This is a genomic window from Actinomadura madurae (genome assembly GCF_047130825.1).
In the GTDB taxonomy this organism is placed as follows: domain Bacteria; phylum Actinomycetota; class Actinomycetes; order Streptosporangiales; family Streptosporangiaceae; genus Spirillospora; species Spirillospora madurae.
The window spans coordinates 6,469,303-6,691,100 of the sequence record NZ_CP083237.1 but is presented as its reverse complement, the minus strand read 5'-3'; the positions used below and the strand labels follow the sequence as shown (position 1 = coordinate 6,691,100).

213 protein-coding genes, 3 tRNA genes and 5 pseudogenes (2 of these 221 only partly in view) are annotated in these 221,798 nt (G+C 71.0%); 121 read left to right on the top strand and 100 right to left on the bottom strand.

The features are described from left to right. From K8Z49_RS30630 to K8Z49_RS30620, 3 genes are all read right to left on the bottom strand, one after another. Positions 1-1,588, bottom strand: partial view of an AIPR family protein gene (locus K8Z49_RS30630; protein WP_412515839.1) — the 5' portion only. 158 nt of this gene lie to the left of the window's left edge; 1,588 of the gene's 1,746 nt are visible here — the first part of the coding sequence; its start codon is at positions 1,586-1,588; the stop codon falls past the left edge of the window. Between the two features lie 651 nt (positions 1,589-2,239). After that, positions 2,240-2,521, bottom strand: coding sequence for a transcriptional regulator (locus K8Z49_RS30625; protein ID WP_075024309.1), 282 nt, complete (start codon positions 2,519-2,521; stop codon positions 2,240-2,242). A 20-nt stretch (positions 2,522-2,541) separates the two neighbouring features. Next, positions 2,542-3,039 (bottom strand): hypothetical protein, encoded by a 498-nt coding sequence (locus tag K8Z49_RS30620; RefSeq protein ID WP_412515838.1) that lies wholly within the window; start codon positions 3,037-3,039, stop codon positions 2,542-2,544. A gap of 45 nt (positions 3,040-3,084) precedes the next feature. On the opposite strand from K8Z49_RS30620, the gene K8Z49_RS30615 reads away from it, so the two are divergent. Further along, positions 3,085-3,243, top strand: a complete 159-nt coding sequence (locus K8Z49_RS30615; protein WP_412515837.1) for a hypothetical protein — start codon at positions 3,085-3,087, stop codon at positions 3,241-3,243. Here the strand turns inward: K8Z49_RS30615 and K8Z49_RS30610 are convergent. Genes K8Z49_RS30610 through K8Z49_RS30600 form a run of 3 tightly spaced genes read right to left on the bottom strand, consistent with a single transcriptional unit; the run spans position 3,230 to position 5,254 of the window. Beyond that, entirely contained in the window at positions 3,230-4,105 is an 876-nt protein-coding gene (locus K8Z49_RS30610) for an EamA family transporter (RefSeq protein ID WP_412515836.1), read from the bottom strand. The genes K8Z49_RS30615 and K8Z49_RS30610 overlap by 14 nt on opposite strands. Continuing rightward, positions 4,105-4,770: a B3/4 domain-containing protein gene (locus K8Z49_RS30605; RefSeq protein ID WP_412515835.1), complete on the bottom strand. Its 666-nt coding sequence runs from the start codon at positions 4,768-4,770 to the stop codon at positions 4,105-4,107. The genes K8Z49_RS30610 and K8Z49_RS30605 overlap by 1 nt, the downstream gene beginning before the upstream one ends. Before the next feature lie 43 nt (positions 4,771-4,813). Continuing rightward, positions 4,814-5,254, bottom strand: a complete 441-nt coding sequence (locus tag K8Z49_RS30600) for an HIT family protein (protein ID WP_412515834.1) — start codon at positions 5,252-5,254, stop codon at positions 4,814-4,816. A gap of 58 nt (positions 5,255-5,312) precedes the next feature. On the opposite strand from K8Z49_RS30600, the gene K8Z49_RS30595 reads away from it, so the two are divergent. Continuing rightward, the gene (locus K8Z49_RS30595; protein WP_021594649.1) at positions 5,313-5,876 is read left to right on the top strand and encodes a helix-turn-helix domain-containing protein; all 564 of its coding nucleotides are present in this window, start codon (positions 5,313-5,315) and stop codon (positions 5,874-5,876) included. Here the strand turns inward: K8Z49_RS30595 and K8Z49_RS30590 are convergent. The 5 genes from K8Z49_RS30590 to K8Z49_RS30570 form a co-directional block, all read right to left on the bottom strand. After that, the gene (locus K8Z49_RS30590; RefSeq protein WP_412515833.1) at positions 5,819-6,106 is read right to left on the bottom strand and encodes a hypothetical protein; all 288 of its coding nucleotides are present in this window, start codon (positions 6,104-6,106) and stop codon (positions 5,819-5,821) included. The genes K8Z49_RS30595 and K8Z49_RS30590 overlap by 58 nt on opposite strands. Before the next feature lie 53 nt (positions 6,107-6,159). After that, the gene (locus K8Z49_RS30585) at positions 6,160-6,960 is read right to left on the bottom strand and encodes a hypothetical protein (protein ID WP_412515832.1); all 801 of its coding nucleotides are present in this window, start codon (positions 6,958-6,960) and stop codon (positions 6,160-6,162) included. Between the two features lie 189 nt (positions 6,961-7,149). Further along, positions 7,150-8,295 (bottom strand): DNA polymerase III subunit beta, encoded by a 1,146-nt coding sequence (gene dnaN / locus K8Z49_RS30580; RefSeq protein ID WP_024934424.1) that lies wholly within the window; start codon positions 8,293-8,295, stop codon positions 7,150-7,152. A 78-nt stretch (positions 8,296-8,373) separates the two neighbouring features. Continuing rightward, the gene (locus K8Z49_RS30575) at positions 8,374-8,883 is read right to left on the bottom strand and encodes a methylated-DNA--[protein]-cysteine S-methyltransferase (protein WP_021594646.1); all 510 of its coding nucleotides are present in this window, start codon (positions 8,881-8,883) and stop codon (positions 8,374-8,376) included. Between the two features lie 10 nt (positions 8,884-8,893). Then, the gene (locus K8Z49_RS30570; protein ID WP_412515831.1) at positions 8,894-10,366 is read right to left on the bottom strand and encodes an AlkA N-terminal domain-containing protein; all 1,473 of its coding nucleotides are present in this window, start codon (positions 10,364-10,366) and stop codon (positions 8,894-8,896) included. A 93-nt stretch (positions 10,367-10,459) separates the two neighbouring features. Between K8Z49_RS30570 and K8Z49_RS30565 the strand changes: the two genes are divergently transcribed. Next, positions 10,460-11,248 carry a TetR family transcriptional regulator gene (locus tag K8Z49_RS30565; RefSeq protein WP_412515830.1) on the top strand — a complete coding sequence of 263 codons (789 nt, stop codon included), beginning with the start codon at positions 10,460-10,462 and terminating at the stop codon, positions 11,246-11,248. A 184-nt stretch (positions 11,249-11,432) separates the two neighbouring features. Continuing rightward, positions 11,433-12,155, top strand: a complete 723-nt coding sequence (locus K8Z49_RS30560; protein WP_075024291.1) for a DUF4097 family beta strand repeat-containing protein — start codon at positions 11,433-11,435, stop codon at positions 12,153-12,155. A gap of 19 nt (positions 12,156-12,174) precedes the next feature. Here the strand turns inward: K8Z49_RS30560 and K8Z49_RS30555 are convergent, their stop codons facing one another. Further along, the gene (locus tag K8Z49_RS30555) at positions 12,175-12,546 is read right to left on the bottom strand and encodes a YrdB family protein (RefSeq protein ID WP_024934422.1); all 372 of its coding nucleotides are present in this window, start codon (positions 12,544-12,546) and stop codon (positions 12,175-12,177) included. A gap of 17 nt (positions 12,547-12,563) precedes the next feature. On the opposite strand from K8Z49_RS30555, the gene K8Z49_RS30550 reads away from it, so the two are divergent. Beyond that, positions 12,564-13,685, top strand: a complete 1,122-nt coding sequence (locus tag K8Z49_RS30550; RefSeq protein WP_412515829.1) for a methyltransferase — start codon at positions 12,564-12,566, stop codon at positions 13,683-13,685. Between the two features lie 7 nt (positions 13,686-13,692). On the opposite strand, the gene K8Z49_RS30545 is transcribed toward K8Z49_RS30550, so the two are convergent. Further along, entirely contained in the window at positions 13,693-14,547 is an 855-nt protein-coding gene (locus K8Z49_RS30545) for a helix-turn-helix transcriptional regulator (protein WP_021594639.1), read from the bottom strand. A gap of 170 nt (positions 14,548-14,717) precedes the next feature. Here K8Z49_RS30545 and K8Z49_RS30540 point away from each other — a divergent pair, with 170 nt between their 5' ends. From K8Z49_RS30540 to K8Z49_RS30525, 4 genes are read left to right on the top strand one after another with little or no spacing between them, the layout of a single operon-like run. Then, positions 14,718-15,494 (top strand): alpha/beta fold hydrolase, encoded by a 777-nt coding sequence (locus tag K8Z49_RS30540; protein ID WP_021594638.1) that lies wholly within the window; start codon positions 14,718-14,720, stop codon positions 15,492-15,494. A 56-nt stretch (positions 15,495-15,550) separates the two neighbouring features. Further along, positions 15,551-16,339, top strand: coding sequence for an SDR family NAD(P)-dependent oxidoreductase (locus K8Z49_RS30535; protein ID WP_111832907.1), 789 nt, complete (start codon positions 15,551-15,553; stop codon positions 16,337-16,339). A 46-nt stretch (positions 16,340-16,385) separates the two neighbouring features. Next, positions 16,386-16,841 (top strand): MarR family winged helix-turn-helix transcriptional regulator, encoded by a 456-nt coding sequence (locus K8Z49_RS30530; RefSeq protein WP_021594636.1) that lies wholly within the window; start codon positions 16,386-16,388, stop codon positions 16,839-16,841. A 10-nt stretch (positions 16,842-16,851) separates the two neighbouring features. After that, positions 16,852-17,373, top strand: coding sequence for a GNAT family N-acetyltransferase (locus tag K8Z49_RS30525; protein WP_075024294.1), 522 nt, complete (start codon positions 16,852-16,854; stop codon positions 17,371-17,373). 9 nt (positions 17,374-17,382) lie between these two features. Here K8Z49_RS30525 and K8Z49_RS30520 read toward each other — a convergent pair whose 3' ends face one another. Further along, on the bottom strand, positions 17,383-17,811 hold the full coding sequence (locus tag K8Z49_RS30520) for an MmcQ/YjbR family DNA-binding protein (protein WP_075024295.1): 429 nt from the start codon (positions 17,809-17,811) through the stop codon (positions 17,383-17,385). A 47-nt stretch (positions 17,812-17,858) separates the two neighbouring features. Beyond that, positions 17,859-18,740, bottom strand: a complete 882-nt coding sequence (locus tag K8Z49_RS30515) for a sigma-70 family RNA polymerase sigma factor (protein ID WP_412515828.1) — start codon at positions 18,738-18,740, stop codon at positions 17,859-17,861. A 96-nt stretch (positions 18,741-18,836) separates the two neighbouring features. On the opposite strand from K8Z49_RS30515, the gene K8Z49_RS30510 reads away from it, so the two are divergent. Continuing rightward, positions 18,837-19,607, top strand: a complete 771-nt coding sequence (locus K8Z49_RS30510; RefSeq protein WP_412515827.1) for a DUF6081 family protein — start codon at positions 18,837-18,839, stop codon at positions 19,605-19,607. A 40-nt stretch (positions 19,608-19,647) separates the two neighbouring features. Continuing rightward, positions 19,648-20,166 (top strand): DinB family protein, encoded by a 519-nt coding sequence (locus tag K8Z49_RS30505; RefSeq protein WP_412515826.1) that lies wholly within the window; start codon positions 19,648-19,650, stop codon positions 20,164-20,166. A gap of 6 nt (positions 20,167-20,172) precedes the next feature. Here the strand turns inward: K8Z49_RS30505 and K8Z49_RS30500 are convergent, their stop codons facing one another. Next, positions 20,173-20,583, bottom strand: a complete 411-nt coding sequence (locus K8Z49_RS30500) for a nuclear transport factor 2 family protein (protein ID WP_412521198.1) — start codon at positions 20,581-20,583, stop codon at positions 20,173-20,175. A 191-nt stretch (positions 20,584-20,774) separates the two neighbouring features. Between K8Z49_RS30500 and K8Z49_RS30495 the strand changes: the two genes are divergently transcribed. Beyond that, positions 20,775-21,347 (top strand): PadR family transcriptional regulator, encoded by a 573-nt coding sequence (locus tag K8Z49_RS30495; protein WP_021594629.1) that lies wholly within the window; start codon positions 20,775-20,777, stop codon positions 21,345-21,347. 3 nt (positions 21,348-21,350) lie between these two features. Here the strand turns inward: K8Z49_RS30495 and K8Z49_RS30490 are convergent, their stop codons facing one another. The 3 genes from K8Z49_RS30490 to K8Z49_RS30480 all read right to left on the bottom strand — a co-directional run bounded on the left by K8Z49_RS30490 (position 21,351) and on the right by K8Z49_RS30480 (position 28,636). Beyond that, on the bottom strand, positions 21,351-22,790 hold the full coding sequence (locus K8Z49_RS30490; RefSeq protein WP_111832720.1) for a hypothetical protein: 1,440 nt from the start codon (positions 22,788-22,790) through the stop codon (positions 21,351-21,353). Continuing rightward, entirely contained in the window at positions 22,787-24,496 is a 1,710-nt protein-coding gene (locus K8Z49_RS30485; RefSeq protein WP_024936675.1) for an NAD(P)/FAD-dependent oxidoreductase, read from the bottom strand. Before K8Z49_RS30485 ends, K8Z49_RS30490 begins: the two co-directional genes overlap by 4 nt. A gap of 270 nt (positions 24,497-24,766) precedes the next feature. Next, positions 24,767-28,636, bottom strand: a complete 3,870-nt coding sequence (locus K8Z49_RS30480; RefSeq protein ID WP_412515825.1) for a replicative DNA helicase — start codon at positions 28,634-28,636, stop codon at positions 24,767-24,769. Positions 28,637-28,966: 330 nt separating this feature from the next. Between K8Z49_RS30480 and K8Z49_RS30475 the strand changes: the two genes are divergently transcribed. Both K8Z49_RS30475 and K8Z49_RS30470 read left to right on the top strand, forming a co-directional pair. Further along, positions 28,967-30,292 carry an MATE family efflux transporter gene (locus K8Z49_RS30475; protein ID WP_021595774.1) on the top strand — a complete coding sequence of 442 codons (1,326 nt, stop codon included), beginning with the start codon at positions 28,967-28,969 and terminating at the stop codon, positions 30,290-30,292. A gap of 50 nt (positions 30,293-30,342) precedes the next feature. Then, complete coding sequence (locus K8Z49_RS30470; protein ID WP_052357975.1) at positions 30,343-30,531, top strand: hypothetical protein; 189 nt, start codon at positions 30,343-30,345, stop codon at positions 30,529-30,531. A 4-nt stretch (positions 30,532-30,535) separates the two neighbouring features. Here the strand turns inward: K8Z49_RS30470 and K8Z49_RS30465 are convergent, their stop codons facing one another. The 6 genes from K8Z49_RS30465 to K8Z49_RS30440 all read right to left on the bottom strand — a co-directional run bounded on the left by K8Z49_RS30465 (position 30,536) and on the right by K8Z49_RS30440 (position 34,321). Beyond that, positions 30,536-31,348, bottom strand: a complete 813-nt coding sequence (locus tag K8Z49_RS30465; RefSeq protein ID WP_338072039.1) for a peptidoglycan recognition family protein — start codon at positions 31,346-31,348, stop codon at positions 30,536-30,538. Between the two features lie 692 nt (positions 31,349-32,040). Beyond that, positions 32,041-32,487, bottom strand: coding sequence for a 50S ribosomal protein L9 (gene rplI, locus K8Z49_RS30460; RefSeq protein WP_021595777.1), 447 nt, complete (start codon positions 32,485-32,487; stop codon positions 32,041-32,043). A 16-nt stretch (positions 32,488-32,503) separates the two neighbouring features. After that, positions 32,504-32,740, bottom strand: coding sequence for a 30S ribosomal protein S18 (gene rpsR / locus K8Z49_RS30455; protein WP_019631633.1), 237 nt, complete (start codon positions 32,738-32,740; stop codon positions 32,504-32,506). A gap of 57 nt (positions 32,741-32,797) precedes the next feature. Next, positions 32,798-33,358, bottom strand: coding sequence for a single-stranded DNA-binding protein (locus tag K8Z49_RS30450; RefSeq protein ID WP_021595778.1), 561 nt, complete (start codon positions 33,356-33,358; stop codon positions 32,798-32,800). Between the two features lie 37 nt (positions 33,359-33,395). Next, on the bottom strand, positions 33,396-33,686 hold the full coding sequence (gene rpsF, locus K8Z49_RS30445) for a 30S ribosomal protein S6 (RefSeq protein WP_024936676.1): 291 nt from the start codon (positions 33,684-33,686) through the stop codon (positions 33,396-33,398). Positions 33,687-34,153: 467 nt separating this feature from the next. Further along, complete coding sequence (locus tag K8Z49_RS30440) at positions 34,154-34,321, bottom strand: hypothetical protein (RefSeq protein ID WP_177287937.1); 168 nt, start codon at positions 34,319-34,321, stop codon at positions 34,154-34,156. Positions 34,322-34,533: 212 nt separating this feature from the next. Between K8Z49_RS30440 and K8Z49_RS30435 the strand changes: the two genes are divergently transcribed. The 3 genes from K8Z49_RS30435 to K8Z49_RS30425 all read left to right on the top strand — a co-directional run bounded on the left by K8Z49_RS30435 (position 34,534) and on the right by K8Z49_RS30425 (position 36,244). Next, positions 34,534-34,839, top strand: coding sequence for a hypothetical protein (locus K8Z49_RS30435; protein ID WP_021595781.1), 306 nt, complete (start codon positions 34,534-34,536; stop codon positions 34,837-34,839). Positions 34,840-34,887: 48 nt separating this feature from the next. Next, the gene (locus tag K8Z49_RS30430; protein ID WP_021595782.1) at positions 34,888-35,655 is read left to right on the top strand and encodes a deoxyribonuclease IV; all 768 of its coding nucleotides are present in this window, start codon (positions 34,888-34,890) and stop codon (positions 35,653-35,655) included. 202 nt (positions 35,656-35,857) lie between these two features. Then, positions 35,858-36,244 (top strand): DUF4190 domain-containing protein, encoded by a 387-nt coding sequence (locus K8Z49_RS30425; protein WP_033334204.1) that lies wholly within the window; start codon positions 35,858-35,860, stop codon positions 36,242-36,244. Between the two features lie 4 nt (positions 36,245-36,248). Here the strand turns inward: K8Z49_RS30425 and K8Z49_RS30420 are convergent, their stop codons facing one another. Continuing rightward, entirely contained in the window at positions 36,249-36,716 is a 468-nt protein-coding gene (locus K8Z49_RS30420; RefSeq protein ID WP_075024945.1) for a barstar family protein, read from the bottom strand. Between the two features lie 311 nt (positions 36,717-37,027). Here K8Z49_RS30420 and K8Z49_RS30415 point away from each other — a divergent pair, with 311 nt between their 5' ends. Then, the gene (locus K8Z49_RS30415) at positions 37,028-37,483 is read left to right on the top strand and encodes a hypothetical protein (RefSeq protein WP_412515824.1); all 456 of its coding nucleotides are present in this window, start codon (positions 37,028-37,030) and stop codon (positions 37,481-37,483) included. A gap of 134 nt (positions 37,484-37,617) precedes the next feature. After that, positions 37,618-38,544: a MerR family transcriptional regulator gene (locus tag K8Z49_RS30410; protein WP_021595786.1), complete on the top strand. Its 927-nt coding sequence runs from the start codon at positions 37,618-37,620 to the stop codon at positions 38,542-38,544. A gap of 1 nt (position 38,545) precedes the next feature. On the opposite strand, the gene K8Z49_RS30405 is transcribed toward K8Z49_RS30410, so the two are convergent. The 3 genes from K8Z49_RS30405 to K8Z49_RS30395 form a co-directional block, all read right to left on the bottom strand. Continuing rightward, a complete protein-coding gene (locus K8Z49_RS30405; RefSeq protein ID WP_412515823.1) occupies positions 38,546-39,982 on the bottom strand; it encodes a glycosyltransferase family 87 protein in 1,437 nt (478 codons plus the stop codon). Positions 39,983-40,097: 115 nt separating this feature from the next. After that, positions 40,098-42,776 (bottom strand): transglycosylase domain-containing protein, encoded by a 2,679-nt coding sequence (locus tag K8Z49_RS30400; protein WP_412515822.1) that lies wholly within the window; start codon positions 42,774-42,776, stop codon positions 40,098-40,100. 206 nt (positions 42,777-42,982) lie between these two features. Beyond that, positions 42,983-45,523 carry a transglycosylase domain-containing protein gene (locus K8Z49_RS30395; RefSeq protein ID WP_412515821.1) on the bottom strand — a complete coding sequence of 847 codons (2,541 nt, stop codon included), beginning with the start codon at positions 45,521-45,523 and terminating at the stop codon, positions 42,983-42,985. 321 nt (positions 45,524-45,844) lie between these two features. Between K8Z49_RS30395 and K8Z49_RS30390 the strand changes: the two genes are divergently transcribed. The 5 genes from K8Z49_RS30390 to K8Z49_RS30370 all read left to right on the top strand — a co-directional run bounded on the left by K8Z49_RS30390 (position 45,845) and on the right by K8Z49_RS30370 (position 52,280). Next, positions 45,845-46,156: a hypothetical protein gene (locus K8Z49_RS30390; protein WP_412515820.1), complete on the top strand. Its 312-nt coding sequence runs from the start codon at positions 45,845-45,847 to the stop codon at positions 46,154-46,156. A gap of 987 nt (positions 46,157-47,143) precedes the next feature. Continuing rightward, complete coding sequence (locus K8Z49_RS30385; protein ID WP_412515819.1) at positions 47,144-47,767, top strand: helix-turn-helix transcriptional regulator; 624 nt, start codon at positions 47,144-47,146, stop codon at positions 47,765-47,767. 72 nt (positions 47,768-47,839) lie between these two features. After that, positions 47,840-48,919: an inositol-3-phosphate synthase gene (locus tag K8Z49_RS30380; RefSeq protein WP_075024952.1), complete on the top strand. Its 1,080-nt coding sequence runs from the start codon at positions 47,840-47,842 to the stop codon at positions 48,917-48,919. A 181-nt stretch (positions 48,920-49,100) separates the two neighbouring features. Further along, positions 49,101-50,870 (top strand): ABC transporter substrate-binding protein, encoded by a 1,770-nt coding sequence (locus K8Z49_RS30375; RefSeq protein WP_412515818.1) that lies wholly within the window; start codon positions 49,101-49,103, stop codon positions 50,868-50,870. Between the two features lie 90 nt (positions 50,871-50,960). Beyond that, a complete protein-coding gene (locus tag K8Z49_RS30370; RefSeq protein WP_412515817.1) occupies positions 50,961-52,280 on the top strand; it encodes an MFS transporter in 1,320 nt (439 codons plus the stop codon). A gap of 2 nt (positions 52,281-52,282) precedes the next feature. On the opposite strand, the gene K8Z49_RS30365 is transcribed toward K8Z49_RS30370, so the two are convergent. Next, positions 52,283-53,572, bottom strand: coding sequence for an adenosylmethionine--8-amino-7-oxononanoate transaminase (locus K8Z49_RS30365; protein ID WP_075024960.1), 1,290 nt, complete (start codon positions 53,570-53,572; stop codon positions 52,283-52,285). 20 nt (positions 53,573-53,592) lie between these two features. Next, positions 53,593-55,053 carry a CCA tRNA nucleotidyltransferase gene (locus tag K8Z49_RS30360; RefSeq protein WP_412515816.1) on the bottom strand — a complete coding sequence of 487 codons (1,461 nt, stop codon included), beginning with the start codon at positions 55,051-55,053 and terminating at the stop codon, positions 53,593-53,595. A gap of 380 nt (positions 55,054-55,433) precedes the next feature. Between K8Z49_RS30360 and K8Z49_RS30355 the strand changes: the two genes are divergently transcribed. The 6 genes and pseudogenes from K8Z49_RS30355 to K8Z49_RS30330 all read left to right on the top strand — a co-directional run bounded on the left by K8Z49_RS30355 (position 55,434) and on the right by K8Z49_RS30330 (position 63,682). Beyond that, positions 55,434-55,967 (top strand): aminoacyl-tRNA deacylase, encoded by a 534-nt coding sequence (locus K8Z49_RS30355; RefSeq protein WP_021596991.1) that lies wholly within the window; start codon positions 55,434-55,436, stop codon positions 55,965-55,967. A gap of 78 nt (positions 55,968-56,045) precedes the next feature. Beyond that, positions 56,046-58,614: pseudogene (locus K8Z49_RS30350) on the top strand (DUF6049 family protein). 46 nt (positions 58,615-58,660) lie between these two features. Then, positions 58,661-60,346, top strand: coding sequence for a murein biosynthesis integral membrane protein MurJ (murJ, locus tag K8Z49_RS30345; protein WP_256255872.1), 1,686 nt, complete (start codon positions 58,661-58,663; stop codon positions 60,344-60,346). Between the two features lie 163 nt (positions 60,347-60,509). Continuing rightward, a complete protein-coding gene (locus tag K8Z49_RS30340) occupies positions 60,510-62,123 on the top strand; it encodes a protein kinase family protein (protein WP_024936616.1) in 1,614 nt (537 codons plus the stop codon). Positions 62,124-62,294: 171 nt separating this feature from the next. Continuing rightward, complete coding sequence (gene sigM, locus K8Z49_RS30335; protein ID WP_024936615.1) at positions 62,295-62,918, top strand: RNA polymerase sigma factor SigM; 624 nt, start codon at positions 62,295-62,297, stop codon at positions 62,916-62,918. After that, complete coding sequence (locus tag K8Z49_RS30330) at positions 62,915-63,682, top strand: anti-sigma factor family protein (RefSeq protein ID WP_021600292.1); 768 nt, start codon at positions 62,915-62,917, stop codon at positions 63,680-63,682. The genes sigM and K8Z49_RS30330 overlap by 4 nt, the downstream gene beginning before the upstream one ends. Before the next feature lie 262 nt (positions 63,683-63,944). Here the strand turns inward: K8Z49_RS30330 and K8Z49_RS30325 are convergent, their stop codons facing one another. Then, complete coding sequence (locus K8Z49_RS30325) at positions 63,945-64,517, bottom strand: dienelactone hydrolase family protein (protein WP_075024954.1); 573 nt, start codon at positions 64,515-64,517, stop codon at positions 63,945-63,947. Positions 64,518-64,669: 152 nt separating this feature from the next. On the opposite strand from K8Z49_RS30325, the gene trxB reads away from it, so the two are divergent. Both trxB and trxA read left to right on the top strand, forming a co-directional pair. Further along, positions 64,670-65,623, top strand: a complete 954-nt coding sequence (gene trxB / locus K8Z49_RS30320; protein ID WP_021598156.1) for a thioredoxin-disulfide reductase — start codon at positions 64,670-64,672, stop codon at positions 65,621-65,623. Positions 65,624-65,742: 119 nt separating this feature from the next. Continuing rightward, on the top strand, positions 65,743-66,057 hold the full coding sequence (gene trxA / locus K8Z49_RS30315) for a thioredoxin (RefSeq protein ID WP_024936614.1): 315 nt from the start codon (positions 65,743-65,745) through the stop codon (positions 66,055-66,057). A gap of 95 nt (positions 66,058-66,152) precedes the next feature. On the opposite strand, the gene K8Z49_RS30310 is transcribed toward trxA, so the two are convergent. Then, positions 66,153-66,770, bottom strand: coding sequence for a hypothetical protein (locus K8Z49_RS30310; RefSeq protein WP_021598158.1), 618 nt, complete (start codon positions 66,768-66,770; stop codon positions 66,153-66,155). 262 nt (positions 66,771-67,032) lie between these two features. On the opposite strand from K8Z49_RS30310, the gene K8Z49_RS30305 reads away from it, so the two are divergent. From K8Z49_RS30305 to K8Z49_RS30290, 4 genes are all read left to right on the top strand, one after another. Then, the gene (locus K8Z49_RS30305; RefSeq protein WP_024936613.1) at positions 67,033-68,265 is read left to right on the top strand and encodes an aminotransferase class I/II-fold pyridoxal phosphate-dependent enzyme; all 1,233 of its coding nucleotides are present in this window, start codon (positions 67,033-67,035) and stop codon (positions 68,263-68,265) included. Between the two features lie 35 nt (positions 68,266-68,300). Further along, positions 68,301-69,242, top strand: a complete 942-nt coding sequence (locus tag K8Z49_RS30300; protein WP_412515815.1) for a D-alanine--D-alanine ligase — start codon at positions 68,301-68,303, stop codon at positions 69,240-69,242. An 821-nt stretch (positions 69,243-70,063) separates the two neighbouring features. Then, positions 70,064-70,939 (top strand): YwqG family protein, encoded by an 876-nt coding sequence (locus K8Z49_RS30295; protein ID WP_111832915.1) that lies wholly within the window; start codon positions 70,064-70,066, stop codon positions 70,937-70,939. 6,798 nt (positions 70,940-77,737) lie between these two features. Continuing rightward, positions 77,738-77,860 (top strand): hypothetical protein, encoded by a 123-nt coding sequence (locus K8Z49_RS30290; protein ID WP_412515814.1) that lies wholly within the window; start codon positions 77,738-77,740, stop codon positions 77,858-77,860. A 337-nt stretch (positions 77,861-78,197) separates the two neighbouring features. Here K8Z49_RS30290 and K8Z49_RS30285 read toward each other — a convergent pair whose 3' ends face one another. From K8Z49_RS30285 to rsmG, 3 genes are all read right to left on the bottom strand, one after another. Continuing rightward, positions 78,198-79,190 (bottom strand): ParB/RepB/Spo0J family partition protein, encoded by a 993-nt coding sequence (locus K8Z49_RS30285; protein WP_021592687.1) that lies wholly within the window; start codon positions 79,188-79,190, stop codon positions 78,198-78,200. Further along, positions 79,187-80,002 carry a ParA family protein gene (locus tag K8Z49_RS30280; RefSeq protein WP_021592688.1) on the bottom strand — a complete coding sequence of 272 codons (816 nt, stop codon included), beginning with the start codon at positions 80,000-80,002 and terminating at the stop codon, positions 79,187-79,189. Before K8Z49_RS30280 ends, K8Z49_RS30285 begins: the two co-directional genes overlap by 4 nt. A 347-nt stretch (positions 80,003-80,349) precedes the next feature. Continuing rightward, positions 80,350-81,066 (bottom strand): 16S rRNA (guanine(527)-N(7))-methyltransferase RsmG, encoded by a 717-nt coding sequence (gene rsmG, locus K8Z49_RS30275; protein ID WP_412515813.1) that lies wholly within the window; start codon positions 81,064-81,066, stop codon positions 80,350-80,352. Positions 81,067-81,214: 148 nt separating this feature from the next. Here rsmG and K8Z49_RS30270 point away from each other — a divergent pair, with 148 nt between their 5' ends. After that, positions 81,215-81,679 (top strand): DUF6458 family protein, encoded by a 465-nt coding sequence (locus tag K8Z49_RS30270; RefSeq protein WP_021592690.1) that lies wholly within the window; start codon positions 81,215-81,217, stop codon positions 81,677-81,679. 564 nt (positions 81,680-82,243) lie between these two features. Here K8Z49_RS30270 and K8Z49_RS30265 read toward each other — a convergent pair. From K8Z49_RS30265 to rpmH, 5 genes are read right to left on the bottom strand one after another with little or no spacing between them, the layout of a single operon-like run. Beyond that, positions 82,244-82,729, bottom strand: a complete 486-nt coding sequence (locus tag K8Z49_RS30265; protein WP_024934663.1) for a protein jag — start codon at positions 82,727-82,729, stop codon at positions 82,244-82,246. 37 nt (positions 82,730-82,766) lie between these two features. Further along, positions 82,767-83,816 carry a membrane protein insertase YidC gene (gene yidC, locus K8Z49_RS30260; RefSeq protein WP_412515812.1) on the bottom strand — a complete coding sequence of 350 codons (1,050 nt, stop codon included), beginning with the start codon at positions 83,814-83,816 and terminating at the stop codon, positions 82,767-82,769. Beyond that, positions 83,809-84,219 carry a membrane protein insertion efficiency factor YidD gene (gene yidD / locus K8Z49_RS30255; protein WP_075024540.1) on the bottom strand — a complete coding sequence of 137 codons (411 nt, stop codon included), beginning with the start codon at positions 84,217-84,219 and terminating at the stop codon, positions 83,809-83,811. The genes yidC and yidD overlap by 8 nt, the downstream gene beginning before the upstream one ends. Next, positions 84,216-84,563, bottom strand: a complete 348-nt coding sequence (gene rnpA / locus K8Z49_RS30250; RefSeq protein WP_235206353.1) for a ribonuclease P protein component — start codon at positions 84,561-84,563, stop codon at positions 84,216-84,218. Before rnpA ends, yidD begins: the two co-directional genes overlap by 4 nt. A 33-nt stretch (positions 84,564-84,596) precedes the next feature. Further along, positions 84,597-84,734 (bottom strand): 50S ribosomal protein L34, encoded by a 138-nt coding sequence (gene rpmH / locus K8Z49_RS30245; RefSeq protein ID WP_021592695.1) that lies wholly within the window; start codon positions 84,732-84,734, stop codon positions 84,597-84,599. 590 nt (positions 84,735-85,324) lie between these two features. Here rpmH and dnaA point away from each other — a divergent pair. The 12 genes and pseudogenes from dnaA (at position 85,325) to K8Z49_RS30185 (ending at position 100,137) form a co-directional block, all read left to right on the top strand. Beyond that, positions 85,325-87,364: a chromosomal replication initiator protein DnaA gene (gene dnaA, locus K8Z49_RS30240; protein ID WP_412515811.1), complete on the top strand. Its 2,040-nt coding sequence runs from the start codon at positions 85,325-85,327 to the stop codon at positions 87,362-87,364. 675 nt (positions 87,365-88,039) lie between these two features. Continuing rightward, positions 88,040-89,182 (top strand): DNA polymerase III subunit beta, encoded by a 1,143-nt coding sequence (gene dnaN / locus K8Z49_RS30235; protein ID WP_021592697.1) that lies wholly within the window; start codon positions 88,040-88,042, stop codon positions 89,180-89,182. A 106-nt stretch (positions 89,183-89,288) separates the two neighbouring features. After that, positions 89,289-90,215, top strand: a pseudogene (gnd, locus tag K8Z49_RS30230) (phosphogluconate dehydrogenase (NAD(+)-dependent, decarboxylating)); the annotation flags it as partial. 81 nt (positions 90,216-90,296) lie between these two features. After that, complete coding sequence (locus K8Z49_RS30225) at positions 90,297-90,503, top strand: hypothetical protein (protein WP_021592699.1); 207 nt, start codon at positions 90,297-90,299, stop codon at positions 90,501-90,503. Between the two features lie 90 nt (positions 90,504-90,593). Beyond that, entirely contained in the window at positions 90,594-91,736 is a 1,143-nt protein-coding gene (gene recF / locus K8Z49_RS30220) for a DNA replication/repair protein RecF (RefSeq protein WP_021592700.1), read from the top strand. Further along, the gene (locus tag K8Z49_RS30215) at positions 91,733-92,245 is read left to right on the top strand and encodes a DUF721 domain-containing protein (RefSeq protein WP_244938810.1); all 513 of its coding nucleotides are present in this window, start codon (positions 91,733-91,735) and stop codon (positions 92,243-92,245) included. The genes recF and K8Z49_RS30215 overlap by 4 nt, the downstream gene beginning before the upstream one ends. 335 nt (positions 92,246-92,580) lie before the next feature. Continuing rightward, on the top strand, positions 92,581-94,518 hold the full coding sequence (gene gyrB / locus K8Z49_RS30210) for a DNA topoisomerase (ATP-hydrolyzing) subunit B (protein WP_075024544.1): 1,938 nt from the start codon (positions 92,581-92,583) through the stop codon (positions 94,516-94,518). A gap of 85 nt (positions 94,519-94,603) precedes the next feature. Beyond that, complete coding sequence (gene gyrA, locus K8Z49_RS30205; protein ID WP_021592703.1) at positions 94,604-97,108, top strand: DNA gyrase subunit A; 2,505 nt, start codon at positions 94,604-94,606, stop codon at positions 97,106-97,108. A gap of 738 nt (positions 97,109-97,846) precedes the next feature. Next, positions 97,847-98,218: pseudogene (locus K8Z49_RS30200) on the top strand (DUF3566 domain-containing protein); the annotation flags it as partial. A 90-nt stretch (positions 98,219-98,308) separates the two neighbouring features. Beyond that, positions 98,309-98,385, top strand: a tRNA-Ile gene (locus tag K8Z49_RS30195). A 204-nt stretch (positions 98,386-98,589) separates the two neighbouring features. Beyond that, entirely contained in the window at positions 98,590-99,327 is a 738-nt protein-coding gene (locus tag K8Z49_RS30190; RefSeq protein WP_412515810.1) for a maleylpyruvate isomerase family mycothiol-dependent enzyme, read from the top strand. A gap of 522 nt (positions 99,328-99,849) precedes the next feature. Further along, a complete protein-coding gene (locus tag K8Z49_RS30185; RefSeq protein WP_412521336.1) occupies positions 99,850-100,137 on the top strand; it encodes a hypothetical protein in 288 nt (95 codons plus the stop codon). A 259-nt stretch (positions 100,138-100,396) separates the two neighbouring features. On the opposite strand, the pseudogene K8Z49_RS30180 reads toward K8Z49_RS30185, so the two are convergent. Beyond that, positions 100,397-100,771, bottom strand: a pseudogene (locus K8Z49_RS30180) (hypothetical protein); the annotation flags it as partial. A gap of 3 nt (positions 100,772-100,774) precedes the next feature. On the opposite strand from K8Z49_RS30180, the gene K8Z49_RS30175 reads away from it, so the two are divergent. Then, positions 100,775-101,167: a VOC family protein gene (locus tag K8Z49_RS30175; RefSeq protein WP_412515809.1), complete on the top strand. Its 393-nt coding sequence runs from the start codon at positions 100,775-100,777 to the stop codon at positions 101,165-101,167. A gap of 2,028 nt (positions 101,168-103,195) precedes the next feature. Here the strand turns inward: K8Z49_RS30175 and K8Z49_RS30170 are convergent. Further along, positions 103,196-103,552: a hypothetical protein gene (locus K8Z49_RS30170; RefSeq protein ID WP_024934668.1), complete on the bottom strand. Its 357-nt coding sequence runs from the start codon at positions 103,550-103,552 to the stop codon at positions 103,196-103,198. 2,431 nt (positions 103,553-105,983) lie between these two features. Between K8Z49_RS30170 and K8Z49_RS30165 the strand changes: the two genes are divergently transcribed. Continuing rightward, on the top strand, positions 105,984-106,706 hold the full coding sequence (locus K8Z49_RS30165) for a bleomycin resistance protein (RefSeq protein WP_021592714.1): 723 nt from the start codon (positions 105,984-105,986) through the stop codon (positions 106,704-106,706). Positions 106,707-107,209: 503 nt separating this feature from the next. Here the strand turns inward: K8Z49_RS30165 and K8Z49_RS30160 are convergent. Further along, positions 107,210-107,560 carry a VOC family protein gene (locus K8Z49_RS30160; RefSeq protein WP_021592715.1) on the bottom strand — a complete coding sequence of 117 codons (351 nt, stop codon included), beginning with the start codon at positions 107,558-107,560 and terminating at the stop codon, positions 107,210-107,212. Between the two features lie 721 nt (positions 107,561-108,281). Here K8Z49_RS30160 and K8Z49_RS30155 point away from each other — a divergent pair. From K8Z49_RS30155 to K8Z49_RS30145, 3 genes are read left to right on the top strand one after another with little or no spacing between them, the layout of a single operon-like run. Then, a complete protein-coding gene (locus K8Z49_RS30155; protein ID WP_021592717.1) occupies positions 108,282-108,515 on the top strand; it encodes a hypothetical protein in 234 nt (77 codons plus the stop codon). Continuing rightward, a complete protein-coding gene (locus K8Z49_RS30150) occupies positions 108,472-109,380 on the top strand; it encodes an AraC family transcriptional regulator (protein ID WP_412515808.1) in 909 nt (302 codons plus the stop codon). Before K8Z49_RS30155 ends, K8Z49_RS30150 begins: the two co-directional genes overlap by 44 nt. Before the next feature lie 26 nt (positions 109,381-109,406). Further along, positions 109,407-110,321: a DMT family transporter gene (locus K8Z49_RS30145; protein ID WP_111832740.1), complete on the top strand. Its 915-nt coding sequence runs from the start codon at positions 109,407-109,409 to the stop codon at positions 110,319-110,321. Positions 110,322-110,599: 278 nt separating this feature from the next. Here K8Z49_RS30145 and K8Z49_RS30140 read toward each other — a convergent pair whose 3' ends face one another. The 3 genes from K8Z49_RS30140 to K8Z49_RS30130 all read right to left on the bottom strand — a co-directional run bounded on the left by K8Z49_RS30140 (position 110,600) and on the right by K8Z49_RS30130 (position 113,534). Further along, positions 110,600-112,393 carry a M64 family metallopeptidase gene (locus K8Z49_RS30140; RefSeq protein ID WP_412515807.1) on the bottom strand — a complete coding sequence of 598 codons (1,794 nt, stop codon included), beginning with the start codon at positions 112,391-112,393 and terminating at the stop codon, positions 110,600-110,602. 122 nt (positions 112,394-112,515) lie between these two features. Next, a complete protein-coding gene (locus K8Z49_RS30135; RefSeq protein WP_021592721.1) occupies positions 112,516-113,307 on the bottom strand; it encodes an SDR family NAD(P)-dependent oxidoreductase in 792 nt (263 codons plus the stop codon). Between the two features lie 17 nt (positions 113,308-113,324). After that, positions 113,325-113,534: a hypothetical protein gene (locus K8Z49_RS30130; RefSeq protein WP_021592722.1), complete on the bottom strand. Its 210-nt coding sequence runs from the start codon at positions 113,532-113,534 to the stop codon at positions 113,325-113,327. 218 nt (positions 113,535-113,752) lie between these two features. Between K8Z49_RS30130 and K8Z49_RS30125 the strand changes: the two genes are divergently transcribed. The 3 genes from K8Z49_RS30125 (at position 113,753) to K8Z49_RS30115 (ending at position 114,697) form a co-directional block, all read left to right on the top strand. Then, positions 113,753-113,872 carry a DLW-39 family protein gene (locus K8Z49_RS30125; RefSeq protein ID WP_021592723.1) on the top strand — a complete coding sequence of 40 codons (120 nt, stop codon included), beginning with the start codon at positions 113,753-113,755 and terminating at the stop codon, positions 113,870-113,872. A gap of 22 nt (positions 113,873-113,894) precedes the next feature. After that, positions 113,895-114,608, top strand: a complete 714-nt coding sequence (locus K8Z49_RS30120; RefSeq protein WP_220126809.1) for an HAD-IA family hydrolase — start codon at positions 113,895-113,897, stop codon at positions 114,606-114,608. A gap of 16 nt (positions 114,609-114,624) precedes the next feature. After that, positions 114,625-114,697: transfer RNA gene (locus K8Z49_RS30115), tRNA-Ala, on the top strand. 18 nt (positions 114,698-114,715) lie between these two features. Here K8Z49_RS30115 and K8Z49_RS30110 read toward each other — a convergent pair. Continuing rightward, positions 114,716-114,883, bottom strand: coding sequence for a hypothetical protein (locus K8Z49_RS30110; protein ID WP_412515806.1), 168 nt, complete (start codon positions 114,881-114,883; stop codon positions 114,716-114,718). A 1,246-nt stretch (positions 114,884-116,129) separates the two neighbouring features. Beyond that, a complete protein-coding gene (locus K8Z49_RS30105; protein WP_412515805.1) occupies positions 116,130-116,606 on the bottom strand; it encodes an ArsI/CadI family heavy metal resistance metalloenzyme in 477 nt (158 codons plus the stop codon). Positions 116,607-116,744: 138 nt separating this feature from the next. Here K8Z49_RS30105 and K8Z49_RS30100 point away from each other — a divergent pair, with 138 nt between their 5' ends. The 6 genes from K8Z49_RS30100 (at position 116,745) to K8Z49_RS30075 (ending at position 120,693) form a co-directional block, all read left to right on the top strand. Beyond that, positions 116,745-117,125, top strand: coding sequence for an ArsR/SmtB family transcription factor (locus K8Z49_RS30100; RefSeq protein WP_412515804.1), 381 nt, complete (start codon positions 116,745-116,747; stop codon positions 117,123-117,125). Positions 117,126-117,138: 13 nt separating this feature from the next. After that, positions 117,139-117,552, top strand: a complete 414-nt coding sequence (locus K8Z49_RS30095) for an arsenate reductase ArsC (protein WP_075024557.1) — start codon at positions 117,139-117,141, stop codon at positions 117,550-117,552. Between the two features lie 59 nt (positions 117,553-117,611). After that, positions 117,612-117,962, top strand: a complete 351-nt coding sequence (locus tag K8Z49_RS30090; RefSeq protein ID WP_021594109.1) for an ArsR/SmtB family transcription factor — start codon at positions 117,612-117,614, stop codon at positions 117,960-117,962. Beyond that, positions 117,962-118,711: a methyltransferase domain-containing protein gene (locus K8Z49_RS30085; protein WP_412515803.1), complete on the top strand. Its 750-nt coding sequence runs from the start codon at positions 117,962-117,964 to the stop codon at positions 118,709-118,711. The genes K8Z49_RS30090 and K8Z49_RS30085 overlap by 1 nt, the downstream gene beginning before the upstream one ends. 59 nt (positions 118,712-118,770) lie before the next feature. Beyond that, positions 118,771-119,256, top strand: coding sequence for a GNAT family N-acetyltransferase (locus K8Z49_RS30080; RefSeq protein WP_024934679.1), 486 nt, complete (start codon positions 118,771-118,773; stop codon positions 119,254-119,256). Positions 119,257-119,508: 252 nt separating this feature from the next. Continuing rightward, positions 119,509-120,693, top strand: coding sequence for an MBL fold metallo-hydrolase (locus K8Z49_RS30075; protein WP_412515802.1), 1,185 nt, complete (start codon positions 119,509-119,511; stop codon positions 120,691-120,693). 205 nt (positions 120,694-120,898) lie between these two features. Here K8Z49_RS30075 and K8Z49_RS30070 read toward each other — a convergent pair whose 3' ends face one another. After that, entirely contained in the window at positions 120,899-121,783 is an 885-nt protein-coding gene (locus K8Z49_RS30070) for an oxidoreductase (RefSeq protein ID WP_111832747.1), read from the bottom strand. A 134-nt stretch (positions 121,784-121,917) separates the two neighbouring features. On the opposite strand from K8Z49_RS30070, the gene K8Z49_RS30065 reads away from it, so the two are divergent. From K8Z49_RS30065 to K8Z49_RS30045, 5 genes are all read left to right on the top strand, one after another. Next, complete coding sequence (locus tag K8Z49_RS30065) at positions 121,918-122,721, top strand: SDR family NAD(P)-dependent oxidoreductase (protein ID WP_181663397.1); 804 nt, start codon at positions 121,918-121,920, stop codon at positions 122,719-122,721. Positions 122,722-122,790: 69 nt separating this feature from the next. After that, the gene (locus tag K8Z49_RS30060) at positions 122,791-124,206 is read left to right on the top strand and encodes an amidohydrolase family protein (RefSeq protein ID WP_021594115.1); all 1,416 of its coding nucleotides are present in this window, start codon (positions 122,791-122,793) and stop codon (positions 124,204-124,206) included. Positions 124,207-124,208: 2 nt separating this feature from the next. Beyond that, positions 124,209-125,198: a cyclase family protein gene (locus K8Z49_RS30055; protein ID WP_412515801.1), complete on the top strand. Its 990-nt coding sequence runs from the start codon at positions 124,209-124,211 to the stop codon at positions 125,196-125,198. A 25-nt stretch (positions 125,199-125,223) separates the two neighbouring features. After that, on the top strand, positions 125,224-127,269 hold the full coding sequence (locus tag K8Z49_RS30050) for an acetoacetate--CoA ligase (RefSeq protein ID WP_083598498.1): 2,046 nt from the start codon (positions 125,224-125,226) through the stop codon (positions 127,267-127,269). Between the two features lie 130 nt (positions 127,270-127,399). After that, the gene (locus K8Z49_RS30045) at positions 127,400-128,020 is read left to right on the top strand and encodes a TetR/AcrR family transcriptional regulator (protein WP_021594118.1); all 621 of its coding nucleotides are present in this window, start codon (positions 127,400-127,402) and stop codon (positions 128,018-128,020) included. A gap of 173 nt (positions 128,021-128,193) precedes the next feature. On the opposite strand, the gene K8Z49_RS30040 is transcribed toward K8Z49_RS30045, so the two are convergent. Further along, entirely contained in the window at positions 128,194-129,189 is a 996-nt protein-coding gene (locus K8Z49_RS30040) for an aldo/keto reductase (RefSeq protein ID WP_075024561.1), read from the bottom strand. A gap of 125 nt (positions 129,190-129,314) precedes the next feature. On the opposite strand from K8Z49_RS30040, the gene K8Z49_RS30035 reads away from it, so the two are divergent. Beyond that, the gene (locus K8Z49_RS30035) at positions 129,315-130,175 is read left to right on the top strand and encodes a helix-turn-helix transcriptional regulator (RefSeq protein ID WP_075024562.1); all 861 of its coding nucleotides are present in this window, start codon (positions 129,315-129,317) and stop codon (positions 130,173-130,175) included. Positions 130,176-130,275: 100 nt separating this feature from the next. Here the strand turns inward: K8Z49_RS30035 and K8Z49_RS30030 are convergent, their stop codons facing one another. The 3 genes from K8Z49_RS30030 to K8Z49_RS30020 form a co-directional block, all read right to left on the bottom strand. Continuing rightward, positions 130,276-130,602 (bottom strand): antibiotic biosynthesis monooxygenase family protein, encoded by a 327-nt coding sequence (locus tag K8Z49_RS30030; protein WP_075024563.1) that lies wholly within the window; start codon positions 130,600-130,602, stop codon positions 130,276-130,278. Positions 130,603-130,666: 64 nt separating this feature from the next. After that, entirely contained in the window at positions 130,667-132,031 is a 1,365-nt protein-coding gene (locus K8Z49_RS30025) for a glycoside hydrolase 5 family protein (protein WP_083598499.1), read from the bottom strand. Positions 132,032-132,123: 92 nt separating this feature from the next. Further along, positions 132,124-133,176, bottom strand: a complete 1,053-nt coding sequence (locus K8Z49_RS30020) for a LacI family DNA-binding transcriptional regulator (RefSeq protein WP_075024564.1) — start codon at positions 133,174-133,176, stop codon at positions 132,124-132,126. A 166-nt stretch (positions 133,177-133,342) separates the two neighbouring features. On the opposite strand from K8Z49_RS30020, the gene K8Z49_RS30015 reads away from it, so the two are divergent. The 4 genes from K8Z49_RS30015 to K8Z49_RS30000 are packed head-to-tail and all read left to right on the top strand — an operon-like array spanning position 133,343 to position 137,658. Further along, a complete protein-coding gene (locus K8Z49_RS30015; RefSeq protein WP_075024565.1) occupies positions 133,343-134,704 on the top strand; it encodes an amidase in 1,362 nt (453 codons plus the stop codon). 10 nt (positions 134,705-134,714) lie between these two features. Next, complete coding sequence (locus K8Z49_RS30010; protein ID WP_075024566.1) at positions 134,715-135,599, top strand: nitrilase family protein; 885 nt, start codon at positions 134,715-134,717, stop codon at positions 135,597-135,599. A gap of 11 nt (positions 135,600-135,610) precedes the next feature. Then, a complete protein-coding gene (locus tag K8Z49_RS30005) occupies positions 135,611-136,852 on the top strand; it encodes a hypothetical protein (RefSeq protein ID WP_075024567.1) in 1,242 nt (413 codons plus the stop codon). A gap of 20 nt (positions 136,853-136,872) precedes the next feature. After that, positions 136,873-137,658 (top strand): alpha/beta fold hydrolase, encoded by a 786-nt coding sequence (locus K8Z49_RS30000; protein WP_412515800.1) that lies wholly within the window; start codon positions 136,873-136,875, stop codon positions 137,656-137,658. Positions 137,659-137,755: 97 nt separating this feature from the next. Here the strand turns inward: K8Z49_RS30000 and K8Z49_RS29995 are convergent, their stop codons facing one another. The 6 genes from K8Z49_RS29995 to K8Z49_RS29970 all read right to left on the bottom strand — a co-directional run bounded on the left by K8Z49_RS29995 (position 137,756) and on the right by K8Z49_RS29970 (position 145,864). Then, a complete protein-coding gene (locus K8Z49_RS29995) occupies positions 137,756-138,352 on the bottom strand; it encodes a peptidoglycan-binding protein (RefSeq protein ID WP_075024569.1) in 597 nt (198 codons plus the stop codon). Between the two features lie 139 nt (positions 138,353-138,491). Next, positions 138,492-140,237: a thiol reductant ABC exporter subunit CydC gene (cydC, locus tag K8Z49_RS29990; RefSeq protein ID WP_412515799.1), complete on the bottom strand. Its 1,746-nt coding sequence runs from the start codon at positions 140,235-140,237 to the stop codon at positions 138,492-138,494. Positions 140,238-140,758: 521 nt separating this feature from the next. Then, positions 140,759-142,414, bottom strand: a complete 1,656-nt coding sequence (gene cydD, locus K8Z49_RS29985; RefSeq protein ID WP_021594130.1) for a thiol reductant ABC exporter subunit CydD — start codon at positions 142,412-142,414, stop codon at positions 140,759-140,761. Then, positions 142,411-143,424, bottom strand: coding sequence for a cytochrome d ubiquinol oxidase subunit II (gene cydB, locus K8Z49_RS29980; protein ID WP_021594131.1), 1,014 nt, complete (start codon positions 143,422-143,424; stop codon positions 142,411-142,413). The genes cydD and cydB overlap by 4 nt, the downstream gene beginning before the upstream one ends. A gap of 9 nt (positions 143,425-143,433) precedes the next feature. After that, complete coding sequence (locus K8Z49_RS29975) at positions 143,434-144,852, bottom strand: cytochrome ubiquinol oxidase subunit I (RefSeq protein WP_021594132.1); 1,419 nt, start codon at positions 144,850-144,852, stop codon at positions 143,434-143,436. Positions 144,853-145,024: 172 nt separating this feature from the next. Then, positions 145,025-145,864, bottom strand: a complete 840-nt coding sequence (locus tag K8Z49_RS29970; protein ID WP_021594133.1) for a S1 family peptidase — start codon at positions 145,862-145,864, stop codon at positions 145,025-145,027. Positions 145,865-146,042: 178 nt separating this feature from the next. On the opposite strand from K8Z49_RS29970, the gene K8Z49_RS29965 reads away from it, so the two are divergent. Beyond that, positions 146,043-146,306, top strand: a complete 264-nt coding sequence (locus K8Z49_RS29965; RefSeq protein WP_021594134.1) for a hypothetical protein — start codon at positions 146,043-146,045, stop codon at positions 146,304-146,306. Between the two features lie 21 nt (positions 146,307-146,327). Here the strand turns inward: K8Z49_RS29965 and K8Z49_RS29960 are convergent, their stop codons facing one another. After that, a complete protein-coding gene (locus tag K8Z49_RS29960; RefSeq protein ID WP_412515798.1) occupies positions 146,328-147,302 on the bottom strand; it encodes a helix-turn-helix domain-containing protein in 975 nt (324 codons plus the stop codon). A gap of 28 nt (positions 147,303-147,330) precedes the next feature. On the opposite strand from K8Z49_RS29960, the gene K8Z49_RS29955 reads away from it, so the two are divergent. Together K8Z49_RS29955 and K8Z49_RS29950 are read left to right on the top strand one after the other, a co-directional pair. After that, complete coding sequence (locus K8Z49_RS29955) at positions 147,331-147,894, top strand: rhodanese-like domain-containing protein (RefSeq protein WP_244938813.1); 564 nt, start codon at positions 147,331-147,333, stop codon at positions 147,892-147,894. Positions 147,895-148,095: 201 nt separating this feature from the next. Further along, entirely contained in the window at positions 148,096-149,571 is a 1,476-nt protein-coding gene (locus K8Z49_RS29950; protein ID WP_033330710.1) for a DEAD/DEAH box helicase, read from the top strand. Between the two features lie 84 nt (positions 149,572-149,655). On the opposite strand, the gene K8Z49_RS29945 is transcribed toward K8Z49_RS29950, so the two are convergent. From K8Z49_RS29945 to K8Z49_RS29935, 3 genes are all read right to left on the bottom strand, one after another. Beyond that, complete coding sequence (locus tag K8Z49_RS29945; protein ID WP_181663398.1) at positions 149,656-150,549, bottom strand: alpha/beta fold hydrolase; 894 nt, start codon at positions 150,547-150,549, stop codon at positions 149,656-149,658. Between the two features lie 228 nt (positions 150,550-150,777). Further along, positions 150,778-151,596: an acyltransferase gene (locus K8Z49_RS29940; protein WP_021597053.1), complete on the bottom strand. Its 819-nt coding sequence runs from the start codon at positions 151,594-151,596 to the stop codon at positions 150,778-150,780. Positions 151,597-151,697: 101 nt separating this feature from the next. Next, positions 151,698-152,192, bottom strand: coding sequence for a hypothetical protein (locus tag K8Z49_RS29935; RefSeq protein ID WP_021597054.1), 495 nt, complete (start codon positions 152,190-152,192; stop codon positions 151,698-151,700). 172 nt (positions 152,193-152,364) lie between these two features. Here K8Z49_RS29935 and K8Z49_RS29930 point away from each other — a divergent pair, with 172 nt between their 5' ends. Continuing rightward, positions 152,365-152,889 (top strand): peptidylprolyl isomerase, encoded by a 525-nt coding sequence (locus K8Z49_RS29930; RefSeq protein WP_021597055.1) that lies wholly within the window; start codon positions 152,365-152,367, stop codon positions 152,887-152,889. A gap of 57 nt (positions 152,890-152,946) precedes the next feature. Then, the gene (locus K8Z49_RS29925) at positions 152,947-153,843 is read left to right on the top strand and encodes a rhomboid family intramembrane serine protease (RefSeq protein WP_024934685.1); all 897 of its coding nucleotides are present in this window, start codon (positions 152,947-152,949) and stop codon (positions 153,841-153,843) included. Between the two features lie 136 nt (positions 153,844-153,979). On the opposite strand, the gene K8Z49_RS29920 is transcribed toward K8Z49_RS29925, so the two are convergent. After that, on the bottom strand, positions 153,980-154,288 hold the full coding sequence (locus K8Z49_RS29920) for a cell division protein CrgA (RefSeq protein ID WP_081842401.1): 309 nt from the start codon (positions 154,286-154,288) through the stop codon (positions 153,980-153,982). 58 nt (positions 154,289-154,346) lie between these two features. On the opposite strand from K8Z49_RS29920, the gene K8Z49_RS29915 reads away from it, so the two are divergent. From K8Z49_RS29915 to K8Z49_RS29900, 4 genes are read left to right on the top strand one after another with little or no spacing between them, the layout of a single operon-like run. Next, positions 154,347-155,102: a DUF881 domain-containing protein gene (locus K8Z49_RS29915; RefSeq protein ID WP_021597058.1), complete on the top strand. Its 756-nt coding sequence runs from the start codon at positions 154,347-154,349 to the stop codon at positions 155,100-155,102. Between the two features lie 24 nt (positions 155,103-155,126). Next, positions 155,127-155,771: a class E sortase gene (locus tag K8Z49_RS29910; RefSeq protein WP_244938814.1), complete on the top strand. Its 645-nt coding sequence runs from the start codon at positions 155,127-155,129 to the stop codon at positions 155,769-155,771. 11 nt (positions 155,772-155,782) lie between these two features. After that, entirely contained in the window at positions 155,783-155,974 is a 192-nt protein-coding gene (locus K8Z49_RS29905) for a hypothetical protein (protein WP_412515797.1), read from the top strand. A 6-nt stretch (positions 155,975-155,980) separates the two neighbouring features. Beyond that, positions 155,981-156,622 (top strand): anthranilate synthase component II, encoded by a 642-nt coding sequence (locus K8Z49_RS29900; protein WP_412515796.1) that lies wholly within the window; start codon positions 155,981-155,983, stop codon positions 156,620-156,622. Between the two features lie 179 nt (positions 156,623-156,801). Here the strand turns inward: K8Z49_RS29900 and pknB are convergent, their stop codons facing one another. The 7 genes from pknB to K8Z49_RS29865 form a co-directional block, all read right to left on the bottom strand. Then, positions 156,802-158,616 (bottom strand): Stk1 family PASTA domain-containing Ser/Thr kinase, encoded by a 1,815-nt coding sequence (gene pknB / locus K8Z49_RS29895; protein WP_021597062.1) that lies wholly within the window; start codon positions 158,614-158,616, stop codon positions 156,802-156,804. Positions 158,617-158,638: 22 nt separating this feature from the next. After that, complete coding sequence (locus K8Z49_RS29890) at positions 158,639-160,105, bottom strand: serine/threonine-protein kinase (protein ID WP_021597063.1); 1,467 nt, start codon at positions 160,103-160,105, stop codon at positions 158,639-158,641. Next, a complete protein-coding gene (locus K8Z49_RS29885; RefSeq protein WP_111832764.1) occupies positions 160,102-161,586 on the bottom strand; it encodes a peptidoglycan D,D-transpeptidase FtsI family protein in 1,485 nt (494 codons plus the stop codon). Before K8Z49_RS29885 ends, K8Z49_RS29890 begins: the two co-directional genes overlap by 4 nt. Positions 161,587-161,721: 135 nt before the next feature. After that, on the bottom strand, positions 161,722-163,308 hold the full coding sequence (locus tag K8Z49_RS29880) for an FtsW/RodA/SpoVE family cell cycle protein (protein WP_021597065.1): 1,587 nt from the start codon (positions 163,306-163,308) through the stop codon (positions 161,722-161,724). Then, entirely contained in the window at positions 163,309-164,880 is a 1,572-nt protein-coding gene (locus K8Z49_RS29875; protein WP_111832765.1) for a Stp1/IreP family PP2C-type Ser/Thr phosphatase, read from the bottom strand. Beyond that, positions 164,877-165,374 (bottom strand): FHA domain-containing protein FhaB/FipA, encoded by a 498-nt coding sequence (locus K8Z49_RS29870; protein ID WP_021596782.1) that lies wholly within the window; start codon positions 165,372-165,374, stop codon positions 164,877-164,879. The genes K8Z49_RS29875 and K8Z49_RS29870 overlap by 4 nt, the downstream gene beginning before the upstream one ends. 11 nt (positions 165,375-165,385) lie before the next feature. Beyond that, positions 165,386-166,141: an FhaA domain-containing protein gene (locus K8Z49_RS29865; protein WP_021596783.1), complete on the bottom strand. Its 756-nt coding sequence runs from the start codon at positions 166,139-166,141 to the stop codon at positions 165,386-165,388. 128 nt (positions 166,142-166,269) lie between these two features. Here K8Z49_RS29865 and K8Z49_RS29860 point away from each other — a divergent pair. Then, a tRNA-Leu gene (locus K8Z49_RS29860) sits at positions 166,270-166,352 on the top strand. Between the two features lie 345 nt (positions 166,353-166,697). Here K8Z49_RS29860 and K8Z49_RS29855 read toward each other — a convergent pair. After that, a complete protein-coding gene (locus K8Z49_RS29855; protein WP_021596784.1) occupies positions 166,698-167,348 on the bottom strand; it encodes a response regulator transcription factor in 651 nt (216 codons plus the stop codon). A 17-nt stretch (positions 167,349-167,365) separates the two neighbouring features. Further along, positions 167,366-168,496 carry a histidine kinase gene (locus tag K8Z49_RS29850; protein ID WP_412515795.1) on the bottom strand — a complete coding sequence of 377 codons (1,131 nt, stop codon included), beginning with the start codon at positions 168,494-168,496 and terminating at the stop codon, positions 167,366-167,368. 136 nt (positions 168,497-168,632) lie between these two features. Between K8Z49_RS29850 and K8Z49_RS29845 the strand changes: the two genes are divergently transcribed. Next, positions 168,633-170,141, top strand: a complete 1,509-nt coding sequence (locus tag K8Z49_RS29845) for an alpha/beta hydrolase (RefSeq protein WP_412515794.1) — start codon at positions 168,633-168,635, stop codon at positions 170,139-170,141. 20 nt (positions 170,142-170,161) lie between these two features. On the opposite strand, the gene K8Z49_RS29840 is transcribed toward K8Z49_RS29845, so the two are convergent. Together K8Z49_RS29840 and K8Z49_RS29835 are read right to left on the bottom strand one after the other, a co-directional pair. Then, a complete protein-coding gene (locus tag K8Z49_RS29840) occupies positions 170,162-171,313 on the bottom strand; it encodes a sensor histidine kinase (RefSeq protein WP_075024580.1) in 1,152 nt (383 codons plus the stop codon). Continuing rightward, positions 171,310-171,966, bottom strand: a complete 657-nt coding sequence (locus tag K8Z49_RS29835; protein WP_021596788.1) for a response regulator transcription factor — start codon at positions 171,964-171,966, stop codon at positions 171,310-171,312. Before K8Z49_RS29835 ends, K8Z49_RS29840 begins: the two co-directional genes overlap by 4 nt. Positions 171,967-172,083: 117 nt before the next feature. On the opposite strand from K8Z49_RS29835, the gene K8Z49_RS29830 reads away from it, so the two are divergent. The 5 genes from K8Z49_RS29830 to K8Z49_RS29810 all read left to right on the top strand — a co-directional run bounded on the left by K8Z49_RS29830 (position 172,084) and on the right by K8Z49_RS29810 (position 177,018). Then, positions 172,084-172,584: a hypothetical protein gene (locus K8Z49_RS29830; RefSeq protein WP_021596789.1), complete on the top strand. Its 501-nt coding sequence runs from the start codon at positions 172,084-172,086 to the stop codon at positions 172,582-172,584. A 12-nt stretch (positions 172,585-172,596) separates the two neighbouring features. Continuing rightward, a complete protein-coding gene (locus K8Z49_RS29825) occupies positions 172,597-173,757 on the top strand; it encodes an efflux RND transporter periplasmic adaptor subunit (protein ID WP_412515793.1) in 1,161 nt (386 codons plus the stop codon). Beyond that, the gene (locus K8Z49_RS29820) at positions 173,754-174,458 is read left to right on the top strand and encodes an ABC transporter ATP-binding protein (RefSeq protein WP_021596791.1); all 705 of its coding nucleotides are present in this window, start codon (positions 173,754-173,756) and stop codon (positions 174,456-174,458) included. Before K8Z49_RS29825 ends, K8Z49_RS29820 begins: the two co-directional genes overlap by 4 nt. Then, positions 174,455-175,657: an ABC transporter permease gene (locus tag K8Z49_RS29815; protein WP_075024584.1), complete on the top strand. Its 1,203-nt coding sequence runs from the start codon at positions 174,455-174,457 to the stop codon at positions 175,655-175,657. The genes K8Z49_RS29820 and K8Z49_RS29815 overlap by 4 nt, the downstream gene beginning before the upstream one ends. Before the next feature lie 65 nt (positions 175,658-175,722). Continuing rightward, complete coding sequence (locus K8Z49_RS29810; protein WP_412515792.1) at positions 175,723-177,018, top strand: aspartyl protease family protein; 1,296 nt, start codon at positions 175,723-175,725, stop codon at positions 177,016-177,018. Between the two features lie 217 nt (positions 177,019-177,235). On the opposite strand, the gene K8Z49_RS29805 is transcribed toward K8Z49_RS29810, so the two are convergent. Continuing rightward, complete coding sequence (locus tag K8Z49_RS29805; protein WP_075024586.1) at positions 177,236-177,697, bottom strand: hypothetical protein; 462 nt, start codon at positions 177,695-177,697, stop codon at positions 177,236-177,238. A gap of 165 nt (positions 177,698-177,862) precedes the next feature. Here K8Z49_RS29805 and K8Z49_RS29800 point away from each other — a divergent pair, with 165 nt between their 5' ends. From K8Z49_RS29800 to K8Z49_RS29775, 6 genes are all read left to right on the top strand, one after another. Beyond that, positions 177,863-178,312, top strand: coding sequence for a hypothetical protein (locus K8Z49_RS29800; RefSeq protein ID WP_021596795.1), 450 nt, complete (start codon positions 177,863-177,865; stop codon positions 178,310-178,312). Positions 178,313-178,805: 493 nt separating this feature from the next. Then, on the top strand, positions 178,806-179,825 hold the full coding sequence (locus tag K8Z49_RS29795) for an ATP-binding protein (protein ID WP_024934689.1): 1,020 nt from the start codon (positions 178,806-178,808) through the stop codon (positions 179,823-179,825). Beyond that, on the top strand, positions 179,822-180,271 hold the full coding sequence (locus K8Z49_RS29790; protein WP_021594340.1) for a roadblock/LC7 domain-containing protein: 450 nt from the start codon (positions 179,822-179,824) through the stop codon (positions 180,269-180,271). Before K8Z49_RS29795 ends, K8Z49_RS29790 begins: the two co-directional genes overlap by 4 nt. Positions 180,272-180,302: 31 nt before the next feature. Next, positions 180,303-180,641, top strand: a complete 339-nt coding sequence (locus K8Z49_RS29785; RefSeq protein ID WP_021594339.1) for a DUF742 domain-containing protein — start codon at positions 180,303-180,305, stop codon at positions 180,639-180,641. Then, positions 180,619-181,233, top strand: coding sequence for a GTP-binding protein (locus K8Z49_RS29780; RefSeq protein ID WP_021594338.1), 615 nt, complete (start codon positions 180,619-180,621; stop codon positions 181,231-181,233). Before K8Z49_RS29785 ends, K8Z49_RS29780 begins: the two co-directional genes overlap by 23 nt. A gap of 40 nt (positions 181,234-181,273) precedes the next feature. Next, positions 181,274-182,503: a styrene monooxygenase/indole monooxygenase family protein gene (locus K8Z49_RS29775; protein ID WP_111832771.1), complete on the top strand. Its 1,230-nt coding sequence runs from the start codon at positions 181,274-181,276 to the stop codon at positions 182,501-182,503. Here the strand turns inward: K8Z49_RS29775 and K8Z49_RS29770 are convergent. After that, positions 182,479-183,783: an APC family permease gene (locus K8Z49_RS29770; RefSeq protein ID WP_412515791.1), complete on the bottom strand. Its 1,305-nt coding sequence runs from the start codon at positions 183,781-183,783 to the stop codon at positions 182,479-182,481. The two genes, K8Z49_RS29775 and K8Z49_RS29770, sit on opposite strands and share 25 nt — an antisense overlap. Before the next feature lie 104 nt (positions 183,784-183,887). Between K8Z49_RS29770 and K8Z49_RS29765 the strand changes: the two genes are divergently transcribed. Continuing rightward, positions 183,888-184,358, top strand: a complete 471-nt coding sequence (locus tag K8Z49_RS29765) for an Lrp/AsnC family transcriptional regulator (protein ID WP_021594334.1) — start codon at positions 183,888-183,890, stop codon at positions 184,356-184,358. 82 nt (positions 184,359-184,440) lie between these two features. Next, positions 184,441-185,247, top strand: coding sequence for an SDR family NAD(P)-dependent oxidoreductase (locus tag K8Z49_RS29760; RefSeq protein WP_412515790.1), 807 nt, complete (start codon positions 184,441-184,443; stop codon positions 185,245-185,247). 37 nt (positions 185,248-185,284) lie between these two features. Here K8Z49_RS29760 and K8Z49_RS29755 read toward each other — a convergent pair whose 3' ends face one another. The 4 genes from K8Z49_RS29755 to K8Z49_RS29740 all read right to left on the bottom strand — a co-directional run bounded on the left by K8Z49_RS29755 (position 185,285) and on the right by K8Z49_RS29740 (position 188,653). Further along, entirely contained in the window at positions 185,285-186,742 is a 1,458-nt protein-coding gene (locus K8Z49_RS29755) for a DHA2 family efflux MFS transporter permease subunit (RefSeq protein WP_412515788.1), read from the bottom strand. 1 nt (position 186,743) lies between these two features. Beyond that, complete coding sequence (locus tag K8Z49_RS29750; protein WP_021594331.1) at positions 186,744-187,316, bottom strand: NADPH-dependent FMN reductase; 573 nt, start codon at positions 187,314-187,316, stop codon at positions 186,744-186,746. Between the two features lie 86 nt (positions 187,317-187,402). Continuing rightward, the gene (locus tag K8Z49_RS29745; protein ID WP_412515787.1) at positions 187,403-188,209 is read right to left on the bottom strand and encodes an ATP-grasp domain-containing protein; all 807 of its coding nucleotides are present in this window, start codon (positions 188,207-188,209) and stop codon (positions 187,403-187,405) included. A gap of 9 nt (positions 188,210-188,218) precedes the next feature. Further along, on the bottom strand, positions 188,219-188,653 hold the full coding sequence (locus K8Z49_RS29740; RefSeq protein ID WP_021594329.1) for an ATP-binding protein: 435 nt from the start codon (positions 188,651-188,653) through the stop codon (positions 188,219-188,221). A gap of 172 nt (positions 188,654-188,825) precedes the next feature. Here K8Z49_RS29740 and K8Z49_RS29735 point away from each other — a divergent pair, with 172 nt between their 5' ends. From K8Z49_RS29735 to K8Z49_RS29720, 4 genes and pseudogenes are all read left to right on the top strand, one after another. Then, positions 188,826-189,710: a helix-turn-helix domain-containing protein gene (locus tag K8Z49_RS29735; RefSeq protein ID WP_412515786.1), complete on the top strand. Its 885-nt coding sequence runs from the start codon at positions 188,826-188,828 to the stop codon at positions 189,708-189,710. After that, positions 189,707-189,910 carry a DUF397 domain-containing protein gene (locus tag K8Z49_RS29730; RefSeq protein WP_081842404.1) on the top strand — a complete coding sequence of 68 codons (204 nt, stop codon included), beginning with the start codon at positions 189,707-189,709 and terminating at the stop codon, positions 189,908-189,910. Before K8Z49_RS29735 ends, K8Z49_RS29730 begins: the two co-directional genes overlap by 4 nt. A 22-nt stretch (positions 189,911-189,932) precedes the next feature. Further along, positions 189,933-189,992, top strand: a pseudogene (locus tag K8Z49_RS29725) (DUF397 domain-containing protein); the annotation flags it as partial. After that, entirely contained in the window at positions 189,991-190,152 is a 162-nt protein-coding gene (locus tag K8Z49_RS29720; protein WP_412521194.1) for a DUF397 domain-containing protein, read from the top strand. The pseudogene K8Z49_RS29725 and the gene K8Z49_RS29720, both read left to right, overlap by 2 nt. A gap of 127 nt (positions 190,153-190,279) precedes the next feature. Here the strand turns inward: K8Z49_RS29720 and K8Z49_RS29715 are convergent, their stop codons facing one another. From K8Z49_RS29715 to K8Z49_RS29705, 3 genes are all read right to left on the bottom strand, one after another. Next, entirely contained in the window at positions 190,280-190,609 is a 330-nt protein-coding gene (locus K8Z49_RS29715) for a hypothetical protein (protein WP_412515785.1), read from the bottom strand. A gap of 529 nt (positions 190,610-191,138) precedes the next feature. Next, positions 191,139-191,522 carry a hypothetical protein gene (locus K8Z49_RS29710; protein WP_412515784.1) on the bottom strand — a complete coding sequence of 128 codons (384 nt, stop codon included), beginning with the start codon at positions 191,520-191,522 and terminating at the stop codon, positions 191,139-191,141. Between the two features lie 74 nt (positions 191,523-191,596). Then, entirely contained in the window at positions 191,597-192,034 is a 438-nt protein-coding gene (locus K8Z49_RS29705; protein WP_412515783.1) for a nuclear transport factor 2 family protein, read from the bottom strand. 207 nt (positions 192,035-192,241) lie between these two features. Here K8Z49_RS29705 and K8Z49_RS29700 point away from each other — a divergent pair, with 207 nt between their 5' ends. Continuing rightward, positions 192,242-192,640: a DUF3592 domain-containing protein gene (locus tag K8Z49_RS29700; RefSeq protein ID WP_024934694.1), complete on the top strand. Its 399-nt coding sequence runs from the start codon at positions 192,242-192,244 to the stop codon at positions 192,638-192,640. A gap of 22 nt (positions 192,641-192,662) precedes the next feature. Here K8Z49_RS29700 and K8Z49_RS29695 read toward each other — a convergent pair whose 3' ends face one another. After that, entirely contained in the window at positions 192,663-193,508 is an 846-nt protein-coding gene (locus tag K8Z49_RS29695) for a helix-turn-helix transcriptional regulator (RefSeq protein ID WP_412515782.1), read from the bottom strand. Positions 193,509-193,610: 102 nt separating this feature from the next. Here K8Z49_RS29695 and K8Z49_RS29690 point away from each other — a divergent pair, with 102 nt between their 5' ends. The 8 genes from K8Z49_RS29690 (at position 193,611) to K8Z49_RS29655 (ending at position 199,907) form a co-directional block, all read left to right on the top strand. Beyond that, complete coding sequence (locus K8Z49_RS29690) at positions 193,611-194,558, top strand: SDR family NAD(P)-dependent oxidoreductase (RefSeq protein ID WP_412515781.1); 948 nt, start codon at positions 193,611-193,613, stop codon at positions 194,556-194,558. Positions 194,559-194,576: 18 nt separating this feature from the next. Continuing rightward, entirely contained in the window at positions 194,577-195,113 is a 537-nt protein-coding gene (locus tag K8Z49_RS29685; RefSeq protein WP_075022938.1) for a glycosyltransferase, read from the top strand. Beyond that, positions 195,106-195,909, top strand: coding sequence for a MerR family transcriptional regulator (locus K8Z49_RS29680; protein ID WP_021594320.1), 804 nt, complete (start codon positions 195,106-195,108; stop codon positions 195,907-195,909). Before K8Z49_RS29685 ends, K8Z49_RS29680 begins: the two co-directional genes overlap by 8 nt. A gap of 59 nt (positions 195,910-195,968) precedes the next feature. Next, a complete protein-coding gene (locus K8Z49_RS29675) occupies positions 195,969-196,598 on the top strand; it encodes a GNAT family N-acetyltransferase (protein WP_412515780.1) in 630 nt (209 codons plus the stop codon). A gap of 57 nt (positions 196,599-196,655) precedes the next feature. Next, the gene (locus K8Z49_RS29670; protein WP_021594318.1) at positions 196,656-197,180 is read left to right on the top strand and encodes a hypothetical protein; all 525 of its coding nucleotides are present in this window, start codon (positions 196,656-196,658) and stop codon (positions 197,178-197,180) included. A 75-nt stretch (positions 197,181-197,255) separates the two neighbouring features. Further along, a complete protein-coding gene (locus K8Z49_RS29665; RefSeq protein WP_412515779.1) occupies positions 197,256-198,101 on the top strand; it encodes a DUF4097 family beta strand repeat-containing protein in 846 nt (281 codons plus the stop codon). A 31-nt stretch (positions 198,102-198,132) separates the two neighbouring features. Beyond that, entirely contained in the window at positions 198,133-199,107 is a 975-nt protein-coding gene (locus K8Z49_RS29660) for a daunorubicin resistance protein DrrA family ABC transporter ATP-binding protein (protein WP_021594316.1), read from the top strand. Continuing rightward, entirely contained in the window at positions 199,104-199,907 is an 804-nt protein-coding gene (locus K8Z49_RS29655) for an ABC transporter permease (RefSeq protein WP_021594315.1), read from the top strand. Before K8Z49_RS29660 ends, K8Z49_RS29655 begins: the two co-directional genes overlap by 4 nt. Before the next feature lie 11 nt (positions 199,908-199,918). Here the strand turns inward: K8Z49_RS29655 and K8Z49_RS29650 are convergent, their stop codons facing one another. The 6 genes from K8Z49_RS29650 to K8Z49_RS29625 all read right to left on the bottom strand — a co-directional run bounded on the left by K8Z49_RS29650 (position 199,919) and on the right by K8Z49_RS29625 (position 205,097). Then, on the bottom strand, positions 199,919-200,386 hold the full coding sequence (locus K8Z49_RS29650) for an N-acetyltransferase family protein (RefSeq protein ID WP_412515778.1): 468 nt from the start codon (positions 200,384-200,386) through the stop codon (positions 199,919-199,921). Next, positions 200,383-200,754 (bottom strand): MerR family transcriptional regulator, encoded by a 372-nt coding sequence (locus tag K8Z49_RS29645; RefSeq protein ID WP_075022934.1) that lies wholly within the window; start codon positions 200,752-200,754, stop codon positions 200,383-200,385. Before K8Z49_RS29645 ends, K8Z49_RS29650 begins: the two co-directional genes overlap by 4 nt. A gap of 19 nt (positions 200,755-200,773) precedes the next feature. Continuing rightward, positions 200,774-201,778 carry an MDR family NADP-dependent oxidoreductase gene (locus K8Z49_RS29640; RefSeq protein ID WP_412515777.1) on the bottom strand — a complete coding sequence of 335 codons (1,005 nt, stop codon included), beginning with the start codon at positions 201,776-201,778 and terminating at the stop codon, positions 200,774-200,776. A gap of 69 nt (positions 201,779-201,847) precedes the next feature. After that, positions 201,848-202,483 (bottom strand): hypothetical protein, encoded by a 636-nt coding sequence (locus K8Z49_RS29635; protein WP_412515776.1) that lies wholly within the window; start codon positions 202,481-202,483, stop codon positions 201,848-201,850. Continuing rightward, the gene (locus K8Z49_RS29630) at positions 202,480-203,658 is read right to left on the bottom strand and encodes a serine hydrolase domain-containing protein (protein ID WP_412515775.1); all 1,179 of its coding nucleotides are present in this window, start codon (positions 203,656-203,658) and stop codon (positions 202,480-202,482) included. The genes K8Z49_RS29635 and K8Z49_RS29630 overlap by 4 nt, the downstream gene beginning before the upstream one ends. A gap of 35 nt (positions 203,659-203,693) precedes the next feature. After that, positions 203,694-205,097 carry an MFS transporter gene (locus tag K8Z49_RS29625; protein WP_075022930.1) on the bottom strand — a complete coding sequence of 468 codons (1,404 nt, stop codon included), beginning with the start codon at positions 205,095-205,097 and terminating at the stop codon, positions 203,694-203,696. Positions 205,098-205,181: 84 nt separating this feature from the next. On the opposite strand from K8Z49_RS29625, the gene K8Z49_RS29620 reads away from it, so the two are divergent. The 3 genes from K8Z49_RS29620 to K8Z49_RS29610 all read left to right on the top strand — a co-directional run bounded on the left by K8Z49_RS29620 (position 205,182) and on the right by K8Z49_RS29610 (position 206,693). Then, positions 205,182-205,760, top strand: a complete 579-nt coding sequence (locus tag K8Z49_RS29620) for a TetR/AcrR family transcriptional regulator (protein ID WP_021594308.1) — start codon at positions 205,182-205,184, stop codon at positions 205,758-205,760. 79 nt (positions 205,761-205,839) lie between these two features. Further along, entirely contained in the window at positions 205,840-206,211 is a 372-nt protein-coding gene (locus K8Z49_RS29615; protein WP_412515774.1) for a hypothetical protein, read from the top strand. Between the two features lie 71 nt (positions 206,212-206,282). Next, a complete protein-coding gene (locus K8Z49_RS29610; protein ID WP_021594306.1) occupies positions 206,283-206,693 on the top strand; it encodes a phosphoribosyl-AMP cyclohydrolase in 411 nt (136 codons plus the stop codon). Positions 206,694-206,760: 67 nt separating this feature from the next. Here K8Z49_RS29610 and K8Z49_RS29605 read toward each other — a convergent pair whose 3' ends face one another. Together K8Z49_RS29605 and K8Z49_RS29600 are read right to left on the bottom strand one after the other, a co-directional pair. After that, a complete protein-coding gene (locus tag K8Z49_RS29605) occupies positions 206,761-207,318 on the bottom strand; it encodes a dihydrofolate reductase family protein (protein WP_412515773.1) in 558 nt (185 codons plus the stop codon). Positions 207,319-207,452: 134 nt separating this feature from the next. Further along, the gene (locus tag K8Z49_RS29600) at positions 207,453-208,082 is read right to left on the bottom strand and encodes a hypothetical protein (protein WP_412515772.1); all 630 of its coding nucleotides are present in this window, start codon (positions 208,080-208,082) and stop codon (positions 207,453-207,455) included. A 65-nt stretch (positions 208,083-208,147) separates the two neighbouring features. On the opposite strand from K8Z49_RS29600, the gene K8Z49_RS29595 reads away from it, so the two are divergent. The 3 genes from K8Z49_RS29595 to K8Z49_RS29585 are packed head-to-tail and all read left to right on the top strand — an operon-like array spanning position 208,148 to position 210,851. Continuing rightward, on the top strand, positions 208,148-208,969 hold the full coding sequence (locus tag K8Z49_RS29595) for a LuxR C-terminal-related transcriptional regulator (RefSeq protein WP_412515771.1): 822 nt from the start codon (positions 208,148-208,150) through the stop codon (positions 208,967-208,969). A 3-nt stretch (positions 208,970-208,972) separates the two neighbouring features. Beyond that, entirely contained in the window at positions 208,973-209,815 is an 843-nt protein-coding gene (locus K8Z49_RS29590) for a transporter substrate-binding domain-containing protein (RefSeq protein WP_412515770.1), read from the top strand. A 49-nt stretch (positions 209,816-209,864) separates the two neighbouring features. Beyond that, positions 209,865-210,851, top strand: a complete 987-nt coding sequence (locus K8Z49_RS29585) for a DUF5996 family protein (protein ID WP_111832793.1) — start codon at positions 209,865-209,867, stop codon at positions 210,849-210,851. On the opposite strand, the gene K8Z49_RS29580 is transcribed toward K8Z49_RS29585, so the two are convergent. Both K8Z49_RS29580 and K8Z49_RS29575 read right to left on the bottom strand, forming a co-directional pair. Further along, positions 210,848-211,564 carry a hypothetical protein gene (locus K8Z49_RS29580; RefSeq protein WP_111832794.1) on the bottom strand — a complete coding sequence of 239 codons (717 nt, stop codon included), beginning with the start codon at positions 211,562-211,564 and terminating at the stop codon, positions 210,848-210,850. The genes K8Z49_RS29585 and K8Z49_RS29580 overlap by 4 nt on opposite strands. Continuing rightward, a complete protein-coding gene (locus K8Z49_RS29575) occupies positions 211,561-212,190 on the bottom strand; it encodes an RNA polymerase sigma factor (protein WP_412515769.1) in 630 nt (209 codons plus the stop codon). The genes K8Z49_RS29580 and K8Z49_RS29575 overlap by 4 nt, the downstream gene beginning before the upstream one ends. Positions 212,191-212,426: 236 nt before the next feature. On the opposite strand from K8Z49_RS29575, the gene K8Z49_RS29570 reads away from it, so the two are divergent. From K8Z49_RS29570 to K8Z49_RS29560, 3 genes are all read left to right on the top strand, one after another. Further along, entirely contained in the window at positions 212,427-212,855 is a 429-nt protein-coding gene (locus K8Z49_RS29570) for a hypothetical protein (protein ID WP_412515768.1), read from the top strand. Between the two features lie 2 nt (positions 212,856-212,857). Next, complete coding sequence (locus K8Z49_RS29565; protein WP_021595903.1) at positions 212,858-215,038, top strand: bifunctional polysaccharide deacetylase/glycosyltransferase family 2 protein; 2,181 nt, start codon at positions 212,858-212,860, stop codon at positions 215,036-215,038. Positions 215,039-215,230: 192 nt separating this feature from the next. Next, positions 215,231-215,842, top strand: coding sequence for a TenA family protein (locus tag K8Z49_RS29560; protein ID WP_021595904.1), 612 nt, complete (start codon positions 215,231-215,233; stop codon positions 215,840-215,842). Here the strand turns inward: K8Z49_RS29560 and K8Z49_RS29555 are convergent. Continuing rightward, positions 215,835-216,908 (bottom strand): alkene reductase, encoded by a 1,074-nt coding sequence (locus K8Z49_RS29555; RefSeq protein WP_021595905.1) that lies wholly within the window; start codon positions 216,906-216,908, stop codon positions 215,835-215,837. The two genes, K8Z49_RS29560 and K8Z49_RS29555, sit on opposite strands and share 8 nt — an antisense overlap. Positions 216,909-217,019: 111 nt before the next feature. Here K8Z49_RS29555 and K8Z49_RS29550 point away from each other — a divergent pair, with 111 nt between their 5' ends. Next, positions 217,020-217,466, top strand: coding sequence for a MarR family winged helix-turn-helix transcriptional regulator (locus tag K8Z49_RS29550; RefSeq protein ID WP_021595906.1), 447 nt, complete (start codon positions 217,020-217,022; stop codon positions 217,464-217,466). Positions 217,467-217,824: 358 nt separating this feature from the next. Here K8Z49_RS29550 and K8Z49_RS29545 read toward each other — a convergent pair whose 3' ends face one another. The 3 genes from K8Z49_RS29545 to K8Z49_RS29535 all read right to left on the bottom strand — a co-directional run bounded on the left by K8Z49_RS29545 (position 217,825) and on the right by K8Z49_RS29535 (position 221,340). Beyond that, entirely contained in the window at positions 217,825-220,068 is a 2,244-nt protein-coding gene (locus tag K8Z49_RS29545; RefSeq protein ID WP_412515767.1) for a heavy metal translocating P-type ATPase, read from the bottom strand. Positions 220,069-220,102: 34 nt separating this feature from the next. Next, positions 220,103-221,071, bottom strand: coding sequence for a hypothetical protein (locus K8Z49_RS29540; RefSeq protein ID WP_412515766.1), 969 nt, complete (start codon positions 221,069-221,071; stop codon positions 220,103-220,105). 62 nt (positions 221,072-221,133) lie between these two features. Continuing rightward, the gene (locus K8Z49_RS29535; RefSeq protein WP_111832799.1) at positions 221,134-221,340 is read right to left on the bottom strand and encodes a heavy-metal-associated domain-containing protein; all 207 of its coding nucleotides are present in this window, start codon (positions 221,338-221,340) and stop codon (positions 221,134-221,136) included. Positions 221,341-221,536: 196 nt separating this feature from the next. Here K8Z49_RS29535 and K8Z49_RS29530 point away from each other — a divergent pair, with 196 nt between their 5' ends. Further along, on the top strand, positions 221,537-221,798 hold the 5' portion of the coding sequence (locus tag K8Z49_RS29530) for an Fpg/Nei family DNA glycosylase (RefSeq protein WP_024934700.1). The gene runs 602 nt beyond the window's last position; only the first 262 of its 864 coding nucleotides appear in the window; the start codon lies at positions 221,537-221,539; its stop codon lies off the right edge, out of view.

Genomic DNA, 221,798 nt, shown 5'->3' with positions numbered 1-221,798 from the left:
CGAAGACAAGCAGAGACTCAACGATAGGCGCCCATGCTTCGGTTGCCGATGGCATGGGGAGGTTCTTTTTGAACTGCAATGTGTATGGATCACTAACAGCGACTCCGAGGATCGTCTCCATTGTCTTTCCGATGGCCTCGACCGCGAGCATGATTGAGCCCCGGAGCCCTAGCCACTCATGGAGAGCAGCCTGATCTTGCGTTCGAGAAGTCGCGTCGATCTGTCCGATCAGCGTTTTCTTCTCCTCTACGGCACGCAGCAGACTAGCCACGAAGACAATGTGATGAGCAGTAATGCGATCAGGGAAAACGCTTGTGTACATCGCATCCTGCTCCCATATCTGCCCCTTCTCATGGTAGGCGATATGGGATTGCCCATGAAAGGCCGCTAGAGCCTGTGCGGCTACGGGTGCCGGTAGATGGTTCTCGCCCGGACGCCTAATGACGTCCTCAGCGCCACCTCGACGGCCACCACTGTAGCCAACTACACCCAAGCGCTGAAACTCCTGCACCAAACGTGTCTGAGTACCGTCATTACTCCGAAAGTCGGAGGCTTGGGTAGGGTTCTGGCGATTGTTGTATCTGACAATACTTTTAACAGTCTCAGGATCATCACACTTAATGAATCGGGCGAGCACGTGACTCTCGTGACTAACCTCCGCATCCGGAAGAGAGCCGACCGCCCCTGTTGTCTGCGCACCGTTTACGATGCCCAGCCCAGTGATCTTTAGCATGTCATTCTCAACCGAGAAGCTATGCACGAGTGCAGTGATCCCATTATTGTAGGCCCAGAGATTCGTCGGCTCACTCCGCACAGTTTCTCGGATACCGTTGTTGATATTGCTTTTTGATCGCACGCTACCCAGATATCCGCGCACATTAGGAGAGAACAGATCCGCTCCGTGTTGCTCGAAACGCTCATGAAGCCATATGGTGGGCACACTGGTACAAAGCGCCGTCCATTTTTCTCCACTTTCCTCAAAGAACCCAGGGATCGCTACTTCAAAAGTCTCCGATACCAAGATCGGCGTCTGCGAGTTCTGATATCGCCGCGAAAGTGCCTCAGAGCCAATCTGGCTTCCGGATACCGTCACCTCGCTGGCCGGGTAGCCTGATTGTAGGCGCTCATACGCAGCATCGCGAGCCTTCTGGATTTCAGTCTCTGCCGCCTTTGAACTAAAACAGTTGTGGACGTACCATATCTCGACGTGGCCGATAGCTTCGTCCTCCAACGCTTCATGCAACTCTCGCCATGCACTCGAAAGCAGTGCAGGGACACCCGTGGGCGATTCCTTGCTGAACAGCCAATTAACCGCCTGATGCAGGGAAGCAGCTTTAGAGGCGGGAGCTTCTTTCTCCCTATTGGCGCCTTGCGCTTCATAACCCTGGGCAAGAACTACACGCCCTCGGTCTCGATCCACGTAAAGCAGGTCACACGCTTTGTCATTGCCGTGATCGGTTAGAGCAGTCGCAGCTACCGTGTCGATGTCCTCGATACCGAAAGCTAGTTGAAGGGCGAACAGCAATCGCTTGTTGGATCCATACTTTTCAAGATCGATCCGCTGGCCTAGCGCAACTTCGAGGCTCATAGTCACAGCAACATAGTAGCCCGAAGAGGACCGAAACACAGGCTTAATTCAACCAGTCGCTAGCCCGGGTATCACGAGCACGGGCGCCTTCATCGTTTGCTAAGGTCCGGCGGACTGCGGCGGGTTAGGAGAGCCCAGGTCGAAGGTGGGGTCTGAGCGAGGCGTCCCCAACTAACGGCAGTCGCGTGCGCGTGCTGGTGGGGTAGGTGGGCCGGGGCGGGGCTCAGACAGCTACCGCCCCGAGCGCGCCGTCAACGCAATGAGTATGGAGCGTAGCTGGGGGTGGGCCTGTGGGCCGCCCCCCGGCTTGTCCCTTAGGACGCCACGCAGTCAGCCAGCACGAACCGCCAGAGCCTGATGCCCTGGGGCTGTCTGGCCCGTGCGTTCGCGGTGCTTCGCAGTCTCAGTTCTAGTCTCAATGAGGCGAAGTTCAGGGGCGTTCACGTGGGTTCGTCGGCCATCGGTTCCACGTGGCCAGACGGCCGTGTCCTGGGGGTCAGACGTTAGCGATCTTGGGTGGACGGAGGGCCGCAGACCTCGAAAGCGTGTGAAGTGCAAGCTTCCGTGGGTTCGAATCCCACCACCACCGCCACCCACATGTATGAGGGCGGGACCGTCGGTCCCGCCCTTCGCGTTTCCGGTCTCGGTTGTTCAGGGGCCGACTATGGCGCGTAGGGCGGCGTGGTGGGCTCGGTAGGCCTCGCGTCCCTCGCGGGTCAGGGACAGCCACACCCGCTGCCGGGTGTCGCGGACCGCTTTGCGCTGCTGGACGTATCCGGCGTCCATGAGCACGGTGACGTGCTTGCTGAGCACGGACGCCGACACTCCGAGCTGTTCCTGCACCACGCCGAACTCCGCTTCGCCCGCGGTGTCCAGCAGGGCGCAGATGCGCAGCCGATTGGGTGCGTGGATGGTCGCGTTGAAGCCGTCCATCGGGTCGGTCGTGCTCGTGCTCACGACGCCTTCCGGTGCAGACGGACGAACCAGAGGTGAAAGCCGATGGACAGGGCGGCGCCCGCGGCGGAGGCGGCCAACAGCCACAGCGGCTGGTCGGTGTACCGGAATGCGTATCCGGAGCCCACGATGAGCAGCGGTGTCCCGACGAGCGCCGGCACGGTGGCGCGCTTGGGCAGGACGTCGAGGCGCAGTGCCACGCCCGTCTTGGCGCGCCAGTTCCTGCCCGCGACGACGAAGAACGCGAGGAACACCGCCTCGGCCCCCAGCATGACGGCCAGCCATGCCCCCTGCGGCATCAGCCAGTCGGGCTCGGCCAGCGCACCGCCGAAGGTGATCGGCAGTACGACGAACATCGCCGTGATCGTCGCGACGAACCAGGTCGGCCACGGAGTGGCGGACAGCGCCTCGACGGACACTCGGACGTCGTCGGTGTCGGCGAGGGCCGCACGGGCCTGCTCCGGCGTCGGCAGGGACGCTTCCCCGTTAGTTTCCATGCCGGAAACTCTAGCCGCTTAGTTTCCAACTTGGCAAGAGTCGAGTTGCCGAGACGGAAAGAGCCGTGCCCGGGGCTCCGCACCGGTCACCGAGCCGTCTCGGTCAAGGGCTTCGTGATCGCGCACGGGCGGATCGTCCAGATCTCCTCACTGCTCGACCGGGCACGCGTCGAGCAGCTGGGCAAAAGCCTCAACCTGCTGTGACCAGGGCCACGCCGGCGACCGCGACCGTCATCCCTACGCGCTGGACGGTGCGGAGTCGTTCGCTGTAGGCGATCCGGGCCAGCAGGACGGTGATCGCCGGATAGAGGGACGTCAGGACGGCCGCGAGGCTCAGCAGGCCCTCGTTGACCGCCAGGAAGTACAGGACGTTCGCGCCCGCGTCCAGGACTCCGGACAGCAGCGCCAGCCCGATCAGCGTCCGCCCGGACACCCGCGGCCCCGCACCGCCGCGGGTCGCCAGCACCAGCAGCGCCACGACGACGATGACCAGGTTCCCCAGCCGCGCTCCGACGATCGGCCAGAGCCCGGTGCCGTCCCCCGCCTCCTTCAGCAGGACGAAGAAGATGCCGAAGCAGGTACCGGACACGCCGGCCATGACGGGGCCCGAGTCGAGCAGGCGCCGCCACCCGTCCGCGACCGGCTCGGCGGCCTTCCGTCCGTCGGCCTCCATGCTGACCAGCCCGATCGCGACGAGGCACAGCAGGACCCCGAGCAGGACGGACGCGTCCAGCCGCTCGCCCTTGGCGACGCCCACGGCCACCGGGATGATCGCCGCGGCCAGCGCGGACACCGGCGCCACCACGCTCATCGGGCCCCGGGCGAGCGCCCGGTAGAAGGTCATCAGCCCGGCGCCGCCGCAGAGTCCCGCGGTGAAGCCCCAGGTCATCGGCCCCGGGCTGGGGCTGCCTCCGCTGAGGAGCGCGGACACCAGCACGACCCCCAGCCCGATCGGGACGCACCAGCTGAGGACCCTGATCGCGGCCGCCTTCCGCGTGACCGCGCCGCCGAGGAAGTCGGCCACCCCGTAGGCGAGCGCGGCGCTCAGCGCGAGGACCGTGACCATCACCGCCCGCCGATCAGCCGCGTCTCGATCCGCACGCCGGGGGAGACCGTCCGGAGCAGCTCCGCGAGGCGCGCACCCGCCTCGTCCAGGCGGTCGAGCGGGTACGGCTGAAGGCGTTCGAGCAGGAAGAGCCCGTTCTTGGTGGTCTCCGTCAGCCGGGTCCGGACGCACTGCCGCCAGTTCCAGCGCCGGCACGTGACGCCCGCGTCGTCCCGCCAGACGACCTCACCCGGGTTCGGGTGCTCGACGGCGGGCTCACCGCCGGCGATGACGTCGAACGGCTCGTCACCGGTGGCGCGGACCAGGCGCGGCGCCCCCTGGTAGGCGTCGAGGTCCTCACCGCCGATGGGCAGCGCGTACTCGACGCTGACCGCGTTGTAGGCGTCCACGACCCGGTTGATGGACGGGAGCGCGTCGGCGCGGCGGAGCAGCGCGTCCACCGAGGGCCGGGTCCGCTGCGGCTTGGCGCCGAACGCCCGGTAGGCCTCGCGCCACGCCTCGACATGCGGGTCCCCAGCGTCCGCCTTCCGCGCGGCGGCGGCCAGCCACTCCTCGCCCACCTGGTCGCCGGGCCCGTTCTCCATCCCCTCGGCGACCATGACGAGCACGGCGAAATCGGGACGGAGTTCCCGCACGGCCTCGTCCACGACGACCCGCTCCAGCATTCCTCACCCTCCGGGCGGTCACTTTAATGACATTGACGTTCCACTATACCGACCGCCCGTGGTCCGGCCCAAGGCCCGCCGCCCGGCTGAGCCGTTGGAGTACCCCGTCCAGGTCGCGCGGCTCGGCCGGTGCCGGATCCCACATCAGGCGCAGGTCGTCGCCATGCCTGCGGGGGACGAGGTGCACATGGAAGTGGAAGACCTCCTGCCAGGCGGCCTCGCCGTTCGCTTGGGCGATGTTCAGACCGTCCGGCTCCAGGGCCGCTCTGAGCAGTGCGGCGACCCTGTGCACCATATGCGCCACCCGGCCGTGGACGGCCTCGCCGATGTCCCAGATGTTCCGAGCGTGCACGCGCGGCACGACCAGGGTGTGCCCCGGATTCGCGGGGGCGATGTCCAGGAAGGCGACGGTGTGCTCGTCCTCGGCGACCCGGTAGGACGGAAGCCGGCCGGCGACGATCTCGCAGAAGACGCAGTCGTCCATGCTCCGATCATCGCGCGGTACGAGAAACTGAGCGCGCGGACCGACGGCTGGAGGGCGTTTGAACGAGCAGGAGGCGATCGGCGAGGCCGTGGCGCGGACGGTGCGGGCGCTGCGGGCCGGGCACGGGTGGAGCCTGGACGAGCTGGCCGGGCGCGCCGGGGTGAGCAAGGGCGTGCTGGTCGGCCTGGAGCAGGGGCGCGGCAACCCGAACCTCGGAACGCTCATCCGGATCTCGGACGCCCTCGGGGTGCCGCTGACACGCCTGGTGCAGGTCGAGGAGGAGCCGCCGGTGCGGCTGTTCCGGCCGGAGCGGCACGTCGTCCTGTGGCAGGGCGAGCACGGCGGGACGGGAACGCTCCTGGCCGGAAGCGACCCGAGGCCGTCGCTGGAGCTGTGGAACTGGGTCCTCCAGCCCGGCGAGACGCGCGAGAGCGACGCGCACGTCCCCGGCACCAAGGAGATCGTGTACGTCCAGGAAGGCACGCTGACCCTCGGCGTGGACGGCCGGACGGACCTCGTCGAAAAGGGAGCCGCCGCCGTCTTCGTAGGCGACCGCCCCCACTCCTACGGCAACGCGACGGACTCCGAGGTCCGCTTCACCCTGGCCGTCCTCGACCTTTGACGCCGCGCGCAGTGGGTGCAGGCGCCGCGGCGACGGTAGTAGTAGGCGAGCGCCGCGGCGGCCAGGAGCGGGCCCCACAGCCCGATCGGTATGAACGCCAGGCTGAAGAGCCACCCTCCCTCGCCTTGAGGGATCTCCGTGACCACGTACACGGTGAACAGGGCCAGCACGGCGGACGCCGCCAGCGCCGCGCTGGTGGGGACGGCCACCGGTATCGGGCGGCCGTGCACCACCGGAACCCATCGCGGCCACACCTCCCCCCAGGGGCGGATGAGCCCTCGGGTCAGGATCGCCCCTCCCTCGGACGCGCAGCCGAGGAGCATGCCGGTGACCCAGACCCCCAGCCGGCGCCCTCGGGGAACGCGATGGGCCACGGCGTCAGCCACGTCAGCCTGATGAGCCCGTAGGGCAAGGGCATGAGCGCGGCGGCGATCGTCACCTTGCGCCCCCAGCGCGCCGCGGACTCCGGCCGCGTCCAGGCGGCGCCGGGACGGCCGCAGCGAGCGCAGCGGCGCTTGCCGACCCGGAACGCGGTCACGGTGCAGGCCGCCCAGATGACCCCGCCGACCACGGTGAACACGGCCCAGTGGGCGCCCTTGTACGCCACGATGAAAGTGGCGAACCCGAGCCCGGCGGCCGCCGGAACGCCCACCAGCACCGACGTGCCCACCCGGCCGAGCCGCAGGGCGCGCGCCAGCAGCGCCGCCAGCAGGATGACCGGTGCCGAGAACGCGAAGGTGTAGGCGACGACGACCATCGCCATGTAGCCGGGAAGCACGAACCCCAGCACCGCATATCCGGCCGTGAGGACGAGAAGAGGCCGGCGCATCGTTTCGACGCATCGCCGACCGCGCAGAGCGAGAGCGACCACGACGCCGAGCCCGCCGAGCGCGAGCAGCCCGATCGCCCCGGGACGCGCCCCGATGTCGAAGGCCAGCGGGGGAGACTCCGCGTCCCCTCGCCCGAGCAGATACGCCGATGGCCGCAGCACCCACCACAGCCCCAGCCCGGCCGCCACCGCCGACCAGCACAGCGCGGCCACGGTGATCCGACCGCGTCCCTGCCCGGCATCTGTGATCGCCATGAATGCCCCTCCCATGCAAGCGATCACCACGGTCGCGCGAACCGCACGGGCCGGTGATCCCCCAAGGGCGCCATCCCGGTCCCCCGGCCGAGGGAAACCGCGCGGAAGCCCCGGGCCAGAGGAGGCCTCGCGGCGGCCGAACCCGCGTTGGCCGGCTCCTAGGGGTCGCCCTGCGCCTGGGACACCTGCTCAGGAGGTGAGGCGGACGGGCATGGCGAGGTAGCGGTACCCGGTGTCGGACTCGGCGGGCTCCTGCTCGTCGTCCTTCTTGTCGGGGATGGCGGTGAGGAGGGCGGCCTTGGTGGGGCCGGCGCATTCGAGGCGGGCGTACTCGGTGTCGATGCCGGCGAGGCCGTCCAGGAGGTACTGGGGGGCGAACGCGATGTCGATGTCGTCGCCGGTGAGGTCGGCGGCGAGGCTCTCGTTGGCGCGGGCGGAGTCGCCGGTGGCGGCGCGGAGGCGGACCTCGCCGCCGGTGAACGCCAGGCGGATCGGGGTGCCGCGCTCGGTGACGAGGGCGGCGCGCTTGATGGCCTCGACGAACGGGGCGACGCGGACCTCGGCGACGGACGTCCAGGTGCCGGTGAGGCGGGACCGGTAGTTGATGTACTGGTCGTCGAGGAGGCGGCTGGTCATGCTCCGGCCGCCGCCCGCGATGCCGATGAGGGTGTCGGCGGTGCCGCCGAGGTCGATGGCGACGTCCGCGCCGCGCCGGATCGCCTTGGCGGTGTCGGCGAGGGTGCGGGCGGGGACGACGACGCCGGCGGTGAAGTCGGGGTCGTCCGGGGACCAGGTCAGCTCGCGGGCGGCGATGCGGTACCGGTCGGTGCAGGCGAGCCACATCGTGTCGCCCTCGATGTCGATCCGGACGCCGGTGAGCATGGGGAGGGTGTCGTCGCGCCCGGCGGCCGGGGTGACCTGGCCGACGGCGGTGGCGAACAGGTCGCCGGGGAGGGTGCCGGCGCGGGCGGGCGGGTCGGGGAGGGTGGGGTAGTCCTCGACGGGCAGCGTCTGGAGGCCGAACTCGGCGGGGCCGCAGCGGACGACGACCTCGGTTCCCGTCATGACGACGTCCACCGGCTCCTGCGGGAGGTTCCGGACGATGTCGGCCAGCAGCCGACCGGGGACGAGGGCGCGGCCCGGCTCGGCGACGGCGGCGTCCTCCCGGGCGTGGGCGGACACCTCGTAGTCGAACCCCGCGACGGTCAGCTCGCCCTCGCGGGTGACCTCGATGAGCATGCCCGCGAGGATGGGGAGGGCGGGGCGCGCCGGGAGGGTCCGCGCCGCCCACGCCACCGCGTCGGCGAACGTCTGGCGGTCGACTCGGAACTCCACCTCGATCAACCTCTCCGGGGTTTGACGGTCATGTTCCGCACAGTAACCCGCGGCTCTGACATTCCCTCGCGTCGCGCGTCAGAACAGGGCGTTCTCGGTAGCGCGGTTCTTGCGCTCGAAGTCGAGCAGGTAGCGCTTGCGGTCGAGGCCGCCTCCGTAGCCGGTGAGGGAGCCGGTGGAGCCGACGACTCGGTGGCAGGGGACGATGACGCCGACCGGGTTGCGCCCGTTGGCGAGGCCGACCGCGCGGGACGCCGAGGGACTGCCGATCTCGACGGCGAGTTCGCCGTACGTGGTGGTCTCGCCGTAGGGGATCTCCTGGAGGGCGTCCCAGACGCGCTGCTGGAACGGTGTGCCGTGGAGGCGGAGCGGCATGTCGAACTCGGTCAGTTCACCGGCGAAGTACGCGGCGAGCTGTTCGGCGACGGTCGCGAACGGTTCGCTGTCGGGGTCGCCCGGCGCACCGAAGGTTTCGGCCGGCGGACGGTGCCGCTGCATCTCCATGTAGAGGCCGGACAAGGCGCCGTCGGTCTCGACCAGCGTGAGCGGACCGACAGGGCTGTCGACGACGACATGTGTTCGTTCCACAGAGGTTCCTTCAGCTCGCGGGAAGCAGGTTGATGGCGTGGTCGCCCGTGGCCCACAGGTACTGGACGGCGTAGGCGCGCCACGGGCGCCATCGGGCGGCGCGGCGCGTGAGGGCCGCCGGGGTGGAGGGGAGGTCGAGCGTCTTGGCGGCGGCACGGATTCCGAGGTCGCCGGGGATGAACGCGTCCGGGTCGCCGAGTGCGCGCATCGCGATGGTCTCGACGGTCCAGGGACCGAAGCCGGGCAGGGCGGACAAGCGCGCGCGGGCCTCTTCCCAGTCGCTCCCCACCCCGAGGTCGATCTCTCCGCCGGCGAGCGCGTCGACCAGGGTCGTGATGGTGGTGCGGCGCGTTCTCGGGAAGGCGAGGGATTCCGGGTCCAGCCCGGCCAGGGCGGACGGGGTCGGGAAGAGGTGCGTGAGCCCGCCGCCCGGGTCGTCCACGGGGTCGCCGTGGGCGGTGACCAGGCGCGCCGCGTGGGTGCGGGCCGCGGCCGTCGACACCTGCTGCCCGAGGACGGCCCGGACGGCGAACTCCGCGGCGTCGACGGTGCGCGGGACGCGCCGTCCGGGTGCCTTGCCCACCAGCGGCGCCAGGGCGGGGTCGGCGCGGAGCAGGTCGTCCACGGCGACGGGGTCGGCGTCGAGGTCGAGCATCCAGCGGCAGCGGCTGATCGCGATCGTGAGGTCGCGCTGGTCGCCGAGGCGGAGCGTGCAGGCGACGTGGTCGGGGCGGGGGCTGAGGGTGGCGATGCCGTGGCCGTGCGGGAGGCGCATGGTGCGGCGGAACGCGCCGTCCCGCCACTCCTCGACGCCCGGGACGGCGGTGGCCGCGAGGTGCCCGAACAGGTTGTCGGGGCAGAGGGGCGCGCGGAAGGGCAGGCGCAGCGAGAGCGTCCCCGAACCGGCGGGCGGCTGCCCCTTCGCGACACGGTCCCGCAGAGCGGTCGGCGTGAGCGCGAACACCTCGCGGACCGTGTCGTTGAAGGAGCGGATGCTGGAGAACCCCGCCGCGAACGCGACGTCCCCCATCGGGAGGGGCGTCGTCTCGATGAGGAGCCGCGCCGTCTGCGCGCGCTGGGCCCGCGCCAGGGCGAGCGGCCCGGCGCCCAGTTCCGCGTTTAGCTGACGCTCGATCTGGCGGTCGCTGTAGCCGAGCCGCGCTGCGAGCCCGGGAACGCCTTCTCGGTCGACGACGCCGTCGGCGATGAGGCGCATCGCCCTCGCGACGACGTCCGCGCGGTGGTTCCACTCGGGGGAGCCCGGGGACGTGTCCGGCCGGCACCGCTTGCAGGCGCGGAACCCGGCCTGCTGGGCGGCGGCCGCGCTCGGGTAGAAGCGCATGTTCTCCCGCTTGGGCGGGACGACGGGGCAGCTGGGCCTGCAGTAGATGCCGGTGGTCACGACCCCGGTGAAGAACCAGCCGTCGAAACGGGCGTCCTTCGACTGGACGGCCCGTACGCACCTTTCCACGTCCTCGTGCATGGCTCCAGCATCACCGATGGTCGCGCCGGTCCACTGGCGAAAATCCGACATCATCGTTGCGGACGTTCTGAGCGGCCACTCAGCCTGCTGCAGATGTGTTCGGCCCACGACCGGACCGCTCTGGCCGCCATACGCGAGGAGGCGCTGCGGCTCTTCGCGGCGCACGGTCCCGACGCCGTGACGATCCGGCTGGTCGCCGAGGCAGCGGACGTCTCCCCGGCGCTGGTCATGCACCACTTCAAGTCGAAGGCCGGGCTGCGCGAGAGCGTGATGGTGAACGATCTGGCCGTCCTCCTGCTGCGAGACCGTCTGACCGACGTGCTGGGCTCTGACCCCTTGTCGGTCGACGGCATGACCCGCTGGGCGAACGAGGCCATGTCCATCTACGGCAGCGGGTTGCGGGGCCCGGGCCGCCCGCTCGCGCATGACGTCCCAGGTAATCGATCTCCGGCCGTGCCGTTGGCAGCGTGGTGGGCACGGAGACGAACCGTCCCGGACGATCGAGAAACGGGAGTCATGATGAGCGACGTTCAGCAGCGGGTCGAGCGCTACCTGGCCATCTGGAACGAGACCGACCCGGCCGCGCGGCGCGCCGCGATCGACGAGCTGTGGACGGAGAACCCCCTCTACGTCGACCCGCTCGGCGTGGCCGAGGGGCGCGACGCGATCGACGCGTTCGTCGGCGCCGCGCAGCAGCAGTTCCCCGGCCTGGTGTTCCGTCCCGCGGGGGCCGTCGACGCCCACCACAACGTGGCCCGCTTCACCTGGGAGCTCGGCCCCGAGGGCGGCGAGGCGATCGCGGTCGGCTTCGACGTGGCGACCTTCGGCGACGACGGCCGCTTCGACCGCGTGACCGGCTTCCTCGACAAGGTGCCCGCCTGACGCGCGGCGCTCGGACGGCCGGCGGCGCGCATCGCCCGCCGGCCGTCCACTCGTTCGTGCTACTCCCGGGGCCGGGCTCAGACCCTTGGGAGGAGAATGAAGCTGGCTCCCTGGCGTGACGGCCGTCCGGAGTCGACCTTCCTAGGCTCGGCAGCGTTCAACCGCACCGACCAGGAGGTTCCCTGTGCGCCGCCGACTTTCCGCCCTCGCCCTCGCCGGGGCCAGCGTGACCGCGCTGAGCGCATGCGACCTGGCCTTCGCGTCCACCACCTTCGAGGACGGCGCGACGTTGCAGGGCAAGATCACTTCGGTGGAGCTGGACATCGGATCGGGGCGTGTGAACCTTAACGGCGGGTCGTCCAAGGCGTCCCTGCGACGGTCCGTCAAGTACCGGGGCGATCGGCCGGAAGGCGTGACGTACCGGATCGAGAACGGTGTCCTGAAGCTGCGCGGCTGTGGCTCACGCTGCTCGGTGCGATACACGGTGGACCTCCCGGCGGGCCTCCCGGTGTCCGGCAAGACGTCCAGCGGGTCCATCCACCTGTCGCGGGTGGGCGCGGTGAACGTGTCGACCGATTCCGGCTCGATCCATCTGCACGAGGTCGCCGGGCCGATCAAGGCGAGGACGGACAACGGCGAGATCGAGGGTCGCGGGCTCAGAGGCGCCGGCACCGACGTGAAGACCGACAACGGCGACGTCAGCCTGACGCCCGCCAAGGCCCAGAACATCCGCGCGGAGACGGACAACGGCGAGATCAAGGTCACCGTCCCCGCGGGCCGGTACCGCGTGACCTCGCACGTCGGCAACGGCGACCGGACCATCGACGTCCCGAACGACGCGTCCGCCCCCTACCTGCTCGACCTGCGCACCGACAACGGCGACATCACGGCGAAGCCCGCCGCATAGCCCGCCGTATGGCCCCGCCTCACCCGGCCGCGCCGCGGAAATGTGCCTCGCGGTCCGCGGTCGCCAGCGCGGTGTTGAGGAGCGCGATCACGGCGAAGCCGATCGCGGCGCCATGGTGGCCGACGCCGTACAGGGCCAGCGCACCGGCGCCGAACACGACGGCCTTCACAAGGAGGACGAGCGGCAGCGCGACCGTGAACCGGGCGCGGGGCGCCGCGAAGAGCCCCCACAGGATCATCGCCGCCACCGGTGCCCCGACCCCGAGGACGGCGCCGGTCAGAATGCCCCCGCCGGTCGTGAAGCCCCACCACGCGAGGGCGGCGATGGCCGCGATCTCCAGGAGGAAGGCGAGGCCCTCGTTCAGGACGTGCAATGGCCCAGGTAGACGCACGCCGCTACGGTACTGCCGTGGACGTGATCTCCTGGCGGGAGGGCGGCCGGGACCATCGCGTCCGCTGGCGGTCGGAGAGCGGCGCGCCGCCGCCCGGCCGCGTGGTGGTCGCCGGTGACGAGACGCGCGCGGACGACGCGTACCGCCTTGCGTGCGAAGGCACCGCGCTGCTGTGGCGCGGCGACTTCCAGAACGCGCGCCAGCTCCTCGCGGCGATGGCGCGCCGGATCGACCGTCCGCCGCGCAGGCGGCGCAAGAAGCCGGAACCTTCCCAGGTGCAGGCGTTCCACCTTTACCGGCAGTCCCGCGCCCAACGCGCGCGGACGCTCGGCATGGTGCTCATACCGTTCGATCCTGGCCACGTGATTCCGCTGCGCCGTGCACCGGATGTGCAGGACGCCTGCACGGAGGCCCACGGCCCGGACGACCAGCCCTACGTCACCTCGCTGCGTGAGCTGCTCGGTCTGATCGGCGCGCACGAGTGGCGCGAGAAGGGTGTCGGGATCCCCGCGCTGGGCGGCGACCGCATACACCCGCATTACGGCGTCTTCTCCCCGGTCAGGGGCGAATACGTGGACCTGGTCGGCGAAGCGCCGCTGCCGGCGACGAGCACGGCGTTCGACGTGGGGACCGGAACGGGCGTCCTGGCGGCCGTCCTGGCGCGCCGCGGTATCGGCCGCGTCGTCGCCACCGACCAGGATCCGCGTGCGCTCGCCTGCGCCCGGGAGAACCTCGACCGCCTGAAGGTGGACGTGCGCGTCGTCCAGGCCGACCTGTTCCCGGATGGACGCGCCGGGCTCATCGTCTGCAATCCGCCCTGGGTGCCCGCGAAGCCGAGCTCACCCCTCGAACACGCCGTCTACGACCCGGGGAGCCGGATGCTGCGAGGCTTCCTGTCCGGGCTGGCCGAGCATCTCGAACCGGGCGGCGAGGGCTGGCTGATCCTGTCCGACCTGGCCGAGCACCTGGGCCTCCGGACGCGGGACGATCTCCTCGCGCTGTTCGAGGCGTCCGGCCTGAAGGTCGCCGGCAGGCTCGACACCAGACCGCGCCACCTGCGGGCCACCGACCCCGACGACCCCCTGCACGCCGCCCGCACCGCCGAAACGACGTCCCTCTGGCGGCTGACCTCCCGCTGACGCCCGGTCAGACGTGGCTGCGGTGGGCGGTCTCCGGGCCGACGACGCGGAGGAGTTCCAGGGCGTCGATGCTGCCCGTTCCCGGGGGCGGGGTGTAGACGAAGAGGCGCTGGTCTTCCGAGGGGGCCAGCAGGGCCTCCATGTCGAACACGATCAGGCCGATCTCCGGATGCCGCACTTTCATCCGGCAGCTGCGCTGGACGGCGACCTCGTGCAGGTTCCACAGCCGGGTGAACTCCGTGCTGGCCGCGTGCAGCCGTCCCACCAGGGCGGACGCCACGGGGTCGGGGCCGCGGCGGGCGACGGCGGCGCGCAGGTGGGCGACGAGCCGCCGGGCGTGGGGCTCGTGCTCCTCCTCCGGGTACGCCTCCCGGACGAACGGATCGGTGAACCACCGCCACACGATGTTCCGGTCGGCGCCCTCGACCGTGCACACGCACCCGAAGAGGGCCTCGGCGAGCGCGTTCTGGGCCAGCAGGTCACCGAGGTCGCCGACGAGCTGCGCGGGCGTCTCCTGGAGCCGGTCCAGCAGGTACAGCAGGCCCGGGCGGACATGGTCGCCCTCGAACGGCCCGCCGGGCGGGCGGTGCCCGGCGAGGACGTACAGGTGGTCGCGCTCGTCCGTGGTCAGCCGCAGCGCGCGGGCCAGGGCGCCCAGCAGCTGGGTGGACGGCTGCGGGCTGCGGGCCTGTTCGAGGCGCATGTAGTAGTCCGCGGACATCCCGGCGAGCTGCGACACCTCCTCCCGGCGGAGCCCCGGGGTGCGGCGCCGCGGGCCCGCCGTCAGCCCGACCTCCTGCGGGCGGAGCCGCTCGCGGGAGCGGCGGAGGAAGTCGGCGAGCTCCGTGCGGTCCATCTCCATGCCCCCATGATTCCCGGTCTGCCCGGTATGTCCGTAGGGCTGAGACTGGGACCGGTTGTCCTAGCCAAAGCGGTCCGCTTCTCCCGGCGGCCGGGCGCTGGCAGCGTCGGAGACATCCGGAACGACGCGAGAGAACGTCGCGAAAGAACGATGCGAAAGGACGACCGGCCATGCCGAAGCTCACCGTTGGAAACGCGCACATCCCCTACCGCGTCGAGGGTCAGGGGCCCGCCCTCGTCCTGGTGCACGGCGCCGGGCCGGGCTCGATCATGTGGGACGCCCTGCTCGACCGCTTCACCGATCACCGCACCGTCGTGCTGCCCGACCTCGCGGGCAGCGACCCGGCCGAGGACGACGGCTCCCCGCTGACCATCGAGGCGCTCGCCGCCCAGGTCAACGCGGTGATCGAGGACTCGGGGACGGGCCCCGCCGACGTCGTCGGCTTCTCGCTCGGCGCGCCGACCGCGGCGGCCGCGGCGGCGCTGCGCCCGGACCTCGTCCGGCGACTGGTGCCGGTCGCCGGCCTGTCCCACGCGGGCGACGAGTACGTCCGCCAGTACATGACCACCTGGGCGGCCCTCGGCGGCGACCCCGAAAGCTTCGGGCGTTTCGCCACGATGACCTCCTACAGCCGCCAGTTCCTCAACCAGATCGGTCACGAGGCGGTCGAGCAGGCGACCGCGTTCATGCGCCCGACGGACGGGGTGCTGCGCCACATCGACCTCGTCCGGCGTCTCGACATCCGGGCACTGCTGCCCAGGATCGAGGCGCCCACCCTGGTCATCGGCGCGACGCGCGACCAGGTGGTCCCGGTCGAGAACCACCGGGAGCTGCACGCGGGCATCCGCGGCAGCGAGTACGCCGAGCTCGACACCGGGCACGTGGCGTTGGCGGAGCGTCCCGACGAGTTCACCAAGCTCGTCCGGGACTTCCTGGACCGCTCCTAGGACACCGGCCGGGCCGCCCCTGTGAGTGAGCGCGCGCGTCGAGCACCATGGGAACCATGCGTCCCATCGAGCAGCAGACCATCCTCATCACGGGCGCGACCGACGGGCTCGGTCGCGCCCTGGCCGCCGAACTGGCCGCCGAAGGCGCCACGGTCCTCGTCCACGGACGGGACGACCAGCGCGGCAAGGCGACCCTCCAGGAGATCGGCGGCCGTGCCTCCTGGTACCGGGCCGACCTGGCGTCGCTCGCCGAGACCCGCGCCCTGGCCGAGGCCGTCCGGGCCGACCATCCGCGCCTGGACGTGCTCGTCAACAACGCCGGCATCGGCAACGACGGCCCGCGCATGGAGAGCGCGGACGGCCACGAGCTGACGTTCCAGGTGAACTACCTGTCCGGCTACCTGCTCACCCGGCTGCTGCTCCCGACCCTCGTGGCGTCCGCGCCGGCGCGGATCGTCAACGTCAGCAGCCTCGGCCAGGAGGCGATCGACTTCGACGACGTCATGATCACCCGCGGGTACGGCGGGATGCGGGCGTACCGCCAGAGCAAGCTCGCCCAGATCCTCTTCACGATCGACCTCGCCGGCGAGCTGGCCGGGACGGGCGTCACCGCGAACGCCCTGCACCCGGCCACCTACATGCCGACCAAGTTGGTCCCCACCCCCATCAGCACCCTGGAGGAGGGGGTGCGGGCGACCCATCGCCTCGTCACGGACCCGGCCCTGGACGGGGTGTCCGGCCGCTTCTTCAACGGCCTCCGGGAAGCGCGCGCCGACGCCCAGGCCTACGACACCGAGGCCCGCGCCCGCCTGAAGGCCCTCTCGGACGAGCTCACCTCGCCCTGACGCGTCCGATCATTGGTCGAGCCAACGAGCCCCTACACTGATCCACATGATGAGGGCCGACGCCGAGACGCCCGCGCGGCTCCGGCATGCCGTGAGCTGGCTGATCAACCTGGTGTCCCTGCACAGCCACCGCCTGGTCGGCGACGCCTTCGCCGCCGCCGGCGCCCGCGGGTACCACTACCGGCTGCTCGCCACGCTGGACGAGTACGGCCCGTCCAGCCAGGCCGACCTCGGGCGCCGCACCGGGATCGACCGCAGCGACGTCGTCGCCGCCCTCAACGAGCTGGCCGCCAAGAACCTCATCGACCGCTCTCCCGATCCGTCCGACCGGCGCCGCAACGTCATCACGCTGACCCCGGACGGCGCCCGCCACCTGGAGGAGCTGGAGGCGGTCGTCACCGGCGTCCAGGACGACCTGCTCGCCCCCCTCTCACCGGCCGAACGCCGCCAGCTCGCCGACCTGCTGGCACGTCTCGCCGACCACCACGCCCACCGACGCTGAGGAGCCGCCCATGCCGCCGACGCCGCCCGCCATCCGCCTCGTCGAGCTGCCTCCCGCCGCCATGGAGGCGCTGCTGGACGACGACCTGGCGGGCGCCGGGGCGGCGGCCGGGATCCCCCTCACCGGCTACTTCGTGACGGACGAGGCGAAGTTCCTCTGGCGGTTCCGCCTCGCGCAGCTGGCCCGCGACCCGTCCTGCGCCCCCTGGATCGTCCGGGCCGCCGTGGCGGAGCCGGGCGGCCCGGTCATCGGGCACGCCGGCTTCCACGGCGCCCCGGACGCGGACGGGACGGTCACGATCGCCTACTCCGTCGACCCGGCCCACCGCCGCAAGGGCTACGCCCGCGCGATGCTCGCCGCCCTGCTGGAGCGTGCCGCGTCCGAACCGTCCGTCACGACGGTCCGCGCCACGATCAGCCCCGACAACGCCGCGTCGCTGGCGACGATCGCGGGCCACGGCTTCACCCACGTGGGCGAGCAGTGGGACGAGGAGGACGGGCGCGAACTCATCTTCGACCGCCCGGCCCGCTGACGCCCCGGGCTAGTCCTGCGGGGCGGGATGCTCGCGCAGCCACGTCTCGGCCCGCCGCCGTGACGCCCGGGACAGCCACGCGTCCTGGACGACCTCGGTCAGCTCCCGCAGGGTGAGTTCACCGATCCGGCTCCCCCGCAGCAGCACCGAGCGGTGGCCGTTGAAATGCGGCGTCGTGAAGAACGGCGACGCCTCGTCCTGGACCAGCGCCTGCTTGTCGGACTCCGACGGCACCCAGAACACGATCACGTCCGGGTAGCGCTCGCCGGTGACGGGGTCGACCGCGTCGGGACGGGGGTTGCGGAAGAACACGAACGACTTGCCCCCGACCTGGTAGACGGGGTTGCCGCCCGACGCGCGCTCGACGGTGACATGGGGCATGCCCGTGGCCAGGTCGTGCACGTCCTCGACCCGGGCCGGACGGTCCTCTCCAGGCATACCCGCAGCGTAGGCGCGGTCGCGGGCCCTGGGCCACACGCGGGCCGTCAGGAGCGCGGGCGGAGTCCGGTGAGGTCGAGGCGGGCGAGACGTTCCGGGTCGGTGAGGATGTCCATCGCGGCGACGCGCCCGTCCCGGGTGGTGACGGCGGCGACCGCGAAGGGCTCTCCGCCGAGCATGGAAACCCAGCCGACGCCGCCGTCGACGAGCGCGGGCCACGCGTCGAGGCCGAGCCGCGAGACGCTCCGCGCCCTCCGGGCGACGTTCTCGGCGCCGCGAACCTCGACGAGCATGCCGGTGCCGCTGTCCTCGCGCACCACGACGCCGGGGTCGAGGACGGCGACCAGGGCACCGAAGTCGCCCTCTCGCGCGGCGGTGAGGAAGGCCCTGACGACCTCTTCCTGAGCGGCCGTGCCGGTGCCGGGCGCCGCCTCGGCGTCGCGGATGCGGCGGCGGCCGCGGCTGGCCAGCTGGCGCGCCGCGTCGGGCGACCGGCCGATGATCCCGGCGATCTCGTCGAACGGGACGGAGAACATGTCGTGCAGGACGTAGGAGAGCCGCTCCGCCGGCGTCAGGGTCTCCAGGACGACCAGCAGCGCGACGCCGACGGAGTCGGCGAGCAGGGCCTCGCGCTCCGGGTCGGGGCCGTCCACGCGGTCGACGACCGGGTCGGGCAGGTGGGCGCCGAGCGGCTCCTCCCGGCGCGTCCTGCGCGCCCGGAGCATGTTGAGCGCGACGCGGCCGACCGTGGTGACCAGCCAGGCTTCGAGGCTGCCGATCGCGGCGGCGTCGGAGCGGCTGAGCCGGATCCACGCCTCCTGGACCGCGTCGTCGGCCTCGCTCCCGGAGCCGAGCAGCCGGTAGGCGACGGCCCGCAGCCGGGGCCGGTGCTCCTCGAACCGCGCCGCCAGCCGGTCGCTCTCGTCCATCGATCGGCGGACCCGTTCCGGACGCCGGGCGCGGCGTCACATCTGCGTGCCACTGGGGGTCTATCCGTTGAGAGGGTAACCGAAGGGAGACCGATCATGATGACCGATCGCAGGTCCGCCGAGGTCAGGGACGGATTCGTCGCGTACGGCGGGCTCGGGGGACCGGAGCTCGACCCCGCGTTCTGGGGCCCGGTCCATCTGCCGCGTCCGGAGGGCGGGGTGCACGTCCCGATCGACCCGAACGCGGAGACGGCGGTGGGCGACGGCGAGGTGCGGGTGGCGATCCCGCGCTTCTCGATGGCGGACGACACGTTCCAGCCCGCCGACAGCCCCAAGTACCTCGTCTTCTCGACGCGCACGTTCGACGTGCCCCCGGACCGGCCCGCGACGTTCGCCGTCGACCTCGCCGTCGAGAACGTCGGCGGCGACCCGGGGGACTACCGCCTGGGCATGGCCGCCTTCCACGTCTTCGACTTCGACGTGAGCAAGCGCGTGTTCGCCGTCTGCGGCACGTCCACGCGCGTGCTGGCGCTGCACGAGCGGCTCGGCGCCTGGGGAGCGGACCGGCCGTTCTACCACGTGGCCGAGTCGCCGTACGAGGACTTCGACGACGACTTCACCCGGCACCGGACCTGCGAGATCACGCTCGACCGGAGCACGTCGACCGCGACCTGGCGCGTCGACGGCCACACCGTGTACGAGACTCCCGGCACGTTCGTCCCCGAGCGCGTCCAGATCGGATTCGGCATCTGGACGATGCTGCCGCCCCGGAACGGCCGCAGCCGCTCCCTGCAGGGCCAGGGCATGAACGCCCGCTGGCGCGATTTCCGCACGCACGGGGCCCGCATGCTCCCGTCCCAGCGTTAATTCTGTTGAGCAGGCGCCCTCGCAGTGGTGAGGATGCTGCATGGTCTGGACTGCTCCCATGGTGGATCGCGGCGGTTTCCCCGCCGCCGCTGACGAATCGACGTCCCTTGAAAGCTTTCTCGACTTTCACCGCCGCACCCTCCTGCTCAAATGCGGCGGGCTGAACGGCGAACAACTCGCCGCCAAGCCGCTGCCGAGCACGAACCTGAGCCTGCTGGGCCTCGTGCGCCACCTCGCCGAGAACGAGCGGTGGTGGTTCCGCAATAGGTTCGGAAAAGACCCGTCAGCAGTAGACCTTTACTGCAGCGAGGAGTATCCGGACGGTGAATTCGACCTCGCCGACCCGGGCGGCGCGGAGGCCGACTTCGCCACCTACGCCCGCGAGGTCGAGCTGGCGCGCGCGACGACGGCGGGACGGTCGCTGGACGAGGAGTTCCCCGGTAAGGACGGCACGCTGACGCTCCGCTGGGTGTATCTCCACATGATCGAGGAGTACGCGCGCCACAACGGCCACGCGGACCTGCTTCGCGAGGCCATTGACGGCGTCACCGGCGAGTAGCGCGCCCTACTGCGGTTCGGTGACCGGGGTCTGCGCGGCCTCGCGCTGGATCCGGTCGAACTCGGCGCCCATGGCCTGGGCCACCTCGGTCGCCGCCGACAGGGGCCGCACCATGACGGTGAGGTCGTCGATGAGGCCGCTCTCGTCGAGGTGGAGGAAGTCGCAGCCGTGCACCTGGCGGCCGTTGACCGTCGCCTTGAACATGAGCGCGAGGTCGCGGCCGTCCGGGCTGACGATCTCCCGCACGTAGTGGATGTCCTGGAACACCCGCGCCGCGCCGCGGACGATCGCCACCGTGATCGCCTTGCCGTGGTACGGCTTGAACACCACCGGGCTGGTGAACACCGCCTCGTCGGCGAACAGTCCCTCGACCGCCGATATGTCACCGGCTTCCACGGCCCGCCGGAACGGATGCATGCGCGACACCCCCATATTAAACAAGTTGAATAGGTGCGGATAACAGTATCTTTGAGCAGGGCGGATCGCCAGCGATCTGTGTCGTGTGGACGGTCACATACGCATACCGGAGAGTGTGGGGGGTCGCTCCCCCACAGAGCACACGCGATTAATGGCCGTACTGCCCGCCGGCGGGCAGTACGCTCGGGCACATGTCGTTGCGGAACGCGGTCCTGGCCACGCTCCTGGAGGGCGAGGCCTCCGGATACGACCTCTCGAAGAGCTTCGACGCCGGAGTGGCCAACTTCTGGATGGCGACTCCCCAGCAGCTCTACCGGGAACTGGACAAGATGGCGGCCGAGGGCCTGATCCGCGCACGCGTCGTCCAGCAGGAACGCCGCCCCAACAAGCGCCTCTTCTCCCTCACCGACGCCGGACACCGCGCGCTGCACGAGTTCACCGCGAGACCGCCCCGCCCCGGCGCCATGCGCGAGGAGCTGATGGTGCAGGTCCAGGCGGTGGACGCGGGAGACGTCCACGCCGTCATGGACGCCATCCGCGAACGGCTGACCTGGGCCGAATCGAAGATCGCCCGCTTCGAGCGGATCCGCGCCCGGTTCCTGAACGGCCGCACCGAGGAGGAGCATCTCGCCACCGCCGAACGCATCGGCCCCTACCTCACGCTGATGCGCGGCATGGCGTTCGAGCGCGAGAACCTCCGCTGGTGCGAGGAGACCCTGGCCATCCTCGAACGGCGCGTCGAATCCCGCGTCCGCGCGGAGTAGGCGTCAGGCCACCATCACCGGGACGGCCAGCGCGATCAGGACGGTCAGCGTCCACAACGCGGGAGCCGAACCGAGGATCTGCTCCCTGCGGGCGGTCGCGCGGACCGCCTCGACGTCGCTGCGCGCCACCCACCACGGGTTCTCCCGGTGCTCCAGCCACGCGTACACGGTGCCGAGCCCGGCGCCGTAGGCGAGGTGCCCGATCAGGCTCGCGAACGCCGCCGCGATCGCCGCGGCCTCCCACCTCGGCGGCTGGCCCAGCAGGACGGGGAGCAGCGTCAGCGCCCCGAGCACCCACCAGAAGAACCCGTACGACAGCCCCCAGCCGACCCCGGACACGAGGTCGTAGCTGCGTCCACGGAAGAACAGCGCGTACGACACCCCGATGACCTGCGCGATCACGAGATGGACGGCCCAGCCGGCCCCGGCGCCGCGCGCCCCCACCAGCCGGGCGACGGTCGGCAGCGCCTCCACGCTCCCCCACAGCAGGCCGAACACGACACCGCCGACGAGCCCCGCCAGCGCGCCGTAGCCGACGGCCCGCAGCCCCCGCGTCCCGGCGCCGCGGTGCAGGAGCCGGACGTCGTCCACGAACAGGCTCCGCGCGAGCCCTCCAAGCCAGCCGAAGACGGCCGCGATGCCCGCACCCGCCAGCAGATACGCCGGCAGCCTCGACGCCTCCTCCGCCACCGCCGCCTGGGACCAGCCGAGCGCGCCGTCCTGGACCAGCGGCACGAGCGTCAGGTCGGCCGCGACCCACCACAGGAACCCGTAGGCGGTGCCGCGGACGAGCGCCGGGCCCGTCCCCTCGGGACGTCCGGTGAACACCACCGGGTAGCCGGCGCCCATGGCCACGGCCGCGGCGGGCAGCCAGCCGAGACGCGCGCCGCCGCCCACCCCGAAAGCCAGGACGAGGACGCCCGCCACGATCCCGGCGGCGATCAGCCCGCGCAGCAGCGGCCTCGGCCGCAGATGGTCCTTGACCGCGAACCGGCCGTCCGGGTGCAGCAGCGCGAACCCGACCGCGGTGACCCCGCCGTAGAACAGGTGGCCGAGCAGGCTCGGCATCGCCGACTGCGCGCTCGCCAGGCTCCACGTCATCGGGACGCCGGTCAGCAGAGGCAGCAGCGTCAGCGTCCCGAGGAACCACCAGAACACCCCGTAGGCCAGCCCCCAGAACACCAGCTCGCTCGACCGGATCCGCTGCCGCACCGCCAGCAGCCCGAACCCGGCGCCGACCAGGACCGAGATCGCCATGTGCAGCGCGAATCCCACGCCCGGCGACCCCGACCCGGCGAGCACCGCGACGGCCGGCAGCATGCCGAGCGACCGCATCGCCGCCCCGAGCACCAGGCCCCCCGCGAGCCCCGCGGCGCCGCCCGTCCACGCGCCCCGCAGGACGCCCGGCGCGGGGACCGCCCCGATGCCGGCGCGGGCCGTCACCGGACGCCCCGCGCGGGCACCGGCGCCTCGGCGGACGGCCCGGTCACCACGATGTCGCGGGGGAACACCAGGTCGAGCCCCCAGTCGAGAAGGACCCGGACCCGGCGGTCGATGCCGGGCAGCTTGGCCAGGTAGATGCCGCGCCACAGCAGCCAGGCGCTCAGCCCGGAGAACGGCCGCCCGCGGATCTGCCCGGCGGCGGTGCGATGGCCGAGCGCGACGAACACGCCCAGCGTCCGGAAACGGAACGGCGCCGGCCTGCGCCCCTTCAGCACCGCCGCGATGTTGTCGGCCACCGCCCGCCCCTCCCGCGCCGCGTGCTGGGCGGTCGGCGGGTACGGCGGCCCGTCCGGCGCCGGGATCCGCGCGCAGTCGCCGATCGCCCAGACCCCGTCCAGTCCGAACGCCCGCAGCGTCCGGTCCACCGGCACCGGGCCGTCGCCGGCGAGGGCCCGGACCAGCGGGCTCGGCCGGTTGCCCGCCGTCCACACGAACGTCCCCGCCGGGATCACCGCCCCGTCGTTGAGCCGCACGTCCCGGGCGCCCGCGGCCGCCACCCGGACACCGAGGCGGAACTCGATCCCACGCGCCCGCAGCTTTTCCTGCGCGTACTCCCCGAGCCGATCCGACAGCTCCGGCAGGACGCGGGCACCCGAGTGGACGAGCACGAACCGCGGCTCCCCCGGGTCGATGCCGGGATAGAAATGCAGCACATCGTGGGTCAGGTCGTACAGCTCGGCGACGATCTCCGTCCCGGCGAACCCGCCGCCCGCCACCACGAACGTCAGCAGCCGGGCCCGCTCGGCGGGATCGTCCTCCTGGTCGGCGCGCTCCAGCAGCATCAGCACCCGGTCGCGCAGCCGCACCGCGTCCGACAGCGACTTCAGCGTGCACGCGTTCTCCGCCACACCCGGCAGATCCGGGAAGTGGGGAACCGACCCGACGGCCAGCACCAGATGGTCGTACGGCAGCGCCTCGCCCGCCTCCAGCCGGACGACCCGCCGCGCCGCGTCCACCTCGGCCACCCGCCCGTGCCGGAACCGCGTGTGCGCCACGGCGGCGCGCACCGGCGAGGTGATGTGCCGCTCCTCCAGCCCGCCCGACGCGACCTCCGCCAGCATCGGCGTGAACAGCAGATGGTTGGAGTCGCTGACCAGCGTCACGTCGATCCGGTGCCCCCGCAGGTTCAGCCGCTCGAACCGGCGCGCGGCGCCGACGCCGCCGAACCCGCCCCCGATGATGACCACCCGCGGCGCGCGCGGCCTCTCCTTGGCGGGACGGTCGCGGAAACGCCGCACGGCGGCGTGGAAGAGCAGCCCGGCCAGCGTCCCCTGGAGCAGGGAGCCGACCAGCTCCGGATACACGGCCGTGGCCGCCGCGATCGACCAGGTCGGCGCCGTCCCCTGGATCAGGGGGTCCACGGTCAGCCACCAGAACGCCCAGCCGAGCAGGCCGAGCAGCAGCCCGCCCGCCGCCGACACCGCCGGACCGGACGGCCGCCGCCCCACGAACCCGCCGAGCAGCTCACCGGTGACCGCCGCGTACAGGGCGAACACCGCCCACCCGTACGTCCCGTGGCCCGCCAGCAGGTCCTGCCACGCCATCAGCGCGCCGACCGCGAGCCCCGACACCGCCCCGCTGCCCATCCCGACCAGCAGCCTCGCACCGTCACCCGGCGCCGTAGGCCCGTGCTCCCGCAGCCACATGCCGCATCACCCGTCCCCCGCCAAGGCAGGGTCGCCCGCTCGCCCCCGCCCGCAAAGGACCACGAGACCCGAAGGCCCGCCACAACCACCCGTGAACATCCGGCGAGCCCGCCCCCGCGACCCTCACCCCGACGTACGTCTTCCCGCCCCACCCCGGTTCACCCCGCGATGACCACCCCCGGCCACCCCCGGAAAGGGTGCCCGTGCCGCGGCGTCGACCCCGTCGACACCGGACGGACCGGGGCGGGGGGATGAGTTGGGTGGGAGGGGCTATTGGGCCATGTCGACGAAGCGGCTGTAGTGGCCCTGGAAGGCGACCGTGACGGTGGCGGTCGGGCCGTTGCGGTGCTTGGCCACGATCAGGTCGGCCTCACCGGCGCGCGGCGACTCCTTCTCGTAGGCGTCCTCGCGATGCAGCAGGATCACCATGTCCGCATCCTGCTCGATGCTGTTGTGCAGGGCTATTCCGTTCGCAACAAAATTATGAAGGCCCATCACCGTCGCGTCGTAGACCTCTTGCTCGCCGATACTTTCGATCTCGACGATCTCATCCCAGAAGACGTCGTTGACGCTCAAGAACTCCAGATCGGAGCAGTCGAGGACCGTCGCCACCCGGCCGAGGCGCGCCCGACTCGGTGAACGCTTCCACAGGGCGCTGCCGCAGAACTGCGTCCCTATGGCGGCGGAGAACTCACGATGGGTCATGCCCCGATCCACAAGAATCGTCTTGACGTCGTCCCGAACATCACGTGGGATGGTGTCGAGGTTCGTGTTCGGCCGTTTTCCCTGCAAGCTTCGCATGGCGGACGCCGCCTTGAGTCCCCGCCCCCCGTGCACCTGGACCGCATTGAAGAACGCGAGCTGATTCTCCGCGCCGTAGATATGGAGCTGGTAACCGGGCCGGTAATCGCCCTTCCTCACCGTCTTGATACGGGACAGGACGCCGAACCGCAGAAGCAGTCGCGACACATCGTCGACAAGGCGCTTGCTCGTTGAGGCGTAGTAGAGCCGGCACTGCTCCCGCTCAGCGTCCCAGTGAACGCAGCCGTCAGTGGCCCAGAGATGCGCCAGAAAAAGCGCTACCTGCTCCTTGGGGAGGCTGAACACCTGCCCCGGGACGAATTTCTCATGCGAACGCAGCCCGAACAGACCCAACTCGTCGAGCCACTCGGCGATCGGGTTTCGCCGACCATGAGTCAGACGGTAGGGCGCCGGTAGACGGAGCGTCGTGACACGCGCAGCCTCATACTCGTCCCGGACCGCGCTGATACCGAAATGCTCGGCCGCACGGGTTACAGCCTGCAAGCAGGCTTCGTCTCTACTGGCATAGCGAATCGGCTGACGCTTGACGAAAGAACCGTCCCCGATGAGGTGTGCAAGCAGGACAACGCGGTCTTCAGGCCAACTCTCCGGCTTGAGAGGGGGCGGCACATGCCTGGACGCGGCGACACGGGACCCCGGCTTCAGGTCACCGAGAGCCGTCCACCCGCCGTAGGTGAGAAATGGATGGTTGGCCGTCGCCTCGACCTCCTTGCCGGAGGCCAGCCGCACCCGGAACACTTCCTTGCGTCCGCTGGAGAACGCGTGCGTCATGGTGCGCGGCACGTACTTCAACCGCTCGTCGAGAGCCCACACGGGAACATCACGGGCGCCGTCCGCGACGAGATCGCCTATGGTGACTTCTTCGTTGGTGTCCGCACGCATGATCCGGGTGGAGGACGTGACACACCCCGATTCGCGTAGGTCGGAGACCATGGGCTTCTTGTCGGTTCGCTGCTCGGGGCCTCGGTTGAGCTGCGACAGCGCGATGACCGGGACGCCCAGCTCCTTCGCGAGCAGCTTCAGCGACCGGGAGAACTCCGAGACCTCGACCTGGCGGCTCTCCACCCGCTTGCCGGACGTCATCAGCTGCAGGTAGTCGATGATGACGAGCCGCAGGTCGTGCTGCTGCTTGAGGCGGCGGCACTTCGCGCGGATCTCCATCATCGACATGTTCGGCGAGTCGTCGATGAACAGCGGCGCCTCGGCCACCTCGCTCATGCGGCGGGCGAGGCGCGTCCAGTCCTCGTCCTGCATGGTGCCCGAGCGCATCGCGTGCAGCGCCACCCGCGCCTCGGCGGACAGCAGCCGCATGGTGATCTCGTTGCGTCCCATCTCCAGGCTGAAGAACGCCGAGGTCAGACCGTGCTTGATGGACGCGGCGCGGGCGAAGTCGAGCGCGAGCGTCGAGTTGTGCGTGGGGATGCAGGAACGCCCCGCCAGGTACATGTGGTCGGCGTTGTCGACCTGCACGCACCGGACCGGCACGCTCTCGACCGGCCGGACGTCCACGATGTGCCGCACCGGAGCGCCCGGGTGGACGATGCCGCGCTCCCGGGCGGCCTTGCGCGACAGCCGGAACACCGGCTCGCGCGGCGTGAAGCCGACCTGGTGCATCGGCTCGGACAGGGGCTCCCCGGCCGGGTCGGCGGTCAGCTCGGCGGGGTGGCCGAGGCTGAGGACGAGCTCGCGCACCCCGCCGGCGAGCCGGGCGCTGGAGAAGACCACGTCGACGCGCCCGTCACCGGACAGGTGGCCGGCGACGTCGAGGATCCCGGCGAGCAGCGCCCGGCGCTGGGCCGCGGACGCCCGCAGGTACGGCGCCGGGATGTGCGCGCCGTCCAGCAGGCCGAGGCCGCCGAGCCGCTCGCGCAGGCCGGGCAGGAGGTGGCAGCCGGGGACCGGCTCCGGGACGACGTGTTGACCGGCCGCCTCGATCCGGGCGATGACCTCGCCGTCGAGGCAGGTGATGCGGGCCTCGTCCTCGTCTCCGGCACCTAGCCACACGCCGAGGACGTACGGGGCGACGGGCAGGTCGGCCTCGGGCAGGTCGAAGGCCGCGGCGACCCCGACGGTGTGGGCCGGACGCCCCTCGTGCCGGAGCGTCGCGTGGATCTGCTCGGTCGTCCGGATCCGGGGACCCCCGGTGAGCGGCGGGACGGGCTCGTTCGCGAAGGCGGCCGTGCCGTGGCCGCCCTTGCCCGCCGGAAGGTGGCGCCTGCCGGGCGTCGCCTGGTTCGGTGCGTGCCCACCGGCGCGGGCGGCCTGCCCGTGGAATCGCCGGACGAACTCGTCCCAGCGCGCGGGATCGGCGAGGTGCCGGACGCCGGGTGCCGTCGGGGCGCGGCCGGGAGTGCCGCACCGCCCGGCGAGGGCGCGCGCGGGAGACGCCGTCCGGCCGGAGAAGTCGCCCCAGCGAGGCGAGGCGGCGCCGGACCTCGTGGTGCGCCACTGGTGCTCGGCGTCGGCGACGATCACCTCGCCGTCGGAGAATTCGATCTCATAGCAGGGGCGGTCGTACATGACGTCGCTCACGGCGACGACGCGCGTCGGCTTGCCATCGGCTCCGATCAGATGATCACCAACGGACACGTCGCCCATAGTGGTCCACCCCAACGGGGTTGCAAGGGGAGTGTTCAGACAAACCGCCTTGCCCATGGCAGGTCTCGCTGCCACCACGATCATCTGCCCGGGGTGGAGGCCGTTGGTGAGGGCGTCGAGGTCGGCGAAGCCGGTGGGGCAGCCGACCATCTGGCCGCCGCGGCTGCCGATCGCCTCGATCTCGTCCAGCGCGCCCGGCATGATCTCCGAGAGCGCGACGTAGTCTTCGCCGGCGCGCTTCTCGGCGATGGCGAACACCTCGGCCTGGGCGCGGTCGAGGACCTCGTCGGCGTCGGCGCCGTCGGCCGCGTAGCCCATCTGGACGATGCGGGTGCCGGTCTCGACCAGGCGGCGCAGGATCGCCCGCTCGTGGACGATCTTCGCGTAGTACCCGGCGTTCGCCGCGGTCGGCACCAGGGAGATCAGCGTGTGCAGGTAGGGGGCGCCGCCGATGCGGCCGATCTCGCCGTTCTTGGTGAGCTCGCCGGCGACGGTGACGGCGTCGGCCGGGTCGCCGCGGCCGTAGAGGTCGAGGACGACGTCGTAGATGATCTGGTGCGCGGGACGGTAGAAGTCGGGGGTGCGCAGCAGCTCGACGACCTCGGCGATCGCGTCCTGGGAGAGCAGCATGCCGCCGAGGACGCCCTGCTCCGCCGAGATGTCGTGGGGAGGGGTGCGCTCGAATTCGTGGTCCTGCGGGCCGATATCCGCCACGCTCACCGCCGCACCCCCATCTTCGTGGTCGCCGTCCGCCCCGTCGCCGACCCGTTCACCTCACGTCTACCTGACGCGTCGGACATTCTCGCGACCCCGCGCCGCCGCGGGCAAAGCAGCCTGTGGACGACCCTGTGGACTCCCTGTGCAGACACGCCGATTCGGTTGTGCACGACCTGTGGACAACTTTGTGGATTCGTCGTGGACGACCTCGACGGCATCCCGCTAACCTGCGGGAACGCCGTCCACGGGGTGTGTGAGAAAGAAAGTCGGCCGATCGTCCCGATGTAAGGCTTGAATTTCGTACGAACGTTACAGCCTGGTACCCTCGGCGCGATGACCTCCCCCCGCCGGCTCGCGACCCCGCACGACCGCGAGATCCTGCGCCTGGCCGTGCCGGCCTTCGGCGCGCTCGTCGCCGAACCGCTCTTCCTGCTGTCCGACACGGCGATCGTCGGGCATCTCGGCACCGCCCAGCTCGGCGGACTGGGCGTCGCCGGGCAAGCCCTGACCACCATCGTCTACGTCTGCGTCTTCCTCGCCTACGGCACGACCGCCGGGGTGGCGCGCCAGGTCGGCGCGGGGGACATGCGGGCCGCGATCAGGCAGGGCATCGACGGCCTGTGGCTCGCGCTCGCCATCGGCGCGGCACTGGTCGTGGCCGGCTGGCCGCTGGTCTCCTGGATCGTCGACGCGTTCGGCGCGTCCCCCGGCGTCGCGCCGCACGCCGAGACGTACCTCAAGATCAGCCTGTTGGGCATCCCGGGGATGCTGCTCGTGTTCGCCGGGACCGGCGTACTCCGCGGCCTCCAGGACACGCGCACCCCGCTCGCCGTTTCGGTCGGCGGCTTCTCACTGAACCTGCTGCTCAACGCACTGTTCGTGCTCGTCCTGGACTGGGGGATCGCCGGCTCCGCGTGGGGGACCGTCCTCGCCCAGACGGGCAGCGCGGCCGTCTACGTCGCGGTGGTCCTGCGCGGCGCGCGCGAGCACGGCGCCCCCGTCCGTCCCGACCTGGACGGGTTGTGGACGTCGGCCACCGCGGGCTTCGGCCTTTTCGTCCGGACGGCGGCGCTGCGCATCGTCCTCATCGTCGGGACGTCGATCGCGGCCCGGATGGGGGACCCGGAGATCGCCGCCTTCCAGGTCGGTTTCCAGATCTGGACGCTCATGGCGTTCGCGCTCGACGCCATCGCGATCGCCGGGCAGGCCATCACGGGACGCTACCTGGGCGCGTCCGACCTCGCGGGCACCCGGGCCGTCACCCGCCGGATGGTCGGGTGGGGCATCGGGTGCGGCATCGCGTTCGGGCTGGCGATCCTCGCCGTGCGGCCGTGGCTGCCGGGCCTCTTCACCTCCGACGGCGACGTCCGGAACCTCCTCCTCGCTTCCCTGCTGCTCGTCGCGGTCCTGCAACCGGTCGCCGGCGTGGTGTTCGTCCTGGACGGCATCCTGATCGGCGCCGGCGACGGCCCCTACCTCGCCGTGACGACGCTGCTCGCGACCGCCGTCTTCATGCCGGCGGCCATCGTCCTCTACCGGGCGGACGCGGGCCTCGTCGGACTGTGGACGGCGATCGGCCTGTGGATGCTGACCCGCATGCTCACCCTCGGCCTCCGCGCCCGCGGCGACCGCTGGATGGTCACCGGCGCGGTCCGCTGAAATCCGCGAATCACACCCGCACCGGCCATCACACTCGCTACTATTCGAACATGTGTTCCACACACGGCGAGCGGATGGCCCGGCTGACTCAGGCGATCGACGACCTGGCGGCGGAGGGCCTCGCCGGCCTGCCCCCGGAGACCCTGGTCGAACGGGTCGCGGGCATCTGGTCGCTCGTCGAGGGCATCGACCCGGAGATCGCCCGCCGCCGCACCCGCTACACGACCCCCGAGACGTGACCGCTCAGCCGCCGAGCGGTGGCAAAATCTGCAGGACCGAACCCGAGCCGTCGACCGCCTTCCCCACCCCCGCCGAGCTCCCCAGACGGGCGGCCACCGCCTTGCGGAGCTCGGGCAGCCGCGCGTAGAGGACGTCCCCCGGGCACGAGGTGTTGTTGAGGTCGCGGTGCCCGATGATGGCGCTGGACGGATCAAGGCCGTACTGCCGGCACAGCCAGACGCACACCTCCAGCAGCGAACTCCACAGGCGGTCCGGCACCGCCTTCGTCATGTAGGTGCCCTCGTTCTCGATGCCGATCGTGTGCTCGTTGTGGTGCAGGACCTGCGCGCCGACGGCGAGGTTCCCCGCCCGGACAGACCGCAGGCTCCGGTTCCGCCCCTCCATCACGATGCCGCCGCGGCTGATGGTGAGCTGCTGGCCGGTGTCGTCCCAGCCGTTGCCGTCCATGTGCATGTTCTGGATGGCCCGCGACAGGCCGAACGCGTGGGCGAGCGAACCGTCCTTGGAGTTCCCCGTGGCCGTGTGGTGCACGATGATGCGGTCCGGCGCCCGCCCGAGGATCCTCGCCGGACGCCGAGGCGGCCTCGCGTTCCACTGCGCACGCGTGTACACGTGCGGGGCCTCGGCCCTGAACATGACCTGCTCGCCGGTCCCGTGAAGACGTTCGTCCGCCATGGCCACATTCTGGTGGGACGTCCCCCAGGACATCATCTCCAGCAGTCCCGCTCCCACCGCACCCCCGATGAGCGACCGTCGCGTCACGCGCCGGACCGCCCCGTCCCGGTCGCTCGCGCCCTCCCCCGAATGCGCGTTCACCACCGTCCCCCTTCATTCCGCGATTATGTGATCACGGAACGTAATCGCCCCAAAGTTGACCACCCAAACACAGGGCGATTCACGGACGTTTCACGCGAAACCATGGCCATAACACCACCCCACCCACCCCGAAGGCCCCCGCAAGCCCCCGTCCACCCCAACCCCGGACAACCCGCCGCCCAACAACACCCCACCCCAGACCCCCGTCCCCGCCACTTTCACCCCGGACAAAGCCCCCCAACGCACCCCACGGCAGAAGCACGAGCAGCGGAACGGACCAATAACCCGTACGGTGTCGCCTCAGCCCCGGCGGCCGGCCGCGCCGCCACAGCCAACGAGCGGGCGAACCCGATCCCGCGGAGCGTGGCGCGGAAGCCCGTCGCCATCAACGAAACGATCTCCAGGAGAACGAGATGCGGTCGGCGAGAACCGCCCACACGAGGCAACGGCAGGAGCATGACCCGCCCCGAGGGCGGCGCGAGGTGCGTCGAGGCGAAACGCCGGCGAGCTAGAAACGGTCGCGCGAGGCGACGGCGTCCGGAGCATGACCTGGACCGAGGGCGGCGCTGGGTGGGGCGGGCGCGGTGTGGGTGGCGGGACGCGGTGGTGCGTGTAGGGGCGGTGGGGGTGGGGTGTCTGGAAATGGTGACGGCCCCCGTCCGGGTGGGCGGGGGCCGTCGGTGGAGCGGGTGTCAGGCCTCGAGGACGTTGACGTCGATCGTGGCGTTGACGTCGCTGTGCAGGCGGACGCTGACGCGGTGGGTGCCGACGGTCTTGATCGGGTTGCCGATCTCGATGCGGCGGCGGTCGAGGTCGGGGCCGTTCGCGGCGCGGACGGCCTCGGCGATGTCGGCGGCCGTCACGGCGCCGAAGAGGCGGCCGTTGCTGCCGGTGCGGGTGCGCAGCGTGACGCGCAGCCCGCCGAGCCGGTCGGCGACCTCCTTGGCGTGCTCGACGGTCGCGATCTCGCGGGCCGAACGCGCCTTCTTGATGGAGTCGATCTCCTTCTCGGCGCCCCGGGTCCACCTGATCGCGAACCCGCGGGGGACGAGGTAGTTGCGGCCGTAGCCGTCGCGGACCTCGATGACGTCTCCGGGCTCGCCGAGCCCGGAGACCTGCTGGGTCAGGATGAGCTTCATGATCGTTCCTCCTGCCTCAGCGCGCGGTGCTGGTGTACGGCAGCAGCGCCATCTCGCGCGCGTTCTTGATCGCCGTGGCGACGTCGCGCTGGTGCTGGGTGCAGTTGCCGGTCACCCGCCGGGCACGGATCTTGCCGCGGTCGGAGATGAACTTCCGCAGCAGGCCCGTGTCCTTGTAGTCGACGTAGGAGATCTTCTCCTGGCAGAAAACGCAAACCTTCTTCTTCGGCTTGCGGGGAGGTGGCTTCGCCATCGTGGTGCTCCTTTGGGAGAGCCCCGCTCACGCGGGAATGGACGTGTACTTGATCTGTTAGAAGGGCGGGTCGTCGGAGAAGCCTCCGCCGCCCCCGCCGCCGCCGCTGGTGGCCCACGGGTCGTCGGCCGGCGCGCCGCCCTGCTGGCCGCCGCCGAAACCACCGCCGCCCTGCTGGCCTCCGCCGCCGAAGCCGCCGCCGCCCTGGCCGCCGCCTCCGCCGCCGCCGAAACCACCGCCGCCCCCGCCCTGCCGCTGGGTCTTGTTGACCTTGGCGGTGGCGTTGCGCAGCGACGGGCCGACCTCGTCGACCTCGATCTCGAAGACGGTGCGCTTCTCACCCTCGCGGGTCTCGTAGGAGCGCTGCTTGAGGCGTCCCTGCACGATCACCCGCATGCCGCGCTGCAGGGTCTCGGCCACGTTCTCGGCGGCCTGCCGCCAGACGTTGCAGGTCAGGAACAGCGCCTCGCCGTCCTTCCAGTCGCCCGACTGGCGGTCGAAGAACCGCGGCGTCGAGGCGATGCGGAAGGACGCGACCGCCTGGCCGCTCGGCGTGAAACGCAGATTCGGGTCCTCGACGAGGTTCCCGACGATCGTGATTACGGTGTCGCCTGCCATGGGGCTCGCTCCGGCTGCTGAGAGGGCTGAGCCAGGCTCAGTGGACCTCGGGGCGGATGACCTTGGTACGGAGGATCGACTCGCTCAGGTTGAGCTGCCGGTCGAGCTCCTTGACCGTGGCAGGCTCAGCCGACAGGTCGACCACCGCGTAGATGCCTTCGGACTTCTTCTGGATGTCGTACGCCAGGCGCCGGCGGCCCCAGACGTCGATCTTCTCCACGCTGCCGCCGCCGTCCTTGACGACCTTCAGGTACGGGTCGAGCGCCGCGTTGGCGGTGCGCTCGTCGATGGCGGGGTCGAGAATGGCCATGAGTTCGTAACGACGCATGCTGTGTCCCTACCTCCTCTGGACTGATGCGGTCACGGTCTCTCCGTGACAGGAGGGCTGTTGCGTCCCCCGCGGCGGCGCCGAACCCCGGATCGCCGGGCGCACCTGCCGCGAGACCGGTCCAGGCTACCAACACTCGGCAGCGTACGAGCCGGTTCATGGAGTGGAGCGCCAGCGGAACGGAGTGAACCGGCTCGTACCGCCCTTGCCGGGGGTGTGGGGGTCGCCCCCACGAGTGACTACGAGCCGGTTCATGGAGTGGAGCGCCAGCGGAACGGAGTGAACCGGCTCGTACCGCCCTTGCCGGGGGTGTAGGGGTCGCCCCCACGAGTGACTACGAGCCGGTTCATGGAGTGGAGCGCCAGCGGAACGGTTCGCGGAGCCCGGGCCGCGGCGGAGTGAACCGGCCGTCGCGCCCGCGGAAACGGTGATGTACCGCCCCTGCCGGAACGGTGATGGCGCGTGGGTCATCGGGTGGGGGTTGGGTGGGGTGGTCGGCGGGCGCAGCGGCGGCGGTCTAGTTCGGCCATGATGTCGGCCATGCGGGCGCGCATGCGGGCGGCCTGGGTCGTCAGCTGCGACAGCTCCTCGACGAGCTCCGCGTCACCGATGAGCCCCAGCTCCGATTTCGTCACGGTGTGCACCTCCTGCTCCTCCCCCGGGCGGACCCGAGCCCGGTGTTCTCGAATCCATGTTCGACCGTACCGGGTGCCGCCGACATTTATCGCGCACCCCCGCCGGTTGATCTCTTGCTCGGCTGGGCATTTCTTTACCCACATGGTCCGTCCGGTCCCGCGCTCACCGTGCGCCCCAGGCGCGGGGGCCATCAGCTGACGAGGAGGAGTCCATGCCACAGGAGGCGACCGGCTCGCGGCCGTCCGCCGCCCGCGCGCAGGCCGAGTCACAGCCGCACCGGATGCAGGACGTGCTCGCTCTGGCGTCCGTCACCGTCGGGCTCGCGGCCCTGGTCCTCGGGTGGATCCCGGAAACGCACTTCTTCGGCGCGGTGCTGGGCACGATCGGGCTGCCGCTGGCCCTGTACTCCCAGATGGTGTCGGCGACGACGAACGAGCGCTGGCTGAACGTGATCGGGATGATCGCCGCGTTCATCGGCGCCGGGTTCGCGCTGAGCAACGGCGGGTTCTCCCTCTGACCGCGGAGCCCGCCCGCGCTGTCGTGGTGCGCGGCTAGGCTCGTGGGCATGCGCATCGGAGCCCATGTCGACCAGAACAACCCGCTCGACAACGCCCGCGCGGTCGGCGCCGACGTCGTCCAGTTCTTCCTGGGCGATCCGCAGGGGTGGAAGAAGCCCGTCCTGCCGGAGGGCGTCGAGGCGCTGGCGGGTTCCGGCGTGGACGTCTACGTGCACGCTCCGTACACGATCAATGTGGCCACGTCCAACAACCGGATCCGGATCCCGAGCCGCAAGAACCTCACGCAGCAGCTGGAGGCGGCGGCCTCCATCGGCGCGAAGGCGTTGATCGTGCACGGCGGGCACGTCCTGAAGGACGACGACCCGGAGACCGGCTTCGAGAACTGGCGCAAGGTGTTCGAGCGCGTCGAGTGTCCGATTCCGGTCTACATCGAGAACACCGCGGGCGGCGGCAACGCCATGGCGCGCAAGTTCGACCGGATCGCCCGGTTGTGGGAGGTGCTGTCCGGCGTTCCGGGGCTGGACGGCAAGATCGGTTTCTGTCTCGACACGTGCCACGCGCACGCGGCGGGGGAGGAGCTCGTCGACGCCGTCGACCGGATCAAGGCCATAACCGGCCGCATCGACCTGGTGCACTGCAACGACAGCCGGGACGCGTTCGGATCTGGCGCCGACCGGCACGCCAACCTCGGCAGCGGGAGCATCGATCCCGAGCTGATCCTCGGTGTCGTCCGGGCGGCGAACGCCCCGGTCGTGGTGGAGACGCCGGCGGCGGGCCAGTCCGACGACATCGCGTGGCTGCGGTCGAAGATCTGACGCGGCCGCCGGATGGATCTTCGCCCAGGGTGGGGAACCAGCGTGCCGCGCACGGCATCTAACGGGTCGTGACGGAAAACCGCGTAGGTCAAGCCGGACGACAAAATCCGAAGGTCACGTCACACTGGCATAATCCGGAACCCAGCCCTCAGCGCACGCGTGTCCACTCTGGCGGCGGGCGCGCAGACCGATCGGGATGCTCATGGCACAGCCCCCTTACGACCCCTACGGCTATGGAGCGCAGGACCCCTACGCCCAGTCCTACTCACAGCAGCCCGCGGTCCAGCACCACTACTACGGGTCGTCGGTGCCGGCCACCGCGCCGACCAACGGGATGGCGACCGCGTCGCTGGTGTGCGGGCTCATCGGCTTCTTCGCCTGCGGTCTGACGTCGATCCTCGCGGTCATCTTCGGGCACATCTCGCTGAACCAGATCAAGCGGACGCGCGAGGGCGGCCACGGCATGGCCGTCGCCGGACTCGTCCTCGGCTACATCGTGTCCGCGGGATGGATCATCTTCTGGATCTTCTACATCGGCCTGTGGGCGATGATCGTGGGCAGCGGCGCCGCGACCAGCAGCACGTACTGACCGTTCAGGCGAGCCGGGGAACGCCCGCCACCTCCACGCCGACGCTCGACATCAGCACGGTCATGGGGGTGGGGGTGTCCCGCCAGGCCTTCACCGCTCCGGCGAAGACGTCCAGGACGGCGCGCAGCGACGCCGGGTCCGTGTCGGCCAGTTCGGCCCACGACTCGTACAGCACCATGTAGCCGTGCTTGGCCGGCGTCCAGGACAGGTCCTTGAGGTACTCGCCGAGGTCGTCCCAGCCGGTTCCCGCCCCTTCGGGCAGCTCGAACGCGCCGCCGCACAGGCGCAGGAACGACTCCTCCGTCCGCGCGCGGCGTCCGTCGAGGTAGAAGCCGCGCCAGCCGGCCTCCTCGGCCCTGCCGATCCAGCTCGTGTCGCCGACCGCGCCCGGCACCGGCGGCGTCCGCCACTGGTAGACGCCCGGCTCCAGCCGTCCCGCGAGCAGCTCGGTCAGTGCTTGGTTCGCGTCCACGTCATCTCCCGGCAGTGTCGTGCGTTCCTGCGGCGCGCGGGGTCCGGGTCGACCCGCCCGCGGCGATCATTTCCCGGACATCCGCCGCAAAATCCCCCAACATGGGCACGTTCCGGCCACGACCGCCGGAGCGCCCGGCGATCGCCGCACGGGCACCCGACGCGGTCCCGCCCATGACGCGCTGAGCAGCGCCGATTTCCCGACCTTGACAGCGTCTCTCGTCGTTCCGTATTCTCTCGATTTAAGAGATGCTCAATTTCAGAGCAACTCTCGGAGCGAGGTAGTTGCCCGATTCCGGAAGGAACACAGAGATGAACACCACGCCCACCGCCACCCGCGTCCAGGCCCACTACGAGACCGTCAAGAAGCTCGGCCATTGGACGGACGACCGCCGCTTCGAGGTGCGCGCCCGCCGCGGCATGGTCGTCCTCGACCTGCGGTCCCCGCGCATCCCGGACGGCGACATCGAGGTCGGGGTCGGCCTCGACCACGCGATGGTGAAGCTGCTCGTCCCGCAGGACGCCCGCATCGACCACTGGGACCTGCGCTACACCGGCCGCGGCCGGGTCAAGGACTGGACCGGCGAGAACGGCGGCGGCCGGACGGTCCGCGTCACCGGCGAGATCCGGCACGGGGAGATCCGCGTCCACCGCGGCGGGGTCGCCACCCTGTCCGCGATGTTCTCGCGCGAGTTCGTCCAGGACGTCCGCCGCGCCCGGCGCGAAGGCACCACCCCGACGGTCGCCGACCCCGCCTACGACGGCTGACCCCGCACCCCCGGAGGCCCGTCCCGGCGATCCTGCCGGACGGGCCTCCGCCATGCGTCTCCCGCGCGCGCTTCCGCGGGCATGATGAATCCGGGTTTGAGTCTCCAGTGGCTGGAGGCCCCAGGGTGAGGGGCATGGAAGGCGACACCGTGTACACGATCGGGGAGCTGGCGCGGCGCACCGGGCTTTCGGTGCGGACGATCCGGTTCTACTCCGACGCGGGTGTCCTGCCGCCCACCCGCCGCACCGACGCCGGCTACCGGCTCTACGACGCGGACGCCGCCGCGCGCCTCGACCTCGTGCGGACGCTGCGCGACCTCGGCGTCGACCTCGGCACCGTCCGGCGCGTGCTGGACCGCGAGGTCGGCGTCGGGGAGGTCGCGGCGGCGCACGCGGAGGCGCTGGACGTGCAGATCCGCACGCTCCGGCTGCGCCGGGCCGTGCTGCGGGCGGTGGCGAAACGCGGATCGAACCCTGAGGAGATCGAACTCATGCACAAGCTCGCCCGGCTGTCCGACGAGGAGCGGCGGCGCATCATCACCGACTTCATCGACGAGTCGTTCGCCGGTCTCGACGTCCACCCCGGCTTCGCGGAGAAGATGCGGGCCGCCCTGCCGGACCTGCCGGACGACCCCGAGCCCGAGCAGGTCGACGCCTGGGTGGAGCTGGCCGAACTGGTCGGCGACCCCGGTTTCCGGGCGTCGGTGCGGCGGATGGCCGAGTTCCAGGCCGCCGAGATGGGACGGCAGACCGTCCCGGACGACCCGCAACGCCTCGCCGACCTGACGGTGGAGAAGGCCGGGCAGGCCCTCGCCGACGGGATCGCGCCCGACTCGGACGAGGCCCGCCCCATCGTGGACGAGCTGGCCCGCGCCTACGCCGACGCGTCCGGCGCGACCGACGACGCCGCCTTCCGCCGCGAGCTGCTGGCCCGCATGGAGATCGGCAACGACCGGCGGGCGGAGCGGTACTGGCAGCTGCTCGCCGTCATCAACGGCTGGCCCATCCCGCCGACGCTGACGCCGGCGTTCGAGTGGTTCATCGAGGCGCTGCGCGCCTGAGTCAGGGTGTCACCGGGACGCGGGCGTGGTGGGCGCCGCGCCAGCGTCCCAGCGACACCAGGTCGACCGCCCCGTCGAGGACGCCGCCGGCGGGATCGTCCACGCCGTCCGCCCGGACGGCGTCACCGGACGGGCGCAGGATGTCCCACACCACCAGCGCCGCCATCAGGAGCACGGTGGTGAACCGGGCGAGCAGCGCCAGCGAGTAGACGTCCTGGCTGATGCCGCCCTCCGGCGCGTCCAGGCTCAGCACCGCCGACATCGTCCCGGACAGGTCGGCGCCCGGCGTCTGCCCGGACACCGAGAGCAGGAACCACCAGATGCCGAAGAAGTAGGCGATCTCGCCGAGCTGCCAGACGACGAACGCGGGCAGCTTCGGCCGCGCCAGCACCGCCAGCGGCAGCAGCCACAGCACGTACTGCGGCGACCAGACCTTGTTCGGCAGCATGAACGCGACGAGCACGAGGAACATCAGCTGCGGCACGCGCGGCCGGCGCGGCGCGGTCAGGGCGAGGACGGCGATCCCGGCGGCGAGGACGAGGAACGTTCCCGTCCCGAGGAGGTTGAGCAGGTCGGTGTCGGTCGCGGGCTTCTCCAGCCCGTGGTTCTGGAGGACGAAGAAGATCGAGCCCCAGTCGATGCCGCGTCCCTGGCTGAAGGTGTAGAACTCCTTCCAGCCGTCCCACGCGAAGAGCATCACGGGGAGGTTGGCGGCGAGCCAGCCGGCGGCGGTGCCGGCGAGCATCCGTCCCATGGGGCGCCACTGCCCCGCCCTGACGCACAGCAGCACGAGCGGGCCGAGGAACAGCAGCGGGTAGAACTTCGCCGCGATAGCCAGCCCCAGCAGGCCCCCGGCGAGGGCGGGGCGGCGCGCCGACCACGCGGCCAGCGCCAGCGCCGACAGCGCCACCGCGAGCAGGTCCCAGTTGATGTACGCGGTGAGGAGCAGCGCGGGGGACAGCGCCACCATCAGCCCGGTGCGCAACGAGCGCCGTCCGGCGACGTAGGCGGTGGCGAGGACGGTGACGACCGCGAGGACGGCGAGCAGGAACACGGTGACGTTGAAGAACGCCATCCCGCGCGCGTCCGCGCCGAACGGCCTCACCAGCCACGCGGCCAGCTGCATGAAGCCGCCGCTCAGCACCGGGTACTCGACGTAGCGGATGTCGGAGCCGGTGAACGTGTCGAAGTACGGGATCTTCCCGTCGGCGAGCCCGCGCACGTAGTAGAGCGGATAGATGTCGGTGTAGCAGGCGTTCTCCGTCGTCTTCAGGAAGTCGAACCGCACCGACGCGCACGGCTGTTTCTGCAATCGGCCGAGCAGGCAGACCAGCACGGTGAGGCCCGCCAGCACCGGGACGAGCCGCTTGAACCGGCCGGGCCCCTCCGCCGGGTCGCCGTCGGCGGACATCGCGACCCTTTCCGTAGACGACGACATGGACAGCAAGACTATTGGTCCCGCCCCGGGGGCGATCAACACGGACCGAATCCTTGATCGAAACGGGACGGCCCGGAGCCGTCGCAGGCTCCGGGCCGTCCCGTTCACGCCGCGGCTAGGCGCCGTTCGGTTGCTCGTTCTCGTTCCGGCAGACCGGGTCGTTCCGGTTCTCGGGTTTCGCGCACCACCAGTCCTTGTCGCCGGTGGGAGGAAGGTCCGGGTTGCAGTTGATCGGCATGTTGTACTCGGCCTCCGTGCACGGCCGGCCCTGACCGGGCTGGGGGATCGTCGGCGTGCTCGACGGTCCCGGCTGCGACGACTGGCAGCCCTGGCCCGGCTGCTGGCCCGGCTGCTGGCCCTGCTGCTGCCCCGGCTGGCAGGTCGGCGTGTTGGACGGCGTCGGCGACGGCGACGTGGTCGGCTGCGGCCGCGCCTTCGCCCAGGGGGCGATCTCACCGCCGTTGACCGGCGGCGGGAACTGGGTGATGTCCTTGCCCTCCAGGGCCTTCAGCATGAAGACCTTGAACAGCTCGGCCGGGACCGTACCACCGTAGACCTGGTTGTAGCCGCCGACACCGATCAGCGACTTGCGGTTGCGGTTCTTGTCCTCGCGCCACATGGCCACCGACGTCGACAGCTCCGGCGTGTAGCCGACGAACCAGGCGGACTTGTTCTCGTCCGTCGTACCGGTCTTACCGGCGACCGGACGGGAGCCGAGGCTCGCGCGGGTACCGGTACCGGACTGGACGACCGCCTGCATGGCGGACGTGGCGTCCGCCGCGACGCCCTCGTCGAATGCCTGGGTGACCTTCTTGCCCCAGGGATTCTTGTTCACGACCTTGTGGGTCTTGCTGCTCACGATCGGCTGGCCGTCGCTCCGCCTGATCTCCTCGATGACATGGGCGTCGCGGTGCTTCCCGCCCGCCGCGAAGGTCGAGTAGACCGACGCCATCGTGACCGGGGTGGTGTCGATGACGCCGAGCGGCAGGGACGTGATGTCGTCCTTGAGGCTCGGGGTGTTGGCGGGGATGCCCATCTTCTTGGCCATCTCCACGACGTTGCCCAGCTGCACCTTCTGCCCGAGCTCGACGTACGCCGTGTTGATCGACATCGCCGTCATCTGCTTGAGGTTGTAGATGCCGTTCTCGTGGCGGGCGTCGTTGGTGAAGGTCGCGCCGGCGATGTTCCGCTTGTAGCTGCCGTCCATCGTCGTCTTCAGGCTGATGCCCTGGTCGAGCGCCGTGGCGAGCACGATCGGCTTGAACGACGAACCCGGCTGCACCCGGCCCTGGAAGGAGTTGTCGAACTGCGACTTCTGGTAGTTGGGACCGCCGTAGGCGGCCACCACGCCACCGGTCGCCGGGTTGACCGCGGCGAGCCCGAACTTGATGTCGCTGCCGAGACCGTTGTCCTTCTTGATCTTCGCGACGGCCCGGTTGGTGTACTCCTGCAACCGCTTGTCGAACGTGGTCTTGATCTGCAGGCCGCCCTGGTCCAGCATCCGCTGGTCGATGCCGAGCGCGTTGAGCTCGGCGATCACGCGGTCCTGGAGGTAGCCGACGTTGGGGTCGTCCGGGGCGTCGCTCCAGTCCTCCTGCGTCAGCGGGAACTTCGCCGCCGCGCGCTGGGACGAGTCGAGCCAGCCCTCCTTCACCATCCCGTCGAGGACGTAGTTCCAGCGGTCGACCAGAGCCTTCTTGGCCGGGTGCGACTCCGGGCCGCGCGTGCGGAAGTAGTACGGCTGCTGGATCATCGCGGCGAGCATCGCCGCCTCCGACACGGTGATCTTGTCGACCGGCTTGCGGAAGTAGGCGCGGGACGCCGCCTGGATGCCGTACGAGTGGCGCCCGAACGCGACGGTGTTGAGGTACAGCTCCAGGACTTCGCTCTTCTCCATCTCCTTGCCCATGCGGATGGAGATGAAGATCTCTTTGATCTTGCGGCTGGCCGTGCGGTCCTGGCTGAGGTTCGCCCAGTAGTTCCGGGCCAGCTGCTGGGTGATCGTCGAGGCGCCCGCGACCCCGCCGCCGGTCCCGGCCCGGTACACCGCGCCGACGATGCCGGCCGGCGAGATGCCGGGCTCGTGCCAGAAGCCGCGGTCCTCGGCCGCGAGCACCGCGTCCTGGACGACCTTCGGGATGTTCTTGAGCGGGACGGGCTCGCGGTGGGTGCCGATCCGGGCGAGCGTCGAGCCGTCGCTGTAGGTGATCCTCGACTCCTTCTGGAGCGCGGCCTGCTGCGCCTGCGTCGGGAGCGGGGTGTTGGCGTACGCGACGACGGTGAGCGTGGCCATGCCGAGGATCATCACGCTGATGACGGCGACCACGATCTTCCAGTTCGGGACGTACCGCCGCCAGCCGGTCTTGGCCTCGCCGTCGGCCCGCTTCTTCCTCTTGAGGCCTCTCCGTCCGCCGTCGTCCCCGCCCCAGAAACCGTCGTCCCCGCCGCCGCCACCGCCGCCGGGCCCGCCGGGACCGCCCGGCCCACCGGGGCCTCCAGGGCCGCCGGGGCCGCCGGGGCCGTTGCGCTTGACGGGACGGCCCGCGCCGCCGGAACGCATCGCCGCGGGCGCACCGCGGCGGCGGGCGCCGCCGCCGGGGGCACCGGCCCGCGCGGGGCCGCCGCGCCCGCCCGGCCTGCCGCCGGGGCGCGCCGGCGTGCGGCCGGGGGTCGGCGAGCCCGCCGGCCCGCCGCGCTGCCCGCCCGCGGGCGCACCGGATGAGCCGGGGCGGGGGGCGCCCCTCCGGCCGGGGCTCTCTCCGTAGTCCGGTCCGTATCGGCTTGGGTTACTCACGCGGCCTCATCAACTGGGGGACGGCTGTGCGTCGTCCGAGCGTACTGTGCCCCCGGAGCCGCGGGGGGCGATGAGGCGAGGCTCGCCTCCCCCAGAGCGGACGGACGCACACGGTCATGACCGCTGGCGTGCGGCAATTCACGAAGATGCTTCATGTCACACCCCCAATCTCCACTGGACGGTTCGGCTCGGGAGGGTCCGCCGGTTCATTCCGGCGGTCTCGACAGCAGGGACAGCGGGCGCAGGCTCTCGGTCTCGGCCTCGCGGCCGCCCCGCCTGTTCCGGCAGGCGGGGTCGCCCTGGTGCATCTGGCACCACCACCGCGGCGGCGGGTTGCTCGGCGGCTTGTTCGGGTCGCAGTTGCCGTTCTGGAACGGCGACTGGCAGGGCGGCAGGTTGCCGCCGCCGGGACCGCCGCCCGGACCGCCGCCGTTGCCGCCCTGGCAGCGCGGATCGAACCGGCCGATCGGGCTGTCGCACCACGGCGGCCGCTTGTCCTTCTTCTTCTCCGGCGGCTTCGCCCACTTCTGGACGATCCCGCCCCACACCGGCGGCGGGAACGCCTGGGGCTCCATGCCCTGCACGGCGTTCGCCATGTAGGACCGCCAGATGCGGGCGGGGATCGTGCCGCCCTCCACCTCGCCGATCCCCGGCAGGATCACCGACTTCTTCTTCCCGTCCGGCCCCACCGAGTCGTTGAAGATCGTCACCGCCGTCGAGACCTGCGGGACGTACCCGACGAACCACGACGAGACGTTCCGGTCGGTCGTGCCGGTCTTGCCCGCGGCCTGGCGCCCGTCCGGCAGCGCCGCCGCCGTCGCGGTACCGCCCCGGATGACCTGCTGCATCGCGTACGTCGCGTCCGCGGCGACCTTCGGGCTGAAGACGCGGCGCTTCTCGTAGTTCGGCTTCAGCCGGACCGTCTTGTTGTCGGACGCCTTCACCGTGCGGATCACGTGCGGCTGGTGGTACACGCCGCCGTTGGCGAACACCGCGTACCCCGCCGCCTGCTCGACCGGGCGGATGTTGTTGACGCCGAGCGCCAGGTTCAGGCAGCACGCGTGCGGCTTCAGCAGTTCGGACTCGATGCCGGCGTCGGTCTCGGTCTTGATGACCTCCTCGATGCCCACCTTGCCCATCAGCTGGATGAACGCGGTGTTCACCGAGTCCTGCGTCGCCTTGACCAGATTGATCGCCGGGCCCACGTCATGGCTGTTCGGGACGATCACCGCATTCGGGTCGTCCTTCGACACCACGTTGCCCTCCGGGCCGATCGGTGTCTTCGACCGTCCCTCCACGAGACTCTTCAGGCTGTAGTTCTGCTTCAGCGCCGTCGCGAGGACGTACGGCTTCATCGCCGACCCCGCCTGCGCCGAGCCCTGCCACACGTTGTTGAAGGACTGGTCCAGGTAGTCGGGACCGCCGTAGAACGCGACGACCTCCCCGTTCGCGGTGTTCACCGAGATCAGGCCGACGCGGATCTTCTTCTTCGCCAGCTTCTTCGGGTTCACCTGGGGGACCGTGCGCTCGGCCGCCCGCTTGGCCATCGCCATCTTCTTGCGGTCGAACGTCGTGTAGACGCGCAGGCCCTTGGTCGTCAGCTCCTTGTCGGCGATCTTCAGCCGGCGGAGCTCCTCCTTGGCCCGCATCAGCATGTAGCCGCGCTGGCCGCCGTAGAGCTGGTCGCTGGTGCCGGCCTTACTGATCTTCGGCAGGCGCTGCATGTACTTGGCGGCATCGGCCTGGCTGAGCTTGCCCATCGCGACCATGCCCTTGAGCGTGTACTGGTACCTCGCGGTCGTCCACGCCTGGTTGGCCTTCTCCCCCGGATCCCGGTTCGGGTTCTGGATGATGCCACCGAGCAGGGCGGCCTGGTCCGGCCGGAGCTTCCACACGTCCGTGCCGAAGTACTCGCGCGACGCCGCCTGGATGCCGTAGGTGTCCCGGCCCATGTAGATGGTGTTCAGGTAGAGCTTGAGGATCTCGTCCTTGGAGTGCTCGTCCTCCAGCTTCAGCGAGATGAACAGCTCCTTGAACTTCCGGCTGACGGTCCGGTTGTTCGGGTCGGAGTAGTAGTTCTTCGCGAGCTGCTGGGTGATCGTGGACCCGCCGCCCGACCCGCCGGTCAGGTTGTCCCACACCGCCCGCGTCGTGCCCTTCACCGAGAACCCGGGGTCGGTGCGGAAACTCCGGTTCTCCGCCGCTAGCACCGCGTTCTGGACGTGCGGCGGCACCTTGGCCAGCTCGACGCTCTGCCGCTTCTTGCCGATCCGGCCGATCTCGGTTCCGTCGGTGTAGTAGAAGATCGACGCCTGGTCCTCGACGCCCGCGACCGTCGGCTCCTTGGGCGTCGGCGTGTTCGCGTACGCCACCCAGATCAGCGTGACGAACGCCGCGATGCCGAGCCCGCAGACCCCGGCCACGATCTTCCAGGACGGGATGAACCGCCGCCACCCCGTCTCCCGGGACCGCAGATGCCCGAGGAACCCCTTCTTCCCAGGGGGCCCCTGCGGACCGGGCCCGCCCGGCCCGCCAGGTCCCCCGGGCCCGCCGGGCCCTGCGGGTCCGCCGGGGCCTCCGGGGCCGGTCGACCGGTTGGCCGCGCGCACCCCACCACCGCGGAACTTCGCGGTCACCTTCGAACCGAGGTCCTGCCCGATCTTCCCGAGCTCGCCGAGCTTCTCCTTCACCCCGGGCTTCGGCGCGGGACCGAACCCCGCCGGGGCGCCCATCCCGGGCCCGGCCATACCGCCGCCCGGCGCACCGAACGCCCCGGGCCCGCCTGGCCCGCCTGGCCCGCCTGGCCCACCAGGTCCACCCGGTCCACCCGGTCCGCCCGGTCCGCCCGGTCCGCCCGGAACGCCCCCCATGCCAAGGCCGTTAGGCGTCCCCGAGTTACCCGGCCCGCCGGGCGCGTTGCCCATCCGGGGCCCGTTCGAAGGCACAAGCGCCCCAGAACCGCTGGGGCCAGAGGGAGCGGCCTCACCCGGCCCGACCCGCGGCCCTTGACCGCCAGGCGCACCGCCGCCAGGACCACTCTGAGCACCGAACGGACCACCGAAAGCACCTTGATCAGGCACCCCGCCGGGCGGACCGGCCAGCGGCTCCCGTCCACCCATCGGCCCCGAGTTCCCAGGACCGCCAAGAGCACCTTGGTCACCGCCGCCAAGCGGACCTTGGCCACCCGGGGCACCACCCGCACCCGGACCACCGAATCCGCCCTGTTCAGCCGCGCCACCAGGCGGGGCGCCCAGCGGATCGCCGCTCATCGGGCCGGAGCCACCGGGACCACCCAGCGGACCTTGACCGCCTGCGGCAGGACCGGCGCTCGGACCGCCGAACGCACCCTGATCGGCCACGCCACCGAGCGGGGCGCCTAGCGGATCCTGGCCGCCCATCGGGCCTGAGCCACTCGGGCCGCCGAACCCACCTTGGTCACCGGGGCCACCGAGCGGCCCCTGGCCGCCCGCGGCGTTGCCTGCGCCCGGACCGCCGAACGCACCCTGATCAGCCGGGCCGCCGAGCGGGCCGGCCAGCGGGTCGTGGCCGCCGGCGCTCGGGCCGCCGAGCGGGGGGTCCTGGGGGCCTGGGGTGCCCATCGGGCCCGGGTCGGCGGGCGGGGGCTGCGCCGCGTGGCGGCCCCTGGACGGCGGGGACGGGAGCGCGGGATTGGGCGCGGTGCCGCCGAGCGGCCCCGGCGACGCGGCGGGGCCGGAGGAGCCGGCCATGAAGCCGGGGCTCTCCGACGGGCCGGGCGGGCCGGGGTTCTGGGGCATGCCGGACGGACCCGCCGGGTTCGACCCGGCGGGCTCACGGTGGGCACCCGGAAGGCCGGATTCGCCGGAGTCGCCGGGACGGGGGTTCTGCTGCCCGCCCGGCCTCTGCGACCCGGGTTCCGGTCGGGGCTGGCTTGGATTACTCACGCGACCTCATCAACAGGGGACAACGGGTGTTGCCGAGGGCCGGGGGTGGCTCCCCGGCCTTGTTGCGACTCGTGCGCCGTCCGAAGAGTACTGTGCGGGCTGGTGAGCGGGGGGAGCGCGTGCACGGCGAAGGTACGTTTCGGCCGGTCAACGCCCCCGGAGTAGGCGGATCCTCCTTACTCGTCTCTCGCTCGGGGCTCGGGTCCCCGTTCCTGAGTACGTACGACGTGGCCGATAGCGCCTTGCGCAACTTTGACATATTTCCGCCACATACACCCTGAATTCGCCGCATTCGGGAGGCGGGACCGCGGCCCCGCCGAGCCGCCCCAGGTAGATCGCCACTTGCCAGGAGGGGCCGGGCTACGTATCTTGTCGATGTATCGAGCCGATACATTCGCTCGATACATCGGATCGAGACATCGGCTCTGCGGAAGAGGGACCGGGATGGCTGCCAAGAAGGGCGCGGGCGTGCTGGAGCTCGCCGTGCTCGGGCTGCTGCACGAGTCCCCGATGCACGGCTACGAGCTGCGCAAACGGCTCAATGCCCTGCTGGGCATGTTCCGCGCGTTCTCCTACGGCTCGCTCTACCCGTGCCTCAAGCAGCTGCTCGCCAACGGGCTGATCATGGAGGACCGGCCGGAGGAGCCGAACCCGCCACTGGCACTGCAGAGCCGCCGGTCGAAGATCGTCTACAAGCTCACCGCCGACGGCAAGGAGCGCCTCCAGCAGCTCCTGACCGAGGCCGGTCCGGCGTCGTGGGAGGACGAGGGGTTCGGCGTGCACTTCGCCTTCTTCTCGCACACCCGCGCCGACGTCCGGCTGCGGATCCTCGAAGGCCGGCGCAGCCGGCTGGAGGAGCGCCTGGAGAGCGTCCGCGCCGCCCTGGCGCGAACGCGCGAGCGGGTCGACTCCTACACCCTGGAGCTGCAGAACCACGGGCTGGAGTCGGTGGAGCGCGAGGTCCGGTGGCTCAACGAGCTCATCGGGCGCGAGCGTGCCGAGCAGGAACTGCAAGCACAGTCAGCTAAGCGAATTGATCAGGACATGCCTCGGGACGAGGGCCGCTGAACAACGAGCGGCCCGGCGCCTTCGGGGGCGGGTGAAACACCACATGTTCCGCAACAGAGAAGGAGCAACCGGATGGGTTCGGTGCGCGTAGCCATCGTGGGTGTGGGCAACTGCGCCTCTTCGCTCGTCCAGGGTGTCGAGTTCTACAAGGACGCGGCCCCCGACACGCGAGTCCCCGGCCTGATGCACGTCCAGTTCGGCGACTACCACGTGGGCGACGTCGAGTTCGTGGCGGCGTTCGACGTGGACGCCAAGAAGGTCGGGATGGACCTGTCCGAGGCCATCCACGCCAGCGAGAACAACACCATCAAGTTCGCCGACGTGCCGCCGACCGGGGTGACCGTCCAGCGCGGGCACACGCTCGACGGCCTCGGCGAGTACTACCTGGACATGGTCGAGGAGTCCGACGCCAAGCCGGTCGACGTGGTGCAGGCGCTGAAGGACGCCGAGGTGGACGTCCTGGTGTCGTACCTGCCGGTGGGCTCGGAGGAGGCCGATCGCTTCTACGCCCAGTGCGCGATCGACGCCAAGGTCGCGTTCGTGAACGCGCTGCCGGTGTTCATCGCCAGTGACCCCGAGTGGGCGCAGAAGTTCACCGACGCGGGCGTGCCGATCGTCGGCGACGACATCAAGTCGCAGGTCGGCGCGACGATCACGCACCGCGTCATGGCCCGGCTGTTCGAGGACCGCGGTGTCGAGCTGCTGCGCACGTACCAGCTCAACTTCGGCGGCAACATGGACTTCATGAACATGCTGGAGCGCAAGCGGCTCCAGTCCAAGAAGATCTCCAAGACGCAGTCCGTCACCTCGCAGATCCCGCACGAGATGGCCAAGGCGGACGTGCACATCGGCCCGTCCGACCACGTGCCGTGGCTGGACGACCGCAAGTGGGCGTACGTGCGGCTGGAGGGCAAGTCGTTCGGCGACACGCCCCTCAACCTGGAGTACAAGCTGGAGGTCTGGGACTCCCCGAACTCCGCCGGCGTCATCATCGACGCGGTCCGCGCCGCCAAGATCGCCAAGGACCGCGGCATCGGCGGCCCGATCCTGTCGGCCAGCTCCTACTTCATGAAGTCGCCGCCCGAGCAGTACAACGACGACCAGGCGCACGACGCGGTGGAGAAGTTCATCCGCGGCGACGTGGAGCGCTGAGCCCTGAGAGTCTGATCACAAAGTTCCCAAAGGACGCCCTGGCAGTGGACATCCCACTGTCAGGGCGTCCTTACTTCTGTGAGAAAACGGTGATGTACCGGCCCTTTGTCACGCTCTGGCCCTACTGTGACACCGCCGGTTACTGCGCGCCAGGTGCCGAAGCTTCGAGGTGGGGAACGTGATGGCACGCGAGATGTTCAGGGTGACGGTGGGGCTGGCGGGCCTCGTGATGGGGATCGCCGGGTGCGCGGGAGGGGGTGACGACGCCTCCGCGGACGGCGCCTCCCGCCAGGGCGGCACGCTCCGCGTCATCGGGTCGTCCGACGTCGAGCACCTCGACCCCGCGTCGGTGTCCAGCGTCGGCGCGTACGGGCTGGCGCGCACCTTCGCCCGGACGCTGTTCGGAACGCGCGCGTCCAACGACTTCCAGGAGACGATCCCCGTCCGGCCCGACGTCGCCGTCCGCCTCCCCACGCGCGAGAACGGCGACATCTCCAAGGACCGCCGCACGTACACGGTGCGGCTCCGCGACGGCGTCCAGTGGAACACGAGCCCGCCGCGCCCGGTCACCGCGCCCGACTTCGTCCGCGGCTTCGAACGGCTCTGCAACCCGGCGTCGCCGTCCTCCGGCAAGGGCTACTACCTCTCCACGCTCAAGGGAATGGACGAGTTCTGCCGCGGCTTCGGCTCCGTCGACGCGAAGAACGCCGGGGCGATCGCCGCCTACCAGCGCGACCACGACATCGAGGGCGTCAGCGCCAAGGACGACAGGACGCTCGTGTTCAGGCTGAAGCGTCCCGCCAGCGACTTCCTCAACCTGCTGTCGCTGCCGTTCACCGCCGCCGCGCCCACGGAGTACGACGCGTACGTCCCGGACAGCGCCGAGTTCCGGCAGCACACGATCTCCAACGGCCCGTACCAGATCACCGAGTACCGTCCGGGGCTCTCGTACGTGCTCTCCCTCAACCCGGCCTGGCGGGCGGCGAGCGACCCCCTCCGCGAGCGCCACGTCGCCAAGATCCGGATCACGCTCGGGCAGGACTCGCCGGAGACCGTCCAGCAGCAGATCGAGCAGGGCGTCGCCGACCTCGCGTGGGACCAGCCCGTCCCGACGTCCGCCATCCCGGACCTGCGTGACGACCCGCGCTTCGCGATCAGGGAGACGCCGAACAACAGCCCCTACCTCGTCTTCAACCTGCGCAGCCCCAACAACGGCGGCGCGCTCGGCGACCGGGCCGTCCGGCAGGCCCTGGAGTACGCCATCGACCGCAGCGCCCTCATCAAGATCGTCGGCGGGCCGTCGGTGGCGAAGCCACTGCACACGGTGATCCCGTCCGGCAACGCCGGATACGCCGCCCTGAACCACTACCCGACACCCGGTGAGTCCGGCGACCCGGCCAAATGCCGCGAACTGCTCGGCAAGACGCGGTACTCCGGGCTCGAACTGAAGTTCCCGTACCGGACGAACAGCGTCCACAAGCTGATCGCCCAGTCCATCGCCGAGAACCTCGCCGCCTGCGGGGTCAAGACGGAACTGACCGCCGACTCGGGCGGCTCCTTCTACTCCGGCACCCTCTCCGTCCCCGCCCGCGCCCGCGAAGGCGCCTGGGACATCGCCGCCCCCGGCTGGGTGCCCGACTGGTACGGCAACAACGGCCGCTCCATCGTCCAGCCGCTCTTCGACGGCCGCGCCTACGGGCAGAACTCCACCAACTACGGCGGCTACGACAACCCGCAGGTCAACGCCCTCATCGACGCCGCCCTCACCGCCCCCGACGCCGAACACGCCGCCGGCTACTGGCAGCAGGCCGACCAGAAGATCATGGAAGACGCCGCGATCGTCCCCCTCCTCGACCGCGCCCAGACCCTCTTCCGCTCCTCCCGCGTCCGCAACGCCCGCTACCTCCCTACCACCGCCGCCTACGACTACACGGTGTTGTCTTTGCAGTAAGTGACGGGCGCAGGGCCTAGCGGCCCGGCACCCGTCACTAACTGCCGGCGGGCGGGTTTGGGGGGTTGGGGGAGGACGTAGGGTGATCGGGTGGAAGCGGGTGAGTTGCGGGGGATCTTGCGGCGGGGGCGGGATTTTCGGCGGCTCTACGGCACGCGGCTCGCGTCACAGTTCAGCGATGGCGTCTTCCAGGTGGCGCTGGCCGGGTACGTGTTCTTCTCGCCCGAGCGGCAGACGACGGCCACGAAGGCCGCGGCGGCGTTCGCGGTGACGTTGCTGCCGTACTCGGCTCTCGGGCCGTTCGCGGGCGTGTTCATCGACCGGTGGCAGCGGCGGCAGATCCTCGTGTGGACGCCTGTAGTGCGCGCTGTCTTGGTGCTTCTTGTCGCGGCCCTTGTCGCTGCGGGGCAGGACGGGCTGGGGTTCTTCCTCGGCGTTCTCGTCGTGTTGGGGGTCAACCGGTTCTTTCTCGCGGCGCTGTCCGCTGCGCTGCCGCACGTGGTGCGGCGGGATCAGCTGGTGACGGCGAACGCGTTCACGGTGACGTCCGGGACGGTCATCGCGTTCGCCGGCGCGGGCGTCGGCTACCTGCTGCGGCGGCTGTTCGGGTCCGGGCACGACGGGACGGCGTCCATCCTCGTGGTCGCGGCGGCGTTGTTCCTGCTGGCGGGGGCGACGGCGACGACGCTGCCGAGGCGGCTCCTCGGTCCGCACCCGGCCGAGGACGCCCTGCCGGGGGCGCCGCGGGCGGAGCTGCCCCGGACCGTGGAGGCGCTCGGCGGCGTTTTGTACGGGCTGGCGGACGGGGCGCGGCACATCGCGCGGCGGCCCCAGGCGGCGCTGGCGCTCGGCGCGATCTCATTCCACCGGTTCCTGTACGGCATCGTCCTGATCATGACGCTGCTGCTGTGCCGGAACCACTTCGCCGACGACCCCGACCGAGGGCTGGAGACGTTCGCGCTGATGCTGGGCGTGTCCGGCGCCGGGTACTTCGCGGCGGCGCTGATCACGCCGCCTGTGGTGCGGCGGATCAGCAAGCAGGCGTGGGTGGCGTGGCTGCTCGCCGGGGCGGCGCTGAGCCTGCTCCTTCTGGGGACGCCGTTCGCGGAACGTCCGTGGGCGGCGGGCGCCTTCCTGCTCGGCGTGGTGTCACAGGGCGTGAAGTTGTGCGTCGACACGACGTTGCAGGAGGGGATCGAGGACGCCTACCGGGGCCGGGTGTTCGCCGTCTACGACATGCTGTTCAACGCGACGTTCGCCGCGGCGGCCGCTGCCGCCGCCACCTGGCTGCCCCCGGACGGCCGCGCCACCGTCACCCTCCTCGCGGTGATCGCCGCCTACGCCGCGGGCGCCGTCGCCTACCGGACGGCCGCGTCCCGCATGCGCCGGCCGGCCCACGCCCTGCGCTGACCTCAGAGCGATTCGGCGATCGCGCGGAGCGCGGCGGCGATGTGCAGGACCTCGTCGTCGGTGCAGACGTAGGGCGGCATCGTGTAGATCAGTTTGCCGAAGGGACGGAGCCAGACGCCGTGCGCCATGGCGGTCTCCTGGACGGACGCGACGTCCACCGGCTCCCGCGCCTCCACCACCCCGATCGCACCGAGGATGCGGACATCCGCCACCCCCGGGAACGCGGCGGCGCCGTCGAGTTCGCTGGTCAGGGTCGCCTCGATGGTGTCGACCTCGTCCCGCCAGTCGCGCGAGAGGAGGAGGTCGATGGACGCGGACGCGACGGCGGCGGCCAGCGGGTTGGCCATGTACGTGGGCCCGTGCATGAGGACGCCCGCCTCGCCGGACGTGATGCCGTGCGCCACCCGGTCGGTGCACAGCGTCGCCGCCATGGTCATGTATCCGCCGGTCAGGGCCTTGCCGAGGCACATGATGTCGGGGACGACCTCGGCGTGGTCGCAGCCCCACAGCTCCCCCGTCCGGCCGAACCCGGTGGCGATCTCGTCCAGGATCAACAGCAGGCCGTGCTCGTCGGCGATGTCGCGGAGGGCGCTCAGGTATTCGGGCGCGTAGAAGCGCATGCCGCCGGCGCCCTGGACGATCGGCTCGGCGATGATCCCGGCGAGCTCGCCCGCGTGCTCGGCCGCCAGCCGGGACAGCTCGTCCAGGTACGCCGCGTCGGGGTCGGCCGAGTACCCGAGCGGGGGCTGCGGCGCGAACACGTGCTTGTCGAGGATGTCACTGAACAGGTGGTGCATCCCGTTCACCGGGTCGCAGACGGCCATGTCGCCGAACGTGTCGCCGTGGTACCCGCCCCGGACGGTGAGGAGCCTGCGACGCTCCGGACGCCCCTGCGACCGCCAGTACTGCAGCGCCATCTTGATCGCGACCTCGACGGCCACCGAGCCGGAGTCGGCGAAGAACACCTTGGTCAGCGGCTCCGGGGTGATCTCCAGGAGTTGCTCGGCGAGCCGGACGGCCGGCGGATGCGTGAGCCCGCCGAACATCACGTGCGCCATCTTGCCGAGCTGCCCGGTGACGGCGGCGTTCAGCTTCGGGTGGTTGTAGCCGTGCACGGCCGCCCACCAGGACGACATGCCGTCGATCAGCTCGGTCCCGTCCGCGAGGGTGAGCCGCACCCCGTCCGCCGAGACGACGGGCAGGGCGGGCACCGGCGCGGGCATCGGGGCGTACGGATGCCAGATGTGCTCGCGGTCGAACTCCGCGATCCGCTCGGCCTCGCGGGGGCTCATCCGCCCCAGCCGCAGCGGGATCACGCGTCGCCGCCGGTGGTGATGCCCTCCTCGGCGGCCCAGGCGCGCAGGGCGTCGGCGGCGGCGTCCTTGCCGATGAGGCCGCGGTCGAGGCGGAGGTCGAGGAGGAAGCGGTAGGCGCGCCCGACGAGCGGGCCGGGGGTGATGCCGAGGATCTCCTGGATCTCGTTGCCGTCGATCTCCGGGCGGATCGCGGCCAGCTCCTCTTCCTGCGCCAGACGCTCGATCCGCGCCTCCAGGTCGTCGTAGGTGCGGCGCAGCCGGTCGGCCTTGCGCTTGTTGCGCGTGGTGCAATCGGCGCGCGTCAGCTTGTGCAGGCGGCTGAGCAGCGGCCCGGCGTCGCGGACGTAGCGGCGGACGGCCGAGTCCGTCCACTCGCCGGTGCCGTAGCCGTGGAACCGCAGGTGCAGCTCGACGAGGCGGGACACGTCGTTGATGACGTCCTTCGGGTAGCGCAGCGCGGTGAGCCGCTTGCGGGCCATCTTCGCGCCGACGACCTCGTGGTGGTGGAACGACACCCGGCCGCCCGGCTCGAACCGGCGGGTCTTCGGCTTGCCGATGTCGTGCAGCAGCGCCGCCAGCCGCAGGATGAGGTCGGGGCCGTCCTCCTCCTGGGCGATCGCCTGCTCCAGGACGATCAGCGAGTGCTCGTAGACGTCCTTGTGCCGGTGGTGCTCGTCGATCTCCAGGCGCAGCTTCGGCAGCTCGGGCAGGACGTGCGCGGCGAGGTTGCTGTCGACGAGCAGCGCCAGGCCCTGCCGCGGGTACTCCCCGCACAGCAGCTTGGACAGCTCGTCCCGGACCCGCTCGGCCGACACGATCTCGATGCGGCCGGCCATGTCCTTCATCGCGCGGACGACGTCCGGGGCGACGGTGAAGCCCAGCTGCGAGGCGAACCGGGCGCCGCGCATCATCCGCAGCGGGTCGTCGCTGAAGGAGTCCTCGGGGAGGCCCGGCGTCCGCAGCACCTTGCGCCGCAGGTCGGTGAGGCCGCCGAACGGGTCGGTGAACTCGCGCCCGGGGAGCCGCGCCGCCATCGCGTTCACGGCGAAGTCGCGGCGGCGCAGGTCCTCCACGAGGGACGTCCCGTACGAGACCTCCGGCTTGCGGGACTTCGGGTCGTAGGACTCGCTGCGGTAGGTGGTGATCTCCAGCTCGACGCCGTCCTTGCGGAGGCCGATGGTGCCGAAGTCGATGCCGATCGTCCAGTGCGCGTCCGCCCAGCCGCGGATGATCTCCAGGGTGCGCTCGGGCGGCGCGTCGGTGGTCAGGTCGACGTCCTTGGTGGGACGGCCCAGCAGCGCGTCCCGGACGGGCCCGCCGACCAGTGCCAGCTCGTGACCGGCCGCGGCGAACCGGGCGCCGAGGTCGTCGGCCACGGGCGCGATCCCGCGCAGCAGCTCGGCGATCGCGGTGCGGCGCGAGGACTCTGGGGTCACGTTCTGGTCAGGCACGGCCATCGAGCGTATTTCCTTGGTTGACGGGCTGACAAAGGACTTTCTGGCGATCCACGGGGGTTCGGGCGGGAGTACTTTCGGGGGCCGAAGGAGGACGTGGCCCTTCCCATGCCGCGATCCCCGGGTTACGTTGCGGACACCCCGATGACGCCTGCGCGACCCGGAGAGCCCCCCGCACGACAACGGTAGCGGGATCCGAAAGGCCACGGTCCGCCGCACCTGCGGATGAGGCGCATCGTGAGGGTTTTACGTGATGTATGACGCGGGTTAGATCGGTCGTTTCGGGTATGTGGGGATTTCCCCCGCAGAGTGCGAAGCACGGGGACACAGCGAACCACGTTCCGGGTGTGAGCGGGGAGACCCCCCGCGGGATGGAGCCGAACATGAAGGACGCTCTCGTCATCCACCGCGCGCTGCTCGAATGGGAGGCCGTGCACGAGATCGTGCGGCTGCCCGTCGCGATGGGGAACGCGGACGAACTGCCGAAGGCGCTCGGCCTCCCGGCGGACCGGTGCCTGGTGACGCGCGTCTACTCCTGCGAGGACGCCCGCGGCCGGCCCTTCCTGACCGGCGTGCTCGTCCCGGCCGGGCGGCGGCCCTCCGCGGAGGCCGTGCGGCTCGCCGCCGGCGCCCGCACCGTCCGCCCCGCGCGCGCCGACGTCGTCAACGCCGTCACCGAGTACGCGGCGGGCCTCGTCTGCCCGCTGCTCCTGCCGGACTCGGTGACCCTGCTGATCGACCACCGCCTCACCGACCGGCTGCCCGCCGACGACGTCGTCTACACCGCGACGGGCGAGGCGTCCACCGCGCTCGGCATCCGGGCCGGCACCCTGTTCGCGCTCTGCCACGCCAAGCCCGCCGACCTCCTCTCCCCGCCGCCCGCCCGCGCCCCGAACCTCGACCGCGCGGCCACCTGAGCCTTCCCGGGAACCGGTGCGCGGGGCCCGGCGCGCGGGGCACTGCATCTAGACTCGACGCCGTGGTGCGGGAAATCCATGCCCGCCGTCCCGAAGCCGCCTGCACGGTGCCGGACGGCCCCCGGGCGGACGCGGAGTGAGAGCGGGCGCGGCGTGAGGACGGTCCAACGCGTGGCGGCGCTGGCCGCGCTGCTGCCCTGTCTCGCGATGGCGGCTCCCGCCGCCCTGGCGCCCCCGGCCGGTGCCCGGCCGCCGACCCGGGCGCAGGCGCTCGCCCGCGCGCAGGTGGCGCTGGCGCTGACGAAGGTCACCCCCAAGACCGTCGGCGAGAACTCCAAGATCGAGATCTCCGGGGTGGCCAAGAACCGCACCGACGGCCAGCTGCCCGGCCTCACCCTGCGGCTGCGGTACAGCGCGCAGCCCGTCACCAGCCGCATCCAGCTCGACCAGATCGCGAAGGGCCAGCCGAGCGCGCTCCCCAACGTCGGCCCGCAGCAGCCGCTCGCGGAGGCGGCCGGGCCCGGCGTGAAGCAGAACTGGACGTTCCGCACCAGCGCCAGGCAGCTCGGGCTGCGCGCGCCCGCCGGCACCCCCGGCGTCTACCCGGTGGGCGTCGAGGTGCTGAACTCCGCCCAGCAGGTGGTCGGCGGCCTGACGACCTTCCTGACCCTCATGCCGAAGCAGCGCCGCTTCAAGCCGGTGGCGGTCGGCTGGATCGTGCCGCTCATCGACCGGATGCACCGCACCAACGACCAGACCTTCATCGACGACCGGCTCACCACGGACCTGTCGCCCGGCGGCCGGCTCCGCAGGCTCGTCGACGCCGCGGCCGGCACCAACACCCCTCTCACCTGGGCGATCGACCCCGCGCTGCTGGACGACGTGCAGCGGATGGCGGCCGGCGACTACTACGTCCGGGCGCCCGGCGCGAAGAAGGCCACGCGCAAGGAGAAGAGCCGGGTCGCGGCGGAATGGCTGACGTCCCTGAAGAACGCCTCCAAGGGCGACCCCTACTTCGTCCTCCCGTACGGCGACCCCGACGTCACCGCCCTCGTCCGCCGCAAGACGACCCGCGACATCGGCACCGCGTTCGACCAGCGCAACACCGGCGTGGTGGCGCAGATCCTCGGCCGGGCGCCCGACGCGCACGTCGCCTGGCCGGCCGCCGGCGCCGGCGGGCCCGGCACGCTCGACCAGCTCGCCAAGTACGCGCTGAAGGACGGCGGGACGTTCCTGATGAACAGCTCGCAGTTCCAGAACCCGGCGAACGGCGCGCAGCCGAACGCGGCCAGCGCGCTCCAGACCCACCTGGGCGTCAAGAAGACGCTCATCTTCGACCAGACGATGAACCAGATCGTCAGCGACGGGGGCGAGGTCGGCGTCCGGGGCCCTGCTCAGCGAGCAGCGCTTCCTCGCCGAGACCGCGGTGATCGCGGGGGAGGCGCCGAACGCCCAGCGCACCGTCGTCGTCGCCCCCGACCGGTACTGGAACCCCGCCGACGGCCTCGCGAAGAGCCTGCTGAGCTACACCAAGGGCGCCGCCTGGCTGCGCGAGGTGCCGCTGCGGAAGATCGAGTCGACCGCGCCGCAGCAACGCGTCTTCAACGGCTACCCCGACCCCTACCAGCGCTACGAGCTCGGCGACGCCCACCTCGACCACACCCAGGCGATCGCGGAGCGGGCGGCGGCGTTCCGGGCCGTGATGACCGGCCCGGTCAAGATCTCCTACGAGCGGGCCGTGCTGCGCATGGAGTCGGTGGCATGGAGGTCCTCCCCGGGACGCGCCAAGCGGGCGCGCAACGAGCTGGAGAACGAGCTCAAGTGGGACATGCGCAAGGTCCGCGTCGTCACCACCAAGAACAAACGCGTGCTGATGGGCGGCAGCTCCGGCCGGCTGCCGGTCCTCGTCGAGAACACGCTGCAGGACCAGGCGGTGGCGGTCAGGCTCGTCGTGACCTCGGAGAACACCGCGAAGCTCCGGCTCGGCGGGCTGGACCCCGACGACGCGCTGATCGAGCTCCGGCCGGGCGAGCGCGCCCAGCGGTGGATCCCGGCGCAGGCGGCCGGCAACGGCAACTTCAAGGTCAACCTGGAGCTGCAGATCCCGGAGTCGCGCGGGCGGACGTACGGCAGCGGCGAGAGCATCACCGTCACCGTCACCGGCTACGGGCGTATCGCCCTGCTCATCACGGGCGGCGGACTTGCCGTACTCTTCGTGGGCGTCGGAGTGCGGGCCATCAGAGCGAGGCGCCGCCGGAAAGCGGAGGCAGCCGGTGACGGACCGACCGGAATGGGATCGGCAGGGCCAGGGGAACCAGGGGACGGGTTCCCCGGTTCCGGGCTCTCAGGGGCCGGGATACCCGCCGCCGAATTCCCCGGGGTATCCGGGTCAGGGCCATCCCCAGAGGCCCCGCCCTCCCCAGGGCCCTCCCCAGGGACCCCCGCAGGGCCCGCCGCAGGGCCCCACGCCCCAGGGACCTCCTCCCCAGGGTCCCCCGCCGCCCCGCCCGCCGGACCGGGGACGCCCGGCCCAGCCGCACCCGGGCCCGCCGTACCAGAGCCCCCGGCCTCCGCAGGGATACCCGAGCCCGCCGCCGACGGGCAGGCCGCCCGGCGCGGCGAGCACCGCCGCCGAGACGGCGATTGACCTGCCCCTCCCCGGAGGCGGCTCCCCCGTCGCCGACACCACGATCGTGGACACGCCGGGCCCCGGCGGCTCCGGTGACTCCGGCGGTTCCGGGAAGGGCGCGTCCGGCATCCTGCGGTCCGGCGCGATCATGGCGGTGGGCACCCTCGCGTCCCGCGTCACCGGCTTCCTGCGCACCGCCGTCATCGTCGCGGCGCTCGGCACCGGGCTGCTCGCCAACGCCTACAACACCGCCAACACGATCCCCAACCAGATCTACGACCTGCTGCTCGGCGGCATCCTGACCAGCGTCATCGTCCCGCTGCTGGTCCGGGCGAAGCAGCGCGACCAGGCCTACGGCGAGCAGTACGAGCAGCGCGTGTTCACCCTCGCGGTGATCGGCCTCGGCGCCCTCACCGTCGTGTCGGTGCTGCTCGCGCCGCTGTTCATCAGCGTCCTGGCGGGCAGCTACACCGGCGACCAGCGCGAGGTCGCCATCCTGTTCGCCCAGTTCTTCCTGCCGCAGCTGTTCTTCTACGGCGTCGGCGCGTTCGCCGGTGCGATCCTCAACACGCGCGGCAGCTTCGGCGCGCCGATGTGGGCGCCGGTCCTGAACAACATCGTCGTGATCGCCATCGGCGGCGCGTTCCTCGCGATCACCACCGGCCGCGTCGACCCGTCCTCGATCTCCGACGGGCAGATGCTGCTGCTGTCGGTCGGCACCACCGGCGGGATCGTCCTGCAGACGGTCGCGCTGTGGCCGTCGCTGCGCCGCGTCGGGTTCCGGTGGCGGCCCCGGCTGGACTTCCGCCGCGGCGAGATCGGCGAGGTCGGCAAGATGGCCGGCTGGACGCTGCTGTACGTCGTCGCCACCCAGGCCGCGCTCGCCGTCGTCACCGCGCTCGCGAACCGGGCCGGGAACCTCGCCGTCGACGAGGGCCTCGGCGAGGGCTACGGCTACACCCCCTACTTCAACGCCTACCAGCTCTTCCAGCTCCCCTACGCGATCGTCGGGGTGTCGGTGATCACCGCGCTGCTGCCGCGGATGAGCCGGTTCGCCGCCGAGGGCAAGACCGCCGACGTCCGCGCCGCGTTCTCCAGCGGCCTGCGGCTCTCCTCGGTGATCATCATGCCCGCGGCGGCGCTGATGCTGGTGCTCGGCCCGGAGATCACCACGGTGCTGTTCGCGCACGGCAACACCTCGTCCGACGACGCCCTGGTGATCGCGCGGGTCATGCAGATGTTCGCGATCGCGCTCGTGCCGTTCTCCATCTACCAGCTGATGCTGCGGGTCTTCTACGCCCACGGCGACACCCGCACGCCCGCCCTCGTCGGCCTCGTCGTCACCACGTCCAACATCGTCATGGCGTTCACCGCCTACAACGTCCTCGACGTCAAGTGGATCGTGGTCGGCATCGCCGGCGGGTTCGCGATCACCAACCTGGTCGGGACGATCACCTGCTGGCTGGTGCTGCGGCGCAAGCTCGGCGGCATCGACGGCCGCCGCATCGTCGGCGGCCACCTCAAGCTCCTCGTCGCGATCTGGCCGCTCGTCGGGTTCGCCTACGCCGCCCACACCGTCGCAGACGCCCTCGCCGGCACCGACACGCTGCTGCCGGCACTCGCCACCCTCGTCGCCGGATCCGTAGGCGGCGGGCTGCTCTACGTGTTCTTCGCCAAGCTGATGCGGGTCGAGGAGATCCAGACCACGCTCGCCACGTTCGCGCGGCGCCTGCCGGGTCGGGCAAAGTAAAAGGACGCGCGGCGATAAGACGGGCCACTGGTGCGAGTAACCACTACCATGTGGGGGACTACGGCTTGCGGGGCGACACCCTGGGGAACGCAAAGAGGAGGGTCGGAGGCGTAAGCTGCCACGCCACGAACATGGGATCTGACCACCTGTGCAGGACGTTGCCGTGAGCACGTCAGTCATCGAGCCCGGCACACGTCTCGCCGGCCGCTACAGGCTTGAGAAGCGCATCAGCGACTCGGGCGGATCGTCGCTCTGGAAGGCGATCGACGAGATCCTCGCGCGGGCGGTCGCCGTCCGCACCTTCGACCCCGAATTCCCCCGGATCGCCGACGCCGTCACGTCCGCGCGCTCCGCCAGCCGGCTCACCGACCCCCGCCTCACCCAGGTGTTCGACGCCGACGACTCCGGCGAGAGCGCCTACATCGTCAGCGAGTGGGTCGCCGGCGAGACGCTGGAGGGCATGCTCGGCAAGGCCCCGCTCGAACCGGGCCGCGCCGCGACGCTGCTGTACGAGGCGTCCGAGGCGATCTCCGCCGCGCACGCCGCCGGCCTCTCCCACCTCTGCCTCACCCCCCGCGACCTCGTCTGGACGACCGGCGGCACCGTCAAGCTCCTCGGCGTCGCGATCGACGCCGTCCTCGGCGACCGGCACTCCGACGACCCCGCCGCCGAGGACGTCCGCGGCCTCGGCCGGATGCTGTACGCGGCGCTCACCGCCCACTGGCCCGGCGACGAGGACGGCTCCGGCCTGCCCGCCGCCCCCGAGGCCGACGGCGTCCCGCACGCGCCCCGCCAGGTCCAGGCCGGCATCTCCCACGCGATCGACGCGATCGTCTGCCGCTGCCTCGGCATCGGCACCGCCGAACCGCTCGCCGCCCCCGCCGACCTGGCCAAGGCGCTGCGCGGCGTCCCGCGCACCCCGCTGCCGCTGTTCGCGGGCCTCGGCCACGCGTCCCCCGCGTCCCCCGCGTCCACCCCGCCCCGGCGTCCCGCCACCCCGTCGACGGCGGCGACGACGCAACCGCACCGGCCGCCCGCGCCCGAGGCGTCCACGCCCTCGCACGTCCCGCCGCCGCGGTCGCGTGCCCAGCGGCACGCCGCCCCGCCTCCGCCGCCGGCCGCCACGTCCACCCGGACGAGCCCCGCGCACGGGCACGGCGCACCGAAACGTCCCGCCAACCGGGCCCTCCTCGGCGTCGCGGCCGCCGCGCTGACCGTCATCGTCGGCCTCGGCGCCTGGGCGCTGTCCAGCAACAGCGGCGGCGACGACCCCAAGGACGGCGGCGTCACCGACAAGGGCAAGACGAGCGCTCCGGTCACGCCGTCCGTCGCGAAGCTCACCCCGCAGAACATCGAGCCCGCCGAGCTCCGCACCGCCGCGGGCAACGGCGACGACACGATCGGCAAGCACCTGTCCACGCTGACCGACGGCAAGGCCTCCGGCCAGTGGGAGACGCAGAGCTACAACGGCGCCGACTTCGGCAGGCTGTCCAAGGGCCTCGGCGTCCTGCTCGACATGGGCAAGCCCGTCAAGGTCGCCGACGTCAAGATCCACTCCCCGGTCACCGGCGGGACGCTCCAGGTGCGGGTCGGCGACTCCAAGACCCCGACCGCCCTGCAACGGGTCGGCGAGCAGGCCCCCAACGGCGGCGAGATCACCATCACCGCGAACCCGCAGGCCACCGGCCGGTACGTGCTCGTGTGGTTCACCCAGCTGCCCGGCGGGCCGTTCAAGGGACGGCTCGGCGAGATCACCGTCTACGGCGAGGCGGGCTGATCGTCTCTCGCCCGTCACCTGAGCTGTGACGTGGAGCGGCGCATGTCTGTATCGTGCCTGTGAGCACTTTACTTTGTCCCCTCGTCCCCAGGAATCCTTGGTGCCTACCTCAGCAGCCGGTCGAGGACGTCCGGCGCCGGCCTGGCGTCCCGAACGAGAAAGCGGTCGCTCATGACGTCGGTGAGCATGCGTCGTGTCGACGAGGTGCCCGACAAGGAGCTCCTCGCCCGGCACGCCCAGGGGGACCCGCACGCCTTCGCCGAACTCGTCCACCGGCACCGCGACCGGATGTGGGCGGTCGCGCTGCGGACGCTCGGCGACCCGGAGGAGGCCGCGGACGCGCTGCAGGACGCCTGCCTTTCGGCGTTCCGCGCGGCCGGACGGTTCCGCGGCGACGCGGCCGTCACCACCTGGCTGCACCGCATCGTCGTCAACGCCTGCCTCGACCGCATCAGGCGCAAGTCCGTCCGCCCGGCGACGCCGATGGGCGACGACGCGACGTTCGACGCCGTCGCGCCCAAGATGCCGGACCCGACCGACGCGCACGGCGTGTCCCTCGACGTCCACACCGCCCTGGAGCAGCTGCCGTTCGAGCAGCGCGCCGCCCTCGTCCTCGTCGACATGATGGGCTACTCCGTCGACGACGCCGCGCAGGTGATGGAGGTCCCACCCGGAACGATCAAGAGCCGGTGCGCGCGGGGTCGCGCCAGGCTCGCCCCCCTTCTCGTCCACCACCGGAACCGACGGGAACGCAAAAACGTCGGAGGTGTGGAAGGAGGTGGCATGCCCAAGTGAACCCCGCACACCTTGACTACGACGTCTTGGCCGACCTGGCCGAGGGACTACTCGAAGACGACGAAGCCGCCTCCGTCAACGCGCACCTCGACACCTGCGCCGACTGCCGTGAGCTGTCCGCCGACCTTGCGGACGTCTCCCGGATCCTGGCGGAGGCACCCGTGCCGTCCATGCCCGCCGAACTGGCCGAGCGCATCGACACCGCCATCGCGGCGGAGTCGATGCACACCGCCACCGTGGTGAGCCTGGAACAGCGGCGCGGAAGGCGGCATTGGCGGATACTGTCGGCGGCCGCGGCGGCGGTGATCGTGGTCGGCGGCGGAGCGACCGTCGGCAAGATCGCGCTCGACGGCGCGAACGGCACCGACGGGGCGGCCCGGCACCCGGCCCAGGACCGCGCATCGGGCGAGGCCCCGCCGGGTGTGAACCCGAAGGTGGCGGCCCCGGAGCCGGCGTTCAAGGTCGCTCACAGCGGCACCGACTACCGTTCCGGGACTCTCGGCGACCAGGTAGGCCAGGTCATCGGTGGCGAGCAGGAGCTCCGCGCGAGCGCCGCACCCCCCGACGCCCGTCTCCGGGGATGCGTCACGAGCGTCGCCAACAAGCAGTCGCTCCAGCTGGTCGACCAGGCGAAGTACGACGGGAAACCGGCGATCGTCATCGCCGTGAAGGGCGACAAGCCCGGCAAGCACAACATCTGGGTCGTCGGTCCCGACTGCACCGCCCAGAACCACCATCTGCTGAAGAAACTCACCAACGCCTGACGCAGGCTTCACACATATCCGAAGGCCATGGACGCCCCGACCGCCGTCCATGGCCTTCCCTCTCACCACCTCCGGCCGGGGGTGTTCCGCTCGCGACGCGCACCAGGCGCCAAGCACCGCACCAAACCCCCACGCCCAGGCACCGCGTCCGGCACCGCGTCCGGCACCGCGTCCGGCACCGCGTCCGGCACCGCGTCCGGCACCAGCAGACCGAATACTCGGGGTGCTGGGGGGTGGGCCCGGTCGTGCGGGGGTGGGTCGGTCAGAGGGTGGCCAGGAAGTCCAGGGCGATCGTCCAGGCGCGTTCGGCGGCGTCGGCGTCGTAGTCGGGCAGGTCCGGGTCGGTGAACAGGTGGCCGGCGCCCCGGTAGCGGAAGACCTCCACGTCCGCGCCCGCCTTGCGCATCTGCAGGTACCAGGCGTTCAGCCAGTCGACGGGCTCCCACGTGTCGGGGTCGGCGACGTGCAGCTGCACCGGGACGTCGGTGGACGCGCCCTCCGCGATGTCGGACGTGCCGTGCATCAGCAGCAGCCCGCCGGCCTTCTCGTCGGCGAACGCGAGGTTCTGGGCGATGGAGCCGCCGAGCGAGAACCCCGCGTAGACGAGCCCGCCGTCGCCCATCAGGGGCGCCGCGGCCGCGACCCCGCGCCGCAGCAGCTCGTCCCGTCCGATCTCCTCCTTGATCTCGATCCCGGCCTCGGCGTCGTCGACGACACGCCCGTCGTAGAGGTCGGGGACGTGCACCTCGTGCCCGGCCGCGCGGAGCCGGTCGGCCGCCTGGTGCACCGCGGGCCGCAGCCCGTACATCGAGTGGAGAAGCAGGATCCGTGCCATGGGCCACACCCTAGAGCAGCCCTGAACAGCGCCGGGCGGGCCGGCGCGCGGCCGGTCCCCGCGTGCCGGGAATCCTCGGGCCCTAGGATCGGTTGACGCGACTGGTAGGCCGGACGTGCGGCACCGGCGGCCAACGAGGAGAGGCAAGAACTGTGAGCGACGTCCGTAACGTCATCATCATCGGGTCCGGTCCCGCGGGCTACACGGCCGCCATCTACGCGGCTCGCGGCGACCTGAAGCCACTGGTGTTCGAGGGTTCGGTGACGGCCGGCGGTGCGCTGATGAACACCACCGACGTGGAGAACTTCCCCGGGTTCCCCGACGGGATCATGGGTCCGGACCTGATGGACAACCTGCGCAAGCAGGCCGAGCGGTTCGGTGCCGAGCTCGTCACCGACGATGTGACCGAGGTGGACCTGACCGCCGACCCCAAGGTCGTCAAGGTCGGGGACGAGACCTACCTCGCCCGGACGGTGATCGTCGCGACCGGCTCCGGCTACCGGGAGCTGGGCCTGCCGGACGAGAAGCGGCTCTCCGGACGCGGCGTCTCCTGGTGCGCGACCTGTGACGGCTTCTTCTTCCGCGAGCAGGACATCGCCGTCGTCGGCGGCGGTGACACCGCGATGGAGGAGGCGATCTTCCTGACCAAGTTCGCCCGCTCCGTGACGGTGATCCACCGGCGGGACGAGCTGCGCGCGTCCAAGATCATGCAGGATCGGGCCTTCGCCAACGAGAAGATCCAGTTCCTGTGGGACAGCGAGGTGGCGGCGATCCACGGTGACGACCGCGTCACCGGCGTGACCGTCCGCAACACCAAGACCGGCGCGGAGTCGGAGCTGGAGCTCACGGGCCTGTTCATCGCGATCGGCCACGACCCGCGCAGCGACCTGTTCGCCGGGCAGCTGGAGACCGACACCGACGGCTACCTGCTGGTCGACGCTCCGACGACGAAGACCAAGATCCCCGGCGTCTTCGCCTGCGGCGACGTGGTCGACCACATCTACCGCCAGGCGATCACCGCGGCGGGCAGCGGCTGCGCGGCCGCCATCGACGCCGAACGCTGGCTCCAGGACCAGGACGCCGCCGAGACCGTCCCGCAGGCCTGACCCACCACCGCGAGGCAGGGCGGACCCCGCCCGCCGACCGGCCATGCCCACCACCGGACGGACGAGCCGCATCGCGGGCGGGGGAAGGGTCCCGCCCGCGCGAGAACAGAGGGAGAAACATGAAAGCCGTGACCGACGCCGACTTCGCGACCGAGGTCCTCGAGAACGACAAGCCGGTCCTCGTCGACTTCTGGGCGGAATGGTGCGGCCCGTGCCGGATGGTGGCGCCGATCCTGGAGGAGATCTCCAAGGAGCACGGCGACAAGATCGAGATCGTCAAGCTGAACATCGACGAGAACCCGAAGGTGCCGCAGCAGTACGCCGTCATGCAGATCCCGACGATGAACGTCTACAAGGGCGGTGAGGTCGTCAAGCAGATCATGGGCGCCAAGCCGAAGGCCGCCCTGCTGAAGGACCTCGCCGACTTCATCTGAGCCGCCTCCCGTCTCCCGCGGCGAGCGCGAAAGCGTGTGGCCCGCACTCCGTCCGGAGTGCGGGCCACACGTCGTTCAAAGCGGCTCAGATCGCCTCAGACCGGCCGCAGTGCCCCTTCGGGAGTCATGGAGCCCAGGAGCCGTTCGAGCGCCACCTCGACGTCCTCACGCCACGACAGGGCCGACTTCAACTCAAGGCGCAGCCGCGGATAGCGATGATGCGGCCGGACGGTCTTGAACCCCACCGACAGCAGGTAGTCGGCGGGCACCATGCACCCGCCCTCCTCGCCCTTGAGGTCGCCGAACGCCTCGATCGCCTTCACCGTGCGGCGCGTCAGGTCCTTCGCGACGCCCTGGACGAGCATCCGGCCGAGGCCGCCGCCCGCGAACTCCGGCAGGATGTGCGCGGTCATCAGCAGCACCGCGTCCGCGCTGACCGGACTCGTCGGGAACGCCACCGAGCGCGGCACGTACAGCGGCGGCGCGTACATCACGAACCCCGCCGGGACGTTGTCCACGTACACGATCTTCCCGCAACTGCCCCATTCCAGGAGCGTCGAGGAGATCCACGCCTCCTTCTCCAGACCGGCGTCCCCGCTGTCCTGCGCCCGCTCCCGGCTCACCGGGTCGAGTTCCCAGAACACACAGCCGCGACAGCGGTGCGGCAGATCACCGAGATTGTCCAGCGTGATGTTGACGAGACGACGCGACACCGGGTCGGCACCCCCTGCTGCGATCCTCGCCCGTCGGGCCTGGAACCCGTGGCGGCGGAAGTTCCCGGCAACCTTCCGGGACCCGCGGGCATCGTATCGGACAGGAGTTTCCCCAACCCCGCGGCTCGCCACACCCGCGGGCGTCGCCGCGATGACCATGGCGTAGTTTGCAGGGAAGCCATTTCCACCTCGGAGGTGCCTCGTGGAACAGCACTCGCGTTCAGATGCCTACGCCGATCGCTACGCCGCCCGTGCCGCCGGCATGGTGCCGTCCGAGATCCGGGCTCTGTTCGCGATGGTCGCCCGTCCCGAGGTGGTCTCGCTGGCCGGCGGGGCGCCGTACGTGTCGGCGCTCCCCCTCGACGCCGTCGGCCAGATGGTCGGCGAGCTCGTCGCCGGCAAGGGCGCCGAGGTGCTCCAGTACGGCTCCGCCCAGGGGGACGAGCTGCTCCGCGAGCACATCTGCGAGGTGATGTCCCTTGAGGGCGTCCACGCGTCCGCGGAGGACGTCGTCGTCACGGTCGGCGCGCAGCAGGCGCTCGACCTCATCACCAAGATCTTCATCGATCCCGGGGACGTCATCCTCGCCGAGGCCCCGTCCTACGTCGGCGCGCTCGGCACGTTCGCCGCCTACCAGGCCGACGTCGTGCACGTGCCGCTGGACGAGGGCGGCCTCATCCCCTCGGCGCTCCGGGAGACCCTGTCGCGGCTGAGTCGCGAAGGCCGGCGGGTCAAGTTCCTCTACACCGTCCCGACGTTCCAGAACCCCGCGGGGGTCACGCTCACGACGGCCCGGCGCGCCCAGGTCCTCGAGATCTGCGCCGAGTACGACGTGCTCGTCATCGAGGACAACCCGTACGGCCTCCTCGGCTTCGACGGCGAGCCGATGCGGGCCCTCCGCGCGGACGACGCCGAGCGCGTCATCTACCTGGGGTCGTTCTCCAAGACGATCGCGTCCGGCCTGCGCGTCGGCTGGGTGTTGGCGCCGCATGCGGTGCGGGCCAAGCTCGTGCTGGCCGCCGAGTCCGCGATCCTGTGCCCCTCGAACTTCTCGCAACTCGCCGTTCGCGAGTACCTCGCCACCCAGCCGTGGCGGGAGCAGATCAAGGACTTCCGCGAGCTGTACCGGGCCCGCCGCGACGCGATGCTGGAATCCCTTGACCAGCTGATGCCGGCCGGTTGCACCTGGACGCGCCCCGCGGGCGGTTTCTTTGTCTGGGTGACACTTCCGGAAGGCCTCGACGCCAAGGCGATGGCGCCGCGGGCGATCGCCGAGCGGGTCGCCTACGTCCCCGGCACCGGCTTCTATGCGGACGGTACCGGGCACCGGCACATGCGCCTGTCCTACTGCTTCCCGGAACCCCACCGGATCCGCGAGGGCGTCCGCCGCCTCGCCGGCGTGGTGGAGCAGGAGATCCAGCTCCGGAACACCTTCGGCGGCGCGGTCGGCGACACCTCCACCGGCGTCCAGGCACCGGGTCCGGACGTCGTCTGACCGTTTCACGTGAAACACGCTGAGGGGCACCTGCATTGGAACTCGGGCATGTCGTCGTCCTCGCCGGGGGACTTTCCTACGAGCGAGAGGTGTCGCTCCGGTCCGGACGCCGTGTCGCGGACGCCCTCCGCGCCCGCGACATCCCCGTGGAGCTCCGCGACGCCGACGCGACACTGCTGGACTCCCTGACGGACGACCCGCCGGACGTCGTGTTCCCCGTCCTGCATGGCGCGGCGGGGGAGGACGGTTCCATCCGCGACGTCCTCGAACTGCTCGACGTCCCCTACGTCGGCGCCCGTCCTGACGCATGTCGCGTCGCCTGGGACAAGCCGACGGCCAAGTCCGTCGTGCGCCGCGCCGGCCTGCGGACACCCGACTCCGTCGCGCTGCCGAAGGAGGTCTTCCACGACCTCGGCGCCACATCGGTCATGGACAAGATCGTCGGCAGCCTCGGCCTCCCCCTGTTCGTGAAGCCCACCCGGGGCGGCTCGGCGCTCGGCGCCTCCGTCGTGCACGAGGCGTCCGGCCTGTCGGCCGCCATGGTCGGCTGCTTCGCCTACGGCGACGCCGCCCTCGTCGAGCGCTACATCGAGGGCACCGAGGTGTCCGTCAGCGTCATCGAACGCGACGGCACCCCCACCGCCCTCCCCGCCGTCGAGATCGTCGCCCCCGGCGGCATCTACGACTACACGGCCCGCTACGACGCCGGCGACACCGAGTTCGTCACCCCCGCCCGCCTCACCCCCGAGGCGTCCACCCGCGCGACCGCCGCCGCCGTCACCGCCCACCGCGCCCTGGGCCTCCGCGACCTGTCCCGCACCGACCTCATCGTCTCCCAGGACGGCGAGGTCCATTTCCTAGAGGTCAACGTCGCCCCCGGCATGACCGAGACAAGCCTCCTCCCCCGAGCCGTCAGCGTCGCCGGCCTGGAGTTGGGCGAAGTCTGCGAATCCCTCCTTCAGGCCCACCTCCACTAACACCCCCGCGTAGGCCCACGGGCAGAACCACTCCCCAGATAGACGTCCAGTCCGCCGACCACGCAGAGGCGGGTCGTTGCCACCCCGCCGCCCCGCCCGCGTGACGACGCCAATGAACGACATGCCGAGGCCGACTGTGCCGGTGAGGAAGCCGTACGTGCACGGATCGGGTCCCATCCGCCTGGACACCACCCCGGCCGACGAGCCCGCCTCCGGCAAGGAGACAAGATCCCAAGCCGCCTACCCACCTCCACCACCCCACAGATCACCGGGCGCCATCGCCCGCGCCTCAGCAGCGGGACGATCTCGGCGGAAGTGGACACCGTCCATATAGTCGTTCGCCCGATTCAGCCTGAACGTCCAACACCTTGGTAAGCCTGCAGACGGGGCGCTGTGTGGCTCATTGGTCGCCGCAGCCTCTGCAAGTGAGAGCAATCGATGCAGGTGAACATGAGCTGGACCTGTCGGGGCGGCGGGCATGCAGCCAGGACCGCCCGGAAGTAGGTGCAGAGCGATCCCAGCGACAACCGATGGGCACCAAAGGCCACGCGCGTCGTGGCGACGAAGGGGTGGCGCGGATACGTAGGGACGCTGGCGGCACCCACCTCGATGCCAGGCACCTCGCATCCGGCGCGCGAGCCTCTGGCGTCCAGCCGGCTCGTCGTAGTCGCGTCGGAACATGGCGAGGGCATGAGGCGGTGGCGCAGCGATTTGGCGATATCGGAAGTTGCGGCGCAGAGCCAGGGACAGGCGGCCTCGATCGACGCGAGGCCAGTGATCTCTTCAGCCCGTGTCACCCGGGTTTGGCATACTTCCGCCGCATGATGATCAGCCTCTCCGAGATCAGCGGGCTGGCGCGGGAACGGCTCCCCGCCGATCTTGCGGACCGCTACAGCTCACTGTTGCGACCGTCGGGCCAGATCCTTTCGGCCGCTCAACCCGGAGACGACCGGATCGGCGTCCTGGGCGGCGAACCACAGCTTCCGGAGACCTCCGATTGGCCAGTGTGGGAAGGTCACGGCCCGCTGTCCTTCGTCGCGGCACTCGACTGCCGTCCACTGTCGACGACTCACACGGGGCTGGCGCTGCCCGCGAGCGGCACCTTGCTCTTCTTCTACTTCGACGGGCAGGCCGACAACTACGGGAGTTGGGTTCATCCATCAGAACCCGAGTCCCAGCCCGGATCGCGGCTCCTGTACATCCCTGCGGGTACACCCGTACAGCCACGCCGGGCACCGAGCCCTCTGAAGCCCTACAAGCAGGTGCCGCTCCGCGCGGAACCAGCCGTTGCCCTGCCGCTGATCGACACCTTCGAGATGTACGAACCGCTCGGCATCGCCCCCGAGACGCTGGACACCGACCCGATGTACGCCGAGTTCAACGACGCCGTACGGGACCTGTGCTCCACCCACAAACATCAGGTGGGCGGCTTGCCCAGCAACGTCCAAGGCGAGGTCGAGTATGAGGTCGCCGACTTCCCACCGGACTGGGACATCGACGACTTCACTCCCGACAATCCGCATCTGGACGACATCCTCGCCGAAGCATCGCGGTGGGAACTCCTAGCCCAGTTCGCGGGCGACACCGACGCCGACATGATGTGGGGTGATGCGGGCGTCCTCTACTGGCTGGCCACCGCCCAAGACCTCGCCGCCCATCGCTTCGACAAGGCCCGCTTCACCTGGCAGTGCCACTGAGTCCAACCGCTCTAACGACCGTACGCGCCGTCGGAGAACAGGACGGTGCGGACGGACGGAGGGCCTGGCGGGTTTGATGGCTCGGCGGTGAACGTGCAGGCACGGTGCGCAGGGCCGCCGCGGGTCTTCTCCCTGGCGCCCGACTCCTGACGGTCGCGGTCACTCCACCCCGGAGCGGTGTCCGCCGACCTGCGCGCTGACCATGGGCCGCGACGCCACCACAACCACAGCCCCACCGGCCTCACTCTCCCCCGGGCAGGTTGAGCGCGAGACGCCATAGAGCGATGGGGCATGACCATGACGAGTACGGCGCCGGCGGCCACCACCACATCCACTGCGCAGGTATCGGTGATGTCCTGCCCGAGCCTGGTCATGAGGTTCTTCAGCCCATCGGTCGAGATGTAGCCCAGCGAGCTTCCCACGACCCGCGCGCAGGGCAGGAAAGCCTGTGCTCCAGTGGTCACAGCTTCCTGTCACGCCCGGCCGCTGCATCTACAGTTTCGCCCGACGGCGGGACGGTCCGTCGCTGAACACACCCCGCCACTGTGTCCCTAGGGCGGTCACCGAACCGCTTCTGCCGCCACCATGCCACAAGGACGTCTCGCATGGTGCTCGGGACGTTCTAGAGCGATCGCCGGGTAGCCGCAATGCACGCTGTGCTGGGCGACTGCCGATGTCTAGGCCCACACCGGACCGCCTGGCTCGCGACCACCGTGTCGCCGTGATCCCCTGATGCACCCGCCCCGCCGAGGCCGATCCTGTCCGCGTGACTGCGGCACTCCACAACGTCTTGGCCCGCGCGTTCGACAGCTCAAGCCGATCTTCACGAACCCATCGCCCGTGCCCGAAAAGCACACTGATGCAGCAGCGCCGACGCCGACGCGCTCGACACCTCCTCCCCAGGAAGCCTCCGTCCCAGCAGCAAAGCGGTACGACGGCGATCTGGAATGCCGACGGCGTGGCCAAGACTTGATGGTCGGCGTAACGCGCAGCGACACCCGTAGCGCCGGTTTACGGGTGCCACGCTGCCTCCCGGTGCGACCGAACAATGCGCTGCGTTAGGCGAGACTTCTTCGGCAAAGGCCCAGAGGGAGGAGCACCAGCAACTGCTGACGCTGGTCGGCCATGAGCAGGGTCTCGCAGTCCTTAGCAGTCGACCCACCCGCGGATGCAGGATGGTCTTACGGTCGGCAGGGCGGACCGCCACCTCATGCCCGGGCCAAAGCTGCTGAAATCGGCATTCGCCGCCCGCAACCGGTCGACGAGTCCCGACCACCGCAAGGCCACCGGACCGACGGCCAACGACCCACGCGCGGATCGGCCACGAGCTGAGGGAGTAATGCTCCCGCTCCTCAGGCGGGCCGACGACACGCGCGGCCAGGTTCGGTGAATCACCGATACACGAAATACCGCTGATCACCGGCTTCGCTCAGGCGGCGAGCCGCGGGCGAGCCCGCCCGTCCCACCACCCGTTCAACAGCAGCCTGGTCATGCCATGGTGGCGGCCACAGGGCCACCTTGTTGGGAAGCAGCCGGCCACTTGCCAATGCCGCAGCCGACGCGGCGATGCGCACGCACGCGCCAGTGCGGGCGAGCCGTAGGGATGGCGGCGATGGATGGCCCGAGCCGGCTCAGCCCTCGTGGTGGCCACAGTCGTGGTACGTCGAGTTGGCCCTACATGGCCGGTGGCTGGCAACCGACGCGGGGAGCGCCCGTCCGCCAGCTACTGGCCCCAGGGTCGGCAGCACGCGGCCGGTCCGTCACACCTGGGGACGTGGCCATGTCGAGGGCCGCCGTTGACACGGGCCCCAGCGAAGCCGCCGAGAAGGAGAGGGAAGAACCGATCGCGGGGACCCGGGGGATGTATGACAGACGATCGCGGCGCGGTCGCGACGGCGGCTCCCAGGCCAGCGGCCCGGCCCAAGCGGTGCTGCCCAAGACGGGGAAGGGCAGCCAACGACGCGGCGATGGCGGCAGAGGTCACGAGCGCGGACGCGGGAACGGAGGACGGTCTGCCGCACGAGCGGTTCTCGCCACCTCGGCCAGGCGCCCGCCACGGCACGCCGGTTTGATGTGGCCACCAGATCATCAGTGAAGATCCGATTTGTGTCGGCCCATCCACAGGTATGAGTCAGCGAGCTTCACGTCCCTCAGCGCCCAAGTGGGTTCCGCAAGCGCCGGGCGCGGACCAGGCGGCTCGACCTGACCGAGCGCCGCCCTGCGCCAGCAGCAACGTCACCGGCGGCCGACGGCAAGAGACGAGGCGAATGTCGGTCTCGCGGCTTCGGTCGAAGGGCCCGTTTCACGTGAAACAACGGGAGAGGATGCCTGACTCCTCCTGCTCGGTTCCAGGGTCGACATAGTGGACGGCGTGAATGTCGCCCTCAATGGCCCGCCGCCCGCCGGCAGCGCCCTCGGGCGGAATGAGCCCCCGCCCCCACGTCGGCCCCGGAGCAGGCGGGCCACGAGATCGGCAGGTACCGGCTGAGCGCCGACACCACTTTGGCGGCCACCGACCCGGCCAGCCGAGGAGGTTGCCGAGGGCCACGACCAGTTACCCGACAACCACGTCGTCGGCGCCGCCAAGGGTGGCCGGGCCGGGGGGTGGATCCATCGGTGCGGACCACGGCAAGGTCCGACAGCGGGCCGGTGCCGGCGACGGTAAAAGTAGAGATCGGGCAGCCCACGCTTAGCCACACGCAGAATTAAGGTCATCTTGTAGTTGGGGAACTGACGCGGCGTGCGTCCTGGACGCGTTCACGGCGACCTGCCAGCGATCCGCCGCGGGCGGGCGTGCGTTGTCCTCGGTGTCCACGGCGCCTGCACCACCATTAACACCACCGAGGCGCGGTCGGCGACCGCATTCTCGTCCTAGCGGCGCGCCCGGCGCGTCTGCCTGCGTCTACGGACACGGAAACGCGCAGCGCTGGGCGTGGCTGCACGCCGACCAAGGTCGGCGACATGTGCGAGATCGTGGCGGCCGTCTCGGCGCGCCCGGGGATAACCCGGCTGCCCCCGCTACCGTTGGCCTGGCTTCGGGTAGACGGCGCAAACCTGCCCTCCGGCGACAGGGTCAGTGGAGCCCCGGCCTTCTCCACCGCCAGCGGTGCACGCTACGGGGCTGGGCCCCACACGCCCGGCTGACACCGCAACAGGCAACAGTGGGAGCGGTGTCCACGGGGTATGACGGCTGTCGCCTCGACCTCCAGCGGGTCGTCATCTGCGACCACCGGCACCCCCCGGGTGCCGCAAGCGGGGGACGTCTACCGCCCAGCCAGCCACGTGCTGGACTCGGTCATGATCTTGGTAGTGGTCGGGTGGGGTTGGCTGCCCAGGCTGAGTGCAGGCGTTTGGTTTGTCGTGCTCCAGCCAGGGCCCGACTGCTTGGGGCGTCGGTCGGTACTGGTGTAGGTAGGGGCGCCGGTAGGTCCGTTTGGTAGCCAGGTGCGATGGAGGCGTTCGGCTCTGCCGTCGGTCCACGGCCAGCGGGGCCGGGAGAACCTTGTCTGATCCAAGTCGGCCAGGCGTGCTGGAACGCGCGGCTAATCCTCTAGATCTTGGCATGGTCGGTCAGCGCCCACTCGATCCGCGCGATGCCGCGTGGGGGTGAAGAACGCCGTGTGGCGGCACAAGATGCGGCTGACGGTTCGAGTCGGCGCCCCGATGGCATCGCCAGTGGACGATCGCTGATCACGTCGCGATTCGGGCGCCAATTCGAGAGTCGCTCATGCGCCCATCCACGGGCATGACTAGACGGAGCAGCGGCCCCTATTGCAGCAACGTGAGCGCGGGTGGCCAGAGGGGGGCAAGTGGATCTCGGACTCGCCGCGTCGATCGGAGGCTTCGTTTCACGTGAAACAGCGGGGGAGGATGTCTGAGCCGTCCTATTCAGTCCGGAGCTGACATGGTGAACGGATCTTGCTGCTGAAGATGAATCGTCCTGCCCACTCATAGGATCGCCGCGCAAGGGCTGCTTCCCTTGGGAGTCCCCGGCTGGCTCTCCAAGTGCGGCGAACTCCGGTCAGTACTTCGCCATCGGCGCGTACGGGTCGAGCGGCACCGATCGGCCACGCACAAAGTCAGGGTCCTCTGGTGGTAGAGCTGGCGCGGCGGGCGCCCCGGACGTATTCACGGCGGCCCGCCGGTGATTTCCCCGAGGGCGGGCGTGCGGGAACTCCCTCGGCGTCCACGGCGCCTGGACCACAATCAACACCACCGGCATGAGGCGACGGCGCGACGGCCCAATTGCAGTCACGCGAGCGGCGGGCTGCCGAAGAGGGCGGCTGAGCGTCCGACTCTCGGCTTGGATCGGAGGCTTCGTTTCACGTGAAACCCAGTGGGCGTCTGGCTGCGGCGACAACCGGCCCAGCGGCGCCCGCAACGCTGGGCCTGGGCGCTGGCGGCGCCTGGATGGTGCGATGCAGCACCACGCCGTCGTGGCCGGGGGCCTGCGCCCAGCGCCAGATCCTGCGCCGGCCGGAACGACCGGGAGAGCATGTCCAACTCCGTCGCGCTCAGGTCAGGGCTGACTTGGTCGACGGGTTGCTGCTGCAGATAAGGCGTCCTGCTTGCGCTCCAGGATCGCGCGCGGGCAGGAGCTGCCCCCCGTGGGTCGTCGACTCCCCGGGCAGCGTTCCGTTGGGGCGCCCCCTTCTCGCGCTGAAGGATCGCAGCCTGCTGGGCACAGGCTGCTGTTCTCCGTGGGGTCGTCGGCTCTCCATGCGGTGCTTCGTGCAGGTTGGTGGAGAAATAGAGGGCAGCCGTGGGGGTGCCCACAGTGACGGCACGATCAACGTTTACTTTGCCGGAGTGGCCGGGTGGACGGCAGCACCCACTGTGACTGCGATTGCGAGGCCGATGATCTGACGCTGGCCGATGGGGTCTCGCGTTCGGCGTCTGGGGAGAGTTTGGCGACGGCTGTCGGCTCGACGAACGCTGGAGGCGGTTTACTGGTCCGTCGCCGAGGCGCTCGACGCCACTTCGGCCGACGTGGTGGTCGACCACGCCAGTGCCGCCGCCAGAAGAACGCGCGGACGGCAGTACGGGCCGGGTGCATGTGGTGGTCGGATCAAGCAGGCTGACCGCTGACGACTACACCGACCTGGACCGGCTGGCACACGACCGCGGGGCGAAGTGATCGTCGCAGGCAACTCCTTCGTGACGGCCGCGGTTCTGTTGCGGGCGGCCAGGCACACGTCCGAGTATCTGGAGCACTGGGAGATCATCGACTACGCCAGCGTCACCAAGCCGGTCGTGCCCAGCAGTACTGCCCGGGAGCTGGCCGAGCCCGCTCGGCACCGCAGTGGGCATGCACGCGGCTCCGCGGCCCGCCCGAAGCAGCCCCACGCGGCTCCTGCCCGAGCGACGTCCCCAATTCCCCGCCCCAGATCCGGACGTTGGTCACGGCAATGTACGAGCGAAAGCGCCGCTGGACGTTCTCATCTACGGGCGGACGCCGACCCGGCGGGCGAACACCGGCCGCCGGCTTCTCCGCAGGCGCGCTCACTTGCCGCCATCCATCAGGAGCGCTGTGGTGAAAGAGGTCCGCGCCCGACGACCGCCGCCTCGTCCTCCCGTCGCGTGATTCCACGCAGCCCGGTGAGCGCACGCGGACACATAGAGAGGTCGCGGTGCCGTCCATGACGCTCCCCAGCTTCGGCGAGACCAGCTAAGTCCACCCCGATTGGCCGCAATCAACTCGCCGATCATTCTTCAGCCGGAGTGGCGAACAGCAGGGAGCTAAACCTCTGCGCACGCCCGCCGCTCGCTCACACGGCGGATCGCCAGGATGGTTCCGGCCACGTAGAGGACGCCTCCGTGCCGGTGTCGTGCCGCATGACCAGACTCTCGCTGGCACCACCGAACCCAATCTCGGTGCACACCACGAAGCTGGGCACCGCACGGAGTGGACCCGACTCCCAGCGACGTCAGTCCCGCGCGCCCTCCACAGGCCCTATTCAGACACCAGCCAGAGGAACTCCCGGCTCGGGCGTCCGCACCCAGCGTCTCGGCCAGCCGCCATCCTGGCTCGGGCGTGCGGACGGTGCGCAGCGGCTCGGCCAGGGACCCCCCGGCTCTGATGTCCGGACGGCGCGCAGCGGCTCGGCTTGGGTCGCCCTCCGGCTTTGATGTCCAGATGGCGCCCAGCGGTCACCACCGGCCGGTCTCCCGCGCCGACGGCCGGGCGCGGATGTCGGGGTTCGGAGGCCGGCGATGCGTGACCGCAGCGGTGTCGTCCTCCCTGTGGCCCTGTGGCCCTGTGGCCCTGCGGCGCTGCGGCGCTGTGGCCCTGCGGCGCTGTGGCCCTGCGGCGCTGTGGCCCTGCGGCGCTGTGGCCCTGCGGCGCTGTGGCCCTGCGGCGCTGCTTCGAGAAGTCTCGGGTCGGGAGCGGGGAGCAATTCGCCCGACCACTGCGGCTGGCGCCAGGCCGGGGCCAAGTGTTCTAGGGCGCGCCCTCTCCGTGTGCAGTCTGATTCGTCCGTGCGCTCACTGTCGGCTACTTTCCCCCCTCACGAACGCGGACGTGCCAGCGGGCAGTTCTCTCTATCGACCGTGGCGAAGGCCTCGTTGTGGCGGTGCAGCCCTCGGGTTAGAGAAGGTACCTGGACGGGCGCGGGTCTCCGTTCAGCTATGCGGGGATCGGGAGCCGGAGTTCGCCAGCGCGCTGCGCGGCGCCGGCGCCGCGGTGGGCTGTAGGGAGGCGGGCCGATTGACCGCAGCGACGGGGGTCAGCTGACGAATCCAGGCCCCCCGGCTCCCCGCTGGCGGATCTTCGGTAAGGGTGGGCGGACGCTGGATGTGCCGTTGCCGCGTCCGGTGGTGGAGGTGCTGGACGCGTATCTGGTGGAGGGGCGGGTGCTGCGGGATCGGGGGCGAACCGCGCGGCGGGACCCGTCCACGATGGTCAGGGACATCGGATGAAGCCCAGGACGGTCACCGGCTCACGGGGAAGGGCCTGCGGCTCTACGGCTCTACGGCTCTACGGCTCTACGGCTCTACGGCTCTACGGCTCTACGGCTCTACGGCTCTACGGCTCTACGGCTCTACGGCTCTACGGCTCTACGGCTCTACGGCTCTACGGCTCTACGGCTCTACGGCAAGGCCTATCGCGTGGTGGCCGTTGACTCAAGCGCTGTTTCACGTGAAACCGGGGGTGCGTGTGGTGAGCCGTCGGGGTTTCACGGGGAACGGCGGGGGAGCGGGCTTAAACAGAAGCGCCCCGGAGGTGAGGGCTTCCGGGGCGCGGGTGGGGTGGGCGTTAGGAGTCGTCTGCGCCGTCCTCGTCGGGGGCCATGGACTTGATGATGCGGTCCAGGTCTTCCAGGGTGGCGAACTCGACCACGATCTTGCCCTTGTTGCGGCCCATGTCGACGCGGACCTTTGTGTCATAGCGGTCGGAGAGGCGGTCGGCCAGTTGCTGGAGGCCGGGGGCGACCGGCTTCTTCCGGCGTCCCTGCCGCGGAGCCTTCGGCTCGTCCTCGACCTCGCGGAGCGCGATCATCTCTTCGAGGGCGCGGACGGACAGCCCCTCCTGGACGATCCGCTGCGCCAGATGCTCCTGCGCCTCGACGCTGTCCAGAGACAGCAGGGCGCGGGCATGACCGGCGGACAGCACGCCGGCCGCCACCCGGCGCTGCACCGCGGGCGGCAGGTTCAGCAGGCGGAGCGTGTTGCTGATGTGCGGGCGCGACCGGCCGATCCGTCCGGCGAGTTGCTCGTGCGTCGCACCGAAGTCCTGGAGCAGCTGCTGGTATGCGGCGGCCTCTTCCAGCGGGTTGAGCTGCTGCCGGTGGAGATTCTCCATCAGCGCGTCACGGAGGAGTTCGTTGTCGCCGGTGTCACGGACGATCGCCGGGATGACGTCCAGCCCGGCCTGCTGGGACGCGCGCCACCGGCGCTCGCCCATGATCAGCTCGTAGTCGTGCTCCTCCGACGTCGATCGGCGGACGACGATCGGCTGCAGGAGGCCGACGATGCTGATCGACTCGGCGAGCTCCTCCAGGGCCTGCTCGTCGAAGTGCTCGCGTGGCTGGCGGGGGTTGACCGTGATGGAGCGAACGGGCAGCTCCGCGAAATGGGCGCCGGCGACCGGCTGGAGGGCCGGATCGGGGGCGGCCGTGCCGTTCGGCACGGTGCCGCCGGGGAAACCCGGCTCGCCTGCGCTGCCCGGCTCGGCGGGCGTCGGCGGGGGCGGGGCGGTGGGAATGAGGGCGCCGAGTCCCTTACCCAGTCCGCGTCGCTGCTGGCTCACTGAACAGCTCCTCCGTGGGCCATTTCCGAGGCGGCCTCGCTGTAGGCGAGGGCGCCGCTCGAACCGGGGTCGTAGGTCATGACGGACTGCCCGTAGCTGGGCGCCTCCGAGACCCGGACACTGCGGGGGATCACCGTGTTGAGGACGACGTCCCCGAAGTGATTGCGGACATCGTCGGCCACCTGGGCGGCGAGCCGCGTCCGGGCGTCGTACATCGTGAGAAGGATCGTCGACACCCTCAGCCTCTGGTTGAGGTGCGCCTTGACGAGGTCGACCGTCCGGATCAGCTGCCCGAGGCCCTCCAGCGCGTAGTACTCGCACTGGATCGGGATGAGCAGCTCGTCGCCGCCGACGAGGGCGTTCACCGTGAGCAGGCCGAGCGACGGCGGGCAGTCGATCAGCACGTAGTCGAACTTCTCGGTGTCGTAGGCGTCGATCGCGCGGCGGAGGCGTGACTCGCGGGCCACCTTGGAGACGAGTTCGATCTCCGCGCCGGCGAGGTTGAGGGTCGCGGGCGCGCAGTACAGGTTCGGGATCTCCGGAGCCGGGACGACGATGTCGCCCAGTGCCATGTCCTCGATCAGCACGTCGTAGATGGAAGGGACTTCCGCGTGGTGCTCGACACCGAGGGCGGTGGACGCGTTGCCCTGGGGGTCGAGGTCGACCACGAGCACCTGCGCACCATGCATGGCGAGCGACGCGGCCAGGTTCACCGAACTGGTGGTCTTGCCCACCCCGCCCTTCTGGTTGGCGATGGTGATGATCCGGCACTTGTCCGGGCGCGGCCACTCCCGTTCCCTGCGGCCCGACATCGCCTTGAGCGCGGTGACGGTTGTTTCATGTGAAACCTTGGCGTCCCTGAGCGCCTCTCGCACGAGTTCTGACTCCCCCTGATCTGGTCCCTTGCGCGGACTCGGCGGCGGCTTCGCGCCGGTGTTCGTCGGAACATAGCCGACGTTCTCCGCGGTACCGGACGTCGTGTTTCCCCACATCGCGTGTCCGGAGGGCATGGTGCCCGCCGGCGTGCCGGGGTCTCCCTGCGGCTCGCCGGTGGCGGGCGGCTGCGCCCCTTCGGCTTCGCCGGGTCCGCCCAGGCCGGACGGCTGTTCGTCGGGGGATTCATCGGCGCGGTCAGGCCGGCCCAGTCCTGGTCCCGTGCTCATGAAGACCTCTTCCTCGACCCTTTGGCACGCCGGGGGGCGCGCTGTCGTCGCCCGACAACCTCTCCTCGGCCGGCGACCACACGGACGAGTGTTGTCGGCGGATCGACCATACCGCGCCCGACTTGAAGCAGTTCCGTGGAGCGCACCCCGAACCGCTTCAGGACGGGCGCCGCGTCGTCCAGCTCGGCCGCCGCCCGTTCGCCCTTGAGCGCGAGCAGCTCACCGTCCGGACGCAGTAGCGGAAGCGCCCATTTCGCCAGGCGTTCCAGGGGTGCGACCGCCCGCGCCGTCGCCACGTCCACCGAGAACTCTTCGGTCACGTCCTCGGCCCGAGCGCGTCGTACAGCGACGTTGCGCAGGTCGAGCATCTCGACGCATTCGGTCAGGAACGTGGTGCGTCGCAGGAGCGGTTCCAGCAGGGTGATCCGCAGGTCGGGCCGGACGATCGCGAGCACGATTCCGGGGAGGCCCGCGCCCGAGCCGATGTCGACGACCTCCGCGTCCTGCGGGATCGCCTCGGAGACCACCGCGCAGTTGAGCAGATGGCGCTCCCACAGCCGGTCGACCTCGCGCGGCCCGATGAGGCCGCGTTCGACCCCGGCCTCTGCGAGGAACGCCGCGTAGCGCTCCGCGACCGGCAGCGCGTCACCGAAAACCTCACGTGCAATCCCCACCAGACGAATCGTTCCACAAAAACCGGTGGGGTCGTGCATGCGCAACGTCCCTGTGGATAAGTCGGGCGCGCGAGGTTGGACGACCCTTGCGTTATGGCGAGAACCACATGACCCCTCCGCATATTCGGCGAGCGCCGGGTAGAGGGGGTGTGTCGCCCGACCGTCCCCCCGGAAGGAGCTCCGACACATGGGAATCGGAGTCAGCCTCGCATTCATCGCTCTCGGCGCGATCCTCGCGTTCGCCATCCGCGTCGACCTCAGCGGCCTCGACATTCACATGGTCGGCTGGATCCTGATCCTGGTGGGGCTGGTGAGCATGGGCTTCACCGTCAAGTACACGCGCCCGCGGCGCCGTGCCGGGCGGGTCGTCGGCGCGGACCCCGCCTACGGGGACGAGCCCGGGACGGTCATCCGGGAAGAGCACATCATCGAGGACCCGCCGCCCCTGAACCGCCCGAGCGAGCGGGTCGAACGTGTGATCGAACATCCTGTGGACGAAGCGGCGCCGCACGGCCACGTCGCGCAGGACCCGGCGTACTCGCAGGATCCCGCGCACGCTCAGAATCCGGCCGAGGAGAACAGCCCGTCCGTCGTGGACTCCGGTGACCGCATTTCGCAGCGTCGCAGGTGGCGGCGGACCGCACGGCGGTAACGCCGAGCATCGGACCCGCCCGGTGTGCGTTGGGCGGCGGTGCACACCGGGCTTCGGGGCCCCGCGTCGGCCAGGGCGCGGGGCCCTCCCCTTTCCAGAGTTGTCCACAGGTTGTGGTCGACGACGCCTGGGCGGATCCCCGATCGCGCACGTCTATGTGCCCACCGGCCCCGGCTCACCTCGGCGGCCCACCGCTCGTCGAGTACTTCCTGCTGCTTCGGACCGACTCGCCACGCGTGTCGTCGGCCCGCATGAGGAGCGGAAGCACTCCCTCAGCCCGTGGCCGATCTCCGCGCGGTCGTTGGCCGTCGGTCCGGTGACCTTGCGAGGGTCGGGACTCGTCGACCGGTTGCGCGCGGCGAATGCCGATTTTCGGCAGCTTTGGGCCGGGCATGAGGTGGCGGTCCGCCCGCGCATGACCGGCCCACGCCCCTGCCGCACCTACCGCCGCACCGCAGTGTCCGTTGGTTTCACGGCTGCCTCTAGGACGGGAGCGGCCCCGGTGCGGGGCTGCACCGGGGCCGGTCGGGTTGTGGGCGGCTCTTGGGGACGAGCCGGGGAGCGTCAGGCGGGGTAGACGACTACGTAGCGGTCGGGTTCCTCGCCCTCGGATTCGCTGCGGAGGCCGGCGGCGGCCACCGCGTCGTGGACGATCTTGCGTTCGAACGGGGTCATCGGGGCGAGGGGCTTTGGCTCGCCGCCCTGCCTGACCTCGTCGGCGACGTCGGTGCCGAGCTTGGTCAGCTCGGCGCGGCGGCGCTCGCGGTAGCCGCCGATGTCGAGCATCAGGCGGGTCCGGTTGCCCGTCTGGCGGTGGACGGCCAGCCGGGTCAGCTCCTGCAGGGCCTCCAGGACCTCGCCGCGCTTGCCGACCAACTCGTCCAGGGAAGCGCCCACGACGGCGACGATCGCGCGCTCGCCCTCGACGTCCATGTCGATGTCGCCGTCGTAGTCACCGATGTCCAGCAGGCCCTCGATGTAGTCGGCGGCGATCTCGCCCTCCTGCTCGAGCGCCTGGACGTCGACCTCGGTCGTGTCGGTCTGGCTCAACGGGGTCTCCTTCTCGGCCACGTGCTCGGAGTTCAAACTAGCGCTTCTGGGTGCCGCTGCGCTTGCTGCGCGACTTGCGGGTCGGCTGGTTGCGCACGACCTTCGGCTTCGTCTCGGGCTCGGGTTCCGGTTCCGGTTCCGGTTCCGGCTCCTTCTTCAGCCTGGCCTTGATGCCGGACGACGCCTGGCCGTTCTTGGCCGCGGACGCCTTAGCACCGCCCGTTTTCGTCCCGCCCGCCTTGGCGCCGCCGGTCTTCGCGCCGCCGGTCTTCGTGCCGCCCGTCTTCGTCCCGCCGGCCTTGGCCGTGGCCGCGCTGTCGTCCGTGCTGAGCGGCGGGTACTTCTTGTAGATGTAGTGCTGCTGCGCCAGCGTCCAGCTGTTGGACGTGACCCAGTACATGAGGACGCCCAGCGGGAAGCCGAGGCCGAACAGGCCGAACAGCGGCGCCATGAAGACCATCATCTTCTGCGCCTGCATCATCGGGTTGGCGTCGTCGGTGACGGGCTGGCGCTTCATGCTGGCCCGGACGGTGAAGAACGTCGTGCACGAGCTGATCACCACGGCGATGCCGGTGATGGCGATCGCGGTCCACGACTTGGGGTCCGATCCCCAGGCGTTGAGGAACGTGTCGGGGATGTGCGCGCCGAAGATGCTGGCGTGCTGCGCGCTCGCCACGAGGTCGGCCGACATCCCGAAGACGCTCTCGCCGGGCTTGGCGTCGGAGATGTTCTTCAGCGCCTGGAAGAGGCCGATGAAGACGGGCATCTGCACCAGGAGCGGCAGGCAGCCCGACAGCGGGTTGGCGCCGTTCTCCTGGTAGAGCTTCATGACCTCCTGGTTGAGGCGCTGCTTGTCGTTCTTGTACTTCTTGCGCAGCGCCTGGACCTTCGGGTTCAGCTCCTGCATCTTGCGCGAGGCGTGGATCTGCTTCACGAAGAGCGGGACCATGACCAGCCGCAGCAGGACGGTCAGCAGGATGATCGAACCGCCCCAGGCCCATCCACTGTCCTTGGGGACGACGGTGCTCAGCCCCGTGTGAATCCACACGATCAGCTGAGTGACGATCTCGTACAACCAGTCAAGCACCGGGCAGCTCCTTGGGCTCTGCTAGGGCGGGGCCGCTCTCCGCGCGGCCGGAGTTCGGGGGGGCCGCCGCGGATCGCGTCCGGGGGCCGGCTCCTCCGGACGCCCCGGAGGGGTTCGTGCGAGAGGTCTTCTTCGGCGGCACCGGGTCGTACCCCCCAGGATTGAAGGGGTGGCATCGCGCGATCCGGCGGGCCGTCAGCCATGTGCCGCGCAGCGCCCCGTGCACCTGGAGCGACTCCAGGCCGTACGCGCTGCAGCTGGGCTGGAAGCGGCACTGCTGCCCGAGCAGGGGACTCAAGAAGCGGCGGTAGGCGCGGACGAGAAGGATCAGCACGGCCGCGGCGGGACCTGGACGGCCCGCCTGGTGCTGCGCGGGGACCTGCGTCCCCTGCCGACTCCTCATCTTCGCCCCTTGGACGCGGGCCGCAGCAGCCGGTCGAGTGCCGACTCCAGATCCGCGGCCAGTTCGTCTGGGCGCGCCTCTCCCGCGCGGGGGTTGGCGCGCACTACGAGCAGGCTACCCGCTGGGAGCCGGTCGAGGTGCGGTCGCATCAGGTGGCGGAGCCGGCGCCGGACCGCGTTTCGGACGACGGCGTTGCCGACGGTGCGCGCCACGATGAACCCGACCAGCGGCGGCTCGGCCGCTGCCGGGGCCTCGTCCGGGCGTAGCAGGTGGACCACGGCAGTTGGCCGTCCGGCGCGGCGACCGCGCCGGACGGCCAACGTGAAGTCGTCCCGCCGCCGCATCCGGTTACCGGACGGCAGCACAGTGAGGGTCGGTCAGACCGCGATGCGGGCGCGGCCCTTGCCGCGCCGGCTCGACAGGATGGCGCGGCCCGCGCGCGTGCGCATGCGCAGCCGGAAGCCGTGCTTCTTGTGGCGGCGGCGGTTGTTCGGCTGGAAAGTACGCTTGCTCACTTGAGGCTCCAGTGCTGCGGTCGTTCGGCTTGAAGGTGGTGAAGCGCCGGTGTCTCGCACCGAGGGCCGCGTCCGGTCCCCCGCAGCGGGGGCCCACCCGAGCTTCCTGTGGGGCTGCCGGCGGGCACGCGGCATCTCCGTCGATGCGACTCGACCTCAGCACGTTACGGGCTGGCGGGGTGGCCGGTCAAACGGAGGCGGCCGCCGCCGGGCGGGCGGTGAGCGTGGGGACGGTGTTGCGAGTGGGACCGGCAGGGGTTAAGGTCGTCCGGGCGAGCCGACGCTTCTTCGACGAGATCGACGATCTGATGTCGGCGTTCAGCCCTTTCAAGCCCCCGTTCGAGAACCACCCCGCACCGGCCGGACGACGGCCGGGACCTTGTCGACCTTTGTTCCCCGGAACCCGTCTCGCGGGTTTTGCACAGGGTGCCCCATGCCTATGCACAGCATGTGGACAACTCTGTGGACAACTCGTGAGAGAGTAAGTCTTCCGCGTCGCGGCAGTGCCCTGCGAGGCGTGCCGCATCCCGCGGGAAAGCCGGGCAGTCAGGTACTCCGTTCGGCGGAGTTGTCGGGAGGGGACGTTGCGCATGGACGGTCAGGATCTCGGATCGGTCTGGGCCCGCACCCTCACGGCGCTTTCCGAGAGCGATCTGTCGCCGAGCTATCGCGCCTGGCTTCCGATGGTCCGCCCGCTGGCGCTCGTGGAAGGGACGGCGCTGCTCGCCGCGCCGAACGAGTTCGCCAAGGACGCGCTGGAGACCCGCCTCCGCAACCTCATCACGCAGGCGCTGTCCCGCGAGCTGGGCAGGGAGATCCGCGTCGCGGTGACCGTCCAGCCGGAGCCTCCCGGGGGCTCTCGTCCGGGGGCGGGCGAGCCGCTTTCCGCGCCGATTCCGGGGCCGGGCGCGGGGCTCGGCATGCACGAGCCCGCACCTTCTTATGGCGAGCCCTACGGGGAACGGCCGCACGACGATCGCGACCGGGAGCGTCCGTTCACGGACCAGTCCTACGGGGAGCAGCAGTACGGCGAGCCCTCCTCCTATACAGAGCGCCCCGAGCGCCCCTATCCGGAGCAGCCGTACGGCGACCAGGGTTACCGGCCCCAGACGGGAGTTACCCACAACCCCGGTTCGCCCGGAGGTTATCCACAGGCCCAGGACGAGGACCGTGGAACGTATCCGCCGCCCTCCCGTCCGCCCGCGTACGGCGCGGGGCCCGGCGGTCGCGGCCCAGCGCCGTTCGAAGGACGCGGCTACCCGAGTTACGGGGGGCAGGAGGGTTTCGGCGGCGAGCCTCCAGGACGGCCGCCGCACTCCCATCTGAACGACCGCACGCTCGGCCCGCTGCGTCCCGGCGGCCACGCGGAGCAGCAGGGCCGCGAAGCCCCCCTCGACCCGCCGCTCGGGCACGTGGAGGACACGTTCCAGAACGGGGAACCGTCCTACCCCGGCGGCGAGCAGCAGTACCGCGGTGAGGAGCCCTACCGGGGCGAGGGTGCGTTCCGGGACGAGGAGGGCTCCGACCCCAGGAGCTCCGACCCGAGAGCGCCTGCCCCCGCACCGGCCCCGCAGCCCGCCGGTGCGTCCGAGCACGCGCGACTGAACCCGAAGTACACATTCGAGACGTTCGTCATCGGCTCGTCCAACAGGTTCGCGCACGCCGCGGCGGTCGCGGTGGCGGAGCAGCCGGCGAAGGCCTACAACCCGCTGTTCGTCTATGGCGACTCCGGGCTCGGCAAGACGCACCTGTTGCACGCCATCGGCCATTACGCGCAAAGCCTCTTCAACGGGGCGCGCGTCCGCTATGTGAGCTCCGAGGAGTTCACGAACGACTTCATCAACTCGATCCGGGACGGCAAGGCCGACGGGTTCCGCCGCCGCTACCGGGATGTGGACATCCTCCTCGTCGACGACATCCAGTTCCTTGAGGGCAAGGAGCAGACGCAGGAGGAGTTCTTCCACACCTTCAACACGCTGCACAACGCGAGCAAGCAGATCGTGATCTCCAGCGACCGTCCGCCCAAGGAGCTGGTGACGCTGGAGGACCGGCTCCGCAACCGGTTCGAGTGGGGCCTGACGACCGACGTCCAGCCGCCCGAGCTGGAGACGCGGATCGCGATCCTGCAGAAGAAGGCGCGGCAGGAGGGCCTCGCCGCGCCGCCCGACGTGCTGGAGTTCATCGCCTCGCAGATCGCGACGAACATCCGCGAGCTGGAGGGCGCGCTGATCCGGGTGACGGCGTTCGCGAGCCTGAACCGGCAGTCGGTCGACATGAAGCTCGCCGAGATCGTGCTGAAGGACCTCATCCCGAACGACTCCGGCCCCGAGATCACCGCTGCGATGATCATGGCGCAGACGGTGGAGTACTTCGGCACGACGATCGAGGACCTGTGCGGGCCGTCCCGGTCGCGGATGCTCGTCACCGCCCGGCAGATCGCGATGTACCTGTGCCGGGAGCTGACGGACCTGTCCCTCCCCAAGATCGGGCAGCAGTTCGGCGGACGGGACCACACCACGGTCATGCACGCCGAACGCAAGATCCGGTCGCTGATGGCCGAGCGCCGCGCCATATACAACCAGGTCACGGAGCTCACGGGGCGCATCAAGCACCAGGCCCGCAAGCGCTGACCGCGCCCGGTCGTACACACTGTGGACAGACCGGCGTCAGCCCTGTGGACCGGCGCCGGCCGCGTCGTCCACAGCCGGTTCAGGGCAAAGAACCGACAAAGTGCACGCCTCCCCCGAAGACCCCCGCCGCTACTCACAAGTTGTGGAAAACTCTGGGGATTTTCGCGGATAACCCTGTGGGCAACCCTTGGAGAAGCTGAGGATGAAGAGTGGACGGATGTGGACCCGCTGTGCACGGGCCCCCGCCCCGCTGGGGAAAACCGGTGGACGAGCTGGGGACGGCCTGGGGACGGTCCGGAAGCGAACCCGCGGATCCGCGTCCCTCTGTCCCCAGCGGCGGCCAACGGGCGGCGAACCGGCGGAAGACCCGTGGAGAACTCGTGGATAACCGGGGGATGACATGAGGACGACCTGTGGGGATGATTTCGCCGTCCCCAGGCGCCGCCGCGCCGTCCACGTCCCATGCACAGCACCCGTGGACAGAGAAACGCACTCTCACCTGCGACGATGGCCTCTGTCCACACTATCCACCGCCCCTATTACTGGTACTGCACTACTTCTCTATCCAAGAAAAGATCCACCTCAAGTCAGGGCCTGGGGACAACGCGCCCCGAGCGCCCCGGCCCAGCCAAGATCAGCTCACCCTTGTCCGACACCTGCAGGAGGCGGGTCCCTTTGAAGTTCCGCATCGACAGAGACGCCCTGGCCGACGCCGTCGCCTGGACCGCGCGCACGCTCCCCGTCCGTCCCCCGGTGCCGGTCCTCGCGGGCATGCACATCGTGGCCGGGGGTGAGGACATCGGCGACCGCCTGAAGCTGTCCGCGTTCGACTACGAGGTCTCGGCACAGGTGTCCACGGACATCGATGTGGAGGAGGCCGGGACGGCGCTGGTGTCCGGACGGCTCCTCGCCGAGATCTCCCGCAGCCTTCCTCCCCACCCTGTGGAGGTGACGACGGACGGCGCGAAGGTGATGCTCCGCTGTGGCAGCGCGAAGTTCACACTTCTCACCATGCCTGTGGAGGACTACCCGACGCTGCCGGAGATGCCGCCGGCCGCGGGGTCGGTGGGCAGCGACGAGTTCGCGGCCGCCGTCTCCCAGGTGGCGATCGCCGCGGGCAAGGACGACACGATCCCCATGCTGACCGGTGTCCGGGTGGAGATCGAGGGTGAGACGGTCACGCTGGCGTCCACGGACCGCTACCGCCTCGCGGTCCGCGAGTTGCACTGGAAGCCGGAGCGGCCCGATTTCTCCGCCGTCGCGCTCGTCCCCGCCCGGACGCTCGCCGACACCGCCAAGTCGCTGACGGCGGGCGCGGAGGTGTCGATCGCGCTCGCCGGGACGGGCGGCACCGGCGAGGGCATGATCGGTTTCGAGGGCGGCGGCCGCCGCACCACGTCCCGTCTGCTGGACGGCGACTTCGTGAAGTACCGGTCGCTGCTGCCGAGCGAGTACGCGGGCCTCGCCGAGGTCCAGACGGCCCAGTTCATCGAGGCCGTGAAGCGCGTCTCGCTGGTCGCCGAGCGGAACACGCCCGTCCGGCTCTCGTTCAGCCAGGGCGAGGTCGTGCTGGAGGCGGGCACCGGGGACGAGGCGCAGGCCGTGGAGGCCCTGGAGGCGTCCCTGGAGGGCGAGGACATCGACATCGCGTTCAACCCCGCGTTCCTCCTGGACGGGCTCTCCGCGATCGGCTCGGACGTCGCGCGGCTGTCGTTCACGACGCCGACGAAGCCGGCCGTCCTGACCGGCAAGCCGCCGCAGGACGGGGAGAACCCGAACTACCGTTACCTGATCATGCCCGTCCGGCTGTCCGGATAAGGATCATGCCCGGGGGCATGCCCCGGGACGCGCCGGGGACGATGGACCGCGGGGGAGCCGCGCCCCCGCGGTTACGCACAGGCGGTTACGCACAGGGGAGAGTGAGCGTTTCATGGAGCTCGGGATCATCGGCCTCGGCAAGATGGGCGGCAACATGGCCGAGCGGCTGCGCCGCGGCGGCCACACGGTCGTCGGCTATGACCGCGACCCGGAGGTGACCGACGTCGGCTCGGTCGAGGAACTCGTCGAACGGCTGTCCGCGCCGCGCGCCGTGTGGGTGATGGTGCCGGCGGGGCAGCCCACGGCGGACACCGTCCACAGGCTGGGGGAGGTCCTGCAGCCCGGAGACCTCGTCGTCGACGGCGGTAATTCACACTATGTGGACGACCAGCGGCACGGCGAGGAGCTGGCCGCCAAGGGCATCGGGTTCGTCGACTGCGGTGTGAGCGGCGGGGTGTGGGGGCTGGAGAACGGCTACGCGCTCATGGTCGGCGGCGACGACGACAACGTGAAGCGGCTGATGCCGATCTTCGAGACGCTCAAGCCGGAGGGGGAGTTCGGCTTCGTCCACTCCGGCAAGGTCGGGGCCGGCCACTTCGTGAAGATGGTCCACAACGGCATCGAGTACGCGATGATGCAGGCGTTCGGCGAGGGCTACGAGCTGATCGAGGCGAGCCCGCTCGTCACCAAGGTGCCGGAGACGTTCCTGAGCTGGCAGGAGGGGACGGTCATCCGCTCCTGGCTGCTCGACCTGCTGAACCGCGCCCTCGCCAACGACCCCGAGCTGGACGACCTGCGCGGCTACGCCAACGACTCCGGCGAGGGCCGCTGGACCGTCCAGGCCGCCGTCGAGCACGCCGTCCCGCTGCCCGCCATCAGCGCCTCCCTGTTCGCCCGCTTCGCCTCCCGCCAGGACGACTCGCCCGCGATGCGGGTCGTCGCCGCCCTCCGCAAGCAGTTCGGCGGCCACGCCGTCGAGTCCGTCGGCGACGGCGACTCCCCCGGCGCCGACGTCAACCCCCCGAAGGTCTGACGACGGCTCTTGATCGCCGGCCGGGCTCCTGGGTAGCTTCGACGGACCGATACCGGTTCGGGCGGCTGCCAAGGGGATGGGATGAGCGGGTTGCTCTACCTGGGAGGCTTCCTGGTCGCCACCTGGCTGGTGATCGTCGGCAGCGTGGGCCTCGTCCGGTGGCAGAGCTACCGGGCGTCGATCCGGTCGGAGGAGAGCGACGCCGAGCGGCAGGCGCGGATACGGAAGATGCTGGACCTGCCCGATGAAGGGGAAGGCGGCCAGGCCGGGTACTGGCGGACGGACTGAGGCGGGGCGGCGCCCCGCTCTCGGCCCCGGTCCGGTCGTGCGGCTCCGGGGGTGCGCCGGGGCGGGCGGGAGGCTCTACGCTCGGGTGTCGTGCATGTCGCCCACCTTTCGTTGCAGGACTTCCGGTCCTATCCGGCCGCCGAGGTCGCGCTGGAGCCGGGGGTCACGGCGTTCGTGGGGCCGAACGGCCAGGGCAAGACGAACCTGGTCGAGGCCGTCGGGTACGTCGCCTCGCACGGCAGCCACCGGGCCGCGACGGACGCGCCGCTCGTCCGGCACGGGGCGCCGCGCGCGATCGTCCGGGCCGGGGTGGTGAAGGACGACCGCAGGGCGCTGATCGAGCTCGAGATCAACCCGGGCAAGGCGAACCGGGCGCGGCTCAACCGGTCCCCCGTCCCCAGGCCGCGCGAGATCCTGGGGATGCTGCGGACCGTGCTGTTCGCGCCGGAGGACCTCGCGCTCGTGAAGGGCGATCCGGGGGAGCGGCGCCGGTTCATGGACGAGCTGCTGACCGCGCGGGCTCCGCGGTTCGCCGGCGTGCGTTCGGACTACGACCGCGTCCTGAAGCAGCGCAACGCCCTTTTGAAGTCGGCGGCCGCGCACAGGCGCTCCCCCGGTCCCGAGGTACTGGCGACGCTGGACGTGTGGGACTCGCATCTGGCGCGTACGGGATCGGAGCTTCTCGCCGCGAGGCTGGATCTCGTCGCCGCGCTCCGTCCGCTGATCACGCGGGCCTACGAGGCGCTCGCGCCGCACAGTGGCGCGGTCGACGTCGTCTACAGGAGCTCGCTCGGTGACGTGGAGTTGTCCACAGACCGTGGACAACTGGCCGAGCAGATGCTCGCGGCGGTCGGCGAGTCCCGGAAGCAGGAGCTTGAGCGCGGCGTGAGCCTCGTCGGCCCGCACCGGGACGAGTTGGTCCTGCGCCTGGGGGAGCTTCCGGCGCGCGGCTACGCCAGCCACGGCGAGTCGTGGTCGTTCGCGCTCGGCCTGCGGCTGGCGGCGTTCGACCTGCTCCGCGCGGACGGCGACGACCCGGTGCTGATCCTGGACGACGTGTTCGCCGAGCTCGACACGGGGCGGCGGAGCCGCCTGGCCGAGATGGTCGCGCCGGCGGAGCAGGTGCTCATCACGGCGGCCGTCCCCGCCGACGTCCCCGCCGAATTGACAGGGGCCTCGTATACCGTCTTCGACGGCCAGATCGTCCGGGACCACAAGGGGGCGAGCGCGTGAACGATCCACAGGATGTGGACAACTCCGCCGGAGACGGCGCGGTTCCCGCCAAGTCGGGGATCGAGCTGGCACGTGAGGCGCTCGCCCAGGCGAAGGCGGACGCCCTGAAGCGCGGCACGCTCCCCGGCCAGAAGCGCAAGGGCGGCGGGCGGGTCGTCCGCGTACGGGAGCCCGGACGCGGCGGCGACCCGAAGCTCTTCGGCAGTGCGATCCGCGACCTGCTGGCGTCCCGCGGGTGGGAGCAGCGGGCGGCCGTCGGCGGCGTGTTCGGCAACTGGGCGAACATCGTGGGCGCCGAACTGGCCGAGCACACCCGCCCGGACCGCTTCGAGGACGGCGAGCTGACCGTCGCCGCCGACTCGACGACGTGGGCGACGCAGCTCCGCCTGCTGTCGTCCACGCTCGTCCGGCGGCTGAACGAGGAGCTCGGCCACGGCACCGTCCGGCGGGTGAAGGTGGTGGGCCCGGCCTCCGGGCCGCGCCGGACGGGCGCGTGGCGCGCCCGCTGAGGCGGAAGTGGCGGGTGGGAACATCTGTTCGGCGGGTGAGTCGCCCAGTTCAGCGGCGAGCGCCACGTAGGCCAGAGAACCCCCCGGGGCCAATGGGGGGATGTGGCTCCAGGCCCACTCGGCCGCCACACGCGCACACAGCGCTCGGGAGTGCCACGTTTCGTCGGCCGACCCGGTAGAATGAATGTGGGTTCAGGATGCAGTGCCGCCTTGGGGCGCCCGGGGCTCTGACCACAACGAACAGAGCACAACCGGGTGCCCTCATGTGTGTTACGGGGCACACCGCGCCTCCCTCGGGCGCGGAGCGGCGGACATCCCCGGCAGGAGGATCTCCTTTGGCGTACGACGCTAGTTCGATCACTGTCCTTGAAGGGCTTGAGGCGGTTCGGAAGCGCCCGGGCATGTACATCGGCTCGACCGGTGAGCGCGGCCTGCACCACCTCGTCTACGAGATCGTGGACAACGCGGTCGACGAGGCCCTGGCCGGCTACGCCGACAACATCGTGGTCACCCTGATGGCCGACGGCGGCGTCAGCGTGGACGACAACGGCCGCGGCATCCCGGTCGGCGAGCACCCGGTGGAGAAACGTCCGGCCATCGAGCTGGTGTTGACCACGCTGCACGCGGGCGGCAAGTTCGACGGCAAGTCCTACGCGGTCTCGGGCGGCCTGCACGGGGTGGGCTCGGCCGTGGTGAACGCGCTGTCCACCCGGCTGGAGGCTGTGGTCCGCACCGACGGCCACGTGTGGCGTCAGTCCTACACGTGGCAGGGCCCCGAGATCGAGCTCCAGAAGGGCGAGGAGACCACCGACACCGGGACCCTCATCCGGTTCTGGCCGGACCCCGACATCTTCGAGACGACCGAGTGGAACTTCGAGACCCTCTCCCGCCGCATGCAGGAGATGGCGTTCCTCAACCGCGGCCTGTCCATCACGCTGCGGGACGAGCGTCCCGACCACATCAACGGCGAGCCGCACGTCGTCCGGTACCACTACGAGGGCGGTATCGAGGACTTCGTCCGCTACCTCAACGCGCGCAAGGACGCCGCGCACGAGTCGGTCGTCTACTTCAACGACGACACGACGGGCATGTCGGTCGAGATCGCGATGCAGTGGAACTCGTCGTACGCCGAGTCCGTGCACACCTTCGCCAACACGATCAACACGGCGGAGGGCGGCACCCACGAGGAGGGCTTCCGCGCGGCGCTGACCACGATCGTCAACCGGTACGCCCGCGACAAGGGGCTGCTGCGCGAGAAGGACGACAACCTCACCGGTGAGGACGTCCGCGAGGGCCTCACCGCGATCATCTCGATCAAGCTGGCCGACCCGCAGTTCGAGGGGCAGACCAAGACCAAGCTCGGCAACACCGAGGCCAAGTCGTTCGTGCAGCGGGCCTGCAACGTCTACCTGCGCGACTGGTTCGAGGAGAACCCCGGCGAGGCCAAGGAGATCATCAACAAGGCGTCGCAGGCGGCGCGGGCGCGGGTCGCGGCGCGGCAGGCGCGCGACCTGACCCGCCGCAAGAGCCTGCTGGAGTCGACGTCGCTGCCCGGCAAGCTGTCGGACTGCCAGTCCACCGACCCCGCCAAGTCCGAGCTGTACATCGTCGAGGGCGACTCCGCGGGCGGCTCCGCGAAGGGCGGCCGCAACCCGCACTTCCAGGCGATCCTCCCGATCCGCGGCAAGATCCTCAACGTGGAGAAGGCCCGGATCGACAAGATCCTCAAGAACAACGAGGTGCAGGCGATCATCACGGCGCTCGGCACCGGCGTGCACGACGAGTTCGACATCACCAGGCTCCGCTACCACAAGATCATCCTGATGTCGGACGCCGACGTGGACGGCCACCACATCAACACGCTGCTGATGACGCTGCTGTTCCGGTTCATGAAGCCGCTGATCGAGGCCGGGCACGTCTACCTGTCCCAGCCCCCGCTCTACAAGATCAAGTGGGACGCCCGGGGCAACGAGGCCGACTACGCCTTCTCCGACGCCGAGCGCGACGCGATCATCGAGGCCGGCATCGCCGCCGGGAAGCGCGACCCCCGCCCCCGCGACCTGGTGCAGCGCTTCAAGGGCCTCGGCGAGATGAACGCCAACGAGCTGTGGGACACCACCATGGACCCCGACAACCGGGTCCTGCTGCAGGTCCAGCTGGACGACGCCGCGCAGGCGGACGAGCTGTTCAGCGTGCTCATGGGCGAGGAGGTCGAGCCCCGCCGGGAGTTCATCCAGCGCAACGCCAAGGACGTGCGCTTCCTCGACATCTGAGGTACCCGTCTGGGCCGGGCTCCCAGCGGCCTGACTCCCGCAGGCGGAAGTACTTCGTTCCCACCGAGCAGAAGAGGTCTTGAGAGTGACGGACGTGACCGCAGAGGGCGGACACCCGGGCGAGCGCATCGAACCGGTCGACATCCAGGTCGAGATGCAGAAGAGCTATCTCGACTACGCGATGTCGGTCATCGTCGCGCGCGCGCTGCCAGAGGTGCGTGACGGCCTCAAACCCGTGCACCGCCGCGTCCTGTACGCGATGTACGACGGCGGCTACCGTCCCGACCGCGGCTACTTCAAGTGCGCCCGCGTCGTCGGCGACGTCATGGGGAACTACCACCCGCACGGCGACTCCGCCATCTACGACGCGCTCGTCCGGCTCGCGCAGCACTGGTCGATGCGGTACCCGCTGGTCGACCCCAACGGCAACTTCGGCTCGCGCGGCAACGACCCCGCCGCGGCCATGCGGTACACCGAGTGCCGCATGGCGCCGCTGGCGATGGAGCTGCTGCGCGACATCGACAAGGAGACCGTCGACTTCTCCCCCAACTACGACGGCCGCTCGCAGGAGCCGGACGTCCTGCCGTCCCGGTACCCGAACCTGCTGGTCAACGGGTCCGCCGGCATCGCGGTGGGGATGGCGACGAACATCCCGCCGCACAACCTGCGCGAGGTCGTCGACGGCGTCCGCTGGTACCTGGACAACTACGGCGCATCCGACGAGGAGCTGCTCGAAGCGCTGATCGAGCGGGTCAAGGGCCCCGACTTCCCGACCGCCGGCCTCATCGTCGGCCGCAAGGGCATCGAGGAGGCCTACCGCACCGGCCGCGGCTCGATCACCATGCGCGCCGTCGTCGAGGTCGAGGAGATCCAGGGCCGCACCTGCCTCGTCGTCACCGAACTGCCGTACCAGGTCAACCCGGACAACCTCGCCCTCAAGATCGCCGACGGGGTGAAGGACGGCAAGCTCGACGGCATCGCCGACGTCCGCGACGAGACCTCCGGCCGGACGGGGCAGCGCCTCGTCATCGTCCTCAAGCGGGACGCCGTCGCCAAGGTCGTCCTGAACAACCTGTACAAGCACACCCAGCTGCAGGAGACGTTCGGCGCGAACATGCTCGCGCTGGTCGACGGCGTGCCGCGCACCCTGCGCATCGACCAGTTCGTCCGGCACTGGGTCGCGCACCAGATCGACGTCATCGTCCGCCGCACCCGGTTCCTGCTCCGCAAGGCCGAGGAGCGCGCCCACATCCTGCGCGCCCTGCTGAAGGCCCTCGACCGGATCGACGAGGTCATCGCGCTGATCCGGCGCTCCCCGTCGGCGTCCGAGGCGCAGCAGGGCCTGATGTCGCTGCTGGAGATCGACGAGATCCAGGCGCAGGCCATCCTCGACATGCAGCTGCGCAAGCTCGCCGCCCTGGAGCGCCAGCAGATCACCGACGAGTACGACAAGCTCATGGCGGAGATCGCCGACTACAACGACATCCTCGGCTCGCCCGAGCGGCAGCGGCGGATCGTCGGCGACGAGCTCGCCCCCATCGTCGAGAAGTACGGCGACGAGCGGCGCACCGAGATCATCCCGTTCGACGGGGACGTGTCGTACGAGGACCTCATCGCCGAAGAGGACGTCGTCGTCACGATCACCCGCGGCGGCTACGCCAAGCGCACCAAGACCGACCTGTACCGGGCGCAGCGGCGCGGCGGCAAGGGCGTCCGCGGCGCGCAGCTGAAGCAGGACGACATCGTCGACCAGTTCTTCGTCACCACGACGCACCACTGGATCCTGTTCTTCACCAACAAGGGCCGCGTCTACCGGGCCAAGGCGTACGAACTGCCCGACGCCGGACGCGACTCGCGCGGCCAGCACGTCGCGAACCTGCTGGCCTTCCAGCCGGACGAGCACATCGCCCAGGTCATGGACCTGCGCGACTACGAGGTCGCCCCCTACCTCGTCCTCGGCACGAAGAAGGGCCGCGTCAAGAAGACCGCCCTGCGCGACTTCGACTCGCCCCGCACCGGCGGCATCATCGCGATCAACCTGGTCGACGACGACGAGGTGATCGCGGCGCGGCTCGTCTCGTCCGACGACAACCTGCTCATGGTCTCCACCGGCGCCCAGGCGATCCGGTTCCGCGCCGACGACGAGTCGCTGCGGCCGATGGGGCGCGCCACGTCCGGCGTGATCGGCATGCGGTTCGAGGAGGACCAGGAGGTCCTCAACATGCTGGTCGTGACCGACACCTCGGACGACGTCCTGGTGGCCACCGAAGGCGGCTACGCCAAGCGCACCCGCGTGGACCAATACCCCCTCCAAGGGCGTGGGGGTAAGGGGGTCCTCACCGCTAAGATCGTGGAATCGCGGGGCATGTTGGTAGGGGCCTTGATGGTGGGCCCGGACGACGAGGTGTTCGCGATGACGTCGAACGGTGGCGTGATCAGGACGACCGCCGCCGAGATCAAGCAGTCCGGCAGGCAGACCATGGGCGTCCGCCTGATGAACCTCGCGGACGGGGACAGCGTGGTGGCCATCGCGAGGAACGTAGAGTCCATGGAGGACTCGGACGACGCGGAAGGGACCGACGGTGAGTGACGCATCCTGCATCGTCACCGAGCCGCTAGGCCAGGAGGACACGTGAGCACCGAGCCCGGCAACGACCAGGACGGGCCCGGCACGGGCAAGAAGGACGAGGCACCCGCCAAGCAGGCCGCCTCGAAGCGGAAGCCGTCCGCCGGCAAGCCCGCGGCCGCCAAGCCGGGCGGGTCCGAACCGGGGGCGAAACCCTCCGGCGGCAAACCGGCCGCGAAGCCGGGCCGGACGGTCGCCGCCGCGTCCGCCAAGTCCAGCAGGGACGAGACGACCGTCGACATCGAGTCCGACAAGTCCGGTTCGGGGGCCGAGGAGACCAGGACCGATCTCGCCCACCTCGGTGACGAACCGGACACGCCGGAGATCGCCCCGGTCAAGGACACCGCGGAACCGCCCAAGGACGGCAAGCCGAAGGCCGAGTCCACACCCTCCTCACCGGCCCCGCCTGCCACCGGCAAGCCGGCCGCGAGTCCCGCGGCCTCCACACCGGCGGCGTCCGCCTCCGGCCCGGCGGGCTGGGCCAAACCCGCCGAGCCGTCCGGATCGGTCTCGACAGGACGTACGGACAAGCCCGCCAAGCCGTTCAAATCGGCGGGCGCCGACTCGGGCAACGCGTCCTCGGGCTCGAACTCCGGCGGCGGCCTCCGCGGCTTCGCCGGCACCGTCCTGAAGGACCGGCCGTCCACCTCCGTCGCCCCGGCGAACAGCGCGGCCGCGAAGGCCGCCAACGGCAAGCCCGCCCGCAAGGCCCAGCTCCAGCTCTCCCGCCTGGAGCCCTGGTCGGTGATGAAGTTCAGCTTCGTCATGTCGCTGGTCTGCTTCGTCGTCCTACTCGTCGCCGTCATCGTCCTGTACGCGATCCTGTCCGGCCTCGGCGTCTTCGACGCCATCAGCGACACGATCAACAGCCTCACCAAGGAGCAGGGCGAGACCAGCAGCAGCGTCGACGCCGGCAACTGGTTCTCCTTCTTCCGCGTCTTCGGCTACACCGTCCTCGTCGGCGCCCTGAACGTCCTGCTCATCACCGCCCTCTCCACGGTCGGCTCCGTCATCTACAACCTCGCCGCCGACCTCGTCGGCGGCGTCGAGGTCACCCTCAAGGAGGCCGAGTAACCCCCACCCGCCGCCGCCCCGAAACGATTTCCGGTTGTCCGCCCAGATGGGGTAACCTCTCGTTGCGCCGCCAGGGCGGCGGCACACTCCGGGCCTATAGCTCAGTCGGTTAGAGCGCATCCCTGATAAGGATGAGGCCGGTGGTTCAAGTCCACCTAGGCCCACCAGCCCAACGCAGGTCAGAGACCGGTTCCGCGTAGATCGGAACCGGTCTTTTGATCGTCTGGCACTCCCACGGCACTCGGACTCCGAGCCCCCACGGGGCACGACCCGATCCCCCGAGACCCCCGACCGTCCCTGACCCTGTTCCTCAAGGACCCGGCGAGGCCCGACGGCGCCTCCGACACCCCCGACAGGTCGACTATGAGTGCATGGCTCCAGATCTGGAATCGGGCTTTGAACCTGCTGTGCTCCTTGACCGGATCACCACCGCGACCGAGCACCTGATCACCACCACTGACGGCCTCAGCGACGATGACATGCGCCTCCCGTCCCTACTGCCGGGCTGGATACGAGGCCACGTACTGACCCATCTGGCCCGCAACGCCGAAGGCGGCACGCGGCTGCTGAACTGGGCACGGACAGGAGAGCCCGCGCAGGAATACCCGAGCCTGACGGCGCGGGCAGCCCAGATCGAAGCGGGCGCCGACCGAAGCACCACCGAACTGATCGCAGACGTTCGCGCCAGCGCCGACCAATTCGCGGCCGAGTACTCGCTGATGCCCGCCGAGGCCTGGCGACATATGGTCCAGTGGACTGCCGGGCAACGGCATCCCGCCGCCAGGATCGCCGACGCACGACTCTGCGAAGTGCTCGTCCACCACGTCGATCTACAGGTCGGCTTCACACCTGACGACTGGCCCGCCGACTTCGTCGCCTACGAACTCGACGTCGTCACCACAGCCCTCAACCGCCGCGAGAATGCGCCCCCCATGCGGCTCCACGCCACCAACACCGACGTTCGGTATGACATATCCGCCGGCAACGACACACCCATGATTCGAGGTCGCCAAGCATCCCTGCTCGCCTGGCTCATGGGACGCTCAGCGGGCACCGACCTCACCCTCGACAACGGCAAGGTCCTGCCCACCCCGCCGTTCCTCTACTGACACCCCAGCCAAGATCAACCGAAACTGCAATGCCAGTCTGAACAACTCCAACGAGCTCCCTTCAGACCTACCGTGCGGGCGCCTGCTCAGAGCGGCGGCCACTCATCACTTTCACGCGGAACGGACAGCGGAACACCGTCCCGAGCGGCGCTCATTCATCCATCTGCCGGACGAGCCGGCGTCGATCGGCTAGCGCCGCCCGCGGAAGTGTGGACTCACCACAGAGCCCAGCCGGCAGCGCTCCGGCGGGGACGGCAGGGAGCCCGGTCGGCCAACCCTGGAGGTGGTCGGTTGGCGCACATTCCGCGGCCGTGTCAGTGGCCGTGGTGGACCTGCAGAGCGATCAACATCGCCGTCCAGGTCACCACCGTGATCGTGATCGAGGTGGCTAGGACGGCCATCTGACCCGGAGGCCCGCAAGTGACTTGCGAACCCCCGACCGTCGGAGTGGGTCGCACCTGTCGTCACGGGCGCCACGAACGCAGGGACGCCTACTTCATCCTCCTGCGCTGGGTCGACTTGGTGACCAAGCGGGCCGACTATGAGGCGCGGGACGACCAGGACAAGCTCCGACAGTTCGACGAACAATGGCCCTGGGGCAAGCGCATCGACTGGACGATAGACGTGCTGATCGGGGTCCAGGCGTTCGGAAGTGGACGTGTGTGGCAACTGTGCGAGGACTGGAACGTCGCCTTCGGCGCCGGGCTCCACGACGCCGCCGCCGAACTCCGCGAACAACTCCGGGCAGTAGTCCGAGACGAGCTCCAGGGCATCGACCCACAACGCGAGTTCGGCCGGAACCGACGCTAGCCCGGTCTCTGACTCCGCTGGGGTGGGGCCTGCGGTCAGGCCGTGTCCAAGCGGGACCGGAGTCGGGGCGGAGCGCCAGGGCCACGTCGGCAAGGGCGGCTCGGAGGCGTTCGTTCTCGGCCTTGGGAGTGTCCAACTCGGAGGTGTCCAGGCCTCGTTGATCTGAGGTCCGCAGATCTTGTTGAGGGCGGCGAGGGGGCTCGTCGGCGTTGGGGAGGGTGTGGAGGTACTGATCGGTCGTGGCCATCGAGGCATGGCCCAGGCGTTCTTGGACGACCCGGAGGTCTGCACCGCTGGCCAGGAGCCAGGAGCCAGGAAGCGTGGGCGTGACGCAAGTGGTGCGGGTGACGTGGCACAGCCCGGCGGTCTTGCTGGCCGGGTTCCAGATCTGCTTGCGGAACCAGTCGGCCGGGATGTGGCCGTCGGACTGCCGTACGCCCGGCGAGCGCGGGCTGTCCCTGCCTGTGGCTCGACGCTGGGCGCGGTAGAGGTGGTAGGCCTCCTTGCAGTACTCGCAGCGGCACTTCCAGTGGTGCAGGCGGTGAGCGAGCCACGCTGGCTCAATAGACGTCGGTCGGGCCGGGGGCGTGCCGCTGCGTGAGCCGTGAGCCTCGGCGGGCGCCGCTACTCTCATGCAGTGCGACTGACACTGATCACGATCGTTGTGGACGACTACGACCAAGCCATCGAGTTCTTCACCACCGTATTAGGATTCGACCTGGTCGAGGACTCGCCATCACTGACCAACGACGGCCGTCCGAAACGCTGGGTCGTCGTCCGGCCGCCGGGCACCGAGACCGGCATCCTGCTGGCCCGTGCGGACGGTGAGCGTCAAGCCGGTGCCGTCGGGAACCAGGTGGCCGGTCGTGTCGGGTTCTTTCTCCAAACGGACGATTTCGATGCCGCCTATGAACGCATGACGGCCGCCGGAGTCAACTTCGTCACCGCGCCACGCACAGAGGCCTACGGGCAAGTCGCCGTGTTCCTCGACATAGCCGGCAACCGATGGGACCTGCTCGGCCCCGCTTGATGAACAACCGACACGCAACTGCGGAGCGTCCCCGCGCCGCCCGGCGCTGGCCACCAGCGACAACGGCTCTTGCCCTTGCTCATAGGCCGGATGGTGTTTGGTCGATCACCCGCACCGAAACCATCAGCGCTTGATCGTTCGGCTCCCGGGTCACCTCTCCGGGCGCCTCGGCTTGCACAGCCCCTCTTCCCGGCGCTGGCGGCGTGCTGGTGCGTCCGCACAACGGTGGAGTCCACCTTCACCTCGCAGGTGATCAACCCGCCATATCCGCCGGCGTCTGCAGACGGACGCATCACCGGCCCATTCACGCGAGAGCCGACGGGGCCGCTGCGCAGGGCTCCAGGTTCGACAGGCCGTCCGATGTGCGGCGACGTGGGTCCAGGGCGCCGTGCCGGCGGGCGCCCGCCGCGTTGGCCGCCCCCTTGCGGTGATCCGAAGTTCTGTGCAGTTGTTCCTTCTCGGGTTGAGCTTGATCTAGGAGTATCACTGCATGTGGTGGATGGTGATTCTCGGCTTTGTCGCTCTGTTGCTCTTGTTCGGGGCAATTTACGACCGACGTCTCCGCAAGCGGGGGCATCGGTTCCGAGACGGTGCGGCGATGATGTCCGAAGCACGCGAAAACCGTCGTGACATGCGGGCGTGGGACAGGGGCTCCCAGGGGCACAGCGGGACGGACTTGTCATGGACGGCCGAAGGGCGCCGTCGCGGCAAGAACCGCTGATTCACGGGCCGGGCAGCGGGTGTGGGGCACGGAGAGCCGGCGCACCGGCCAAGACATGATCGAGCTGAGCGCATCCTTGACTTGGGGCAACTCCCGATGCGCGGCTCGCGTATCGCGTCGCGCATCCACAGGCTTCTTCGCCGATGCGGCGTTCGGGCTGCATTTCGTAGCCTGCTGACCAGGTCGGTCATCGTCTGCGGCGAGGCCGCACGCGCACGCTTTGCCGTCCTGGAAGGGCGCCGTCGGCGGTACGGGCACCGGAGAGCACCGCGAAGTCTCGCCCAGCTGCGCCACAAGGCAAGGTGCTGGCCATGCGACCGGGCCACCGGCCCGAATCTGCCGCGCCGAGACGCTAGTGCGCTTCGCGGCCGGGCGGGGGCGCGGCAGTGAAGGAGGCGCTCCGGGGGCTCTGCGGGCGCCTTCACAAGGGCGGCGAGCGCAGGAGGGCGCCGCCCGCTGAGGCCGGCGCATGAGTCAATCAGGCTGGCCGCCGTGCGTGGACCGGCCCCCCAACGAGGCCGGTGGGCGACAACGACGTCCCCGCCGTCGGCTGCCTGGCGGAGGTGGCCGAATGCGCCCCGATGAAGCCGGCCGTGCGGCCGTGGTCGCCGTGCCGCCGGTCCTGCTCAGCGGCCTTTCATGATCCCGGCTTCGGGTGGACGCCGGGGATTACGACGGGTCGCGGATTACGACGGGCGGTCGGCCGTTGCGTGCTGTCGGCCCATCGGGGCCCGCCTGCACGGAATGCAGTCGTCGGCCAGGTGGGTACTTTCGTCCGATCCTCGTTGATCTTGCGGCGGCGGCTTTCAAGGCTTGCTCGGATCCGGTCGAGTAGCGGGACTCGGTGCGTCGTAGAGGCGTGGGCCCCCGTGGTGGGTGCAGAGCGTTCGGCATCTGTGTGGTTAGCGGGCGCACAGGTCGGGCCAGGCCTTGTCAGGCCGTTGGTCCGCTCGTAGGACGGAATGAGAGGTGCGAGATCACCTGATCCGGGGTTGTCTGGGCCACCACAACGAATAGCCGGGGGTGTTCAGCGCGCTGACATGTTCGATGGCGCGGGGGGCGTTCCCGAGGTTGGGAGACCGTTGCTCCCTGGCCATCGAGATGACCACTCGAACGCTGCGGAAGTCGAGGAGGCTCCGGGTCAGCCTCACCGCGTCCCATCAGGCAGGAAGGGCATTCGGCGTCTCCACGCCCTCGGGAGTGTCATGCGTTCGGACGCCCACAGAGGGCGCCTTGTGTGGACAGATCACAGAGGGTTATCCATAGGAGCGGGGGGTTTCTCCACAGGTTGTGGATAACTCGAATCGTCAGGCCGGAGGCTCGGTGTGAAAGTCGTGGATGACTTCGATGCGGCCGACGATGTGCTCGTTGAACTCCTGAAGTTCCTCCGCGGGCACCCACAGTTCCAGGATGGTTCGGCCGCCGACCTGGCGGACCGGATAGCGAGCGGCGAAGGCGGCGTCCACCTCGAATCGTGTCACGTAACCGGAGCCGTGGGCGGGCACGTTCCAGTCGCGTGCGATCTTGATCGCGTACTCCTCGTTGAGGACGGGGTAAAAGATCGGCTGATCCGGAAGGCGCGGCGGCCACGACCGCCAGTCCGAGGCGCGCAGGAGTTCCAATTCGGTCGGGCCGACCGGACGCCAGAGGGTGCGGGTGGGCATCCGCAAAGTCTGCCCGGGACGGGCGTCCCAGAGCCAGGGCATTTGCCGGCGGTTCTCGGCTCCGAAAGCAGGTCGACGACGGTGGCGGAAGGGGGGCTCACGGTTCGGGCATCGAGCAGATTCTGCGGGGCCGCTCGCCGTCTGCCACCTGACCTCCTTGCCGTTCGTCCGCGCGCAGAGCCTGGTCGCCGGCGGCAGACGCAGTGTAGGAGGCGAGCTGAGCGACCCTGGGCAGGTAACCGGCCCGCGCAGCCCTGTCTCAGACGGGTTGTGCCGTGAGGCGGACGAGAGATGTGGCGTGACATCCAGCCGCGGCCGGAGCATCCCATGGGTTGTCTGCGCGGATCGGTCAGCGCCTAGCGCGACGGACGGAACGGCAATCGTCCTTGGGCGTCGGTGTGGAAACTGCGGGCGCGGGCCGTCTGGGGACGGCGGTGGGACGCCCGCGCCGCACGTAAGAGGGCCCTGCGGTCGGCGGTGTGCGGGCCGGGGACAACCCGCCCGTCCCGCGGGCCGCCCGCCGCGGGGGATCACCCGCGGTGTCTCGCCCGGTGACTCGGGCGCGCCCGAGCTGGCGCTAACCGACCCAGCCCCACGTGTTGTCGCTCGCGGCCCGGATCGATGGTGTCTCCGAGCGTGCGGGGCGACCCGATGGGTCAGAGGCCCTGGGCGGCGCCTCTTGCGTCGTTCTCGTGCACGTTGAGGGGCCGGCCAACATCAAGACCCCGGAACGTCCGGCAGGGGAACGATTGCGTGGCGTGCGTAGGTGCATGCGGCCGACTGTGGCGGGGTTGCGCCTCGCGCACGAACGGCTGCGGGCGACAGATGAGCGGATCCAGCGTCCTCGGGAGGTCGGTGGACGGGCACGGCCAAGACCTCCCCGCCCTCGACCTGATCCGCTTGGGCTGCGCCCCCGCCGCGCCACGGGTCGGTGCGGGCTTGGCCTCGTCCGAACTTGTCGGCAATGCGCGCCGGCGACCTGATGACGCGGGCTCGTCCTGGTCGACAGACTCCCGGCTGCCGCAGCACCGCCGCCTTGCGGCGACCTAGACCTCACTCCTGGCGGCGCCCCCGACCTCCCACCCCACCAGGTTGTGCAGGCACGGCAAGGTTCGGCGACCCACCCGTGCACCCCGCTGGGCGGGCGGAGTGTCGAGGGAGAGCATGGTGATCACGGCGGTGTGTACGCAGCGTCGGGTGAGCCGCAGTTGGCTCGGTGGTGGTGCTGGCTGCGCTGAGCACGTGATCACATGTTGTTCCTGGTGGGCGCAGGGCAGGTGGGCAGCTGGTGCGGGGCGGCTGGGAGTGCGGCGAGATGTGGTGGGCGGGCGGTCTAGAAAGCGTCCTCGACGGCCTGGCGGCGATGTTCTCGCTGAAGCCCATGGCCGCCCTGTCCACAGCCTGTGGATAACTCGCGACGGAGGCGACCAGGCGGAGGATGGCCCCGAGGGGGCGGACATTCCCACGCCTCCGCTCCGCCCGTGATCGCTGTAACCGTTGATCGCTGCCGCGCTGGTCGCGCGATCACGCTCACATCATCCTTCACCTCCCCGGTTCGTGCGCCCTGGAACGACGCGTTCACTCCCGTCTAGGTGGCGGACGGCCTCGTGGCGTGCTGGACGGCATCGCCCATTCGTGGTGACGAACACCTCGCGTCGGGAAGGGACGATCCGGACGTCCGGCCGGACTTGGCGGTGAGTTGGCGGCGCGGCAACTCACAGATGGGCGTCACACGCTGAACAGGTTGGGACGGCGCGCCGGGGGCCATGACGGGCTGCGGAATAGTGCGTCTGCCTGTGGATTCGCGCCCACCGCAAAGCAACCCCGCCACAGTCGGCCGCATGCCCTTACACAAGCCGCGAATCGTTCCCCTGTCGGACGCTCTGGGGTGTCTCGATGCTGGTCGGCCTCAACGTGCACGAGGACGACGCAGAAGGCACCCGGCCACGGGCCAGAAGCCCCTCGGGGCATGACGGGCTCATCGAAGTCGACAGCATGCTTCCGACCTGGCCAGCCGGTCTCAGAGTCGCCCAGACCCGGATACGTACTCAGCGGCGGGGCTGGAACCGAGCAGCGCCTGGGGCGGGACAGGGCAGGTGAACGGGGCGGATGCCGGTCCGGGGGCGGCGGGGGTGGAGGGGGGCAGGCTGAGGCCGGTGACGAACTTCGCCAGTCCGAAGGCGGGGGCGCGTGGCGGCCCGTGGTGGAAGAACCGCCGCCTCCTCCGAATCGTGACGATCGCGAGTACCCAGGGCCCTGTTCAGTCAGATACGCGCATCCGTTGCCAGCGGCGGCGCCGGCTCTCGCGCGGCGGGATCGCTCAGCGCGCCTTGGCGAGCACGCGCCTGCGCCACGCCGTGCGGACGCCGCCGAGCGCGAGGTGCGTCTAATCAAACTTGACTACATACCTAAAGCTGCCTACGCTCCGGGGATGGCTGAGAAGGCGATCCCGATTTATCCGTGCCGTTCCATCGAGGCGACCTGGGAGTTCTACCGGGCGCTCGGCTTCGAGCAGACCACCTGGCAGCTTCGTCCGAACCCGTGCGTGGCGGTTCGCCGCGGTGACATCGAGCTGCAGTTCTTCGGCTGGAAGAAGCACGAGCCGGCGGCGTCCATGAACATGTGCTACGTCACCACAACGGACGTCGACGCACTGTACGAGGCGTTCCGGGGCGGGTTGCGGCAGGCACTCGGCCGGATTCCCACGCGCGGGCTTCCCCGGCTGAGTGCCGTGCGGGACATGTCGTACGGCGTCCGGCAGTTCCTGATCAGCGACCCGGACGGCCTCCAGCTCCGCGTCGGCCAGCCCATCTCGGACGACCAGCGCTACGCGCCGGTCCCGAAAGAACCGGTCGCCAAGGCCCTCCACATGGCCGCGCTACTGGGCGACTCGAAGGGAGATCATCGGGCCGCCACCAAGATCCTTGATCACCTGCTGGCCTCTGCCGAGCCGCTGACGCCGGCCGAACGCCTGAAGGCCCTCGTCCTGCGCGCGGACGCGGCCGTCCAACTGGAGGACTGGTCGCGCGCACGCGCACTCGTGGCGCAGGCCCGCGCGGTAGATCTCCCCGATCCATCGGGCCTGATGGACGACCTCAACCGCCTGGCCGACCTGGAAGGCGCGTCGGAGCAGGCAGGCGAATCAGCCGAGTGAGGCGGGGGCGGAGCGGCCGAAACCACAGGCCTCGCGCCGGGCATCCGAGGCGACGCCAACCGTGCCTCCGTTGGGGACGCGGCTGGGGATTGCTGTGGGCAACGCTGTCCACCGACCCGGTGAGGTTGTGGAGGGAATCCGCCCACAGGCTGTGAACGGGTTGTGGGGCGCACCGCTCAGGAGTGGCCTAGTCGCAGGTCAGAGGCTTTTCCACGACGTGGATAACCTGGCCCCCGGTTGGGGGTGAGCTGGGGAAGAATGGTGGACGCGGAGTCGGGCCGTCGTACCCAGGTTGTGCACGAGAGTTATCCACAGGTTGTGGATTCTGTGGACGCATGCGGCGCCCTCGGCATGATGGACACAACGGCGCCCGATGTCTCGTCAGCACCGTGGAAACCCCGGCTGTTCTGGGGATCTGCTTGTGGACGCGACCTCTGGATCGCCTAGTCCGACGAGGAAGGAGGTGTGTGCGAAGGTTGTCCACAGCCTGTGGATTACGCGCCCTACAGGTCCTTCGCCAGCGGATGCTGCGGCTGATAGATCGGCAACTCCGCCCCGCTCGGCAGTTCGATCGCCGCGAGCAGTCCCCACCCCTGCTCGCTGATGGGCGCGGCCACCTTGACACCCTTGTCGGCGAGCTCGTCCAGCGTGGCCCGGATGTCGTCGCACATGAGGCAGAACTCGTGGCGCGGCGGCCCTTCGACGGGGTGCACGGCGACTTCCGCCGGCGGCAGCTTGAAGATCAGCCACCCGTGACCCGCATCGACCCCCGGAAATTCCAGGACGTTCCGGATGAACGCGCGATCCGCCTCGGCATCGTTGCTGTAGAGAATGACATGCGCACCATTGATCACGATTTCTCCCTTCAGCCACCCGCGATCCTTCCTTACCCACCCCCGTCGTCAGCCCACGTCGCCCGCACTCGTGCTGCGGTTCTTCGCGGTCGACGCGACCGTGGTCAACGTCGCCCTCGATCGACGCCGACCGCGAGCGCGAGCGCGAACGCGAGCGCGAACGCGAACGCGAACGCGAACGCGAGCGCGAGCGCGAACACGAGCGCGAACACGCTGCGGGTGTGCTCGGTCAGATCCCCGGTCGAGGCCGCCCCCAGCCGCGTCCGGTGGTCCGGCAGAGACAGCGGCTGATAGCGCGGCGTGGGGGCGGAGTCGGCGACGAGGTCGCCGGGTCGCGAGGTGCTCGCTGCACGCGGATCGCATAGACGACCCGGCCCGCCGCCATCCCGGAGCGCGGCGCCTGGGTGGGCGCAGTCCTGTGCGATGCGCAGGGGGCGGCGTCGAGGGGTGATGGCGGCGGGCCAAGGCGGTCCGCAAGCCGACGGTGCCGTAGATGTACATGGGGGCGTTGATCGGTTTGGCTCGGAGCGAAGGATGAGAGGGCAGGTGTTGTCTGTTGGTTTGTGTATGACGCGCTTGATTCGGCTCTGCGGCGGAAGGCCGGAGGGGGCGAAACCGTCGACGGGGCCGCGGGTTTCGTGGGTTCGAGGCCGGGTCGAGCGGGAGATGAAAGGCGCCCTCACCTGCGAACACCAGTTCGAATGCGTGCTACGCTCCCGCCATGGGGCAGTTGCTGAACGAGCCGGTTCGCACGGAGCACGACAGGGCGGGGCGGCTCACCGCGTACGAGTGGCGAGGGGCGCGCTACGCGGTGGACGAGGTGCTGAAGACCTACGGGACGGCCCAGGAGGGCAGGGTCTACCGGATGCGGGTCACCGGCGCGGAAGGCGTGGCCGTCGTGGAGTTGGGCCGTGACGAGGACCGCTGGCGGCTTCGGCACGTCTTCTCCGCGTGACACCGGTCCGCGGCGGAGCGACCGGACGCTGTGGACGCGGGTCGGCGGCATTCAGGGGGCACCGCTCGACCTGCTGACGGCCCGAATCGGACGCCGGCACTACGCGCTGCACGCCCACGACGAGTACGCCATCGGCGTGACCGTCGACGGCCTGGAAACAATGCGGTACCGGGGCGAGAAGGTCTACTCGGGGGCCGGCAGCCTCGTGGTGGTCGAGCCCGGCGAGGCGCACACCGGTGGCCCGGCGCATCCCGAAGGGTTCGCCTACCTCTGCCTTTATCCCGGAGCCGACCTGCTGGGGGCGGCGACGACCGCCGGGGCCGAGGCGGCGCCGCACTTCCGGGAACCGATCATCGACGATCCGCGGCTCGGTGAGGCCCTCCGGCTGGCCCACCGTGCGCTGAGGGCCGGGGAAGACCCGCTCGAAGGCGAGTCGCGGCTGCTCGGGATGCTCGGCGCCCTGGTCCGGCGGCACGCGACGTCGCGTCCCAAGGCGCCTCCCGGCCACCGCAGGGTCGAAGCGGCACGCATCGCGCAGGTCGTGGCGGCACGGCTCTCCGACGAGATGATCGCCCCACCGACCCTCGCCGAGGTCGCCGCCGACCTGGACCTCTCGCGCTACCAGCTGCTGCGCGCCTTCCGGGACGCGACGGGCATGCCGCCGTACGCATGGCTCGCCCAGCATCGGGTGGCTCGCGCGCGGACGCTGCTGGACGCGGGGCACAGACCGGCCGACGCGGCGACGCTCGTCGGGTTCGCCGACCAGGCGCATCTCACCCGCTGGTTCCGACGCGTGGTGGGCGTCACACCGGGCATTTACCGCAACTCCGTTCAAGACAGCATGTCCCGGCGCCCCGCATCCTGAACGTCCGAGCGGGATCGGAGGTCGGGTTGAGTCGCCGTGGCTGGGTGCTGTTCGCGCTGATGAGCGTGCTGTGGGGCATCCCATATCTGTTGATCAAGGTGGCGGTCGAGAGCGTCTCGGTCCCCACGGTGGTGTTCGCGCGGACGGCGCTCGGCGCGCTCGTCCTGCTGCCGCTGGTGATCAGGTCGGGGCAGCTCGACGTGGTCCGCCGGCACTGGCTTCCGCTGCTGGCGTTCACCGCGGTGGAGATCCTCGGCCCGTGGGCGCTGGTGTCGGACGCGGAGAACCGGCTGACCAGCTCCATGACCGGCCTGCTGATCGCCGCCGTCCCGATCATCGGTGTGGTGCTCGCGCGGCTCACCGGCGACGCGGAGCGGCTGGGGCCGGTGCGCTGGGCCGGGCTGCTGGTCGGGCTGGCCGGCGTCGGCGTGCTGGCGGGGCCGCATCTCGGCGGCGGCAGCGCCTGGGCGATCGGCGAGGTCATGCTGGTCGCGCTCGGGTACTCGATCGCCCCGATGATCGCCACCCGGCGGCTGCACGAGCTCCCGAGCCTGCACATGGCCGCGTTCTCGCTGGCGATCGCCGCGCTCGTCTACTCCGGCCCGGCGATCGCGACGCGGCCGGAGACCATGCCGAGCGGACGCGTCGTGGCGGCGCTGATCGCGCTCGGCCTGGTGTGCACGGCGCTGGCGTTCATCGTCTTCTTCGAGCTGATCCGGGAGGTCGGCACGTCCCGGGGCATGGTGTTCACCTACGTGAACCCGGCCGTCGCGGTGGCCGCCGGGGTCGTTTTCCTCGGCGAGCCCCTCACCGGGACGATCATCGCGTCCTTCATGCTGATCCTCGGCGGCTCCATCTTCGCGACGGCCCGACGCTCCCCAACCGCCCCACCCCCGCTACGCGACGACACCCCCACCCCTGAACCAGCCACCGGCCGATAACCCCCGCCCCGGAACGGGAACAGGGCCGCGGGCGGGCCTGGCTGGGTGGGGGCAGTGTGGCGAAGCGGCACCCGGCTGCCAGGGGACCCCTGTACCGGCCGGGGGGCTGTGCTGGCGTACGGCGGCTGCTTCTTGGGGATGGTCGGGCGGTCCTGCCAGTGGGTGTCGGAGTCCAGGCGCCGCCGTGCTCGACTACTGCGGCGAGGTGGGGGCGGGCGCGGAGTCGGGCGTCCTCGATCGGATTCGAGGTGCTTGGGGGACGACGTACGCGTGGGGGGTCAGCGGAGTGTGGCGATGAACTTGCCGGGGTTGGCCGTGTTGCCGGCCGGGTCGATCGCGCGGTACTCGATGGTGTGCCGGCCCTTGCCCAGCTTGCCGTAGGTCAGGCTGTCGATGACCGTGCCGTTCTCGGTGAAGAGCCAGGGGGCGGAAGAGTCGGTCGGCCAGCCGAAGTAGTTGAACCAGCCGTCACCGTCCACGCGGAACTCGGAGACGACGACACCTGCGCGGTCGTCCGAACCGGTGAGCCGCATGGTGAAGGGGCCGTCGAAGACGTACTCGGGCGTGCGTCCAGGGCGAACCGTGCTCTGGGCCGCTTTGGACAGCTCGTAGGTCACCGTCGGCTTCTGCGCGTCGATCGTCCAGGTGAGGCTCTTGGTTCCGGTGCGTGCGACCAGCGTGTGGGTGCCCTTGGCCAGGCGGAACCGTCCGAGATCGACGTCCCGGTCACCGCCGCGCACAGGTCGCCCATCGAGCTCCCAGCGCACCTTCGGCACGCTCTGGTCAGGGTGGGTGGTTTCCACATACACGACGGACTCGCCTCCAACGGGCTTGTCGATCGGCGTGGACGAACTGAAGTCGACGGGCACGGTGGTGGGCGGCGTGCTCAGGCGAGTATCGACCGTCCAAGTACGAACCTGGGTGAGAGCCGCCGACGACCTGATGTCCGGGTCCCGGACGAAATTGGTCGGGTCGGTGACCGTGACTCTGACCGTGTGCGTGCCCTTCTTAAGGTGCAGCTTCGACAGATCGAGGTTCGCACCCCGCGCCACCTTCTTACCGTCGACCGTCCAGGAAACGGACAGTTTGTGGCCGGACGGGTGCATCGTCTCCACCCAGAGAACACGGTCGTCGCCGACAGGGGCGTCCGTCGGCGTGTGCGCCTGGACCAGATTCACCTTGGCTGACACCCGTTGGGTCATCCGTTCACGCGCGACCTGGTCGAAGTAATAGCCGAGCGATTTCATCATCGAGTGCTGGCTCGGCCTCCACACGCCCTTACTGGAGTAGAGCCCGCCCTCGTACCGTCCGATGGTGTCGCCGGCCTCGCTCCGTTCACCGAGCCACCGCCACCATTTCGCCTTCTGCGCCTTCATCTCGCGCTCTGTCAGCAGCGTGTGGTGGATGGATTCGGGCTCAGGACCGCTGTACGTCCCGCCGGGCACGCCCCGTTGGTAGTAGTCGTACTCGTCGTCCAGCCCGCCCAGAGAATGGCCGAGTTCGTGCGGAGCGATGAGAGCGGACATCGCGTTCCCGCCGGACGCCGTCGCATACGCCCCACCTGCACCGCCGTAGGTGTCGCTGTTGGCAAGCCCGAGAATCTGCCGGTTCTGCGTTGTCGTTCCCTGGACGAGGTCCGCGTACGTCTTGGCCGCGTTGTCGTCCATGACGAGGAGGCGCTGAATGCCGTCGTCCCGGCAGCCGCTCCAGAACGCCATGCTCAGCGGAGTGTTCCGGCGCGGCGAGGACAGTGCCGGGTCGCAGCTCACGCCCGACTCGCCAGAGGGGATCTCGACCGCGTACACGTTGATGTAGCTGCGATACGACTTGAACGGCTCGATCGTCCACAGGTCGTTCAGGTGCTCGGCGAGGTGGGTGCGGAACTTCGGCATGTCCGCCGCCGTGTAGCCGTCCCCCAGCACCACCAGGTTGAACCGCTTGGCGGGATCACCGGTGACCTGGACCGGGACCACCTGCGCGTCCGCCGGATCGGCCGCCCGTGCGGGAGCCGCCGCCATCGACAGGACGGCCGCGGCCGCCGTCCCGATCACGATCGTCCTGCCCGTCCACATGCGCAGACCCTCCTCGCGCGGAGGCGCACGCGGCGGGCGGGATGCGGCCCGGCGCTGCGCCGGCTCGGCCCGCTGATCAAGCGGGCACGCCCGGATTATCGCCGGAAGATCCGGATTTGTCGCTACCGCTTGTCGCGCTGCCCGTTCGCGAGGTCCCGCGCGACCCGGTGCCCGCCCGCACGCCGCTGCACCGCCGCGGACAGGACGGGCGCGACCCCGCCGATCCGGGCGCCGAGCCGCAGCCCCAGCGGCGCCACATCGATCTCCGCGATGTTCCGCTCGATGGCCCGGACGGTAGCCCGCGCCACGTCCCGGGGCGTGCGCGTCCCGATGCCCTTGGGCAGGGTCACGCCCGCCTCGGCGAACATCCCGGCGTCCCGGATGAACCCGGGGAAGACGGTCGAAACGCCGATGCCGTGCGGACGCAGATCCTCCCGCAGCGCCAGCGCGAATCCCCGCATCCCGAACTTCGTCGCGTTGTACAACGACGCGTTCCCGGACGCCGCCTTGCCGGACAGCGACGACACGAACACCAGATGCCCGCGGCCACGATCGGCCATTTGGTCGGCCGCGAGTTTCGCCATCACGACGGGCGCCCGCAGGTTCACGTCCAGTACCCGGTCGATCTGAGCGATCGAGTACTCCGCCAGCAGCCCGGACGCGGGCAGCGCCGCGTTCGCCACCAGTACGTCCACGCGCCCGGCCTCGTCCAGCAGCCCCTCGGCCGCGGCACGATCGGCCAGGTCGGCGACGATCGCGCGGGCGCCGAGCCGTTCCGCGAGCGGCTCCAGGACGTCCGCCCGGCGGCCCGTCAGGACGAGCCGGCCACCGCGATCGGCCAGCGCTTTCGCCAGGGCCTGGCCGATACCGCCGGTCGCGCCGGTCACCAGGACGTTCGCTCCGCGCAGATCCATGCCGCGATGATGGCGGATCACATCCCGATGCGCCACAGCAGCAGGATCACCGACGACAGCACCAATCCCGCGACGCCGAGGACCACCTCACCCAGCGCGATCATGGCGGCGCACCCCGTCGCGGTCGCGCCCGCGGCGAGCACCAGCCCGCGGCCTCCCGTCGCCCGCTCGTCCGGCACACCCATGTCGAACTCGCGTTCCCAACGCCGGAAGTCATCCTCTGCCATCGGCACTCCCGAAGGTCGTCACCACGGATTATGCGACCGTCCGGGCGTCCCGGCGAGATGGCGAAAACGTGACAACTTCTTTGGACGTCCGGTCCGATGACGGCGAGTGGGTGATGATCGCCCGGCATCGGTTGCTAGGCTGCGGAGAGCCGGGGGAAGCAGACATCGTTCCGCATTTCCCGGGTTTGACTTGATAGTCGAGGTGAAGGGGTCCCACCGTGAAGAAGCTGCTCGTCCTCGCCGTTGTCGCACTCGGTGGCTTCGCTGTCTGGCGCAAGCTCCAGCAGGACCGCGCCGAGCTGGACCTGTGGACCGAGGCCACGTCGTCCGACAACTGATCCGCCGGCGACCGGCCCCGGCGTGAGCGAAGCAGAGCCGATCACCGTCGCCTGCCTCGATCTCGCCGGGACCACCGTCGCGGACGGCGACACGGTCGAATCCGCCTTCGCCGAGGCGATCGCCACCCTGGGGATCGTCTCCGGCACGGCGGCCTACGACCGTGCCCTCGCCCACTTCCGCGACGCCCGCGGCGGCTCGAAGATCGCCATCTTCCGCGCGCTCTTCGACGAACCCCGCGCCCAGGCCGCGAACCTGGCGTTCGAGCGTTCCTACGACCAGCTCGTCGACCGGCACGGCCTCAAACCCGTACCCGGCGCCGATGAGGCCCTGCGACGCATCCGCGGCGCCGGCGTGCGCGTGTGCCTGCTCACCGGCTTCGGCCGCAGCACCCAGGCCCGCATCCTCGACGCCCTGGACTGGTGGGACCGCGTCGACCTGACGCTCTGCCCCGCCGACGTCCCCCGCGGCCGCCCGTGGCCCGACCTCGTCCTGACCGCGGCCCTCCGCCTCGGCGTGGACGACGTCCGCCACATCGCCGTCTGCGGCGACACCGCCAACGACATGCTCACCGGCCGCCGCTCCGGCGCGTCCATCGTCGCGGGCGTCCTCACCGGCGCCCACGACCACGACCGCCTCCTCGACGCTGGCGCCACCCACGTCCTCCCCAGCGTCGCGTCCCTCCCCGACCTCATCCTCCCCACCACCGATTCCACGACCGCCGACCACCCCGGGTAGGCTTGTCCCGCCGCAAGGGGCCTTAGCTCAGTTGGTAGAGCACCGGCTTTGCAAGCCGGGTGTCAGGGGTTCGAATCCCCTAGGCTCCACCCACCAAGAAGCCCAGGTCAGAAGTGAAGTTCCGGCCTGGGCTCTCGTCTTTCACGAATCTTCTTTCGCTTCCGTGCCCGTCGCGTGCCCGAACGCCTTCGGCCCTTGGGTTCGGCCTTGGCCATCGCGCTCAGGCTGCCCGCGATCTCGCGGTGCCGTTCGTCCGTCGCGCGCAGGTAGATCATCGCCGCGTGGTGGCTGGCGGCCCATGCGTTCCTCGAGCTCAGGAAGCGTTGCCCTTGCGATCGCGGCGGGGGTGTTCCCCGTGTGCCGCAGGCCATGAAGGGCACACATCTTCGAACCAGGCGGCGAGGTCGTTCGTTCAGCGGGGCGCTGGACCTTTCCCCTGACCCCGGCGCCCTGGCTGCGCGGGGCACGGGGACGACGGCAGCGGAAAGCTCAGGCGGGGCGCGGGGTGCGGGTAGCCCGTTCCGAGCCCGTTGTCCGTTGCAGGCTGGATCTCAAGGTGATCAAGGGACCCACGGTCGTTTGCGGGGCGATGTGACGAGGTGGTCAGGTCAGGAGACTTGCAGGTCAGGCGCGGATCAAGCGCTCATCACGGTGGTATCGCTCAAGGTGAGCGTGAACGTTGGGCCTGGCAGTGTCGGCATCCAACCGTTGAGCAGCGCTGAGTGGATCGCCCTCGAAACCGTCCGGGGCAGGACCACGCCGGATGGCAGGCTCACCCAGTTGCTGGGATGCGCACATGGCAGCGAGACGACGAGCAGCGCGCCGGGTGACTCTGCGGCTTCCACAGCAAAGGTCAGCGGGGACCAGCCCAGCCCCTGGCAGTAGGTCGGGCGGCCGCGCACTTTCCACCGATACTCGGCCCCGTCGACGACGATGCGCCGGCATCCCCTTCTAGCGAGAGTCACAGGCCCTCCGTCATTTTGTAGCCGCTCCGAGCAGCCTACGCAGGTCTGGGGGCGAATCCCCTAGGGCCCACCTGCGGAAACGCCCCCATCCGACTCCGGATGGGGGCGTTCGGGACATTACGCCAGCGGGACGAGTGTGCCACTGGCGAGACCGCCGTCATTCTCCCTGCCGTCGCTGCCCGCTCCGCTCTCATCCTTTCGTCGAGCGCAGCGGGGGATCGCCTGCGGCTCGGCTCGGACGTCGAGTGGTGGTCGGTCATCGCTGCCCGACGCTTTCTGCTCCAATCGGTCCGTGAGGTCGCGCAGGCTTCCCCGCAGTGCGGCGTTTTGCCGGTGTGCCGCAGGTCGTGGAGTGCAGGTTCGGACGCGCGACGGTCTCGACGGCCAGAGCTCACGGGCGTTCGCCGGAAAGCTGCCCCCGCTTGTTCGGCTCCGCAGAGACGAGCGTCGTAGCGTGCTTGGCGACGTGCGCCCGCAGGTGCTTTCGGAACAGAGGGCCGACGCCCTGCCGGAGAGTCACGGTGCCTGCGGTGCGGGCGCAATTGGGTGGCGGTGGTCAGCAGCAGGTCGCGCTGGCTGTGGCTGCGACTGCCGTGGTCGTTTCGGTGGTCCGGTCTTCGGCTTGGGTTGTGCAGCACGCGGACTCTTCGGCCTTGGCGAGAGTGTCCGCGTCGGCCTTGACCGTGTAGACCTCCCACGGCTCGCCGCCGGGACCGTGGACCCAGACCTTGTCCTGCAGCGCGTAGCAGCACGAGGTGTCGTTCTCCTCCAGGGTCACGAGTCCGGCGTCCGTCAGGCGCTTGGTCGCGTCGGTGACGAGCCCGGAGTCCTCGACCTCGACGCCGAGGTGATCCATGCGGGTCGGCTCCCCGTCCTCGCCCTCGATCAGGACGAGCTTGAGCGGCGGCTCGACGACGGCGAAGTTGGCGTAGCCGGGCCGGAGTTTGGCCGGCTCCGTGCCGAAGAGCTTGGAGTAGAAGGCGATCGAGCCTTCCAGGTCGGACACGCGCAATGCGAGCTGGACGCGGGACATGGGTTCCTCCTCGTGTCGTGGGCGGTGTCGGCCGGTCGTCGGTCGGCGGGTGCCCAGGTGAAGGCTGTTTAGATGTTCGTCTAAGCAGCCGATGGATCGAGTTTGCATCCGTGCATAGATGGATGTCAAATTAGAGGCATGTCTAAGCAGCCGTTGCCGATCTTGGGTCCCGTCGACACCGAGGGGGCGTGCTGTGCGCCCCTGGTCTGCGAGCCGTTGAGCGAGAACGAGGCGGCCGAACTGGCGCCGTTGTTCAAGGCGATCGCCGACCCCGTCCGATTGCGACTGCTGTCCTTGATCGCCTGCCGCGAGGGTGGAGAGGTGTGCGTATGCGACCTGACCGCCGCGTTCGACCTCACGGCGCCCACGATCAGCCATCACCTGAAAGTGCTCAAGCAGGCCGGGTTGATCGACTCCGAGCGGCGCGGGACGTGGGTTTACTACTGGCTCAACCCCGGCGTCCTGGAACGGCTGTCGACGATCCTCGGGCCGCGCGTCGCCGCAGCCGCTGTCTCCTGACCGGGCGCCTGTGATGACCGCCGTCGTGCCCGAGGTGCTGTTCGTTTGCGTTCATAACGCTGGACGCTCCCAGATGGCCGCCGCCCTGCTCGACCACCACGCCGCCGGACGGGTCCGCGTCCGGTCAGCCGGGTCCGCACCCGCAGACGAGATCAACCCCGCCGTCCGCGCAGTGATGGCCGAACTCGGCCTGGACTTGTCCAAGGAGTTCCCCAAGCCGCTCACCGGCGAAGCCGTCCAGGCCGCCGACGTGGTCATCACCATGGGCTGCGGCGACGCCTGCCCTGCCTTCCCTGGCACGCGGTATCTCGACTGGCAGCTTCCCGACCCCGCCGGCCGGCCCGTCGAGAAGATCCGTCCCATCCGCGACGAGATCGACACCCGCGTCCGCGCCCTGCTCGCCGAACTCCTGCCCGCCGGCGCCTGACGGCCGGCGCCTGTCGCCTCCTTCCGCATGCGCTGTTTATCGTCTATCGTCGATGAACGATGAATGAGGAGAAAGGGCCGCTCGACCGGCCGACCGCCACCGAGTACGCGTCCTGGTTCAAGGCACTGGCCGACCCGACCCGCGTCCAGATCGTGTCCCTACTCGCACGGCAGGGACGGCCGATGAACGTCGGCGAGATCGTTGACGCCGTTCACGTCGGGCAGTCGACGGTGTCCGCCCATCTCAAGGTGCTGGCTCGGGTCCGGTTCGTCCTGGTCGACCAGCACGGGACCTCCCGCTTCTACCGGATCAATGCGGCGTGCGTGGAGTGCTTCCCCACCGCCGCCGACCTGGTCATGGGACGGGCCGCACCGGTCGCGCCGACCTGCCCACCCGAAGGAGACACCTGATGGCCGACCCCAGCCCCGGTGGCGCCCCCACAACCGAAGCCATCGTCGCGCGGTACTCCGGCCTAGCTCGGCTCGCCCTGGCCGGCGGCACCCCAGAAGACGGCAACAAATGCAGCGACGCCTGCACCGACGCCGCCGCCTATTCCGCTGAGGACCAGGTGCCGGAGGCCGCTCTACGCGCGAGTCTTGGATGCGGCAACCCCCTCGCCGTCGCCGAACTGCGTCCCGGAGAAACCGTCCTGGACCTGGGCTTAGGCGGCGGACTGGACGTGCTGCTGTCGGCCCGTCGCGTCGGCTCGACCGGAACCGCCTACGGGCTGGACGCCAGCGACGACATGCTCACCCTCGCCCGTGCCAACGCCACGCAGGCCGGAGCCCGCAACGCCCATTTCCTGCGCGGCCACATCGAAGACATCCCGCTTCCCGAGGCCAGCGTGGACGTGGTCATCTCCAACTGCGTCATCAACCTCGCCGCCGACAAGGCCCGCGTGCTCGCCGAAGCCTTCCGCGTCCTGCTCCCCGGCGGCCGACTGGGGGTCAGCGACATCATCGCCGAATCCGGCCTTGATCCCGACGAGCGCACCGCCGCAGAGAACCGCCTCGGCTGCGCCGCCTCCACCCTCACCGCCCAGGAGTACCGTCGCGAACTGCACGCCGCCGGATTCACCGGCATCACCATCACCGCAACGGCCGACACCGGGGACGGGCTACACGCCGCCATCGTCCAGGCCACCAAGCCCACCGGCTAGCTCCCGAACGCGCCATGCCATCCCATCACCATGATCAGCCCGGGATCGCCATCCGGGCCATGCAGCCCCAGGACGCGGACCAAGTCCTGACGATCTACCAACACGGCCTGGACACCGGACACGCCAGCTTCGAGACGACCGCCCCCACCTGGCAAGCGTTCGACTCCGCCAAGCTCGACCAATATCGCTATGTCGCGACCGACCACGCCACAGACCCGAACCACAACGTGCTCGGCTGGATCGCAGCCAGCCCCGTCTCAGACCGATGCTGCTACGCCGGGGTGGTGGAGCACAGCATCTACGTCTCCCCGCACGCCCGCGGGCTGGGCATCGGCGCCGCACTGCTGACCGCGTTCATCGCCGCCACCGAAGCCGACGACATCTGGACCATCCAAACCGGCATCTTCCCCGAAAACACCCCCAGCCTCCGCCTGCATGCCAAAGCAGGCTTCCGCACAGTGGGCACCCGTCAAAGACTGGGCCGTCTCCACGGCAGGTGGCGCGACGTCGTCCTCCTCGAACGCCGCAGCCCTACCGTTCTCTAGCCCCAGGCACCAGCGTCACCGGGACCAGGCGCGGCAACCTGGGCGGCGGGCCACTAGGGCGGGCACCAGGGGACGATCAAGCGGCTCTCCGGCCGACTGCCGGCGGAGGCGCGACGGACATCTCCCGTGCCACTCATCGGAATCGCTCTATGTGCGCCGACCTTCTCACGTCGAACAATACGCGCATGCGCTTGCCACCGGACGCTGCTTCCACCGCACCCGTCCTCCGAACGACGAAGGAGTAGCGAGACGATGTGCGATGTCCTGAGATCCGCGGCGAACCAGATGCCGGAGGCCGATCGGCGGCGATTCCTCAAGTCGCTGAGCGCGGCTGCGGCCGCCGGTGGGCTCATAGCGGCCGGTTCGCCCGCGGCTGCGGCGGGGCCGGAGAGGAAAGGTCCGGCCGCTCGCCGTCACCGCACCAGACTTGTCCTTCTGGGCACCGCCGGTGGGCCTGGTCGGCTTGCCGGTGGCCCGGCCGGCGTCTCGACTGCGGTGGTGTACGAGGACCGGGTCTACCTCGTCGACCTCGGCGCCGGATCCCTTATCCAACTCTCGCAGAGCGGCCTGGGCCTTGACGCCGAGGTCTCGTCATCGCTGGCGCGGGTGAGCGGGGTCTTCTTCACGCACCTGCACAGCGATCATGTCACGGACTGGCCTGGCGTCTACGCAACCGGCACGACGAACGCATTCGGCCGCATGCTGCCCAAAGTACAAGTGTTCGGGCCCGGGGACCGAGGTACGTTGCCCCGAGTGTTCCCCCCGGGACGGCCAGCGCCGCCAGTGGTTCACGCTGAAGACCCCACGCCGGGTATCACTGGCATGACCAGCTACCTCAGCAGGGCGTTCGCCCAAGACTTCAACGACCGCGCGCGCGACAACAACCTGGCAGCGCCAGAGAGTCTTTTCGACGTGCACGACATCGACCTGGCCGGTGTCTGGGACGTCGACGCCGAAGGCAGGCCTCCCCGGCTCGCCGGACCGCTGCACGTCTGGGACGACGGTGATGTGCGCGTCACGGCAACGCTGGTCGACCACCACCCGACCGCGCCCGCGTTCGGCTACCGCTTCGACACCCCGGACGGGTCCGTCGTCATCTCGGGAGATACCACGGTCAGCGAGAACCTGATCGATCTCGCCCAAGGATGCGACTTCCTCGTCCACGAGGTCATCGATCCGAAATTCGTCGAGGCGGTGACGGCCTCGCTGCCCGACGACATCGCCGGGCCGGCGCGAGAGCATCTGCTCAGCTCCCACACCACGATCGAGCAGGTGGGCCGAGACGTGGCCGAGCCCGCCGCCGCGAAGAACCTGGTGCTGAGCCACCTCATACCGAGCACGAACGCGGCGTCTCGCTGGCGGCTCGCGCAGCGCGGCTACTCCGGCCGCCTCATCGTGGGAAAAGACCTGATGCGGCTCGGCATCGGTCGGCCGTGAAGGCGACGCTCGCATGCCCGAGCGCTTGAGGGCGTCGCAACGCACCACTGAGTGCATCATTGGGTTTCGGCCGGTGGGCTCGAGTTGACGCCGGGGCGTCGGCGACCGGCATGATGTCGCGCCGGGCGATTCTCGGAGGCGGCGCGGCGCCCGCCTGCGCGTTGGGGTCGGCCGTCTCCAGGCAGGCGGGCGGCGGTCGGTGCGCTCAGCCGATCTGCGCACCTCCGGGCAGGTCGGTCGAGATGCTGAGCTGCTCCCAGGCCGCGATGTCCGCGTCCAGGGCGGCGCGCCCCGACCGCACCAGCCGCAGTGCGTCCGAGCCCAGGAGCAGGTGTGCCGGCGGCTGCTCCGACTCGACGACGGCGAGGATCGCCGCGGCGGCCTTGGCCGGGTCGCCGAGCTGGTTGCCGCTCGCCTTCAGGCGCGCCTCGCGGATGGGTCCGAACAGCTCGTCGTAGTCGCTGATCGACCGCCCGGCGCGATCCATCGAACGGCCGGCCCAGTCGGTCCGGAACGAGCCGGGAGCGACCGCGGTCACGTACACCCCGAACTGGGCGACCTCCTTGCCGAGGGACTCCAGGATGCCCTCAAGGGCGTACTTGCTCCCGTGGTAGAAGGTCAGGCCCGGGACCGTCATGAGCCCGGCCATCGAGGTGATCCCGATGACACGGCCCGCCCGGCGCCGGCGCATCGAGGGCAGGACGGCCTTGATCGTGGCGACCGCGCCGAAGACGTTGGCGTCGAACTGCGCGCGCAGCGCGCTCATCGGGGACTCCTCGAACACCCCCTCATGCCCGTAGCCGGCGTTCGCCACCACGACGTCCACCGGCGCGACGTCCTCCTCGACGGCGCCGAGCACGGTGAGCACGGCGTCGTGGTCGGTGACGTCGAGGACCCGCGCTACGGCCCGGCCGGGCGCGAGGGCCTCGAACGCGACCGCGTCCTCCGCCCTGCGAACGGTGCCGACCACCGTGTGGCCGGCCTCGAGCGCGGCGCTTGCCAGCGCCCGGCCGAGCCCGGCGCTCACGCCTGTGATCAGGAAAGTCTTCGGTCGGACGGCGGGCTCGGCGGTGGCTGCGTTCTCGCTCATGGGCCGAGGGTAGGGCCGGAGGGGGCCGCCCCGGAAGAGTTTTTCGACGTTACGACAAAAAAAATCGATGCTGCGTAGACAAAAAGTGTGTCACGTGTAACGCTCCTCACGACCGACGTCACGGGAGGATCTTGATGCCAGACCTGTCCGAGGACCGCTCGCTCACCCTGTCGGGGCGCTGCGCCCTGGTCGTCGGTGCCAGCCGTGGCATCGGGGCGGAGGTGGCGACCCGGCTCGCCGGGCGCGGCGCCCGGGTGGCCCTGACCGCCCGGTCGGCGGACTCCCTTGAGCGGTCGGCCGCGGCCCTGCGCGCCGGCGGCGCCGAATGCGCGGCGTACCCCGGCGACGTGACCGTCGCCGGTGACGTCGCCCGGGTCGTGGACCGGGTCGGTGAGGAGTTCGGGCCGGTCGACGTGCTCGTCTACGCCACCGGGCAGGGTGCCGCGGGACGGTTCGAGTGCATCGACGAGGCCGAATGGCGCCGCCTCTACGAGATCAACGTGATCGGCGCGGTCCGCTTCGCGCGCGCGGTGCTCGGCCCGATGCGCGAGCGCGGTTGGGGCCGGATCGTCGCCGTCGCCTCGACCGCCGCCAAGTACGGCAGCCGGTTCCAGAGCCCCTACAACGCCAGCAAGCACGCACTGCTCGGACTCGTCCGCTGCCTGGCCCTGGAGACCGCCGGGGACGGCGTCACCGTGAACGCGGTCTGCCCCGGCTTCGTCGACACCGAGATGGTCGCCCAGGCCCTGCCGCAGTGGGCCTCGGTGCTCGGGACGACCGAGGAGGCCGTACTCGCCGGCCTGGTCTCTCGCGTCCCCCAGGGGCGCCTGCTCGGCGTCGACGAGGTCGCCGAGCTGGTCGCCTACGTCGCGTCACCCGCCGCCGCCGGCCTCACCGGCCAGGGACTCACCCTCGACGGCGGGCTGATCCTCATCTGAGCCGTCCCCCGCACGACCACGAACGACGAACACAGACAACTCCGACAGCAAAGAACGGAAGACCACGCCATGACCACACGCCTGCTCCTGCGCGGAGCCCAGCTCGTCACCATGGACCCCGCCACCGGGGTTCTCCCGCAAGGTGACGTCCTCATCGAGGACGGCACCATCATCGCCGTCGGACCGGAGCTGGACGTGACCGACGCCGAGGTCCTCGACGTCACCGGCCACGTCGTCGCACCGGGGATGGTCGACACCCACCGTCACACCTGGCAGACCCAGGCCCGCGCGATCTGCGCCGACTGGTCGCTGGCCGACTACTTCTACGGGATCCGGCTCGCGGTCTCCCCCGCGTACACCGCGGCCGACGTGCACCTGGGCAACAAGCTCGGCGCCCTGGAGGCCCTCAACGCAGGTGTGACGACGATCCTCGACTTCTCGCACTGCAACAACACCCCTGAGCACTCCGACGCGGCGGTCACCGGACTGCTGGATTCCGGAGTGCGGGCCAGGTTCTGCTACGGCTTCTTCGAGAGCAGCCCGTTCGCGCCGCCGCACTTCGCCGACCATTCCGAGCGGGTCAGGGACTTCGAGCGCATCGCCGCGACGTACTTCACCGGGACGGGCCGGGTCACCCTCGGGGTCGCCCTCAACGAACTCGGCCTGGTTCCGTTCTCCCACACTCGCAGGGAGATCGAGATCGGCCGCGCGCACGATGCCCTGATCGCCACGCACATGGCGTGCGTCTGGCAGATGCCGTCCGGATTCGACGAGATCGCCGACGCCGGGCTGCTCGGCCCGGACATGGTGCACATCCACTGCAACACCCTCAGCGACGAGCAGTGGCGCCGGCTCGCCGGCGCCGGCTCCAAGGTGTCGATCTCGGTCGAGACCGAGACCAACATGGGCATGGGCCGGCCGGTCTTCCAGAAGTGCGCCGAGTTCGGCGTGAAGCCGACGCTGTCCTGCGACGTGGTCTCGCTCAACAGCGGAGACGTGATCACGCAGGCGCGGTTCGGCCTGGCCTTCAAGCGCTGGGCCGAGACCGAGCACCTCAACCTGGCGGGCAAGGACGTCGAGAAGGTCACCGCCACTGCGCTCGACGCCCTGGAGTGGGCGACGACGAACGGGGCGGAGGCCTGCGGCCTCGGCGACCAGGTCGGCACCATCGCGGTGGGGAAGAAGGCCGATCTCATGGTGGTCGGGGGCCCCGGCATCGGCCAGCACCCGGTCATCGACGGTCCGGGCACGCTGATCTACCAGACGACCCCGAGCGACGTGCGCCACGTGCTGGTCGACGGCGAATTCGTCAAGCGCGACGGCGTGCTCGTCGGGCACGACCTGCCGAAGCTCCTGGCCGAGGCCGACGAGTCCGCCGCGCGGGTGCTCGAACGTGTCCGCGCCGCAGGCGAGCGGTTCCCGGCCACCCCGACCGAGGGCTTCGACGACGTGACCGCGCTGGCCCTCGCCAACCTGGCCGGCTGATCATGGTCGATTTCGCAGGAAAGGCGCCGGCGCCGGCCGAAGACCTGGCGCTGCTCCAGCGCTACATCAAGCAGTGCACCAACTGGGGCCGCTGGGGCGAGGACGACCAGGTCGGCGCGGTCAACTTCATCGACGCCGCCGCCGTGCGCCGGGGCGCGGGCGCGGGCGCGGTCCGGGCCGGCAGGACCATCTCGCTGACCCTTCCCTACGACGGGAGCGGCCCGCAGGACGGCGTGCTGCGGTCCAACCCGCGGCTGGTCGCCACCGCGACCGGCCTTGACTACCTGGCCGGGACCCAGGACTTTCTCCCCGGCGGCGGCACCCCGAAGGGGTTCGGCTACTCCGACGACATACTCGTCATGGACAACCAGGCCGGCACCCAGTGGGACTCGCTCTCGCACATCTTCTGGGACGGCCGGATGTGGAACGGCCGCTCGGCCGCGGAGTCGACCTCGTCGGGGGCGGCGGCCAACGGGGTGCAGAACTACACCGGTCGGATCGTCACCCGCGGTCTGCTGGTCGATGTACCGGCGATGCTGGGCGTCGAGTCCCTCGAACCGGGCCACGCCGTCACCACGGAGGACATCGAGTCCTTCCTCGCCGAGCACGGGCTCACCGTCGAGCCCGGCGACGCGCTCCTGGTCCGCACCGGCTTCCTCGCAGCGCGTCGGGAGAAGTGGGGCGACTACGCCGGCGGCCCGGCACCGGGGCTCTCGCTGCACACCGCCCCCTGGCTGCACGCCCGGGAAATCGCCGCGGTCGCCACCGACACCTGGGGCGTCGAGGTCCGGCCGAACGAGATCGGGGTCTTCCAGCCGCTTCACGTCGTCTGCCTCGTCCACGCCGGGATCGCGTTCGGGGAGATGTTCGACCTCGACACCCTCGCCCGCGACTGCGCCGAGGACGGAGCCTACGAGTTCATGCTGAGCGCGTCACCGCTGCCGCTGACGGGAGCGGCCGGCTCACCGGTCAGCGCGGTAGCGATCAAGTGACGGACGATTCGAGGGGGACAGCGACATCTCCGCCGACGCGACCTCACCGACCCACGAGCATTCGCCGCCCCGCGGGCAGGACGCCCCGGCTCCGCTGTGGTCACCACCTGACGACCGCTCGGATACCCGGCTCGGGCAGTTCACGGCCTGGCTGGAGGCCAGGCACGGTATCCGCTTCGCCGGGTACGACGACCTGTGGCGATGGTCGATCGAGCACCTGGGCACGTTCTGGGCCGACGTCGCCGAGTTCTTCGGCGTCGCCGGAGGGCTCTCCGCCGAGCAGGCGCTGGCCGACGACTCGATGCCGGGGGCGGTCTGGTTCCCGGGGGTGCGCGTCAACTTCGCCGAGCACCTGCTGGCCGCCCTCGACGGCGACCGGGTGGCGCTGGCCGCGCACACCGAGGACGACAGGTCGGCCCGGCTGACCGGTGCCGAGCTGAGCCGTCAGGTCGGGTCGCTGGCCGCCGCGCTACGGCGCCTCGGCGTCGAGCCCGGTGACCGCGTCGCGGCGTACCTGCCGAACACCCAGCACGCCGTGGTCGCCTTCCTCGCCGCCGCGTCCGTCGGCGCGGTGTGGACGGTGTGCGCACCCGACTTCGGCGTGCGCAGCGTCCTCGACCGGCTCGCCCAGACCCGGCCCAAGGTGCTGATCGCGGTCGACGGCCACCACTTCGGCGGGAAGCGGCACGACCGGACCGCCGCCGCGATGGAGATCCTCGGCGAGCTGCCGACCGTGGAGACCTGCGTCTGGGTCGACCACCTGCATCCCGGACGGGTCCCCGAGGCTCCGGAGGGCCGCACCGTGGTCCCGTGGGCCGACCTCGTCGCCGGCGAGGAAGAGCCGAAGTACGCCCCGCTGCCCTTCGACCACCCGCTGTGGATCCTGTTCTCCTCTGGAACCACAGGCATCCCCAAGGGAATCGTCCACGGTCACGGCGGCATGCTGCTCGAGCAATACAAGAACATGCTGCTGCAGACCGACGTCCGGCCTGGCGACGTCTTCTACTGGTACACCTCCACGGCTTGGATGATGTGGAACATCGTCGTCTGCTCGTTGCTCGGTGGGGCGACCGCCGTCTTGTACGACGGCAGCCCGACCCACCCCGACTTGGACCGGCAGTGGGAGCTGGCGCAGCAGTGGGGCCTCACGCACTTCGGCACCAGCGCGGGCTATCTCACCGCGTGCGCCGTCCAGGGGCTCCGGCCGGGAGAGCGGCACGACCTGTCGCGGGTCCGGTTCATCGGGTCGACCGGCTCGCCGCTGCCGGCCGGCACGGCCCGGTGGGTCTACGACGCCGTCGGCACCGGCGCGCAGTTGGTCTCCTCGACCGGCGGCACCGATGTCGCCACCGGATTCCTCGGCGCGACCCCGATGCACCCGGTGTGGGCCGGTGAGCTCTCCGGCCCGATGCTCGGCGTGGCCGTCGCGTCCTGGGACGAGGCGGGCCGACCGGTCACCGGCCGGGACGGCGAGCTGGTGGTGACCGCGCCGATGCCGTCGATGCCGCTGTGCTTCTGGGACGACCCCGACGGGAGCCGCTACGGCGACGCCTACTTCTCCACCTACCCAGGCGTGTGGCGCCACGGCGACTGGGTCGAGATCACCGAGCGCGGCTCCGCCGTGGTCTCGGGCCGCTCGGACTCCACCCTCAACCGCGGCGGTGTCCGGATGGGCACGGCGGACGTCTACGCAGCCGTGGAACCGCTGCCCGAGGTGGTCGACTGCCTGATGATCGGCGTCGAGCAGGACGATGGCGGCTACTGGATGCCGCTGTTCGTGCATCTGGTCGACGGCGCCGAACTGGACGACGAGCTGCGCCGTACGATCCGCGAGGCCATCGCCGGCAACGCCAGCCGGCGGCACGTGCCCGACGACATCCTGGCCGTGCCGGGCGTCCCACGCACCCGCACCGGCAAGCGCGTCGAGGTGCCCGTCAAGCGGCTCTTCCAAGGCTTGCCGGTCGAGCGGGCGGCCGGCGCCGGCAGCCTGGAGAACCCCGCTGTCATCGAGCACTACGCAGCGATCGCCCGCGCCAGGCGTACCGACGGCGGAAAGGATGCGCGAGCGTGACACGCGCGGCTGGAGCAACTCACCGGCAGGGTTTGCCGCTGGTGCGCACGGCGGTCTCCCCTGGGCGCCTCGCCGAGCAGTCGCCGGTGCGTCGCCACGGGTCCGGATCACGCCGACTAGCATTCTTGGAATGACGAGCGCAGACGCAGCCAGCCGCCGGCGCCGGCGCGAGGCGCCTCGCAAGGGCGACCTGCGCGAACAGGCCATCCTCGATGCGGCCGAGGAGCAGCTCGGGACCCAGACGCTCGACAGGATGACCGTCGAGTCGATCGCCCGCGGCGCCGGGATCACCCGCAACGCCCTCTACTTCTACTTCGCCTCAAAGCAGGATGTCCTGACCGCGCTGGTCCGCCGTACGGTGGAGCAGGTCGCGAACGATGCCGCGTCCACCGCGGCCGACACCGGCACCGAGCCGGCCGAGCGCATCGTCCGCGCGGTCCACAACACCGAGCGCCACTGGATCCAGCACGGCGTGGTGATGCGAGCCGCGGTGGAGTTGGGCGCGGTGATCCCCGAGATCGGCGCCATGTGGACCGAGACGGTCGAGCGCTATATCACCGTGACGACCGAGGTGATGCTGAGCGGCGGGCTCTCCGCGGAGGGACCGGGGTCGGCCGAGGACGTGGCGCGGGCGCTGTGCTGGATGACCGAGCGCAACTTCTACTACGCCTCGGCGGGCGAGGGCGGCGAGGACGCCTTGAGGCACACCAGCGACGTCTGCATCGGCATCTGGCTCCGCATGCTGCCGTGAGCCGTCCGTGATCGCTGCATCTGTCGACCTCCTCGACGCTGTCCACAAGACTCGTGCCGTGACGTCCCGATGCCGCGTGCAGGGTGAGCGCCTCCCGGCTGCGGCCGGCACACGTCCCGCGAGGAGCCGGATGCGGTGGCTGGGGTGCCGGGAGGTGCTCGCCTTCGTCCCTGTCAGTTGCCTACGCCCAGGTCGGGCATGAAGGCGGGCGGGTAGCGGTCGCCTCGGGCGGCGCCTGGCGGGACGGCCTTCTCGATTTCGGCGAGGTCGTCTGCGGTGAGGGCCAGTTCCGCCGCGGGCAGGGCTTCGGTCAGGCGCTCGCGGGTGCGGGCGCCGACCAGCGGGACGACGTCCTCGCCTTGCGCGGCCACCCAGGCGATGACCAGTTGGGCGACGGTGCATCCCTTTGCTTCGGCGACCCGGCGCAGGGCGTCCACGAGGGCGAGGTTGTGCTCGACGTTGCCGCCGGAGAACCGCGGGCTGAAGCCCCGGCTGTCTCCGGGGCCGGAGGTGCGGCCGGCAGACCAGTGCCCGGAGATGAGGCCGCGGCCGAGGACGCCGTACGCGGTCAGGCCGATGCCGAGCTCCCGCAGCGTGGGCAGGACGTCGGCCTCCACGGCGCGGGAGATCAGCGAGTACTCGATCTGCAGGTCGGCGACGGGGTGGACGGCGTGCGCGCGGCGGATCGTCGCCGCGTCGACCTCCGAGAGGCCGAGGTGCCGCACGTATCCGGCGTCGATCATCTCCTTGATCGCGCCGACCGTCTCCTCGATCGGCACCGCCGGGTCCAGCCGGGCGGGACGGTAGATGTCGATGTGGTCGGTGCCCAGCCGCGTCAGCGAGTAGGCCAGGAAGTTCTTCACCGCTTCGGGACGGCCGTCCTGCCCGCCGAAGTCGGGTCCGGGGCCGCGCAGCATGCCGAACTTCACGCTGAGCTTGTAGTCGTCCCGGTTCCGGCCGCGGAGCGCCTCGGCCAGGAGCAGCTCGTTGTGGCCCATGCCGTAGAAGTCGCCCGTGTCGATCAGCGTCACGCCGGCGTCGAGGGCGGCGTGCACGGTGGCGATGCTCTCCGTGCGGTCGGCCTCGCCGTAGGCGCCTGACATGCCCATCGCCCCCAGGCCGAGCATGGAGACGGTCGGTCCGGTACGGCCCAAGGTTCTTGTCCGCATGAGGTTCTCCTCTTCTCGATGTCGCGTTCCACCCTGCGTTCCGGACGGGACGTGCGAAAGCGGAGCGTTCATCGTGGGAGAGCCGCTCCCTGTATATGCCCGGCGACCGGAGGGACCATGGAGTCATGGAACGTGAGCAGCTCGCCGACTTCCTGCGCCGCCGCCGCAAGGCGATCCGCCCGGCCGAGGTGGGACTGGCCGACGGTCCCCGCCGCCGCACCGCCGGCCTGCGCCGGGAAGAGGTGGCGATGCTCGCCGGCATGTCGGTGGACTATGTGGTGCGCCTCGAACAGGGCCGCAGCAGCCAACCGTCCACCCAGCTGCTCGGTGCGCTGGCCCGGGCGTTGCGGCTGACCAATGATGAGCGCGACCACCTGTTCCATCTGGCCGGGCACCGGCCACCGCCGGCCGAGGATGTGGCCCGCCTGGCCCGTGCCGGTCTGGTGCGCATGCTCGACCTGCTCGGCGACACTCCGGCCATGGTGCTGTCCGACCTGGGGGAGGTCCTCGCGCAGAACCGGATGTCCGCCCTGCTGGCGGGTGACCACACGGTCTTTTCCGGCGACCGGCGGTACACCGTGTACCGCTGGTTCACCGAGGCTGCCGCGCGCGCCGCCTGCCCGCCCGAGGAGCAGGAGCATTACGGACGCCAGATCGTGGCCGATCTGCGCGCCGTCGCCGGGCGCCGGTCCGGTGATCCCGTGGTGGCCGGGCTGGTCGACCGGTTGCAGGACGCGAGTGCCGACTTCCGCCGGCTGTGGGCCGAGCACGAGGTGGCGGTCCGGCGGGCCGACCGCAAGACCATCCTGCATCCGCGGGTGGGGCGGTTGCTGATGGACTGCGAGACCCTGATCACGCCGGACCAGCGTCAGCAGTTGCTGGTGCTCACCCCGGCGGACGCCGAGACCCGCGAGAGGCTGGACCTGCTGCGAGTCCTCGGCATCGAAGAGTTCCGCGCGGAAACCGGCAGCACCTCCGCGCAGTGAATGGCGCGCCCAACGCGCGTCCGCCCGTCTCCCAAGCGCTGGCCGTGGGCGGTTCTCCTGGCCGCTGGTCGGGATCGGTGGTCTGTCCGGGCCGGGCTTGCTAGGTGGTCTCCGGTTCTTCGAGGGTGCTTAGCGCGACCGTTTGGTGGGTGACTGTTCTGTCGTAGGTCAGGAGGGCGGCCTGTGCCTCTGGCTCTACGACGGCTGTTGACATGTCGGCTCCGGCGAAGGCCTTTATGGCATCCAGGGAGTCCCACAGGGTCATGACTTCCAGCTCTACCTGGCCGTCTGCGTCCCGGCGGAGCAGGTAGGCGCCTCGGTGGCCGTCAAGGTGGCGGAGCGCTGGGAGCACGGCGTCGGCGAAGTGCTCCCGGTAGGACTCCGCCCCCTCGGGGGTCGCGGTTGCGCGCCATATTCGGGCGATCATTCTGGCTCCCGGTCGTCAGGGCCACCCGGCGTTGACCGTACCAGCCCTGGCCCCAAATGCGGGTTCACGTTCGCAACTGGTCGAGGGTGATCAGGTGGGTGATGCCGCGGGCCTCCAGGTAGGCGGTGTCGTCGCTGCGGCTTTGCAGGACGACGGACGGGCGTTTCCCCTGGTCGACAAGGTTCATGAACGGATCGAAGAACGTGGTGAAGTCGGCCGCCGGGATCATGTCGTCGGGCAGGACGAGGGCGGTCTCGCGCGGGGCGGGGGCGGGTGGGCGTGCGTCGTACTCGGCGATGAGTTTGCGGATGGTCTTGCCGATCGGCTTCAGTTTCCGGTCGTTGGTGAACAGGCCGAGATCGTATTCGAGATTGACGTAGCCGCTGAGCTTCGCATTGAGGTCGTGCGAGTCCCACCAGGTGATGCCGAAGAGGTCCGGGCAGTCGGCCATGGCGCGGATCGACCTTTCGGTCCAGGGCGGGATGTCGGCCGCGTCCATCCAGACCGTGGAGACGCCGGTCTCCTCGATCCATACTTTTCGCTTCAGGTCGGTGTGGAAGGCATTGATGAGTTCGACGAAGAACTCGGAATAGTGCGTGGACGACGTGGAGAGCGATCCGTAGCGCTGGATGACCTGCGTCCAGCCCGCCCAGGTGTGGTTGGCGGTCATCGTTCCGGAGGTCGCGAGGCCGTGACGGCTCCAGTAGTCGTTGTTCTGCCACGGCCAGTGGTCGATTCCGGAGACGTGGATCTTGCCCGGCGCGACCTTCTCGCAGGTGTCGAAGAGGGCGGTGTGCCAGGCGTCGCCCTGGGCCGGAGTGACCGCCATGCCCAGCGGTTTGCCGAACCAGTGGATCTCGTTGGACAGGTCGAATCCCATGAACCTGCGGTGCCGGCCGATGCGTTCGGCGATCTGCGCGAGGAGCCATTGCTCCCGCTCGATCATTTCCGGGTCGGTGAAGACGTTCCGGACCGTGCCGTCGCTGTTGCTGATGAGGTACGGCGGGACGAACAGGACGCCGCTGACCGCGCCGTTGAAGACGGTCACCTCGACGTCGAGGTGGCGGCGGTCGGCGAGGTCGAGGAGCTCTTCGAGACGGTCGAGGTGCTCGCCGCGGGCGTAGGTGGAGTTCGGCTGCAGTTCCGACCAGACCAGCATGATGCGGATGTGGTCCATCCCGAGGGAGGCGATGTCGTCGAGGTCGGCCGCGATCGACGTCCGGTCCCAGTCCGACCAGGAGAACCACCAGTTCTTGCTCGGGACGTAGTTCACGCCGAAGCGGACGCGGCGGTGCCGGTGGCGGCCGGGCGCCGGTGCGTCCGCGTGCGCGGCGGTCGAGGTCAGCAGGGTGGACGCCGCGGCGGCTCCCGCGGTCACCCCGAAGAATTTTCTGCGGTCGATCGACGTCGTGGCGGGGAGCTCGGGCATGGGGGCGACCCTCCAGGGTTCGTCTGCGACCCCGGCAGCGTAGGGACGCTCCCCGTTTCAGGCCAGTGGTCTTTCACGGTTTTCACGAAGCGTCAGAATTCCTCGATCATCTTGGAGAGCTTCGCGGGGTCGGTGGACGCCCGGGTGATCAGTTGCGGGCGGAGCCGCTCGGATTCGGGCGACCGTCCGGCGAGCAGGTCGACGAGCAGGTCGAGGGCCCGGGCGCCCATCTGCCGCATGGGCGAGCGGACGCTGGTCAGCGGGATGGGCAGTTCCGCGGCCAGCGGGGTGTCGTTGTATCCGGCGACGGCGACGTCCTTCCCGGGCCGGAGGCCGTGGTCGCGCAGGACGCCCAGCGCGCCGATGGCCGAGAAGTCGTTCACGGCGAAGATGGCCGTGGGCCGGGGTTCGAGGCGGAGGAGAGTCTCGGCGGCGTCGCGGCCGCCGGCGGCGTCGAACCGGGAGTGGACGACGTGGGAGCCGGGCACCGGGAGGCCCGCGCCGCGGTAGCGGTCGACGAAGCCGGCGGTGCGGTCGGCGCCGGTGCTGGCGAAGGGCTCGCCGGCGATGACGCCCACCCGGCGGTGGCCGAGGCCGAGGAGGTGCTCGGCGACCAGCCGGCCGCCGAGGTGGTCGTCGCAGGTGACGGCGGGGTGCCGGCCGGCGTGCCGGCTGACGAGCACGAACGGGATCCGGCGCTCGGCGATCTCGTCCAGGAACGCGGCGTCGGTGTGCGCGTCGCCGAAGACCAGCCCGTCGACGTGGCGGGACAGCGCCAGTTCGGTGCGCACCCGCTGCTGCTCCGGCCGGTCGTGGCTGTTCATCACGAAGGTCGTCAGGCCGTGCCGGGCGGCGGCGTCCTCGACGCCCTCGTAGATCGTGGCGAGCACCAGGTCGGACAGCCGGGGGACCAGCACGCCGACGAGGTTGCTGCGCGCGGTGCGCAGGCTGGTGGCGTGCGGGTTCGGCCGGTAGTTCAGCCGGGCCGCCCACCGCCGGATCTCGTCGGCGGTCTCGCGGGACGCGGCGCGCTGCGCGTCCTCGGCGGAGCCGTTGAGCACCCGGGAGACGGTCGAGACGTCGACGCCCGCCGCCTGCGCGATGGTGCGCAGTGTCGCGGGCCGCTGCCGATCGGTTCGGGCCACCCGTCCTGCCTCTCCGTCGCCGCCACCCCTTGACAGGGCGACCCTCTGGTGCCTTTTATACAACCCAAACGTTTGACCCAATCGTTTGGGTCAGCCAGAGGTCAACGCCCAAACGTTTGGGAAAGAGGCGAGTCGTGGCAGGACGGGTCGACGCGGCGGGACAGGCATGATCGGACCGCCGCCGGGCGCGGGGTGGTTCGCCCGGCGCACCGTGACGGGGCTGGCCGGTGCGCTGCGCGCCGGGACGACGTCCCCGGCCGATCTGGTGGAGCGGTCGCTGGCCGAGGCGGCCAGGCTCGACCCGGGGCTCAACGCGCTCGCCGCGGTCGACGCGCCCGGTGCGCGGGCGGCGGCGGAGCGCGCGGGACGCGAACTGTCCGCGGGGATGGACCGCGGGCCCCTGCACGGCATCCCGGTCGTGGTCAAGGACGTCGTGGACACCGCCGGCCTGCGCACCGCCATGGGGTCCCGTCACTACGCCGGCCGTGTGCCCGAGCACGACGCGGAGTGCGTGCGCCGGCTGCGCGCGGGCGGCGCGATCATCGTCGGGAAGGCGGCGACGCACGAGTTCGCGTTCGGCCCCACCGGCGACCGGTCGGCGGACGGGGCGACCCGCAACCCGTACCGGCGGGAACGCGTCTCCGGCGGTTCCAGCAGCGGGTCCGCCGCCGCGGTGGCCGCCGGGATCGTGCCGCTCGCGGTGGGCACCGACACCGGCGGCTCGGTGCGCATCCCCGCCGCCTGCTGCGGGATCGTCGGGCTCAAACCCACCCGCGGCGCCGTGCCGTCCGGCGGCGTCTTCCCGGTGGCGCCCTCCCTGGACACGGTCGGCCCGATGGCGCGCACGGCCGGGGACTGCCTGCTGCTCTGGAACGTTCTAGCAGGTGAGGACGCCCTCGAGCCGGACGTCTCCGGCTGTCGTGTCGGGTGGGTGGCGCCCAGTGCGCTCCATCCGGCCGACCCGCGGGTGACCGAGGCGGCTCGCGCTCTGCTGGAACCGCTGCCCGTGCGGGACGTGGCCGTCCCTGGCATCGCGCGGCTGCGCTGGGCCTACCAGGTGATCCAGGGGCGTGAGGTCCACACGATCCACGCCGGGCGGCTGGCCGCCGCGCCGGAGCTGTACGGAGAGGAGGTTCTCGCCCGCCTGCGCGCCGCCGGGCGGATCACCGAGGAGGACGCCGAAGCGGCCCAGGCGATCCGGGAGCGGGTCCACGTCGCGGTGGCGGCGCTCCTGGAAGGCCATGACCTCCTCGCCATGCCCACCGTCCCGATCCTCCCTCCGCCACTGGACGCCCGAAGCCTGTCCCTGGACGGAACGCCGATCGACGTCCGAGCCGCACTGCTGTCCCTCACCAGCCCCTGGAGCGTGCTCGGGCTGCCCGCCATCAGCCTGCCCGCCGCACCGGTGGACGGGCTGCCCACCAGCCTCCAGCTGATCGCCAGGCCGGGCGCCGAGCGCCTGCTGCTCGCCGTCGCCGGCCGTCTGTCCGAGGCGAACCAGACGACCACCACCGCATCCCAGCCCTGAAGGAGCACCCATGTCCGCTGTCAGCCCGGTCACCGCGGCCGCCGTCCAGTTCGACCCCCAGGTCGGCCTGGAGAACAAGGAGAAGAACGTCCAGCGGAGCCTCGAACTGATCAACGAGGCCGCCGACCGCGGAGCCACGCTGATCGTGCTCCCGGAGCTGGCCGCCACCGGCTACGGGTTCGCCACCCGCGAGGAGGCCTACGCGCACGCGGAGCCCGTCCCGGACGGGCCCACCACGCGGGCGTGGACGGAGGCCGCCCGCGAGCGCGGCCTGCACATCGTCGGCGGCCTGGCCGAGCGCGACGGCGTCCGGCTGTACGACACCGCGGTGCTGACCGGTCCGGACGGAGTGATCGGCACCTACCGCAAGACCCACCTGTGGAACAGGGAGAAGCTGATCTTCGAGCCCGGCGATCTCGGCTTCCCGGTGTTCCCGACCCGGATCGGCCGGATCGGGCTGCTGATCTGCTGGGACATCTGGTTCCCCGAGGTGGCGAGGCTGCTCGCCACGCAGGGCGCGGACGTCGTCTGCAGCGTGAACAACTGGGTGTGGACGCCGCCCCCGCTCTTCGACGAGGCGGGCCGGTGCATGGCCTCCTACCTGACGATGAGCGCGTCGCACGTGAACAACCTCCCGATCGTGGCGGCGAACCGGGTGGGCGAGGAGCGGGGCGGCAAGTTCCTCGGGTGCTCCCTCATCACGGCCACCAACGGCTGGCCGATCGGCTCCGTCGCCCCGGCCGAGGGCGAGACGACCGTCTACGCGGACCTGGACGTCGTCGCGGCGCGGTCGGCGCCGATCTGGAACGACCTCAACGACCTCGTCCGCGACCGGCGCACCGATCTCTACGATCCGCTGCTCGGCTACCGCGGCGGCGATGCCTTCCCGCGGTGAGGAGGCCCGCCATGAGCGACACGACGAAGACCTCGCCGGCCGTGTCCGCCCGCGCCGCGGATCCGGCGGTCGGGCGATGGGCGGGCGGCGCCGTCCTGGTCTCGGTGACCGCGGCGCTCGCCGTCCTCCTCACGCGAGCCGAGGACGGGCTGCCGCACGTCCTGCCCGGCTACACCGCATGGCAGGACGAGATGTACGCGAACGTCCCGCAGTTCCTGCGCTGGTGGATCGGGGACGCCACCGAGGCCGAGTTCTTCAAGTCCGCGATCGGCGGGCTCGGGATGATCGCGGGAGGCTGGCTCGCGCACACGGCCTGGCGACGGGGCCGCCGCTGGGCGGGCTTCCCGATCAGCTACGGCACCGGGCTGTGGCCGTGGCTGCTGGGCTCCGCCGCGTTCGGCCTGCTGCTGTCCGACCTCGCCTGGGGGTGGACGATCCAGGCGACCGGCCAGTGGCAGCCCACCTTCGTGCCGTTCGTGTCGGTTCCTCCGGCCGTGGTGCTCGTCTACGGTGCGGGATGGTCGGTGGCCGCCACCGGGGCGGTGCTCGGAGCCGCGCTGACGACGCCGGTGGCGCTGGCCGTGGCGAACTACTTCTGCCACCCGCTGCACCTGCCCAACGTCATCGGCAACGTCACGGGCATGTGGGTCGGAGCGCTCCTGGCGTTCCTGATCTGCCGCCATCTGCCGTGGATGCCTCGTCCGCTCGCAACCGAGCAGAGTAGCGAATCCGCCGAAACCGCCAAGCCCCCGGCGCCGGAGCCGGACGAGCGCGGCGGCGTCTGGGTGGTCCGGCGCGTGCTGGCCGACTTCACCGAGGCTCAGTTCTACGGCAACGAGATCGCCGCCATCGGCCTGATCGGCGGGACGCTCGCGACCTACCTGCTCAACCCGCTGACGCCGGTGTACGGAAGCGGGCTGCTGCCCGCGATGCTCACCGCCCAGGTGCTGGCGGGGACCTTGGGCGTCCTGCTCTACCAGCGCCGATGGGCCGTCCTCGGCTGGTACCCGACCTTCGTCCCGGTCGTGTCGGTGGCGCCGGCGGTGGTCCTCACCTATGGCGCGACCGTTCAGGCGGTCGTTCTCGGGGCCGTGTTCGGCGCGGTCGCCGGGCCGCCGCTCGCCGCGCTGGTCTCCAGGCGGCTGCCGCCGGACTTCCATCCGTTCATCGGCAACGTGGTCTCCATGACCGTGTGCACGCTCATCGCCGTCCCGGTGCTCGGTCTCCTGCCCGGGTTCGTCTCGACACTCTGACTCGTCTCGAAGGATCGACAGTGCGTCCACTGCAGTTCAACCGTGATGGCACCGTTCTCGCCGCCGAGGTCCGCGACGGTGACGGTCCACCGCTCGTCCTGCTGCCCGGCGTCATGGCCGACGCAGCCGGGTGGCGGCCCGTGGTCGAGCACATCGACCTACCCAACCGGGTCATCGTGCTCAACCGCCGTGGCCGGGCGCCGAGTGGACCTCTCGGGCCCGGGTATTCGGTGCGGACCGAGGTGGACGACCTCCGTCACGTCCTGGACGCGCTCGGCGAGGACGTGCACCTGTTCGGCTGGAGTTACGGGGCGCTGATCGCGCTGGAGGCGGCCGCCGGCCGTACGGATCTGCGCTCGCTCGTCCTGTACGAGCCGGTGGCCCACCCCTTCGCCCCGGAGGCGGTGGGGCCGTTGCGCGAGGCCGTCGACCAGGGGGATCTGGACCGGGCCGTGGAGGTCGTCAACCTCCTGGTGTCCGGGTTCACGCCCGGCTACGTCGCCGAACTCCGGGCGAGCCCGGCGTGGGGCGTCCTGCGCCCGCTGGCCGAACCCTCGGCGGGCGAACTCGCCGCCATCAACGATCACCGTCCCGCCATGGACGCCTACGCGGCGCTGGACGTCCCGGTCACCCTGCTGCTCGGCGAAGACAACGAAGGGAAGGTCCCGTACGGAACGGCGTTCGCGCAATTCGCGCGGGCGATGCCTCAAGCGCAGATCGTGCGCATCCCCGGGCAGGGGCATCTGGCTCATGCGCAGGCGCCCCGCTCACTCGCACATCACATTCGCGACGCGCTCAAAGGGTGAAATGAGCGCGCCGCGTTGATCAACGAAATGGTATCCGGCGGGTGAAGGCGGCGGCCGCCTCGCGACCGGGAGGGGGCGCGAGGCGGCCGCCGGTGGGTCACCGCCCAGGCGTGCGCTGGGCCTCGGCGCCCTTGGCGAACGCGGCGCGGAAGGTGATCGGGCCGAAGATGCCGTCGGCGTCGATCTCCTTGCGCTTCTGGAAGGCGGTGACGGCCTTCGTGGTCGCCGGACCGTAGTACCCGTCCGCGACGAGGGAGCGGTCCTGCAGGACCTTCATCGCGTACTGGATGCCCTTGATCTGGCTGCGGCGGCCGCTGCCCTGCCCGACCTCGCCGCCGTCGTCACGCAGCGCGCCCCAGGTCTCCGCGTCGAGCCTGCCCGACTGGGGCAGGTCGTGCGCGGCCTGGTACTTCTTCAGCGCGGGACCGAGGTCGGCGGGCCAGCCCTCCCCGGCGGACGTCGGCGTGCAGTCGTGGTAGTAGCCGAACTGCACCAGGTAGCAGCGGGCGGAGGCGATGCGGTAGTCGCTGTCGCCGGGCCCGAGCTCCACCCACGGCTGCGATTCGATCGCCTTGGCCACCGTCGGGCTGGTGTCCGGTCCGTCGGCGCCGGCGGCCTGCATCGCCCCCAGGCTGGTGCCGACGGCGAGGACCGTCGCGGCGATGGCGAGCACCGCGCGCAGGAGAATCTTCATCTGTGGAACCCCCGTTCCCATCGATCGGATCCTGTACTCGGTGAGATGGCGGCCCGTTCGGAATTGTTCTCGATAAATCCAAGAAAATGGCGCGACGAATTGCTCTGGCGACAGGTTTACCTGATCTCGATTAATTTACTCACTTAAATTCGGGGGCCGGGACGGCGGCCTGCTCGCGCTCCCAGAGGGCGCGGTAGGGGCCGGGGCGGGAGAGCAGGGCGGCGTGGGTGCCGCGGTCGGCGACGCGGCCGCCGTCCAGGACGACGATCTCGTCGACGGCGTCCAAGCCGGAGAGGCGGTGGGTGACGAGCAGCGTGGTGCGGCCCTCGGTGGCGGTGAGCAGGTCGGCGGTGAGCGCGTCGGCGGTCGCGATGTCCAGGTGCTCGGCGGGCTCGTCCAGAAGCAGCACCGGCGGGTCGGCGAGGAGCGCGCGGGCCAGGGCGATGCGCCGGCGCTGCCCGCCGGAGACCTGGGCGCCGTGCTCGCCGACATGGGTGTCGAGGCCGCGCGGGAGGGTCTCGACCCAGTCGAGGAGCCGGGCGCGGCGCAGGACGTGGCGGATCTCGTCGTCGGTGGCGGCGGGACGCGCCAGCCGGATGTTCTCGCCGATCGTGGAGTCGAACAGGTGGGCGTCCTGGGCGCAGAGGCCGATGACCCGGCGGACGTCGTCGCCGGTGAGGGCGCGCAGGTCCACACCGTTGAGGGACGCCCGGCCGCCGGCGGGTTCCAGGAAGCGGAGCAGGACGGACGTGAGCGTGGTCTTGCCCGACCCGCTGGGGCCGACGATCGCGCAGCGGCGGCCCGGCATCAGGTCGAGGGAGATGCCGTCGAGGGCGTACGGGCCGTCGGGCGTCCACCGCGCTCGGAGGTTCTCGACCGAGAGGGTGTAGGGCGGCGCGGGCAACGGTGCGGGGTCGTCCGGGTCCCGCACCGGGGGCGGGCTGTCCAGGACGGCGAAGATGCGTGATGCCGAACGCCGGACCCGCTCCATGTACTGCGCGGCCAGCGGCAACCCGGCCACGACCTCGAACGCGGCCAGCGGCAGCAGGACGATGACCGCGAGCAGGACACCGTCCAAGGCCCCAGAGCGAACGGCCGGGACGCCGGCGGCGAGGTTGCCCCAGACGGCGAGACCGCCGGCGAGGACGGAGATGGCGGCCCCGGCCCCGGTGGTCGTCGCGGAACGGGCCGTCGCACGCGTGAAGTCGTGATCGAGTTGCTCGGCCTTGGCGAGCTGGTCAGGGGCTGCTCCGTAGGCGATGAGCTCGGGCGCGCCCTGCAGCGTGTCGACGACGTGAGAGGTGAGCTCGCCCCGCAGGTCGGTCGTGCGGCGTTCGGCCCGCCGCGAGACGACGGCGGACAGCCACGGCGCCACGACACCCGCGACCACCAGCGCCAGCAGCAGGACGACCCCCGCCGACGGCAGCAGAGCCCAGGCGACCCCCACGGACGCGCCGCCGACGACCGCGGCGATCGTGCAGGGCAGCAGAACGCGGAGGAAGAGGTCCTGAACGGCGTCCACGTCCGCGACGAGCCTGTTCAGCAGGTCGCCGCTCCGGAACGCGGGGAGCCCTCCCGGCGCCAGGCGCTCCAGCCGCTCGTACACCCGGGCGCGCAGGTCGGCGAGGATGCGGAACGTCGCGTCGTGCCCCACGAGCCGCTCGACGTAGCGGAACACGCCTCGCCCCAGGCCGAACGCGCGCACGGCCACGATCGCGACCATCAGCATGAGCACCGGCGGATGCTGCGCCGCACGCGAGATGAGCCATGCCGAGGTCGCCATGAGCCCGACCCCGCTGCCCAGCGCCAGGACGCCGAACAGGACGGCGAGCCCCAGCCGCGCCCGCGCCGGCCGCGCGAACGCGATCAGCCGCAAGACCACCATGCCACCCCCACCCTTCGAGCCGTACCCCTCCGGGCCGCGCAACGAGGTTTCACGTGAATCATCCGCAGCCCCCCAGCGCGCCCCCAGCCCCTCCCCGACCCGGACCACGCGGCCGTCACGGCGCCGGTCGCGAAGGCCGATCATGTCGTCACCTCCGCAGGGACGAGAGAGAACACAAGGTCGGCTGAGACATTCGCGGGCCCCCGGCACGGCCCTGGTCCGTCCCCGGTACGGAACGCGCGGTCGTTGCGGTGGCGGTTGCTGAGGCTGGTCATGTCGTCGCCTCGGCGGGGTCGAGGGAGATCACGAGGTCGGTTGAGTTATTCGTGGGACCGCGGCGCGGCCCTGGTCCGTCCCCGGTATGGAGCGCGCGGTTGTTGCTGTGGCGGTTGCTGAGGCTGGTCATGTTGTGACCTTCGCGGGGGCGGGGGAGATCGCGCGGTGGGTTGAGTCATTTGCGGGGCCGCGGTGCGGTGCCTGTGGGGCCTTGGCGGGGAGCGTGTGGTGGTCGGTGGGGGTGGTCATGTTGTGACCTTTGTGGGGGTGAGGGGGATTACGCGGTCGGCCAGGGGGAGCAGGGTTGGGCGGTGGGCTACGAGGATCACTGTGCGGGACATCGCCAGCCGGGCGACGGCGTTGATCACCGCGGCCTCGCTCTCGCCGTCCAGGCCGGAGGTCGGTTCGTCCAGCAGGAGGAGCGGCGCGTCGCGGAGGAAGGCGCGGGCCAGGGCGATGCGCTGGCGCTGGCCCGCGGACAGGCCGGTGCCGCGGTCGCCGAGCGGGGTATCGAAGCCGGACGGCAGCGCCTCGATGAAGGAGAGGGCGTTCGCGGCCTCCGCGGCGGCATGGACCTCGGCGTCGGAGGCGTCCGGACGGCCCAGGCGGATGTTCGCGGCGACCGAGCCGGCGAACAGGTACGGGCGCTGCGGGACCCACGCGATCTGCGCGCGCCAGGCGTCCGGGGAGAACGTGGCGAGGTCGTCCCAGTCGACCAGGACGCGGCCCGAGTCGGGCCGGACGAAGCCCAGCAGGACCGAGAGGACGGTCGACTTGCCCGCGCCGCTGGGCCCCACCAGCGCGACCGTTTCGCCCGGATGGACGGTCAGCGAGAAATCGTCGAGGGCGGGGGCGTCGCGGTCGGGGTAGGTGACCGTCACGTCCTCCAGGCGGAGTGTCGCGCGGGCCAGGCCGGGGACGTCCGGGCGCGTCCCGGAGGCGGGCGGTGGCGTTTCGAGGACCTCGAAGACGCGCGAGGCGGCGGTGAGGCCCTCGACGCTGGCGTGGTACTGCGCGCCGACCTGGCGGAGGGGCAGGTACGCCTCCGGCGCCAGGATCAGGACGAGCAGCGCCGTCTCCAGGCCGAGCCCGCCCTCGACCAGCCGCAGCCCGATCGAGACGGCGACGAGGGCGACGGAGAGGGTCGACAGCAGCTCCAGGACCAGGGCCGACAGGAACGCGATCCGCAGGGTCGACATGGTGGCGCGCCGGTGGCGGTCGGTGATCTCGCGGATCCGGCCGGCCTGGGCGCGGGCGCGGCCGAAGATCTTCAGCGTGGGGAGCCCGGCGACGACGTCCAGGAAGTGGGCGGACAGGAGCGAGAGGGTCCGCCACTGGCGGTCCATCTTCCGCTGGGTGGTGAGGCCGACGAGGATCGCGAAGACGGGGATGAGCGGGAGCGTCGCCGCGATCGTCACGGCCGACAGCCAGTCGCCCAGAAGGATCCGCGCGCCGACGGCGACGGGCACGATGACCGCGAGGACGAGCTGCGGCAGGTACCGGGAGAAGTAGTCGTCGAGGGCGTCGATCCCGCGGGTGGCGAGGGTGGCGAGCTCGCCGCTGCGCTCGCCGGACAGCCAGCGCGGGCCGAGGCCGAGGGCGTGCGCGAGCAGCCGGCGCCGCAGCTCGGACTTCACGGCGGCGGACGAGCGGTGCGCCGCGACCTCGGCCAGCCACGCGACGAGCGTCCGCGCCAGCACGACGGCGAGCAGGAGCAGCATGGGGGTGCGCAGGTCGGCGAGCGACGCGCCGTCCAGGAAGGCGCGCGTGAGCATGGCGGCGAGCAGGGTCGCCTGCGCGATGATCAGGCCGGCGGTGGCGGTGCCGAGCGCCACGGACGCCAGCAGGAAGAGCCGCGTCGTCCGGGCGTACCGCAGCAGCCGGGGGTCGAGGGGTTTCATGCGACCGGTTCCGGCGGCTTCACGGGGATGTGGGACGTGCTGATCCGCTTGCGGAACACCCAGTACGTCCAGCCCTGATAGATCATCACGATCGGGGTGAACACGGCCGCGACCCACGTCATGATCGTCAGCGTGTAGTCCGACGAGGCGGCGTTCGTCGTGGTCAGCGAGCCGGTGTCCAGGGTGGACGGCAGCACGTCCGGGAACAGCGAGGTGAACAGGGTCGCGACCGCGAGCACGATGGCGGCGCCGGTGCCGATGAAGGCCCAGCCCTCCCGGCCGCGCCGGTTGGCGGCGGCGGCGAGGAGCAGCCCGGCGGCGGCGCCCGCGGCGGTCAGCCACGTCACCGGCTTGCCGTACTGGAGCTGGGTGACCAGGAGGAAGCCCCCGCCGGCGACGAGGGCGGCGACGGCGGCGAAACCCGCGATGCGGCGGGCCCGGAAGCGGATCCCTCCGGAGGTCTTGAGCGCGAGGAACACCGCCCCGTGCAGGACGAAGAGGATCATCGTGGTGAGCCCGCCGAGCAGCGCGTACGGGCTGAGCAGGTCGCCGAGGGTCCCGACGTACTCGTGGTCGGCGTCCAGCGGCACGCCGCGGACCATGTTCGCGAACGCGACGCCCCACAGGAACGCGGGCACGAGGCTGCCCCAGAAGATCGCCTTGTCCCAGCGGGAGCGCCAGCGGGCCTCGTCGCGCTTGCCGCGGTACTCGAAAGCGACGCCGCGGATGATCAGCGCGAGCAGGATCGCGAGGAGGGGCAGGTAGAAGCCGCTGAACAGGGTGGCGTACCACTCGGGGAACGCGGCGAAGGTGGCGGCGCCGGCGACGATGAACCACACCTCGTTGCCGTCCCATACCGGGCCGATGGTGTTGATGACGACGCGGCGCTCGACGTCGTCCCGGCCGAGGACGGGCAGCAGCATGCCGACGCCGAAGTCGAACCCTTCCAGGAAGAAGTAGCTCGTCCAGAGGAAGGCGATGACGATGAACCAGACGGTCGTGAGTTCCATGGCCGGCTCTCAGTAGGCGAACGCGAGCGAGCGCTCGGAGTCGGAATCGGAGTCGGGGTCGCCCGGCGGCGGGGGCAGCACCTCGTTCTCCGAGGGCGGCCCGGCCTTGGCGTACTTGAGCATCAGGCCCGTCTCGATGACGAGCAGGACGCTGTACAGCGCGGTCAGCGAGATGACCGAGATGAGCATCGAGGACGGCGTGACGCCGGGCGAGACGCTCGCGGACGTCTTCATCAGTCCGAACACCGACCAGGGCTGGCGGCCCATCTCGGTGAAGATCCATCCGGCGGAGTTGCCGATGAAGGGGAGCGTCAGCGACAGCATTCCGATCCGGTACACCCAGGGACTGGACGGCAGCCGCCCGCGCCGCAGCAGCCACAGCCCGGCCAGCGAGACGAGCGCGGTGAGCATCCCGACCCCGACCATGATCCGGAAGTTCCAGTAGATGACCGGGACGAGCGGCCGGTAGTCGCCGGGCCCGTACCGGGCCTCCTCGGCGGCCTGGACGTCGTTGATGCCCTTGACCTCGCCGTCGAGGGTGCCGGTGGCGAGGAACGACAGGACGCGCGGGACCTTGATTCCGAAGACCTCCTCGTCGCCGTCCAGCGTCCCGACCGTGAAGATCGAGAAGGAGGCGGGCTGCTCGGTCTCGTAGAGGGCCTCGGCCGCGGCCATCTTCATCGGCTGCTGTTCCGTCATGACCTTGCCCTGGAAGTCGCCGGAGACGGCGACGCCGATCGAGGCGACCGCGGTGACGGCCAGCGCGAGCTTCAGCGACGGCCGGAACACCTCGACGTTCTTGCGGCGGGCGAGGTGCCAGGCGGAGACGCCCGCCATGAACATGCCGCCGGTGACGAACGCGGCGGTGATGGTGTGCGGGAAGGCGACGAGGTGGGTGGAGTTGGTCAGGACGGCCCAGAAGTCGGTGAGGACGGCGCGTCCGGTCTCGGGGTCGATCCGGTAGCCGACCGGGTGCTGCATCCAGGAGTTGGCGGCGAGGATGAAGTACGCGGACAGCAGCGTCCCGACGTGCACGATCCAGATGCAGGCGTTGTGGATCCGCCTGGGCAACCGGTCCCAGCCGAAGATCCACAGGCCGAGGAAGGTCGACTCGACGAAGAAGGCGAGCAGGCCCTCGATGGCGAGCGGCGCGCCGAAGATGTCGCCGACGAACCGGGAGTAGTCACTCCAGTTCATGCCGAACTGGAACTCCTGCACGATGCCGGTGACGATCCCCATCGCGAAGTTGATCAGGAAGAGCTTGCCCCAGAACTTGGTGGCCCGCAGGTAGGCGGTCTTGCCCGTCCGCAGCCACGCCGTCTCCAGCACCGCGACGAGCGCGGACAGCCCGATCGTCAGCGGGACGAACAGGAAGTGGTAGACGGTGGTGATCCCGAACTGCCACCGTGCGATGTCGACCGAGTCCATGGGCGCGTGCCTCTCCGGCTCATCTACTACAAGCTGTAGTACTACATCCTGTCAGACATACTACGAGCTGTAGTACTACGCGCCGTGGTTAGTTCCCTCACAGCGAGGCCCGCGGCCGGTCGGGGCCGCGGGCCATGGAGGGGAGGCGCTGGTCAGCGCGAGAGACGGGGCGTCAGCCGCGCGGGACGAGGCAGCCCTGGCGGTCGTAGTCGATCACGCTGCCGGGCGCGATGCAGGCGGCCAGGATGTGGGTCTGCTGGCCGTACCCGATGCCCTCGTGCACCGTGACGTTCCCCGACTCGTCGACCTCGCACGGGTTGTTCAGCGTGCAGCGTCCGCCGTTCTCGTTCATGGTGTTGTTCGCGCCGATGACCTTGCCGGACGCGGCGTCGACGACCGGCGAACCCGACGTCCCGCCGATCGTGTCGCACTCGGGCGTGTAGCGCAGCGAGTCCTTCCATGTCCACTGGGACTCGCGAACACGGTAGGCGAAGCCGTCGAGGCGGCAGGAGTAGATGCGCCTCCAGTAGCCGGAGACGACGCGCAGGTCGGTCCCGGACGCCGGGCGCTGCAGCGACAGCTCCAGCGCGGGAACGCCGTACGACTGCTGGATGCTCGCGTAGCTGGTGTTCAGCCGGTACAGGGCCACATCGGTGTCGGTCATGGTCGCGTACAGCATCGTCGTCGCGCGCAGGGTGCCCAGCGACCCGCTGCCACTCGGGTCGAGCAGCGTGAACGTGCGCTGGGACGCCCGGTTCGTGATCACCTGGCCGGCAGCGGGCATGCCGCCCTCGTAGCAGTGCCCGTTCGTGAGCACGAGCGCCGGGTCGCCGTCGGCGGCGCCGGGGGCGCGCACGAGGGAGCCGGAGCAGTTGCTGAGGGCGACGATCCCGGTGAAGTCGACGGCGGCCTTGGGCGGGGCGGGAGCGGCGGTCGCGGTGGACGGTCCGGCGGTGACCGCCGCGGCGCCGAGGAACGCGGCGGCGAGCACGCCGAGGAGGCGTCTGTGCATGGCGGGGGGTCCTCTCCGTCGAGGTGGGGCAGCGTGATGCTAACCAGGCCTCTGGCGGACGGGAAGGGCCAAGCAGAGCGAACTGGGACGACTCTCCGAATCAGGCACGCATTGCACAACCGCCGCCGCCCGACGTCCTCGGCTGTCCATGATCCGCCGGCGGTTCTAGACTCCGCCCATGGAACTCAGGGACGCGACGCGCATGATCCTCACCGAGTCGGCGGCGCATCCGGAGCTGCTCCGGGTGACGCGGGACGCGCACGACCGGCTCGCCCGCGGCGGCGAGGTCCCCCACGCCGACCTGAGCTGGATGCTCAGGGAGGCCGCCCGCAAGAACGTCTACCCCGCCCTCCACGCCCGGTACGGGGCGGCCGCCTTCGACCGGATGGTCGTCACCCTGGGCCGCGAGATCGACCGGCAGGCCCCCGTCCACCCCCGCTGAGCAAGCCGGGGCCCCGTCCGGTCAGAGGCCGGTGCGGAAGGTGCGCCGGTAGGCGGACGGGGACGTCTGCATCGCCCGGACGAAGTGGTGCCGGAACGTCGCCGGGCTCTCGAACCCGACGGCCGCGCCGACCTCCTCGATGGGCGCCGTGCCGTCCTCCAGTAGCGGCAGCGACGCCAGGACGCGCTGCCTGACCACCCAGCGGAGCGGACTCGTCCCGGTCCGCCGGCCGAAGCGCCGGATGAACGTGCGGGGCGCGAGGCACGCCTCCCGGGACATCCGGGCGACGGTGATCGGCTCGGCGAGATGCGCGAGCGCCCACGCCATGGCCCGCGCGACCGGATCGTCCTCGTCGGGAGGCGACACGGCGGCCTCCACGAACTGCGCCTGGCCGCCGTCCCGGTGCGGCGGGACGACCAGGCGGCGCGCCACCGCGTTCGCGATCCGGGCGCCGTGGTCCTTGCGTACGAGATGCAGGCACATGTCGAGCCCTGCGGCGCTTCCCGCCCCGGTGAGCACGTCGTCGCCGTCGACGTAGAGGACGTCCGGCGTCACGCGCACCGCGGGGAAGCGCCGCCGCAGCAGGTCCGCGTACCGCCAGTGCGTGGTGGCCTCCCGCCCGTCCAGCAGGCCGGCGGCGGCGAGGGCGAACGCGCCCGAGCAGATCGACACGACGCGGGCGCCCCGCGCGTGCGCCTCCCGCAGCGCCGCGACGACCCCCGGCGGCGGATCCCGCCGGACGTCGGGGACGGCGACGACCAGCACGGTGTCCGCCGCCGCGAACGCGTCCAGCCCGTGCTCGGCGGTCATCGTGAAGCCGCCGACCGCGCGCATCGGGCCGCGTTCCGGCGAGCAGACCCGTAGGTCGTACCAGGGGACGCCGAGCTCGGGACGGGGCAGCCCGAACACCTCGACGACCGTGCCCAGCTCGAACGGCGCCATCCGGTCGAACGCCAGCACCGACACCGTGTGGCGCCGGGACGGTGGGACGGGCATGGCGAGATCTTAGCGATGATGGGCGTTCGTGCCACTCCCGCTCGACGTCCGCTCCACCGAGGATCGGTCCCGAACCCCGAGCAACGACCCGAGCGACGACCCGAGCAACGAGGAGCCCGCGATGGCCACCGTCCCCGCGCCCGAAACCGCATCCGCCGCGACCGCCGATGAGGCCCGCCGGCATTTCGCCGCCCGCCTCGCCTTCGAGACCGACGTGTCCGACGTCGCCGCCGCCCTCGCCGCCGGCACGCCGGGCCTCGTCGTCGTCGACACGCGCAGCGCGGAGAGCTGGGCGCAGGGCCATGTCCAGGGCGCCGTCCACCTGCCCACCGCCGAGATCGCCGGACGGGCCGCCGCGCTCCTCCCCGAGGACGCCACCGTCGTCGTCTACTGCTGGGGTCCCGGCTGCAACGGCGCGCAGAAGGCCGCGCTGGAGTTCGCGAAACTCGGCCGTCCCGTCAAGGAGATGCTCGGCGGGTTCGAGTACTGGGCGCGCGAAGGTCTCCCGGTCGAGACGGGTGGCGGCGTCGTCACGCACCGTTCCCCCGACCCGCTCACGGCCCCTGTGACGGGGGTCTCCTGTGCCTGCTGAGCAGGGGATGACGCATGTTCCCTCGGGGACGGGGCATAAGGACGGCCCCCGGCGACGTTAGACTCTAGGAATCACTCTTCGACGCCGACCTTGGCGTCAGGCTCGTCCTTGCAGGCCACGCACACCGTGGTGCCTCCCGAGACGTGCCCCCCTCTCGGAAGGTAATGCGTGACCACAGCTGCCGCTGCACAGAACCCGTCCATGCCCGCGACCGCGGACGAGGAGCGGGTTCCCACCTTCGCCGAGCTCGGCCTCCCGCCGGTGCTGGTGAACGCCCTGGCCCGCCAGGGCATCGACGCGCCGTTCCCGATCCAGGCCGCCGCGATCCCCGACGTCATGGCGGGACGCGACGTCCTCGGACGCGGTAAGACCGGCTCCGGCAAGACCCTGGCGTTCGGCCTTCCGCTGCTCGCCCGGCTCTCCGGCCGCAAGGCCGCCCCGAAGCGCCCGCTGGCGCTGATCCTGGTGCCGACCCGCGAGCTCGCCCAGCAGGTCCAGACGAACCTGGAGCCGCTCGGCCGCGGGCTCGGCCTCCGCTTCAAGACCGTCATCGGCCAGACCTCGATGTTCAAGCAGATCGACGCGCTGCGCCGCGGCGTCGAGGTCCTGGTCGCCACGCCCGGCCGGCTCAAGGACCTGATGCGGCAGGGCGCCTGCGACCTGTCCGACATCGAGATCGCCGTGCTGGACGAGGCCGACCACATGGCCGACATGGGCTTCCTGCCAGACGTCACCGACATCCTGGACGCCGCCAAGCCCGGCGGGCAGCGGCTGCTGTTCTCCGCCACCCTCGACAAGGACGTGGACGTCCTGGTCAGGCGGTACCTGAACGACCCGGTGACGCACGCCATCGGCCCGGTGGACGAGTCCGTCGACACGATGGACCACCACCTCCTCCTGGTCGCGCCCAAGGAGAAGGCGGCCGTCACCGCCGAGATCGCCAACCGCGAGGGCCGGACGATCCTGTTCGCCCGCACCAAGCACGGCGTCGACCGGCTCGCCAAGCAGCTCGTCCAGGCCGGCGTCCGCGCGGCGGGCCTGCACGGCGGCAAGAGCCAGGGCCTGCGCACCCGCACGCTCGCCGAGTTCCGCGAGGGATCCATCAGCGTCCTCGTCGCCACCGACGTCGCCGCCCGCGGCATCCACGTCGACGACGTGTCCCTCGTCATGCACGTCGACCCGCCCGCCGACCACAAGGACTACATGCACCGCGCGGGCCGCACCGCCCGCGCCGGCGAGCGCGGCACCGTCGTCACGCTCGTCCTGCCGCACCAGGTGCGCGCCACGTCCTCGATGACGCGCCGGGCCGGCATCAACGCGCCCCGCATCCGGGTGAGCACCGGCGACGCCGAGCTGGTCAAGCTGACCGGCGCCCGGCCGCCGTCCGGCATCCCGATCGAGGGCCCGATCATCCCCGAGCGGCCGGCCCGTCGCGAGGGCGGCCGGGGACGTCCGGGCGGGCGGCGCGGCCGGCCCGCGCGCTCCTTCGACCGCGGCGAGGGCGGCGGCCGGCGCCGCGAGGGCGACGGCGGGCGCGGCGAGCACCGCTCCTACTCGTCCGGCGACCGGCACGGCGGCGGCCCCCGCACCGGCGGCGGCTCCCACGGCGCCCGCCGGGGCGGCCCGTACAACGGCAACCGCCGCGACGGCGACCGCCGTACCGCACGCTCGAACTGACCGCCCTAGAACGAACGGAACAGGCCCCTGGCTTCGCGCCAGGGGCCTTGTTCACGCGGGCCGCACTTCGCGGCCGGGGAGCGCTCAGCGCGCGGCCTGCGCGGCTACGCGCTGGATCGACTTGACGGCGACCTCGGGCTGGTCCGTGTAGATGTAGTGCTCGCTCTTCTTGGCGACGCGCAGCGAGCTGTCGCTGGACAGTTCGAGCCACTTGCGCTGGCCCTCGGTCCATGCCTGCTCCAGGCTCTGTCCGTACTGCGGGACGGCGCTGAGGTACGGCTTCCCGTGCTTGACCACCTCCACCGGCATGTCGCCGGCGGAGGCGACCTTCCCGTCCTTGATGACGAGCTGCTCCGGGTTCTGGCCCTTGAAGAGCGCGATGTACTGCGCCCGCAGCTGGGCGGCGGGGCCGGTGGCGGACGCAGGGATGATCTTCGTCAGGTCGGCGACCATGGTCGACGGGGTGGCGTCCAGGAGGACCAGGCCCTTGACCTTGTCCTGGTGCTCCGGGGCGTACCGGGCGCCGATGAGCCCGCCGAGGGAGTGCCCGGCCAGGACGACCGGGGCGTCGCCGGCGACCTGGTCGAGGACCCCGGTGAGGACCTTCCCGGAGCTCGTGAAGTCCTGGGGGCCGTCCGGCTTGTCGCTCTTGCCCGCGCCGAGGCGGTCATAGGAGCAGACCCGGTTCTTCTCGCTCAGGGTCTTCTGCAGGGCGGCCATCTTGTCCAGCCCGTCGCCCCCGCCGTGCAGGAGGACGACGACCGGCTTGCCGTTCGCCTCGCCCGAGCAGGACACGTTCACCGACTTGCCGCCGACCTCGATCTTCTTCGTCCCGGTGAAGGAGCCGGCGGCGGGCTTCGGGGAGGAGGCGAAGGGGTCCCAGTCCTCCCCCGTGCTGTCGTCGCAGCCGACGAGTCCCGCACCGAGCACGGTGCAGCACACGGCGGTGACGGCGGCGGTCCTGATCTTGCGAAGCATGGTGTCCTCCAGCGGGAGCGGTGCCCGGAAAGGGCCGGGGGGATTTCGCGGCTGGGGCGCCGCGGCTACGTGGAGAACGCTATGGAATCGGCAGGGCGCGGATCGTCACCGTGCGGTGGACAATCGCGGGTAGCTCGCACGGGGGACAACGGCGGCCGGGCGGAACACGCGCGACCGCGGAACACGCCCGATCGCGGGACGGCTCGCCCCGGAACCCGCCGGCGTTCCTCAGCCGGCTTCCTCGCTGAGCACGTCCTCGGAGCCGGAGGCGGGGCCGGGGGATTCCTCGCGCAGCTTGTCCTGGAGGATCTGGAGGCCGTCCAGGCCGTCCACCGAGAGGGCGGCGAGCTCGTCCAGGGACATCAGGGGGCCGCTGCGCAAGGGCGGCTGCCAGCCGAGCTCCTTGTCGTGGCTGCGCAGGATCTTCGCGGGAACGCCGCCGATGACCGAGTGGTCGGGGAACTCGCCGCGGACGACGGCGCCGCCCGCGACCGCGACGTTGCGGCCGAGCCGCGTGCCGGGAAGGATGATCGCGCCCGTGCCGATCCAGCAGCCGTCGCCGATCACGACCGGGTTGTTCTCCGGCCACTGCCGCCCGATCGGGGTGTGCAGGTCCCCGTAGGTGTGGTTCTGGTCGGTGATGTAGACGTTCGGGCCGGTGAAGACGTCGTCGCCGATGTCGATGGACTGGTGGCCGACGATGTGGGTGCCGCGGCCGAGCGAGCAGCTCGCGCCGATCCGCACGATGACGTCCGGGCCGAGGTCCAGGCCCGGGACGAACCCCGCCGAGATCGTGACGTGGGTCCCGACGAGCGTGTGGTCGCCGATCGAGATCCACGGCTCCCCGTAGATCGCGCCGACGGGGAAGCCGATGCACGCGCCCTCGCCGAGGTAGGCGAACCTGCGGCGGCCCGGCGTGTGCGGGGTGATCTCCCCGTGCCGCTGCAGCCACTCCCAGCCGCGGTGCAGGGCCGTGTGCGCGCCCTGGCGGGCCCGCTGCCTCACCCGGGCGGTCAGCCCGTGCAGGACGGAGCGCTTCGGCGACATGGCGTTCACCGTACCGGGTGGTAGCAACCCCCGTCCCGCAGGGCCGCGGCCACGCAAAAGGGCCCGGCCGTGCACGGCCGGGCCCCCTTCCCCTGTGCGGGTCAATGCGGCGACTGCACCTCTCCGTCGACATCGGCGCCGGTGACCGTCATGGAGTCGGCCGAGGTGGCGTCCTCCCGGTGCTCACCGGAGCCCTTCGTCATGTCGCGGATGGCGCCGCGCCGCGTCGCGACCACGCCGGCCACGCCGACAGCCGCGACGGCGCCCATCATCGCCATGAGGGCGCCACGCCCGGACTTCGCCGGTTTCGGGGGTTCCACCCGTCCGGCGGCGTCGTTGAGCAACGTGCTCACCCGCGGGGCCAGCCCGCTCTCCACATACCGGGCCGCGCTCCGGAGTCTCGGTGCGCTCCATCCGCGGGCGACCATGATGCGCTCGCCCGCGACGGGGCCGATCCGCCCCGCCATGTCGGAGGCCCGCCCCGCCACGTCGGAGGCGCCCTGCCGCCACAGCACGCTGCGGTGCCGGGCCGTCTCCTGGACGCGGCCGAACCGGGAACGGACTTCGTCCTGCGGCTTCCGGCGGATACTGATCATTAGGGACACGCTAACCTCCCTGTTTGCGAGGTCCTGTCAAGCAGCCTTCCCCGCGAACGGGAGGTAAACCCCGTGAACGTGATCGAATGTTCACACAGGGTGACGGATTCGGCTCTGGCCGAGACCGCGCGTCGAGACGTCCCACAATCCATTCCATGAGGAGGCGGCCAGCGTGGCCAACGAGATCTTCGCGACGCTCACCACGTCGCAGGGCAAGATCGTGATCCAGCTCTACCCGGAGCACGCGCCGGAGACGGTGGCGAACTTCGTCGAGCTGGCGGAGGGCTCCCGCACCTGGACCGACCCGCGCACCGGCCAGAAGTCGGACAAGCCGCTCTACAACGGCACCATCTTCCACCGCGTCATCAAGGACTTCATGATCCAGGGCGGTGACCCGCTCGGCACCGGCACCGGCGGGCCGGGCTATGAGTTCAAGGACGAGTTCCACCCGGACCTGAAGTTCAACCGCCCGTACCTGCTGGCGATGGCGAACGCGGGGCCCGGCACCAACGGCTCCCAGTTCTTCATCACGCTGAGTGTCGCGCACACCCAGCACCTGACCGGCCGGCACACCATCTTCGGCAAGGTCATCGAGGGCACCGACGTCGTCGACCGGATCGGCGGCCTCCCGACGGGACGGATGAACCGTCCGCAGGAGGACGTCGTCGTACAGTCGGTGACGATCGAGCGCCGTTAGACGTTCTCACGGTGAGACCCCGCGACGGGTGCCACCGCATCGGCCAACGGAGCCCTGATGAGCACAGACCACGGTCACGCCCCTGAGACCTCGGTGCCGACCTGCTACCGGCACCCGGGGCGCGAGACGTACGTGCGCTGCACCCGGTGCGACCGCTACATCTGCCCGGACTGCATGCGGGACGCGGCGGTGGGCCACCAGTGCGTGGAGTGCGTCGCCGAGGGGAACCGGGGCGTCCGCCGGGCGGTGCCCCGGACGGCCCTCGGCGCGCGCGGTCCCGCGTCGGCCACGCCGGTCGTGACGTACACGCTGATCGGCGCGTGCGTGGCGGCGTACCTGGCGGAGCTGTCGTCCTGGCGGGTCGTCTGGGAGTTCATGATGCTCGGCCGGGGCGTCCTGCCGGACGGGGACGTCGGCGGGGTCGCCGAGGGCGAGTGGTACCGGCTGTTCACCACGATGTTCCTGCACCAGCGCGGCGGGTCGTTCGGGATCACCCACATCCTGTTCAACATGTGGGCGCTGTGGGCCGTCGGCCCCGCGCTGGAGCAGGTGCTCGGCAGGTGGCGCTTCCTGGCCCTGTACGTCCTGTCGGGGCTGGGCGGGTCGGTGCTGCTGTACCTGGTCGGCTCGCCCGGCGACTCGGCGGTCGGCGCGTCCGGGGCCATCTTCGGGCTGTTCGGCGCCTACTTCGTGATCGGCCGCCGGCTCGGCGGGCCGGTCGGCCCCATCGTGGTGCTGCTGGTGCTCAACCTGGTGATCACGTTCTCGGTGCCGGGCATCTCCTGGCAGGGGCACGTCGGCGGGCTCGTGGTGGGCGCGGCGCTGGCCGCGGCGTACGCCTACGCGCCGGCCGCGCGGCGGACGCTGGTGCACGTGGCGGCGCCGCTGGTCACGCTGGCGCTGCTCGCGGCGCTGGTCCTTGTCAGGACGGCGGAGCTGAGTCCGGCGGTCTAGCCGCGCTCGGACGGCGGGCGAACGCCGCGGGCGCCGCTCACGCGGCGGCGTCCGCGGCACCGCGCCTGTGGAAAACCGTTGTGGAAAACCTGGGGAAAGCCGGGGTGGGAGATCCCCAACCTGTGGATAACCGCGGTCAGCGCCAGCGGGTCGACAGGATCACACCGAGGATGATGGCCGTGAAGCCGATCCCCAGGTTCCAGTTGTGCAGGTCGGTCATGTACGGCACGTCGGTGCCGGTGCTCGCCGTCACGTAGAAGACGGCGATCCAGATCAGCCCGACCAGCCACAGCCCCACCATCGTGGGCACGAGCCAGCGCGGGCTGACCTCGGGTGCCTTCGACTTCTGCGGCGGGGTGTAGACGGCCTTCTTGCGCACTTTGGACTTGGCCACGGCGGTTCGATCTCCTCGGGCGTCCGGCGGCCGGAGCGCCGGACCGCGCATGGGTGGTTTGTCGGTTAGCGTAGTCGCTGGTGAGCACTGTCTGATGAGCAGATTCTCGATGAGCAGCGTACGGCGTCCAGCGTGGGGAAGCATCATCCCAGTTCTCACGCTTCTCGCGGGAGTCCTGTTCGCGGCGAGCGCGAGCACGGCCCGCGGCACGAACCTGCGCGAGCAGGGCCGCACCAGGATCACCGAGCTGATCACCGCGGAGCAGCGCCGGGGCCGCGAGGAGCGCGCCGAGTACCGGCGGCTGCGCGCCCAGGTCGACGCCATCTCCCGGGAGGCCGGACGGCACGACGCCCGCGTGCGCGAGGCGCGGGAGGAGGCCGACCGGCTCGCGGCCGGCGCCGGGTTCACCCCGTACACCGGCCCCGCCGTCAGCGTCACGCTGGACGACGCGCCGGCACCGGAAGCGGGCCGCCTTCCCCACGGGGCCCGGCCGGACGACCTCGTGGTGCACCAGAGCGACGTCCAGGCGGTCGTGAACGCGCTGTGGGCCGGCGGCGCGCGGGCGATGCAGATCATGGACCAGCGGGTGATCTCCACGAGCGCGGTGCGGTGCGTCGGCAATACGCTGATCCTCCAGGGCGTCGTGTACTCCCCGCCGTTCCGGATCATCGCCGCGGGCGACCCGGACCGGCTGCGCGCGGCGCTCGGCGCGTCCGAGGAGATCGCGATCTACCGCAGGTACGTCCGGGCCTACGGGCTCGGCTACGCGGTGCGGAGCCTGGAACGCGCCACGTTGCCGCCCTACACCGGCAACGTGACGATGAAGCACGCTACGGTACCGACGGCGCCGCCCAAGGGCGGCTAGCGCTCGGCAGGAGGAGGACGCGCGGTGCGGACGGTGATCCGTGGCATGGGCGAACTGTGCATCACCGCCGGGCTGATCCTCATGCTGTTCGTGACGTACGAGCTGTGGGGCACGGGCCGGTACACGCAGGGCGCGCAGGACCGCCTCGGCGACGAGATGCTGAAGAACTGGCGGGACGGCCGGGTCACCACCGAGAAGGTCAGGCTCGGCAAGGGGCTCGCCATGATCCGCGTCCCCCGCTTCGGGAAGGGCTACCACTTCGTGGTCATCGAGGGCGTCGGCCGGGAGGACCTGCGCAAGGGCCCCGGCCACTATCCCGGCACCGCGCTGCCGGGTCAGGTCGGCAACTTCGTGGTCTCCGGGCACCGGACGACCTACTCGGCGCCCTTCAACCGGCTCGGCGAACTCGACCGCGGCGACCGCATCCTGATCGACACCCGCGAGCGGCAGTACGTGTACACGGTCACCGACCGCAGGATCGTGAAGCCGTCGGCGACGGAGGTGACCGCGTCCGTCCCGTTCCATCCGAAGCGGCGGCCGACCGAGCGGCTCATCACGCTCACCACCTGCCACCCGAAGTACTCCGCCGCCAAACGCATGATCGTGTTCGGTGAGCTGGCCGAGTCCAGGCCCCGCGTCGCGGCCGCGTCGCAGGCCGCCGGAACGTAGGAGGAGGTCCCGTGTACGCCTGGATCTGGCGCCGCCTGCCCGGCGCCTGGCAGACCAAGACCGCCACGGCGGCCGGCCTGCTCATCGCGGTCGCCGCCCTCCTGTGGTACGTGGTGTTCCCCTGGGTCGAACCCAAGGTCCAGTTCGACCACGGGGTCGTGCAGACCCCGGCGCCGTCCGGCACCGCCACCCCGGGCGGCTGACCGGCCGTGCGCGTCCTCGTCGTCGACAACCACGACAGCTTCGTCTACAACATCGTCCAGTACCTGCGGGAGCTCGGCGCCGACTGCGTGGTCAAGGACCGTTCGGACGTCGCCGTCGCGGACGCCGCCCGCGTGGCCGGCGTCCTGCTGAGCCCCGGTCCCGGGCACCCCGCCGACGCCGGCGTCTGCCTCGACCTCGTCCGGGACGCCGAGCGCCGCGGCACCCCGCTGTTCGGCGTCTGCCTCGGCCACCAGGTGATCGCGCACGTGCACGGGGCCGCGGTCGGCCGCGCGCCGGAGATCGTCCACGGCTCCACGAGCGAGATCCACCACGACGGCGCGGGCGTCTTCCGGGGCCTGCCCGACCCCTTCCCCGCGACCCGCTACCACTCGCTCGCCGTCCGTCCCGGCACCGTCCCGCCGGATCTCCTGGACGTGACCGCCCGCACCCCCGACGGCGTGATCATGGGCCTGCGGCACCGCACCCGTCCCGTCGAGGGCGTCCAGTTCCACCCGGAGTCGGTGCTCTCGCGGCACGGTCACCGGCTCCTGCGCAACTGGCTCTCCTCCTGCGGTGACCCGCGGATGCGCGGCGGGGGCGGGCCCGCGGCGAGCCCTTCGCAGGCTCCGCCGGAAAATATCGGTTGAAATCCGTAACGTCCCAAGGCGCGGTGACGAAGACCATATCGAGGGCTTCCGCCATTGCCCCCGAGTGGCGGAGGCCCTCCTCGCGTCCTGACGACACGACGCCGAAGGGCCCCGCCTCCCGATCCGGGAGACTGGGCCCTTCATCGTCGGGCGGCACGGCACCGTCCGGGCGGGACGGGTCAGCCGTCGTCGTTACCGCCGGGGAAGCCCGGGAAGCCCGGCGTCGGGCTCCCGCCGGGACCGCTCGGCGGCGGCGACTGCGGCTTCTCCGCCACGAAGATCGTCACCGTGTCGCCGGGCGCGACCGTCGCGTCCGGACCGGGCTGCTGGTTGAACACGAAGCCCGGCGCGACCTGCGGGTTCGTGGACGGGCCCTTCTGCACGTTGCACTTCAGCCCGAGGCCCTGCAGCTTCGCGCACGCGGCCCGCTGGCTGTTGTTGAACAGGTCCGGCACCTTCAGGTTCGTCGGCCCGTTGGACACCGTCACCGTCACGGTCGAGTTCTTCGGCGCCTTCGACCCGCCGGCCGGGTCGGTGCCGATCACGTTGAGCCGCGGGACGCTGTCGCTCGACTCGACCTTCCTCTCGACCTCGAAGCCGCGCTCCTCCAGCAGCTTCTTCGCCGCCGCGTACGGCTTGCCGGTCACGTCCGGCACCTCGACCTCCGTGGGCGGCTTCTTGCCCTTGGAGACCAGCAGCGTCACCGTGGCGCCCTGGGCCGCGTTCGTGCCGGGCTCCGGGTCGGAGCTGATGACGTACCCGCGCCGGATGTCGTCGCTGTAGTCCGTCCTCGGCTCGCCGACCTTGAAACCGAGCTTGGTGAGCTGCGCCGTCGCGTCGCTCTGCGACACGTTGACGATGCTCTGCGGGACCGCGACCTGCTGCGCCTTGTCGGTGTCGCTCATCATCCAGCCGATGAGCGCAGCGCCGCCGATGAACAGCACCGCGAGCCCCAGCCACAGCGCCGCCTTCTTCCCGGCGCCGCCGCGTCTCTCGTCATCGTCGTCGTAGTGAGCGGGCGGCAGGCCGTACCCGTCGTCCGGCGGGCGCCGCACCTGCGTGCGGGCCGGGCCGCCGTACGCGCCCATCACCTGGGTGCCCTGCGGCTGCGCGCCGCCCATCAGCATCGTGGACGCCGCCGTCGACGCCACCGGCTGCCCCTGCAGGACGCGCTGGATCTCCTGCCGGAACTCCGTCGCGTTCTGGTAGCGGTGGTCGGCCTCCTTGGCCATCGCCTTCAGCACGATCGCGTCCGCCCACTGCGGGATCTGCGGGTCCACCTGCGACGGCGGCACCGGCTCCTCCCGGACGTGCTGGTAGGCGATCGCGACCGGGGAGTCGCCGGTGAACGGCGGCTTGCCGGTGAGCAGCTCGTACAGCACGCAGCCCGTCGAGTAGATGTCGCTGCGGGCGTCGACCCGCTCGCCGCGGGCCTGCTCCGGCGACAGGTACTGCGCGGTGCCGATCACCTGCGCGGTCTGCGTCATCGTGGCCGCCGAGTCGGCCATGGCGCGGGCGATGCCGAAGTCCATGACCTTGACCTCGTGCTGCCGGGTGAGCATCACGTTGGCCGGCTTGATGTCGCGGTGCACGATCCCGCCGCGGTGGCTGTAGTCCAGCGCGCGCAGGATGCCGTCGGTGATCTCCAGCGCCTTGTCGGGGAGCAGCGCGCGGTTCTCCCGCAGCAGGTCGCGCAGCGTGCTCCCGTCCACGTACTCCATCACGATGTACGGGATCGGCGTGTCTGCGATCATGTCCTCGCCGGTGTCGTACACCGCGATGACCGAGGGGTGGTTCAGCGACGCGGCCGACTGGGCCTCGCGCCGGAACCGGGCCTGGAACGTGGGGTCACGAGCCAGGTCGGACCGTAGCGTCTTGACCGCGACGACGCGATCGAGGCGCAGGTCTCGGGCACGGTAGACCTCGGCCATGCCGCCCCGCCCGATCACTGTTTCGAGCTCGTAGCGGCCGCCGAGCAGCCGAGGTTGACTCATATGTGCACTTTCCCTCGTACGTCTACACCTTGTCTCCTGAACCTAGCTTCCCGTCCGGTGTCGGCGGGGGATCCGGGCTCGGAGTTGACGGATTCGTGGGGCTCTCCGTCGGTGTGGGTGTCGGCTCAGGGGCGGTGGGAGTCGCCCGGGGCGGATTCGTGGATGGCTTGCGTGTGGGGGACGTCCGAGGCGCCCCTTGCGTTGACGGACGGATCCTATGCGTCCGGTGCGGTGGTGGAACAGCCGGCCTCGTACCGCTGCGGCTCCGGTGCCTCGGCGGGGAGTGCTCCGGCGGCGTGCCGCCGGGCTTCGCCGTGGGATCGCTCACGCCGTCGTCCCCGACCGGGAGGGTCGCCGGGGTGGCGGGCGGGTCCCGCTCGTCCTTGCCGGACCCGGCGAAGGCGAGCCCCTTCCACAGGGAACCGATCACGATGACGCAGACCAGCAGGGCGGCCGCGACGGACACGTACGCCAGCACCGTGCGCCGTTGCCCCGGCACTGACCCGTTGGCGAGGCTATCCGCCCCTGACGTGTCGTCAAATCCCGACAAAGCCGACGATTGGGTAACGATGTGCGTGCCGCCGGCCGCGGAGTGCCGGCCCGGGCCCGGACGGGCCGCACCGGACCGTCCCGGACGGGGCGGCCCCGCCGGGACCGCGCTGATCCGGCCCGTGCTGAGGCCCGCCCGGATCGCCAGCGCGCGGGCCGCGACCGTGTGGGCGTCCGCCGGACGGTCCCGCGGCTCCTTCGCCAGCATCTCCATGACCAGCTCGCGGGCCTCCTCCGGGACCCGCGCCGGCAGCTCCGCCGGCGCGTCCCGGACGTGCTTGAGCGCCACCTCCACCGGCGTGGGCCCGTCGAACGGCGGCGCGCCCGTCAGGCACTCGTAGGCCACCACGCCCAGGGAGTACAGGTCCGCCGCCGGGGACAGCTTCAGTCCCTGCGCCTGCTCCGGCGAGATGTAGTGCGCCGTCCCCATGACCATCCCGGTCTGGGTCTGCGACGCCGCCGCCAGCCGCCGCGCGATCCCGAAATCGGTGATCTTCAGCCTGCCGTCCGGGGAAACCATCAGGTTCGCCGGCTTGACGTCGCGGTGCACGATCCCCGCCTCGTGCGCGACCGTCAGCGCCCGCCCCGCCTGCACGATCAGGTCGAGGACGGCCTCCACCGGCAGCCCGCCGTCGCGCGCCAGGATCTCGTCCAGCGGCTCACCCGCCACCAGCTCCATCACCAGGAAAGTCCGGCCGTCCTGCTCGCCGTAGTCGAACGCCCGCGCGATCCCCGGATGCCGCAGCTCCGCCGCGAACCGGGCCTCCGACTCGAACCGGCCCCGCGCCCGCATGTCCGAGCCGAGCTCCAGGCGCAGCAGCTTCACCGCGACCTGCCGCCCGGCCGCCTCGTCGGACGCGCGCCAGACCTCGCCCATCCCGCCGATCGCCAGCCGCTCCAGCAGCCGGTACCGGTGGTTCAGGACGAGGTCCGCACTCACTTCTGCAGGACCTTAGCCATGATCGCGCCCGCGATCGGGCCCGCGTCACCGGCGCCCGAGCCGCCGGCGACCTCGGTCATGACGGCGAACGCGTAGCGCGGGTTCTCGGCGGGGCTGAACCCGACGAACCAGTTGGCGTTCGGGTTGCCGGGGCCCTGCTCGGCGGTACCGGTCTTGCCGGCGATCCGCATGCCCTGCAGGTTCTTCGCCGTGCCCTCGGAGATCACCGCGCGCATCATGTCCTGCAGCTGCTCGGCCTGGTCACCGGTCATGCCCTCGCCGAGCTCCTTCGACGAGGCGTTGTAGAGCTCGCTCTGGTCCTTGGCGCGGACCTTCTGCACCACGTACGGGCTCATGATCTTGCCGTCGTTGGCGATCGAGCAGGCGACCAGCGCCATCTGCAGCGGGGTGGCCCGCACGTTCTCCTGGCCGATGCCGGACCGGGCCGTCCCGTCCTTGCCGGTCGGGGTGGTCTTGCCCTCGGCGTCGGTGTAGGCCACCGGGACGTCGCTCTCGGCCGCGTACATGTCGGGCTCCAGCTGGATGCGCTCGCCGAACCCGAACTTCGTCGCGCCCTCGTGGAGCTGCTCGATGCCGAGGTCCAGCGCCATCTTCGCGAACGAGGTGTTGCAGGACTCGGCGAACGCGCCGCGCAGCGGGGCCGTCCCGGCGCAGTTGCCGGTGTCGTGGGAGTTCGGCAGCGGGCGGCCCGACTCCGGCAGGATCAGCTGCCCGGTGTTCACCGTCGACGAGCTGTTGAGGCCGAGCTTCTGCATCCCGATCGCCGACACCACCGCCTTGAACGACGAACCCGGCGGGAACGTCTGGCTCATCGCGTTGTCGACCAGCGGCTTGACGACGCCGTTGCCCTGGTCGAGCTGCTCCAGCCGCTGCCCGCCCTTCTCACCGGTCTGCGGGGCGACCTCGTTCGGGTCGAACGACGGCCACGACGCCGCCACCTTCACCGCGCCGGTCTCCACGTCGATCACCACGGCGCCGCCGCGGCGGCCCTGCGTCGTCTTCGCCTTGAGCTGCTGGTACGCCGTCCGCTGCGCCTGCGGGTCGATCGTCAGCTCGACGTTCGCGCCCTCGGCCTTCTTGCCGATGAAGGTGTCGAACCAGCGCTGCTGCGTGATCCGCTTGTCCTTGCCGCCGAGCAGCGAGTTGTAGGCCCGCTCCACCTGCGTCGCGTTCCCGTTGAAGTACCCGGTCACCGGCGCGAAGATCGGGCCGTCCTTGTAGGTGCGGCCGTACTTCGGGTTGTCCTTGCCGGTCTCCTTCGACGTCACCAGCACCTCGCCGCCGGCGGAGATCTGGCCGCGCGGAGAGTTGAACACGTCCGCGTACTGGCGGCTGTTGCGGGCGTCGGTGCGCAGGTCCTCCGCCTGGCTGCCCTGGACGTAGTTGACCTGCGCCATCAGCCCGAAGAACAGCAGCAGCGCGAAGATCGCCACCCGCCGGACCGGCTTGTCCATGTTCATTGGGCCTCGCTCCGCTCGGCTGCGAGCGAGCCCGGGAAGGTGCTGCCTTCCCTCGTCGCGTGCTCGCTCCTTCGTCGCTCCGCGCGCTCCTCAGTCCAGGCAGCACCGGCTCGCTCGCTGTTCATTGGACGAAAGTCACCTCGTGCTCACGATCTGGGTCATGCCCTCGTCCTGGATCGCCTGCGGGGCCGGCTTCCGAGCGTCATGGCTCATCCGCACCAGAATCGCGATCAGGATCCAGTTGGCCATCAGCGACGAACCGCCCTGGGACAGGAAGGGCGTCGTCAGGCCCGTCAGCGGGATGAGCCGTGTGACGCCCCCGACGATCACGAAGACCTGGAGGGCCAGCACGAACGACACACCGCCCGCGAACAGCTTCAGGAACGGGTCCCTGGCCGCCACGGCGGTCTTCATCCCGCGTTGCACGATCAACGCGTATACCAGCAGCAACACCATCAGCCCGGTCAGCCCGAGCTCCTCGCCCAGCGAGTCGAAGATGAAGTCGCTGAACGACAGCGGCGTCCGCCACGGCTCGCCCTGGCCGAGGCCGGTGCCGAGCACCCCGCCCTGGGCCAGCGAGAACAGGCCCTTCATCAGCTGGGCGCTGTCGGAGTACTCCCCGCCCAGCTCGGCGCAGGCGGAGAAGCCCGGGGAGACGCTGCCCTGCGCCTTGAACTTCTTGTAGATGTCGGTGTCGGGGTTGACCGGGACGACCTTGCCGTTCTCCAGCAGGCATCCGCCGTCGAAGTACGGCTTCGGGTTCTGCCAGATGTCGATGCGCTGGTTCACGTGCCCCATGAACGGCAGCAGCGTCGCGATGAACACGCCGATCGCGAGCAGGCCGACGCCGATGAAGACCCACGAGACCCGCTGCGTCGCGATGTACAGCATCGAGATGAACAGGCCGAAGAACAGCAGCGCGGTGCCGAGGTCCTTCTGCATGAACAGCACGCCCAGGCAGAAGAACCAGATCACCATGATCGGGCCGAGGTCGCGGGCCCGCGGCAGGCTGATCGGGCCGACCTTCTTGCCGATCAGCGACATCGCCTGCCGCTTGTTCACCAGGTAGCCGGCGAAGAACACGACCAGCAGCAGCTTCGCGAACTCGCCCGGCTGCACCGAGAACGGGCCCACGGAGATCCACACGCGGGCGCCGTTGATCTGCTGGCCGATGCCAGGGACGATCGGCAGCAGCAGGAGGATGACCGCGGTGAGCCCGATCAGGTACGTGTAGCGCTGCGCGGTCTTCGGGGTGAACGACACCGGCGCGTCCGGCTTCTCGGTGTCGCGCATGATGACGACGGCGGCGACGAACAGGCCGATGCCGACGAACGTCCACATCAGCTGGCTCGGCGCGTCGGCCGCGTCCTCCAGCAGCTTCTTGCCGGCCGCCGCCGCGGCCTTGCGGTCGCTGCTGGTGTCCAGGTCGAGCCGGTAGATCATCGCCAGCCCGATGCCGTTCAGCGCCACCGCGAGCGGCAGCAGCAGCGGGTCGGCGTACGGGGTGAACTTCGCCTGGGCGAAGTAGGCGACGAACGCCAGCACCGCCAGGCCGCCGCCGTAGATGAACAGGCCGCCCGGGATGTTCCCGTCACGGGCCAGCCCCACCTCCGCGAACGCCGACAGCGTCAGGATCATCGCGAAGACGAGCAGTGCCAGCGAGGCCGCGTTGCGGCGCTGGTACGGCAGGTGCGCCCTGATCTGTTCCCCGATGGAGTGCATCTACGAGCTCCCCCCGCTGGAGGGACAGTCCTTGATGGTGGAGTTGCGCTGCTTGCACTCGTTGCGGCGGGTGTTGAGCTCGTTCAGCTTGGCCTCGGCCGCGCTCTGCCCGATGAACACCAGGCTGCCCTTGGCGACCGCGTCGACATCGGACGCGGGCAGCTCCGCGACCGGGACGTCGGTGGCCTTCACCGTGGCCTGCTTGCAGTTCTGCTGGCCCTTGCCCTTGAGGATGGCGACCTTGCCGTTCTCCTCGACGAGTGAGTACTTGCAGACGGCGTCCTCAAGCTGCTTGAGCGCCTTCGGGCCGTTGACGGTGTAGGTGTCCTTCACCTGCTGCTGGAGGTCCTGCGGGAGGTCGGCGACGAGGATCGGCTGCTTCGGCTGGTCCTTCGCGGCCGCCTTGCGGGACAGGCTGATGAGCGGCACCTTCTGCGTCGTCCCGCGGAACAGCACGACCCGGCCGTCCTCGGCGCCGACGTAGTAGCCGTTCCGGACGTTCTGGACGAGCACGAACCCGCCCGCCACGACCCCGATGACGACCACGCCGGCCACCACGACCAGCCACGTCCAGCGGCGCGCGCCGCCCCGCCGCGCCTGGGGGGCCGCCTGCATCGGCGCCGGCGGGGCGCCCATCGGCTCGTTCCGCGGCATCGCCGCGTGCGGCGGCGGCATCTCGTCCACGGCCACCGGCGGCTGCGGGCGCGTCTCGCGCAGCTGCGCCGCCCGCCCGGCCGGGGTGTCGGCCGCCGTCGTGTTCGCGCCGGGCCCGCCGCCCGGCGGCTCCGGCGGGGCCGCGTTCGCCGCCGCGCCGACCGCGTGGCCCGGCCCGCCCGTCGGCGGCTGCCGCTCCAGGTCGACGACGTCGGCGACGACGCAGGTGATGTTGTCGGGGCCGCCGCCCCGGTTCGCCAGGTCGATCAGCTGCCGGACGGCCTGCTCCGGGTCGTCCACGTCGGTCAGCACCTGGAAGATCGTCTCCGCGGTGACGACGCCCGACAGGCCGTCCGAGCACAGCAGGTACCGGTCGCCGACCTTCGCCTCGCGCAGCGACAGGTCGGGGTCGACCTCGCCGCGGCCGTCCAGGGCCCGCAGCAGCAGCGAACGCTGCGGGTGCGACGCCGCCTCGTCCGGGCTGATCCGCCCCTCGTCCACCAGCGACTGCACCAGCGTGTGGTCGTGCGTGATCTGGAAGAGGCTGCCGTCCCGCAGCAGGTACGCGCGGGAGTCCCCGATGTGCACCAGGGCGACCTGGTTGCCCGCCCACAGCATCGCCGTCAGCGTCGTGCCCATCCCTTGCAGGGCCGGGTCCGACTCCACGATGCGGTGCAGGTTGTCGTTCGCCGTCTTGACGGTGTGCTCCAGCGCGGCCAGCAGCTCCGTCGCCGGCAGGTCCTTGTCGAGCGCCCGCAGCGCCTCGATCGCCGCGGCGCTCGCGATCTCGCCGCCGACGTGCCCGCCCATCCCGTCGGCCACGGCGAGCAGGTGCGCGCCCGCGTACGCCGAGTCCTCGTTGCCCTCGCGCAGCATGCCCACGTCGGAGCGCGCGGCGTAGCGGATTCCCAGAGTCATTTGCGCAGCTCGATCACGGTCTTGCCGATACGGACCGGTACGCCCGGCGGGACCGGCATCGGCCGGCTCACCTTCGTGCGTCCGAGGTACGTCCCATTGGTCGAGCCGAGATCTTCCACGATCCACTGACCGTCCTGCGCGAAAATTCGGGCATGCCGGCTCGAAGCGTAGTCGTCGGTCACGACCAGCGTGGCGTCATTCGCCCGGCCGATGGTGATGGGCACCCCCGTGAGGTCGATGACGGTGCCGGCACGTTCGCCCTGCACCACCACCAGCTTCGTCGGGGCGCCCTGCTGGGCGCTGCGCTGCTGCCGCGGCGGCTTCGGCTGCCGCGCCGCCTTCGGGGGACGTGGCTGGGACGCCCGCGTCGCGGCCTTCGTCGCGGCCTTGGAGCCGAACAGGTCGGCCCGGATCACGCCGACGGCCGCGATGACGAAGAGCCAGAGCACCGCCAGGAACGCCAGCTTGATCAGCGTGAGGGTGAATGGGGACATCGGAGTCGGGGTTACTCCCTATCGCGGCGGAACACAAGGGTGGTCCGGCCCATCGTGACGCGGGAGCCGTCGACCAGCGTGACCCGCCGGATCGGCTGCCCGTTCACGAACGAGCCGTTGGTCGACCCTAGATCCACGAGAGCGATTTCGGGACCTTCTACACGGATCTCGGCATGGTGCCGTGACACGCCAGGATCGACGAGACGCAGGTCGCAGTCCGTGCCGCGACCGAGCAGGGTCACAGGGGTGTTGATCTCATAGGTGCGCTGAGTCGTGTCGGATCCCTCCACCGCCGTCGTCACCAGCAGCCGCGGATGGCCGCCGAACACTCCGCCGCGGCCGCCCTGCGGAACGTCGCTCACCGGCTGGCGGATCTCCCCGCCCTCCACCGTCGAGCCCCGGATCACCCCGGACCGGATGCGGAACATGCCCGTGGCGAGATCCCCCGCGTTCTCGAACCGCACACGCACCGGGCCCACGAAGGAGTACCCCTGCTCCTTCGCGTACTCGCGCGCCAGATTCGCCAGCTCCTGGCTCAGGCTGTCGGCGTACACCTGCAGCCGCTGCCCGTCCTGCTGAGAGATCTCGACGACGAAGTCGTTCGGAACGAGCGTGCGGCCCTGTGCCACGATCGCCGCCCGATCGTCCATCTCGCGCTGCACAGCACTGGCCACCTCGACCGGCTGCAGCTCAGACTTGAAGGCACGGGCGAAGGCCCCTTCGACCATGCCCTCGAGCCTTCGCTCGAAGCGCTGAATGACGCCCACGGGCACCTCCCTTCCCCACTGGTAGACGATCGTATCGGTGCGAAGGTTCGCTCGGCGTATCTGGATACCTAACCACCGCATCACCCGTGCTAGCCTTTTCAGGCGCCCGGAAACGGGACGGCACCCTTGGGCGGGTGGCGGAACGGCAGACGCGCACGGTTCAGGTCCGTGTGTCCGAAAGGATGTGAGGGTTCAAATCCCTCCTCGCCCACGAACGAGTTGGGAGTGGTGTGCCCGCGGAGAGCGCGGGCCGCCACTCCTTCGTCATGTTGACCCGGGGGGCGACCCCCGGACCCCCGATGTGGGGGCTCCGCCCCCACGCCCCCTGCCGGTTGCCGTCGGCGCGCATGGGTCCGCTGGTGCGTGGTTCGGTATTGGGGCTTCGCCCCTTGCCCCCTCCGGGGTTGGGGTGCTGCGGGTGTGACTGTCGCCCCTTGGGCAGGTGGCGGGCATGCGTCTGGCGGCGGTTCGGGGCCATGTAGTCCACTTTCCCTGTTCGCGCTCGCTGTGACCAGACGTTCGCCCACTGCCATGGCCGGAATCGGCGCGGGGGTGGTCAGGTGGGGTTGCCGTCCAGGTAGGCGAGTACTGCTCGTACTCGGCGGTGGCCGGAGTCGTCCGGGGCCAGGCCCAGCTTGGCGAAGATGTTGCCGATGTGCTTGTGGACGGCATTGTCGGAAATGCGCATCCGCTCGGCGATGGTGGCGTTGTCGTGGCCCTGCGCCATGAGGGCGAGCGACTCCCGCTCGCGGGCCGTGAGGGTGTCCAGAGGGGTGCCGGCGCGGTGGGCGAGGAGCTGGGCGACCACGTCGGGGTCCATGGCGGTACCGCCGGCCGCGACGCGGCGGAGGGCGTCGACGAACTCGGCCACCCGGCCGATGCGGTCCTTCAGGAGGTAGCCGATGCCGCCGCGGCCGTCGGAGAGGAGTTCGCCCGCGTACTCGCGCTCGACGTACTGCGACAGCACCAGGATCGGCAGCGGGCCGTGCTCGCGGCGGGCCCGCAGTGCGGCGTGGATTCCCTCGTCGCGGAACGACGGCGGCAGCCGCACGTCGACGATGGCGATGTCGGGGCGGTGCTCGGCGACGGCGGCGAGGAACGCCTCGGCGTCGCCGGTGACCGCCACGACCTGGCAGCCCCTGGACTGCAGTAGGAGTTCCAGGCCGCTTGATAGCAGGACGTTGTCTTCTGCGATCACGACCCGCACGGAATCCTCCTGGACGGTCATGGTGCGCACGGCACCCGGACGGTGAGCGTGGTGGGGCCGCCCGGCGGGCTGTCGAGGCGGACGGTGCCGTCCAGGGCGGCGACCCGCCGGCGTATCCCGGTGATGCCGGTGCCGTGGCCCTCGTCGGCGCCGCCCTTGCCGTCGTCGGTGACCTCGATGCCCAGCACGTCGCCGGTTCGCTCGACCCGGAGGTCCGCCCGCGTGGCGGCGGCGTGCTTGGCCGTGTTCGTCAGCGCCTCGGCGATCACGTAGTAGGCCACAGCCTCGACGCTGGCTGGGAGGGAGCCCAGGTCGGCGAGGTCGATGCGGACGGGCACGTTCGACCGGGCGGCCAGCGACGCCAGCGCGCCGTCGAGGCCGCGGTCGGCGAGGATCGGCGGGTAGATCGTCCGGAGCACCGCGCGGAGCTCGGTCATCGCCTCCTCCGCCGTCTCGTGCGCCTGCTGGATCAGCGGCCCCACCGCGTCCGGGTCGTCGGTGAGCGACTCCCGGGCGATGCCCAGCTGCATGGCGATGGTCACCAGGCGGGCTTGCGTCCCGTCGTGCAGATCGCGTTCGATCCGCTGGAGCTCGGTGCCGTGGGCGTCGACCACGCCGACCCGGGTCTTGGTCAGGGTGTCGACGCGTTCGGTGAGCCGCTCGGTGGCCGACGGCGCGAGCACCGCCAGGCACAGGCGCGCGTGGAGGCGCGCCAGCCAGGGGAGCCCCCACCAGGCGGCCGCGCCGAGGAGGGCGATCTGCACAGAGCTTCCGATCAGTGCGGTCGCCCAGTTGTTTATGTGGACGTCGAGGAACGAGAACAGGGTGGGGCGTGTGTCTGCGGGAAACGCCCACCAGAAGGGCAGTGCCACTGCGGCGACCAGGATGTTGCCCAAGCACATCAGGGCGGCGAGTCCCAGCGGGAAACCGGCGGCGACGTGCGCGAGTGCCCAGGCTAGGTTCCGCCGCGTAGACGGCTGTCCGTCGGCTGGAACGCCGAGCAGCCTGGCGGCTCGCCGGTGGTGCCAGGCCGCCCATCCCCGTGCCGCCGGTGGCGCGAGCAGCACCGGCAACGCCGGTACCGTGGCCACGGACGTGGCCAGCGTGCCCAGCAGGTAGGCCGAGCCGGAGAACGCCCGGTTACGCATACGGACCTCCTTATCCCGGCGGTATGGAGGCCATTGTTCGCCACCGGGCCCGGTCTGGCACTACAGCGGGCTGTAGGTCAACGCCTGCGGCGGGCTGTATCGTGCCGGAGTTCCGGCCGAATTAGCGTCCTCGACCATGAAAACGACATTCGGCCGTTTGGTTCCGGCCCTCGCCCTGACCGCCCTTTCCGCCGCTGTTCCCTCATTGGCCAGAGCCGACTCCGGGCCGCCTCCTTCGCTGGAATGGAAGGCCTGCGCCCAGGGGGCCGACGACACCGTCGGGAAGGATCTCGACCGGGCGGGCGCGCGGTGTGCGGAGGTCACCGTGCCGCTCGACCACTCCAAGCCCGGGGGCCGCACCATCACGCTGGCGCTGTCTCGCCTTCCTGCCACTGACCGGGCCCATCGCATCGGCACGATGGTGCTCAACAATGGCGGGCCCGGCCAGCCCACGCTGGGCATGCCGCTGCAGGTGCGCGCGGCCATGAAGGACGTCGCCGCCCGCTATGACCTCGTCGGCCTGGACCCGCGCTTCGTCGGGCGCAGCACGCCGCTCGACTGCGGCTGGCCGATCGGCATGTTCCTCCGGTCTGCCGGCGCGACCCGCGCCCGGTTCGACCACCAGGTGGCGGTGCAGCGCGACCTGGCCGAACGCTGCGCCCGGCGCCACGGCGACGTGCTCCCCTACGTCAACACCCGCGACACGGCCCGCGACATCGACCTCGTGCGCCGGGTCCTCGGCGAGCGCCGGATCTCCTTCCTCGGCTACTCCTACGGCGCCTACCTCGGCGCGGTCTACACCCAGATGTTCCCCGGCCGCACCGACCGTGTGGTCTTGGACAGCGCGGGCGATCCGCGCACGTGGGGCCCCCTGGCTTTGCGGGGCACCGAGGACGAGGCGGAACGCGCGCTGCGCGGCTGGGCGGTCTGGGCCGCCGGACGGCACGGCACCTACGGCCTCGGCGCCACCCCCGGCCGCGTGCTCGCCACCGTGAACGCGATCGTCGCCGCCGCGGAGGACCGTCCGCTGCGCGTCGGGTCGTATGAAGTGGACGACCAGGTGGTCCCCTACATCCTCTCCAACGGCTCGGGCGACGACCGTCCCGCGGCCCGCGCGCAGTTCAGCTCGACCGTCCGGACCCTGAACGAGGCCGCGCACGGCCGCCCGGCCGACCCCGGCCCCGAACTCGACGGGCAGCTGAGGTTCGTCCTGACCGGTGAGGGCTCCCCGCTCGTCAGCCCGACGGCCGCGATCACCTGCGGCGACCGCGCCGCGCCGCGCGACCCCGACGTCTACTGGAAGGACGTGCAGCGCAGCCGCGCCCGGCATCCCCTGTTCGGCCCGCTGAAGAACAACATCTGGCCCTGTGCCTTCTGGCCGGGGCAGCCGCGCGAGCGTCCCACCAGTATCGGCAATTCCACCCCCGCGCTGATCGTGTCCTCGACCGGCGACACCGCCACCACCTACGAGGGCGGCAAGGCCATGCACCGGGCGCTGACCGGCTCCCGCCTGCTCACCCTGCGCGGCACCATCGCCCACGGGATCTACGGCGAGTACGGCAACGCGTGTGTGGACGCCAAGGTCAACGCCTACCTGGCCACCGGTGTTCTCCCTGCCACCGACCCGGTCTGCGACCCCAGCTGATGCGCCCTCTTCTGTATCGCCTATGCGGCCGGGAAGGCGGCCTCGACGACGAGGCCGCCGTCCTGGCGCGGGGAGGCGTTGAGGGTTCCGCCGTGCGCCAGCACGATCGCGTGGACGATGGACAGGCCGAGCCCGTGGTGCCCGTCGCCGCGGGCGGAGCGGTCCAGCCGCTGGAACGGTTCGAGCAGCCGCGCCACCTGTTCCGGCGGGACGACCGGGCCGGTGTTGCTCACGCTGATCACGGCCTGCCCGTCCCGCGTTCCGGTCGTCACGTCGACGCTCCCTCCGGGCACGTTGTACCGCATGGCGTTGTCGACGAGGTTGGCCACGAGGCGCTCGACCAGGGCGGGGTCGCCCGCGGTCGCGGCGGGGGCGATCCGCGAATACAGGCGCGGGCCGCCGGGTGGCTCCGGACGGTCCGCCAGCACCCGCTCGGTGAGTGCGGCCAGGTTGACCGGGACGCGGCCGTCCAGCCCGCGCTCGCTGGTGGCGAGGGTGAGCAGCGACTCCAGCAGCCTTCCCTGCTGGTCGCTGATCGTCAGGATCCGCTCGAAGGTCGTCTGGAACGCCTCAAGGGTCGGCCGCCGGTCGGTGAGCGTCTCCTCCACCAGCGCGCGTTCGAGCGTGAGCGGGGTGCGGAGCTCGTGCGCGGCGTTGGCGACGAAGCGCTTCTGCGCGTCGAGCGCGGCCTCCAGGCGCCCGAGCAGGCCGTCCACGGTGTCGGCGAGGTCCCTGAGCTCGTCGCGGGGGCCGGTGAGGGCCAGCCGCTCGTGCACGTTGCGCGCCGAGATGTGCCGGACGGTCGTGGTCATCGTGCGCAGCGGGCGCAGCACCCGTCCCGCGACGAACCAGCCGAGCGCCAGGGACGCCACGAGCATGATCGCCAGTGCGATCCCGGCCTGGGCGAGGAACCCGTGCGTCAGCGCGTCCTGCTGCTGCTCCCTCCACACGGCCACCGAATCGGTCGTCTCGGGGGGAAGGCCCAGCCGGGCCGCGCAGTCCTCGATTCTCGCGTCGACGCACGGCACCCGCACCTTGAAGACCGCGTTCCTCCGCATGAGCACGAACGTGATCGCCAGCAGGACCGCGCCGGAGGCGGCGAACAGCGACCCGTACAGCAGCGTGAGGCGCATCCGGACCGTCCGCGGCACCCCGCGCGGGAGCGGCCTCATATCCGGTAGCCGCTCTGCGGGACGGTCTCGATCACCGGCGGGGAGCCCAGTTTGGCGCGCAGGCGGTTGATCGTCGCCTTGACCGTGGTGGTGAACGGGTCGGCCGCCTCGTCCCAGACGCGTTCCAGCAGTTCCTCGGCGGAGACCACGCGCCCTCCCGCCGCGAGCAGGTACTCCAGCACCGCCATCTCCTTCGGGCTCAGCGCCAGCCGCAGCCCGGCGCGGGTGGCGACGCGCCGCGCCGGGTCGAGCCGCAGGTCGCCGTGCTCCAGGATCGGCGGCAGGGCCGGCTGCGCCCGCCGCCCGAGGGCGCGGATCCGCGCGACCAGCTCGGCGTACGCGAACGGTTTCGGCAGGTAGTCGTCGGCGCCCAGGCTGAGCCCCTCGACCCGGTCGGCGATCGTGCCGGACGCGGTGAGCATCAGCACCCGGGTCCGGCGGCCCGGGTCGGCCACCAGCGCGCGGCAGACGTCGTCGCCGTGCACGCCGGGCAGGTCGCGGTCCAGCACGACCACGTCGTAGTCGGTCAGCGCCGCGCGGTCGAGCGCGGCCCGGCCGTCGAGGGCGACGTCCACCGCCATCCCCTCGCGCCGCAGGACCCGGGCGACGGAGCCCGCCAGCTCCGCGTGATCCTCGGCCACCAGCACCCTCATCCCGGTCAGCCTCCCCGAATCGCGGTCACAGCCGGGTCACAGCCTCGCGCACCGCCATGTGACCGCTCCCCTTCTAGACATGACCTCGCACAACGATGTCTTTCGGGAAGGGGAACGATGAACAGGGCCTCGGTGTTGCTGGCCGCGTCGGCCGCCGCCCTCGCCGTGACCGCCGCCGGATGCGGGGGCTCCGGCGAATCGGCGTCGGGCACGACTTCGTCCGGCGCGAAGGCGGTCGCCACGGCGGACCAGGGGATCAAGCACGCGCAGTGCATGCGCGAGAACGGCCTTCCAGGCTACCCCGACCCCGGCCAGAACCCGGGCGCGAACTTCCCGGGCCGCGACTCCGCGGCGTTCCGGAAGGCGCGGCAGGCGTGCCAGTCGCTGGAGCCGCCCCAGAACCGGCCCGGCACGCCGGAGAACGCCGAGCTCCAGGCGAAGATGCTCAAGTGGACGCGGTGCATGCGCGAGAACGGCGTCCCGAATTTCCCCGACCCGCAGAACGGGCGCATCCTCATCGAGAAGGGCACGATCGACAACAAGACCCCGCAGTTCCGCAGGGCCGTCGAAGCCTGCCGCCCGTTCGAGGTCGGCGGCGCCAAGGGCGCCGGCGGCTGAGGCGGGGATTCGATGAGCACCAGAGTGACCGAACCGGCCCTGGAGGCGCGGGACGCGCCCGCCCGCCCGCCGCGCAGACGCCGCAGGATGATCGGCGGCGGTGCCGTCCTCGCGGTCGTGGCCGCCGTCGCGGCAGTCGCCGTGACGGCTTCGTCCGGTGACGGCGGCGAAGCCGAGACGGCGACGGGCGGCGGGACGTCGCTCGTGGCGGTCCAGCAGGGCCCCCTCTCCTCGCAGGTCGGCCAGAGCGGGACGCTCTCGTACGCGGCCGGCGCCACCGGGACCCCGTACCAGGTGGTCAACCAGGCGAAGGGGACCTACACGCGGATGCCGGTGGCGGGCGCGCAGATCGACTGCGGCGAGACGCTGTACAAGGTCGACCAGAAGCCGGTGATCCTGGTCTGCGGAAGCGTCCCCGCGTACCGGGACCTGTCCGTGGGCGACGACGGCAAGGACGTCCGGGCGCTGAACAGGACCCTGGTGGACGGGGGCTACGCCGAACGGTCCAGGCTCGATCCCGATTCCGGCCACTTCGGCTGGGCGACCGCGGCGGCGCTGGAGAAGCTCCAGGACGAGCGCGGCGCCGACGTGACCGGCAGGCTGGACCTCGGCCAGGCGGTGTCCCTGCCCGGCCCGCTGCGGATCGGCAAGGTGACGGCCGGGAACGGCACGGGCGCGGTCCCGGGCCGTCCGGTCATGGAGGCCTCGTCGAACCGGCGCGAGGTGGTCGTGAACCTCGACCCGTCCCAGCAGTCGGAGGTCAGGAAGGGCGACGGCGCGCAGATCACGCTCCCGGACAACCGGACCACGCCCGGGGTGGTGACCCGGATCGGCACGGTCGCGACGTCCTCCGGAAAGGACGGCGCCGACGCGGCGCCCGCGACGCTCCCCATCTACATCACGCTCAAGCGCCCGAAGGACGCCGGGACGCTCGACCAGGCACCGGTCCAGGTGGAGATCACCACGGACGGCGTGAAGAACGCGCTCAGCGTGCCGGTCACCGCGCTCCTCGGGCGGGCCGGCGGCGGCTACGAGGTCGAGGTCGCGGCGGGGGACGGCGGCCGGACCCGGTTCGTCCCGGTCACGCTGGGGCTGTTCGACCATGCCAACGGGCGGGTCCAGGTCTCCGGCGCGCTGGCGGCCGGTGACCGAGTGGTGGTGCCGTCGACATGAGCGGGACGAACGTCATCGAGTTGGAGCGCGTCACCAAGATTTACGGTTCGGAGCCGCCCGTCCACGCGCTGCGCGGGGTGAGCTTCACCGTCCGGAGCGGGGAACTGGTCGCGATCGTCGGCCCGTCGGGATCGGGCAAGTCCACGCTGCTGCACATCCTCGGCACGCTCGACCGGCCCACCGCGGGCACGGTGCGGATCGACGGGGAGGACGTCGCGGCGCTCACCGACCGCCGGCTCGCAGCCCTGCGGGCGCGCAGCATCGGCTTCGTCTTCCAGCAGTTCCACCTGTCCGAGCACACGACCGTCCTGGAGAACGTCGCCGACGGCCTGCTGTACGGCGGCGTCGGACGGACCGAGCGGCGCGGGCGGGCCGCCGAGGCGCTCGCCCGGGTCGGGCTGCAGGACCGGGCGGGCTTCCTGCCGAGCAGGCTCTCGGGCGGGCAGCGCCAGCGCGTGGCGATCGCCCGCGCCCTGGTCGGCCGCCCGGCCATCGTGCTCGCCGACGAGCCGACCGGGAACCTCGACAGCACGACGGGCGCGGCGATCATCGAGCTGCTGCACGAGCTCAACGCGGGCGGCGCGACCATCCTGGTGATCACGCACGACGGCGGGCTGGCCGCCCAGATGCCCCGCCGGCTGCACGTCCTCGACGGGCGGATCGTCTCCGACAGCGCGGCGCGCGAGATGGAGGGCGTATGAGGCCGTCGGACCAGCTGCGCGTGGCCGGCGCCGGGATCCGGGCGCGCCGCCTGCGGGCCGCGCTGTCCGCGCTCGGGATAGCGATCGGCACCGCGGCGATCGTGGCGGTGCTCGGGCTGTCCGCGTCGTCCCAGGCCGGGCTGCTGGCACAGATCGACCGGCTCGGCACGAACCTGCTGACCGCCAACACCGGAAAATCGGTCACCGGCGGGACGGCGCAGCTCCCGGCCGCCGCGCCCCAGCGGATCTCCCATCTGCCCGACGTCGAGGACACGGCGCACGCGGGCGCCATCGACGGCGCGAGCGTGTACCGCAGCCCGCTGATCCCGGCGATCAACACCAACGCCCTGAAAGTGGAGGCCGCCAGCCTCAACCTCCCCGAGGTGGTCGGGACCGGTGTGGCGCAGGGCCGCTGGCTGAACGCGGCGACCGAGCGCCAGCCGGTCACGGTGCTCGGGGCGCTCGCCGCGCAGCGTCTCGGGATCGACCGCGTCTACCCGGGGCAGCGGATCTGGCTGAAGAACCAGTGGTTCTACGTCGCGGGCATCCTGGAGCCCGCGGCGCTGTCGACCGACATCGACACCAGCGCCCTGATCGGCTACCCGGCCGCGGAGCGCTACCTCGGCTACACGGCCGTCGACAAGGGCGCGGCGGTGCCCGGACCTCCGACGACGGTCTACGTGCGGGCCCGGACGGACCGGGTGAACGCGGTGCAGGGGGTCCTCGCGCAGACCGCGAACCCCGAGGCGCCCGCCGACGTCGACGTCAGCCAGCCGTCGGACGCGCTCACCGCGCGGGCCGCCGCGGAGGGCGCGTTCGACAGCCTGTTCCTCGGGCTCGGGGTGGTGGCGCTGCTCGTGGGCGCGGTCGGGGTCGCCAACATCATGATCATCTCGGTGCTGGAGCGGCGGTCGGAGATCGGGCTGCGCCGGGCGCTCGGCGCGACCCGGGGGCACATCCGCACCCAGTTCCTGTCCGAGGCGGTGATGCTCGCGCTGCTCGGCGGGGTCGCCGGAGTCGCGGCCGGGGCGCTGACCACCGCGGTCTACGCGAGCGTCAAGGGCTGGGCGGTGGTGATCCCGGCCGAGGCGTGGGCCGGCGGGATCGGCGCCGCGATCCTGATCGGCGCGATCGCCGGGCTGCTGCCGGCCCTGCGAGCCGCCCGCCTCTCCCCGACCGAGGCGCTGCGCACGCTCTGAGCGTCAAGGAGCCGCCAGCACGCCTGGAAGGTGCCGCGGCCAACGATCACGAAAAGGAGAAGGCAATGACCGATGACGGCGAATGGGACCGGCGTTCCGTCCTTCGGGGCGCGGCCGTGGTGGCAGGCGCCGCCGCGGCGGTGCCGCTGCTGGGCGAGGCCGCCACGGCGCGAACGGGGACCGATGACGCGGACGCGCTGTTCAAGGCCGGCAGGTTCGAGCAGGCCGGCCGAGCCTACGAGAAGATCCTGAAGACGGACCCCGAGAACGTCCGGGCGGCCCGCCAGCGCGGCTATGTCGGGCTGCTGAGCAACAGGTTTCCCGAGGCCGAGAAGTACCTCAGGATGGCCTTCGACCTGGCGCCCGACGACAAGGAGACCAACCAGCTCCTGGGCGACTGCTACATCCGGCAGGACAGGTTCTCCCTCTCCGTGCCGCACTGGCGGGCGGCCGGCGGCGAGGTGCGCGCGAAATGGTTCGAGGCGCTCCGCGGTCAGGCGTATCAGATCCACGGCGACACGGCGCGGCTGCCATGGCAGCAGCTGGATCCGTCCGCGCTGGTGGAGGGCTCGGTCAACGGCGGACCGCCGAAGCGCTTCATGTTCTACACCGGCGCCCCGTGGCTCGGCATGTCGGCGGAGGTGGCCGAGGAGGCCGGGCTCACCGCCGTGGCCGAGCAGAAGATCGATTACCTGAACGGCACCGCATGGCAGTACTTCGGGGTGCTGGAATCGTTCAGGATGGGCGGCATCGAACTGCGCAACATCCCCGTGGAGTGGTCGGAGACGGACCAGGCTTCGCCCGGGGGCGCCAACGACGGCATCATCGGCACGTGGATCTTCTACCACCTGCTGACCACGTTCGACTACGCGGGCCGGTCGCTGATCCTGCGCCGCCGGACCCCCGAGGCGGCCGCCAAGGTGCGCGCCGAGGCCGCACGGGCAGGCGCCAAGCCCCTGCCGCTGTGGCTGGCTCGTGAGCATGCGGTGCACAGCAGGGGCAGCATCGCCGGCTCCGGGCCCGGGGTGGTGGGCCTGTCCATCGGCGGAGCCACCGAGACCGCCGCGATCGTGTCCGAGGAAACGGCCAAGCGTCTGCGGGTCCGCACCGACTACGACCGCCCGATGGAGACCTTCGGCCACAGCCATCCCGTCGTCGTCTACCCCTGCTACCCGAAGGAGATACGCCTCGGCAGCGCCACCGCCAAGGAGGTCTACTGCGGTGCGAACCCGACCATGCGGCCCGCCCCCAACGGGTTCGACACGCTGGGCGCCTTCTTCCACCCCTTCTACAAGCCCTACAACATCACCCTCGACTTCACCGACATGAACGTCTACATCGCCCGGGGCAAGGCCGCCTGACCGCCGCGACCGCACGGGCGTCATGGCACCCCCAGGTAGCCGTGACGCCCGTGCCGCCCCTTACGTCCGCGGGCCGGTTTCAATGAGGCGGCAGTGGCGGCCCGTTCGCAGGTTCGCGGTGGCGTTGGCACGGCAGCAGGGCGCGGATCGATCTGCTCGGCAACGGCGGACAGCCCCATGGGCCGCATCCGGTCCAAGTGACGTCCCGAACGGGCCCTTACTGCCCGGCGCGGTGCATCTGCTCGGCCTTGCGCCAGCCTTCGTGGCAGGCGGCCAGGAAGGCCGCCTTGCCCGCGGGGAACTTGCCGCCGCCTTCGACACCCTTGACGTAGGACTTCTCGCAGAAGTTGGCCTGGGGCCGGTCGCCCATGGTGTAGCGCATGCCCGCCGCCAGCTGCGCCATCTTCAGGTACGTGTACTTCTTCCCTTCCGGGTCGATCATCACGATCTGCTTGCTGGTCGGGAGCTTGATCTTGGGCTTGGTGGTGGTCGGCGCGGGAGTCCCGGGGGCGCTCGTGGTCGGGGTGGCCTGCGCGGGTGCGGGCGTCGCCGTGGTCGCCGCCGTGGACGGTGCGGAGGACGAGCCGGCCGCCCCGGACTTGTCGTCCCCCTCGCATGCGGCGGCACCGACGAGAAGGAGGCCACCGAGAGCCAGGCGGATCGCGATGTTCATGGTCACGGAGGGACTCCGGGAGGCTGGGAGCGTGTGCGGACGGAGGCTAACAGAACCCGCGTACGCACGACCAGGCATTATGCGGCCCGCCGGTCGCTCGGGTGCGGGCGATGTTCCACCAAGCCGAGCCCCCGCACGTTGACGGGCCGCCTCCCGGGGTAGCGGGGGACCATGGACAGACTGACGCGCGGGCTGGCGGCCGGAGCGGCCGGGACCACCGCACTCAATTTGGTGACCTACCTGGACATGGCGGTTCGGGGCCGTCCGGCGAGCACCACGCCGGAGCAGAGCGTGGAGCGGCTGGCGGACGTGGCCGGCGTCGACCTCGGCGAGGGCGAGCAGGCCGAGAACCGCAAGGCCGGGCTCGGGCCGGTCCTCGGCTTCGGCACCGGGCTCGGCGCCGGCCTGCTGTTCGGTCTGGTCGCGGGGCGGCGGCGGGTTCCGCGGCCGGTCGGGGCGGTCGCGCTGACGGGGCTGGCGATGCTCGGGTCCAGCGCCCCGATGACCCTGCTGGGGCTGACCGATCCTCGCGAGTGGACGGCCTCGGACTGGGCCGCCGACGTCATCCCGCATCTGGCCTACGGTGCCGTGGCCGCCGGCGTGTACGACGCCCTGCGCTGAGCGCAGCCCCCGTCTAAAACGGGAAAATGGGATCTTTGTGGCAAATATGGCGGCTTGGTCATTGGGCATTGATCGCTACATGTCACTCTGCCACCCTTGTGCGTGGTCGCCGCACGGGGCCTGCTCTCGGACGCGGAGGCGCGTGGCTTCGCCGTGCGCCGGCGCGACGTAGACGCGCCTGAAGGTCATGCTGTGCCGGCTGTCCGTGCGCGGGCACAACGACCGGAAGGACGACGCGGAGCATGATGCGGGGCCGGGGCGGTAGGCCGCCGAACGCGCGGTACGGCGGTGACCGAACGTGAGCTGGTGGAGGCGCAGCGCTTCCGCTGCCAGGACGTCCCAGACGCCCCCCATGAGGTACGCGGCACCACCCCGGCAAGGCGGCTGGGGCGCACCGGCACAGGACGGCGGTCCCGCCTCCCAGGCCGGTCATGCCGGTCACGCCCCGGCGGGCCCTCCCGTCGCGACCCCGGAACCGAGCGCCTGGCCGGCCGTGTGCGAGCAGTTCTCCCAGCAGGTGCTGCTGCTGAGCGAGCAGCTCCGTCCCGCCATGGACCAGCTCGAAAGCGAGGAAGAGGACGCCGACCGGCTGCAGCTCCTCTACCAGGTCGACCACGCCGTCACGCGGATGCGCCGCGCGGCGCGGGAGATGAGCGTCCTCGCCGGGGGCGGCTCGGCGGAGATGGGCGGGCACACCACCTCGCTCGTGGACGTCGTGCGGCTCGCCGAGTCGTCGATCGAGCGGTACACCCAGGTGGTCATCGGCAAGGTCGTCCAGCTCGCCGTGGTCCCCTACGCGTCCGATGACGTGGCGTCCCTGCTCGTCGTGCTGCTGGACAACGCGACCAGGTACTCGCCGTCCGCCGTCACGGTCAGCGCGCACCTCCTGGACAACGGCGCCGTCATGATGCGGATCGAGGACAAGGGCATCGGCATCGCCCCCGACCGGCTCCAGGCCATCAACGCGATGCTTTCCGGTCCCGTCCCGCCGATCGGGGCCGACACCGCCCGGCACACGGGCTTCCCGGTCGCCCACCGCCTGGCGGCCAAGCACGGGATCGGCGTGGGTCTCGCGTGCCGCCCGGCGGCGAGCGGCTCCGCCCAGGGGACGGTCGCGATGGTCGTGGTCCCGCCCGCCCTGCTGTGCGAGCTGGCGGAGGAGCCCCTCGTCCCGCCCCGTCCGGCGGCCTCGGCCGCGCCGCATCCCGGCGGTGCCGTGGACCGGTCGCTGGCGCACCTGCGGGCGCCGGAGCGCGTGCCCGATCTCGCCGAGCCCGCCGCGCAGCCGCCGCTGTCCGCCCTGGACCCGCTGCCGCGCCGGGAGAGCATGAGCCTGCGGCGTTCGGAGGCGGCGCCGGAGGCGAGCGTGTCGCCGCTGCGCGCGGAGGGCGCGCCCGGCCGCGGAACGGCCGCCCGGTCGTTCGCCGAGGACCTGGAGGCCTTCACCTCGGGCGCTCCGGCGGCGGACCGGCACGAAGCCGACGATCCTCCGGAGGGACGAGCCGAACCATGACCGTCAACGCCGACAACGGCCGGCCGCAGGGCCCGGAGGGGTTCGGCTGGCTGCTCAACGACTTCGCGGGCTCGACGCCGGGCGTCGCGCACGCGCTGCTGGTGTCCTCCGACGGCCTGGCGCTCGTCGGCTCCGGCCGGATGCCCGCCGACTTCGCCGACCCGATGGCGGCGATGACCAGCGGCATGATCAGCCTGGCGAACAACATCGCCCGCCGGGTCGGGGAGAGCGGCTGCGAGCAGGTGATGCTGAAGTTCCCGGCGGGCCACTTCCTGTTCATGAGCATCGGCAGCCTGGCCGGGCTGGCGGTGCTGGTGTCCGAGGGCGCCAACCTCGGCGCGGTCGCCTACCGGATGGGCCGGCTCGTCGAGAGCGTCGGGCACGTGCTGACCCCGCAGATGCGCGACGACCTGCGCCGGATGTCGGCGGGGCAGGGCATGCCATGAGCCGCGCGATCCCCGTGACTGGAGGACGACCATGACGGCCCATCCCTGGGTGCGGCCCTACGTCCTGACCGGCGGGCGGACCCGCGGGCGGCAGCACCTGTTCGTGCACACCCTGGTGTCGGGGAACGGCTACGACGCCGCGTTCGCCGCCCGGCTGCTGCCCGAGGCCCGCGCGCTGTACGACCGCGTGCACACCGTCGACGAGTCGGTGGCGGAACTGTCCGCGCATTGCGGGGTGTCGCTCGGAGTGACCCGGGTCTTGCTGAGCGATCTGGCGTCCGGGGGCCGGGTCGTGATCGGCTCCGAGATCTCCCCGTACGACCCGCGCATCCTGGAGAGAGTGATCGATGGTCTACGCGAGCTCGCCTGACCGCCCGCCGCAGTCGCGTGCCTCGGCCAAGATCGTGATCGCGGGCGGGTTCGGCGTCGGCAAGACGACCCTGGTCGGCGCGGTCTCGGAGATCCCCCCGGTGAACACCGAGGCCTGGATGACGCAGGCGGCCAAGACCGTCGACCCGCTCGACGGCGACCCCGCCGGCAAGACGACCACGACCGTCGCGATGGACTTCGGGCGCATCACCATGGCCGCGGACCTCGTCCTGTACCTGTTCGGCACGCCGGGCCAGCCGCGCTTCTGGCCGATGTGGGACGACCTGTGCCGGGGCGCCAGCGGGGCGCTGGTCCTGGTGGACACGCGCCGGCTGGACGTGTCGTTCCCGGCGGTGAACTACTTCGAGAACGACTCCGACGTGCCGTTCATCGTCGCGGTCAACCTGTTCGACGGCCGGGCCTCCCATCCGCTCCCCGAGGTGCGGGAGGCGCTGGGGCTGCCGCCCGAGGTGCCGCTGACGACCTGCGACGCCCGCGACCGCGGCTCCGTGGCGACGGTGCTCACCGAGACCCTGACCCACACGTTGCACAGCACGGCCGGGCGGCGGTCCGGCGCCGTGACCACCCCCTGATCCCCCCTGATCCCCCGGGATCTCCGGCTAGGAGGACGCGTTGCGCAGGATCCTGATCATCGGTGCCGGGCAGGCCGGGCTGCAGCTCGCGCTGAGCCTGCAGTCCGAGGGCTACGACGTGACGGTGATGTCGGCCCGGACGCCGGACGAGATCCGCGGCGGCCGGATCATGTCGACCCAGTGCATGTTCTGGCCGCAGCTCCAGCTGGAGCGCGACCGGGGGCTGAACCTGTGGGAGGAGCAGGCCCCCAAGATCGTCGCGCAGCGGCTCACGGTGGCCGGGCCGCCCGGCCAGGAGGCGCTGCAGTTCGTCGGCCGGTGGGACGACTTCGCCCAGTCGGTGGACCAGCGGGTGAAGATGGCGGGCTGGCTGGAGCTGTTCGAGTCGCGCGGCGGGAACGTCGTCTACCACGGCGTCATGACGTCCGACCTGGAGGGCCTCGCCTCCCTGTACGACCTCACGCTCATCGCGGCGGGCAAGGGAGAGCTGGTCGAGCTGTTCGATCGCGACGCGTCCCGGTCGCCGTATGACCGTCCGCAGCGTCACCTGTCCTGCATCTACCTGCACGGGATGTCTCCGCGTCCGGACTATCCCGAGCCGCACGTCCGGATCACGGCGACCCCCGGGGTGGGCGAGCTGTTCTTCATGCCGGGCTACACCAACACCGGTCCCTGCGACATCCTGCTCTGGGAGGCGGTGCCGGGCGGGCCTTTCGACGTGTGGTCGGATCGCCCGTCCCCGTCCGGGCATCTGGCGCGGACGCTGGAGATGATGCGCCAGTACGCCCCCTGGGAGTACGAGCGGACGGTCGGCGCGGAACCCACCGACGCGCGCTGCACCCTGTACGGCGGTTACGCCCCGGTCGTGCGGCACCCGGTGGGACGGCTGTCGGGCTCGGTGAACGTGCTCGGCATGGGGGACGTGCTCGTGGCGAACGACCCGGTCACGGGCCAGGGGTCCAACAACGCCGCGCGCTGCGCCGCGATCTACTGCGACGAGATCGTCCGGCACGGGGACCGGCCGTTCGACGCGGAATGGATGCAGCGGACGTTCGACGCGTTCTGGGACTACGTCCGGCACCCGACGGCGTACACCAACATGATGCTCGGCCCGCTGCCGGAGCACGTGCAGAAGGTTCTCGGCGTGGCGGCCCAGAACGAGGCGGTCGCCTACCGGTTCGCCTACGGCTACGCCAATCCGCACGACTTCGAGAACTGGATCATGGACCCCGCCAAGACCGACGCCTACCTGGCCTCCGTGTCGACCTGACCGGACAGGGCTCGGCGGTGCAGGGGTCCCGACGCGGCAGGGTGCGTGCTCTGCGCGCGCGCCGTGCGGCCGAGGCGGAGACCCAGGACGGTCAAAGCCAGGGCGGCGGGCACGGCGAGATACAGCCCGCATGACAGCAGGACCACTCCGGTGAACAGCGCGCCGGAGCGTGCGAGGGTGCGTGCGCGTCCTGCCAGGAGGCGCGTGGCGGAGGCCGTGCCGATGAGGGTCACCGCGGCCAGGCAGGCGGCGGTGGTGCGCATGAGCGGGTCCAGGCCCAGATCCGTGGAGAGGACGGGGACGGTCACCGCGCCGGTCGCGAGCGCCAGCAGCGCCAGGCTCCGGCGGCCGCGGGCGAGGGGCGCGGGGAGCACGCCGTCCCGGGCCAGGGCCGTGCCGAGGCGGGCTCCGCCGGCGATGTAGGTGTTCATGGCGACGAAACTGAGGACGAGCGCGGCCCCGGCGGTCACCGGCCGGGCGGCGTCCGCCCCGATCCCCGCGTCGAGGAGCAGGGCGAGCGGGACGGGCGAGGAGGCGGCGCGGTCGCCGAGGACGCCGGTGACCGCGACCGCGAGACCGAGGTAGAGGGCGCCGACGATGGCGAGGGTGAGGACGGTCGCGCGGGGCAGCAGCCGGCGGGGGTCGGCGAAGTCCCCGGACAGGTGGCTGGCCGCCTCCCAGCCCGCGAACGCGAAGAACAGGACGCCGGCCGCGTGGACGACGCCGAAAGCGCCGTGCGGGGCGAACGGCGTGAAGTTCCCGCCGTCCAGATGCGGGACGGCGGCCAGGATCCCGGCGATCAGCAGCGCCGCGAGGAGGGCCACGAGGACGAGCTGGACGCCTCCGGAGACGCGCAGCCCGCCGTAGTTGGCGGCGAACGCGGCCAGCAGCAGCGCGCAGGTCACGGCGATGGCGCCGGGCCGTCCGAGCCCGGCGGCCGAGGCCGTGTAGTCGGCGCCGATGATCGCGCCGGCCAGCACGCCGACCGGGACGACGGCGTAGAAGCACAGGCCCGCGATCGCCGCGGTCCGGGGGCCGAACGCGCGGGCGGCGAACGTGGCGACGCCGCCCGCGTCGGGGTGCCGCGCGCCGAGCGCGGCGAACGTCAGCGCGACCGGCACGCTGAGCGCCAGCAGCGCCGCCCACGCCACCGTGGAGGACGGGCCCGCCGCCGCGGCGGCCAGGTGGGGCAGGGCCAGCACGCCGGGGCCGAGCACGGCGCCGACGATCAGCGCCGTGCCCTGGCCGAGGCCGAGCCGATGACCGGTCGTGTTCGCCATAGTTCCCCCGATTGAGTGGTCGTACGGCTAGAAACTAGCCATTTGGGCGATGCAGGCTGCTTTGAGCTGAACGTTCGTTCGGAATTGGTCGCCATAATCGGGGCATGGACGAACTTGATACGGAGATCGTGCGCCTTCTCCAGACGGATGCCCGGCAGTCCAACCGCGAGCTGGCCCGGACGCTCGGCATCGCGCCGTCCACGTGCCTCGAACGGGTGCGGGCGCTGACGCGGCGCGGCGTGATCCGCGGGTACCACGCGGAGATCAGCCCGGCGGCGCTGAACCGGGGCGTGCAGGCGCTGGTGTCGCTCCAGGTCCGCCCGCTCAACCGGACGGTGATCAACACGTTCAAGGACTACGTGTCGGGGATGGCCGAGGTCATCGGCGTGTTCGTGGTGGCCGGCGGCGACGACCTCGTCCTGCACGTCGGCGTCCAGGACCTCGACCACCTGCACGCGTTCCTGCTGGACGGGCTCAGCAAGCGCAAGGAGATCGCCGGGTTCCGGACGTCGGTGATCTTCCAGCATGTGCGCAACACCGTCCTCAGCAGGCTGGACGATCCCGCGCCGTCCTGACGCAACCGGGGGCGGCGGGCCGGGGTTCATGGGGGCGTGGCGCGTCCGGTGTGGGCGTGTCCGTCCTATGAGAGGGGAACCCATGGACTTGCGGCTGGCGGGACGGGTCGCGATGGTCACCGGAGCGTCGAAGGGGATCGGCCTCGCGATCACCCGCACCCTGCTGGACGAGGGCGCGCGCGTGGTCGCGGTGTCGCGCAAGCCGGGCCCGGAGCTCGGCGCGCTCGCCGGCCCGAACCTGCTGCACGTCGCGGCCGACCTCATGGACCCGGACGCCCCGGCGCGGGCCGTGGAGCGGGCGGTCGAGGTGTTCGGCGGCCTCGACGTCCTGGTCAACAACGCGGGCGGGCCGCCGCCCGGTGTGAGCCTGCCGCGGTTCGGGTTCATGACGCTCGCCGACGACGACTGGCGCGACATGTTCGAGTTCAACGTGGTCGCCGCCGTCCGGGCGGTGCGGGCGGCGATCCCGCACCTGCTGAAGAGCGACGCGGCGTCGATCGTGAACGTCTCGTCGGGCAACGGGCGGCGCCCCGGGCCGATGAACTTCGACTACAACGCGGCGAAGGCGGCGATGAACAACCTGGCGAAGGGGCTGTCGGAGGAGTACGCGCCGCAGGGCATTCGCGTCAACACGGTCTCGCCGGGCCCGGTCCGGACGCCGTGGTGGACCGACGAGGGCGGCGCCGCCGACATCATCGCCGGAGCCACCGGCTCGGACCGCGACGCGGTGCTGGACGGCGGCGCGGCCGAGATGATGGGCCTCACCACCGGCCGGCTCGCCGAGCCGCAGGAGATCGCGGACGCGGTCGCGCTGCTGGCGTCGCCCCGCTCGGCGAGCACGACGGGCGCCGACTTCGCCGTCGACTCCGGTTTCCTCAAGGAGATCTGAACACGCGGGCGGCCCCTAGTGCCGGGGCCGCCCGCGTTCATTCGGCCGGACGGCGCGGGAGCAGGAGCGCCGGGACGAGCGCCAGCGCCAGCAGGCCGATCGCGAACAGGTAGGTGTGCTGGAACGTCTCCGCGAGCGGTCCGGCGAGCTCCTTCGTCCCCAGCCTGTGGACGGCCTGGAGCGCGCCGCCCTCGCCGTCCGGCACCAGGTCGCTCATCAGCGCGGACAGGACGACCGACGTCACCGCCATCCCGACCGCCCCCGACATCGTGTTGATCAGGTTGACGGTCGCGCTCGCCGCCGGGGCCCGGTCGTGCGGCAGGCCGCGGGTCGCCGCGGTCATCGCCGGCATGATCGTCGCGCCGCCGCCCGCGCCCATGAGCAGCATCGTCGCGCACAGGCCCCAGTACGAGGAGTCCGCGCCGAGCTGCACGGTGAACAGCCCGAAGCCGGTGAGGGCGGTCGCGATCGACACCGGGACGAGCCGTCCGGGCGGCACCCGGTCGATGATCCGGCCCGCGACCTGCATCGCCGTCCCCGAGCCGAGCGCGAACGGGATGCCGAGGACCCCGGCCATCGTCGCGCTCTCGCCCCGGACGACCTGCAAGTACAGAGGGAGGAGCAGCATCGTCCCGAAGTAGCCGAACGCGAACAGCGTCAGCGTGCCGGTGGCGGCGGCGAACGTCCGGTCCCGGAACTGGCGCAGGTCGATCAGCGGGTTCCGCGCGGTCAGCGCCCGGACGGCGAACGCGGCGACCAGCAGAACCCCCGCGACCAGCGGCACCAGCACGCCCGCCGAGCCGAAGCCGCCGTGGTCGCCGCCGGTCGTCACGCCGTAGAGCACGGCGGCGATTCCCGGCGAGAGCATGAGCAGCCCGGGAACGTCCAGCGGCGTCCGCTCCGCCGGGGCGTCGCGCGGGAACAGCCGGGCGGCCAGCGCGACCACCACCACCGCGACGGGCAGGTTGACGAAGAACATCCACCGCCACGACACCTCGTCGATCAGCCAGCCGCCGAGGACGGGCCCGGCCAGCGGCCCGACGAGGATCGCCAGGCCGAGCGTGCTCATCAGCCGTCCGAGCTGCTCCGGTGCCGCGACGCGCAGCATGATCGTCATCCCGACGGGCATCACCAGCCCGCCGCTGAACCCCTGCACGACCCGGAACACGATCAGCGACTCGATGCTCCACGCCAGCCCGGCGAGCACCGACCCGGCCGCGAACGCCGCGATCGCGCCGAGGTACAGGCGGCGGGCGCCGAACCGTCCGACGGCCCAGGCGCTGGACGGGATCATCGCGCCGAGCGCCAGCGAGTAGCCGGTCGCCACCCACTGGATGGTGCCGAGCGGCGCCTGGAAGTCCTGCGCGAGCCGGTTGATGGCGATGTTCACGACGGTCATGTCCAGCGTGATCATGATCGAGCCGAGGACCAGCACGAGCACGATCGCCATCGGCCGGGTCCTGACCCGCGGCGCGGCCTCCGCCAGTGCGGTCATCTCAGGCCCCGTACGGGCGGGCGGCGCGCGCGTCGCGCAGCGCGTGCCCCCACCAGGCGAGCTGGTCGAGCATCCCCTTGGCGGCGGCGGTGGCGCCCTCGGCGTCGATCGGCCGGCCGTCGGTCTCGAACCAGTTCCACGGGCTGTGGAAGCTCACCGTGTCCCGGATCGTGACCGCGTGCAGCTCGGCGAAGACGCCCCGCAGGTGCTCCACGGACCGCAGCCCGCCCGACAGTCCCCCGTACGACACGAACGCGACCGGCTTGGCCCGCCACTCGTAGAAGTGGGTGTCGATCAGGTTCTTCAGCGTGCCGGGATAGCTGTGGTTGTACTCGCAGGTCACGACGGTGTAGGCGTCGGCCTGCGCCAGTTTCGCGGTGACGCCCGCGAACCTCTCGGACGTCCGCGCGCCGAGCGCGGCCGGCGGCGGCTCGTCCGCCACGTCGACCACGTCGACGATCAGGTCGTCGCGCTGCCGGGCCTCCTCGGCGAACCACTCCGCCACGGTCGGGCCGAACCGCCCCTCCCGCGTGCTGCCGATGATGATCGCGACGCGAAGCGGTGTCTCGGTCATGGGGTCGCTCCTCACATAGCTCGATGACGTGCTCGAAGCTACGAAGGGCGAGGAGGGCCGCTCATCTGTCAGATGACTGGGGTGCCCTACCTGTCCATGTCGACGGTGACCTCCTCGACGACCCAGTCACGGTCTTCTGGGGCAGTGCTTTCGCGGTCGAGGCACGATCGGGCCAGCACACGAAGGACCTGTTCGGGGTCGCACCCGTAGAGGCCCGCACCCCAGGCGGCGTTGGCTTCCACGACAGCCCAGCCCCGATCGTGGATGCGCCCAACATCGAGGACGGTCCCCGGAGGAACGGGCACCTCCTCCAGGACACGCGCCGCGTACTCGCTGGCCTCACGGACGTCCTGCTCTGGGGCGTGCCAATGCCCGTCCTCGCTGAGGGCGAGTTCGCCGTCCAACAGATAGGGGGACATGGTGACGACCTGGCCTTCCAGGACGTGGCAGCGGACTTCCACGTCCCACCTGACGGGCTCGCTGACGAACACCGGAGTTTCGTCGGGCAGGACGTCCTGGCCAGGAAGCTCGTCCGGCGAGTGGTGCACCTTGCCTTCAAACGCCTTGCGCCCATCCGCGGGCTTCACGAACGCGGCCTCAGAAAGGCCCTGCCGCACAGCACCCAACGTCGACACCTCGATACTCCTGCGCCGATGCCGCTCGGGAAGCCCCGGCAACCAACCGGACGGGACATCGAGAAGCGCGACACCGACCTGCGAGGCGATGACCTCGACGAATGTGGGCTCTCCGTAAAGGGCCACGTCCTGTCCATGCATATGCGCCGGTGCCCGCCAGCCGCCCAGCCGCTCGGTCTTCCACCCGAGCCGTCCGGCCGCGGCACGCAGCACCTTCGAGTCGGACGTGTAGCGGGGCGAAAGCACGAGAAGCGGCATCGGCCAAGACTAAAAGGCTGGCAAGCCGTTCACCGCATGAAATTCCGCCCACACGGCGGAGCCGTTCAACGCGGGATGCGAGCCCCAGCTCTTGGAGAGGGCGTCGACGAGAAGCAGGCCGCGACCGTCCTCCGCGCAGAGATCCGTGCACACGCGGGGCTGCTCCCGGGCGCCGCCCTGGTCGAGGACGGTCACGCGCAGGATGTCGTCGCGGGCGCTCACCACGACGGTGATCTGACCGCCCGCGCCGGACGCGGTGTGCTCGACGGCGTTGGCCACCAGCTCGTCCACGCAGAGCACGATGTCGGCCATGGCCTCGTCGTCCACCTGCGGCGCGATCCCCCGCACGAAGGCCCGAGCCGCCCGCGCGGACCTGGCCACCCCGGGCATCGTGATCGTCCCGAGCAACCGCAGCTCTCCCGCCTCCCGCTCACACCACGTCATTGCCTCACTCCCTCCGGTAACCGACGCCCGCCAGCATGAAACGCCAGGTGAACCCCCACAACCGCCTTGCCGGAGACAGGGAGGCGAGCACTCCGGGATTCCGGGAAAGCGGGATTTCCCGCTTTCTCCGAGCCGGGTGACAGATCGTTGCCGCGACATCACACTCGGTGCTATGGCAAGACGACTCGCGACCGTTCACCGACAGCGACTTGGTGCACAGCTACGCAAGCTGCGTGAAGAACGCGGCCTGACCCTCGAAGAGGCGGCTGCTCGCGTGATGATGTCCAAGAGCGCCTTGAGCAGGATGGAGAAGGCCCAGGTCGGAGCCCGTGCCCACGAGGTCGACTACATCCTCATGTCCTACGGCTATGAGAAGGACGACGACCTGAGATCCGCCCTCGTCGGCCTAGCCACCGGCGGCCGCTCCCGTGATTGGACCAGACGCCACAAGCTCCCCGGCAAGGGGCCGAACTACGGTGAGTACGTCATGCTCGAACAGGACTCTTCCGAGTTCTTCGCCTACCACGCGGACCTGATCCCTGGGCTCCTTCAGACCCCTGAGTACGCACACGCGGTCATGTCGTCCGTCCCCAGCAGCGGGCTGACAAACATCGAGGAGGGGGTCACCTACCGCATGGCGCGTAAAGAGGCGCTCGACCGGCCTGACCCGCTCTCGATCAAGGCCGTGATCGGTGAGGCCGCTATCTGTCAATGGATGGGCGGACTGGAAGTCATGATCGCCCAGCTCCGCTACCTTCTCGAACTCATCCAGAGACCGAACATCGATCTCCGGGTTTTTCCGTTCACCGCCCCCACGCATCCTGGCGTTGACGGATCGTTCATCATCCTGGACGTTGAGGTGGGGAACTTCCCCGTTGTAGTCGTCGACGCGCTCCGTCGTCGATTCTTCATCGACGACGATGAAAGCGTAGCGGCATACCGAAGGGTGCAGGATGAGTTGTGCTGCCTCGCCCTTAGCAAGACTGAGACCGGTGAACGCCTTGAGCGAGCTATCCGCGATCTCCGCATCCACGCAAGCGAAAGGATCAAGAAATGACTCATTGGCGCAAGAGCAGTTACAGCGCCAGCCAGTCCGAGACCTGCGTCGAGTGCGCATGCCCGGCGTCTGGACAGGGCGGCGGGATCGGAGTTCGTGACTCGACCGATCCGGAGGGGCCGCACCTCGTGCTGAGTCCGGAGGCCTGGGGTGCATTGCTCACCCGGCTCAAACAGGAAACGTCCGAGCGCACGGCCTGACGCGGCCGAGGAGGAAGGACCCATGCCCCATCTGACGGAGACCCGCTGGCGCAAGAGCAGCTACAGCGGCAGCCAGGACGATCACCAGTGCGTGGAGTTGGCTGCCCTGTCCGGGTGGGGCACGCTTCATCGCGGTCCGCGATTCGACGGCCCCAGAGGGGCCACGCCTAACCCTGACCCCGCAGGCATGGCGAGCGCTGCTCACCCGGCTCAAGCAGGACGCGGCGAATCTCATGTGCTGAGGAGATGCCTTCCGGCCGGCGGGACGCTGGCGCAAGAGCAGTAACAACGGGTGCACTTGTCTTTTGGACGGGGCGGCCTCGTGGGTGTTCGCGACTCCACAGACCCTGACAAGGCGCGACTCCTGCCTTAAGGAGACGAGTCCTTCCGTCGCCAGCGCCTGTCCAGCTCTTCGCGGCATTCCAAGCGGAGCTGCTCAAGTGTCTCCCCGGCGGGAAGGGGGTCCTGATACGCGTCCAGTGCTTTAGCGACAAGGCGTTCCGGCCACATCGGCGTTGCCGGGCCGGGGGTGAGTCGGTACTGGTCGCCGAATGCATCCTCGCCGCTGATCGTCCTGATCGGGCCCTCCGTCGCCGTGAAGCGGTAGGTGATCTCCTCACCTGCGGAGTCAGTGAACGTAATGGCCACCTCGTGGTCCGACAGAATCGTCAGGGACTTGAACGTCAGATACATCGCCATGCCACATCATCCCCTGGCCCCGGTCTCGCTGGCGGATACGCGGGTCGCATGCACGACCACGAAGGTTGCTCAACCGGCTCAAGCACCGCTGCGACCGGCGTGCCCCGAGTGCACCGTCCGAGTGCGATCCGCTCACCGGGCCGAAGCATCCCAGACACCCGCCACACCACCGTCCGCTGCGCGCGGATCAGCCTGGCGGCCTGCTGCACCTTGACGCCAGGAAGGACGAGACCGGCGCCACCGTTGCCACCTTCCTGCGCCGTGCCGCGCCGCGTGCTGAGTTCGGAGGCGTGGGTGCGTTGCTCACCCGGCTCAAGGATGAGACACCCTGGTGACGCCGCATCTCATTCCAGGCATGTACCGTCCGAGCGGGCCGATCGGGCGCGGCGAAGCCGCGGTCGGCGAGTAGCGGCAGGTTCTCGCCGATGGCCTCGGTGGAACGGCCCACTCCATAGGGGCGCGGCGTGCGGGAGCCGGATACGCAGCCTGGCCCGCGTGCTCGACCGGCCCCGATCCGCGGCAGGGCCGCTCATTCGGATACTGCGGCCGGAACCAGTGGCTCCAGTTCGTGTCCTTCCGAATGGACGAGTATGAACTCAGGATCGGTGCGTCGGGCCGCGGACAGCAACCGGGCCATGACATCGGACGTCAGGTCAAGGCCGAGCCCGGAAGCCATGCACGAACTCCAGGCCACCGGCGGACCGTTGCGGGGCCAGAGGACGGTCCGGAGTTTGTGTGTGAAGCGGTGCTCGGCGGACGCTGGATCGGGCGCTATGACCTCCACGCCGAGTTCCTCACGGCTTTCGCGGCGGACGGTGCGCCAGGGCTCTTCGCCCGGTGGAAGGCGCAGCCCGGCGAGCCGGTGATCGACCATCGGCATGCGTCCGTGTTCGATCAGGATGGCGTAGCTCACCAGGTGGATGGGCGGCACGTCAGGTTTGGCGGGTGTCTGTTGAGGGGCCCGCCCGGGATGGCCGTCGTTGCTGATCAGGGGGTGAAGCCCTGGGCGACGGCGAGGCTGTCTTCGTAGACGTGGTGTCGGGTGACCAGGCCGTTCTCGACCGTGAGGTGCAGGGCGAACCGGGCTCGGTAAGCGCGTCCGGTGGAGCGGGCCGTCTGCCGGATTTCCCCCAGCACCACCGCGTCATTGCCGTCCACGAGAATGCGCTCAGCCCGGGTGTCTGCCTTCTCCGGGACGTGGTGCTCGGCGATTTCCCTGAAGTGGGCGGCGGCATCGGCACGGCTGGACCGGTGCCGGATCCAGGGGGTAGCGGCGCGGCCGTGCTCGGTTTCAGGCCAGTCCAGCTTCCAGTCGCTGTGCTCGGCGTACATCGCAGCGATCCGTTCCGGGTCGCCTTCACCGATCCGGCGCAGCAACTCCTCCACCACTGCTCGCGTGCTCGTAGGCGTGGCAATAGCGGACATGGTCGGCCTCCTCAGATCGACAACCGGGGCGCACGAGCCGACCGTGACAGCGCCACCGGCCGTGCGGCGATTACCTGCCACGTAGCCGCTGACGGCCGGTGGCAACGGGGCCGTGTGACCGAGGACGGCCATTGAAACATGCGGTCGTGCGCGGCCACCGCGCGTCCAAGATGCATGAACAAGTCACGGGGGCAGGCCGTCGGCTGCATGCTCGGTGCCGCCTTCTTCGGTCTCATCTCGCTGGGGTTCTTCATCGCCGAGATCGACCGCATGCGTGCGGGCGAAGAGACGTTCGCGCGGGTCATCGAGGCAGAGGAGGGCTACAAGAGCGGCCACCTGGTGGTGGCGTTCACCACCGTCGACGGCCAGAGCGTCCGGGTCAAGATCGAGCAGAGCGATTGGGGAAAGCTGCCGGACCCCGGAGACAGGGTCAAGGTCCGGTACGTGCGCGGCGACCACAACAATGCCGCGAAAGCCGACCGGAACATCGTCGATCGATTCTGGGTGCCGGTCACGCTCGCCACGTTCGCCCTCACGTTCGCCTATTTCGCTGTCTGCCGCCTGATCGGCCACACCAACAAGGTGATCCGTTTCCTGCTCGGTTAAAGAACCCGGTCGTTGTGTCAGGTCAGGAGACCGTGGATTGGAGGCCCAGGACGGTGGCCAGGGAGAGGCGGTCGGCGTCTTGGGTGTCGGGTTCGGCGGTGTAGACGGTGATGCGCAGGTCGTCGAGGGCGACGAAGAGCGTGTCGCAGTCGAGGGTGATCGGGCCGACCGACGGGTGGTCGATGGTCTTGTGCCGGGACGGGTCGGGCAGGGGCGGCGGGGCCTCGGCGTCCCAGAGTTCGGCGAAGCGGGGGCTGCCGGAGGTCAGGTCGCTGATCAGGCGGCGCAGGGCGCGGTCGGCGGGGTAGCGGGAGGCCGTCACGCGCAGGTCGGCGACGAGCCGGGCCTCGTGCTCGGCCTGCTCCTGGGGGGTGTGGACGACTCTTGAGGGCAGGCGGGCGACGTTGCGCCAGACGGCGTTGCGCTCCAGGCCCCGCCAGGCCGTCGTGTCGCCCATGAGCGCGTCGTAGGGCGCGTTGGCCAGCACGAGCGTCCAGCCGGCGTCGTACACGGCCACCGGGGTGTGCGACAGCCGGTCGAGCAGGCGTTGCACGCTGGGCGTGACCCGCGACGGCACGACGTCCGGGCCGGGCGCGGCGTGCCCGGCCAGCCGGTACAGCAGGTCGCGTTCGGTGCCGGGCAGGCGCAGCGCTCGGGCGAGCGACTCCACCACCTGCGCCGACGGCGCGGTCGCGCGCCCCTGTTCCAGGCGGGTCAGGTAGTCGGTCGAGATGCCGGCGAGCGCGGCCAGTTCCTCGCGTCGCAGCCCGCTGGCCCGCCGCCGGCGGCCCACCGGCACGCCGACCGCCTCGGGTGCCAGCCGGTCGCGCCGGCGGCGCACCGTCCGGCCGAACTCCCACGCTTCCACGCGATCCAGTCTGCGCGATCCGCATGGAATTGTCCTGGCCCTGGCAGTCCTACGAAAACCGGACGACTGCCTGCGGCTCGGCCGGGTGCGCAGGCTGGGGCCATGACCGAACCCGGAACCGTTCTGATCACCGGCCCGACCCGCAACCTGGGCCGTCACGCGGCGCTGGCCATGGCCGGACGCCCGCACGGGCGGCGTCCCGACCTGCTCCTGCTCGGCCGCGCCGGGCGGGAGCTGACCGCGGTCGCCGACGAGGCCCGCGCGCGAGGTGCCCGCGTCCGCGAGATCGGCTGCGACCTGTCTCGCGTGGCCGACGTGCGAGCCGCCGCGGCCACGGTGCGCGACCTGCTCTCCACCGGCGCCGTCCGGCCGCTGCGGGCGCTGGTCGCCAACGCGGGCATCATGTCGGCCGACACCAGGCAGGCCTCGGCCGACGGCTACGAGATGACCTTCGCCGTCAACTACCTCGCCCACGCCCAGCTCATCGGCGACCTGCTCGGCTCGTTCACCGCCCCGGCGCGGGTCGTGCTGCTCGGCTCGAACACCTATCACGCCAACTTCTGGCGCAAGCTGCTCCACGTGGCCGAGGCCGAGTGGGCCGATCCGGTCGAGCTCGCCCGTCCGGCCGAGGGAGAGCAGGTGCCGGGCATGACCGCCTCCGGCGTCGCGTACTCCAACGCCAAGCTCGCGATCCTGTACTACGCCCATGAGTTGCAGCGCCATGTAGGCGACGGGATCAACGTGTCGGTGTTCGAACCGGGCTGGATGCCCGGCACCGCGCTGAGCCGTGGCGCCCCCAAGGGGGTCCAGGCGATGGGCCGTGCTCTGGGCCGCGTACCCGGTGTGTCGACGCCGCGACGCTCGGGGCCGCTGCTGGCGGCGATGGCCCTCGATGAGAAGTGGGCACACGTGCGCGATGGCGCGTTCGTGGTGAAGACCAAGGTGACCGACGTGCAGCCGGTCGCCCACGACCGCGTCCGGGAGCGGCGCCTGTGGGAGGCGACCGCCGAGCTGCTCGAGCGCGCACGGCTTGACCCTCACGTTGCGTGAGGCTCGAAGGTGGGGTGCATGAGCGACCACTACAGCGCGTTCGAGATCAGCCCCGTACCCGCTCCCGGCCCGGACGCGGTCCCGCCGGAGCCGTACCGCGGCATCTATGGAATGCCCGCGTTCGTGACGATCCCGACGAACGACCTGGCGGCGTCGGTGGACTTCTGGATCCGCGGGCTCGGGTTCTTCGAACTGTTCGGCATCCCCGGCAGGCTCGTGCATCTGCGCCGGTGGGCGTTCCAGGACGTACTCCTCGTCCAGGCGGAGAGCGTCCTGGACGAGCCACCGGCGATGAGCGTCAGTTTCGCGTGCGTGCTCAGCCAGGTCGATTCCCTCGCCGAGGACTGCCGTGCGATGCGCCCGGACTCGGTCGAAGGACCCCGCGACACCCCCTGGAACACTCGGGACGTGGAGGTGATCACCCCGGAGAACGCGCGGGTCGTCCTCACCGCGGCCAAGCCCTTCGATCCGGAAAGTCAGGAGGCGCGGGACCTTGAAGCCGTCGGGATCACCCCACCGGGTTTCGGCCGGGACGACAATGAGGAGCATGCCTGATGCCACCGACGCCGATGGCCTGACCGTCGGTCAGGTGTCGACGCGTCTGGGTGTGACGGTCCGTGCGCTGCACCACTGGGACGAGGTCGGCCTGGCGCGCCCGACGCTGCGCACGGCCGCCGGCTACCGGCTCTACACCGCCGGTGATCTGGAACGCCTGCACCGCATCGTCGTCTACCGTGAGCTCGGTCTGGGCCTGGACAGGATCCGGGAGCTCCTGGACGACGCGACCGCGGACGTGCCGGGCGCGTTGCGGGCGCAGCGCGCCCAGATAGCCGAACGGATCGACCGCCTCCGGCGGCTCGGCGCCGGGCTGGACCGGATGATCGACGCCCACGAGCGCGGCCTGCTGCTGACCGCCGAGCAGCAGGCCGCGATCTTCGGCCCCGAGTGGAACCCGGACGGGGTCGCCGAGGCCCGCCGGCGCTACGGACACACGCCGCAGTGGCAGCAGTTCGCCGAACGCGCGGCGTCCCGCGGTCCGGAGGAGTGGCAGGCCGTCGCCGACGCCGTTGCCGACCTCGACCGCGCCCTCGGTGATGCGATGGACGCCGGCGTCGCACCCGGCAGCCCGGAAGCGAACGAACTCGTCGAGCGGCACCGCGAGGTCTTCTCCTCGTACTTTCCGCTCACCAGGCAGATGCAGGTCTGCCTGGGGCGCATGTTCGAGGCCGACCCGGGATTCGCCGCGCACTACGACGGCATCCGCGCCGGCCTCGCCCCATGGTTCCGCCGGATCATCGACGCCGGCGCCCGCGCCCACGGCATCGACCCTGACACCGCCACCTGGCAGTAGAGCACGGCGTCACCGCGAAGCCCGCGCACAGTCGTCGCAGCGACTGAGAAGGTGTCGGAGTGCTCACGCTTGGGGAGATCGCTGAGGCTCCGGAGGTTCTGACGTATCGGCTGAGCCTGCGTGACGGTCCCGAGGTCGTGCTTCGGCCGCTCGTCCACGCCGACGCGGAGGGGCTCGCCGGATTCCTCCGGGGGCTTTCGGGCGAGTCGCGGCGGTTCAGCACGTTCGACGGGTACGACCTTGCGGCGGCCCGGGAGCTGTGCGACGCGATCGCGCGCTACGACAAGCTCCGGCTGGTGCTCGAAGACGCGGCTTCCAGGACGATCGTCGGCCTCTTCGAGCTCAGCCTCGCCCTCGTGGACGAGGACGTGGCGCGTTACCGTGCCGCAGGCGTCCAGCTCACCGAGACGTCCGACTGCCGCTTCGGGCCCACCTTGGCCGACGCGTTCCAGGGCCGCCAGGTGGGGACGCTGGCCTTCCCGCTCCTCACGGACGTCGTCCGGAAGCTCGGCCGGACGAGGATCATCCTGTGGGGCGGCGTCCTCGCCGACAATGCCCGTGCCATCCGCTTCTACGAGAAGAACGGCTTCCGGCACATCGGCCCGTTCACCGGCCCGGACGGACTCCGGTCGCTCGACATGATGCTCGACCTGGAATCACGTCCCGGCCAGCCGGTGACGCCACCTTGAAGCGGAGTGACGTCATTTTGACTTGACTTGACGTCATGATGGCGTCATAGTGAGGGCATGGATCTGATGCCCTACGTGGAGAACCTCCGCCGTGAGCTGGCCGTCGCCGCGGAGGCGGGCGGGCCGGACGCTCGCGAGCTGGCCGAACGCCTCAGCGGTGCTCTCGCGTCGGCCGCCAGGTTGGCGCTGCTGGAGGCGCTGTCGGCCGCGGCGGACGAGATCACCGGTGATCTCGCTCCGGGCTCGGTCGAGGTGCGGCTGCGCGGCGGTGACCCGGCGTTCGTCGTGACGCCGCCGCAGCCGGCGCCGCCCTCGCCCGGCGGGGCGGAACCCGCGCGGGAGCCCGTCCGGGAGCCCGTGCCGCCGTCCGTGGAGGAAGGCGGCACCGCGCGGATGACCCTGCGGCTGCCCGAGCACCTCAAGGTGCGCGTGGAGGAGGCGGCAGGCAGGGACGGGATCTCCGTCAACGCCTGGCTCGTCCGCGCGATCTCGGCCGCGTTCGAGTCCGGCGCCGGGAGCCGTCCCGCCGACCGGCCGCAGCAGTCCCACAGCGGGCGCAGCTACACCGGCTGGGTGCGCTAGCCCGGCCCGGCCCCACCGCTCATCGCCCGGCCCGAGGCCGGGATTCACCACCGGACCCATGAGGAGGGCTCCGCCATGCCTGCTTTCGACACCCCCGAACCGATCACCGCCGAGATCCAGGTCTACACCGGCCAGGTCCGCATCCACGCCGGCGACCGTTCCGAAACCGAGGTGGAGGTGCGCCCGAGCGACCCGGACGACCAGGCGAGCGTGCAGGCCGCCGAGCGGACGGTCGTCGAGTTCTCCGGCGGACGGCTGCTGGTCAAGGGCCCGAAGCCCAAGGGGCTGGCCTACCTGCGCTCCTGGCGCGGCTCCATCGAGGTGACCGTCGTCCTGCCGGCCGGGTCCCGCGTCGAGGCCGAGGTCGCCGCGGATCTGATCGCGACCGGTCCGCTCGGCGAGACCGTCCTGCACAGCGCCAACGGCGACCTGCGTCTGGAGGAGACCGGTCCCCTGGAGGCCAGGGCGTCCAACGGCGACATCTCCGTCGACCGGGTGACCGGCCCGGCGGAGGCGAGCACCTCCACCGGGACGATCCGGTTCGGGACCATCGACGGTCCCGGCACGGTGAAGACCTCCACCGGCTCCATCGGCATCGGCGAGGCGACCGGTGACCTGGATCTGAAGACCGGCACCGGTCACATCGACATCGACCGCGTGCCGGCCGGCGTCACCGCGAAGTCCGCGCACGGCCGGATCCGGATCGGTGCTGCGGTGAGCGGCACCGTCCACCTGGAGAACGGCTACGGCAAGGTCGCCGTCGGCATCGCCGAGGGCACGGCCGCCTGGCTGGACCTGCACTCCAAGAACGGCGTGGTGCGCAACAGCCTGACGCCCTCTGAGGGCCCCGAGGACGCCGGCAAGGTTTTGGAGCTGCACGCGCACACCAACTGGGGCGACATCGACGTCCACCGATCCTGACTTTTCGACGACACCGGCAAGGAGCCCCCTCATGAGCGACGCGATCACCGCCGAAGGGCTGGTCAAGAGATACGGCGAGGTCACCGCCCTGGACGAGTTGACCTTCTCCGTCCCCGAGGGCACGGTGCTCGCCCTGCTGGGCCCGAACGGCGCCGGCAAGACGACCACGGTGCGAGTCCTGACCACGCTGCTGCGCCCCGATGGCGGCCGGGCCACGGTCGCCGGACACGACGTCGTCCGGGACGCCGCGCGGCTGCGCGCGCACATCGGCCTGTCCGGCCAGTACGCCGCCGTCGACGAGCACCTCACCGGCGCCGAGAACCTGGAGATGATCGGACGCCTGTACCACCTGGGCGCGAAGCGCAGCCGGGCCCGCGCCCGCGAGCTGCTGGAGCGTTTCGACCTCGTCGACGCCGCGGACCGTCCGGTCAAGGGGTACTCCGGTGGCATGCGCCGCCGGATCGATCTGGCCGGCGCGCTGGTCGCCGACCCGCCGGTGCTGTTCCTGGACGAACCCAGCACGGGCCTCGACCCCCGAGCCCGCGCCGCGCTGTGGGACACCATCTCCGACTTCGTCGCCCGTGGCGGCACGGTGCTGCTGACCACCCAGTACATGGAAGAGGCCGACCGGCTCGCCGACCGGATCCTGGTGGTCGACCACGGCCGCGCCATCGCCCGCGGCACCGCCGACGAGCTCAAGGACCAGGTCGGCGGTAACCGCATCGAGCTGGCCGTGAGCGACCCCGACGAGCTGGAGACCGCCCGGCAGGCCCTCGCCTGGGTCGCCGTCGGTGCCATGCGGACCGTCCCGGAGTCGCTGCGGATCACGGTGCCGGTCACCGGCGGGCCGGAGGCGCTCCGCGAGGTCCTCGGCCGGCTCGCCCGCGAGGGCGTCCGGGTGCGGGACGCCGGGCTGCGGCGCCCCACCCTCGACGACGTCTACCTCACCCTGACCGGGCGCCGGGCGTCCGGCACCGAACCGCAGGCCGAGGAGGCCGCCCGATGAACGCGCTCACCATGCCCATGGCCGACGGCTGGACGATCGCCAGGCGCAACACCCTGAAGATCAGGCGGTCGCCGGACATGCTCGGCGCCGTCGTCATGCTCCCGATCGTGCTCGTGCTGCTGTTCGCCTACGTCTTCGGGAGCGTCATCGACGTCCCCGGGATGTCGTACAAGGAGTTCCTGCTTCCCGGCATCTTCGTCCAGGCCGTGATCACGGGCGCGCAGGTCACCGGCTACACGCTCACCCTGGACCTGCAGAAGGGCATCTTCGACCGGTTCCGCTCGCTGCCCATGGCGCCGTCCGCGGTGCTGATCGGCCAGACCATCAGCGACCTGCTGATGAATCTCGCCGGCCTGGTCGTCATGGGGACGATGGGGCTGATCGTCGGCTGGCGGGTGCACACCTCGCCCTACAAGGCGGTCCTCGGATTCGGGTTGCTGCTGCTGTTCGCCTACGCGTTCTCGTGGGTCACCGCGGCCGTCGCGCTGGCACTGCGCACTCCTGAGAGCTTCAACAACATCGCGACCATGGTCTCGTTTCCGCTGGTGTTCATCTCCAACGCCTTCCTCGACAGCTCCGAACTGCCCGCGCCGCTCCGCGTCTTCGCCGAATGGAACCCCGTCTCCGCCTTCACCCAGGCGGCACGCGAACTCTTCGGCAACACCAGCCCCGCGCTGAAGACCTCGGACGCCTGGCCCGTCCAGCACGCCGTCCCGGTGTCACTGCTCTGGATCGCCGTCATCCTCGTCGTGTTCGTCCCCTTGGCCACCCGCCTCTACAAGAAGGCGGTCAGCACCTGACCGGCGGAGCGTCAGCCGCCGCTGGGCCTGTGCGGGGTGGAGCGCATCCTGATCTTGATGTCGCCGTCGCCGAGCCGGGCCACCTCGCGCAGGCCGAGGCGCCGGTAGAGGGCGAGGGCGCGGTGATTGACGGTCAGGACGTCCAGGACCAGGGCCTTGTCCTGCCGGCCGGCCTGGTCGAGCAGGGCGGTGATGAGCTCGGTGCCGATCCCGCGGCCCTGGTGGCCGGGGAGGAGCTCGATCCGGCCGAGGTAGATCTCGGTGGGACGGTGGTCGACGGCGAGCATCCCGACGTCGGCGCCGTCCGCGGTGATGATCTGCCAGTGGCCGGGGTCGAACGAGCGCGAGTGAAAGCCGCGCTGGACCTCCTCGTCCCAGCCCCAGACCGCGGTGACGTAGGCGCCCATGGCGGCCTTGTGCAGCTCGAAGCAGAACTCGTCGTCGGCGGGCGTGGCCGGCCGCAAGCCGATGCCGGTCATCGGTCGGCCGGGGCGCCGGTTTGGGCGGCCAGCCGGTCGCGAAGATCGGTCAGGCGGGCGATCTCGGCGTCGAGGACGGCGAGGCGGCGGCGGGCGATGCCGCTCGGGGCGCATGCGGGGCTGTCGTAGGGCGGCAGCGCGTCGCCGTCGAGGAGGTGGAGCCGGTCGGCGCAGGCGCGGAGGTCCTCGATCGTCAGGCCCAGGGACAGCATCCGGCGGATCGTCAGCACGCGGGCCACGTCCGCGGCGGCGTAGCGGCGCTGGCCGCTCGGCGTCCGGGACGGCGGCGGCAGCAGGCCGCGCTGCTCGTAGAGGCGCAGGGCCCGCGGGGTCGTCCCGGCCGCCGCCGCGGCGTCGCTGATCCGCATCGGGTCTCCTCTCGGAGGTCTAGAGCTCGATGATGACCGCCCCGAGGTACCGGCCGCCGATCAAATCGTGCAACGCCCGCGGTGCCTGACCGATGCCCCGGATGCGTACGTGCGGGAAAGTGATGCCCCCTGCGCGCAGCCAGGCGCCGAACCGTTCGGCCCACTCCCCGGTGCCGTCCGGACCGCCGAAGCCGCGCATCGCGATGCGTTTGGCGACCAGCTGGAAGGTGTCGATCTCGACGGGGGCCGTGGTGCCGGAGCGGTCCGGCGCCAGCTGCCCGGCGAGCGTCCCGACCAGGACGAAGCGCGCGTCGTGGCGAGCGGCGGCGATCGCGGCGCGGAGCTGCTCGCCGCCGACGTTGTCCACCACCACGTCGATGCCGTCGGGGGCGGCCTTCGCGAGCTGCTCGGCGAAGGGTTCCGTGCCTCGGATCAGGGCCGCGTCGTAACCCAGCTCCGAGACGAGGCGTCCTGCCTTCTCCCGGGAACCGGTGCTGCCGATCACCCGGCCCGCGCCCAGCAGGCGGGCGATCTGGCCCGCCAGGGAACCGACCCCGCCCGCACCGCCGGACACGAACACGGTGTCGCCCGGACGGACCGGCGCGTCCCGCGTCAGGGCCGCGTAGGCGATGGCCGCCTGGCCGAGATGGGCGGCCGGATCGGGCAGCGTGTCGTCCAGCGGCGAGCACTGATCGGCCGGCATGACGGCGTGCTCGCGCCAGCCGAGCCAGTGCCGGACGAGGTCGCCGGGCCGCGGCCCGGCGTCCGGCGGCGCCGACACGACCTCGCCGATCGCGGCCCCGAACAGCGGATCGCCGGGCCGCAGCGGCGGGAACGGGGTGCCCTCGACGCCGCCGCCGATCAGGGTGCGCACCGCCGGGAAGACCTGGAAGAAGCGGTTGCGCACCAGCACGTCGCCCTCGTCCGGCACCGGTACGGGCACCTCCACGACGGCGAAGTGCTCTGGCCTTGGCAGCCCGTCCGGCAGGGCGGCGAGCTTGACGATGCGCGAGGTCGGCGGCATGGGACGCTCCTGAGACGTCAAGTCGGGAAGGGCGTCGCGACGCTAACCCCTGACCTCCACCATCGAGCGTTAGCTCTTGACCTGTGAGGTGAGGTCGGGTGCGGCTGGGGAGCGGGCCTTGCCTCTGCGGCGCAGGCCCGCGTAGAGGAAGGTCGCCGCGTTCGCCGCGAAGAGCGCCGCTGACAGCAGGACGCTCAGGAGGGTGTCGCTCTCGCCGGGGCGGTCGGGGAGGCGCGGGTCGAGCAGGCCGAGCGGGTCCTTTCGCAGGGTGATCTTCTGGAGCGGCTTGATCTGGCCGAAGCAGTTCTCCTGCTGGGAGATCTTGTGGACGGCGTGATCGCCCGTGGTCTCCACGACGGTGCAGAACCAGTCGGCCCCGCGCCGGGCGTCCCGGTTCTCGACCTTGGTGACGACGGCGGGGGCCGACTCGCCCAGCGTCTCCATGTAGACGATGTAGAGCGCCGGCCCGGCGAAGATCGGCAGGGCGAACCCGGTGACGGCGACCAGGACCGCCGCACCGGGCCGCTGCCACGACGAGCCGACGACGGCGATCGCGACGAATGCCGTCACCACGGCGATGATGACGCCCACCACGATGAGGCCGTACGGGTATTGGGCCACCCAACCCCCGAAAGCGAGCAGCGGCGGGACGAGCAGCGCCCATTTGAGGGAGTCGGCGAGGGGCGGTCCAGTGCGGGGAGTCACTGTTGGAGGATAAGGTCCCTGGCCAGTTCGGCGATGGGTTGGCTGGACCGGTCCCCGGAGTTGCCGAGGACGACGACGACCCATCCGCTCGCGGGGAAGAAGTCGAGGTTGGCGGACGTCCCGAGGGTGCTGCCACCGCCGTGCCCGTGCACCCACTGGTCGCCTGCCAGTTCCGTGAGCGAACCGTATCCGGCGAACGCCGTGCCGAGTTGTTCTTCCGATGGCTCGTCGTCGGGTCTGGGGATCTTCGCCCCCAGCATGAGGCTGGTGTAGACGGGACCCAGCAGGTCGTCGTTCATGAGGATCTGCGCGAACCGGTCCATGTCCGCGCACGTGGCGAAGGAACCGCCGGGCGGCAGCGCGATGTAGGCGTGCTCTTCGAGGCCGTCGGTCCATTCCGACGACCCGGGCTTCTTGTAGTACGGGTGGGCGAGCGTGGGGTCGGCCCGCCATTGAGGTTTGGTGAAGAAGCCGCTGTCGCCCATGCCGGCGTCCCGGAAGAGATGCTTCATGTACGTGTAGTAGGACTGTTTCGAAAGGGCGGCCACGATCGCCCCGAGCAGGCAGTACGCGGAGTTGCTGTACTGGTTTCCGGCCCCGGGAGGGAAAGCCAGATCGACTTTCCGGATGAAGTCCACCGTGCCGTCGAGTACCTCGTCCGGGCTGTTCCATTTCTCGGACGCCTCCCTGTACCCGGGCAGGTTGTGGAAGCCACCGAGGCCGGAGGAATGGGTGAACAGGTGGTGGACGGTCACCTTGTCCGCGATGTGCGCCGGGAAGCCGTCGAGGTGGGCGCCGAGCTTGTCGGTGTAGTTCAGCTTCCCCTGCCGGGCGAGCTGGTGGACGGCGACGGCGGTGAACATCTTGGTGACCGACCCGAGCGCGAACCGGGTCCGCGGCCCGTTTCGCACTCCCTTCTTCCTGTCGGCCATCCCGTGCGAGCGGCTCAGCACGGGCCGCTTCCGGTAGGTCAGGAGGACGGAGCCCGAGAACCGGTCCCCGGCCGCGAGGTCGGCGATGAGCTGGTCCAGCTCGCCTCCAGGTTTCAGGCCGGGAGGAATCCGGCCGGACGCGGCGGCAGCGGGCGCCGCTCCGAGGGACGTCAGGGCGGCGCCGCCGGAAGCGGCGGCGCCGCCGAGCACCTTGAGTGCGGTTCGCCGTGATGTGGGAGTCATGCGCCGATACAACGGCGTCGCCTGTTTCCCTGCCGTTACGCCGCCGCCGGACGGCCGGGGGTCAGGACCGCCGCCGCGGCCGCTCCCACGGCGGCGACGACCGCGGCCAGGACGAACCCGTCGGTGAACCCGTCGAGGGTCTGTCCCGCCAGGCTCGCCGCGGCCACGCTGGAGATGACCGCCGCCCCGATGGACGCCCCGAACTCGTGGAACGTGCTGACGATCCCGGACGCGATGCCGGCCTCGTGCGGGGCCACCTGGCCGAGCGCCGTGGCCGACGCGACGACGAACATCGCTCCGGTCCCGGCGCCCGCGATCGCCGTGCCGATCACCACGCTCAGCGGGCTCATCGACACCGCCGGGACGGCCATCCCGACCGCGGCGGTGACCAGCCCGGTCACGGCGAGCCGGCGCGGTCCCGCCGTGGCGATGGCCCGGCCGGTGAGGTTGGCGCCGAACATCGTCGCGACGGCGACGGGGAGGAACAGCAGGCCGGTCCGCAGCGCACCGAACCCCTCCGCGTGCTGGAAGTAGAACGTGCCCAGGAAGAACACCGCGATCATGAGGGCGGTCGCCATCAGGATCAGGAACGTGCCGGTGGCCACCGGGCGCCGCACCAGCAGCGAGACGTCCATCATGGGTGACCGGGCGGTCTTCTGCCGGGCGACGAACGCCACGTAGCCGACCGCGGCCAGCAGCACCAGCCAGCCGATCGCGGGGCTGAGCCAGCCGTCGTCGCCGGCGCGGATGAACGCGTAGATCAGGGCGCCGGACGACGCCGTGACCAGCAGTGCGCCGAGGACGTCCGGTCGTGCCCGGGGGCCCGGCACGCTCTGCCGCGGCAGCATCCGGGCGAGCGCCGCGATGATCACCACGCCGATCGGGACGTTCACGTAGAAGACCCAGGGCCAGCCGGGGCCGGCCGTCAGGGCGCCGCCCAGCAGGACGCCGAGCGCGGCGCCGCCGCCGCCGAGCGCGGACCAGACGCCGAGCGCCTTGTTCCGCTCGTCGCCGTCGAACAGGCTCACCACCAGGGACAGCGCGGCCGGGGACAGCATCGCCGCCCCGACCCCCTGCGCGATCCGGCCGCCGAGCAGGACGCCGCCGGACCCGGCGAGCCCGGTCACCAGGGACGCCGCCGTGAAGATCAGCAGCCCGGCGAGCACGACCCGCCGCGCCCCGATCAGGTCGGCGGTCCGCCCGCCGAGCAGCATCAGCCCGCCGAACGTGAGGGTGTAGGCGCTGACCGTCCAGGTCACGGCCTGGCGGCTCAGCTCCAGGTCGGTCTCGATGTGCGGCAGCGCGATGGCCACGACGGTGACGTCGAGGATCAGCATCAGCTGGGCGATGCCGAGGAAGCCGAGGATGCGCCAGCGGAGCGGGTGGGCCGTCCCGCCCGTGCCGCCCGCGCCCTCCGGGCCGGGGATCTTGTCCGTCATCGAATCTCTCTCCTTAACTCGTACTCGACTGTACGACTTAGATGAGAGTAACACGTACTTCGGTGTACGAGTTAGGATTGGGCCATGTCTTCCGCATCACCCGGCCGGCGCCGGCGCGCAGACGCCGAGCGCAGCATCGCCCGCATCGTCTCCGCGGCCCGCGAGAGCCTCAGCAGGGACCCGAGCGCGAGCATCGACGACATCGCCAAGGCCGCCGGGGTCGGGCGGATGACGCTCTACGGCCACTTCCGCAACCGGGCCGAGCTGGTCGACGCCGCCCTGGCCGACGCGCTGCGCTCCGGCGAGGAGGTGCTGGCGGGCGTCGATCTCACCGGGAACGCGCGGGAGGCGCTGGACCGGCTGCTGGAGTCGAGCTGGTCCCTCGTGGCCGAGTCGGCCGCGCTGCTGACGGCGGCCCAGGGCACCCTTTCCGCCGGACGCATCCGCGAACTGCACGGCCGTCCCGCCGACCGCCTCGAACAGCTCATCCGCCGAGGTCAGGACGAGGGCGTGTTCCGCACCGACATGCCGATCACGTGGCTGGTCAACGTCGTCCAGTACGTCCTGCACGGTGCCGCGGAGGAGAACCGCGCCGAGCGCCTGAAGACCGAGGAGACCGCCCCCCTCATCACGGCGACCGTCCAGTCGATCCTGGCCGCCTGACCCGCGTCCCCGCCCGGCGAAGCGGCTTTACCCGCGGGGTAATCGAGTCGCGTCCACGCCGGGTGCGAGTGTCGCAGGCATGGAACGCGCATTGGAGATGGCGGCGGGAGGCCGCGTCGTGTGGGGAGCGCTGGCGCTGGCCGCGCCCGGCCTCAACGTGAAGCTGGTCGGCGCCGGCGACCGGGACACGCCCGAGCTCAGGTACATGATCCGGATCTTCGGGAGCCGGGCGGTCGCGCTCGGCCTCGGCTACCTGATCAGCGACCCGGCGGCGCGGCGCCGCTGGCGAAGGCTCTGCCTGATGGTGGACGCCTGCGACACCGCCGCCGGGGTCGCGCATCTGATCCGCGGGGACGTGCCGCGCGGGCCCGCGGCCGGGCTGGCGGCGATCACCGGCGGCTACGCCGCCCTCGGCGCGCTGGCCCTGCGCGCGGACGGCCGGACGGCCTGAGAGAGGGCCCGGCGAGCCCGCCGGCCCGTGTCGGGTACGACGCCCACCGCGCGGCCGGGCAGGATGGCAGGGTGAACGAACTCGAAGAAGGCACCCGGCTCACCCTGGACTTCGACAAGCTGGCCGGCGTCGCGGCCACCGGGGCGCGGGTCGTCCCGGTGGTCCTGCAGGACGCCGGCAGCGGTGAGGTCCTGTTCATCGGATACGCGAACGACCAGGCCCTGAAGGCCACGCTGGAGGAGAGGATCGCCGTCCTGTGGTCGACGTCCCGCAACGAGCTGTGGCGGAAGGGCGCGACCTCGGGGGACGTCCTCGCCCTGGTCGACGTGCGCGTCAACTGCGAGCAGAACTCGCTGCTCTACCTGGTCGACCGCACCACGGGCGGCGCCTGCCACACGAACCTCCCGTCCGGGGAGGCCCGGCCGACCTGCTACTACCGCTCGGTCACCGACGAGACGACCCTCCGCCACCTCCTGCAGTAGGCCGTCGAGGCGGCCAGGACGCCGGCCTGGCCGCCGCCGGCACCGCGCCGGCCCGGCACGCCGGTCATCAGCGCTTCGGCTTGAGGTGCAGGACGGTGATCCCGCAGTCGAACGAGCGCGAGCCGGCGAGGTCGAGCCGCTGGTAGCCGCCCGCCGGGAAGACCGGCATGCCGGACCCGACCGCGGTCGGGTTGACGAACAGGTGCAGATCGTCGAGCAGCCCCCGTCCGATCAGGTCCCGGACGAGCGTGCCGCCGCCGTAGGTGATGAGGTCGCCGCCCGGCTCGGCCTTCAGCCGGTTCACGGTCTCGGTGAGGTCGCCGCCCGCGACCACGGCGTTCTTCCACGGCGACTCGGCGAGCGTGTCGGAGATGACCACCTTCGGGGTGTTGTTCATCTGGTCGATGGACTCCTGTGTCTCGCCCTCGGGCCCTGACTCCCACGCCGGGATGAAGCCCTCCGCGAGCTTGCGGCCGAGGACCATGCAGTCGACCGACGCGTGGAGCGCGTCGACATAGGCGTCGACGTCGTCGGTCCACGGCATCGTCATCCAGTCCATCTCGCCGTTCGGGCCGGCCATGTAGCCGTCCGCGCTGACCTGGACCTGAAGCTTGAACGTGCGCATTGTGAGCGTCCTCTCGGGCGGGCGGCGGGACCGTCCTGCCGCTGTCCTTCCCAGTGCCCCCAGCCTCGCGGACCGCGTTTACGGAATGTTTACGGCGCCACCTCCGTCCCGGCGCCCGCCCGGCCCCCCTCCGCTCAGTCCAGCCCCAACCCGGTGATCGATGTGCCGATGACGCGCCACCTGTCGTCCTGCCTGGCCACCGTGACGGAGACCGGCCGGATGCCGGACGGGCGGACGATGACCTCCGCCGTTCCGGTGCCCCGCATCCGCACCGTCGTGCTCGCCTTTCCCAGTGCTTCCCTCCAACGCCCGGGAGTGCCGGGGCGGTTGGAGTCCGCGATGCGCTCCGCGTACTCCAGGACCACGCTGTCGCAGCCGCGCAGAGCGAAGCGCTTGGCTCGTGCGTCAGCCGACACGAGTTCGCACGCGGTCGCCGCGTCGCCCGCGACGGCGGCCTGGAGATAGATGACGGCGGTCTGCCTGGCACCTTTCTCGCCGCCCGACGAGCCGATGCCTTTCACCTCGGCCGGCGTCATTCCCTCTTCGTAGGTGAGCGGCGCCTTCCCGCCCTGGACATTGAGGATGACGACGGACCCGCCTCCGAACACCGTGAGAGCCGCCAGCCCGGCCAGCCCGACGCGGATATTGCGCTTCCTGACGTTGATGTCGCCGCCCGCGATCTGCGTCGACCGAATGTTTCCCCAGGTGCCCACATTGACCTGATTTCCCGCCGAGGGGCGATCATTGGGATTGCTCGGGAGCATCCGCCCTCCTTACAATAGACGGCGTCAGATTAACTCCATGGCTGATCGTTCGATATGGCCCGAAGGTGGAACGACGGCGCCCCGAGGTGACGGCGATGCAGGACGGTCCGCTCGGCACCCGTGACCTGACGCGCCTGCTCACGGTGGTCGAGGAGTGCGGGCGGCAGCCCGATCTCGCCGCCTTCCGGGAGACCGCGGTGGACGCGCTCGCCCGCCACCTCGGCTACCGGCACGCCACCTTCTTCGCGGGCCGGACGGTCCCCGCCCTCTTCGCCGACCGGGATCCCGTGGCGAACGGCCTGCCTGGGCACATCGTCCGCCGCTACGTCGAGGACGCGCACCGCGTCGACCCGTTCGCCCAGCGCGCCGCCGCGCCCGGCTACCGCGGCCGCCGTGTCCTGTCCCTGGACCAGCTCGATCCCCTCGGCCTTCCCGGCGGGCGCGAGTACCTTGATTCTTTCCTTTTTCGGAATGGCATCCACGCGAAGATGGTCATGCTTCTCCAGGCGCCGGGAGCGGCTGCCGGAATCGGCATCCTCTCCAAAGAGTCCGGGGAATTCCGGGCGGTCGACCTGGCCCGCGTCTCCTTGTTGAGAGGCCATCTGGAGAACCTTTTTCGCCTTTACGTCCGGCAGTCGGCGCGCACGCCGGTCGAGCCTCGCCTCACCTCCCGCCAGGCGGAGGTGGCCGATCTGGTGGCGAGCGGGCTGACGAACAGGGAGATAGCCGAGGCCCTGTTCATCAGCACCGACACCGTGAAGAAGCACCTGGCGAGGGCGATGGAACTGACCGGATCCGCCAACCGCACCCAGCTGGCGCTGACCTGGAACCGGCACCGCGCCGACCCGGCCGGAGGGCCGGGGGCGGCCACGACACGGGGGGCCTGATCGTTGGCTGCGACATGGTTCGGGGGTCCGAGGACGCGGCGGCCCATCGCCGCCGCGACCGCGCTGCTCGCCGGCTGCCTGCTGCTGAGCGGATGCGGGCGGGACGAGACGGCGTCCATCCTCGGCGCGGAGGCGCTGGTGGCCGGGGTGCGGCCGGATCTGCCGGGCATCGGGTTCCGGCGTCCGGACGGGACGTTCGAGGGCCTGGACGTGGACGTCTCCCGCTACCTCGCCGAGCGGATGGGGAAGAAGGTCCGGTTCGTCCCCGCGCTGGCGCGGGACCGGGAGCGGCTCCTCCGGGACGGCGACGTCGACATGGTGCTGACGTTCTGGATCGAGCCCGAGTGGAAGCAGCGCCTCGCGTTCGCGGGCCCCTACCTCCTGTCGTACCAGGACATCCTCGTCCGGGACGGCGAGAAGAAGGTGCGCGGGGTCCGCGACCTGAAGGGGCGCAGGATCTGCGCGGTCACCGGGTCGGGCGCGGCCGAGGCCGTGACCGTGGAGCGGGAGGTGCCGGCGGTCCCGGTCACGGCGCGCTCCTACGACGAGTGCATGGTCATGCTGGGGGACGGCCGGATCGACGCGGTCACCACGAACGACACGATCCTGGCCGGGCTGAAGACGCGCCAGGGCGCCGGGTTCCGCCTGCTGAACTCCCGGTTCGGCGAGCGGCGGACGGGCATCGCGATCCGGCAGGGCGACCCGGACGGCTGCGAGGCGCTCAACCGGGCCATCACCGAGATGTACCAGGACGGGATGATGGCGAAGTTCATGCACAAGTGGTTCGGCGCGTCCGGCCTCGACCTGTCGGACGTCGAGGTCCCGCAGTTCGAAGGCTGCCTCTGACCCCCACACCGCCCCGGGCGGATCAGGTTGGGCCGCCGGGATGCCGGGCATGACCGCACACGTCCGGGTGAGGGGGGCGACGGTGGAGGGACAGGGCTGGCCGCGGCTGCGGGTCGATGACTGGCAGGAGACCCGCGACACGCTGCACATGTGGACGCAGATCGTCGGGAAGATCCGGCTGGCGCACGCGCCGCTGGTGAACCACTGGTGGCAGGTGACGCTGTACGTCAGCGCGCGCGGCCTGACCACGTCCGCGATCCCCCACGGCACGGGGGCGTTCGACATCGAGTTCGACTTCGTCGACCACCTGCTGCTCGTCCGCACGACCGAAGGCGGGGCACGGGAGATCGGGCTGGAGCCCATGCCGGTCTCGGAGTTCTACGCGCGGACGATGCGGGCCCTCGACGACCTCGGGGTCCCGACGCGCATCCAGGCGCGCCCCAACGAGGTCGACCCCGCGATCCCGTTCGCGGAGGACGACCGGCACGCCTCCTACGACGCCGCGGCGGCGCACCTGTTCTGGCGCCAGCTGCTCCAGCCCGCGCGGGTGATGGGCGAGTTCCGCTCCCGCTTCGCCGGCAAGGTCAGCCCGGTGCACTTCTTCTGGGGCGCGATGGACCTCGCCTGCACGCGCTTCTCCGGACGGGACGCCCCCGAGCATCCGGGCGGGGCCCCGAACTGCGGCGACTGGGTGATGGTCGAAGGCTATTCACGGGAGCTCAGCAGCTGCGGCTTCTGGCCCGGCGGAGGCGAGGAGGGCGCCTTCTACGCCTACGCCTACCCCGAGCCGCCGGGATTCGCCGACCGTCCGGTTGGGCCGTCCGGCGCCTTCTACAGCCGGGAGAACGGCCAGTTCCTGCTGCCGTACGAGGCGGTGCGGAAGGCTCCCGATCCCGATCGCGCCCTGCTGGAGTTCCTCCAGGACACCTACGAGGCGGCGGCCGACCTCGGCCACTGGGACCGCTCCGCCCTGGAGGTCGACCCGGCCCGCTGGTCCCACAAGGCCCGAGGGACCGTCCACGAGGCGCGCGGCTAGTCCTGGCCGTCGCCTGCCCCGGAGGAGCCGCCGTCGCCGGCGCCATCGAGGTCCACGGTGCCGTTCCCGGAGCCGCCCTGGGCCTTCTGCGGACTCAGCCCGTTGCCGCTGCCGGTGCCGTTCCCGCTGCCGCCGCCGTTCCCCGAGTTGGCGCCGGGCGACGAGCCGTTGTCGTTCCCCGGGCCTCTCGGAGGCTTGACCGGCTTCTCCGGCTTCGCGGTCTTCTTCTGCTGGCCCGGCGCGTTCGTCCTGCCGTGCGACTTCCTGGCGCCGGGCGTGCCCCCCGCTCCGGGCTTCCCGGGGGCCGGCGACGTCCCAGGAGGCTGCGAGCCGTGCGTCGCGGGGGTGCTGTCGCCGCCGCGGCCCTTGGGCTCGCTGCGGGTCGGCGACGGGGAGGGCGCCGGTTCCTGGCCGGGGAAGTTGCCCGTCGCGTACGCCACGCCGCCCGACAGCAGCAGGATCAGGCCGCCCACCGCCGCGATGATCTTGGCGGTCAGAAAGCGGCGCAGGTCCGCCGCCCGGTGCCGGCGGGTGGAGCGCGGGGCGGCCAGGAAGGCGGCGACGGCGGCGTCCTCGCCGCCGAGCTCCTCCGGGCGGCCGGGCGCCGCGGCGGCGGAGAGCAGCGCACGCAGCGCGGCAGGGCCGTCGCCGCCGTCGAGCAGGCGCTCGGCGGTGCGGTCGTCCGGCCTTCCGGGCTCGGTGTGGTCGCTCATGTCACCCCTTCAGCGCCGGTACCGCCGCTTTTGTCACCTCGGACGAGCGGCCGGGCCTGTGCCGGGTCGTCGGTGGCCTGGGGACTGGGGGACGACAGCCGTTCGGCGAGCCGCCGCAGGCCGCGGTAGGCGGCGGTGCGGACGGCGCCCGGACGCTTGCCGAGGACCGAGCCCGCCGACTTGGCGTCCAGGCCCACGACGACGCGCAGCAGCACCGCCTCGGCCTGGTCGCGGGGGAGTTCGGCGATCAGCGCCAGGGCCCGCTCGGTGGCGATGCCGTCCAGCGCGTCCAGCTCGGTGTCGGCACCGGCGGCCATCGTCACCAGCTCCTCGGCCGGCAGGTCGGTGTCGGGGCGCCGCGACCGGCGGCGCAGATGGTCCAGGGCGCGGTGCCGGGTGATCGTCGCGGTCCAGCCCCGGAAGCCGTCGAGGTCGCCGCGGAACGAGCGGAGGTCCCGGGCGATCTGCAGCCAGGCCTCCGACGTCACGTCCTCGGCGTCCGCGCCGACGAGCGCGCCGGCGAACCGGATCAGGCGGGGCTGGACGTCGCGGTAGAGCATGCGGAAGGACGCCTCGTCGCCGTCCTGCGCCGCACGCAGCGCCCGGCTGAGCTCGTCCTCGTCCACCGCGCCATTGTGCAGGCATTTCCCCGGTGGTGTGACACGTACTCGGAGGTACGCGCTGAAGCAGTGAACGCCTTTGCCGCCGGGCGTTCCCCCCCCCGCACCCGATTGATGGACGAAGGATGATCGGCAACGTGCCGCAAGATCGGGACAAGCTACTTGTCACCGGCATTTCGCCGGTGACCGGGCCGCCGACGACGCCCCTGCCGCCGGCGACGCCGATGCCTTCGACGACACCGATGCCCTCGGCGACGCCGGACCGGGAGCCGGACGCGGAGACGGCGCCCGTCTTCGCCGACGCGTCCGGATGGCGGGCGCGGTTCGGGCGCAGGCTCGGGCTGCTCGCCGGCGCCCTCCTCATCGTGTTCCTGGGCTCGCTCGGCCTCGGCATGACCACGGGCGCCGATGTGCCGCTGACGCCGTGGAGCCGCGCCTCCCCCGAGCCGCGCGTGAAGCTGAGCCGCCCGAACGTCCCGCCGAAGCACACGACGAGCAAGGCGCCCGCGGCGGCGCGGCCCCGGCCCACCGCGCAGGCCGGGAGGCCCGCTCCGTCCGCGGCCCCGGGGCCCTCCTCCCTCCCGGGCCCGACGGCCGCCGCCACCACGGACCGTCCCGGGAAGTCGCAGGCCAGCCCGCCCGCGTGGGGCCGCCAGAAGAAGAACCGCTGACCGTGCGGCGGCGTGAGCCACGGGGGCACTGGGCTCTGCTCCTGCTCGGCGGGCTGGCGCTGACCGTGCTCCTCCTGCTGGACGGCTTCGCGCACGGCGCCGTCGGCGAGGCGCCGCGGGAGGTGCCGCGGCGGCCCGTGCCGGCTCCGTCCCAGATCGTCTCGGGCGGCCCGGTCGTCAACCTCGCGGGGGGAACCCCGCAGAGCCGCCGGATGCCCGCGAAGACGATCGCGCTGACGTTCGACGACGGCCCCGACCCGACGTGGACGCCGCGGCTGCTGGACGTCCTGCGCCGCCGCGGAGCCCGCGCCACGTTCTTCACCGTCGGCGCCCGCGTAGCCGAGAACCCGTCGCTGACCAGGCGCATCCTCCGCGAGGGCCACGAGATCGGGTCGCACACCTACACGCACGTCGACCTCGCCGCCGCGCCCGCGTGGCGCGGGCGCCTGGAGATGGACCTCACGCAGCGGGCGCTGGCGGGCGCGGCCGGCGTCCACACGCGGCTGATGCGGATGCCGTACTCGTCCCGTCCGGACGGCCTGACCGCGCCCGAGTGGCGCGCGGCCGAGCGGGCCGGCCGGGACGGGTACGTCGTGGTCCTCGCCGACCGCGACACCGAGGACTGGGCCGAGCCGGGCACCGCGACGATCGTCCAGCGGGCGCTGGCGGCGGAGCGGCAGGGCGAGGGCGCGGTCGTGATGCTGCACGACTCCGGCGGCGACCGGTCCGAGACCGTCGCGGCCGTGGAGCGGATCCTCGACCGGCTCCAGCCGCGGGGCTACCGGTTCACCACGCTCACGCGGGCGCTCGGCATTCCCGCGGCCGAGGTGCCGGTGCCCGCGCACGAGAAGGCCGTCGGCTGGACGCTCGTCGCGGCCCAGCGCGCCGCGTCCGCCCTCACCGGGACGATGGGCGTGCTGTTCGCGGTGGCCGGGATCCTGTACGTGCTCAGGCTCCTGACGCTGCTGGTGTTCGCGCACGTCCACATGCGGCGGGTCCGGACGCCGCGGTACCGCCCGCGGCGGGCCGCCGGGCCGGGGCGGGCGCCGCCGGGGGAGCTGCCGCCCGACCCGTTCCCGCCCGTGTCCGTGGTCGTCCCCGCCTACAACGAGGAGGCGGGGATCGCGGCGACCGTCGCCTCGCTCCTCGACACCGACTACCCGGGCACCGTCGAGGTGATCGTGGTGGACGACGGGTCCACCGACGGCACGGCCGCGATCGTCGACTCCCTCGGCCTGCCCGGCGTGTACCTGATCCGCAAGCCGAACGGCGGCAAGCCGAGCGCGCTCAACGCGGGCATGGAGGTGGCCCGGTCGGAGATCTTCGTGCTGGTGGACGGCGACACCGTCTTCCAGCGGGACACGATCCGGCACCTCGTCGCGCCGTTCGCGGACCCGGACGTGGCGGCGGTCAGCGGGAACACCAAGGTCGCGAACCGCGGCGGCATCCTCGGACGCTGGCAGCACATCGAGTACGTCATCGGCTTCAACCTCGACCGGCGGATGTTCGACGTCCTGCGGTGCATGCCGACCGTGCCGGGCGCGATCGGCGCGTTCCGGCGGTCGGTGATGGCGCGGGTGGGAGGCGTCCCGGGCGACACCCTCGCCGAGGACACCGACCTCACCATGGCGATCTGCCGCACCGGGATGCGCGTCGTCTACGAGGAGAAGGCCATCGCCTGGACGGAGACGCCGTCCTCCCTGCGGCAGCTGTGGAGGCAGCGGTACCGCTGGTGCTACGGGACGATGCAGGCGATGTGGAAGCACCGCCGCTCCGTCGTCGAGCGCGGCGGGTCCGGGCGGTTCGGGCGCCGCTGCCTGCCCTACCTGACGGTGTTCCAGGTCCTGCTGCCGCTGTTCGCGCCGGCCGTCGATCTGTTCGCGCTGTTCGGGCTGGTCTTCCTGGACCCCGCCGCTCCCGTTATCACCTGGGCGGTGTTCGTGGCCGCGCAGGCCGCCGCGGGCGCCTACGCGCTCTGGCTGGACGGCGAGCCCGTCCGCCCGCTGTGGGCGCTGCCGCTCCAGCAGTTCGTCTACCGGCAGCTGATGTACCTGGTCGTCGTCCAGTCCCTGGTCACGGCCCTGCTGGGGGCGGGGCTGGGCTGGCACACCATCAGGCGGACGGGGACCTTCACCGATTTCAGAGGCCGGGAACAATCCCCGGGGTCCATCGGTTACACATGACAGCCGGTGTGCCTGGTGTCCCCGGGCCTCACCTTTCGCCTTCACGGAATACCGTCCGGCTGGAGCCGTGTTGTGCCTTTCGCCGAGAGGCGACCCACACACCGGTGCAAGCCCTGTCCGTTAGGGCAGATCAGGCCCCGCCGGGTCGTCCGACCCGGCGGGGCCTGATCGTTTGCGGGCAGACTTGGCGGCATGAGTCTCGCCGCGCGCCTGGAGCACCTCGGCCGCCCTCTGGTCGACGAACAGCTCGAGCACCCCACCGTCCAGGGCATCGCCCAAGGGAATCTGGACGAAGCCGTATTCCGCTCCTGGCTGGAGCAGGACTACCTCTTCCTGCACGACTACGTGCGCGTGTTCTCGCGCCTCGCGTGGCAGGCACCCGACCCCCATCTCGGCGATCTCGTCGATCTCGCCCATGCGACGTTCCACGACGAGCTTGAGCTGCACCGATCTCTCTCCGCGAGCTTCGCCGCGGACTTGGACGGCGCCAAGAAGGGCCCGGCCTGCGCGGCGTACACGTCCTTCCTCCTGGACAGCGCCGCCGTGTACGCCGATGGCCTCGCGGCCCTGTACCCCTGCATGTGGGGTTACTCGACCCTCGGACGGCTGCTCGCGGAGAACCCGCCGTCCGAACCGCGTTACCGCCGCTGGGTCGACACCTACGCCGACCCGGGGTTCGCGGAGCTGACGTCCCGCATCGCCCAGATGATCGACGAGTCCGGCGCCGAGCAGGCGGTGGCGGAGCGCTTGTTCCTGGAGGGCATGCGCCACGAGATCGCCTTCTGGGACGTGCCCCTCACGTGAGCGCCGGGTAGTCCACGTACCCCTCCGCGCCGCCGCCGTAGACGAGCTCGGGCACGTGCGGGTCGAGCGGGGCGCCCGACGCGAACCGCGCGGGCAGGTCGGGGTTGGAGATGAACAGGCGGCCGAAGGAGAACACGTCGGCCAGCCCCGCCTCGACCACCGACTCGCCGGCCGCCCGCGTCGTCGGCTCGTCGCCGTTGAAGTTGCCGATCAGCGTGCCCGACCAGCGCGGGCGCAGGTCGGCGAGGGCGCCGTACGCGCCGCGCTCGATGATGTGCAGGTAGGCCAGGCCGAGCGGGTCCAGGGCGTCGACGAGCGCCCGGTAGGTGCCCTTCGGGTCCTCCTCGGCGATCTCGTTCTCCGGGTTGTCGGGGGAGATGCGCAGGCCGACGCGCTCCGGGCCGACCGCGTCCGCCACGGCCCGCACGACGTCGAGCGCGAAGCGGATCCGGCCGTCGCGGGAGCCGCCGAACCGGTCGGTGCGCCGGTTGGTGTTCTCGGCGAGGAACTGCTGGACGAGGTAGCCGTTCGCGCCGTGCACCTCGACCCCGTCGAACCCGGCCCGGATCGCGTTGCGCGCCTCGGCGGCGAAGTGGCCGACGGCCGCTTCGACCTCGGCGGTCGTCATCGCGCGGGGCGTGACGTGCTCGACGGAGCCCACGTTCGTGTGGATCCGCTGCGACTCGATCCGGACGGCCGAGGGGGCGACCGGCGTCGCGCCGCCCGGCAGGTTCAGCGGGTGCGTCATCCGGCCCACGTGCCAGAGCTGAGCGAAGATCGTCCCGCCCGCCGCGTGCACGGCGCCGGTGACCTCGCGCCATCCGGCGACCTGCTCGTCCGTCACCAGCCCGGGAATGCCGGGGCCGCCCTTGCCGAGCTCGTGCGGCCAGATCCCCTCGGTGACGATCAGGCCCGCCGCGGCACGCTGCGCGTAGTACTCCCCGGTCAGCGGGTGCGGGACGGCGGTCACGTCGTCCGCCCTCCCCCGCGTCATCGGCGCCATCGCGATCCGGTTGCGCAGCCTGAGATGCGGGCCCTCGTACGGGGTGAGCAGCGGGCCGGTCATCGGGGTCCCCTCTCGCCGGGCGGGTCATGTGCATGTACCTGCATGAGTTGTATGTACATGCAGATATTGGCATTGCATGTATGCTGGCGTCAACAGGGAAGCGGGTGCGAGATGAGCCTTGCCGAGAAGACCGCCGGGACCACGGCCACCGCCGACGGCCCCCTCTGGGACGGCATCGTCACCCTGCACGGGCGCGTCGAGGCCCGGCTCGCCAAGGCGCTGCAGCGCCGCCACGGGATCGGCCTGTCGGAGTACCGGGCGCTCTGCCGCCTCTCCCGCGCCGAGGACCACGAGCTGCGGATGCAGGAGCTCGCCGACCTCATCGGCCTCAACCAGAGCTCGGTCAGCCGGCTCGTCGCCCGCCTGGAGGCCGCGGGCCTCACCCGCCGCGCCATGTGCCCCAAGGACCGCCGCGGCGTCTACAGCGTCATCACCGACGAGGGCCTGGCCGTCCTGGACAAGGCCAGCCCCACCTACGTCGAGACCCTCACCGAAGCCCTCGACGCCGCCGCCGAAGACCCCACCCTCGCCCCGCTGATCGCCACCCTCCGCCCCTGATCGCCACCCTGCCCCCTTGATCGCGGCCTTGCGCTCTTGATCGCGGCCTTGCGCTCCTGATCGCCACCCTGCCCCCTTGATCGCGAGCTTGCGCTCTTGATCGCGGCCTTGCGCTCCTGATCGCCACCCTGCCCCCTTGATCGCCACCCTGTGCCTCTGATCGCCACCCTGTGCCCCCTATCGCGAGCTTGCGTCGCTGAGCTCTCCTGGCCCGCGGACCTTAGTCCGCACGTCGGCCGCGCTATAGGGGCTGCTCGCGTAGTGAGCCTCTGGGGACCCCGGAGGGAGGCGGCCATCGCACGCAGTGCCTGTGACGCCGGGCCGTCAAGGCCCGGCGTCACAGGCACTGCGATCGGACTCAGAGCGGCTTGAAGCTCCGGAGGCGGAGGCTGTTGGTGACGACGAAGACCGAGGAGAACGCCATGGCGCCACCCGCGATCATCGGGACCAGCAACCCGGACGCCGCCAGCGGGATGGCCGCCACGTTGTAGGCGAACGCCCAGAACAGGTTGCCCTTGATCGTGCCGAGCGTGCGGCGGGACAGCCGGATCGCGTCGGCCGCTGCGCGCAGGTCGCCGCGCACCAGGGTCAGGTCGGACGCCTCGATCGCCACGTCCGTCCCGGTGCCCATCGCGAGGCCGAGGTCGGCCTGGGCGAGCGCTGCGGCGTCGTTGACCCCGTCCCCGACCATCGCCACGGTCCGCCCCTCGGACTGGAGGCGCTTGACCACGTCCACCTTGTCCTGCGGCAGGACCTCGGCGATGACCTCCTCGATGCCGACCGTGTCCGCGACCGTGCGGGCCACCGTCTCGTTGTCGCCGGTCAGCAGGACCGGACGCAGCCCGAGCGCCGTCAGCCGCTCGACCGCCTCCCGCGAGGTCGGCTTGACCTGGTCCGCGACGGTGACGACCGCGCGGGCCTCGCCGTCCCAGCCCACCGCGACGGCGGTGTGGCCGAGCGACTGGGCCTTCTCCATGGCGCGTTCGAGGTCGGCGGTGAGGTGCTGCGACCACTCGGCGAGCAGCTGCGGGCGTCCCGCGAGGACGCCGTGCCCGTCCACCACGCCCTGGACGCCGAGGCCCTCCACGTTGGCGAAGTCCTCGACCGTGCCGAGTTCCCCGACCCGCTCCAGGGCACCCTTGGCGATCGCCTGGGCGATCGGGTGCTCGGACGCGTTCTCCAGCGCCCCCGCCAGCCGCAGGACCTCGTCCTCCGACACGCCGTCGGCGGTGACGACGTCGACCAGGGCCATCCGGCCGGTGGTGACGGTGCCGGTCTTGTCCAGCACGATCGTGTCGACGCGGCGGGTGGACTCCAGGACCTCGGGGCCCTTGATCAGGATGCCGAGCTGCGCGCCGCGTCCCGTCCCGACCATGAGCGCGGTCGGGGTGGCCAGGCCGAGGGCGCACGGGCAGGCGATGATCAGCACCGCGACCGCGGCGGTGAACGCGCCGGCCAGCGGCTCGCCGGTGCCGATCCAGAAGCCGAGCGTGCCGATCGCCAGCGCGATCACGATCGGGACGAAGACGCCGGAGATCCGGTCGGCGAGCCGCTGCGCCTGCGCCTTGCCGTTCTGCGCCTCCTCCACCAGCCGCGCCATCTGCGCGAGCTGGGTGTCGGCGCCGATCCGGGTGGCGCGCACCAGCAGCCGCCCGCCGGCGTTCACGGTCGCGCCGGCCACCGTGTCGCCGGGCCCGACCTCGACCGGGACCGACTCGCCGGTCAGCATGGACGCGTCCACCGCGGACGAGCCCTCCTCGACCGTCCCGTCCGTGGCGATCTTCTCGCCGGGACGGACGACGAACAGGTCGCCCTCCGCGAGCCGGCCGATGGGGACGCGCTCCTCGCGCCCGTCCCGGATGACCGAGACCTCCTTGGCGCCGAGCTCCAGCAGGGCCCGCAGCGCGGCGCCGGCGCGGCGCTTGGACCGCGTCTCGAAGTACCGGCCGGCCAGGATGAACATGATCACACCGGACGCGGCCTCCAGGTAGATGTTCATCGACCCGTCCGAGCGGGTCATCGAGAACTCGAACCCGTGCTTGATGCCCAGCTCGCCGGCGGTGCCGAGGAACAGCGCCCACAGCGACCAGGCGAACGCGGCGAGCGTGCCCAGCGAGATCAGGGTGTCCATGGTGGTCGCGCCGTGCCGCAGGTTGACCGCCGCGGCCTTGTGGAACGGCCAGCCCGCGTACACCACGACCGGGGAGGCCAGCGTCAGCGAGAGCCACTGCCACCCCTCGAACTGGATGGCCGGGATCATCGCCATCGCGATGACGGGGACCGACAGGACGACCGCGGTGATGAGCCGCTGCCGGACCGGGCGCAGGGCGTCGTCCGGCTCGGGCGCGGCGTCCTGCGCGCCCTCCTCCGCCGGCGGGGCCGGCAGCGCGGCCGTGTAGCCCGCCTTCTCGACCGTCGTGATCAGGTCCTCCGGAGATACCTCCGGGGGGAACTCGACGCGGGCCTTCTCGGTGGCGTAGTTGACGGTCGCGGTGACGCCGTCCATCTTGTTGAGCTTCCGCTCGATGCGGTTGGCGCACGAGGCGCACGTCATACCGCCGATCGTCAGCTCGATAGGCGCGGACTTCGCTTCCGTGCTCATCGTGTCCTCCTTCGCATCGATCGTGCGGTACGCGTCAGTGGGTGTGGGGGCGGTCGTCGTGGCCGGGTTCGGCCTCCTGCGCGGGGACCTGGGTGTCCCCGGCGTGCACCGTGAACTCGGCGGTGCGGACCTTGCCGCCGTGCTTGAAGTCCAGGTAGAGCCGGTAGGCGCCGGAGCTGGGCGCCTCGGCGGAGAACGTGATGCCGGGGCCGGGCTCGGTGACACCGTCGCCGGGCTCGCCGTCCGGGTGGACGTGCAGGTAGGCGAGGTCGCCCTGCCGCAGGGCGACGAGGTGCCCGTACGCCTCCAGGTACGGCTGCAGGTCGGTGACCGGCCTGCCGTCCTTGCTCACGGTGAGGGTCAGCTCGGTGGACTTGCCCGGGGTGAGACCGCCGGTGAGCTTCACCTCGTAGCCGTCCACCGTCGCCACCTGCTCGGGCTTGGGCAGCGGGGCGGGCTTCTGGTCGCCCGGGGCGAAGACGTCGGTCCCCAGCGTGAGCTGCCGGGTCGCGCCGGTCGGCTGGATGTCGGTGAAGAACCGGTACACGCCCGCCTTCGGCAGCTTGATCTGGACGGACCAGACGCCGCCGCCGAGCTGGGTCGGGTGCAGGTGCTGGAAGCCCGCCAGGTCGCGCCGAGCGACGATCAGGTGCAGCAGCTTGCCGTGCAGGGGCTTGAACGCGGTGACGGGCTTTCCGTCCGGGCCGGTGATGGTGAACCGGAAGTCGGTCTTCTCGCCCGGGGTGACGGTCGTCCGCTGGGGGGTCAGCGTGTAGCCGTCCTCCGACACCTGGAGGCCGCCGGGGGCGTGGGCCGCCGCGGCGGTGTGCCCGCCGCCGTGCCCGCCCTCGCCGCCGCCGGCGTGGCCGCCGCCGTTCTCGTGGGAGGCCATCTTCTCGGCGGGCTCGCCGACGGGGCCGGTGATCTTACCGATGCCCGCGGCGCCGCCGAAGACGACCGCCAGTCCTACGGCGTAGGCCCCGATCCTGGTCGCGCTGTTCATGCCGATTCACTCCGCTCGTCGGTCGGGCGAGGCACCCCGCCCGGAGGCGGGGCGCGCTTCGCTCACGAGGTCAGCTGGTATCCGGCCTCCTCGACGGCGGCCTGGACCCGGGCCTCGTCGAGGGGCGTCTGGCTGGTGACGGTGACCTTGCCGCTCGGCAGGTCGACGTCCACACCGGTCACGCCGGTGATCTGCTCGACCTCCTCGGTCACCGAGCTCACGCAGTGGCCGCAGGTCATCCCGCTGACGGTGTAGGTGGTGGTGCTCATCGCGTCTCCTTCTCAATTACCCCTGGGGGGTATCTCCTGCGCCTCAGACTGCCATAACCGAACGCCCCTGACAACCCCTGGGGGGTATCCATCTGTTCCGAGATCCCGGTCACAGCCGCCTCCAGAGTTATCCACAGACGTCCACAGGGCTGTGGACGACGTTCCGGCACCCCGGCCCGTCGCGGATACTGAAGCCATGCCTGAGCTACCTGAGGTGGAGGCGCTGGCGGGGTTCCTGCGGGAGCGCGTGGTCGGCCATGTCGTCGCCCGCGTCGATGTTCTCGCCATCTCCGCGCTGAAGACCTACGACCCGCCGGTGACCGCGCTCGGCGGGCTGGCCGTCACCGGCGCGTCCCGGCACGGCAAGTTCCTCGACCTGGACGTCGACGGGCTGCACCTGGTGATCCACCTCGCCCGCGCGGGCTGGCTGCGCTGGCGGGACGAGATACCGGCCAGGC

Excerpts from the sequence above, each read along its gene's own strand:
- K8Z49_RS29755 (WP_412515788.1), bottom strand. The coding sequence starts at position 186,742 with ATGACCGCACTGGCGGAGGCCGCGCCGCGGGTCAGGACCCGGCCGATG.
- K8Z49_RS30040 (WP_075024561.1), bottom strand. The coding sequence starts at position 129,189 with ATGCGGACAAGAACCTTGGGCCGTACCGGACCGACCGTCTCCATGCTC.
- K8Z49_RS29700 (WP_024934694.1), top strand. The coding sequence starts at position 192,242 with ATGCTCGGTGCCGCCTTCTTCGGTCTCATCTCGCTGGGGTTCTTCATC.
- K8Z49_RS30430 (WP_021595782.1), top strand. The coding sequence starts at position 34,888 with ATGCGCATCGGAGCCCATGTCGACCAGAACAACCCGCTCGACAACGCC.
- K8Z49_RS29845 (WP_412515794.1), top strand. The coding sequence starts at position 168,633 with ATGAAAACGACATTCGGCCGTTTGGTTCCGGCCCTCGCCCTGACCGCC.
- rsmG (WP_412515813.1), bottom strand. The coding sequence starts at position 81,066 with ATGCACGACCCCACCGGTTTTTGTGGAACGATTCGTCTGGTGGGGATT.
- K8Z49_RS29835 (WP_021596788.1), bottom strand. The coding sequence starts at position 171,966 with ATGAGGGTGCTGGTGGCCGAGGATCACGCGGAGCTGGCGGGCTCCGTC.
- rnpA (WP_235206353.1), bottom strand. The coding sequence starts at position 84,563 with ATGCGGCGGCGGGACGACTTCACGTTGGCCGTCCGGCGCGGTCGCCGC.
- K8Z49_RS30355 (WP_021596991.1), top strand. The coding sequence starts at position 55,434 with ATGAAGGACGCTCTCGTCATCCACCGCGCGCTGCTCGAATGGGAGGCC.
- K8Z49_RS30155 (WP_021592717.1), top strand. The coding sequence starts at position 108,282 with ATGGGGCAGTTGCTGAACGAGCCGGTTCGCACGGAGCACGACAGGGCG.
- trxA (WP_024936614.1), top strand. The coding sequence starts at position 65,743 with ATGAAAGCCGTGACCGACGCCGACTTCGCGACCGAGGTCCTCGAGAAC.
- K8Z49_RS30365 (WP_075024960.1), bottom strand. The coding sequence starts at position 53,572 with ATGAGCCCCCGCGAGGCCGAGCGGATCGCGGAGTTCGACCGCGAGCAC.
- K8Z49_RS29680 (WP_021594320.1), top strand. The coding sequence starts at position 195,106 with ATGCCTGATGCCACCGACGCCGATGGCCTGACCGTCGGTCAGGTGTCG.
- K8Z49_RS30325 (WP_075024954.1), bottom strand. The coding sequence starts at position 64,517 with ATGGCACGGATCCTGCTTCTCCACTCGATGTACGGGCTGCGGCCCGCG.
- K8Z49_RS30530 (WP_021594636.1), top strand. The coding sequence starts at position 16,386 with ATGATGAGGGCCGACGCCGAGACGCCCGCGCGGCTCCGGCATGCCGTG.
- K8Z49_RS30295 (WP_111832915.1), top strand. The coding sequence starts at position 70,064 with ATGATGATCAGCCTCTCCGAGATCAGCGGGCTGGCGCGGGAACGGCTC.
- cydD (WP_021594130.1), bottom strand. The coding sequence starts at position 142,414 with ATGAAACCCCTCGACCCCCGGCTGCTGCGGTACGCCCGGACGACGCGG.
- K8Z49_RS29750 (WP_021594331.1), bottom strand. The coding sequence starts at position 187,316 with ATGACCGAGACACCGCTTCGCGTCGCGATCATCATCGGCAGCACGCGG.
- K8Z49_RS29550 (WP_021595906.1), top strand. The coding sequence starts at position 217,020 with ATGAGCCTTGCCGAGAAGACCGCCGGGACCACGGCCACCGCCGACGGC.
- K8Z49_RS30435 (WP_021595781.1), top strand. The coding sequence starts at position 34,534 with ATGCCACAGGAGGCGACCGGCTCGCGGCCGTCCGCCGCCCGCGCGCAG.
- K8Z49_RS29970 (WP_021594133.1), bottom strand. The coding sequence starts at position 145,864 with ATGCACAGACGCCTCCTCGGCGTGCTCGCCGCCGCGTTCCTCGGCGCC.
- K8Z49_RS29650 (WP_412515778.1), bottom strand. The coding sequence starts at position 200,386 with ATGACCGGCATCGGCTTGCGGCCGGCCACGCCCGCCGACGACGAGTTC.
- K8Z49_RS30005 (WP_075024567.1), top strand. The coding sequence starts at position 135,611 with ATGAGCGACACGACGAAGACCTCGCCGGCCGTGTCCGCCCGCGCCGCG.
- K8Z49_RS30525 (WP_075024294.1), top strand. The coding sequence starts at position 16,852 with ATGCCGCCGACGCCGCCCGCCATCCGCCTCGTCGAGCTGCCTCCCGCC.
- K8Z49_RS29940 (WP_021597053.1), bottom strand. The coding sequence starts at position 151,596 with ATGTCGCCGAAGCGCTCCGTCCTGCACGGGCTGACCGCCCGGGTGAGG.
- rplI (WP_021595777.1), bottom strand. The coding sequence starts at position 32,487 with ATGAAGCTCATCCTGACCCAGCAGGTCTCCGGGCTCGGCGAGCCCGGA.
- K8Z49_RS30415 (WP_412515824.1), top strand. The coding sequence starts at position 37,028 with ATGAACACCACGCCCACCGCCACCCGCGTCCAGGCCCACTACGAGACC.
- K8Z49_RS29815 (WP_075024584.1), top strand. The coding sequence starts at position 174,455 with ATGAGGCCGTCGGACCAGCTGCGCGTGGCCGGCGCCGGGATCCGGGCG.
- K8Z49_RS30405 (WP_412515823.1), bottom strand. The coding sequence starts at position 39,982 with ATGTCGTCGTCTACGGAAAGGGTCGCGATGTCCGCCGACGGCGACCCG.
- K8Z49_RS29960 (WP_412515798.1), bottom strand. The coding sequence starts at position 147,302 with ATGCCCGTCCCACCGTCCCGGCGCCACACGGTGTCGGTGCTGGCGTTC.
- K8Z49_RS29920 (WP_081842401.1), bottom strand. The coding sequence starts at position 154,288 with ATGCGCGGTCCGGCGCTCCGGCCGCCGGACGCCCGAGGAGATCGAACC.
- K8Z49_RS30585 (WP_412515832.1), bottom strand. The coding sequence starts at position 6,960 with ATGGCGATCACAGATGCCGGGCAGGGACGCGGTCGGATCACCGTGGCC.
- K8Z49_RS29655 (WP_021594315.1), top strand. The coding sequence starts at position 199,104 with ATGAACGCGCTCACCATGCCCATGGCCGACGGCTGGACGATCGCCAGG.
- K8Z49_RS30535 (WP_111832907.1), top strand. The coding sequence starts at position 15,551 with ATGCGTCCCATCGAGCAGCAGACCATCCTCATCACGGGCGCGACCGAC.
- K8Z49_RS29875 (WP_111832765.1), bottom strand. The coding sequence starts at position 164,880 with ATGACTCTGGGAATCCGCTACGCCGCGCGCTCCGACGTGGGCATGCTG.
- K8Z49_RS30425 (WP_033334204.1), top strand. The coding sequence starts at position 35,858 with ATGGCACAGCCCCCTTACGACCCCTACGGCTATGGAGCGCAGGACCCC.
- K8Z49_RS29995 (WP_075024569.1), bottom strand. The coding sequence starts at position 138,352 with ATGAAGATTCTCCTGCGCGCGGTGCTCGCCATCGCCGCGACGGTCCTC.
- K8Z49_RS29840 (WP_075024580.1), bottom strand. The coding sequence starts at position 171,313 with ATGAGGCCGCTCCCGCGCGGGGTGCCGCGGACGGTCCGGATGCGCCTC.
- K8Z49_RS29950 (WP_033330710.1), top strand. The coding sequence starts at position 148,096 with ATGCCCGCGACCGCGGACGAGGAGCGGGTTCCCACCTTCGCCGAGCTC.
- K8Z49_RS30520 (WP_075024295.1), bottom strand. The coding sequence starts at position 17,811 with ATGCCTGGAGAGGACCGTCCGGCCCGGGTCGAGGACGTGCACGACCTG.
- K8Z49_RS29780 (WP_021594338.1), top strand. The coding sequence starts at position 180,619 with ATGGTCTACGCGAGCTCGCCTGACCGCCCGCCGCAGTCGCGTGCCTCG.
- K8Z49_RS29615 (WP_412515774.1), top strand. The coding sequence starts at position 205,840 with ATGGAACGCGCATTGGAGATGGCGGCGGGAGGCCGCGTCGTGTGGGGA.
- K8Z49_RS29925 (WP_024934685.1), top strand. The coding sequence starts at position 152,947 with ATGAGCACAGACCACGGTCACGCCCCTGAGACCTCGGTGCCGACCTGC.
- K8Z49_RS29585 (WP_111832793.1), top strand. The coding sequence starts at position 209,865 with ATGACCGCACACGTCCGGGTGAGGGGGGCGACGGTGGAGGGACAGGGC.
- K8Z49_RS29945 (WP_181663398.1), bottom strand. The coding sequence starts at position 150,549 with ATGCTTCGCAAGATCAGGACCGCCGCCGTCACCGCCGTGTGCTGCACC.
- K8Z49_RS29740 (WP_021594329.1), bottom strand. The coding sequence starts at position 188,653 with ATGACGTGGTGTGAGCGGGAGGCGGGAGAGCTGCGGTTGCTCGGGACG.
- K8Z49_RS30025 (WP_083598499.1), bottom strand. The coding sequence starts at position 132,031 with ATGCCCGAGCTCCCCGCCACGACGTCGATCGACCGCAGAAAATTCTTC.
- K8Z49_RS29730 (WP_081842404.1), top strand. The coding sequence starts at position 189,707 with ATGACTCATTGGCGCAAGAGCAGTTACAGCGCCAGCCAGTCCGAGACC.
- K8Z49_RS30075 (WP_412515802.1), top strand. The coding sequence starts at position 119,509 with ATGTGCGATGTCCTGAGATCCGCGGCGAACCAGATGCCGGAGGCCGAT.
- K8Z49_RS29745 (WP_412515787.1), bottom strand. The coding sequence starts at position 188,209 with ATGCCGCTTCTCGTGCTTTCGCCCCGCTACACGTCCGACTCGAAGGTG.
- cydB (WP_021594131.1), bottom strand. The coding sequence starts at position 143,424 with ATGGAACTCACGACCGTCTGGTTCATCGTCATCGCCTTCCTCTGGACG.
- K8Z49_RS29790 (WP_021594340.1), top strand. The coding sequence starts at position 179,822 with ATGACCGTCAACGCCGACAACGGCCGGCCGCAGGGCCCGGAGGGGTTC.
- K8Z49_RS30070 (WP_111832747.1), bottom strand. The coding sequence starts at position 121,783 with ATGAGCGAGAACGCAGCCACCGCCGAGCCCGCCGTCCGACCGAAGACT.
- sigM (WP_024936615.1), top strand. The coding sequence starts at position 62,295 with ATGACGTCGGTGAGCATGCGTCGTGTCGACGAGGTGCCCGACAAGGAG.
- K8Z49_RS30375 (WP_412515818.1), top strand. The coding sequence starts at position 49,101 with ATGGCACGCGAGATGTTCAGGGTGACGGTGGGGCTGGCGGGCCTCGTG.
- K8Z49_RS30610 (WP_412515836.1), bottom strand. The coding sequence starts at position 4,105 with ATGGTCACGGTCCTCGCGCTGAGCGCCGCGCTCGCCTACGGGGTGGCC.
- K8Z49_RS29965 (WP_021594134.1), top strand. The coding sequence starts at position 146,043 with ATGGAACTCAGGGACGCGACGCGCATGATCCTCACCGAGTCGGCGGCG.
- K8Z49_RS30515 (WP_412515828.1), bottom strand. The coding sequence starts at position 18,740 with ATGGACGAGAGCGACCGGCTGGCGGCGCGGTTCGAGGAGCACCGGCCC.
- K8Z49_RS30080 (WP_024934679.1), top strand. The coding sequence starts at position 118,771 with ATGCAGCCCCAGGACGCGGACCAAGTCCTGACGATCTACCAACACGGC.
- cydC (WP_412515799.1), bottom strand. The coding sequence starts at position 140,237 with ATGGTGGTCTTGCGGCTGATCGCGTTCGCGCGGCCGGCGCGGGCGCGG.
- K8Z49_RS29600 (WP_412515772.1), bottom strand. The coding sequence starts at position 208,082 with ATGCTCCCGAGCAATCCCAATGATCGCCCCTCGGCGGGAAATCAGGTC.
- K8Z49_RS30380 (WP_075024952.1), top strand. The coding sequence starts at position 47,840 with ATGGGTTCGGTGCGCGTAGCCATCGTGGGTGTGGGCAACTGCGCCTCT.
- K8Z49_RS30565 (WP_412515830.1), top strand. The coding sequence starts at position 10,460 with ATGTGTTCGGCCCACGACCGGACCGCTCTGGCCGCCATACGCGAGGAG.
- K8Z49_RS30485 (WP_024936675.1), bottom strand. The coding sequence starts at position 24,496 with ATGTGGCTGCGGGAGCACGGGCCTACGGCGCCGGGTGACGGTGCGAGG.
- K8Z49_RS29555 (WP_021595905.1), bottom strand. The coding sequence starts at position 216,908 with ATGACCGGCCCGCTGCTCACCCCGTACGAGGGCCCGCATCTCAGGCTG.
- K8Z49_RS30015 (WP_075024565.1), top strand. The coding sequence starts at position 133,343 with ATGATCGGACCGCCGCCGGGCGCGGGGTGGTTCGCCCGGCGCACCGTG.
- K8Z49_RS29660 (WP_021594316.1), top strand. The coding sequence starts at position 198,133 with ATGAGCGACGCGATCACCGCCGAAGGGCTGGTCAAGAGATACGGCGAG.
- K8Z49_RS30395 (WP_412515821.1), bottom strand. The coding sequence starts at position 45,523 with ATGGCCGGGCCCGGGATGGGCGCCCCGGCGGGGTTCGGTCCCGCGCCG.
- K8Z49_RS29715 (WP_412515785.1), bottom strand. The coding sequence starts at position 190,609 with ATGGCGATGTATCTGACGTTCAAGTCCCTGACGATTCTGTCGGACCAC.
- K8Z49_RS30620 (WP_412515838.1), bottom strand. The coding sequence starts at position 3,039 with ATGGAAACTAACGGGGAAGCGTCCCTGCCGACGCCGGAGCAGGCCCGT.
- K8Z49_RS30470 (WP_052357975.1), top strand. The coding sequence starts at position 30,343 with ATGTGTTCCACACACGGCGAGCGGATGGCCCGGCTGACTCAGGCGATC.
- K8Z49_RS30140 (WP_412515807.1), bottom strand. The coding sequence starts at position 112,393 with ATGTGGACGGGCAGGACGATCGTGATCGGGACGGCGGCCGCGGCCGTC.
- K8Z49_RS29735 (WP_412515786.1), top strand. The coding sequence starts at position 188,826 with ATGGCAAGACGACTCGCGACCGTTCACCGACAGCGACTTGGTGCACAG.
- K8Z49_RS30060 (WP_021594115.1), top strand. The coding sequence starts at position 122,791 with ATGACCACACGCCTGCTCCTGCGCGGAGCCCAGCTCGTCACCATGGAC.
- K8Z49_RS29760 (WP_412515790.1), top strand. The coding sequence starts at position 184,441 with ATGGACTTGCGGCTGGCGGGACGGGTCGCGATGGTCACCGGAGCGTCG.
- K8Z49_RS29570 (WP_412515768.1), top strand. The coding sequence starts at position 212,427 with ATGCCCTCGGCGACGCCGGACCGGGAGCCGGACGCGGAGACGGCGCCC.
- K8Z49_RS30280 (WP_021592688.1), bottom strand. The coding sequence starts at position 80,002 with ATGTCGGGCCGCAGGGAACGGGAGTGGCCGCGCCCGGACAAGTGCCGG.
- K8Z49_RS30165 (WP_021592714.1), top strand. The coding sequence starts at position 105,984 with ATGGCTGAGAAGGCGATCCCGATTTATCCGTGCCGTTCCATCGAGGCG.
- K8Z49_RS29620 (WP_021594308.1), top strand. The coding sequence starts at position 205,182 with ATGTCTTCCGCATCACCCGGCCGGCGCCGGCGCGCAGACGCCGAGCGC.
- K8Z49_RS30170 (WP_024934668.1), bottom strand. The coding sequence starts at position 103,552 with ATGCCCACCCGCACCCTCTGGCGTCCGGTCGGCCCGACCGAATTGGAA.
- pknB (WP_021597062.1), bottom strand. The coding sequence starts at position 158,616 with ATGAGTCAACCTCGGCTGCTCGGCGGCCGCTACGAGCTCGAAACAGTG.
- rpsR (WP_019631633.1), bottom strand. The coding sequence starts at position 32,740 with ATGGCGAAGCCACCTCCCCGCAAGCCGAAGAAGAAGGTTTGCGTTTTC.
- K8Z49_RS29885 (WP_111832764.1), bottom strand. The coding sequence starts at position 161,586 with ATGAACATGGACAAGCCGGTCCGGCGGGTGGCGATCTTCGCGCTGCTG.
- K8Z49_RS30545 (WP_021594639.1), bottom strand. The coding sequence starts at position 14,547 with ATGGAGATGGACCGCACGGAGCTCGCCGACTTCCTCCGCCGCTCCCGC.
- K8Z49_RS29765 (WP_021594334.1), top strand. The coding sequence starts at position 183,888 with ATGGACGAACTTGATACGGAGATCGTGCGCCTTCTCCAGACGGATGCC.
- K8Z49_RS29535 (WP_111832799.1), bottom strand. The coding sequence starts at position 221,340 with ATGAGCACCACCACCTACACCGTCAGCGGGATGACCTGCGGCCACTGC.
- K8Z49_RS30105 (WP_412515805.1), bottom strand. The coding sequence starts at position 116,606 with ATGTCCCGCGTCCAGCTCGCATTGCGCGTGTCCGACCTGGAAGGCTCG.
- K8Z49_RS30475 (WP_021595774.1), top strand. The coding sequence starts at position 28,967 with ATGACCTCCCCCCGCCGGCTCGCGACCCCGCACGACCGCGAGATCCTG.
- K8Z49_RS29825 (WP_412515793.1), top strand. The coding sequence starts at position 172,597 with ATGAGCACCAGAGTGACCGAACCGGCCCTGGAGGCGCGGGACGCGCCC.
- K8Z49_RS29645 (WP_075022934.1), bottom strand. The coding sequence starts at position 200,754 with ATGCGGATCAGCGACGCCGCGGCGGCGGCCGGGACGACCCCGCGGGCC.
- K8Z49_RS29830 (WP_021596789.1), top strand. The coding sequence starts at position 172,084 with ATGAACAGGGCCTCGGTGTTGCTGGCCGCGTCGGCCGCCGCCCTCGCC.
- K8Z49_RS29545 (WP_412515767.1), bottom strand. The coding sequence starts at position 220,068 with ATGAGCACGGAAGCGAAGTCCGCGCCTATCGAGCTGACGATCGGCGGT.
- K8Z49_RS30045 (WP_021594118.1), top strand. The coding sequence starts at position 127,400 with ATGACGAGCGCAGACGCAGCCAGCCGCCGGCGCCGGCGCGAGGCGCCT.
- K8Z49_RS29880 (WP_021597065.1), bottom strand. The coding sequence starts at position 163,308 with ATGCACTCCATCGGGGAACAGATCAGGGCGCACCTGCCGTACCAGCGC.
- K8Z49_RS29705 (WP_412515783.1), bottom strand. The coding sequence starts at position 192,034 with ATGTCCGCTATTGCCACGCCTACGAGCACGCGAGCAGTGGTGGAGGAG.
- K8Z49_RS29540 (WP_412515766.1), bottom strand. The coding sequence starts at position 221,071 with ATGAACAGCGCGACCAGGATCGGGGCCTACGCCGTAGGACTGGCGGTC.
- K8Z49_RS30605 (WP_412515835.1), bottom strand. The coding sequence starts at position 4,770 with ATGCTGGAGCGGGTCGTCGTGGACGAGGCCGTGCGGGAACTCCGTCCC.
- K8Z49_RS29630 (WP_412515775.1), bottom strand. The coding sequence starts at position 203,658 with ATGACTCCCACATCACGGCGAACCGCACTCAAGGTGCTCGGCGGCGCC.
- K8Z49_RS29870 (WP_021596782.1), bottom strand. The coding sequence starts at position 165,374 with ATGTCCCCATTCACCCTCACGCTGATCAAGCTGGCGTTCCTGGCGGTG.
- K8Z49_RS29690 (WP_412515781.1), top strand. The coding sequence starts at position 193,611 with ATGACCGAACCCGGAACCGTTCTGATCACCGGCCCGACCCGCAACCTG.
- K8Z49_RS30495 (WP_021594629.1), top strand. The coding sequence starts at position 20,775 with ATGTCGTTGCGGAACGCGGTCCTGGCCACGCTCCTGGAGGGCGAGGCC.
- K8Z49_RS29975 (WP_021594132.1), bottom strand. The coding sequence starts at position 144,852 with ATGGACTCGGTCGACATCGCACGGTGGCAGTTCGGGATCACCACCGTC.
- K8Z49_RS29665 (WP_412515779.1), top strand. The coding sequence starts at position 197,256 with ATGCCTGCTTTCGACACCCCCGAACCGATCACCGCCGAGATCCAGGTC.
- K8Z49_RS29640 (WP_412515777.1), bottom strand. The coding sequence starts at position 201,778 with ATGCCGCCGACCTCGCGCATCGTCAAGCTCGCCGCCCTGCCGGACGGG.
- K8Z49_RS30510 (WP_412515827.1), top strand. The coding sequence starts at position 18,837 with ATGATGACCGATCGCAGGTCCGCCGAGGTCAGGGACGGATTCGTCGCG.
- K8Z49_RS30410 (WP_021595786.1), top strand. The coding sequence starts at position 37,618 with ATGGAAGGCGACACCGTGTACACGATCGGGGAGCTGGCGCGGCGCACC.
- K8Z49_RS30090 (WP_021594109.1), top strand. The coding sequence starts at position 117,612 with ATGAATGAGGAGAAAGGGCCGCTCGACCGGCCGACCGCCACCGAGTAC.
- K8Z49_RS30065 (WP_181663397.1), top strand. The coding sequence starts at position 121,918 with ATGCCAGACCTGTCCGAGGACCGCTCGCTCACCCTGTCGGGGCGCTGC.
- K8Z49_RS30385 (WP_412515819.1), top strand. The coding sequence starts at position 47,144 with ATGGCTGCCAAGAAGGGCGCGGGCGTGCTGGAGCTCGCCGTGCTCGGG.
- K8Z49_RS30130 (WP_021592722.1), bottom strand. The coding sequence starts at position 113,534 with ATGGCAGAGGATGACTTCCGGCGTTGGGAACGCGAGTTCGACATGGGT.
- K8Z49_RS30360 (WP_412515816.1), bottom strand. The coding sequence starts at position 55,053 with ATGGCCGTGCCTGACCAGAACGTGACCCCAGAGTCCTCGCGCCGCACC.
- K8Z49_RS30190 (WP_412515810.1), top strand. The coding sequence starts at position 98,590 with ATGGCTCCAGATCTGGAATCGGGCTTTGAACCTGCTGTGCTCCTTGAC.
- K8Z49_RS29580 (WP_111832794.1), bottom strand. The coding sequence starts at position 211,564 with ATGAGCGACCACACCGAGCCCGGAAGGCCGGACGACCGCACCGCCGAG.
- K8Z49_RS29560 (WP_021595904.1), top strand. The coding sequence starts at position 215,231 with ATGAGTCTCGCCGCGCGCCTGGAGCACCTCGGCCGCCCTCTGGTCGAC.
- dnaA (WP_412515811.1), top strand. The coding sequence starts at position 85,325 with ATGGACGGTCAGGATCTCGGATCGGTCTGGGCCCGCACCCTCACGGCG.
- K8Z49_RS30135 (WP_021592721.1), bottom strand. The coding sequence starts at position 113,307 with ATGGATCTGCGCGGAGCGAACGTCCTGGTGACCGGCGCGACCGGCGGT.
- K8Z49_RS30540 (WP_021594638.1), top strand. The coding sequence starts at position 14,718 with ATGCCGAAGCTCACCGTTGGAAACGCGCACATCCCCTACCGCGTCGAG.
- K8Z49_RS29850 (WP_412515795.1), bottom strand. The coding sequence starts at position 168,496 with ATGCGTAACCGGGCGTTCTCCGGCTCGGCCTACCTGCTGGGCACGCTG.
- K8Z49_RS29785 (WP_021594339.1), top strand. The coding sequence starts at position 180,303 with ATGACGGCCCATCCCTGGGTGCGGCCCTACGTCCTGACCGGCGGGCGG.
- K8Z49_RS29935 (WP_021597054.1), bottom strand. The coding sequence starts at position 152,192 with ATGATCAGTATCCGCCGGAAGCCGCAGGACGAAGTCCGTTCCCGGTTC.
- K8Z49_RS30055 (WP_412515801.1), top strand. The coding sequence starts at position 124,209 with ATGGTCGATTTCGCAGGAAAGGCGCCGGCGCCGGCCGAAGACCTGGCG.
- K8Z49_RS30570 (WP_412515831.1), bottom strand. The coding sequence starts at position 10,366 with ATGCACGAGGACGTGGAAAGGTGCGTACGGGCCGTCCAGTCGAAGGAC.
- K8Z49_RS30500 (WP_412521198.1), bottom strand. The coding sequence starts at position 20,583 with ATGCATCCGTTCCGGCGGGCCGTGGAAGCCGGTGACATATCGGCGGTC.
- K8Z49_RS30110 (WP_412515806.1), bottom strand. The coding sequence starts at position 114,883 with ATGATCTACCTGCGCGCGACGGACGAACGGCACCGCGAGATCGCGGGC.
- K8Z49_RS29685 (WP_075022938.1), top strand. The coding sequence starts at position 194,577 with ATGAGCGACCACTACAGCGCGTTCGAGATCAGCCCCGTACCCGCTCCC.
- K8Z49_RS29800 (WP_021596795.1), top strand. The coding sequence starts at position 177,863 with ATGGACAGACTGACGCGCGGGCTGGCGGCCGGAGCGGCCGGGACCACC.
- K8Z49_RS29770 (WP_412515791.1), bottom strand. The coding sequence starts at position 183,783 with ATGGCGAACACGACCGGTCATCGGCTCGGCCTCGGCCAGGGCACGGCG.
- rpsF (WP_024936676.1), bottom strand. The coding sequence starts at position 33,686 with ATGCGTCGTTACGAACTCATGGCCATTCTCGACCCCGCCATCGACGAG.
- K8Z49_RS29810 (WP_412515792.1), top strand. The coding sequence starts at position 175,723 with ATGACCGATGACGGCGAATGGGACCGGCGTTCCGTCCTTCGGGGCGCG.
- K8Z49_RS29625 (WP_075022930.1), bottom strand. The coding sequence starts at position 205,097 with ATGACGGACAAGATCCCCGGCCCGGAGGGCGCGGGCGGCACGGGCGGG.
- yidD (WP_075024540.1), bottom strand. The coding sequence starts at position 84,219 with ATGAGGAGTCGGCAGGGGACGCAGGTCCCCGCGCAGCACCAGGCGGGC.
- K8Z49_RS29605 (WP_412515773.1), bottom strand. The coding sequence starts at position 207,318 with ATGCGCACGTTCAAGCTTCAGGTCCAGGTCAGCGCGGACGGCTACATG.
- K8Z49_RS30225 (WP_021592699.1), top strand. The coding sequence starts at position 90,297 with ATGAGCGGGTTGCTCTACCTGGGAGGCTTCCTGGTCGCCACCTGGCTG.
- K8Z49_RS30010 (WP_075024566.1), top strand. The coding sequence starts at position 134,715 with ATGTCCGCTGTCAGCCCGGTCACCGCGGCCGCCGTCCAGTTCGACCCC.
- K8Z49_RS29820 (WP_021596791.1), top strand. The coding sequence starts at position 173,754 with ATGAGCGGGACGAACGTCATCGAGTTGGAGCGCGTCACCAAGATTTAC.
- K8Z49_RS30085 (WP_412515803.1), top strand. The coding sequence starts at position 117,962 with ATGGCCGACCCCAGCCCCGGTGGCGCCCCCACAACCGAAGCCATCGTC.
- K8Z49_RS30505 (WP_412515826.1), top strand. The coding sequence starts at position 19,648 with ATGGTCTGGACTGCTCCCATGGTGGATCGCGGCGGTTTCCCCGCCGCC.
- K8Z49_RS30270 (WP_021592690.1), top strand. The coding sequence starts at position 81,215 with ATGGGAATCGGAGTCAGCCTCGCATTCATCGCTCTCGGCGCGATCCTC.
- K8Z49_RS30450 (WP_021595778.1), bottom strand. The coding sequence starts at position 33,358 with ATGGCAGGCGACACCGTAATCACGATCGTCGGGAACCTCGTCGAGGAC.
- K8Z49_RS29670 (WP_021594318.1), top strand. The coding sequence starts at position 196,656 with ATGGATCTGATGCCCTACGTGGAGAACCTCCGCCGTGAGCTGGCCGTC.
- K8Z49_RS30035 (WP_075024562.1), top strand. The coding sequence starts at position 129,315 with ATGGAACGTGAGCAGCTCGCCGACTTCCTGCGCCGCCGCCGCAAGGCG.
- K8Z49_RS30305 (WP_024936613.1), top strand. The coding sequence starts at position 67,033 with ATGGTGCCGTCCGAGATCCGGGCTCTGTTCGCGATGGTCGCCCGTCCC.
- K8Z49_RS30030 (WP_075024563.1), bottom strand. The coding sequence starts at position 130,602 with ATGATCGCCCGAATATGGCGCGCAACCGCGACCCCCGAGGGGGCGGAG.
- K8Z49_RS30625 (WP_075024309.1), bottom strand. The coding sequence starts at position 2,521 with ATGGACGGCTTCAACGCGACCATCCACGCACCCAATCGGCTGCGCATC.
- K8Z49_RS30100 (WP_412515804.1), top strand. The coding sequence starts at position 116,745 with ATGTCTAAGCAGCCGTTGCCGATCTTGGGTCCCGTCGACACCGAGGGG.
- K8Z49_RS29915 (WP_021597058.1), top strand. The coding sequence starts at position 154,347 with ATGAGCAGCGTACGGCGTCCAGCGTGGGGAAGCATCATCCCAGTTCTC.
- K8Z49_RS30600 (WP_412515834.1), bottom strand. The coding sequence starts at position 5,254 with ATGGACGACTGCGTCTTCTGCGAGATCGTCGCCGGCCGGCTTCCGTCC.
- K8Z49_RS30095 (WP_075024557.1), top strand. The coding sequence starts at position 117,139 with ATGACCGCCGTCGTGCCCGAGGTGCTGTTCGTTTGCGTTCATAACGCT.